The organism is Oceanimonas sp. MB9 (assembly GCF_011319775.1).
Classification (GTDB): Bacteria; Pseudomonadota; Gammaproteobacteria; order Enterobacterales; family Aeromonadaceae; genus Oceanimonas; species Oceanimonas doudoroffii.
In genome coordinates, this window is record NZ_VFBE01000009.1 from 283,731 (window position 1) to 509,610 (window position 225,880).

Here is a 225,880-nt window from a genome sequence, read left to right on the forward strand (position 1 = left end):
GCTGGTGGCCTATGGCATGGTGCAGGACAGGTCCGGCCGTGTGCTGAGGCGCTTCAAGGTGGACATGGTGGCCAGCTGGGAAGGCAACCAAGGCGTGCTGGAAGAAGACTTTGTGTACGATGACGGTGAGCAGCAGCGCCGGGTCTGGTATCTGGAAAAACACCCCGACGGACGCTATACCGGCACCGCCGATGACGTGGTCACGCCGGCCGAAGGCCGGACTCGGGGCTATGCCCTGAACTGGCGTTATACCCTGGCGGTGCCGGTGAATGGCAAGGTCTGGCATATCGACTTTAACGACTGGATGTACCTGCTCGATGAGAACCGCCTGATCAACCGGGCCGAGATGACCAAGTGGGGCTTCAGGGTCGGGGAAGTCACCCTGTGGATGGAGCGTAAAACCGATGAGAGCTGAAGCCGTATGCGGGGAGTGGGCAAAGAAGCGGCAGCAGGTTTACCAACGCCGACACGCTTCGAGCCCTTCCCTGGGACGCTCGGCACATGCCCTCCCTGGCATGTGACGGTCGGCTAAGGTAATCCCTGCTGCCGCTTCATTCAGATACTGAGCTGAATGCCGCAGTGCGCTTTGAGCAACGGTTTGGCACGCTTTAAAACCCCGGGGTGGAGATCTCATCCAGCGACAGGGAAAAGCTGGGCACGAACACCTCCAGAAAATACCGAATTTCGTCGTTCATGCGTTCGTCCAGCATGGCGGTGAGGCGCTCCCGCGCCTTGGCGAACTCCCGGTTGCCTGCCGACAGCTCTTCCTGGCACTTGAGGTAGGCACAGAGAATGTCGGCGGACTTCACCAGGTGGCTGTATTCGTCATCCTGATGGCCGCACAGCAGCGTCTCAAAGGCCGGTTGCAGCTTGGTGGGCAGCATGGCCAGCAGGCTTTGCTCGGCGTTTTGTTCGATGGCCTTGTAGGCGGAGGCCATCTCTCGATTGAAATATTTCACCGGCGTGGGCAGATCGCCGGTGAGCACTTCGCTGGCGTCATGATAGAGCGCGCGCATGGCGGCGGTGCCCGGGTCCAGCTTGCCGTTAAACAGGGTGTTTTTAATCACCGCCAGGGCGTGGGCCACCATGGCCACCTGCAGGCTGTGCTCGGCGACGTTTTCCGACGCCGTGTTGCGCATCAGCGGCCAGCGCTGGATCAGCTTCATGCGTGCCATCTGGGCAAAAAAGTGACTGCGGTTCATGATGTTGCCTCATGAGGTTTGCGGGGCTTGCCGTTATAATGGCATCACCGTCACCAATGGAGAAGATTCATGGACAAGCAAACTCAGACCGAACTGGAAGCCGCCGCCTTTCGCACCCTGCTGGCGCACCTGGACAAGCGCAAGGACGTGCAGAACATCGATTTGATGAACCTGGCCGGTTTTTGCCGCAACTGCCTGAGCAAGTGGTATCTGGCCGCTGCCGAAGAACGCGGTGTGGCAATGGACTACGATCAGGCCCGGGAGCGGGTCTACGGCATGCCTTACGGCGAATGGAAAGAGAAATACCAGCAGGAAGCCACCCCGGAACAAAAGGCGGCCTTTGAGAAAAGCCAGAAATAACGGCTAACGCCGAGTTATTAAGGCCCCGCAAAAGCGGGGCCTTACACGCCTCACATGTTACGTCTTACATCTCACTTAAACACTACCGTGCGGTTGCCATACACAAACACCTTTTCTTCCAGCACCAGGTTGAGTGCCCGGCTCAGCACCGACTTTTCCACATCCCGGCCGGCCTTGGCCATGTCCTGAGCGGAGAAGGCATGGTTCACGTGGGTCACATCCTGCTCGATAATGGGACCTTCATCCAGGTCGTCGGTCACGAAGTGGGCGGTGGCACCAATCATTTTCACGCCGCGTTCATAGGCCTGGCGATAGGGACTGGCGCCGATAAAGGCGGGCAGAAAGGAGTGGTGAATATTGATAATGCGCTTTTCGTAGCGGGCCACAAAGGTCGGGCTGAGAATGCGCATGTATTTGGCCAGCACTACATAGTCGGGCTCATAGCGATCGATCACCTCGGCCAGCAGCTGCTCGTGTTCGGGGCGGTTCAGGCCCTCGTGAGACACGGTGTGGTAGGGAAGGTCGAATTTTTCGGTCAGCCCCTGCAGGGTCTCGTAGTTGCCTATCACGGCGGCAATGTCGATGTTCATGGCGCCACTGAAGTGCTTCATCAGAATGTCGCCCAGGCAGTGGGCTTCCTTGGTCACCAGGATCACCACTCGCTTGCTGCCCGCCGGCACCAGGCGGTTATGCCCGCCTTCCGGCAGGGCGTCGTTCAGATCCGTCAGCAGGCCGTTATCATCAAACTGGCCTTCCAGTTCGGTGCGCATAAAGAAGTGGCCGTTGTCATGATCAACAAATTCGTCGTTGCGCACGATGTTAAGCTGATGCCGGCAGCAAATGTTGGTGATGTTGGCGATCAGCCCCTTGGCATCGGGGCAGTGGGTCAGCAGTATTTTTCGTTCCATTTGTTTCTTCTTGTCGGTATCAAGGATGTCAGCGACGGCCGCAGCAGTGCTTGTATTTTTTGCCGTTGCCACAAGGGCAGGGCTGGTTGGGGCCGATTTTGGGCGGATTGTGTATTCCCGAGTGATAGACCCAACGGCCTTCAAGGCGCACAAAACGGGAGCGTTCGTGCAGCAGCACGACTCTGCCATTTTCGCGGTAACGCACTTTGAACTCCACTTCCCCCTCGTCGTCTGCGGCGGAGCCCCTGGCAAAGACGATGGCGAGATCCAGCCACTCGGTATGAAGGCCGGACTTGCCGAGGGTGGCGGCGTCCAGTTCCCCCAGGGTGTCCGGGTGCCAGGTTTTCACCAAATACTCGCCCAGCCCAAGCCGGTAGGCACTGTAACGGGAGCGCATCAGCGCCAGTGGGGTAGGGGCGTCGAGGCCGCCTTCCAGAAAGGGTTGGCAGCAGCCGGCATAGGGCTGCTTGCTGTCACAATGGCATTGCATGGGATTACATCAAAAAAAGCAAAAAGGCAGTATGCCAGATGCGAACGTGAAAGTGAGAAAAACAAAACGGCCCCGCAGGGCCGTTTGTGACGGGTTTGGCAAAGGGCCTTACTCGATGATTTCCACCTGAACGCTGGCCTGGGCCTTGGCATCCACGCGGCGATCGCGCTGGCGCTCTTCCTCGCTCACGCCCTGGGCCAGCTCTTCACCGTACCAGGCGGTCTGAATGTTCTCGGCGGCCACACCACGCTGTACCAGGTACTCCTTGGCGGCCATGGCGCGACGCTCGGACAGCTTGCGGTTGTATTCGGCGCTGCCCAGGCGGTCGGCGTAACCGGCCAGTTCAACCTGGTAGTCGGGGTTTTGCTCGGAGAAGCGGGCTACTTCGTCCAGGGTGGCACGGGCCTCGGGGGCCAGAGACGAGCTGTCAAAGGCAAAGTAGATGGAGCCGTCGGCGGTCACGGTACGGGTTTCATAGGTGACTTCCGGCTCGGGCTGGGGAGCGACCGGGGCCGGTACGGGGGCCGGAGCCACACGGCGGTTGGGGTGCAGCACCAGCTCCAGCATGACGTTGTTGACGTCGGTCTCAAAGCCGTTTCGGCCTTCATCCCCCATGTCTTCTACACGGCGGTAGCGCAGCTGCACGTCTACCAGATCGCTGGCGCGGTAGGCCACGCCCAGGCCGGCGAGGGGAGACACGCCTTCGTCGCCGTTGGCCACGTCGGTATCCCAGCCCAGGGCACCCACTTCGCCAAACAGGGAGAAGGACTCACCCAGCGGCAGGCGGCCGATGGCGGACAGGTTCAAAGCACGGGTGTCGGCATCGCCACCAAAGTTGGTGAAGCCCAGCTCGGTACCGAAGTACTGGTTGAAGTTGTAGCCGCCAAACAGGCTCACGGCTTCGGAGTCGTTGTCCAGGCCGGAGTTGTTGCGATCGATGTCTTCATAATCGGCATAACCGGCGCCGGCACCCAGGTACCAGTCGTTGGCCTGTGCGCCGACGGAGACACCGGCGGCAGCCAGTGCGATTGCGATAAGAGAAGGAGCCACTGTCTTTTTCATGTTTTTATTCCTCACTTCAGATGAGTGTTTAAGCGTGCTCTGGGGCAGCGTGCCCAGATTACTGGGTGCAGCCAAATCATGAAATGTGTCTCGAATCTTGCCTTGAATCGCCATTTCACTGATATTCGCACGAAGCCAGACTAACGTGTTTTGTGGCGTCTAACAAGACAACGATGAGACCGACGAGACCAAAGTATTCGCACGGGAAATGTCCTGTGGCAGGTTCGAAATGCGTCAAAATGGTTTCCAAATGGGGCGCATTTGTCCGTTTGGAAACATTTTTTCAACAATAAAGGGGCGTGGCCACAACGAGTCTGTTGAGGGGTGTTAAACTAAAAAGTGTACAAATGCCATTGTCGTAATCTGCAAATAGGAGTAGCAAGATTATGAATCCTGATACCAGCCTGGTCGGCAAGAAGATCCGGCAAATACGTGAGGCTATGGGGCTCAGCCGGCCCAAGTTTGCCGAGTTGCTTCAGGTGCCCCCCACCACCCTCAAAAACTATGAGCTGGGTTATCGGGAGGTCGGCGGAGCCTTTCTGGTGGCCCTGTCCCAGCACCCGGATCTGCACAAATATACCCTCTGGCTGCTGGCCGACACCACTGTCCCCGAAGCGGGCCAGGTCAGCCCTGAGTCGTGAGGCCCCGCGGTCCAGGGCGAGGCGTTGACATCGCCCTGCGTCCGTTTTTGTGTCGTTTCCTTCCCGCATGCGTTTGTGCTCACCCTTTTGTATGCTAATAAGGTCGTCCATTTCATAAGTGCGAGGCCATTCCCGTGCGTGCCATTCTACTTGCCCTGATCGTGGGTTCGCTGGTTGCCTGTACCCAGTCGCCTACCGGGCGCAGCCAGGTGCTGCTGTTTTCCGAAAACGACATGCAGCGCCTGGGAGAACAATCCTTTGCCCAGATAAAGGAACAGGAAAACATCAGTAACGACCGTGAGCTCAATCGTTATGTGCAGTGCATCACCGACAGCTTGGTGGCGGAGCTGTCCGGTACCAGCCAGTGGGAGGTGGTGCTGTTCAATTCGGATCAGGCCAATGCCTTTGCCCTGCCCGGGGGCAAGGTTGGGGTCTACACCGGCCTGCTCAAGATCGCCGATACACAGGATCAGTTGGCCGCCGTGATTGGGCACGAGATAGCCCATGTGCTGGCCCGCCACAGCAACGAACGGGTGTCCCGCACCCAGCTCACCAATATCGGCCTGAGTGCCGCCGACGCGGCCCTGGGTCAGTCCGGCGTTCGTCAGCCGGCCATGGCGGCACTGGGCCTGGGGGTACAGGTGGGCTATTTGCTGCCCTATGGCCGCGAGCAGGAGGCCGAAGCCGATCGGCTGGGCCTGCAACTGATGGCCCAGGCCGGTTTTGATCCCCAGCAGGCGGTGACCCTGTGGCGTGACATGGCGGCGGCTGAAGCCGGCAACCAGCCGCCGGAACTGCTGTCAACCCACCCTTCTCACGGCACCCGTATTCAGGGGTTGTCGGCCCTGGTGCCGGATGCCAATAACCTCTATATGCAGGCGCGGGCCCAGGGCAGGCGCCCGGCCTGCGGCCGCTGATGGTGTACGGCCTGGATATCGGCGGCACCAAGACCGCCTTTGGCGTCTTTGACGAGCAGTTTCGGCCGGTGGAAACCACGCAGCATCCCACGCCCGACAGTTACGACGCCTTTGTCGAGCTGGTTTGTGCCCTGGTGCTGAAGGCCGATCAACGGGTTGGCTCGCGCGGCCGAGTGGGGCTGGGCTTTCCCGGGGTGCTTAATGCCGAGGGACGCCTGCTGGCACCCAATGTGCCGGCCATTCACGAGCGGGATCTGCTGACGGATCTGCAGGCGCGGCTCGAGCGGCCCCTGACGGGGGACAACGACGCCAACTGCTTTTTGCTGTCGGAATATCATGGCGGCGCCGTGGCCGGCAGCCGGCTGGCGCTGGGACTGACCCTGGGCACCGGCGTGGGGGGAGCCCTGATCCAGGATGGCCGCCTGGTCAACAGCCGGCGCGGCGGCAGTGGTGAATTCGGCCATGGCCCTATCGGCGCCGCCCTGCTGGCCCGCCACTCGAATTTGCCGCTGTTTGACTGTGGCTGTGGCCTCAGCGGCTGCCTCGAGACCTATGTGTCCGGCACCGGCCTGGCCCGGCTGTATCGTCACTGCGGCGGCCACGAGCAAACTGGCCAGGCTATTATTACCGCCTGGCGGCGGGGGGAAGCCGAAGCGGTGCAGGCCATGACACTGTATCTGGAGGTGCTGGCGGCGGGACTGGGGGCATTAATGACCCAGCTTGACCCCGATGCAGTGGTGCTGGGCGGCGGGCTGGGAGAAGCGGCCTGGCTTTATGACGAGCTGGCCACGCGCCTGCCAGCCCATATGATGCGGGGCATTGCCTCCGCGCCCTTGCGGCCACCGGTGTTTGGTGGCGCCGGGGGGGTACGGGGAGCGGCATTATTGACCAGCCGGCCGGATTCGCCATTCAGCTCACCGGCGTAATTTGTTAGCATGCCTTTTTTACACCCAAACAAAGGGAATCTCATGTCGTCATACGAGACAGTAGAACAGAAAGCCAGCTATGGCATTGGCCGTCAGATTGGTGACCAACTGGCCCAACAGCCGTTTGAAGGTATGGACATTGCTGCGGTACAGCAGGGTCTGGCCGACTCCCTTAACGGTGAAGAGTTCGCCGTGTCCCGGGAAGACATCAATGCCGCCTTTGGCGTGATCACCGAGCGCATGAAGGCCGAACAGGCTTCTCAGTCTGCCAAGGCCAAGGAAGAAGAAGCCGCCTTTCTGAGCGCCAACGGCGAGCGCGCCGAAGTGCAGCAGACCGAATCCGGCCTGCAGTACGAAGTGCTGACCGTGGGCGAAGGTGCCAAGCCGGCCGCTACCGACACCGTGCGCGTACACTACCACGGCACCTTTGTGGACGGCTCCGTGTTCGACAGCTCCGTGCTGCGTGGCGAGCCGGCCCAGTTTCCGGTGAACGGCGTGATCAAGGGCTGGGTTGAAGCCCTGCAACTGATGCCGGTTGGCTCCAAGTGGAAGCTGTACGTACCCCATCACCTGGCCTATGGTGAGCAGGGCGCCGGCTCCATTCCGCCGTGCTCTACCCTGGTCTTTGAAGTCGAACTGCTCGAGATCGCCTGATCCTCGTTCGGTCAGACCCTTGAAAAAAACCGGCAGCCGCCGGTTTTTTTACGGCCGCTTTGGAGACCGCGCAATTTGCAAGCGAAGCGCATTCTGGCAAACTGCGCAACATTCGCATGAACATCCATGAATAAAGGAAAGACGACATGAGCAATCCGGTTCGCATCGCCATTGCCGGCTGTAATGGCCGCATGGGCAAGGTACTGGTTGAATCCGTTACCAACACCGACGGGGTGGTGCTGACTGCCGCCATCGAGCATGCCGGCTCCAGCGTGCTGGGCGCCGATGCCGGCGAGCTGGCCAATGTCGGCCGGTTGAATGTGCCGGTGACCGCCAGTCTGGCCGAGGTAATCGATCAGGTCGACGTGATCATTGACTTCACCCGTCCGGAAGCCACCCTGGCCAATATTGCCCTGGCGCGGCAGCACGGCAAGCGACTGGTGATCGGTACCACCGGCTTCAGCGATGAGCAAAAGGCCGACATTCAGGCCGCCACCGCCGACACCGCCATGGTGATGGCGTCCAACTACAGTGTGGGCGTTAACCTGGTGTTCAAGCTGCTGGAGCAGGCGGCAAAAGTGATGGGGGATTACACCGATATCGAGATTGTGGAAGCCCATCACCGCCACAAGGTGGATGCGCCCTCGGGCACCGCGCTCAGCATGGGTGAGGTGATCGCCAACACCCTGGGACGGGATCTGAAGACGTGCGCCGTTTATGGTCGTGAAGGTATCACCGGTGAGCGGGATTCAAACACCATCGGCTTTGCCACCATTCGCGCCGGCGATGTGGTGGGAGAGCACACCGCGCTGTTTGCCGATATCGGCGAGCGGGTAGAGATCACCCACAAGGCATCCAACCGGCTGACGTTTGCCAATGGTGCCGTGCGTGCCGCGGCCTGGATTGCCGGCCAGCCGGCGGGGCTGTTTGATATGCAGGATGTACTGGGGCTGAAATAACCGCAGAATAATTCATATGAAGCCCGGCTGGCCGCAACATGGCCGGTCGGGTTTGTTATTTTTGGTTTTTATATTATTTATCTTTATGATTATAAAGGTTTTTTAGATCGTTTTTGGGTTTTTGAGATATCTTTTTGTGAAGATACTTCCAAGCTCGCATTTCCTGCTTTGTCCTGCCGCGCTCCATATTGGCTGTTGATTTTTATGTTGTTTTTGTGAATAACAATGCTTGGTGTGCCAAAGTTTTCGTCAGCCACCGTCTGCTATCGTAAAAAAGTTTGTCGAAAACGACGCTTCCAGATAAAATACACAGAATTTGCCCAGTATTAGCCGAGATGCAGTAAATTTTTTTTGTCTGTAACTCGGGACAGCCAGGTAAATTGTTGATTTATAAGAATTAACTTGGAGGTTGTCTTGAATCACTCAGCGCTGCTCGTATTGGAAGATGGCTCGGTCTTCCGCGGTACAGCCATTGGCGCCGACGGTTGTTCCGTTGGTGAGGTGGTATTCAACACGTCGATGACGGGATACCAGGAAATCCTTACCGATCCATCCTATGCCCGCCAGATCGTCACGCTCACTTATCCTCATATAGGCAATACCGGCACTAACGCCGAAGATGAAGAATCCGACCGGGTTCACGCTCAGGGGCTGATCATTCGCGATCTTCCGCTGATTGCCTCCAACTTCCGCAATCAGCGTACCCTGTCCGACTATCTCAAGGCTCACAACATAGTGGGTATTGCCGATATCGATACCCGCAAGCTGACCCGCGTTTTGCGCGAAAAGGGCTCCCTGGCCGGCTGCATTCTGGCTGGAGTCGACCTGGATGAGGCCAAAGCTCTGGCCGAGGCCAAAGGGTTCCCCGGCCTCAAGGGCATGGATCTGGCCAAGGTGGTGTCTACCACCAGCCAGTATCAATGGCGCGAAGGCAGCTGGCAGCTGGGCCAGGGCCACAGCCAGCCCACCGACGCCGAGCTGCCCTACCACGTGGTGGCCTATGACTTCGGCGCCAAGCGCAACATTCTGCGCATGCTGGTGGATCGCGGCTGCCGCCTGACCGTGGTGCCGGCTCAGACTCCGGCCGCCGAGGTGCTGGCGATGAACCCGGACGGCATCTTCCTGTCCAACGGCCCCGGCGACCCCGAGCCCTGTGATTACGCCATCGAGGCCATCAAGACCTTCCTGGAAACCGACATTCCGGTGTTCGGCATTTGTCTGGGCCATCAGCTGCTGGGCCTGGCCAGCGGTGCCAAGACCGTGAAAATGGGCCATGGTCACCACGGTGCCAACCACCCGGTGAAGGATCTGGACCGCAACGTGGTGATGATCACCTCCCAGAACCACGGCTTCGCCGTTGACGGCGACACCCTGCCCGAGACGCTGCGCACCACCCATGTGTCGCTGTTCGACGGTACCCTGCAGGGTATTCATCGCACCGACAAGCCGGCGTTCTCCTTCCAGGGGCACCCCGAGGCGAGCCCGGGTCCGCACGATGCGGCGCCGCTGTTTGACCATTTCATCGAACTGATCAAGAAATACCGCGCATAAGGAGCAGGGTAGAGTCATGCCAAAACGTACAGACATACAGAGCATTCTGATCCTGGGCGCCGGTCCCATCGTGATCGGTCAGGCCTGTGAATTCGACTACTCCGGCGCCCAGGCCTGCAAGGCCCTGCGCGAAGAAGGCTACCGCGTCATTCTGGTGAACTCCAACCCGGCCACCATCATGACCGATCCGGAGATGGCCGACGCCACCTACATCGAGCCCATCGACTGGCAGGTGGTGCGCAAAATCATCGAGAAAGAGCGCCCGGATGCGGTGCTGCCCACCATGGGTGGTCAGACCGCGCTGAACTGCGCCCTGGAGCTGGAAAAGCACGGCGTGCTGGCAGAGTTCGGTGTGGAAATGATCGGCGCCACCGCCGATGCCATCGACAAGGCCGAAGACCGCCACCGTTTCGACCAGGCCATGAAAAGCATCGGCCTGGAGTGTCCCCGCGCCGGCATCGCCCACAACATGGACGAAGCCTACGGCGTGCTGGATCAAGTGGGTTTCCCCTGCATCATTCGCCCCAGCTTCACCATGGGCGGCACCGGTGGCGGCATCGCCTACAACCGGGAAGAATTTGAAGAGATTTGTACCCGTGGCCTGGATCTGTCGCCCACCAACGAGCTGCTCATCGACGAGTCCCTGATCGGCTGGAAAGAGTACGAGATGGAAGTGGTGCGGGATCGCAACGACAACTGCATCATCGTCTGCGCCATCGAAAACTTCGACGCCATGGGCGTGCACACCGGTGACTCCATTACCGTAGCCCCGGCCCAGACCCTGACCGACAAGGAATACCAGCTGATGCGCAACGCCTCCATGGCGGTGCTGCGTGAAATCGGCGTGGAAACCGGCGGCTCCAACGTGCAGTTCGGTGTCAACCCGAAAGACGGCCGCATGGTCATCATCGAGATGAACCCCCGAGTGTCCCGCTCGTCCGCCCTGGCGTCCAAGGCCACCGGCTTTCCCATCGCCAAGGTGGCGGCCAAGCTGGCCATCGGTTACACCCTGGATGAGCTGCAGAACGACATCACCGGCGGCCTGACTCCGGCGTCTTTTGAGCCGGCCATCGACTACGTTGTGACCAAGATTCCGCGCTTCAACTTTGAGAAGTTCGCCGGCGCCAACGACCGCCTGACCACCCAGATGAAGTCCGTGGGTGAAGTCATGGCCATCGGCCGTAACTTCCAGGAGTCGGTGCAGAAGGCCCTGCGCGGCCTGGAAACCGGCATGAACGGTTTCGATCCCGTGGTTGACCTGAACGACACCGAAAGCCTGTCCCGCATTCGCCACGAACTGCAGGACCCGGGTGCCGAGCGTATCTGGTACATCGCCGATGCCTTCCGCGCCGGCATGTCCGTGGACGGCGTGTTCAAGCTGACCAACGTCGACCGCTGGTTCCTGGTGCAGATCGAAGAGCTGGTGAAGCTGGAAGAGCAGGTGAAGGAAGCCGGCATGGCCGGGCTGACCCCCGAGCTGCTGCGCGCGCTCAAGCGCAAGGGCTTTGCCGATGCCCGCCTGGGCAAGCTGCTGGGGGTGAGCGAAGGCGAAGTGCGCAAGCTGCGTCACCGCCACGAAATCTTCCCGGTGTACAAGCGGGTGGATACCTGTGCCGCCGAGTTCGCCACCAACACCGCCTACATGTACTCCAGCTACGACGAAGAGTGCGAGGCCAACCCGACCGATAAAGACAAGATCATCGTACTGGGTGGCGGCCCCAACCGTATCGGTCAGGGCATCGAATTCGACTACTGCTGCGTGCATGCTTCCCTGGCGCTGCGTGAAGACGGTTTTGAAACCATCATGGTCAACTGTAACCCCGAGACCGTGTCCACCGATTACGACACCTCCGACCGTCTCTATTTTGAGCCGGTCACCCTGGAAGACGTGTTGGAAATCGTGCGGGTCGAGCAGCCCAAGGGCGTGATCGTGCAGTACGGCGGTCAGACTCCGCTGAAACTGGCCCGTGCCCTGGAAGCGGCCGGTGTGCCCATTATCGGCACCAGCCCCGACGCCATCGACCGCGCCGAAGACCGCGAGCGTTTCCAGCAGGCGGTAGACCGTCTGGGCCTGAAGCAGCCCCAGAACGCCACCGTGACCGCCCTGGATCAGGCCGTAAACCTGGCCGTGGACATCGGTTACCCGCTAGTGGTGCGTCCGTCCTATGTACTGGGTGGCCGGGCCATGGAAATCGTCTATGACGAGCAGGATCTGCGCCGTTACTTCAACGAAGCGGTGAGTGTGTCCAACGAGTCTCCGGTGCTGCTGGATCGCTTCCTGGACGACGCCACCGAGGTGGACATCGACGCCATCTGCGACGGCAAGGACGTGGTCATCGGCGGCATCATGGAGCATATCGAGCAGGCCGGCGTTCACTCCGGCGACTCCGGTTGCTCGTTGCCGCCCTACACCCTGAGTCAGTCCATTCAGGATCAGATGCGTGAACAGGTGCGCAAGCTGGCCCTGGAGCTGGGCGTGGTTGGCCTGATGAACGTGCAGTTCGCGGTCAAGGACAACGAGATTTACCTGATCGAGGTCAACCCCCGTGCCGCCCGTACCGTGCCGTTTGTGTCCAAGGCCACCGGTGTGCCCCTGGCCAAGGTGGCTGCCCGGGCCATGGCCGGCAAGTCCCTGGCCGAGCAGGGTGTGACCGAGGAAATCATTCCGCCTTACTACTCCGTCAAGGAAGTGGTACTGCCGTTCAACAAGTTCCCCGGCGTTGACCCGCTGCTGGGCCCGGAAATGCGCAGCACCGGTGAGGTGATGGGCGTGGGTGAAACCTTTGCCGAAGCCTTTGGCAAAGCCCACCTGGGCGCCGGCAAGGCGGTACCGAAGGAAGGCCGTGCCCTGCTGTCGGTGCGTCACAGCGACAAGCAACGAGTGGTTGACCTGGCCGCCAGCCTGATTGAGGCCGGTTACCAGATTGACGCCACTCACGGCACCGCCGTGGTACTGGGTGAAGCCAACATCAACCCGCGTCTGGTGAACAAGGTACACGAAGGTCGTCCGCACATTCTTGATCGCATCAAGAACAACGAATACACCTATATCGTGAACACCGCCGAGGGCCGTCAGGCCATCGAGGACTCCCGTCAGCTGCGCCGTGGCGCCCTGGCGCAGAAGCTGTCGTACACCACGACCCTGAACGGTGCCTTTGCCACCGTGATGGCCATGGCTCACGACGCCACCGAGTCGGTGATTTCCGTGCAGGAAATGCACGCCCGAGTGGCCAACGGCAAGTAAGCCGAAGCCACTTAGAGTCAAAAGGCGCCTCAGGGCGCTTTTTTTGTGTTGTACAAAAAATGCTCAGTTATTTGCCGATAATGTTTGACGGCCATCTCCTACTGCCGTAGAGTGCACCTCAGCAAACTTCTCAAGTCAGCGCAGCATCAGTATCTTGTTGGTCCCTTACGGCTCTACAGTCACCACGCTTCCCTTATTTGATATTTATTGCGGTTCCGGGCATTTGCCCATTCATATGTTTAAAAAGGTAAGTATACATGGCTACTGGCACTGTAAAATGGTTCAACGAGTCCAAAGGTTTTGGTTTTATCACTCCCGCTGACGGCGGCAAGGATCTGTTTGCCCACTTCTCCGAAATCGTCGGCTCCGGCTTCAAAACCCTGGCCGAAGGTCAGCAAGTATCCTACACCCCGGCCGAGGGTGCCAAGGGTCCTCAGGCTTCCCAGATTCAGGTTATTTCTTAATTCTTCGAATTTTGAAAAACCATAAAAAAAACCCGCTTCGGCGGGTTTTTTGCGTTTGGGGCTCAGCCGGCGGGGAGCGTCAGCTCGCCCCGCAGGCTGTGGCCCATAAGTTCCCGCACCTCGTCCACCGGCAGATTCTTGCTCAGCAGGTAGTGCAGTTTGGTCAGGGCCGCTTCCGTGGTCATGTCATAGCCCGACAGCACACCGGCGTCGGCCAGGGCCTTGCCGGTGGCGTAGCCTTCCATGTTGACCGAGCCGCGCCGGCACTGGGTGAGATTGACGATCACCACGCCCCGGGCCGAGGCCTCGGCCAGCAGGGTCAGCATGGCCTCGTTCTGGGGCGCGTTGCCCACGCCGTAAGACAGCAGCAACAGGGCCTTGACCGGTTGGCGCAGCAGGTTGGCGATCACCTCCGGGCTGATGCCCGGATACAGCATGACCACACCCACCGGTTGGGGCGTGATGGGGCTGACGTTCAGGGGGTTGCCGCTGGCCCGGCTGAGCCGGCCGGCCTCCAGGCTGATATGAATGCCGGCGTTGAGCAGGGGGGGAAAGTTGGGGGAGTCAAAGGCGTGAAAGCCGTCGGCGTGCACCTTGCTGGCCCGGTTGCCTCGATACAGCCGGTTGTTGAAAAACAGACCCACCTCGTGAATGGGGTATTCGGCGGCAATATAGAGGGCATTGAGCAGGTTGTTACGGCCGTCGGAGCGCAGCTCCACCAGCGGGATCTGGGAGCCGGTGACGATCACCGGCTTGTCCAAGTCTTCCAGCATGAACGACAGCGCCGAGGCGGTAAAGGCCATGGTGTCGGTGCCGTGCAGCACCACAAAGCCGTCGTAGTCGTCGTAGTGGTCGCGAATGTCGTCGGCAATGCGCTGCCAGTCGGCCGGGGTCATGTCGGACGAGTCGATCAGCGGATCATATTCGTGAATATGATAGGCGGGCATTTCCGGCCGGTGCAGCTCGGGGGTGTCGGCCAGGCTGTCGGTCATAAAGCCCGCCAGGGGCACATAGCCCTTGGCGGATTTCTGCATGCCGATGGTGCCGCCGGTGTAGGCGATATAGATTTTCTTTCGGTGCATTAAAACTCCTGGCATTCCACACACAGCACATAGCGGCCGCGAATGTCGTTAAAGCGGGACAGTGCATTCAGCTCCCGGCCCAGCTGGTCACCGGCCGGGCGCAATACCTCGGGCAGGGCCGACTGCAGCAGGGCCTGGGCGTCGAGGTTGGAACTCATCAGCTGCTCCATCAGCAGCTCTTTGGGTGAGCGGGGCAGACGCACCCGTTTGACCCGGTATTCGGGCAGGCCGGCCAGCTCGGCGGCGCCGGCCAGGGCATCGTCCAGGTAACCGAGTTCGTCCACCAGCCCCAGCCCCTGAGCGTCGGTGCCGGTCCACACATGCCCTTGAGCGGCGGCTTCCACTTCCGCGGGGTTGAGTTTGCGGCCTTCGGCCACCAGGGTCACAAACTGCTGGTAGGTATGCTCCACACCCAGCTGGATCAGTTCCTGGGCATGGTCGGGCAGGCCGGTGGTCAGGCCGGCGCCGACAAAGTCGGTGGTGCCCACGCCGTCGGTGTTAAGGCCGAGCTTGGCCAGGGCATCCTCAAAGGTGAGAAACAGCCCGAACACGCCGATAGAGCCGGTGAGGGTGGTGGGCGCGGCATAGATTTTGTCGGCGTCGGCGGCAATCCAGTAGCCGCCGGAGGCGGCGGTGCTGCCCATGGACACCACTAGCGGTTTGCCGCTTTGCTTGAAGCGCAGCAGGGCGGCACGGATCTGCTCGGCGGCAAAGGCGCTGCCGCCGGGGCTGTCAATGCGCAGCACCAGGGCGTTGAGATCGTTGTCACGACGGGCCTGGTCAATCAGCCGGGCGAGGCGTTCGTCACTGATGGTGTTGGGGGCCGGTTCGCCGCTCATGATGGCGCCGCTGGCGGTGATCAGGCCCACCGCCGGGGCGGTGCTGTCGGTGGGGCCCCTGTGGGCCAGGTAACGGGGCACGCTCAGGCTTTGGTAGGCGTTGGCCTGATGATCCCAGCCCGCCAGTTTGGCCACATGGCGCAACATGTCATGGCGGCTGGCCAGCCGGTCCACCAGGCCCTGCTCCAGGGCATAGCGGGCCGGGTCGCCGCCCACGGCACGAAAGCGGCTGAGCAGCAGCTCCTTGCCCGGGCTGATGTGATCGGCGGGAATATCGCGCAAGGTGCTGACGTTGTCCTGATAGTGCTGCCACAGCTGGTTCAGCCAGCGCAGGGTATCTTCCCGGCTTTCCGCCGACATGTCGTCACGCAGATAGGGCTCCACGAAGGATTTGTAGGTACCCACCCGGAACACGTGGGGCGTGATGTCAAAGCGCTCAAAGGCCGACTTGTAATGCAGCCGGTACACTCCCATGCCCTGAATGGTGACGGCACCGGCCGGGTTTAGCCAGATTTCGTCGGCATGGGCTGCCAGGTAATACTGCCCCTGAGTGTAATAGTCGCCCAGGGCATACACCGGTTTGCCCGAAGTCTTGAAGCCCTCCAGGGCCGCGCCGACCTCGTCCAGCCGAGTGAGGCTGGACTCGGTCATGTTCTGCAGCCTGAGCACCACCACCTTGATGCGCTCATCGTGGCGGGCGGCGGCCAGGGCGTCCTTGATCTGCTCCAGGGTCAGCGGCGGTGGCGCGTCGTCGCCGGACAACCACTTGCTGAACAGGCGACGAGGGCCGGGTTGATCTTCCTGCTCCAGCACCGGGCCGTTAATTTCCAGGGTCAGGGCGGCGCTGGCGGGCAGGGTGGGGGCTTCCTTTTCGCCAAAGAACAGAATGAACAGGGAAACCAGGGCCAGCAGGAAAAACAGGTTGATAAACAATGCGCGCAGCGCACTCAGCACTCGGCCAAGGGTGCGAAACAGCCATTTGATGGCAGACCACATAACAACGCCTTGAAAAATGAGGGTCGAATTGCTCCATTATGGCGTGAGCGCCGGCGCAATGCCACGGCCGGGCCCGGGATTCGACGCCGTCCTCACGAAAAACGGCAACCACGCGCAGGTTTGCTAACGCGAGGAAGCCGTCATGAAAATGCGTGAGGCTTTATGCCGCCTGCCCGGGCTGGTAAGGTAGCGCGGTCTCAAAACAGGAGTAAATAATGGACGCACTGGAACTGTTACTGAACCGTCACTCCAATCCCCGTCTGGTGGATCCGGCCCCTGCCGGCGAGCAGCTGGACATCCTGTTCCGCGCCGCCCTGCGCGCCCCGGATCATGCCGCCCTCACACCCTGGGAATTTATCGTGTTTGAGGGCGAGCAGCGCCGGGCACTGGGTGAGGTGCTGGCCGCCGCCGCCCAGGCACAGGGTGAAAGTGAAGACGCCATCAATAAGGCCCGCAATGCGCCACTGCGCGCGCCCATGGTCATTACCGTGGTGGCCAAGGTAAAAGAACACGACAAGGTGCCGCGACTGGAGCAGGAGCTGTCTGCCGGCTGTGCCCTGATGGCCATGCAGATGGCGGCCCAGAGCCAGGGCTTTAGCGGTATCTGGCGCACCGGCTGGTTTGCCTTTGACCGGGGCGTGCACCGGGATCTGGGCCTTGAGTCGCAGGATCAGATCGTCGGCTTTCTCTATCTGGGCACGCCGGAAGTGGAAGTACGCAAGCTGCCCGAGCGGGATCCGGCCCAGTTTGTGCGCCACTTCGGCCGTTCCTAAAGAAAATGCCGGGTTGTCCCGGCATTTTCTGTTTATAGGGGCAGTCCTTCACTTGCCGCCTTCTCGGCCCTCGCCCCTTGCCTCCAGGTCCATCAGGGCTTCGGGCGTATTGAGGTTGTAAAAGGCCTCGGCCTGATCGCGAAAGTCTACCGTCACCAGTTGGTGGCGTTCATACCACAGCTGCAGCTTGCGATCACCGCCATCCAGGTAATTGCACAGGGATGGCAGCAGCGACTGGTGCATCAGCGCGGTGGCGGCATGCAGCTGGGTGCCGTCGTCGACCACGGCGATCTGGTCGTGGCGGTGCACCGCGGCACACAGCCGGGCGGCCAGATCGGCGGGCACCAGGGGGCTGTCGCAGGGCACAAACAGCACCCATTCGCTGGGGGCGTGGGTCAGCCCGGCCTCAAAACCCGCCAGGGGGCCGGCAAAGTGGTATTCGTCATCGGTGATCACCGGGGCCAGCGCCCGGTAGTGTTCCAGGTTGCGGTTGGCATTGATCAGCACGCGACCCACCTGGGGGGCGAGCCGCTCCAGTACATGGCTGACCAGGGGACGTCCCCACAGCGGCAACAGGCCCTTGTCGGCTCCCTGCATGCGCAGGCCCCGGCCTCCGGCCAGAATGACCGCGGTAATGTCTTTCGGATCCAGCATGGCCCCTTCCGTTTGAATGATTTCCTTATGAATTTTAACCCGTTATAGCATGCCCCGAGTGGGGAGTGGTCACACAACGCGGGTTTTTAATTGCTTGAGCCGTACCGGCATCGCTTCTAACATGGCGGTTCCGTACGCCCTTTAAGAACAATAAGGTATAACAATAATGAGCACTCATGCTGCCGGTGACGATCCCTTTCTCGGCCGTCCCCTGATCGCCGGCCTGGCCGTGGTGGCCCTGTTGCTGACCGCCGCCAACCTGCGCGGCGGCATTGTGGTGGTGGGCCCCCTGGTGGAGCAGATCCGTTCCAGCCTGGCCATCAGTGCCAGCGCCTTCAGCCTGCTGACCACATTGCCGCTGCTCTGCTTTGGGGTGATTTCCCTCTGTGTGCCGGCGCTGTCCCGGCGCTGGTCGCCTCAGGTGCTGGCCATCGCCGGCCTGCTGGTTATCGGCCTGGGTGTCCTGCTGCGACTGGTGAACGACTATGCGGTAGTGTTGCTGGGCACCCTGCTGCTGGGGGCGGCCATTGCCCTGCTCAATGTACTGATCCCTGGCCTGGTCAAGGCGTTCTTTCCCCGCAAGGTGGGGCTGATGACCGGGCTTTACTCGGTGACCCTGAGTGTCGGCGCCGGCATGGGTGTTTATCTGGCGGTGCCGCTGCTGGAGCGGTTCGGCCACTGGCATTATCCGGTGGCGCTGTGGGCGGTGCTGCCGCTGCTGTGCACCCTGTTCTGGCTGCCCATGCTCAGGGTCGAGGGCGTGGGGCGGCCGGCCAATCCGGTGAGGGTGAGCCTGTGGCGTGACAAGCTGGCCTGGGCCATTACCTGTTACATGGGATTGCAGTCGTTCTACTTCTATTCCATGGCCACCTGGATGCCCAAAATGCTGCTGGAAAGCGGCCTGGACGCCCATGATGCCGGTACTGCCACCGCGCTTATCAACCTGGTCAGCATTCCGTTCAACTTTCTGGTGCCCATCATGGCGGCGCGCCTGGCCAGTCAGCGGCGGCTGGTGCTGGGCATTTTTCTCGCGTCCTTTACCGGCCTGGTAGGGCTGTGGTGGCAACCGGCCATGGCGCCGCTGCTGTGGGCTTCGCTGGTGGGCGTGGGCTGCGGCGGTGCATTAAGCCTGGCGCTGTCGCTCTTTGTGCTGCGCGCCGCCAATACCGCCCAGGCCACGGCGCTGTCGGCCATGGCCCAGAGCATCGGCTACCTGCTGGCGGCTTCGGGGCCGGTGGTGTTGGGCATGATGCGGGATGTGGAAGGCGCCTGGCAGGGCGCCCTGCTGCTGATGATGGCGTTGCAATGCCTGCAGCTGGGCTGTGGCTGGTATGCCGCCCGCCCCGCCAAGGTGGTGCCCGATCAGCAAAAATAGCGCCTTGTTGCCAACCGGCTAGACTTTGCCGGACAACAACAAGGAGCACCTCATGAAACCCTTTCCCGTGTTGCTGCCCCTGCTTTGGCTGGGGCTGCCGGTTTCGGCCTTGGCCGAGGCACCCCCATTGCAACTGGCGGCGGAGCATGCCCCCCATCACAACCCCGCCGATTACCTGGTGAGCGAAAAGCTCGACGGGGTACGGGCATACTGGAATGGCCACCAGCTGATATCCCGGGGCGGCCATGTCTTTGCGGCTCCCGACTGGTTTGTGGCGGGTTTTCCCGCTACGCCCCTGGACGGTGAACTCTGGCTCGGTCGGGGCCGCTTTGACGCCTTGTCGGCGGCGGTGCGCCGCCTTGAGCCGGTTGCGCGGGAGTGGCGGGCCATTTGCTTTATGGTGTTTGACCTGCCCGCCAGCACCTTGCCCTTTGAAGGACGGCTGGCGGCCCTGCAGGCCCTGTTCAGGGAGGTCAACACCCCTTATCTGCACCTGCTTGAACAACATCGGGTGGCCGATGCCGCCGCCCTGGCGGCCAGGCTCGACAAGGTCACCGCCGAGGGGGGCGAAGGCCTGATGCTGCGCCACCGCCGAGGCCGCTATGTTCCCGGCCGCAACCAGGAATTGCTCAAGCTCAAACATTTTCAGGACGCCGAGGCCACCGTGCTGGCGGTGCTGCCGGGGCAGGGAAAATATGCCGGCATGATGGGTGCCCTGCTGGTGGAGACCCCCGATGGTCGGCGCTTTAAACTGGGCACCGGCTTCAGTGATGACGAGCGCAGCCATCCGCCGCTCCCCGGTGTGGTGGTGACCTACCGTTACCGGGGCGAAACCACCACCGGCCTGCCGCGCTTTGCCAGCTTCTGGCGAATACGCGATGACATGCCCTGATACTGGTGTCTGCATTCTTGCCGCAGTAAAGTGGAGCGGATACGGATTACGGTAAGGAAACGACCTTTGTGTTTAATCGCCTTTGACTGGCAGCCGGCCAGTCCCCGGTTGTTGTTGCTGGCCAACCGGGACGAGTTTTATGCCCGACCCACGGCTCCCGCCGGCTGGTGGCCGGAGCAACCGGCGCTCTGGGCCGGGCGGGATCTGCAGGCCGGTGGCACCTGGTTGGGGCTGACCGCCGCCGGGCGCTTTGCGGCCCTCACCAACTATCGTGAAGGCGAGCCCCGGGCGGGCCGGCGCAGCCGGGGAGAACTGGTCAGCGGTTTTCTCACCGGTGAGCAGGCGCCCGCCGGCTACCTAAGGCGGGTTCTGGCTCAGGGTGAAGAGTATGCCGGTTTTAACCTGCTGGTCGGTGATCTGCGGGCCGGAGAGCTGCACTATGGCGGCAATCGGCCGGGGGGCGAGCCGCGCGCGCTGCAGGCCGGGCGTTATGGCCTGTCCAATGGACTGCTGAATACTCCCTGGCCCAAGACCGAGCGACTGAAATGCGGCCTGAGCGGCCTGAGTGCGGGCGATGAAGAGGGCGCGCTGGCGCTGCTGAGCGACACCACCACGGCTCCCGATGCCGCCCTGCCCATGACCGGCGTGCCCCTGGAGCTGGAACGCCGCTTGTCTTCGGTATTTATTGGCGGTGAAGATTACGGCACCCGGGCCCAGACGGTGCTGAGCCTGGAGAACGGCCAAGTGCGCATTCTGGAGCAGGGGCGGGGGCCTCATGGCCGCCTGCTGGAAACGCGGCGGGCCGAATGGCGGCTGGCGTCCGTCGAGCGAATGCGCCATGCCTGAGGTTGAAGCGCGCCCTGACGCCACCATTACGGCGGCGCGTGATTCCGTTACCCTATGTGTGCCAGCAGGGCGTCCAGATCATTGTGAATATGTCGCTCGTCCACACAGCGGGCGAGGTGTTCATTGACAAAGCGCACAAAGTTGGCGGCGGGGTAGGGCAGGCGGCGGTTGCCGTGGCACACCAGATACCAGTAACTGCCCAGGGGAAATCCGGGCACCGCCGGGCGGCCCAGCCGGTGTTGGCCTTCCATCAGGGTATGCTCCGACAGCACCGCCAGCCCCAGGCCCTGCTCCACACTCATGCGAATGACCTCATTGCTCTCTATCTGCATCACCCGCTTCAGCTGCAGGTTGCGGCTGCGCAGCCACTCTTCAAACACCAGCCGGGTAGCACTGCCCGGTTCCCGCAATAGAAAGCGTTCGTTCAGCAGCGCCGCAAAGTCGGTTGGCGGCCGTTGCAGCGCCCAGTGGTCCGGCGGGGTCAGCAGCACCAGCGGGTTGTGAATAAAGCGCGCGCTCAGGGTGTGCTCGCCAGCAGGCGGATGGCTGAACAGGTAGAGATCATCCTGCTGGTGACGGTGGCGCTCCAGAATGTAGCCCCGGTTGCCCACGCTGATGGACACCTCCACTCCCGGAAACTGACGGTTAAAGGGGCCCAGCAGGCGCGGCAATATGTATTTGGCGGTGGTGACCACGCCAATGCTGAAGCCGCCGCGGGTACCCTGACGGGCATCCTGCAGAAAGCCGCCAAAATCCTCAAAGCGGGACAGGGCGTCAAGGGCGGCGTGGTAGAGCTCGGTGCCGATAAAGGTGGGTTTCATGTGCGTATCGAGCAACGGCTCGCCCACCGCCTCGGCCAGGCGTTTGAGCTGTTGCGAGACCGTGGGCTGGGTCAGGTGCAGCTGGGCCGCGGCCCGGGACACCGAGCCCAGCCGCACCACGGCCACATACACCTGCAGCAGGCGAAAGGTCAGGTGGCGAACATTCATGGATAATTATCTATGCAGGACTTAATTAACATTTATTGGTAACTATAGCGCCGGCGACGCACAATGTCCCGACTTGTCAAACTCGGCTTCGGCCGGCACTCGTTTACAGCCCGTTTTCTTCCATGCTGGCAGGCCTTTGGCCCTGTCGCGGGCACGGCTGTGCGTGTTGCCTGCAACAACAAAAGAGGAATGAGAATGCCGGATATAGTAGTGGCGTTTTTTGCGCTGGGCGTGGTGGCGGGGCTGGCCCGCTCGGATTTGCAGGTGCCCAAGGCGGCTTACGATACGCTGGGGATTCTGCTGATGCTGACCATCGGCTTTAAAGGTGGACTGGCGCTGCATGGCAACCTGCATTGGCAACTGGTGCCGGAGTTGCTGGCGGTGGCGTCGCTGGGGGTGGTGATTCCGCTGTTGTGTTATCCGCTGGCACGCCGGCTGCTGCGCCTGGATCAGGCCAACAGCGCCAGCCTGGCGGCCCACTACGGCTCGGTGAGTGCCGGCACCTTTGCGGTGGCGCTGGCCTATGCCCAGACCCTGCAGCTGGAAATCGCCCCGGAAACCACCCTCTACCTGGTGTTGCTGGAATTGCCCGCCATCATAGTGGCCATTTCCCTGTATAAACGGTTGGCGGGGCAGAGTGATGGCGCAAGTCACGGCAGCGTATGGCACGAGGCTCTCACCAGCCGGGGCGTGGTGTTGCTGACCGGTGGCGTGCTTATCGGTTATTTTTATGGCCCCGAACGGGCGGCACCGGTGAGTGAGCTGTTTATTCATGCCTTCAAGGCGCTGCTGGCGCTGTTTTTGCTGGAAATGGGCCTGTGTGCCGCCAAGGCGCTCACGCCCATCCCCTGGCGGCGCTGGCCGGTGATGCTGTTTGCCCTGGTCGCCCCCCTGGTGCTGGCCAGCCTGGGCGCCTTTGCCGCCACGGCCTTGGAGCTGCCGGCGGGCAGTGCGCTGATCCTGGTGGCGCTGGTGGCCAGTGCGTCCTATATCGCTGCCCCGGCGGCCATTGGCGCCGCCATTGAAAAGGCCGACATCGGCCTGGCCATGCTGGCATCACTGGCGGTGACCTTTCCCTTTAACGTACTGGTGGGTATTCCCCTCTATGCCCGCTGGCTGGCGGCCTGATACACACAACATGCGAAGCAACAGCGCGGTTGCACTTCACGACACGCTCCAAGCCCATCCGTGGGACGCTCGTCAAATGCATCTGACCGCCATGGATGGCGGGAATGCCGAAAATGCAGGAGCAACTTTTCGGCTCTGGAATTTGACGGTCGGCTACGGCAATCCCCGCTGCTGCTTCGTGAAGCTAATGAATCGTTTGCCTTCGTTTGATTACAAAAAAAGCGGACCTCAAGGGTCCGCTTTTTGCTCTCTGCGGTGGCTCACACCAGCTCGCGGTTTTCCTTCCTGGCGGCGACGATGTCTTTCCATACGCCACGGCAGATCAAGATCAATACCCAGAGGGTGAGGGCGGGCCAGATCAGAATGTAGGCCCCCAGGGTCAGTTCGCTCATATCAGGACTCCTTGGCAAGGCGGGTGGGTTTAACCGCCGCCGGGCTGGCGGCCTCGAAACGGTCGTCGTAGTTGCCCACGCGCTTTTTGATAAGCTCAAAGTCGAATTTCTGGTTGTCCAGCAGGCTCACCAGCACACACACCAGGGTGCTGACGCCGTAGGCCACCAGGGAAGACAGCAGCACCGTGTATTCCCGCAGGAAACCGGTGGCGAACACCATCAGCGCCAGGCCGGCGATAATGCCGGCGATAAAGCCGACGTGGCGGCCGAAAAAGCCGAACGCCATCAGTCCGATCACCACGCCGCCGCCGATGCTGGCCAGCAGCTCGAACAGCATGGCCACCACGCCGGTCATGGGCAGCAGCTCAAAGCGAGCCGCGCAGAACATGATCAGGGCGACAATCACCGAGGAGGTAAAGGCGCGGTTGGTGACCCGGCTCCAGAAACAGCTGGCGATCACCGGGAATACGATGGCGCCCCAGAGCGCGCCCACGAACACCAGCATCACCAGAATGTCGAGGGAGAAGCTGGCAAACACAATGCCCAGCATGGTGGCCACCACCATGGTCAGCCGGCCGATAAACAGCATGCGTCTGGGATCGGCCTTGCCCCTGGCAATGTTCTTGCCGTACACGTCGGCCATCACAATGGCAGACAGGGCGGACAGATCCGAGTCGGCGGTGGAAGACAGCGAGCCGATAACCAGAATAAAGAACAGGCCAATAAACACCGGCGGCAGGTAGCTGGACACCATCTGTGGAATCAGGTTGTTCATGTCGCCGTTCAGGGGCTCAACACCGGTGGTCAGGGCCATCAGGCCAATCATGCCCAGGCCGATGACGATGGCGCCATACCCCAGCGTCGCGGTGAGGAAGGTGGGCTTGATGTGCTTTTCATTCACCGCAAACAGCCGTTGGGAAATGGTCTGGTTACCAATGGCATAGGCCAGCACCGCAACAAAATAGGGGGCGCCCTGGTGCAGAATGGCGTCGGTGGAGAACAGGTTGGCCTGCTCGGCGGTGAGGTGATCAAAACCGTTCATCACCTCGGCCGGGCCGCCCATGGCGAACAGCACTGCGGGAATGATCACCACGGCAATGGCCATCAGTGCGATCAACTGGGCAAAGTCGGTGAGCACGGAGGCGCGAAAGCCCGACCACAGGGTATAGCTGAGCACGCCCACCCCGGCGATGATCACCCCGGTCTGGAATGACAGCGGTGACAGCACCGACACCAGGGCGCCGGCGGCAGTGAAATTCACCATCAGGCTGATGATGCTGCCGAGCAGGTTGGAAAAGGCCAGGATCAGCTGGCTGGAGGAGCCATGACGGGCGTGGATCACTTCCCCCAGGGTATGGGCGTTGGGCGCCAGGGCACGAAAGCGGCGGCCAAAGGGATAGATGAACAGTATCATCAGCGCGCCCCACAGGCCGTAGTGCAGCGGGCCCGACACCCCGTAGGTGTAGCCCGAGGTGGCGGCGGCATAGAAGGACGCGGCCCAGATCCAGGTGGCGGTCATACTGGCCGCGCCCATGCCAAAGCCTACGCTGTGGTTGGACACCATAAAGGCGTCGGTGTCTTCCTGTTCCTTCTTGATGAAGGTCGTGATTAAGTAGGTGCCGCCGTAAAAGGCGGCCAGCAGCAGCAACACTGTGGTGCTGGAAAATTGGTAGAGTTCCAAGATCATCTCCCTGTCTTGCGAGTAAAACACGGACTCGCGCAGGCGATATCGTCGCGGGAACGATATACCTGACGCAGTTCAGGACGACCTGGCTGACGGCAACGGACGTGTAGAACCGGAAACACGGTTCGGCAAACAATGCAGGAATGACTTGCTATGTGAAGCGATGCGCTTTTAAGACGTTGGCGTTAGCCTGGTATTGTGCGGTCGACGGCACAGGGCCGTGAGCTAGGGTAATGCTTCAATGGCGCCCATCATAAGGCGTAGACCTCCTCAAAATTACATGCTCAGCCTTTGAACGGCCCCTACCTTAACGACTGCCTCGGGGGATGTCCACCCTTTCACTGGCCGCAAAACCGCGGTTTCGCTATAATCCGCGCTCCCCCAGATCCACCAGAATATGCTGAACGTTGTTGAACAGGAGTAGTCATGCAAGCAAAAGTTGCCGTCATCATGGGCTCGAAAAGCGACTGGCCCACCATGCAGGGCGCTGCAGAGATCATGGACAAGCTGCAGGTTTCCTACACCGTGGAAGTGGTGTCGGCGCACCGCACCCCCGACAAGCTGATGGAGTTCGGTGAAAAGGCCGTCGAACGCGGTTATCAGGTGATCATCGCCGGTGCCGGCGGCGCCGCCCACCTGCCGGGCATGGTGGCGGCCAAAACCCGCCTGCCGGTGCTGGGTGTGCCGGTGCAGAGCAAGGCCCTGAGCGGCCTCGACAGCCTGCTGTCCATCGTGCAGATGCCCAAGGGCGTGGCCGTGGGCACCCTGGCCATCGGCACCGCCGGTGCCTTTAACGCCGGCCTGCTGGCCTGTCAGATGCTGGCCAACAACGACGCCGAGCTGGCCGAGCGGCTGGAAGCGTTCCGCCTCGAGCAGACCAGCACCGTGCTGGGCAGCCCGGATCCGCGGGAGGACGCATGAGCCGTATCTGGGTACTGGGAGCCGGCCAGCTGGGCCAGATGCTGAAGCATGCGGGCATGCCGCTCAACCTGGACGTGCGCCCCATCGACATTGAGTCGGAAGAGACCTTTCCGCTGCAGGCCCATGAAAAAGTGACCGCCGAGCGCGAGCAGTGGCCCGAAACCGCCGCCACTCGCCAGCTGGCGGCCCACCCGGCCTTTGTGAATCTCAATACCTTTCCCATTCTGGCCGATCGTTACACTCAGAAGTCACTGATCGACAAGCTGGGGCTGGCCACCGCGCCCTGGCAGTTGGTGCAAAGCGACACCAGCGCCGAGGATCTGCACAACGTTCTTGGTGAGCGGGTGCTGCTCAAGCGCCGCACCGGTGGCTACGACGGCCGGGGTCAGCACTGGCTGCGTGAACAGGGCCGGGACGCCATTCCCGACGACTGGCACGAGCAGGCCATCGCCGAGCAGGCCATCGACTTTGACGAGGAAGCCTCCATCGTCGGCATGCGCGGTGCCGATGGTCAGTGTTACTTCTATCCGCTGACCCTCAACCTGCACGTCAATGGCATTCTGCTGGGGTCGGTATCACCGCTGGCGCGGCTGGCACACCTGCAGCAGGAAGCCGAGCGCATGCTGGGTACCCTGATGAACGACCTCGATTACGTCGGTGTCATGGCCATGGAATGCTTTCGAGTGGGCGATCACCTGCTCATCAACGAGCTGGCCCCCCGCGTGCACAACAGCGGCCACTGGACCCAGGCCGGCGCCAACGTCAGCCAGTTTGAAGCACACCTGCGTGCCGTGGCCGGCCTGCCACTGGTTGAGCCGACCGTCAAGAATACCAGCGTCATGGTCAACCTGGTGGGTACCGAGCGCAATGACGACTGGCTGTCGGTGCCCGGCGCCGAGTTGTACTGGTACGGCAAGGAAGTTCGCCTGGGCCGCAAGGTGGGCCATATCAACTTCTGCCTGAGCAACCTCGCCGATACCAAAGCCGCCCTCGACCGGCTGGAGCCCATGCTGCCCGCTAGCTACGGCATCGTGCTGGACTGGCTGCGCAGCCAGCTGAACTAAGCCGGCACCTGGCACCCAAAAGCCCCGCATGCTGCGGGGCTTTTTATTTTGGCGCTCACAAGAAAAACAGCCTTGTCGTCCGTCTTTCGTCGGGACTGTCTGCCGTTATGTCAAATTGATATGCTGAGTCATCACTCTAAATGCACGGATAAAACATGGCGGCAAATGGTTGGCGTGAACGACTGGGCAGGCACAAGGCGTTGACATGGGCACTGGGCCTGCTACTGGTGGTGTTCTGGCTGTGGCGGGGCCAGGTGTATCAGGCGGCGAACGAGGCACCAATGCCCGGGCCGGCCCATCCCGAGCCCGAGTTCCAGCTGCAGGTGCAGGCCATGGCCGCCGAGCCCTACCAGCCCCGTGTGGTGCTGCAGGGGCAATTGCAGGCGGTACGGCAACTGGTGGTGCGTGCCCGGGTGGAAGGCACGGTTGAAAACCTGCCCGAGCTTGGTGACGCAGTGCATGCCGGCGATGAAATGCTCAGGCTCAGCATTGATGATCGCAAGGCCAACCTGGCCAGGGCCGAGGCCGAACGGGCATTACGGGTGGCCGAACTGGCCGCCGCCGAACGACTCAAACGCAAGGGACTGCTGGCCGAAACCGATTACCTGATGCGCAAGTCTGCCGCCGCCGAGGCAGAAGCGGCATTGACTCAGGCCCGGCTGGCCCTGGAGCACAGCCGGCCTGCCGCGCCCTTTGCCGGCACTGTGGATGCCCGCCATGTGGAAGAGGGGGATTACGTCAAGGCCGGCGATGAGTTGCTGCACTTGGTAGATGCCAGCGAGCTGAAACTCATGGCTTATGTGCCCCAGCAGCAGGTGTTTGGCCTGGCGCCGGGGTTGCCGGTGACCGCCGTGCTGCTGGATGGCCGGGAGCTTGCGGGCACACTCACCTTTGTTGCCAGCGCCGCCGATGAAAACACCCGCAGCTTTGCGGTGGAAGCCCGTTTTGCCAATCCCGAGAACGCACGCCTCGTCGGTGCCAGTGCCGAGCTGCGTATCAGCCTGCCGCCACGCCCGGCCCACCGGTTGTCGCCGGCGCTGCTGGCGCTGGACGAAAGTGGCCGGCCCGGTGTGCATCTGGTGGATGCGCAAAACCGGCTGCAATTGATGCCGGTTACCCTGCTGGCCATCACACCGGAGCAAGCCTGGGTCGATGGCCTGCCCGAGCACGCCCGTGTGGTGGTTCGTGGTGCCGGTTTTGTGGCCGAAGGCGATACCGTCGCGGTGCGGGAGCTCAGCCAATGAGGGCGCTGATTGAGGCTGCCGTATACCGCAGCCGGGCGACGCTGCTGGCCTTTGTGCTGCTGCTGCTGGGGGGCGTGGGGGCCTATCAGGCGATTCCCAAGGAAGCCAACCCCGACGTCACCATTCCCATGATGTATGTCTCCATGACACTGGAAGGCATCAGCCCGGAAGATGGCGAGCGCCTGCTGGTGCGGCCCATGGAGCAGGAACTGCGTACCCTGGAAGGCATCAAGAAAATGACGTCCACCGCCAGCGAAGGGCATGCCTCCGTGATGCTGGAATTTGATGCCGGCTTTGATCCCAAACAAGCGCTGCAGGAGGTGCGTGAGAAGGTCGATTCGGCGCGCAGCGAACTGCCCCAGGAGGCCGATGAGCCGGTGGTGCACGAGATCAACGTGGCCCTGTTTCCGGTGTTGTCGGTGGCGCTGTCGGGACCGCTGGCGGAAAGCGAACTGGTGATGATTGCCCGCCGCCTCAAGGACGAAATAGAAGGCATCGCCGAGGTGCTGGAAGTGGACATCGGCGGGGATCGGGAGGATGTGCTGGAGATTTTGGTCGATCCCCAGGTGCTGGATGGTTACGGCATTGATTACACCCAGTTGTTTAACCTGGTGTCCCGCAATAACCGCCTGGTGGCCGCCGGCAGCCTGGATACCGGCGCCGGCCGGCTGGCCATCAAGGTGCCTGGGGTGATAGAAGGGCTGGATGATGTGCTGAGCCTGCCACTCAAGGTCAGCGGCGATCGTGTGGTGACCTTTGGCGATGTGGCAACCATTCGGCGTACCTTCAAGGATCCCGCCGGCTTTGCCCGTATCAACGGGCAGCCCGGCCTGGTGCTGGAGGTGAGCAAACGCGCCGGCGCCAACATCATTGAGACCATAGAGCGAGTCAAGGCACTGCTGGATCAGGCCAGGCCGCTGCTGCCCGAGGGGGTGGAAATCGACTACATCATGGATCAGTCCACCCAGGTTGAAACCATGCTGGCGGATTTGCTCAACAACGTGCTCACCGCCGTGGTGCTGGTACTGATTTTGATCCTCGCCACCATGGGCGCGCGCCTGGCGGTGATGGTGGGGTTCACCATTCCCGGCGCCTTTTTTGCCGGCATTCTGATCATCTGGGGTATCGGCTTTACCATGAACATCATTGTGCTGTTTGCCCTGATCCTGGTGGCGGGCATGCTGGTGGACGGCGCCATTGTGGTGAGCGAGCTGGCCGACCGCCACCTGCATGAGGGGCAGACGCCCAAGGAAGCCTGGATCAATGCCGCCCACCGCATGAGCTGGCCGGTGATCGCCTCCACCATTACCACCCTGGCGGTGTTTATGCCGCTGCTGTTCTGGCCCGGGGTGGTGGGCCAGTTCATGCAGTACCTTCCCGCCACCGTGATCATCTGCCTGCTGGCATCGCTGTTTATGGCGCTGGTGTTTTTGCCCACCATGGGCGGCCTGGGGCGGGTCGAACATCAGCCCAGAAAGCCGGTGGTGGTGCCCGGACTACGGCACTACCGCGGCCTGCTGGCCAGACTGCTGCGCCGGCCCGGCCTGACCCTGCTCGGCACCCTCGGGTTGATTGCGCTGATGTATGCCGGCTACGCCCGCTTTAACCACGGTGTGGAGTTTTTCCCCGATATCGAGCCCGACAGCGCCCAGCTGCAGGTGCGGGCCCGGGGCGATCTGTCGGTGTATGAAAAGGACGCGTTGTTGCGTCGCGTAGAAACCCGGCTGGCCGGGCTCACCGAGGTCAAGGCCCTGTATGCACGCAGCTTTGCCATGGCCGACAGCCAGATGGGCAGTGATGTCATCGGTGTGCTGCAGTTTCAGTTTACCGACTGGTATTTGCGTCGCCCCGCCAGCGCCATTCGGGAAACCATGCTGGCCCGCACCGTCGACATACCCGGGGTGGTGCTGGAGTTTCGTGAACAGCAAATGGGGCCGGGAACGGGCAAGCCGGTGGAGATCCGCCTCTCGGGCACCGACGACAGTACCCTGAGTGCCGCCACCGACCGACTGCGGCATGCCATGAACGAACTGGGCGGCTTTGCCGATATCGAAGACGACCGCAGCCTGCCGGGCATTGAATGGCGGCTGCAGGTGGATCGGGAAGCCGCTGCCCGCATGGGGGCCGATGTGCTCAGTGTGGGCAATGCGGTGCAGCTGGTGACCAATGGCCTGCTGCTGGCCAGTTACCGGCCGGAAGATGCCACCGACGAGGTGGATATTCGCGTGCGTCTGCCCCGGCACTGGCGCTCGGTGGATCAGCTCTCCCGCCTGACCCTGAATACTCCGCGGGGGCAGGTGTCACTGAGCCAGTTTGTGACCCTGACTCCGGCCCCCAAGGTGGGCACCTTGCACCGGGTGGATGGCCGGCGCACCGTGACCGTCAAGGCCGACATCGCCGAGGGATTTCGCCTTGACGAGCGGCTGCAGGCCCTGCGGCAGGCCGGAGTGGAATTGCCGAAAGGCGTGGCACTCACCGTGGCCGGCGAAGACGCGGATCAACGGGAAGCCGGGCAGTTTCTGGGCACCGCCTTCGTGGTGGCGCTGTTGCTGATGACGCTGATCCTGGTGACCCAGTTCAACAGCCTGTACCAGACTGCCCTGGTGCTGTCGGCCATCGTGTTTTCCACCGCCGGCGTGCTGTTGGGGCTGCTGCTTAATGGCCAGTCCTTTGGCATTGTGATGGTGGGCATGGGCATCATTGCGCTGGCGGGCATAGTGGTGAACAACAATATCGTGCTGATCGATACCTTTAACCAGTTGCGGGCCGAGGGCCTGAGTCCGGTGGAGGCGGCGCTGGAAACCGGTTGCCTGCGGCTGCGCCCGGTGCTGCTGACCGCCATCACCACCGTGCTGGGGCTGATGCCCATGGTACTGGGTGTGAACGTGGATCTGCTGACCCCGTCGCTCGGTCTGGGGGCGCCTTCCACCCAATGGTGGACCCAACTGTCCAGCGCCATTGCCGGCGGCCTGGCCTTTGCCACCCTGCTTACCCTGCTGCTCACCCCCTGCATGCTGGTGCTGGGCGCAGGACGTTCCGCGGTGAGGGGGAAGGAGTGAGGGGAAACACCATGAACTCGTACCCATTCTGAATGTGACCCCAGGGTATGTTGGCAATGAGCGAAGCGAATTCCAACACGAAGGCGGCTGTGATCTGTTAACTCGTTCCCACGCTTCGCGTGAGCCCGAATAAATTCGGGCCTACAAGTTACCCCAACAGTGCCAGCTGCTCGCTCCAGGGGGTGATATCGCCGATATGCTCGGCGACCCAGTCGGCATTGTAGTAGGTGTCCAGGTAGCGCTCGCCGCCGTCGCACATCAGGGTTACCAGGGAGCCGGTTTTGCCGGCTTTTTGCATTTCCTGCGCCAGCTGCAGCACGCCCCACAGGTTGGTGCCGGTAGAGCCGCCGGCCTTGCGCCCCAGCATGCGTTCGAGCCAGTGTATGGTGGCGATGCTGGCGGCGTCGGGCACCTTGATCATGCCGTCGATTACCTCGGGCAGAAAGGAGGCTTCGACCCTGGGGCGGCCAATGCCTTCAATGCGGCCGCAGGCCTGGCTGGTAAGGGTATTGTCGCGCTGCTGAAAGCTGTCGAAAAACACCGAGTTTTCCGGATCCACCGCCACCAGCCGGGTGTTCAGGCCGGCATAGCGAATATAGCGCCCAAGAGTGGCCGAGGTGCCGCCGGTGCCGGCGCTCATTACGATGGCCTCGGGCTCCGGATGGGGCTCTTCTGCCAGCTGGCGGAAAATGCTTTCGGCAATGTTGTTGTTGCCGCGCCAGTCGGTGGCCCGTTCGGCGTAGGTGAACTGATCCATATAGTGGCCGCCGGTTTCCCGCGCCAGCTGCTCGGCGGCGGCATACACCTGGGAAGCATGATCCACAAAGTGGCAGTGGCCGCCCAGGCGCTCCACCTGCACGATTTTGCTGCGGGTGGTGGAGGCCGGCATCACGGCGGTAAAGGGCAGTCCCAGCAGCTTGGCGAAATAGGCTTCCGACACCGCCGTACTGCCGGATGATGCCTCCACCACATGGGTACCTTCACGAATTTGCCCGCTGCAGATGGCGTGCAGAAACAGCGAGCGGGCCAGCCGGTGCTTGAGGCTGCCGGTGGGGTGGGTGCTTTCGTCCTTGAGGTAGATATCAATGCCGGTGAGGGCGGGAATGTCCAGCAGGTAGAGATGCGTATCCGAGGTACGCAGCTGATCGCTGGAGAGGATTTTCAGGGCGTTGCGGGTCCACTGGCTCATGAGTACGGCTTCCATGAAAAACGGAGGTGATAAGCAGAATTGTATTCTCAAAAGCCGAAAAAAGTTTTCTCTTGTTCCCGGTGTGGCGCATAATTTTTGGAATAATTTTCTCTTACCTGACGGTTTTTCAAATGGATAATTTCGATCGTCACATTCTGGCTCTGTTGCAGCAGGACGCCACCCTGGCGCTCAAGGATCTGGCCGAAGCGGTCAACCTGTCCACCACGCCCTGCTGGAAGCGGGTCAAGCGACTGGAAGAGGCCGGCTATATTCGTGGCAGGGTGGCGTTGCTGGATGCCGAACGGCTCGGACTGGGTCTGTCGGTGTTTGTGCAAATCAAGACCCAGCACCACGACAGCCGCTGGCTGACCCGCTTTGCCGAAACGGTGACCGCCTTTGACGAAGTGGTGGAGTTCTATCGCATGTCCGGCGAATGGGACTACATGCTGCGTGTGGTGGTGGCCGACATCGCCGCCTTTGACCGCTTCTACAAAAAGCTGATCACCAGCACCGAAGGCCTGTCCAACATCACCTCCAGCTTTGCCATGGAACAAATCAAATACACCACGGCCCTGCCCCTGGGGGATGCCGTGGTGTAGCCGCGATGGCGTCTCAGCCGTGCCAGCGTCCCGGTGCATAGGAAAATACCGGCAAGGACCAGCCCCAGCGAATGGCGCTCAGTCTCAGGGCCAGGCCGACGGCGAACGAGGCCAGTATGTTGATGTCTTCCTCCACCCCCAGATGGCGCAGCAGCAGGTGGAGCAGGGCCACCAGCAGCGACACGCTGGCGTAGAGCTCGTGGCGCAGCACCTGGGGCGTCCTGTTGCACAACACATCCCGCAATATGCCACCAAAGATGCCCGTGGTGATGCCGGCCATCACCACAACCGGTATTGAATAACCCAGCTCCAGAGCGACGTTGCAGCCGATAATGGTAAAGGCGATGAGGCCGGCGGCGTCGAGCAGCAGAAACAGCCGGTGCAGCCGGTGCATGACCCGGGCAATGGGCATGGTGATCAGGCCGGCACCAATGGTGAGGTAGATGTAGCTTGGATGCTGGGTCCAGCTGATGGGAAAATTGCCCAGCATGATATCGCGGACCGTGCCGCCCCCCAGGGCGGTAAGAAAGGCAACCAGGCTGACGCCAAACAGATCCATATTGCGGCGCCCCGCGGCCAGGGCGCCGGACATGGCTTCAGCGGTGATGGCGATAAGGTAGACAGAGACGAGCATCGAGCATTCCTGTGAGATAACAAACTGCCTCTCCCCCTGTCCCTTGAACCTGAGAGTTTATACGGTGAATGCCGCTTGCTCCTTCGGTGGGCTGCCGCCGGCAACCGCTCTCCAGTAGGCTTGTTGATGAACAGCAGTACCTTTGCCTGAGCGTTTATGGGAGTTTGCGCCTTCGGCGGAAGCCTGTTCGGCTTCTCTCTCCTGCTGTTCGCGGATTCTACCAACTAACCATGAAAGTCTGGAATGTTATAAAGTCTTTTGCCGTGCTGACTGGTTATTTATTGTGTTCCTTTCGTTTGTCTGTTTGCCGAAAGGCGCCCGGGGGGCAGCCCAGCAGCTCGCCAAAGGCGGCGATAAAGGCCGACAGGCTGTCGTAACCGCATTCCAGGGCTACGTCGGTAATACGCAGGTTCCGCTCCAGCAGGGGCAGGGCGGCCAAAAGGCGGGCACGCTGGCGCCACTGGCGAAAGCTCATGCCGGTGTGGCGCACAAAATAGCGGCCCAGGGTCTTGTCGCTGATCCCCAGTCCGGCACTGAAATGCGCCATGGGCCTGCGGCAGTCCGGGTGCGAGGCCAGGTAGTGGCACAAACCGGCAAGGGGCTCGTTATCGGGCCAGGGCAGCCACAGCTCGCGGGAAGGGGCGTCGGCCAGCCGATCCAGCAATACCGCCACCAGCCGGCCTTCGGCGCCGGCCTCATCATATTCCACGTCGAGGGCGCTGAAGGCCAGGATCAGCTCCCGCAGCAGCGGGCTGATCTCCAGCACGTGGCAGGGGCGTGCCGGTACCACATCGGGAGAGATATACAGGCTGCGGATTTGCGTGCCCGGGGGGCACTGCACGCCATGGCCGAGTCCGGGGGGAATCCACACCGCCAGCCGGGGCGGCACCACAAAACGGGCCCTGTCGGTGTTCACGGTGAGTACGCCCTCGGCGGCATAAGACAGTTGTACCCAAGGGTGATGATGGCGGGCTTCAATGGCCTGGTTGGCCAGCGACCGCCGCTGCCCGAGCACCGGCCGGGGCAGTTGCTCAAGCAAGGCGAGCCGGTCGAGCAGTGACTGCTGATTGTCTGTTTCGCGACACTTCATCTCTTTTTGCCGACAAGGTCCTGTTTGGGCTCAGGCTATAGTAGCCCGCTGTTTGTCTCAATCGGGAAAGTTCAAAATGCTCAGGTATTTACGTTTGCTGTTCGATAATTTCACCCTGGTGCTGCTGGCGGTGGTGGCCACGGCCAGCCTGTTGCCGGCCCATGGCCAGGGGGCGGAGGTGTTCAACCGGCTCACCGCGGTGGCCATTGCCCTGCTGTTTTTTATGCACGGTGCCAAGCTCTCGCGCCAGGCCATTGTGGCCGGCGCCACTCACTGGCGACTGCATTTGCTGGTGTTTGGCTGCACCTTTGTGCTGTTTCCGCTGATTGGCCTGGCACTGAAACCCCTGCTGCTGCCGCTGCTGGGTGAGGCGCTGTACGTGGGGGTGCTGTTCCTGTGTGTGCTGCCGGGCACGGTGCAGTCGGCCATTGCCTTTACCTCCCTGGCCGGCGGCAATGTGCCGGCGGCGGTATGCAGTGCCTCGGCTTCAAGCATTCTCGGCATTGTGCTCACCCCGCTGCTGGTGGCAGCACTTTTGCAGATGCAGGCGGGGAGTGCGGTATCGCCGCTGGACTCCATGGTGTCGATCAGTGCTCAGCTGTTGCTGCCCTTTGTCGCCGGGCATTTGCTGCGGCCGCTGATCGGCGGCCTGGTGGAGCGCCACCGCGTGTGGCTGGGACGGGTGGATCAGGGCTCCATCCTGCTGGTGGTGTATACGGCGCTGAGCGCGTCCGTGGTGGAAGGGCTATGGCAATCGGTGTCGGGGGCGCGGCTGGCGTTGCTGACCCTGGTATGTTGCGGGTTGCTGGCGCTGGTGCTGTCGCTGACCGCCTGGCTGGGGCGGATACTCGGCTTTAACCGAGAAGATCGCATCACCATTATTTTTGGCGGCTCCAAAAAGAGCATGGCCACGGGTGTGCCCATGGCCAAGGTGCTGTTCGCCGGCGCCCTGCTGGGGCCGGCGTTGCTGCCGCTGATGATTTTTCACCAGATCCAGCTGATGGTATGCGCCGTGCTGGCCCAGCACTACGCGCGGAAAGGCAAGGGGCTCAGCCCAAAGCAAACACCAGTGCCTTGAGACCGGCCTCGGGATCGATGTCGGCAAACTCGGGCGGGTTGTCGAGGCGCTCCACAAAGCGCAGTGCCGGCGCCTGCTCGGCCATGCCGTCAATCAAAAAGCGGCTGTCGAGGTCGGGATCGTTGACGCAAGCCAGCACCGTGCCCTGGGGGATGAGCAGTTCCGGCAGGCGTCGCAGTATTTTGGCGTAGTCCCGGGTCAGGGCAAAGCTGCCCTTCTGAAACGAGGGCGGGTCGATAATGATGAGCTCATAGGGCCCGAGCTTGCGCACCTTGCCCCAGGACTTGAACAGTTCATGGCCGAGAAAGCCGACCCTGTCCAGATCATGGTGATTCAGCCGGTGGTTGTCCCGGCCCCGGGCCAGTGACGACTTGGCCATGTCCAGGTTCACCACGCGCTCGGCGCCGCCGGCGATGGCGGCCACGGAAAACCCGCAAGTGTAGGCAAAGAGGTTCAGCACCCGCTTGCCCTCGGCCTGCGCCCGCACCCACTGCCGGCCCAGGCGCATGTCCAGAAACAGGCCGTGATTCTGGTTGCGGCCAAGGGTCAGCTGATAGTTCAGTTCGTGCTCGCGCACGACCGGACTGGCGTCAAACTCTCCCCAGAGCACTTCCAGCGGAGAGCCTTCGCGGCTGCGGTGCTGCAACAGCAGGGAGCGGGCGCCGCTGTGCCGCCAGACGGGGGAGGCAATCAGCTCAGCTAACAGCTGCTGCAGCTCGTTCAGAAATTCGGGCGATGGCTCCCGGAACAGGCTCACCAGCAGCTGGCCGTCGAGCCAGTCGGCGGTGAGCTGCTCGAGCCCGGGCCAGCGACGGCCCCGGCCGTGAAACAGCCGGCGCGTCTCGGCGGGCTGGGCATCAAGGGCGGCGTGCAGGTGGGCCTTGAAAGTGAGCAGGGCGGTGGCGTTCATTTGAGCGTTATCCGGCAAGAAAAAAAGCAGGCGCCATTCTAGCCGCCTGCTTTTGAGAACACCACTTACCCCTTTGGGAAGCCGCTGCTTCGCTTACGGGTGTTTCGGCGCGGAGTGAGTTACAGCCACTGGCTGAGGCCCACCAGCCCCAGGGGCAGGGCAAAGAAGACGCCGCCGATATAGGCCGCCACATAGCCCTTGTTGCGCTGGGCCAGTTCGGCCAGGCCTTCGGCCATGTACATGGGTAACGTGCGCAGCATGGGCAGCACATAAATCAGCGCAATGGCCATGATGTTGAACAGCAGATGCACCAGGGCGATTTGCAGCGCCACCATGGCCGAGGCACCGGTGATGGCGGTGGCCGCCAGCAGGGCGGTGATGGTGGTGCCGATGTTGCTGCCCAGAATAAAGGGGTAGACCTGCTTCAGGCTGAACATGCCGGAGCCGGCCAGGGGCACGATCAGTGAGGTGGTGGTGGACGACGACTGCACCAGCACGGTCACCAGGGTGCCCGAGGCCATGCCCGACACCGGGCCACGACCCACGGCGGTGCGCAGAATGCCCATGGCGCGGCCTTCCATCAGGGTGCGCAGCACGCGACCAATCTGGGTGACCACCATCAGGATAATGCCGATACCCAGCAGGATCAGCGCCACACCGGACCAGATACCGGGCAGCCAGGCCACGCTTTCCTTCAGAATGCCGGTGCCGGGGGCCAGCATGGCCTTCATGAAGTTCATGTTGCTCATGCTCATGCTGGCGTCGGTCACCAGCAGGCCGGACAGCCACTCGGAGGTGCGGGCCAGGGGCTGAAACAGCAGCTCCAGCGGCAGCACGATGGCCACCGCCAGCAGGTTGAAACTGTCGTGCACGGTGGCGGCGGAAAAGGCGCGGCGGAATTCCTCGCCATTGCGTACGTGACCCAGGCTCACCAGGGTGCTGGTCAGGGAGGTGCCGATATTGGCGCCCATCACCATGGGAATGGCAATGGCTACCGGCAGGCCGCCGGCCACCATGCCGACGATGATGGATGTGACAGTACTGGAGCTCTGGATCAGCGCCGTGGCCACCACGCCGATAATCAGCGCGATAATGGGGTTGGAAGCAAACTCAAACAGCACCTTGGCGTCTTCGCCGGCGGCGGCCTTGAAGCCGGCGCCAATGGCGCCCACGGCGGCCAGCAGCAGATAAACCAGGGCGGCCACCAGCAGCCAGGACAACCAGCGAGGGGCACTTTGGCTATGGGGGGTGGCGGTGGACAGGGCGGAGGTTTCAGGGCTCATGGTACATCCTCATCGTCATGATGCGCGCACTATGCCGGCCAAATATGACGGTTTTATTACAATGTGACACTGGTATGACGGTACGATGAAATTACCGGCTCCGACAGCCTCGTTCGCACCCGATTTCCATCAACTTGCCCTTGCGCTGGCCAGACGCAATAGTGAAACACCATGGATGTAACGCGAACGCGTTTGCATTCTGGTTAATGTCATCAATCAGTACATCAGGTCACAACCGGAGGAAGAGAGCATGAAAAAGCACGTATTTTCCCGTTCCGCACTGGCTGTTGCATTGAGTTCCGTTCTGGTGGCGGGCGGCGCCCTGGCCGCGGAGTCCACCGCCCTGTCCGGCAAGGCGGAGGTTTCCGCCGAAACCCGCTCCCTGAGCGGCAAGCTTGAGGCCACCGCCGAGCAGGCCGGTGATAAGGTGGGGCAGGCCGCCAGGCAGGCCGGCGCCCTGATGAATGACAGCGTGATCACCGGCAAGGTAAAATCGGCGCTGCTCAATGACGAGGGCGTATCCAGTGTCGATATTTCGGTGGAAACCGATAACGGCAGGGTGGTGCTGAGCGGCTTTGTGCCCGAACAACGGCAGGCCGAGCGGGCCGTAGCGGTCGCTCAGGGAGTGAAGGGAGTCACCGCCGTGGACGATCAATTGCATGTTCAGGCCAGGGGCGAGGCCGAAGGCGGCTCCCTGGCCGGCCTGGCGGGTGACGCCCTGGTGACCGGCAAGATCAAGGCTATGCTGCTGGCGGATGAAATGGTCGCCGGCACCGCGGTCAGCGTGGAAACCGACAACGGCGTGGTGCACCTGAGCGGTGAGGTGGACAGCCAGGCGCAGGCGGAGCAGGCCGTGCGCCTGGCCCGCAAGGTGGACGGCGTGGCCACGGTGAAAAATGATATCAGGGTGGTGAACTGATAACGCCTAAGCTTGAGTTTAAGCCATTGGCCACTCGCCGCCCGGTGAGTGGCCGGTTGAGTTTAACGTCGATGAGGGAGGGCAAGTCATGTTTCGCTGGGGCATCATTTTTCTGGTTATCGCCATTATCGCCGCCCTGCTGGGGTTCAGTGGCGTGGCGGGTACCGCCGCCGGCGCCGCCAAGCTGGTGTTTGTGGTGGGCATAGTGCTCTTTATTATCAGCCTGTTTACCGGGCGCAGAAGGCCCTGAAGTCCGCTTCGCCGTCGTTAATGGTTTTTGCACCGGCATCAGTTGCGGTAAGCTGAAGCGGTAACAGTGACAACAGGCGGCATGCGAATGGGTGACTGGGCCCCCAACAACAGGTTTTATCGTAACGGGCCTGACCACCTTTCAAATGAGCCGGTGGATTTTGTGCATGTTCGCCGGCGCTTTGATTTTCGCAGCATTGAAATCGGCCGCTGGGTGACGCGACCCGAGCGCGAGGCCGCGGCCGGCCACTTTTATAATGCCCTGTGTGATCTCATGCTGATCCTGCAGGGCCCCGAGTCACTCATTTCCCTGCGCGGCACCCTGTCGCTGCAATACGGCACCGGTGGCCGGCCGGGCGTATCCGCCCATTACAGCCCCGCCACCCGTTGTTTTTCCCTGGCCAAAAATGCTGGCCCCGGCAGCATTGCCCATGAGTGGTTTCACGCCTTTGATCACTATATGGCCGGCAAGGCCCTGGCCGGGGTTACCGGCCATACCCTGGCATCCCAGGCCTGGCTCAACAACGCCGCCACCCTGGCGCACCCGCTTAACGACATGCTGTTTGCCTGCTTTGCCGCCGTGCTGCTGAGTGAAGACGGCACCGGGCCCAGCCCGCTGTTTTATGCCTCGGCACGGGTGGACGAGCAGAAGGGTATGGTATATTTCAGTCGACCCGAGGAGTTGTGCGCCCGCGCCTTTGAGGCTTTTATACAGGATGCCGCCATCAAGAACGGCTTTCTGGTCAAGGGCACCAAAGCCACTCGGGAGGCGGAGCTGGGCTTGTATCCTCAGGGCGAGCAGCGCGCCCGCTGCAACGCCGCCTTTGGTCGTTACTTTCATACCCTGGGACGAGCCCTGCGGCGTCAACATCGTGGCCCGGCGGATGAGGGAGGTGAGTCATGACATTGTGGCACCTTGGCGTCGCCATCGAGTGCGTACAGGGCGATATCACGCAGCAGGCCGACATGGCCGCCATCGTCAATGCCGCCAACGGCGCCCTGTTGCCGGGCGGTGGTGTAGCCGGGGCCATTCACCGGGCCGCCGGCCCCGGGCTGGCACAGGAATGCCGGCCACTGGCGCCGATTCGGCCGGGAGAAGCGGTGCTCACCGGCGGCCACCGTCTGCCCAATGCACATGTCATTCACTGCCTGGGGCCCGTCTACGGCGTGGACGAGCCGGCCCCTGCGTTACTGGCTTCCTGCTATCGCAAGGCACTGATCCTGTGCGAGGACCATGGCGCCGAGTCGGTGGCCTTTCCGGCCATTTCCACCGGCATTTTCGGGTATCCGCTGGCGCCGGCGGCGCGCATTGCCGTCGAGACGGTGCTGGCGACCCTGCCCGCCTGCCCGAGCGTAAAACGGGTGCGTTTTGTGCTGTTCGGCGCCGCCGATCTGGCCTGCTACGAACAGGTGCTGAACGAATGGAAAAGCGGTAATTGAATTTATATTTTTAAATAATCACTAAAAATTCACTTTTAGGGGGCCGCCCCGACTGTGATATAACATTCATATCTAAAAAGAATCGGAATAATCATATTGAATAATATCGAACACCTGTTTTTGCTGGCCGGCGCCCTGCTGTGCCTGAGTGTACTGGCCACCCTGGTGTCGGCGCGCTCGGGCATTCCCATACTGCTTATTTTCTTGCTGATCGGCATGCTGGCCGGTGAGAGCGGTCCCGGTGGCATTCAGTTCGAGAGTTATTCCCTGGCCTATTCGGTAGGCAACCTGGCGTTGGCCATTATTCTGCTTGACGGCGGCATGCGCACCCGCATGGATACCTTTCGCGTGGGGCTAAAACCGGCGCTCAGCCTGGCCACCCTGGGGGTGGTGATCACCAGCGGCATTACCGGCATGCTGGCGGTCTACATTCTGGAGCTGGGCTGGCTGCAGGGGTTGCTGCTGGGAGCCATTGTCGGCTCCACCGACGCGGCGGCGGTTTTTTCCCTGCTGGGAGGGCGGGGCATGCAGCTCAACCAGCGGGTCGGCGCTTCCCTGGAAATCGAGTCGGGTACCAACGATCCCATGGCCATTTTCCTGACCCTGACCCTGATTGCGCTGATCACCGGCGAGATGGACAGCACCGGCGATGCCCTGTTGTTTCTGCTGAGCCAGTTCGGCGTGGGCACCCTGGCGGGGCTGTCGGGGGGCTGGCTGCTGGTGCAGCTGATTCGCCGCATTCACCTGGTCTCCGGGCTGTATCCACTGCTGGTGGCCGGCTTTGGCCTGGCCCTGTTTGCGTTGACCGCGGTGCTGGAAGGCAGCGGTTTTTTGGCGGTGTACCTGGCCGGGCTGGTGCTGGGCAACTCCCGGCTGCGTAACCTGGAGTCGATTCTGCCGATGTTCGATGGCCTGGCCTGGCTCAGTCAGATTGGCCTCTTCCTGATCCTGGGGCTGCTGGTGTCCCCCGCCGACATGTGGGCCATGGCGCTGCCCGCCAGCCTGATCGCCCTGGCCATGATCTTTATTGCCCGGCCGCTGGCGGTGCTGGCCTCGCTGTTGCCGTTTTTCCGCTTTAACGCGCGGGAGCTGGGATTTATTTCCTGGGTGGGGTTGCGCGGCGCCGTGCCCATTGTGCTGGCCATCTTTCCGCTGATGGCGGGCATCGAAGAAGGCAACATACTGTTCAATGTGGCCTTTTTCGTGGTGTTGATCTCCCTGCTGGTGCAGGGCTCCAGCCTGCCGCCGGTGGCCCGCTGGCTGAGTGTGGAAGTGCCCCCCGAGCCGGCGCCCCGGCGGCGTTCCATGCTGGGCATTTTCAAGGAAAACGACTTCGAGATGTTCCTGTACCGTGTTGACAGCCAGTCCCTGGACGGCGTGGTGGTCCGCCAGCTGACCTTTCCGCCCCACTGCCGGGTGGCGGCGGTGTTTCGAGGAGAGCACCTGCTGCCGGCTTCGGGCAGCACTCGGCTGGCGATGAATGACATGCTCTGCGTGATCGGCCGCAGCACCCACCTGAAAACCCTCAACAACATGTTTGGCGGCGATCTGGAGACGGCGCGGGAGAAGGCCAGGGCCTTCTTTGGCGACTTTATTCTCGCCGCCGACGCCCGCATGGGCGATGTGGCACTGATGTACGGCGTGGACGTGGCAGAAGACGAGCTGGAACTGACCCTGGGTGACTTCGTGCTGGCTCACAGCAGTGGCCATCCCGTGGTGGGGGATCACTTCGTGCGTTACGGCATGGTCTGGACGGTGGCGGACGTGGACGGCGACCGTGTACTCAAGGTTGGTCTGCGCGAACGGGAACTCTGAGCCTCAGCCGGCTCGCTTATCGGGCCGGCAGGGTGTGACCGGCGGGTTGCAGCCGGGGCGAAGGGGCGGGCGGCGCCGAGCCCCGCAGTGCACTCAGGCTGCCAAAGTCCTCTACCCTGTGGTAGCCCAGTGCCTGCAGGGCTTCCATGGCCATGCGCGAACGCCGGCCATCCTGACCGTAAAGGTTGATGCGGGTCTCGCGGTTGGGAAAGCGTTCGGTCACCCCCCGGGCGATGTGGGTGTGGGGAATGAGCACCGCCCCCGGCAAGTGATCCTGCTGATATTCCTCGGCGCTGCGTACATCTACCCAGACCGGACCTCGCCTGTTCGCGTCTTGAGAGACCGGCTCGGCGGCCATCAGCGGCGTGGTCAGGGTCAGCAGCAGGGGAAGGAGGCGGGCATTCATGAAGACTTAACCTGTTCAGTGATGTTCGCCCCCAGTGTAAAACAGAACCTGTGGTGGCCAAGGAACGAACGGTCACCGGCCGACAGAAACCGGCACAGCAATGCAAAAGCGGAGCCACAAGGCTCCGTTTTTTAAGGCTTAATGGGGTGTGACGGTTCAGGACATCAGGTAGGCCAGGATCTCCACCACCTGTTCCGGGTGACGGCAGGTGGCCTTGGCGGCTTCGTCCACTTCCTTGAGCGGGTGATCGTGCTCGGCGTCGTGCAGGGTGATGATGGGCACACCGGATGCCACGGCAAAGCCGGCGTCAAAGGCGGCATTCCATTGCTTGTATTTGGGGCCGAAACGCACCACCACCAAATCCGCTTCGCGAATGTGGGTGGAGGTACGAATGCTGTTAATGCCGGAGGCTTTGCGGTCACGCCAGAAGTTGTCTTCCTCACTGCCCAGAATGTTCACGCCCACCATGTCGCTGGCGTCGTGATCGGTCACGGCGGAGCTGAAGCGTACCTTCAGGCCCTTGGCTTCACAGCCGGCGATGATTTGCTCGCGCCAGTCGGTGTGGATTTCGCCGGAGAGGTAGACGTTCCAGATCTTGTCGCTCATATCGCTTCCTTATTGTTCACAAAAGTAACTTAAATAAAGTACAGTTGTTACAGGTTACCCCATTTCGGCGGCAAAATCAGCCCTTGGCTGCGGCCGGCACCAGCTTGAGCAAACGGCCGTCGGGCGCGTCGGTCAGCACCAGAATACCGCCGTCGGTGGCCTGGGCCAGGGCGCGAATACGCCAATCCCGCTCCTGCAGCAGATGGTGCTCGCTCATCACCCGCTCACCTTTCAGTGCCAGCCGCACCAAACGGCGCTTGGCCAGGGCGCCCACAAACAGATTGCCGCGCCAGCCGGGAAAGGCGTCACCGGTGTAAAACAGCATGCCCGAAGGCGCGATGGAGGGTACCCACACCCAGAGCGGGTCTTCCATGCCCGCCTTGCGGTTGCCTTCGCCGATAACGCCGCCGCCGTATTCCTCGCCAAAGGTCACCACCGGCCAGCCATAGTTGGCGCCCCTGCGAATGCGGTTGACCTCGTCGCCCCCCTGGGGGCCGTGTTCATTAATCCACAGTACCCCGGTGCCGGGATGGATGGCGGCACCCTGCACATTGCGATGGCCCAGGCTCCAGATTTCGGGCAGGGCACCGGGCCTGTTCACAAAGGGGTTGTCGGCGGGCACGCCGCCGTCGTCGTGCAGGCGAATGATCTTGCCGAGGTGATTGTCCAGCCGCTGTGCCTGATGCCGGCTGTGGTAGCGGTCGCCGGTGGTGATAAACAGAAAGCCGTCGGCATCAAAGGCCAGCCGGGAGCCGAAATGGGCGCGGCCGTGGGTTTTGGGGTGCTGCACAAACACCGGCTCAACGTCTTTAAGCCCGTCAGCCGTCAGTCTGGCCCGGGCCACGGCGGTGCTGGCTCCGCCCGGGCCGGGCTGGCTGAAACTGAAATAGAGCCACCCGTTGCGTTCAAAGTCGGGGTGCAGGGCCAGATCGAGCAGCCCGCCCTGGCCGCCGGCGGCGATGGGCGGCAGGCCGGACAGACTGTGCCGTTCGCCGTCGGGCCCAAGACGCAACAGCCGGCCCCGGCGCTCGCTGACCAGCAGGCGGCCGTCGGGCAGCTCCACCAGCCCCCAGGGATGATGCAGGCCGGTGGCCAGGGTCTGTACGGTGTAGTCTGCTGCTGCCAGGGGGGCGGTCAGCAGCCACAGCAGCAGTGCCGTCAGCCACTTACCATTCGGGTTCGGCATGGGGGTCATAGCCTTCGTATTGCACCGGACGAGTGCCGCTTTCACCACTGACGCGAGGGTAAGGCGCATCGGGGCCGGCGTCTTTCGGGCGCTTGCGGGATTTGCCCACCTGAAAAATCCAGTCGTCACCAAAGTCGAACCAGTAGAACAGTTTTTTGCCGGCGGGCAGCGGAAAGAGCGAGGCAATGCTGGCGCCGTGGGAGAATTCTTCGCCATCGAACAGCTGGCGCTCGGCGCCCTGCGTCTTGCGGGAAATAAAAAAGGCATAGAGGTGATCGTTGTCAAAGTGTACCGCCTGCTGAATGGCGAGATGCAGATCATGCAGCGAGGCCTGATCATCAATGTCCAGTTCGCAGCCCCAGTCGTGGTGGGCATACATGCCGGACTCCAGCCGGACCGAAAGGGTAATGAGCATGGGCCGCTCCTCGGGTTAACAACCTATCATCAGAATAGTCGTTGATGGCCGGGCCGGGCTCGGCCATCAAGGGTGAACGACATGATTAAAAAATGGACAGGTCAGGTGCCGAATGGCAATGTCATTATGCCAATACGGCCAAAATGGTACATGCTGACAGCAACGGAAAATCGACGACAAGGATGTGAATATGCCGGCTCAACGACGGGGTAACCCGCTTCTTGCACTGCTATTGCTTGCCTTTATGCTGACCGGCCTGTCGGCTCGGGCCGAGACCCTGCCCCAGGTCATGAATCATGGTGACATTCGGTGCGGGGTCTTTCCCGATGATCCCGGACGCAGCGCCATTGACGAAAACGGCGTCTGGCGCGGTTTTTATGTCGACTTTTGCCGAGCCACCGCCGCCGCCCTGTTTGGCGACCCAACCCGAGTGCAGTTTGTGGAGGTGGATGCCACCAGCCGTTTTTCCACCCTGGAACACAGGCGCAGCGATGTGGTGATGTACAGCGCCACCTGGACCCTGGGGCGGGAAGATCATTACCGGGTGGCCTTTCCCGCCATCTATCTCTTCGACGGCCAGGGGCTGATGGTACGCCGAAGCTCGGGCATCACCGCGCTGGCGGATCTTCAGGGCAAAACCATTTGCGTGACCGAAAACACCACTACTCACAGCCACCTGCTCAGCCTGCTGGAACGGGATCAGATCCATGCCCAGGTGCTGTTTTCCAATGGCGACAGTTTTTTTCGGGGGCACTGTGACGCCTATACCGCCGACCGCATCAACCTGGCCATCAACCGGGCGCACCGGGCCGACAACCCCGATGAGTATTACATTTTACCCGAACTGCTCTCTCGGGAGCCCATCAGCCCCATGGTCAGAAATGATGATGACCGCTGGGTGCGGGTGATCCGCTCCGTGGTGCACGCGCTGATCCTGGCCGATGACAAGGGCATCACCCAGGCCAGTGTGGAAGCGGTGCGCCGCCAGAGCACCGACACCGAAGTGCAAAACCTGCTGGGCGTGAGCGGCAATGTAGGGGAGAGGCTGGGGTTGCCCGCCGACTGGGCTTATCAGGCCATTCGCAGCGTGGGTAATTACAGTGAAATTTATCAGCGCCACTTCGGGCCGGGCACGCCGGTCAACGTGGCACCGGGACTGAACCAGCCCTGGTCCAGGGGGGGGCTGCTGTATGCGCCCCTGTTTCGGTAAGCGGCCGCACTCGTGAGCCGGACTCGAAAGGGCAGGGTGCACCAGAGCCTGGGACGGCGCCTCAGCCTGGTGATCATGCTGGTCTTCAGCCTTTATCTGTTGTCGGCGTCGCTGTTTGCCTATGTAATCTATCACCAGTACACCGTACTGGTGGGAACCCTGGGCAGCCATTTCGAACGCGCCATGATCGCCGCCGAGCTGACCCGGGATGCGGAGTCCATCGCCGCCGAGGTCTATGAACTGCTGGTGGGCAATGACAGATCCATCAGTGCCGGCAACCGCCGGGTGGATAACCTGGCCCAGATTTACCAGGCCACCCGCAAACGGCTGGAACCGTTGTCTGAGGCCGATACCCAGGCCCTGGATCGCTGGCAGACGCCGTTTTTCAGCAGTCTGGATCGCCTCAACGAGCGCCTGCGCGCCGAGCAGGAGCTGCAGGCGACCCAGTTTCAGCGGGTGGACATGCTGTTCCTGTTGCTGCAGCGGGTGTCGACGCTGGAGCAGGGCGAGGCCTTGCCGGGGGCGGAGCGGCGTTTTGTCGGCCAGGCCCTGGCGGGGCTGGGTTACGCCGCCGCTGCCCTCAGCGCCGAGCGTCCCGGCCATATCGCCCGGCTGACCCGCTATTGCCGTCAGCAAATGCAGGAAATGATGGCATTGCCGCTCACCCACCCCGACTTTATTGCCCTGCGGGAGCAGCTCGCCCAGGAGCTGCCGGACGTCTTTGCCAGCCGTTCACCGCTGCTGCGCCATGGCCGCGCCACCCTGGCCACGGCGCGACAAACTCGCGTGCTGGCGCAGAAGCTCACCAGCGCCACCTTTGGTTATCACCAGCGGCTCAAAGTATCGGCCGGGGAGGCCCTGCAGCAACAAAAGGCACTGATGCACCGTTCCCTGGCGGGGTTGTTGTCCGCGTCACTGGTGCTGGTGCTGATCACCCTGGGGGCCCTGTTTTACATTCGCCGGGTCATTATTCAGCGCATCAATCGTCTCAGCCGGGCCATGCAGGCCCATTGGCAGGGGGAGGGGCCGCCCATTCCCACCGACGGCGATGATGAAATCAGCCGTATGGGAGGGACCTTTGAGGCCTTTGTGCGGGCCCGGCAAAGTGCGGAGCAAAAACTGGCTCTGGCCAACCGTGAACTGCAACAGATGAACCTGTCGCTGCATCGCCTGAGCGAGCTGGACGAACTCACCCAGATTGCCAACCGGCGCTGTTTTGACCGGCATTTTCAGGCCGAATGGCGGCGGGCTCAGCGCGAGAAGCGCTCGCTGGCATTGATCATGGGGGATGTGGACGACTTCAAGCGATACAACGATGAATACGGCCATCAGTGCGGCGACGAGTGCCTGCACCGGGTGGCCCAGGCGCTGGCCGGGCGGCTGCACCGGGAAGGCGACATGGTGGCCCGCTATGGCGGCGAGGAGTTTATTGTCTTGCTGCCGGGGCTGAGCAGGGAGCAGGCCCGGCAGGTGGCCGAACAGTTACTGACGACGGTGCGGGAGCTGAATATTCCCCACCGGCAGTCGGTGCATGGCCGGGTGACCCTGAGCCTGGGCGTGGCGGCCTGTGTGCCACGCCCGGATGCGCGCTTTGAAACCCTGGTGGGGGAGGCGGATCGGGCGCTGTATCGGGCCAAGGAGCAGGGGCGCAACCGGCTCAGCGTGCGGCCGCATGACGACGCGGCCGGCTGACCGGCCCCGAGATTCAGGCCGGCTGGGCCTGCAGCTGACGCTGGCGCCGGGCCAGCAGGGTCACCAGCAGTAGCTGAACGACAATGGCTCCGGCGAGGATCAGCGGGCTGGCACTGAACCCGGCGAGCACGAAGCCGCTCAGGGCAATGCCGCCGTTGAGCAGGGCGTAGGGCAGCTGGGTGCGGAAGTGTTCAAACTGATCACAGCCCGAGCCGGTGGACGACAATATGGTGGTTTCCGAAATCGGCGAGCAGTGATCGCCAAACAGGCCCCCCGACAGCACGGCACCGATGCAGGCATAGAGCGGCGCGTCGATGGCGATGGCGGTGGGAATCACCAGCGGCAGCATGATGGCGAAGGTGCCCCAGGACGAGCCGGTGGCAAAGGAGATGATGGCCGACAGCAAAAATGCCACCGCCGGCACCAGCCAGGCAGGGAAACCGGCCTGGGCCTGCTCGGCGATGTAGGCGGCGGCGCCCAGTTCCTTGCCTACGCTGCTCAGGGTCCAGGCCAGGATAAGCACAATGGCCACCTGCATCATGTTGCCCATGCCCTTGAGGTAGACGGCAATGCCATCGCTGACCCGGCGCACGCCATGCACTGCCATCAGCACGATCAGGGTGGCGGCGGCGGAGAAGTAGGCGGTGGACAGGGCGGCACGGAATACCGATCCCGATACCTTTTCAAAGGGAAAGCCGAGCGGCCCCAGCATGGCCAGCAACACCGCCCCCATTACCAGCAGCGGCGCCCAGACAAAGCTGGCGCGGGCATTGTCGTGGGTAAAGGGCTGCAGTTCATGCAGGGGGCCAGCGGCAATTTCCCCGCGCAGGGCGGCGCGCTCGGCCTCGGCCATGGGGCCGAAGTCCAGCTTTCTCAGCGCGATCAGCGGCACCAGGGTGACCGCCAGCACGGCGTAAAACTGAAACGGTATGGCGGCAATAAAGGCCTGCCAGTCGCTCAGATCCAGCTCAAGGGCGGTAAATTCCTTTTGCAGCAGGCCCATGATGTATACGCCCCAGCCGATAAAAGGCACCAGTATGGCCACCGGCGAGGCGGTGGAGTCGATGATAAAGGCCAGCTTCTGGCGGGACACCTTCAGCTTGTCAAACAACGGCCGGAATACCGGGCCGACGATCAGCGGCGTGCCCAGATCCGAGAAAAAGATAACGATGCCGCCCAGCCAGGCGGACAACTGGGCCCGGCACTTGCTGCTGACCCAGTGGGTAACCCGGCGGGCAAAGGCCTGGCCGCCGCCGGACTGTTCCATCAACGCCACAAAGCCGCCGATAAACACCAGCAGTACCAGCACGCCGGCGTTATAACTGTCGGTAAGCTGGGCCACCAGGTGATCCTTGACCAGAATGCCAAAGGTGTCGAGGGGATGCAGCCAGTCGTTGAGCATGATCACGCCGCTGAGCACGCCGGCAAACAGGCCGATAACCACGTTACGGGTGGTGAGCGAGAGCAGCAGGGTCAGAAAAATGGGGATCAGCGAACTGATATGCGGACTTTCCATTGAAGCGGGTTCCTGTACGGCATTGGCCCGGTGCGGCCACAACAAAACGAGGGGCGGACTGTAAACAAGGCGAACGGAAGGCGCAAGGCGAAGGAAAGCGTTAGGTGAATTTTTTATCGGAAAAAGTGGTTTTATTTAGGGTGTAAGGCCAAAAGCAGGCATTTTGGTGCATATTTATTCCAAGTGGCGGCGGTTTCCCGCCGCCTCGCCGCTTACTTGAAGTAGGAGCAGCAGTAGTCCACCAGGCTGTGGATTTTGAGGTTGAAGCTGGCATTGGCGGGCACCTCAAAGGACTGGCCGCCCTGAATACGCTGCCACTGATCGCTGCCCGGCAGCTGAACTTCCAGATCGCCGGCGGTGATTTCCATCAGCTCGGCGGCATCGGTACCAAAGGTGTATTCACCCGGCAGCATGATGCCCAGGGTCTTGTGGCTGCCATCGGCAAACTTCACCACCCGGCTGGTGACCTTGCCGTCGTGGTAGACATTGGCCTGCTTGACCACGGAGACGTTGTCGAACTGAGTATCGGCGTGAGACATGTTACTTCCTGTAGCTGTGTTGAGAGGGGATTGGTTATAGCACAACCCCGGGCGCCGTAAAATGCCCTTGACCCAGACATCCCGGCCTTCTCATTTTCCCTGCGTCAAGGTAACGTAATCAAAAAATGTGAACAGGGACATGTTTATGCGCACCTTGGCAGACGCCGTCACTCGAACCCCGCTGCTCACCGGCACGGAGCCGGGGCAAAAGCGGGAAGAAATCCGCCGTTATTTTCACCATACCTTCAGCCTTTATGAGGCGCTGTTTGACTGCATCGCCACCGAGCAGGCCTATTATTCCCGTCCCGAGCCGCTGCGCCACCCGCTGATTTTCTATTTTGGCCACACCGCGGTGTTTTTTATCAACAAGCTGGTGCTGGGCAAATACCTGCCGGCGCGCATCGACGAGCGGCTGGAGTCCATGTTTGCCATTGGCGTGGACGAAATGTCCTGGGACGATCTCAACGACGCCCACTACGACTGGCCCGGCCTGGCCCACACTCGGGACTACCGCAAGCGGGTGCGCGAGACCGTGGATGCCTTTATCAGCAACATGCCCCTGACCCTGCCAATCAGGCCCGACAGCGCCGCCTGGATGGTGCTGATGGGTATTGAGCACGAGCGCATTCATCTGGAAACCTCCTCGGTGATCATGCGCATGCTGCCGCTGACGCAGCTGAACGTCCACCCGTTGTGGACGGCCTGCGGCGACACCGGCCCGGCACCGCAAAACGCCCTGCTGCCGGTGGACGGCGACACCATCACCCTGGGCAAACCGGCCTCGGTGGCCACCTATGGCTGGGACAACGAGTACGGCAGCAAGACCGTGGAGGTGCAGCCCTACCGGGTCTCGCAGTTCCTGGTGTCCAACGGCGAATACCTTGAGTTTGTGCGCGCCTGTGGTTACCAAAAACCCGAATACTGGACCGAGGAAGGGCGCCAGTGGCTGGGCTTTACTCAGGCCCGCATGCCCCGCTTCTGGCTTGAGCGTAACGGCGCATACTGGCAGCGTAACCTGCTGGAAGAAGTGCCGCTGCCGCTGGACTGGCCGGTGGAGGTGAACTACCTCGAGGCCAAGGCCTTCTGTCACTGGAAGGCGACGCAAACCGGCACTCACATTCGCCTGCCCACCGAGGCGGAGTGGACCCTGCTGCGCAATCGCATCGACGTGGATCAGACCGACTGGACGCGGGCGCCGGGCAACCTCAACCTGGAGCATTACGCCTCGTCCTGCCCGGTGAACCGCTTTGAGCAGGATGGCATCTTTGATATTACCGGCAACGTCTGGCAATGGACCGAAACCCCCATCGACGGCTTTCCCGGTTTTGAGGTGCACCCTTTGTATGACGACTTTTCCACCCCCACCTTTGACAACCGGCACAACCTGTTCAAGGGCGGCTCCTGGATCTCCACCGGCAATGAGGCCACCCGTTATTCCCGCTATGCCTTTCGCCGGCATTTTTTTCAGCATGCCGGCTTTCGTTATATTGAATCCGACAACCCCGAGGTCCCCGTGGAACCCGTAAACACCTATGAAACCGACGAGCTGGTGGCCCAGTACCTGGAATTTCACTATGGCGACGGCTACTTCGGCGTGGCCAATTATCCGGTGGCCTGCGTCAATGCACTGTTGGCCCACCTGCCCGATGTGCACCGGGGCAGGGCGCTGGATCTGGGCTGCTCGGTGGGGCGCGCCAGCTTTGAGCTGGCACGTCACTTCGACCGGGTGGATGGCATCGACTTTTCCGCCCGCTTTATTCAGCATGGCGTTCAGCTGCAGGAAAGCGGCCAGACCCGCTTTGCCATTCCCACCGAGGGCGAGCTGGTGGAATTCAGGGAAGCCGGCCTCGAACAAATGGGCTATGCCGGCGTGGCGAGCCGCATCGAATTTGTACAGGGTGATGCACACAATCTGAAGCCCCAATTTGCCGGCTACGACCTCATTTTTTGCGGTAATCTGATAGACCGGCTGTACGATCCGGCGGCCTTTCTGGCTCAGGTGCATGCGCGCCTCAACGCCGGTGGCTGCCTGGTGCTGACCTCGCCCTATACCTGGCTGGATACATATACTCCCAGGGCCAAGTGGCTGGGTGGCATCAAGGTCAACGGCGAGAACTTTACCACCCTGGACGGCCTGAAGCGGGAGCTGGGCGAGCGCTTTGAACTGGTGGCCCGGCAGGACATTCCCTTTGTGATTCGGGAAACCCGACGCAAGTTTCAGCACACCCTGGCCGAAATGACGGTCTGGAAGCTGAAATAAGCGGTTACTTCATCAAGGAGTCGGTGAGGGGTGACGAACATCATCCCTCACTCTTTTCAGGCGTCTTTCAAGATAGTTGTCGCCTGTTTATTTTTGGCCGCGTTTTCTGGGGCTGTCTCTTGGCGCTGAGGGGGCAGCGCAACATGACCCGATGACGTTAGCACAATTCACTCGGCGCCGGGGGGGCTCACAGACCGTCAAGATGGGCCGCGGAGACAAAGATTTTTTTGGCGTATTCTTCGACCACCCAGGTAACACGGGTCCCCTTGGGCACAACAAAGGAGTCGCCCTTGTTGTACACATGGGTCACACCGCTGTCTTCCTCGATGATCTTGACGCTGCCTTCGACGATATGACAGAACTCGAGTTTGGGGTGGTTATGTTCCCAACTGCCGGCGGTACAGTCCCAGGTTCCCGCCTTGAAATTGCCCGAGCTGTGATCAAAATAGGTCACATTGCTGGCAAACGGCTCGCCGGATTTGGGGTTTGTTTTTGGCCCCGAGGTGCGTGATACCGGTTCGGACTTTTCAAGGGTGACCACGTTTTCAACAGGCATGCTTCTTCTCCGTATATCCGTATATGACAAGAATGGTGTGACGCCGTATCCCCACGGCATGTGGAGGAATAGGTAGCCGAAGCGTCTGCCCCGGCACAGAAGCCGGGGGTTGCTACCCGCGAGGAGCCGGCCGGGAAATATAGTGTGGCATATGCGCGTACATGGCAAGCCTGTGCAGCTGACGCCTGCCTGTTGTAATCGTCACCGGACTGCCTTAACCGAAGCCGCGTTAACACCTCGAAAGCGGCAAACGTCCGGGCCTCAGCCTGCGGGCGGTCTGCACTTTGTGTCAGACAAAAAAGCCGGTCGCAAGACCGGCTTTTTTATCACTGTGGATGTTCATCCTTGCCCGAGGGCTTACCCTTTCAATGGCTGGCGTTGGCTTCGCGCAGTTGGGTGTTGTCGTCGGACTGTTCCGAGCCCTGGTTCATCTGGCGTTCGATTTCCTCACGCTCGCGGGCTTCGTCCTGCAGCGACTTTCTCGGCAGCAGCATGTTCAGAATAAAGGCCACGGAAGCCGCCACTATTACCGGTGAGCCGATCAGCATGCGGGCGGTGTCACCCAGCTGGGCAATGGCTTCGGGCACGGCATTAATGCCCATGGCCAGGGCCACGGCCAGGGCCACTATGGTGACGTTGCGGGAAGACAGCTCGTCTTTCACCAGCAGCTGAATACCGGTCATGGTGATCATGCCGAACACGATAATGGTGGCACCACCCAGCACCGGGTAGGGAATGGTGGTCATGGCGGCACCAAACTTGGGCAGCAGACCGGCAATAACCAGGAACACGGCGGCAATGCCCAGCACGTAACGGCTGATCACCTTGGTCATGGCCACAATGCCCACATTCTGGCTGAAGGAGGCGGTGGGCAGGCCACCAAAGATGGAGCCAACCAGGGTGCACAGGCCGTTGCCGAGCAGGCCGCCGGACAGCTCCTTGTCTTCCAGCTCCCGGTTCATGCCGCCCACGGTAGTGGCGGACAGATCACCAATGGTTTGTACCGAGTTGACGATACAGATCACCACCATGGAGATCACCGCGGAAGTGTGGAACTCAATGCCCACGGCAAAGGGCGTGGGAATCATCACCCAGGGGGCGGCGTCCAGCTTGCTGAAGTCCACCATGCCAAAGAAGAAGGAGATGGCGTAGCCCACCAGAATGCCGACAATAATGGCGGCCAGGCGCAGGTAGCCCTTGCCGAACTGGGAACACAGCAGCACCACGGCCAGGGTGGTGATGCCCACCAGCCAGTTTTGCGCGCTGCCAAAGCCCTCGGCGGCCACATTGCCGCTGCCGGCCATGTACTTGATGGCGATGTCATACAGGGACAGGCCGATCACCAGCACCACGGTGCCGGCGACCACGGGCGGAAACAGGTGACGAATTTGCTTGATGAACAGACCCACCACCAGCATGGCGATACCACCGGCGATCTGGGCGCCGAAGATGCCGGGCAGGCCATAGACACTGCCAATGGCGATCAGGGAAGGGACATAGGCGAAGCCCACACCAAAAATGGTGGGCACGCCGGCGCCGAAACGGCCGACGGGGAACAACTGCAGCAGGGTGGACAGACCCGAGAACAGCAGGGCGATTTGCACCAGCATCATGGTTTCCTGGGCGTTGGCACCGGCCACACCCGCCACGATGAGCGGCGGCGTCACTGCGCCCATGATCATTGCCAGGATATGCTGGAAGGAGAGCGGCAGCGCTTTACCGAAAGACGGTTTGCCGTAGTAATCGAATACCGATTTGCTTTGGCTGTGTTTCATTGCAATAAGTCCCTGAGGGTTGCTCAAGTAAGTTGTTGTTCACTGTCCGCCATCGTTATCTGGTTATATTAAGGCTGACAGAACCACACCGCAGTGTACGAGCCGGTTGACTCATTTTGTGTCCAACTTCAGGGGTGGTTGACCCCGTGGTTAATCACGGGGATCAATGTATACATTTTTGTAAACACCAAATCAATATTTTGTTCATATTTGTCGAGTGTATCGCGCTCCGGCTCGCAGTTTTTTGTTCTGTCTTGTTGTTGATACTGTATTAGTAAATTTTGCGACGTATGCCGGTGCGCTCCAGGATCTTCACCGAGATCTCTTCCACCGAGTGAAATGTAGTGTCGATAAAGGGAATGGCTTCCATGCGAAACAGTCGCTCCACCTGGCCCAGCTCGAACCGGCACTGATCAATGTCGGCATAGCGGCTGTCTGCCCGGCGGCGCTGGCGAATTTCCTGCAGCCGGTTGGCGTCTATGGTGAGTCCGAACAGCTTGTGCCGGTTGGCCTTGAGCGCGGCGGGCAGGTTCATCTGCTTCATGTCCTGATCGATAAAGGGATAGTTGGCCACGCGAATGCCGAACTGCAGCGCCAGATAGAGGCTGGTGGGGGTCTTGCCGCAGCGGGACACGCCCACCAGTATGATGTCGGCCTCGTCATATTCCTTGGTGGTCACGCCGTCGTCGTTGTCGAGGGCGTAGTTCACCGCATCGATGCGCAGATCATAGTTGTGCTTGTTGGCGATGCTGTGGGAGCGGTGGGCGCGGGGCTCGGCCTTGACCCCCAGCTGCTGTTCAATGGGGGCCACAAAGGTGTTGAGAAAGTCGTAGCACATGGCCTCGCTGCCGGTGATGATGCTGCGCAGCTCGTCGTCGACAATAGTGTGAAACACCAGGGGGCGCTTGCCGCTCTGGTGAAAGCTGTTGTTGATGCGTTCCCGCACCGCCCGGGCCTTTTCCTTGTCTTCCACAAAGGGAAAGGTAAGTTGCTCAAAGGGCAGGGGAAACTGACTCAGCACGGCATGGCCGAACACTTCGGCTGTGATCGCCGTCCCATCAGAAACATAAAAAACCGTGTGCACAGGGCCTCCAGATCTCACTTTCGAGTATTGAAGCGGGCGGGGCGTTTACCCGCTTTTCGGCGCCATTGTAGAATCATTTCCAGTGCGGGCGCACCACACAATAACAACATCAGGTGGCCTGCCTTCACACCGAAATCAAGAGATACGGATATCCCGAAACAACTTTTGTGGAGACGTGGCAGTGCAGGAATATGTGATTTGGTACGAACAGCTCGGTATGAACGACGTGGACCGGGTTGGCGGCAAGAATGCCTCACTGGGCGAAATGATCAGTCAGCTGGCCGGCGCCGGAGTATCGGTACCCGGTGGCTTTGCGACCACCGCCTTTGCCTTTAACGAATTTCTCGAGCAGAGCGGGTTGAACGATCGTATTCACGATCTGCTCGACAAGCTCGACGTGGACAACATCGCCGCCCTCGGCGAGGCCGGCAAGACCATTCGCCAGTGGGTGATTGACACCCCCTTCCAGCCCGAGCTGGAGGCGGCCATTCGCGAGTCTTATGAAGATCTCGCCGGCAAGGCCGGTGATGAAGCCTCCTTTGCGGTGCGCTCCTCGGCTACCGCCGAAGACATGCCCGACGCCTCTTTTGCCGGCCAGCAGGAAACCTTCCTCAACGTGCGCGGCCTGGATGCGGTGCGGGAAGCCGTCAAGCACGTGTTTGCCTCCCTGTTCAACGACCGTGCCATTTCCTACCGGGTGCACCAGGGCTACGACCACAAGGGCGTGGCACTGTCGGCAGGCATTCAGCGCATGGTACGTTCCGACATCGCGTCCTCGGGCGTGATGTTTACCCTGGACACCGAGTCCGGCTTTGATCAGGTGGTGTTCGTGACGTCCGCCTGGGGCCTGGGTGAAATGGTGGTGCAGGGTGCGGTTAACCCGGACGAATTCTACGTGCACAAGCCCACCCTGAAAGCCGGCCGTCCGGCGGTGGTGCGCAAGACCCTGGGTTCCAAGCTGCAGAAAATGATCTACGCCAATGCCCAGGAGCTGGGCAAGCAGGTGGATATCAAGGAAACCAGCCGGGAAGAGCGCCGTCAGTTCTCGCTGTCCAACGACGAGGTGATGGAGCTGTCCAAGCAGGCCATGATCATCGAAAAGCACTACGGCCGCCCCATGGACATCGAGTGGGCCAAGGACGGTGTAGACGGCAAGCTTTACATCGTGCAGGCTCGCCCGGAAACCGTGCGCAGCCGCCAGGACGCCAATGTGCTGGAGCGCTTTGCCCTGAGCCAGAAAGGCGAGGTCATTGCCGAAGGCCGGGCCATCGGCCACAAGATTGGTGCCGGTACCGCCAAGGTCATCGACTCCATCGATCAGATGGACGAAATCAAGGCCGGCGACGTGCTGGTGACCGACATGACCGATCCAGACTGGGAACCGATCATGAAGCGGGCCGCCGCCATCGTCACCAACCGGGGTGGACGTACCTGTCATGCCGCTATTATTGCCCGTGAGCTTGGCATTCCCGCCGTGGTGGGCTGCGGCAACGCCACCGAGCTGGTGCAGGACGGCCAGCAGGTGACCGTATCCTGTGCCGAGGGCGATACCGGCTACATCTATGACGGCAAGCTGGACTTCAGCGTCAACACCTCGGAAGTCGGCTCCATGCCTGCCTCGCCGGTAAAGGTGATGATGAACGTGGGCAACCCGGACCGGGCCTTTGACTTTGCACAATTGCCCAACGCCGGCGTAGGCCTGGCGCGGCTGGAGTTTATCATCAACCGCATGATCGGCGTGCACCCCAAGGCGCTGCTCAACTACGACACTCAAAGCCCCGAGCTCAAGCTCAAGATCGATGAGATCATCGCCGGCTACGACAGCCCGCGGGAGTTCTTCGTGGCCAAGCTGACCGAAGGCATCGCCACCTTGGCTGCCGCCTTCTGGCCGGAGCGAGTGATCGTGCGCATGTCCGACTTCAAGTCGAACGAATACGCCAACCTGCTCGGCGGCGACGCCTACGAGCCGGACGAGGAAAACCCCATGCTGGGCTTCCGCGGTGCGTCCCGTTACATCTCCAACGATTTCCAGGACTGCTTTGCCATGGAATGCGAGGCGATGAAGCGGGTGCGGGGCGAGATGGGCCTGACCAACGTCGAGATCATGATTCCCTTTGTGCGCACCCTGAACGAAGCCGCGTCCGTTATCGACATTCTCGGTGAGAACGGCCTCAAGCGTGGCGAAAACGGCCTCAAGGTGATCATGATGTGCGAGCTGCCGTCCAACGCCCTGCTGGCGGACAAGTTCCTGGCTCACTTTGACGGCTTCTCCATCGGCTCCAACGACATGACTCAGCTCACTCTGGGGCTGGATCGGGACTCCGGCCTGGTGGCGGGCTCCTTTGATGAGCGCGACGAGGCGGTGAAAACCCTGCTGGCCATGGCCATTCAGGCCGCCCGCAAGGCCGGCAAGTACGTGGGCATCTGCGGCCAGGGGCCGTCGGATCACGCCGACTTTGCCGCCTGGCTGGTGGAGCAGGGCATTGATTCCGTGTCCCTGAACCCGGACACCGTCATCGACACCTGGTTGTACCTGGCAGAACAGGCCAAGCACTAATCCTTGCATTGGATTCAAAGGGCGCCTCGGCGCCCTTTTCTGTTTTTGGCGCCCATTGAAACTATCTTCGAATAAAACTAGACATGTGTTAGCGGGCCGTTAAAATGGCCTCCGCTTTTAACCCGGTCGCAGCCTACCCGGACAAAACAAGGACACAATCTATGAAAGCACTGCTGATCTGCTCCGGCGGATTCGACTCCGTCACGCTCGCCTACCGGCTGGCGGCGAACAACGCCCTTGGCGCCCTGCTGACCTTTGATTACGGCCAGCGCCACAAAAAAGAAATCGACGCCGCTCACTTGTGTGCCGAACGTCTCAATGTGCCTCATCTGGTGATGGACATCGGTCATATCGGTCGTCAGCTCTCCGGCTCGGCACTGACCGACGACATCGACGTGCCCCACGGCCACTACAGCGAAGAAAACATGAAGGTGACCGTGGTGCCTAACCGCAACGCCATCATGCTCACCATCGCCTTTGGCGTGGCCGCCGCCCGAGGCCTCGATACCGTGGCGCTGGCGGTGCACGGCGGCGATCACTTTATCTACCCTGACTGTCGTCCCGACTTTATTCGCCTGTTTGGCGAAATGCAGGCCCGGGCCCTGGACGGCGTGGCCGAGGTGGCGTTGCTGGCGCCCTATGTCGATGCCGACAAGACCGAGATTGCCCGGGATGCGGCCCGTTTTCAGGTACCGGTGGCCGACACCTGGTCCTGCTACGAAGGGGGGGACATTCACTGTGGCCGCTGCGGCACCTGTGTGGAGCGCATCGAGGCCATGGCCCTGGCCGGCGTGACCGACACCACCTCCTATAAAGATGAAGCATACTGGCGCGATGCGGTGGCGAGGGTGAAGTAATGTATACCATCAAAAAAGAGTTTCATTTCTCCGCCTCGCACCAGCTCAAGCAAATGCCCGACTGGCACCCCTGCGCCCGGCTGCACGGCCACAACTATGTGGTGGTGATCGAGCTGCAAAGCGAGCGGCTCGATCAGTACGGCTTCGTGCGCGACTACCTCGAACTCAAGGCGTTCAAGGACTATATCGACGACCAGCTCGACCACCGTCACCTCAACGAGGTGCTGGGGGATGAGTGCACCACCGCCGAACGGCTGGCACGGCACCTGTATGAGTGGGCGCGGGAGCACTGGCCCGAGGTGAGCGCCGTGGCCGTGTCGGAAACCCCCAAGACCTGGGCGGAGTTCCGGCCATGATCGCCATCAGCGAAATCTTTGGCCCCACCATTCAGGGGGAAGGGGCGCTGACCGGCGTGCCCACGGTGTTTGTGCGCACCGGCGGCTGCGACTTTCGCTGCAGCTGGTGCGACACCCTGTATGCGGTAGAAGCCCGCTTCAAGGCCGACTGGACCCCGATGAGCGCCGAGGCGGTGCTGGCCGAGGTGGAGCGGCTGAGCGGCGGCCGCCCGCTGTTGATTACCCTCTCCGGGGGCAATCCGGCGCTGCAGCCCCTGGGGGATCTGCTGAGCCTGGGCCAGGCCAGGGGTTATACCTTTGCCATTGAAACTCAGGGCAGCAAGGCGCAGGACTGGTTTGCCCGGCTCGACCACCTGACCCTGAGCCCCAAGCCGCCTTCCGCCGGCATGGCTTTCAGCCAACGTCGGTTTGACGCCTGCCTCGCCGCCGCCGGGGTCAATACTCAGGTCACCCTCAAGCTGGTGATCGCCGACGAGGCCGACTACCGGTGGGCGAGGGACTTTGCCGCTCGGTACCCGCACCTGCCGCTTACCCTGCAACCCTGCAACCCGGCGCCGGCCACCCCCGATGAGCCGGCGCGGGAAACCGACCTCGACGCCCTGAATGCCAGGCTGCGCTGGCTGGTGGACAAGGTCACCGCCGACGGCTGGTTTGCGGCCAGAGTGCTGCCTCAGCTGCATGTGATCATCTGGAATAACGAACGGGGCGTGTAAGCCTTGCCGCCCCTGTACGGTCAGGGGCGTTCTTTGTTGTTATTCGCCTCGCGTTTTTACCGTAAACGCATTGCCTGTTTGAATCCGCTCGAATAGTATGGACGTCTAAACGTCTGTTATACACATTATTCAGGAATCACAGGAGTCGTCATGTCCCGCTTTTCCCGCGTCCTGCCGTGGCTGGCATTGTCATTGTGCTCGTTTCCCCTGCTGGCGGTCGACGAAGCCAAAAAGGAAATCGTTATCGGCACCACGGTGGGTGACTTCGCCGACATGGTCACCGAGTCGATCAAGCCCCAGCTTGAAGCCCTGGGCTATCGCGTCAAACTGGTGGAGTTTACCGATTATGTCATGCCCAACCTGGCCCTGGCAGAAGGCTCACTGGATGTTAACTGTTTTCAGCACAAGCCCTACCTGGATACCTTCAGTCAAAGCCGCGGCCTGACCCTGAGCCCCATCACCCAGGTGCCCACCGGCCCCATGGGGCTGTATGCGGGCAAGGCCGACTCGCTGGAACAGGTAAAGCAAGGCAGCACGGTCGCCATTCCCAACGATCCCACCAATCAGGCCCGGGCCCTGCTGATGCTGGAAGACATGGGCTGGATCACCCTGAAAAAAGACATAGATCCGCTCAAGGCCAGCGAATTTGATGTGGCGGACAACCCCAAAGGCATTAAGCTCATCATGCTGGAAGCGGCCCAGCTGCCGCGCTCGCGCCAGGATGTGGACTTCTCGGTGATCAACGGCAACTACGCCGCCTCCAGTGGCATTCCGTTCAGCGAAGGTCTCTTTCTGGAGCGCAGTTACGATTTTATCAACTGGGTGGTGGTGCGCAGCGAAGACAAGGACAAGGCCTTTGTGCAGGACGTGATTGAGGCCTATAACAGCGAGGCGTTCAAGGACTATGCCAGCAAACGCTTTGAAGGCTACAAGTACCCCGAATCCTGGCATGAATAAACCCAGAGAATTCCATATTGATGTGCATGGCCGCCGGCTGGCGGTGGTGGAGTGGGGCGACCCGAATGGCATCCCCCTGGTGGCCCTGCACGGCTGGCTGGACAACGCCGCTAGCTTTACCCCCCTGGCGCAGCGGTTGCCCGGTGTGCGGCTGATTGCCCCGGATCTGGCCGGTCATGGCCGCTCCGATCACCGGGCGCCGGGCCAGCCCTATTACATCTGGGACAATGTGGCCGATGTGCTGGCCCTGCTGGACGCCCTTGAGCTGAAACAGGTGGCATTGCTGGGCCATTCCATGGGGGCCAGCGTGGCCACCCTGTTCGCCGGCGCCTTTCCCGAGCGGGTCAGCCGGCTATTTTTGCTGGACGGTCTGGTTCCTCACGATTATGCCGCCGATACCCTGCCGGAACAGCTGGCCGCCGCTCTGGAAAAGGCCAAACGCCAGCGTCGCCGGGGGCCACGCTGCTATCCGGATTTTGAAAGCGCGGTGACGGCACGCATGAACAGCCGCTGGCCGGTCAGCCGGGAAGCGGCCCGGCTGTTGCTGGCCCGGGGCATGGAGCAAACCGCTGAAGGCTGGCTGTGGCGCCACGATGGCGCACTGGTGCTGCCCTCTGTGGTGCGGCTGTGCGAGGCGCAGATCACCGCCTTTGTGCGCCGGCTGAGCATGCCGGTATGGCTGATGATGGCAACGCAGGGCATTGGCATGGCACGGGTAGCGCCCTGGCTGGATCTGATCCCCGGGCTGGAGCTTGAGGTGCTTGACGGCGGCCATCACCTGCATATGGACGAACAGCCGGCGGCACTGATTGCCAACCGGCTGCTCGCAGGGCTGGACCGGGGCTGAGCCCCGGTGAGGCCGGTACTCAGTAACCCAGGTGGGCGGCAATCACCATCAAAACCCAGCAGAAGGCATAAATGGGCACCATGATGGGCACGATCACCGGCAGCCACTGGGCGTAGGAGACCCGCCCCAGTGCCAGCATGGCCAGGATGCCGCCGGCGGTGGGAATGAACAGGTTGGTCAGACCATCGCCGATCTGGAAGGCCGAGACCATCAGCTGCCGGCTCATGCCGATCAGATCCGCCAGCGGGATCAGTATTGGCATGGTGATCAGGGCCTGGGCCGAGCCGCTGGGAATAAACAGGTTGATGATGCCCTGAATAATGCTGGTCAGCACGGCGGCCAGGGCCACGGGCATGCCTTCCAGTACCGAGCTCAGTGATTTGACGATAGTGTCAATCACCCGGGCGTCCTGCAGAATCACCGGAATTGAGGCCGCCAGGCCAATCACCAGCGCGCCCGAGGTGACCGAGGAGGCCCCTTCCATCATGCGCTTGACCAGCTGGTTGGCGCTCATGCCCGCCGCCAGGCCGATGACGATGGCCATGATCAGAAAGACGGCGGAAATTTCTGTGATGTACCAGCCGCGGGTGAAGATCCCCGTCAGCAGGCTGATCAGGCCGATCAGAAAGATGCCGAGAATGGTCAGATCCTGGCGTGACAACCGGTATTCGTGCAATGCCTTGCTCATTTCGACCGGCTGCTCGTCATGAAACTCCATCCTGACCACGCGCAGGCAGATATAGGCCGCCAGCATGCTCAGCGAGCCCAGCACCATCAGGGTGCGCAGGCCCCAGCCCGAAAACAGCGGCAGCTCGCCAATGCTCTGGGCTATGCCCACGGTATAGGGGCTGATGGGTGACAGGGCAAAGCCGATGCCGATGCCGCCCACCGCCATGGTGACCCCCACCAGCCGGGAGCAGCCCACCGCCGCCGCCACCAGCACGCCCAGGGGCACCAGGGCGATGTTGTTTTCACCCCCCACGGCCACACCGAAGAAACCGTAGGTAAAGGTACCCAGCACGATGATCAGGTTACGGCTTCTGGTGCTGTTGCTGGCGCCCACCTTGTTGGCGGCCACGCCGATCATGTTTTCCAGCGCGCCCGTGCTCTGCAGCACATGAAAAAGGCCACCGGCGATAAACACGATAAACAGGAAGGGGGCGGCATTGATCATGCCCTGGGGAATGGCCAGAAACAGGTCAAAAAAGGGCAGCTTCTCCACCCCGGTCAGATACGCGAAGGTATCGGGAATGACCCGGCTTCTGCCATCGATCACTTCCCGGGCGAACTCGCCGGCGGGAATGATAAAGGTCAGCAGGTAAACCCCGACCAGCACCATGAAGATCAACACCATGGGATCGGGAAACTCGTTAAACCACCTGCGTTGCTTTTTATCGCTCCCGGCACGGGGGTGGGACTGGTTCATATGTCTCTCCTTGAAGATGAAATCGCTGGCAACGTAGGACGCACGTCAGGGCTGCGCGGGCTGGCCGAAATAACGGGCGACCAGGTTCACCAGAAAAGTGGCGGCGGTCTCCATGCAGTCGTCGTTGAAGTCGTAATGGGGGTTGTGCAGGCTGCAGGGGCCCAGCCGGGCACCGGCCTGGTGGCCGTTGTCGCCATTGCCGACCAGGAAGTAACAGCCAGGCACCTGCTCCAGAAAGTAGGCGCAGTCTTCGCTGCCGGTCAGGGGGGCGGTGGGGGCCTCGACACTGTCGTCACCGAACTGCTCCCGGGCGGTGTCTACCGCCAGCCGGGTCATGGCCGGATCGTTGATCAGCACCGGGTAGCCGCGCTGGTAGTCGATCTCGCACTGGCAGTCGAAGGCCGCCGCCTGAGCCTGGGCCAGGGTGCGGACACGGCGCTCCAGGGTGTCGCGCACGGCGGGATCCAGGGTGCGGATGCTGAGCTCCAGCTCGGCGGTGTTGGGGATCACGTTGGCGGCGCTGCCCGCCTGCATTTTGCCGACGCTGATCACCGCGACCTGGTTGGGATCCACGTTGCGGCCCACTATGCTCTGCAGGGCCAGCACGGTGGCGGCCGCTGGCAAGGTCGGGTCCTGGGACAGCTGGGGCAGGGCGCCATGGCCACCCTTGCCGATAAAGGTCAGTTTGGCGGTATCCGACGAGGCCATAAAGGCGCCTTCGCGAAAGCAGAGCCTGCCCACGGGCACACCGGGAAAGTTGTGCAGGGCAAAGAGGGCATCGCAGGGAAAGCGCTCGAACAGGCCTTCCTCAAGCATGCGCTGGGCACCGCCGCCGCCGCCCAACTCCTCGGCCGGCTGGAAAATCAGGGTCAGGGTGCCGCTGCCGGTCAGCCCCTGCTCCCGCTGGCGGCGGGCCATGGCTTCGGCCACGCCCAGCAGGATGGCGGTGTGGCCGTCGTGACCACAGGCATGCATTTTGCCATCCACCTGGCTGGCCCAGGGCAGGCCGGTGGCTTCCTGAATGGGCAGGGCATCCATGTCGGCACGCAGGCCCAGGCGAAGGCCAGTGCCGTCACCCCAGCGCAGCACCCCCACCACGCCGGTGACGGCAATGCCGGTATGCACCTCGTAGCCCCAGGTCCTGAGGCGATCGGCCACCAGCTGGCTGGTGGAGAACTCCTCAAACCCCAGCTCCGGGTGCTGATGGATCTGGCGGCGCCAGGCTTTCATCTGGTCGAGGTCTGGTTTGATGTCGATGTTCACTGTCGTCATAATACTCCCTGGCTGGTGGTTTCTGCGGCGGCGGGAAATAGTGTCAGCCATCAGCGATAGTGAAAAGGCAGAAAATTTTGCCTGGTGACAACTTTTGGTAATCATGTGATATGAAAGATCATCAGCTCAGGGCGCTGGTTAAGGTGGCCGAAGAAGGCTCTATTCGCGGAGCGGCCCGCTCCCTGCATCTGAGCCAGAGTGCACTGACCAAGGCGCTGCGGGAGCTGGAGGCCGATCTGGGCACTCAGCTGCTGATCCGCAGCTACCGGGGGGTTGAATTTACCCCCGCGGGCCAGACCTTGCTGACCCGGGCACGCCTGGCCTTGTCAACTCTGGACAGGGCGCGTGATGAAATTCGCTGGCTGCAGGGAGGCGCCGGGCTCAAGGTCACCGCGGCCATCACCACGGCCGTTGCCTCGACGGCCTTGCCGGCGGTGCTGAACGAGTTTGAGCGAGAGTTTCCGGACGTCAGCCTGCGGTTTATGGAAGGCATGCTGACCACGGTATTGCCCGGTCTGCTGGAAGGACAGCTCGACTTTGCCATTGCCGTGGCCGAGCCGGAACAGCTGCCCTATGAGATCGCCTTCGAGCCTCTGACCCGTATCTTTTCCGAGCCGGTGGCACGGGAAGGACATCCGTTACTGGCCGCGACCGACTGGTCACAGATGGCGGATGCCCGCTGGGTGCTGAACCTGACCACCGGCAGTTCGGCCCAGCAGCTGGTGAACTGGCTCGATACCCAGAAGGTGTCGCTGTCACAGCGTATTGTGCATTGTGATTCGCCCTTGCTGATGGTGGAGTTGATCCGCCGTACCGATCTGGTGGGCTTTGGCCCGCGGGTATTTTTTGAGGATCCGCTGTCCGGTTGCGGACTGTCCTGTTTTGATTCTCTGCCCAGGTTTCCGGCTCACGCGCTGGGCTTGCTTACCCTCAGGGGAGTACCGCTGAACCTGGGGGCGGAGCGTCTGGTCAGCCTGTTTCGACGCCGGATCACAGAACTGGAGCTGGCGCCCTCAGCCCCGAGCCGGGGGATAGACAGAGAGGAGAGTGAATAAGGTGTAGTGGCAAAGCGAGCTGAGCTATTACAGCGGCAGGCTATCCTGAGGTGGAGTGTGCTGTTGTTCAAGTTCCAGCTCCAGCTGTTTTTTACGGGCGGCGGCCAGCACCCGGCGCTTGCGATCCTGGCACAGACGGATCACGTCCCGGCGCTGGGCGGGGGTAAACTTGAGCCAGTTAAAACGCTCTTCACGGCTGCGAAAGCAGCCCTTGCAGTAACCCCTGTTGTTGACCTGGCAGACGCCGATGCAGGGGCTGGGTACATCAAAAAACTCCAGTTGCTCCATTGAGCCGCCTCCCTGTTACCGCCTTCACTGGAGCATATTCCGCTCACATTTACAACAGATCCCGCAGCCGGTACCAGGCCATGGCCAGCACCAGTGCCGGGGTGCGCAGCAGCCGGCCGCCGGGAAAGTCGCGGTGGGGTATGCGGGAAAACAGATCGAAACGCTCGGCGCTGCCGGCAATGGCGTCGGCCATCAGGCTGCCGGCCATGCCGGTGAGGGCAATGCCATGGCCGGAAAACCCTTGCGCAAAATACACATTGCCGTTCAGCCGGCCAAAGTGGGGAGCCCGGTTCATGGTAATGCCCACATAGCCGCCCCAGGTGTATTGCTGCTTGACCCCTTCCAGCTGCGGGAACACATGGCGCAGGCGCTTGCCCATGGAGGCCGCCAGGTTCACCGGATCCAGGCCCGAGTAGCTGACCCGGCCACCAAACAGCAGCCGGTGGTCGGCGCTCAGGCGAAAATAATCGAGCACAAAATTGATGTCGGCTACCGCCATGTTGTTGGTAATCAGGGCGTTGGCCCGCTCCTCGCCCAGGGGCTCGGTGGCGGTGATATAGGTGCCCACCGGCATGATCTTGCGCTCAATGTCGGGGGCGATGCCGTCGAGGTAGGCGTTGCCACACAGTAGCAGGTGACGGCAGCGCACCACGCCATACGGAGTGTGCACCACCGGGTGTTCGCCCTGCTCAATGCGGGTGGCGGGGGTGTACTCAAAGAATTGCGCGCCGGCCTCGGCGGCGGCTTTCGCCAGCCCCAGGGTGTAATTAAGCGGGTGCACATGGCCGCTGGCGGCGTCATAGAGGCCGCCGAGATAGGCATCGGTGCTCATGTGCTCGCGCACTCGCTCTTGGCTCCACATTTCCAGCGAGTCGTAGCCATAATCCTTGCGCAGGCTGTCGGCCCAGTGCTCCAGCTCTTTCATGTGCCTGGGCTTGACTGCCGTATGCAGGTGGCCGTCTGCCAGATCGCACTGAATGTCATGCTGATCGATGCGCCGGCGCATTTGCGTGAGGGATTCCACCGAGATATCCCATAGCTGCCGGCTGATGGTGTCGCCCACCAGCTTTTTAAGGGTGGGCTGCTCGCAGGCATAGCCAAAAATCATCTGTCCACCGCTGCGGCCCGAGGCACCCCAGCCGACCCGGCGGCTTTCCAGCACCGCCACGCTGTACCCCCGTTCGGCAAGATTGAGCGCGGCGGCACAGCCGGTGATGCCGCCCCCTACAACGCACACGTCCACCTCCAGGTTGTCGTGCAGGGTGGGATGCTTTGGCGCCGGGTGGGCGGAGGCGGCGTAATAGGAATCGGCGTGTGGCTGCATAAAGGCTCCTAAATCCTAAACCAGGTGCTGATACCACTGGTATTCCAGCGGCGTCACGTGTTGATCGAATTCGGCCAGCTCAAAGCGCTTGTTGATAAGGTAGGCCCGGTGAAACTCCTTGCCCAGGTATTGCGACAGCCGGTGTGACTGGGCAAAGCGGTCCAGGGCGCTTTGCCAGCGGTAGGGCAGCAACGGCAAATCCAGCTTGTTGGCATCGCCCTGAATGGGGGCGGGTGGGTGCAATTGCTCGGTCAGGCCGTGATCCACCGCGGCAAGGATGGCCGCCACCACCAGGTAGGGGTTGGCGTCGGCGCCGGCCACCCTGTGCTCCAGCCGGGTATTGGCCGGATCGCCGGACGGAATGCGCACCGCCACGGTGCGGTTGTCAAAGCCCCAGCTGGCGTGCAGGGGCACATACATATGGGGTTGCAGCCGGCGAAAGGAGTTGGCATTGGGGGCAAACAGCGCCATCGACTCCGGCAGCATGCTGAGGGTGCCGGCAATGGCCTGGCGCAGCAATTCGTGATCGCCGGCAAACACATTGTTGCCGTCGTCGTCGAGCAGGCTGACGTGAATATGCATGCCGGAGCCGGTCTGTCCGTTATAGGGCTTGGCCATAAAGGTGGCGTACATGCCCTGCTTGATGGCGATGGCCTTGATCGCCCGCTTGAGCAGAATGGCCTGATCGCAGGCGGCCACGGCGTCGTGCTGATGGGCCAGGTTGATTTCAAACTGGCCCGGGGCGTATTCGGCCACGGCGTTGTCGGCGGGAATGCGCTGCAGTTTGCACACCTCGGCCACCTGCACCAGAAAGTCCTCCCAGCTGTCGAGATCGTCCAGGGAATACACCTGAGTGTCGTGCATGCGCTCGTCGGTACCGGGCAGAATGGGGGCCTGGGGCAGGCCGTCGGCGCCTTCCTTTTGATCCACCAGATAGAACTCCAGCTCCACCGCCACACAGGGGTGCAGCCCCTTTTCCTGGAGCCGGGTAAGTACGCCCTGCAGCACATGGCGCGGATCCGCAAAGAAGGGGCTGCCGTCCAGATCTTCCATGGTCATCATGATCTGCCCGGACGGGGTCTTGTGCCAGGGTACCGGTGCCAGGGTGTGGGGCAGCAGCCGGCAGGTGCGGTCGCTGTCCCCTTGCGCCAGGCCCATGCCGGTTTCCTCCACCGTCTGGCCGGTAATGTCGAGGGCAAACACCGAGGCGGGCAGGCTGACGCCCTGCTCCAGGGCCTTTTCAAAGGCGCTGGTCTGAATACGTTTGCCGCGGATCACGCCGTTGATGTCGCACAGCATGAGATCGACGGACTGAAATTCCGCCCAGGGCGGGCTGGCGTCGGAATGGGCGGCGCGGGGCCGGTTGCGGGCTTTGGTCATGGGGCTGTCCTTAAAGGCTGATGCACGTCTTCCCTGTGGGTGCATGGCTGCACAACTGTTTAATATCAACGAAATATTGTTAAATTTTAACCGGGTCTGTTTAGTGTGGCAAAAAGGCCGTTTTTTTCTTGCCCGTTATCTATGTCTATGTCTAGCATACTTTTACACCAATATGGACTATGCTGACGAGTGTGTTTTTCACCCAGAGCTTCACTATGAGTGTTCAAGATCCTGAAAATCGCAATATGGAGTGGCTGCGCCAATGGATGCAGCAGCATGCCATCACCGAGGTGGAATGCCTGTTGCCCGACTTTACCGGCAATGCCAGGGGCAAGATACTGCCGGCCAGCAAGTTTCTGAAAGAAGGTGGCATGCGTCTGCCCGACAATATCTTTCTGCAGACCGTGAACGGTGACTGGCCCGACGATGACAACATCGACTGGACCGAACGCGACATGGAGCTGCATGCCGACATCAACACGCCCCGGCTGGTGCCCTGGGCCAGCGAACCGACCGCCCAGGTGATCCACGATTGCTTTGACAGTGACGGCAACCCGGTGGAAATCGCCCCGCGCAGCGTGCTGCGTCGCGTGCTCAAGCTGTATGAAGAGCGGGGCTGGCGCCCGGTGGTGGCGCCGGAGCTGGAGTTCTTTCTGGTCAAGAAAAACGAAGACTGGGACTACCCCCTGGAGCCGCCCATCGGTCGCAACGGCCGGCCGGAGACCGCCCGCCAGTCGTTCAGCATCGATGCGGTCAACGAGTTCGATCCCATCTTTGAGGAAATGTACGACTTCTGCGAGGCCCAGGAGCTGGAAGTGGATACCCTGATCCATGAGTCGGGGGCGGCGCAGATGGAGGTGAACTTCATTCATGGCGACGCCCTGGATTTGGCGGACCAGGTGTTTCTGTTCAAGCGCACCATGCGCGAGGCGGCCATGCGCCACAACGTGTATGCCACCTTTATGGCCAAGCCGATGAAAAACGAGCCCGGCAGTGCCATGCATATTCACCAGAGCCTGGTAGACGTTGACGGCAACAACCTGTTCGCCAACCCGGACGGCAGCCACAGCGAGCTGTTTCTGCACTTTATCGGCGGCATGCAGCGCTACATTCCCAGCGCTGTGGCGCTGTTCGCCCCCAACGTCAACTCCTATCGCCGGCTAGCCTTTGGCGACTCGGCGCCGCGCAACATGGCCTGGGGCGAAGACAACCGCACCGTGGGCCTGCGGGTGCCGCGCTCGGAGCTGGCCGACAGGCGCATTGAGAACCGTTTTGCCGGCGCCGATGCCAACCCTTATCTGGCGCTGGCGGCCAGCCTGGCCTGCGGTTACCTCGGCATGGTCCATGGCCTGCCGCCTACCGAGCAGGTGGAAGGCAGCGCCTACAACATGCCCTTTGGCCTGGCCCGCAGCCTGGAGGAGGCGTTGCTGGAGCTGGAACAGTGCGAGGAGCTGAAGCAGATCCTGGGGCCGCGCTTTGTAAATGCCTTTATTGCGGTCAAGCGCAAGGAATACGAGGCCTTCTTTACCGTGATCAGCGCCTGGGAGCGGGAGTTTCTGCTGCTGAACGTGTAGCACGTTAACCATGTCGACAGGGAGTTGAGCATGCCGGAGTCAAACAAGGAAGCACTGCAGCGGCTGGATGCGGCCCATCACCTGCATCCGTTCACCGACGGTCGGGCCTTGCAGCAAAAGGGCACACGAGTGATCGAGCGGGGCGAGGGGGTCTACCTGTGGGACGCCGACGGCAACCGCATTCTTGACGGCATGGCCGGGCTCTGGTGCGTCAACCTGGGCTACGGCCGGCAAGAGCTGATCGAGGCGGCCTGCGCCCAGCTGCGGCAGCTGCCTTACTACAACCTGTTTTTTCAGACCACTCATCCGCCGGCGGCAAGGCTTGCCGCCACCCTGGCCGGGCTGCTGCCCGGCGATTTGCACCACTTGTTTTTTACCGGCTCCGGCTCCGAGTGCAACGACACCGTCGTGCGCATGGTGCGCCACTTCTGGGCCGAGCGGGGCCGGCCCGAACGACGGGTTATCATCAGCCGCCACAATGCCTATCACGGCTCCACCCTGGCCGGGGCGTCCCTGGGCGGCATGAAACCCATGCATGGCCAGGGGGGCTTGCCGCTGCCCGACATGGTGCATATCGACCAGCCCTACCACTTTGGTGAGGGGCGAGACACCGATCCCCACGCCTTCGGCCTGGAGCGGGCGCGGCAGCTTGAGCGAAAAATTCTGGCGCTGGGTCCGGAGCGAGTGGCGGCCTTTATCGGCGAGCCCGTGCAGGGTGCCGGTGGTGTGATCATTCCCCCCGACGGCTACTGGCCGGAAATTCAGCGCATTTGCCAAAAGTACGACGTCCTGCTGGTGATGGATGAAGTGATCTGCGGCTTTGGCCGCACCGGCCACTGGTTTGCCAGTGAGTATTACGGTCTGACGCCGGATCTGCTGTGCATGGCCAAGGGCATCACGTCGGGCTACCAGCCCCTGGGCGCCGTGGCGGTGGGTGACAGAGTGGCGGAAACACTGATCAACGGCGGCGAGTTCTTTCACGGCTTTACTTATTCGGGGCATCCGGTGGCCTGCGCCGTGGCCCAGGCCTGCATCGAGGTGATGCAGCGGGAGCAGGTCGTCGAGCGGGTGCGTGACGATATCGGCCCCTACCTGCAGCGGCGCTGGGCCAGCCTGGGTGATCATCCCCTGGTGGGAGAAACCCGGGGGGTGGGGCTACTGGCGGCGCTGGAGCTGGTGGCCGACCAGGCCACCCTGCAACGTTTTCCCACAGACACCGGTGCCGGCCTTATCTGCCGCGAACACTGTTTTGAACAGGGACTGGTGATGCGGGCGGTGGGCGACACCATGATCATCTCGCCACCCCTGGTGATCACTCACGAGCAGGTGGACGAACTCGTGGAAAAGGCCCGACGCGCCCTGGATTTGACCCTCTCTACCCTCAGCAACCAACAAGGAAAGTAACATGACGCCACATGCTAAGTTGAACACCGGCCTGCTGGCCGCCGGTGTGGTCCTGGCCCTGAACGCACAGGCCCAGGAGCCGCCACAGGTCAATTTCTACAACTGGTCGGACTATATTGCCGAGAACACCCTGGCCAATTTCACCGAGCAAACCGGCATTGCCGTGACCTATGACGTGTTTGACTCCAACGAGGTACTGGAGGCCAAGCTGCTTGCCGGCAACACCGGCTTTGATGTGGTGGTGCCCACCGGCGACTTTATGGGACGGCAGATCCAGGCTGGGGCCTTCCTGCCCCTGGACAAGTCCAAACTGCCCAATTACGACAACCTGGATCCGCGTATCATGGCGTTGCTGGAAGACAAGGATCCCGGCAACCAGTTTGGTATTCCCTATTTATGGGGTACCACCGGCATCGGCTATAACGTCGACAAGGTCAGGGAAGCCCTGGGTGAGGATGCCCCGGTGGGCTCCTGGGATCTGGTGATGAAGCCGGAAAACCTGGAAAAGCTGGCCCAGTGCGGCGTGGCCTTTCTCGATGCGCCCACCGAAATCTTTGCCGCCGCCCTTAACTATCAGGGCCTGGACCCCAACAGCACCAATCTGAGTGATTACCGTGGCCCGGCCACCGAGCTGATGATGAAGCTTCGGCCCCATATCACCTATTTCCACTCGTCCAAGTACATCAACGATCTGGCCAACGGCGATATCTGCGTGGCGGTGGGCTGGTCCGGCGACATACTGCAGGCGCGGGATCGGGCCGACGAGGCGGGCAGGGGGGTGCAGGTGGCTTATCGCATTCCCAAGGAAGGTGCGCTGATGTGGGTGGACATGTTGACCATTCCCAAGGACGCCAACCACCCGGACAACGCCCACAAGCTGATTAACTACCTGCTTAAGCCGGAGGTGATCGGTGAGGTGTCCAACTACGTGGCCTACGCCAATCCCAACAAAAACGCCAATGAGTTTGTGGATGCGGAAATACTGAACGACCCGGGCATTTACCCCAGCCAGGAAGTGGCGGACAAGCTGTATACCGCCAAGCTGCTGCCGCAAAAGGTAAACCGGGCCATTACCCGTGCCTGGACCCGGGTCAAGACCGGTAAGTAAGCAGGTTTGCAGTAAAAAAGGCAGGCGCAGGAGGGGCTACTTGCGTCTGCCCGGGGTATTCCTTGTCATGCCCGCTTGGGTGGTTGGCTGAATGGACTCCCGCCCGCGCGGAGTGACAAGGTCTTAAGCAATAAAGAAGTAGGGCAAGCAACACGGAGGCAAGCATGCCGGAACAGGAACAACCGGTCAGTACGGAAACGACGCCCTTTCTGGAATTGCGGGGCGTCAGCAAATTCTATGACGGGCAGCCGGCGGTGGATGACGTCAGCCTGCAAATCCCCCGGGGGGAAATTTTTGCCCTGCTCGGGGCCTCGGGCTGTGGCAAGTCGACCCTGCTGCGCATGCTGGCCGGCTTTGAGCCGCCCAGCCGGGGCGAGATCTTTCTCGACGGGGTCGACATTGGCGAGGTGCCGCCCTATGACAGGCCCATCAACATGATGTTTCAGTCCTATGCGCTGTTTCCCCACATGACGGTGGAAGCCAATATCGCCTTTGGCCTGAAGCAGGACAAGCTGCCCAGGGCCGAGATCGCCAGCAGAGTGGCGGAAATGCTCAGGCTGGTGCACATGGAAGACTATGCCAAACGCAAGCCCCACCAGCTCTCCGGAGGTCAGCGGCAGCGGGTGGCGCTGGCCCGCAGCCTGGCCAAACGGCCCAAGCTGCTGCTGCTGGACGAGCCCATGGGCGCGCTCGACAAAAAGCTCAGGGAAGAAATGCAGCTGGAGCTGGTGAACATCATCGAGAGTGTGGGCGTGACCTGCGTCATGGTGACCCACGATCAGGAAGAGGCCATGACCATGGCCGGGCGCATCGCCATCATGAACAAGGGTCGGCTGGTGCAGGTGGGTGAGCCGCTGGATGTGTATGAATACCCCAATTGCCGTTTCAGCGCCGAGTTTATCGGCTCGGTCAATGTGTTTGAGGGCGAGTTGACCCGCAATGAGGCCGACAGTGCCCTGATCCGCTGTGCCGATCTGGCGCAGCCGCTGCAGATCAACCACGGCGTGTCCATCGGTGAAGGGCTGCCCATCATGATAGCGGTGCGTCCGGAAAAGATGCAGCTGACCCTGAGTGAGCCGGCCCAGGCCAACAACCGGCTGTCCGGCATCGTGGACGAGATTGCGTATCTCGGGGATGTGTCCATCTATCACGTGCGCCTGTCCTCGGGCAAACGCATTCTGGCCACCCTGCCCAATGTCGACCGGCACAGACGCAACAGCCCCACCTGGGGTGACAGCGTGCATTTGAGCTGGCAAGCGGACAGCTGCGCCGTGCTGATGACCTGAGGAGGTGACGATGAAACGGCTTGGAACCGCCACCGGCCAGCGGCTGGTGATCGCACTGCCCTATGCCTGGCTGCTGCTGTTTTTTCTGGTGCCCTTTTTGATCGTGTTCAAGATCAGCCTGTCGGAAGCGGCCTTGTCCATTCCCCCTTACAGCGCCTTGCTGAGCATGGTCGACGAGCAGCTGCAGATCGTGCTCAACTTCGGCAACTACCTGTTTCTGCTGAGTGACAGCCTGTACATTCAGTCCTACCTGCAGTCCCTCAAGGTGGCCAGCATTTCCACCCTGCTGTGCCTGCTGATTGGCTTTCCCCTGGCCTGGGCCATCGTGCATTCCCGGCCGTCGACCCGCAATGTGCTGTTGATGCTGGTGATATTGCCGTCCTGGACCTCGTTCCTGATTCGGGTGTACGCCTGGATGGGCATTCTCGGCAACACCGGCTTTCTCAATAATGCCTTGATCTGGCTGGGCGCCATCGAGCAGCCCTTGCAAATTCTCAATACCAACACCGCCGTTTATATCGGCATTGTCTATGCCTATCTGCCCTTTATGGTGCTGCCGCTCTATACCGCGCTGATGCGGCTGGATTATTCCCTGGTGGAGGCGGCGGCGGATCTGGGAGCCCGGCCCATGACCACGCTGTTTACGGTGATCGTGCCCCTGGTCAAGGGCGGCATTATTGCCGGGGCCATGCTGGTGTTTATTCCCGCGGTGGGGGAGTTCGTGATTCCCGAGCTGCTTGGCGGCCCCGACACCCTGCTCATTGGCCGAGTGCTGTGGCAGGAATTCTTCAACAACCGGGACTGGCCGGTGGCGGCGGCGGTGGCCAGCGTGATGCTGTTGCTGCTGATGGTGCCCATCATGTGGTTCCATCGCATTCAGCGCAGAGAAATGGAGGGCTGAGCCATGAACAATATTCCCGTCAGCCGCTCCTGGGCGCGGCCGCTCATTCTCTGGCTGGGTTTTGGCTTTCTTTACGCCCCCATGCTGCTGCTGATCGTTTACTCCTTTAACAGCTCCCGGCTGGTGACCGTGTGGGCCGGCTGGTCCACCAAATGGTATGGCGAGCTGCTGGCCGACGACATGATGATGCAGGCGGTGGGGCTCAGCCTGACCATTGCCTTTTTTGCCGCCAGCACCGCCGTGGTGCTGGGCACGGTGGCGGGGTTTGTGCTGACCCGCATCGGCCGTTTTCGCGGCGAGAACGGCTTTGCCTTTATGATCACCGCGCCCCTGGTCATGCCCGAGGTGATCACCGGGCTGTCGCTGTTGCTGCTGTTTGTGGCCATGGGCGATTGGCTGGGCTGGCCGGCCCAGCGGGGCATGAGCACCATCTGGATTGCCCATGTCACCTTCTGTACCGCCTATGTGGCGGTGGTGGTGAGTTCCCGGCTGCGGGAGCTCGACCGCTCCCTGGAGGAAGCCGCCATGGATCTGGGGGCGCGGCCGCTTCGTGTGTTCTTTGTCATTACCCTGCCGATCATCGCCCCGGCCATTATCGCCGGCTGGCTGCTGGCCTTTACCCTGTCCCTGGACGATCTGGTGATCGCCAGCTTTGTGTCCGGGCCCAACGCCACCACCCTGCCCATGGTGGTGTTTTCCAGCGTGCGCCTGGGGGTGAGCCCCAAGATCAACGCCCTGGCCACCATCATTATCGTGATCGTATCGTTGGTGACCTTTGTGGGCTGGTGGCTGATGGCCCGGGCCGAAAAGCGCCGGGCTCAGGAAGCCGCCGCCGCCCGTGCGGCCTGAGGAGGGAACGATGGACTTGCCGGAACGCCTGAAATGGCTGCGCGGACAGCACGGCCTGACCCAGCGGGAGCTGGCCCGTCGCGCCGGAGTCAGCAACAGCCTGATCTCGCAAATTGAGCAGGCCGCGGTCAATCCGTCGGTGGCCACCCTCAAGCGGGTGCTGGATGGCTTTCCCATCTCCATGGGGGCGTTTTTCAGCCTGGAACGGCGCTGTGGTCGGCAGGTGTTCTTTCGCGCCGGTGAGCTAGTGGAGTTTGGCAGCAACGGCGTCACCATGTGGCTGGTGGGGCCGCTGACCGGCGAACGCAAGCTGGCGCTGCTGCGAGAATGCTATCCGCCCGGCGCCGATACCGGCCCGGAGATGCTCAGCAACGAGGCGGAAGAGGCCGGCCTGGTGCTGCGCGGCGAAATCGAAATCACCGTGGGGGAAGAGTGCCGAGTGCTGAAGGCCGGCGATGGCTATTATTTCGACACCCATCAGCCCCACCGCTTTCGCAACCTGGGCTCCGAAGTATGCGAGCTGGTGTCGGCGGCCACGCCACCGACGTTTTAAAGTGCCTTGGGCTGGCTGGCGGAGACGATATACAGCTCGTCTTCGCCGATATTGATAAAACGGTGGGGCTCGGTGCTGTCGAAGTAGTAGCCGTCGCCCGGGCCCAGCTCAAAGCGGCGTTCACCCACCTGCAGCTGCAATTGTCCGGTAATGACCACGCCGCATTCCTGGCCCGGGTGGCTGAGCAGGTCGGGGCCGGTATCGGCGCCGGGGGGCATGGTTTCCCGCAGCAGGGTGATGTGACGATCGGGAAAGCGGCCGCCGACCAGGCGATAGCCGATGTCGCCGGTGCCGCGCTCGGGCTGATCTTCGGCCCGGTACACCACCGGGTGATCGGCACCAACGGCGTCTTCGTCGGCAAAGAAGTCCGCCAGGGTCATGGGAAAACCGTCGAGCAGCTTCTTCAGTGAGCCGATGGACGGGCTGACCAGGTTTTTTTCCACCTGGGAGATAAAGCCGTTGGTCACGCCAGAGCGCTTGGCCAGCTCCCGCTGGGACAGTTTTGCCTGCAGGCGTATGGTCTTGAGGCGCTGTCCAATGTCCATGGGGCCGGGTTCTCCTGGGGTTCGTTTGAATATTTAAGGACGGAAAAGCACAATCATGCTCCAGCTTCTATAACAGAAGAAAGGGCAAGGCAGGCTGGAGCAACAAGGTTGCAGGCTGCATTCTACTCTAAAACACGCGGCCAGACAGGGGGTGAACATGGATATCGCTGTACCCAGAGAAATCAAGAACCACGAATACCGGGTGGGCATGACGCCGGGGGGCGTGCACGAGCTGACCCGGGCCGGACACCGAGTACGGGTGGAAAGCGGCGCCGGGGCAGGGGTGGGCTTTTCCGATGAGCAATACGCCGCCGCCGGTGCCGAGCTGGTGAGCGACGTGGAGGCGCTCTTTGCCGGCGCCGAGCTCATCGTCAAGGTCAAGGAGCCCCAGCCCGAGGAGTACCGGCGGCTCAAGCCCGGTCAGGTGCTGTTTACCTATCTGCATCTGGCCCCAGACGAAGCTCAGACCAAAGGCCTGCTGGCCTCGGGCTGTACCGCCATCGCCTACGAAACCGTCACCGATGCTCAGGGCGGTCTGCCGTTGCTGGCGCCGATGAGCGAGGTGGCCGGTCGCATGGCGGTGCAGGCCGGCGCCCACTGCCTGGAAAAGGCCCAGGGCGGGCGAGGGGTGTTGCTTGGCGGCGTGCCCGGCGTGCTGCCGGCCCGCGTGCTGGTGCTGGGCGGCGGCGTGGTCGGCATTAATGCCGCGCGCATGGCCATGGGGCTGGGGGCGGACGTGACCATTTTCGACAAGTCACTGGCCCGGCTGAAGGAGCTGGATGCCCTCTACGGCCCTCGGCTCAAGACCCTGTATTCCACCGCCGATGCCATTGAAGCAGAGCTGGCCCGGGCCGATCTGGTGATTGGGGCCGTGCTGATACCCGGCGCCTCGGCGCCCAAGCTGGTGACCCGAGCCATGCTGAAAAAACTGCCGCGAGGGGCGGTGCTGGTGGACGTGGCCATCGATCAGGGCGGCTGTTTTGAAACCAGCAAGCCCACCACGCATCAGCAGCCCACCTTTGAGGTGGATGGTGTGGTGCACTATTGCGTGGCCAACATGCCCGGCGGTGTGGCGCGTACCTCCACCCTGGCACTGACCAACGCCACCCTGCCCTTTGTGCAGGCCCTGGCCAACAAGGGGTGGCGCCGAGCCCTGAGTGACAATGCGCACCTGGCTGAGGGACTCAATGTGCATAACGGCAAGGTGGTTTATCAAGCGGTGGCCGAAGCACATCAGCTTCAACATGTGCCGCTGGAGCAGGTGCTGATGGAGACGGTCGGAGATGGCAGCGATATTTGAGTGAGCGCTACCGTCCTCAAGAGAGTTTGGGGGGATGAGGCAACAAAAAAGCGGCGTTGCATTCGGCAACGCCGCTTCGTTAATGCGATCGGCGTTACGCCGGCAGCAACTCCTGGTGCAGATCGGCGATCACCTGGTTGGCGTTGGTTTCATCCACCAGGAAGCAGAAGTTGTGGGGGCTGGCGCCGTAGCAGATCATGCGAATATTGACCTCGTTCACCGCCTGGAACACTCGGCTGGCGGTGCCGCCGGCCTCGCTCATGCGGTTGCCAATCAGTGCTACCAGTGCCAGGCCTTCTTCCACCTTGAGGTGACAGTGTTTGGCCAGTTCGTCCTGCACTTCCTGGGTCAGCAGCTCGGCGCCGGCGTCCAGGGTCAGCGACACGCTGATCTCCGAGGTGGTGATCAGATCCACCGAAATCTTGTGCTTGGCCAGAATGCCGAATACCTCGGCCAGAAAACCATGCGCCTGAAACATGCTCTGGCTGGTCAGGGTCAGCAGCACCTGATTGCGGCGCAGGGCCAGGGCTCGAAACAGCGGCTGGCTGGGGGTGGTGTTGCGAATCCAGGTGCCGCCTTCTTCCGGCGCGCGGCTGGAGCCCACGAACACCGGGATCTGGCAGCGCACCGCCGGCTGCAGGGTGGCCGGGTGCAGTACCTTGGCGCCAAAGGTGGCCATTTCCGAGGCTTCGCTGAAGCTGATTTCGGGAATGGCGCGGGCCTCGCTCACCAGGCGCGGATCCGTGGTGTAGATGCCGGGCACGTCGGTCCAGATTTCCACGGCGGCGGCGTTCAGCGCCTCTCCCAGCAGGGCGGCGGAATAGTCGCTGCCGCCCCGTCCAAGGGTGGTGGTACGGCCGTCGGGGGCGGCGCCGATGAAGCCTTGCGTCACCACCAGCTGCTTGGCGCACAGGGGCTTGAGTTCTTTTTCCACTTCCGCCTTGAGGGTAGCCAGATCCGGCGCGGCACGACCAAAGCGATCGTCGGTACGCATCACCTTGCGCACGTCAAACCAGACCGCATCGGTGCCACGACGGCGCAGCAGCTCCACAAACAGGCGGGTCGACATCAGCTCCCCCTGGGCCACGATTTCGTCGCCGATGGCCTTGGTCGGGCTGATGGCGGCGCCGTCGGCCAGCTCCTTGATGTGGTTGAGAATGTCCTCGATGTGCCGGGTCAGCATCTCGGGACGCTCAAGGCTGTCGAGAATGCGATGCTGAATGGCGGACAGTTGCTGCAGCATGTCCGTGCGCTCTTCCGGGCCGTGACTGCCCGAGGCCAGTGCCACCAGCAGGTTGGTTACGCCGGAGCTGGCGCTCAGCACCGCCAGCCGGGTACCGGTATTGTTTTCAAGAATGGCGGCACAACGGCTCATGGCATCGGCGTCGGCAACGCTGGTTCCACCGAATTTGGCTACAACGGGTTGGTTCAAGGCAAGCTCCTTGCTTTGCTGAAAAAATTGAAACAACGGGGGGAACGACTGCGAAGACATATGGAAAGGTCATCAGGAAGCACTCCACCCAACAGGTGACAGCCCGAAGGATTCAGCCTTCGCAGCCGACCACCACCGTCAAGCCACCGGTGGCAATCTCGGCGTTGTTCCCCTGACCGGCGATCTGTGGAGTGGCGACTCCTTCTGCCGGCTGCCTGAACAACGCGCCTCTTCTCATTGGCCACGGGCACACGTCCCGGGCGGCCCTATAACTACTGATTTAACGTGACAGTGTCAATGATTAATTGGTCAGACCTTCAGATTCAGGTCCTTGAGCATGATCTTGGATCGGCGCTGAAAGTTGTACAGTTTCTGCTTGCCCATGGGCAGGGCGCTGACGTCCACCGGCTCAAAGCCGCGCTCCCTGAACCAGTGAATGGAACGGGTGGTCAGAATAAACAGCCGGCTCATGCCGCGCTTGCGGGCCTGCTCCTCAATCTTGTTCAGCAGCATGTCGCCACGGCTGCCCTTGCGGTAATCGGGGTGAATGGCCACGCAGGCCATTTCCGCCATGCCCTCCTCGGGAAAGGGATAGAGGGCGGCGCAGCCGATGGTGGCCCCGTCCTTTTCGATAATGGTGAACTGATCGATCTCCATTTCCAGCTGTTCCCGGGAGCGGCGCACCAGTATGCCTTCCTCTTCCAGCGGCCGAATCAGGTCGAGAATGCCGCCGATGTCGTCAATGCTGGCCTGACGGGCCTGCTCGGCACTTTCGCTGACGATCTGGGTGCCCAGGCCGTCACGGGTGAACAGCTCCTGGATCAGGGCGCCGTCTTCCTTGTAGCTCACCAGATGGCTGCGGGGCACGCCGCCCCGGCAACTGGAGATGGCCGCACGCAGGTAGCGGGCGGTGCCCGACAGGCTTTCCCCTTCTTCCAGCAAGCGTTGCAGGTGGGCTTCGGCCTGCTCGGGAAACAGTTCGGCAATGGCCACGCCGTCTTCATCCAGCACGCCGCGCTGGGAGCAGAACCCGATCAGCTTGTCGGCCTTGAGCTCAATGGCCAGCCGGCGGGCCAGTTCTTCCGATGACAGATTGAAGCTTTCACCGGTTACCGAAAACCCGATGGGGGAGATCAGCACGGTGGCGCCGTTGGCCAGCTGATGGTGAATGGTGTCGGTATGAATGCGGCGCACCCGGCCCGAATGAATGTAGTCGACGCCGTCATCCACCCCCAGGGGCTGGGCAATGACGAAGTTGCCGGTTACCACGTTGATGCGGGCGTTCTGCATGGGCGTATTGATAAGCCCCATCGACAGCCGGGCGGTAATGTCCATCTGCAGGCCGCCGCACACGTCCTTGATCACGCGAAAGCTGGGCTCGTCGGTGACCCGGGTGTGTTTGTGAAACACGCCGCTGAGTCCGGCCTCGCTCAGCCCCCGATCGATTTGCGGGCGGGCACCAAACACGATCACCAGCCGAATGCCGAGGCTGGTGAGCAGCGCGATATCGCTGACGATATTGGGAAAGTTTTCCTGATCGATGGCCTCGCCACCCAGCATGATGACAAAGGTGGAGCCCCGGTGCAGATTGACATAGGGGCTGGATTGACGGAACGCCTTGACCAGGGCGGCATCATTTTCGCGCACGTACTTGTCCTTGGTAACCTGAAAAACACGACACCATCATCGTGAAAAATAATGCAAAAAACAAGACTAAATATTTACTTTGTGGCGTCGGGTTTGGGTTTCGTATAACACCACCACGGCCCAGTGAGGTGCCAAAACTGCGAACCGGGGCAAGAAACCGGTCAGCCCGAAGGGCGGTGCTTATGATAGCCTTTTCAAGGGCTTCGCGTTGCCCGCGAACGTGCCCGTAACTATAGCCAAGATCATAAAAATCACTATTACAAAAGCGAGAATAACAATGACAAGGAAATGGAGTCTGTGTGCGGCCATGATGGCCGTGCTGGCCAGTCCTGCGGCGCTGGCCGCGACCGGGCAGCTGGATCTGACCGGCTCGGTCTGGGGCCTGCTGGCGCTGGCGATCTTCACGGTCGCTTACCTGCTGGTGACCGCGGAAGAATACCTTCACCTGCGCAAGTCGATACCGGTGTTGGTGGCGGCTGGTATCATATGGGTACTTATCGGCTGGATCTACATGCAGCAGGGCATACCCGGCGTCACCGAAGCAGCCTTTCGCCACAATTTGCTTGAATATGCAGAATTGTTGCTGTTCCTGCTGGTGGCCATGACCTATATCAACGCCATGGAAGAGCGGCGGCTGTTTGATACCCTGCGGGCCTGGATGATACGCCGGGGCTTCAGCTACAAGGCACTGTTCTGGCTGACCGGCTTTCTGTCGTTTTTTATCTCTCCCATCGCCGACAACCTGACCACGGCACTGCTGATGTGCGCCGTGGTGACCAAGGTGGCGGAAGGAGACAAGCGCTTTATCAATCTCTGCTGCATCAATATCGTGATCGCCGCCAATGCAGGCGGCGCCTTCAGCCCTTTTGGCGACATTACCACCCTGATGGTATGGCAGGCGGGCATCGTCAAGTTCAACGAGTTCTTTATTCTGTTCGTTCCGGCCCTGGTCAACTATCTGGTGCCGGCCCTGGCGATGAATTTCTTTATCGAAAACCGCAAGCCCGCCGCCCGTTATGAAGAGGTTGATCTCAAGCGCGGGGCCATTCGCATCGTGTTGCTGTTTTTGCTCACCATCGCCTCGGCGGTGGCCTGTCACAGCCTGCTGCACCTGCCGCCGGTGCTGGGCATGATGACGGGCCTGGGTTATCTGCAGTGCTTTGGTTACTTCCTGCGGCGCACCCTGCCGAGTTCGCTGGCGCGCAAACGGGCGCTGGCCATCAAGCGGGGCGATGACGAGGCGCTCAAGCGCCTCGGCAGCGTGGTGCCCTTTGATGTGTTCAGCCGGGTGGCCCGGGCCGAGTGGGACACCCTGCTGTTTTTCTACGGGGTGGTGATGTGCGTGGGGGGCCTGGGCTACATGGGGTATCTGGCGTTGATGTCGGATCTGCTTTACAACAGCTGGGACGCCGTGTACGCCAACATTACTTTGGGGGTGCTGTCGGCCATCATCGACAACATTCCGGTGATGTTTGCGGTGCTCACCATGCAGCCGGAAATGTCCCACGGCAACTGGTTGTTGATCACCCTGACCGCCGGCGTGGGCGGCAGCCTGTTGTCCATCGGCTCCGCCGCCGGGGTAGCGCTGATGGGGCAGGCGAGGGGCATGTACACCTTTGCCGGCCACCTGAAGTGGGCGCCGGTGATCGCTCTCGGCTACGTCGCCAGTATTCTGGTGCACCTGTGGCTGAACAGCGAAAGCTTTAACGTTTACGGCTGACGGCAAAGGGCCCCGCCCGGCGGGGCTCCTTCTTTAGCAGGACGAGGCGTCAGGACCAGGGCCACCATAGTGTGGTCACGCCCAGTACCAGGAAGATCAGTGCGCTGGCGCCATGTATCCAGTGCATGGGCAAGCGCCCGGCGCCCTTGTGGCCGGCCAGTACCGCCGGCAGGTTGGCCACCATCATGCCCAGGGTGGTGCCGGCCACCACCAGCCAGAACTCATCCACAAACCGGGCCGCCAGCAGGGTGGTGGCGATCTGGGTCTTGTCACCGATCTCCGCCAGGAAAAACAGCACAAAGGTCGCCACAAAGGGCCCCAGGCGGTAAAAGCGACTGTCTTCGTCGTCGGCCTTGTCGGGAATCAGCATCCAGGCCGCCATGGCGAAGAAGGACAGTGCCAGCAGCCAGCGCAGCCATTGCGGATCCAGCCAGGACTGTATCCATATTCCAACCGAGCCGGCGAGGGCGTGGTTGATTAGGGTGGCGAGAAAAATACCCCAGATAATGGGCAGGGGTTTTCTGAACCGGCAGGCCAGGATCAGGGCCAGCAACTGGGTCTTGTCGCCAATTTCGGCGATGGACACGGCCAGGGTCGAGGTGGTGAGGGCTTCCAAGAGTGTTTACCAAAGGGGACAGGATTATCGTTACCAATGAGCAGACGCCATGCCGCCCGTCCCCGGTATCGGCACTCGTCTGTCAAAGGTCTCGTCAAACCCCGAAAGGTCACGGCCACCATGGTGATTTTGCACCAACTATGTTGACGACCGTCTGCGGAATGGCTTCCGTTAGCGACTACTCCCCCTTGAGCAGGGAAATCGTATTTTAGTCATTTGGCCGGCAAGTTCAAGGCGGTTTCGCTTAGCCGCCGACCTGCTTCACGGTAAAACCGGCCTTTTCCAGCCATTGTTTTATCTGTTCGAGGCGATCGCCCTGAATTTCAATCACCCCCTTCTTGACCGCGCCGCCGGTGCCCAGCTGCTTTTTCAGCTTTTTGGCCACCTCGCCCACCCGTTCTGGGCCGATGCCATACACGCAAATCACCCCGGCGCCCTTGCGGCCCTTGGTTTCCCGGCGTAGGCGCACCACACCGTCGTTGGGAAACAGGCCGGGGCCGTCCTGGTCGCGGTCCTGCTGCGGTTGCCAGTCGGGATTGGTGCTGAAAACGATATTGCTCATGACTTTTGCTCCATAATGCGTTGCAGCAGTTCGCCTTCCAGCAGGCCGCGCTTGACCAGGGCGAGCCCGCCTATGGTCTGATCGTCCTGAAAGCGGGCGCGGATCAGCACCTGGCCCTGGTGAAAACCGGGCAGGGACTGATGGCGAATGGCCTTGTTGATAATGGGAAACACCAGCGACTCGGCCTCGCACAGGGCGCCGCTCAGCAGCACCCGTTGCGGGTTGAACAGGTTGATGACAATGGCCATGACCTGGCCCAGGCGTTCGGCGGCCTGGCACAGAATATTCACCGCCAGCCGGTCCTGCTCCAGCGCCGCCCGGCACAGTGCGCCCATGGTGAGCTCCTGCTCCGCCAGGCTGCTGTGATAGCCCTGATCCAGCATGTACCTGGCCTGACGCAGTAAGGCGGCGTCGGCCACCATGGTCTCCAGGCAGCCGAAGTTGCCGCAGTCGCAGCGTTCGCCCAGTGGATCCACATGTATATGGCCGATCTCGGCCACGTCCCGGCCCTGGCTCTTGAAGATGCGGCCTTCGGTGATAATGCCGGCGCCCACTCCGTGGTGCACGCTGACCAGCACCGAGTCCAGGCAATCCTGGGATGCGCCGTAATAATGCTCCGCCAGGGCCTGGGCGCGAATATCGTTGCCGATAAACACCGGCAGCCCCAGGCTGGCGCCCAGGCGTTCGGCCAGGGGCACTCCCGCCAGGGGGTAACAGGGGTGGGCCAGCACCCGGCCGGCCTGGGCATCGGTGAGGCCGGGCATTACCAGGCCCACCGCCATCAGCCGCAGCCCGGCCGCCTCATGCTGTATAAAGTCGGCAATGTGCCGGTGCAGCGCCGCCAGCAGCACGTCCTGCTCCCGGCGGGGAAACGGCAGCACATGGCGGGCATGGGCCCGGCCCGACAGATCGTACAGGGTCAGGCGCAGCTCTTCCCGGCCCAGTTTGACCGCCACCAGGTGAAAGGGATGGGTCACCGTGGTCAGGGAAATGGCGCGCCGGCCCCCGGTGGACGCCTGATGCTCCAGCTCTCGAATCAGTCCCTGCTCGAGCAGGGAGCGGGTGATCTTGGTGACGCTGGCCGGCGCCAGGTGGCTGAGTTCGGCGATGCGCACTCGGGAAATGGGGCCACGGCTGTCGATAAGCCGGTAGACGGCAGAGCAGTTGACCTGTTTGACCAGATCAACGTTGGCGATTTGCGCGCGGGTCATGATGAAGGCAGTCCGTTGACGTAGGTCGCGATGACATTAAAGGTTGTATCAAATGCTACCAGATTGGCCAGCCGGCCGGGAGTAGCGGTGCCGATATCAGCGTCAAGCCCCAGCATCTTAGCCGGGTTGCGGCTGGCCATGGCCAGGGCCTGTTCCAGGGACAGGCCCGCCTGCCGTACCAGGTTTTTCACCCCGTCGATCATGGTCAGCGCCGAGCCTCCCAGGGTGCCGTGCTCATCCACGCATTTGCCGTCCCGCACATAGACGGTGGCGCCGCAGAAGTCGAACCGCTCAAAGCCCGGCGGTGCACCGGCGGCGGCGGTGGCGTCGGTCACCAGACACAGGCGCTCGCCCAGCACCCTGTGGGCCAGGCGCACATTGGCGTAATGCACATGATGGCCGTCGGCAATAATGCCGGCGGCTACCCGGGGCGCGTCATAGACGGCCCCCACGGCGCCGGGCTGGCGGCCGTTGGCGGTGGGGGACATGGCGTTATAGAGGTGGGTGGCAAAGCCGATACCGGCGTCAAAGCCGGCCATGGCCTGATCATAGTCGGCGCCGGTGTGGCCCATGGCCAGGTGAATGCCGGCCTGGGCGAGCCGTCGCAGGTGGGCCGGGTTATTCACTTCGGGGGCCAGGGTGAGCATGGCGATGGCGTCGGCGTGTTCACACAGGAAGGTCAGCATGGGCTCGGTCAGCGGCCGAATCTGGGCCGCCGGATGAATGCCTTTGCGTGCCACATTGGTGTAGGGGCCTTCCAGGTGCAGCCCCGGTACCCGCCAGGGGTGGAGGGCCATGTAATCGCGCACCAGGGTCACCGCCCGGCGCATGTCGTCATCGGGGCTGGTGATCAGGGTGGGCAGGAAACTGGTGGTGCCCGACGCCAGGTTGGTGGCGTGCATGCGATCCAGGGTGGTGGCACTGATGGCATCGTTGAACATGACGCCGCCACAGCCGTTGAGCTGCAGATCGATAAAGCCGGCGCTGAGCACGGCGCCTTGCAGATCGGTGCGGGGCAGGCCGGCGTCCAGGTCGTGCTCGGGCACCAGGGCGGCAATGCGGTCGCCGTCGATAACCAGGGCGGTCTGGCGGTGCAGGCGCTCGCCGTCAAACAGGGTGCAGTGGGTGAGGGCGTGCATGGGTTACTCCGGGCAGGCAGACATGTCGGCTTCGCGTTGTTGAAAATAGCGCAGGGTACGCACCCTGAGCTCCAGGGTGGCATCGTCGTCACACAGGATAAGGCTGTTCGGGTGCAGTTGCAGCGCCGACACCGTCCACAGGTGATTGACCGGGCCTTCCACCGCCGCCTGCAGGGCCCGGGCCTTGTGGGCGCCGGTGACCAGCAGCATGATTTCCTCGGCTTCCATCAGGGTACCCACACCCACGGTCAGGGCCCGGCGCGGCACCTGGGCCGGGTCGTCGTTGAAGAAGCGGGCGTTGGCCCGGCGGGTGGCGTCGGTCAGGGTCATCACCCGCGTGCGTGAGGCCAGCGATGAGGCCGGCTCGTTAAAGGCGATGTGGCCGTCGCTGCCCACACCGCCCAAGAACAGGTTCACACCGCCGTAATGGCGAATGCGGTTTTCAAAACGGCGGCATTCGGCATCCAGATCCTCGGCGGTGCCGTTCAGCAGATGAATGTTGTCGGCGGGGATGTCTATCTGGCTGAACAGGTGCCGGTGCATAAAGGCGTGGTAGCTCTGCGGGTGGGATGGAGACAACCCCACATACTCATCCATGTTAAAGGTGACCACGTGACGAAAGCTGAGCGCGCCGGCCCGGTGCAGCCGCACCAGTTCCCGGTAGGTGCCCAGGGGCGTGCTGCCGGTGGGCAGCCCCAGCACAAAGGGGCGCTGGGCGCTGGGGCCATGGCGCTCGATGCGGGTGGCAATATGATGCGCGGCCCGGCGAGCGACCTGCTCGGCGTCGGCCAGGGGGATCAGACGCATGGGGTCAACCCTAACGGTAAAAAGAGCTTTTTATAATAAAGAAAGTGTCGTTGCCTTGCCACGGGCCCGGGGAACGATCATGGCACGCCGGCCCGGCCATGACCACGGAGAGTCGCTGTGATGCTGTTGGGATATCTGCAAAGGCTGGGCAAGGCGCTGATGCTGCCCATTGCCACCCTGCCGGTGGCGGCGCTGCTGTTGCGCCTCGGACAGCCGGATCTGCTCGCCCTGCCCTTTATGGCCCAGGCGGGGGCCGCCCTGTTTGATCAGTTGCCACTGCTGTTTGCCATCGGCATTGCCGTGGGCCTGTCCCGGGACGATGCCGGTGCCGCGGCCCTGGCCGGCGCCGTGGGGTACCTGGTACTCACCGGTGCCGTGGTGAGCCTTCATGCCGAGATCAGGCTGTCATTTTTTGGCGGCATTATCGCCGGCATCATCGCCGGGCACTGCTATAACCGCTTTGCCGCCGTGCGCCTGCCGGACAGCCTGGCCTTTTTTGGCGGCAAGCGGCTGGTGCCCATTATGACCGGGCTATTGTGTCTGCTGGTAGCGGTGTTGCTGGGGGTTGCCTGGCCGCCGGTGCAGCAGGCCATCGACGGCCTTGGCCAGGCGGTGGCGGGCGCCGGTGGTGCGGGGCAGTTTGTCTATGGCGTGCTTAACCGGGCGCTGATCCCGGTGGGGCTGCACCATGTGCTCAATTCCCTGTTCTGGTTTGGCCTGGGAGATTGCCTCAAGGTGAGTTATGAGGCCGGCGGTGTTCAGCAGCATATCTGCCTGGCACCGGCCCTGGCCGGCACCCTCAGCGTGGGCGGGCCCGTGCCCGGCGTGGACGGCGCCGTGATCAACGGCATCGCCGACGACGTTGTTCGGGGTGATCTGAATCGATTCTTTGCCGGCGACCCCACCGCCGGCGGATTTATGGCCGGTTTCTTTCCGGTGATGATGTTTGGCCTGCCGGCGGCGGCCCTGGCCATGGTGCTGGCGGCGCCCAGGGGGCACAGGGCCCGGGCCGCAGGCCTGCTGCTGTCGATGGCGCTGACCTCCTTGCTCACCGGCATTACCGAGCCGCTCGAATTTACCTTTATGTTTCTGGCGCCGTTGCTCTATGGCCTGCATGCGCTGCTTACCGGGGTGTCGCTGATGGCGGCCAATGCCCTGGGCGCGCTGCACGGTTTTGGCTTTTCCGCCGGCCTGTTTGATCTGGTGCTGAACTGGGGGCTGGCCACCCATCCCTGGCGATTGCTGGGACTGGGGCTGGTGATGGCGCTGCTCTATTTCGTGTTGTTCTACTCGGCCATTCGGCTGTTTCGCCTGGCCACGCCGGGACGGGAGCTCGCCGGCGATGCCCCTGAGCAGCAGAACGAAACGATTCGGCCCAAGGATGATCAGGACAGTGTGTTGGCGAGAGGATTGATCGCCGCCCTGGGCGGGGCCGGCAACCTGCAACACATTGACGCCTGCATCACTCGACTGCGGTTGACCCTGAAGGATACCGCCCTGGCGGACGACGCCCGGCTGCGGGCCCTGGGAGCAAAAGGCGTGGTGCACCTGGGGGAGCACCACCTGCAGGTGGTGCTGGGCACCCGTGCCGAGACGGTGGCCGGTGCGATGAAGGCCGGGTTAGTTAAGGAGCAAAACGGGTCTTAATCGTGCTGATAGTGAAATTTTACCGGTGTTGATGGCGAATTGAGACCCAAGTAGGGAAAAAATCATATAAATCTGGCCTTCCGGTACGATTGAATGCGGCAATGTATGTAAAAAAACGAAACGGGTTGCGGCGCTTTGCCGAATATCGCGGCCGGGGATTTTTTCAGTTTCGTACGGCACTGATTTGGTCACGGGTTATGCACAGCCGGCGGGAGCCTCGCGGCGGCTGGGTTTGGGCAGGTTATCCACTATTTCTGTGGATAACCGTGTGGACTTGATGAAGGAAAGCGGTGAGAAGCCAGTCAGGGCGCGGCTTTCAATTAATCCGGCAAAAAAACAATCAAATGATAATGCGTTGAAAATCAATGCTTTAAAAAAAGCAACAAAAAAATCCCGCTCAGTTTATCGACACTGGCGAGGGAATGAAACAAAGCCGCTGGCATGTGGGTTTTTGCCGGAGTGGATTGTTGATTTAGTGGATAAGTCAAGTGCCGACAGGCGAAAAAGTGGCTCCCCCTGCTGGACTCGAACCAGCGACATACGGATTAACAGTCCGCCGTTCTACCGACTGAACTAAGGGGGAATCTCGTGAAGAGGCCGCGAATAATACGCGGCCGATCTGTTCGGGTCAAGGCCCCAAAGGGATTTTGTTGCTAACGGCCATTCGCGCCCGTTTTTGGCAATAAAGGTCACTCGGAGGTACACTGGCCGGGCATAGCGAGGAGGCAGGGCCCATGAGCAAGACATTTGAACTGGTGAGCGACTATCAGCCCGGCGGCGATCAGCCCACCGCCATCGCCCAGTTGCTGGACGGCATCGAGTCCGGGCTGGCGCACCAGACCCTGCTGGGGGTTACCGGCTCCGGCAAGACCTTTACCATGGCCAACGTCATTGCCACCCTCAATCGGCCCACCATGGTGCTGGCGCCCAACAAGACCCTGGCGGCCCAGCTGTATGGCGAGATGAAGGAGTTCTTTCCGCACAACGCGGTGGAGTATTTCGTTTCCTATTACGACTACTACCAGCCCGAGGCCTATGTGCCCACCACCGACACCTTTATTGAAAAGGACGCTTCCATCAACGATCACATCGAGCAGATGCGGTTGTCGGCCACCAAGGCGCTGATGGAGCGGCGGGATGTGATTATCGTGGCCTCGGTGTCGGCCATTTACGGCCTGGGCGACCCTCAGTCCTACCTGAGCATGATGCTGCATCTGCGCACCGGCGATATGCTGGATCAGCGCGACATGCTGCGCCGGCTGGCGGAGCTGCAATACAGTCGCAACGACGCGGCTTTTCAGCGCGGCACCTTTCGCGTACGCGGGGAGGTGGTGGACATCTTTCCCGCCGAATCGGACGATCAGGCGGTGCGAGTGGAGCTGTTCGATGACGAGATCGAGCGCATCAGCCTGTTTGATCCGCTCACCGGCGCCGTGCTGCAGACGGTGGCCCGTTTTACCATCTACCCCAAGACTCACTATGTGACCCCGCGGGAGACCCTGCTGGAAGCCATAGAGCACATTAAAAAAGAGCTGGTCGAGCGCAAGGCGCAACTGCTCTCGGCCAACAAGCTGCTGGAAGAGCAGCGCATCAGTCAGCGTACCCAGTTTGACATCGAGATGATACAGGAGCTGGGTTACTGCTCCGGCATTGAAAACTACTCTCGCTACCTGTCGGGCCGGGGTGAGGGCGAGCCGCCGCCCACCCTGTTTGACTATCTGCCCGGTGACGGCCTGCTGATCATCGACGAGTCCCACGTCACCGTGCCCCAGATTGGCGGCATGTATAAAGGCGACCGTTCTCGTAAGGAGACCCTGGTGGAATACGGCTTTCGCCTGCCCTCGGCGCTGGACAACCGGCCCCTGCGCTTTGAGGAGTTCGAGGCGCTGATGCCCCAGACGGTGTTTGTGTCGGCCACTCCCGGCCCCTATGAGCTCGACAAGTCCGGGAATGATATTGTCGAGCAGGTAGTGCGTCCGACCGGCCTGCTTGACCCTGTGCTTGAGGTGCGCCCGGTGGCGACCCAGGTGGACGATCTGCTCTCCGAAGCGAGGCTTCGAGTGGAGCAGGGCGAGCGAGTACTGGTGACCACCCTGACCAAGCGCATGGCGGAAGATCTCACCGAATACCTGAACGAGCACGGGGTCAAGGTGCGCTACCTGCATTCCGACATTGATACCGTGGAACGCATGGAGATCATTCGTGATCTGCGCCTGGGCGAGTTTGACGTGCTGGTGGGCATCAACCTGTTGCGGGAAGGCCTGGACATGCCGGAAGTGTCGCTGGTGGCCATTCTCGATGCGGACAAGGAAGGCTTCCTGCGCTCCGAGCGTTCCCTGATCCAGACCATAGGCCGGGCCGCCCGCAACCTGAACGGCAAGGCCATTCTCTATGCCGACCGCATTACCCGCTCCATGGCTGCCGCCATTGATGAAACCGAGCGGCGGCGGGCCAAGCAGCAGGCCTTTAACGAAGAGCACGGCATTGTGCCCAAGGGCCTCAACAAGCGCATCACCGATGTGATGGATCTGGACGGCACCAAGCGGGTGGGGTCAAAACGGGCCAAGGACAAAGCCCCGTCGCCGGAGCACCTGCCCAGCGCCAGGGAGCTCAGCCACCAGATCGACGAGCTGGAGCAGCAAATGCTGGCCCACGCCCAGAACCTGGAGTTCGAGCAGGCCGCGGCGCTGCGGGATCGCATTCACCAGCTCAGGGAGCAGATGATTCGCAGCTGAGGGCGATGAAAATGAACCAGGCTCAAGACAAGCTGTTTTTCCGCTCACGGCGCGGCCCCGAACTCCGATCCCGGGGGAGGGCCTGGGGTGCGTGAGCAAGGGCAGCTGGCATTCCGCTATCTGGGATTTCGGCGCTTTTTGCCGGATCCCGAGCTGGCCGGCTGGGTGGACTGCTTCTGGGCCATTGGCGAAGGTGCCGGCCTGCCTTACGGATCCTTTGAGACCACGTATCCGGACGGCGGCTGCAGCCTGACGGTGACCCTTGACGGCCCCCTGCGCGGCGCCCGCATCGAATTCAACCGGCGTACCGAGCGGCATCTGTTTCTGGCCGGGCATCGCTGCATCAGCGCCCGGCTCAGGCCCGGCGCCCTGTTTCAGTTGTTTGGGGTGTCTCCCACCCTGTTGCCGGCGGGGGCGGTGGATGCCTGCCAGCTGTTGCCCAGCCCGGCGCAAGCCCGCTTGCGCCGGCTGCTGGTCGGGCTGGACGGCCTGGCGGTGGTGCCGGCCATTGCCAGGCTGGAAGGCTGGCTCGCGGAAGAGGCGGTGCACACCGGCGACGCCTCGCAGACTCGGCTGGCGTTGGCCATGTTACGGGAGCCGGACATGCGAGTGGGCCAGGTGGCCTGCCGGCTTGGCATCAGCAGCCGCACCCTGGAGCGACGGCTGCAGCAGCAGATAGGCCTGAGTCCGGCGTTTTACCAGCTTTGTGTGCGCATGCAGGCGGCCCGACTGCAACTGGCCCGCCCAAAGGCTTCACTGGCACAGGTCGCGCTGTCTTGCGGTTATTACGATCAGGCCCACTTCACCCATGCCTTTCGCCGCTTTGTCGGCGGTACCCCCGCCGAATACCGTAAACGCAAGTTGTCGCAAAACTACAAGGCACCCTGACGGCGTTCGTTCACACTTCACGGGAACCCATTGCCACCGAGGAGCCTTTTATGATCATCACCCTTGCGCGCCTGTGTCTGGCGCTTTGCCTGACCCTGTCCTTATCCGCCTGGAGCCAGGAGTCGCATTATCGCACCATTGAACTGACCGACTTTGCCACCGGCACGCCAACCCGGCTGGCGGAGCTGGATCACGCCAAGCCGACCTATATCAAGTTCTGGGCCACCTGGTGTCAGCCCTGCATGCAGCAGATGCCCCACTTTCAGCTGCTGCAAGACACCTTTGGCGACCGCATTAATTTCGTGGCGGTGAACATCAACATCAATGAACGTTCGGGCCGGGTCAGCAGCGTGATCGACCGGTTCGGGCTGACCATGCCGGTATGGATGGACCAACGGGGCCAGCTGGCACTGGAGCTGGGGCTGGAAGGCACTCCCTATTCGGTACTGATCAACCCCGCGGGGAAGATCGTCTACACCACCCATGAGTCCGATGCGATGCTCGACGGCGTGATGGCGCGGCTGGCCGACGGACAGTCGCTGTCTTCGGCCGGCACCGAGACGTTAGGCGAGAAGCAAAAGGCACGGCTGCTGGCGCCCTGGCAGCAGGGAGAACACCTGGTGTTTTTTAGCGCGACCTGGTGCGACTGGTACCTGGAAGAAGCCAGGCCCGGCATGGCGCGACGCTGCAAGGACGTGCAGCAAGGGTTGAACGAGCTGGTGAAACAGTTGCCTGAAGAGCCCTGGCAGGGAGTGGTCAATCACCTGTGGACGGACGACAAGGCGCTGAGCGAGTTTGTGGAAAAATACCAAATGACGATACCGTTTCACATTGATCGTCATGGCGTGTTGTTTAACGAATTCGGCGTGCGCGACCTGCCGGTACTGCTGAAACTCAGAGACGGCAAGGTGATCGCCACCGTCACCGACTTTTCTTCGGTGGCGGCGGTCAGGGCACGTCTGGGCGAAGCGCGCTGAATGCGGGGGCCTTTGGCCCCCGTTGTGGCGTTCAGGGCCGGGAGGCGGCCTGATAGGCCTGGGTGCCCCACAAGGGCACCGTCGACATGGAGTGTTTGTAGCTGCCGCTGGTCTCCTTGGTGCTGTAGGCGATATAGAGCAGACTCTGGCTGGTTTCGTCATAGATGCGGCGAATCTTCAGGCTCTTGAGAAAGATGCTCTTGGACTTCTTGAACACGATATCACCGCTTTTCGAGCGGTCGATGCCGGCTATCATGGCGGTGGTGATCTCGCCGGTCTGCCGGCAGCTGATCGACATGTCCGACGGATCGGCCAGATCCAGGTCTGCCACTATGTTGGACATATGGCAGGTGACGCCGGGCACTTCCGGATCGGTCAGCACCTCAATCTTGATGTCCTTGGTGGTAAACAGCCCCAGGGACACATCGCCCACCTCGTTATTGTCGCAGCCGGCCAGGCCGAGGGCGGCCAGCAGCAGGGTCATGCATGGGTATTTCATGTCATTCCTCGTCGATCAGGTCACTATGGTGATAAGCCATGGCCGGCGCGTTGACCGGTTGCCGGCGCTTCATGATGCGGCTACAGCCAGCCTTTGCGCTTGAAGAAGTAATAGGTGCCGCAGGCGGACAACAACATCAGCACCAGCGACAGCGGGTAACCGTATTTCAGTGCCAGCTCCGGCATAAAGTTGAAGTTCATGCCGTAAATACTGGCGATCAGGGTGGGGGGCAGAAACACCACGGCGGCCACCGAGAAAATCTTGATCACCTTGCTCTGCTCCAGGCTGGTAAAGCCCATGGCTGCCTCCAGCTGAAAGTTGATCTTGTCGAACAGAAACTGGGTATGGGGCAGCAGCGACTCGATGTCGTAGAGCAGCTCGTCTATCCACTTGCGCTGCTCGTCGCTGGCCTGCTTGCGCAGGGTGCGGCGCATAAAGCGCAGCGCTCGGCGCGTATCGTACAGCGCCAGACGCACATGACCGTTACCGTCTTCCTGGTGCATCAGATTCGACATGGTCTGGCGCAGATCTTCCACCTGCAGCACTTCCTTGGCGGTTTCCTCCAGGGTCTTGTAGCCGTCTTCAATCAGATCCGAAATGTATTCGATCTTGAGCTGAAAAATTTCCAGCAGCAGGTCCGGGGCATCTTCCACCTCGAGCCGGTCCTGGCGCATATAGTGGCGCAGCAGCCGCATCAGGCCCAGATCGTCCTCCCGAAAACTTATCAGCATGTTGTTGCGCAGGGTAAACAGCACGTTGATGCCGTCGATTTCCTTGCCCAGCCGCTGGGGAAACAGGGAGTGGATGTGCAGGCCGTCCTTGTCCCGGTAGAAACGGGCCGAGGCCTCGATGTCGTCCAGCTCATCCAGCTCGGGCACTTCTTCCACGAACAGCTGCTTCATCCAGCTTTGTTCCTGCTCGTCGGGTTTGAGAATGTCCAGCCACAGGGTGTTGGCGGGTAGCTTGTCGGTCAGGCTCAGGGGCTGAATTTCAAGGGATTTCCCGTTCAGGGTATAGGCTGTGATCATACAGCGCTCCAGACAGTCGGCTTTGTTTGCACTATATAGAGGCGGGCCGGGCTTGTCAGGTATGCCGGCCCGGCCAAATGCCCGATTGCGGGCTTTTCCACCATAGACTCAAATGACTTAAGTTGCCGCCGGGTTTATAATCAGCAAATCAGGTCAGGCGCCGCTATCGGGAGAAAAGAGTTGTGAAAGGAGTGTCTTTTGCGTTGCTCATGTTGCTTGCCACCCCCGCCTTTGGCGCCATGGAGCTGAAGGCCCGGCAAACCGTGGATGTGTATGGCTCCACGGCCCTGGAGCCCAGCCTGGCGGATGTGGATTATCGCATGTCGTGGCAGCTCAGTGGCGAGCAGGGGCAGGCGGGGTGCGCGCCTGCCCGCGTGCTGGTGTCGCTGACCGCCACCGTGACCGAGCCGCTGGAATGGCCGCAAACCCCCGAATGGCAGAACTACCGGCTGGCACTAACTGCCTACGAGCGGCTGGTGCGCGAGCGGGCGCTGCTGGCCGCGGAATGGCTGGAGCGCTCGCTGTTTGAAATTGCGCCCCAGGCCGACTGCATGCAGTTGCACCGGGTGGCCGACAACGTGGGTTATCATCAGCTTGGCATTGCCCAGGACCTGCTTAAACACTTTCAGCGTGAGCAGGACTTCGGTCGTCAGCTCGGCCTGATTCGTCCGGCGGAATAACTTCCTCCTTCATGATGCTTTCAGCTTTTAGCTTCCAGCTTTAAGTTACCGGTTTTCCTTTCAGCAGTTTGCGCAGCCAGTGCCGGTTGGGATTGAGGGCGTCAAGCACCTCCCGGCCCAGGGGCAGGGGCTCGTCCTGGATCTGGGCGGCGAGCACTTCCGCCAGCAGCGGCGCCGAGCACATGCCCCGGGAGCCCAGCCCGGAGAGCACATACAGGCCCGCGTGATCCGCGGCCAGGGGAAAGGCCTGGCCGGCCCGTTTCGGCATGTCAGTGTAGTCGGCCAGCTGGGCGTCCTTGTCGGGAGCGGCACCGGCCAGGGGCAGGTGATCCCGGCAGGCGGCGCGAATGCCCACCCGGCCTTCTCCCGGAATGGCGTTTGGCTCACCCAGGGCGGGCAGGGTACGTTGCAGCTTGGCCAGGTTGTCGGCTTCGTCTGTTTCACGGTAATCAAGGCCGGCATCGCGTCGGTCGTAGCTGGCGCCCACGCAATGCTGCCCTTGCCAGGCGGGAGTGAGGTAGCCTTCGTAGCACACCACGGTATTCAGTGCCGCCAGCACCGGTTGGGCCGGCAGATGGCTGACCTGGCCACGCACCGGATAGAGCGCCAGACCTTGGGTTTGCGCCAGGGTGGTCAGGGCGTGGCCATTGGCCAGCACCACATTATCCGCACCGAATGTCTGCCCGTGCTCCGTCTGTACTTGCCATCCATCATGGATACGTTCAAGACCGGTAACCCTGGTATTAAAATGGCATGCAATATCACCGGCTTCCGCCAGCAGGGCGGCGGTCAGCTCATGGGGGCAGACCCAGCCGCCAAGCGGATAGGCGACCCCCCTCTGGTTGGCCTCGATGCCGGTGGTTTCATTCACTTCCTCGGCAGACAAGGGCTGTACCAGCTCGGGCGGAAAGGCACCGGCGATCAGTTTGTCTATCTTGGCGGCGCTTTTGTCATCGTGGGCCAGCTGCACCACGCCACACCAGTCGTGGCCAAAGGGCTGGCGTTGAGCCAGGCGCTCAAGGGCGCGCCGGCCATACAAAAACGCCGGCAGATAAAACTGGCTCAGGGTGTCGTGATCACCGTTCAGCAGTGGATAGATGGCGCCCTGATGGTTGCCCGAGGCCCCCTGTGCAGAAGCACTTTCCCGTTCCAGCAGGGTGACGCGGTGGCCGCGGCGGGTCAGTTGCCGGGCCAGGGCCGCCCCCGCCACGCCGGCGCCCACGATCAGGGTGCGCTGACCCAGGCCCGGACGGCGCCAGTACCAGGGTGAAGGGCGGGGGGGCCGAGTATCGCTGCGACGAAAACCGGCCAGCATTTCCCGTTTGCGGCCAAAGCCTTTGACCCGTTTGACCTCAAAGCCCGCGTCAATCAGTCCGCGGCGCACAAAACCCGCGGCGGTAAAGGTGGCCAGGGTGGCGTCGTTACGAGCCAGCCGGGCCAGCTGGGCAAACAGCTCGGGTGTCCACATTTCCGGGTTTTTACCCGGGGCAAAGCCGTCCAGATACCAGGCGTCGACCCGGCCGGCGAGCCCGGCGTCCATTTGCGGCAGCAGCTCGGCCACGTCCCCCAGCCACAAATCCAGGCATACATCTTCCGCGAGCCACAATCTGTGACAGCCATCAACCAGTACCGGATATTCAGCTAACAAATGTTCGCTTAAAATGGTAAGCTCTGGCCATTGGCGCAGGGCTTGCTGCAGATCGTCACGGGAGAGGGGATATTTCTCCACGCTGATAAAGTGCAGCCGGCGTGTATTGCCCTGGGGGTGCTGGCGTTTATAGTCGGCAAAGGCTCGCCAGGTCGCCAGAAAATTCAGGCCGGTCCCGAAGCCGGTTTCGGCCACCACGAAGAGGTCGCGATCGTGCTCGGCAAAGCGTTGCGGCAACCCGTTATGACCCAGAAACACGTAGCGGGTTTCCTCCAGACCGTTGTCATTGGAAAAATAGACATCGTCAAAGGCGGTGGCGACCGGGGTTCCCTGGTCATTCCAGTCGAGACGGGCTGTGGTAATAAAACGGTGAGACACTGAGCGCTCCGGGGCCGCAAAAAACGGTCATTTTATGTGAAAGCTGACCAGTTTGACCATGCTTTGTGGTTAGAATTGGCACCAAATCGAAACAGTAGGAACGATAGATGAGAAGAGCAGTCATTACCGGTATCGGTGTGGTCTCCAGCATTGGCAACAACAAGGAAGAAGTGCTTGAGTCCCTCAAGGCCGGCCGCTCCGGCATTTCCTTTTCCCAGCAGTTTGCCGATCATAAGCTGCGCAGCCAGGTATGGGGCGACATCAAGCTGAACCCGTCCGAACACATCGATCGTAAAGTGATGCGCTTTATGGGCGACGCGGCGGCGTTCGCCTATCTGTCCATGGAGCAGGCCATTGCCGACGCCGGTCTGGACGAATCCCAGGTGTCGAACGAACGCACCGGCCTGGTGACCGGCTCCGGCGGCGCCTCTTCCAAGAACCAGATTGAAGCCTGTGACATTCTGCGTGAAAAGGGTGTGCGTCGTGTGGGCCCCTACATGGTGCCGCGCACCATGTCGTCCACCACTTCCGCCTGTCTGGCCACGCCGTTCAAGATCAAGGGCATCAACTACACCATCAGCTCCGCCTGTGCCACTTCCGCGCACTGCATTGGCCATGCCCTGGAGCAGATCCAGCTGGGCAAGCAGGACATCGTGTTCGCCGGTGGCGGTGAAGAAGTGGACTGGACCCTGGCGCTGCAGTTTGACGCCATGGGCGCCTTGTCCAGCAAGTACAACGACACCCCCGAGCAGGCATCCCGTACCTATGACGCCGGCCGTGACGGCTTCGTTATCTCCGGTGGCGGCGGTATCGTCGTGGTGGAAGAGCTGGAGCACGCCCTGGCCCGCGGCGCCAAAATCTATGCCGAAATCACCGGCTATGGCGCCACTTCCGACGGCTACGACATGGTGGCTCCGTCCGGCGAAGGCGCGGTGCGCTGCATGCAGCAGGCCATGGCCACCGCTCCGGCACCGGTGCAGTATGTTAACACTCATGGCACTTCCACCCCGGTGGGTGATGTCAAGGAGCTGGAAGCCATTCACACCCTGTTTGGCGATAAGGCCCCCTATATCTCCGCCACCAAGGCCATGACCGGTCACGCCCTGGGCGCCGCCGGTGTGCACGAGGCGGTGTACTCCCTGCTGATGCTGGAACACGGTTTTATTGCCCCGAGCATCAACATCACCGAGCTGGACGAAAAGGCCAAGGGTCTGCCCATCGTCACCGAGTGTCAGGACGCCGAGCTGGACACCGTGATGTCCAACAGCTTTGGCTTTGGCGGCACCAACGCCAGCCTGGTGTTCAGCAAGTACAAGGGCTGATACTCCAACGGTATTAAAAAAAGCGCCTCTGGGCGCTTTTTTTATAGGCGGTGCGGTTGCTATTTTCTTACGTCTCACCCAGCCGCTGATCCAGTCGGGAAAAGGCCCAGGCGCCGGCGCCGCCGAACAACACCCCCAGCACACTGCTGGCCAGAATGTCTGCCGGCCAGTGCAGGCCCAGCAACAAGCGTGAATAGCATACCGCCACCGCCCAGCCGGCCAGGGCCACCAGGTGCCAGGCCGGCTGCCGGCGATAGCCCAGCACCAGGCAGAAAAAGCCGGCGATGGTCATGGCCGCAATGGAGTGGCCGGAAGGAAAGGAATAGTTCACCTCTTCCTGCCAGTGGTGCTTGAGCCAGCCGGGGATCTGGGTGTCACTTACGCCCAGCAGGCTTTGTTGCAGTTGCTGTTCCCGCGCCGCCTCGGGAATGGCATAAAAGCTGGCACTGTCGGCCAGCCTGCCTTGCTGCACCAGCCAGAGCACATAGGGCCTGGGCTCCTTGAAATAAAGCTTGGCCACCGTCTTGGTGACAAAGGCGCCGCCCAGGGCCGCAAACAGGCAGAAAAAGAACGCCAGCAGCAGGGCCGGACGACGGCGGCCGCGGTGCAGGGCAAGCATGCTCAGGGCCAGCAGGGTAATGCCAATGCCGAGCTTGCCCACGGTCAGGGTCAGGCCATAGGCCAGCAGCGCCGGTGGCTCGTCCAGATCCAGCAGCGGAAACCAGTGCCATTGCCACTGCCAGGCGAGGCTCGCCAGGGCCACGGGCAGGATTAGCAGAGAACATACCAATAACAACAGGCGCAGGGTCATGATGGATCTCGAGCGGGAAAGGGCCGGCAGTCTAGCAGAAAGCCGGTAACGGTGGCAGTGAAGCCGGATTCAAGTCGGAGTACAATAGCGGCCGTTATAACAAGGAGATAGCGATGAAAGTGCTGGCCGATGAAAACATGCCCTTTGTGCACGAGCTGTTTGGCGACTGGGCCGAGGTGGTGACCGCGCCCGGGCGCACCCTGCGTCCGGAGCAACTGCGAGGAGTGGATGCGCTGCTGGTGCGTTCCATCACTCAAGTAAACGAGGCATTGCTGAGTGAGGCAGACCGGCTTGGTTTTGTGGGCACCGCCACCATCGGTTGCGATCATGTCGACACCGGCCTGCTGGCCCGGCGCGGTATCGCCTTTGCCAGCGCCCCGGGCTGCAACAAGGTCGCCGTGGGCGACTACGTGCTGGCGGCCCTGCTGCGGGTGGCGGCCCACAAGCAGTGGCAGTTGGCCGGTAAAACCCTGGCGGTGATCGGTGCCGGCAACACCGGCAGCGAAGTGGCCCGGCGGGCCGAAGGCCTGGGCATGCGCGTGCTGCGCTGCGACCCGCCATTGGCCGAGGCCGGTGCGTCGGGCCTGGTCGACATTGACCAGGCACTGACCGCCGATGTCATCAGTTTTCATGTGCCCATTACCCATGAAGGCCCTTACGCCACCCACCACCTGCTCAACCGCCCGCGCATCGAGCGCCTGCATGCGCAGCAGGTGCTGATCAACGCCTGTCGGGGCGATGTCTGGGACAATCACGCCCTGCTCGCCCGCCAGCAGGGTGGATCGCCGCTGACCCTGGTGATGGACGTCTGGGAGCACGAGCCATTGCTGCTGGCCGAGCTGGTACCTCATGTGCTGATCGCCACCGCGCACATCGCCGGCTACAGCCTGGAAGGCAAGGCCCGGGGCACCTTTGCCCTCTACCGGGCCCTGTGCGACCATGGCGAGCGACCCGTTGCCCGTCATCTGGACGAGCTGCTGCCGGCTCCCGAAGTGAGCGCGGTCAGCCTGAATGACCGACCCGATCAGGCCATGGTGGCACGGCTGGTACGGCTGGTGTACGACATCGAGCAGGATGATGCGAACTTTCGCCGTGGGCTGGCGTCGGGCGAGGCAAGCTTTTTTGACCGGCTGCGCAAGGACTATGCCGATCGCCGGGAGCTGGGGTCGCTGCAGTGGTGCGGCGTGACCGAGGGGGCCGAGGTCCTGGGGTTTAAAGCCTGAGCGTCCTCGGCCGATAACCATTGGCCCACTACGAGTACAGATAAGTTCCTATTGGGACTGTTTTTTTCTACACTTGTGCCATGGTCAGCCGGGCGGCCGGTGAGCCGGCCCCGCGTTCGAAACAAGGGATACCAACGACATAATGAGAAAACGCCGACCACCGCTTTACTCCGTGCTGGCCCTGTGGCTGTCTGTTACCCTGCCGGCCGCGGCACAGGAGTTCTACATCGAGCTGAGAGGGCCGGAAACACCGGCGGCCGCGCCGACCCCCGCACCCGAGGTGGTGCCGGCCGCCAGCCAGCCTTCCCTGCAACGGCCGGGACGCTACGGCCCCATCACCAGCACCGACACCCTCTGGTCCATCGCCGCCCGTAATACCTCTGCGCCGGCCACGGTACAACAGACCATGGTGGCGCTCTATTATCTCAATCCCGGCGCCTTTGTGCGGGGCAATATCAATTATCTGCAGCGAGGCGCCAGCCTGCGCCTGCCCACCCTGACCCAGGCGCAACAGCGCACCCCCGCCGAGGCCGAGGCCGAGTTTCGCCGGCTGAGTCAGCAGGGCAGCCGGCGCATGGCCCGGCCCCAGGTCGCGGCTACCCCGGCACCGGCCCGGCCGTCGACGCAGGCCGCCCCCGTGGTGGCCACACCGCCGGCCACGGCCAAACCCGCCGCAGCCCCTGCGCCCAAGGCGGCCGAGTCGGCGCCGAGTCATGGTCTGAGCGAGCCCAGGGCGGCGCAGCCACCGGCCGCCGTTGCCGAGCTGGCCAAACCGGAGCCCGCAGCCAAACCCGAGGCGGTCGCGCCCGCGGCGGCCGAAGGCAGCCTTGTCGCCGCTCCGGATCAGGCCGAGCAGGTGGCCCTGGAGCGGTTGCAGGCCCGGTTGCTGGATGAGTTGCGCGAGCAGATGGCCATGTCCAATGAGCAACTGGCCGCGCTTGCCGACAACAACCAGGCCTTGCGCAATCGCCTGAGTCAGCTCACCGCCGAGGTGAACGAGCTGAAAATGGTGCGTCTGGCCCCTGAACAGCCGGAGCCGGAAACCAAGGGCGGCTGGCTGGCCGAGTTGTTGGGTCAACCCCTCAACCTGGCGCTGTTGCTGCTGTTGCCGGCATTGCTGCTGATGGCGCTGTTCACCCTGTGGTGGCGCAGCCGGCTCAAGCGGGAACTGGCCGAGCAGGAAGCGGCGTCATCGGAGCTGATGATGGACGATGACGATAACGACTTTGGTGATCTGTTTGCCACCGAGCCGGCACGCAAGGAAGGGCAGCAGGACAATACCGAAGCCGCTTCCCCTGCCGATGCCGCTACCGACGGCCCCAACGCCCGCGAGGAGGACGAGTCCGGCATCGACGAGGACGCCTTTGCCCGTTTTCTTGAAGAGCAGGAACGGCTGGAGGAAGAAGAGCAGCAACCCCGAGCCGAGGATGACGAGGTGCTGTTTGACGACGCTGGTGGTGAAGTGCTGTTTGATGACGCCGGTGAGCGCGCCGAGGCAGAGGTTGCCCTGGACGACGATGATGGTGAACGCCCAACGGCGCCAAAGGCGGAGCAGAGCGACGGCGGAAAGCCCCGTTTGGACAACGCCGCCGATGACGATGAAGTTCTGAACGACGGCCTGGTTGACCAGGCGCCCGCCCGCGACGACGAATCCGAGCTGGCCCTGGACGACGGCCTGTTTGACCAGGCGAGCGCCCGTGATGACGAGTCCGAGCTGGCCCTGGATGACGGCCTGTTTGACAACGATGAAGCCACCACCGCCACCGAGGCGAAACGGGATTATGCCCGCTTTGCCCTTGATGCCGAGGAGGAGCCGGTGACCGACAAGGCCGAGACGGTGACCGCCGAACCGGTTAAGGCCAGCGCCGACCAAGCGCCCCGAAGCCGGCCGGCGAGCACCGCTCGTCCCGAGCTTGACGACTATGCCGGGCTGCTGAGCGACGAGCAGGACACCGACATCGATCTGGATGAAGGCGGCATGGGCGCCAAGCTGGACCTGGCCCGGGCCTATATCGAAATCGAGGATGCCGACAGCGCCCGGGAACTGCTCAACGAGGCGCTGGAAAAAGGCAATGCCGAGCAACAGGCCGACGCCCGCAAACTGCTACAGCGCCTCGGCAAGCGCTGACCCCAAGTGAACGGTGACAGTGGGAGCCGGCCGTAAGGCCGGTTCTTCATTTTGCCGTGGCAACGAGTATAATTGCCCTCCTTTTTTATCTTGGAACTGAATATGCGCATTGCCCTTGGCATAGAGTATGACGGCAGCCGCTATTACGGCTGGCAACGGCAGCGGGAAGTCCCCAGTGTCCAGGAAGAGGTGGAAAAAGCCCTTTCAAAAATCGCCGATCACCCGGTGGAGGTGCAGTGTGCCGGTCGTACCGATGCCGGCGTGCACGGCACCGGCCAGGTGGTGCATTTCGATACCCAGGCAACCCGGCCCGATGGCGCCTGGACCTTAGGCATGAACGCCAACCTGCCGCCGGACATCGCGGTGCGCTGGGTCAGGGCGGTGCCCGATGAGTTTCACGCCCGCTTCAGCGCCAGCGCCCGTCGCTATCGCTACATTATTTTCAATCACAATATGCGGCCCGCCATTCACGGCGCCGGGGTCAGCCATTACGCCGGCCATATCGATGCCGACAGAATGCACGCGGCCGGTCAGTGCCTGCTGGGTGAGCGGGACTTCAGTGCCTTTCGCGCGGTGCAGTGCCAGTCCAAAAGCCCCTATCGCAACATCATGCACCTTAACGTGCAGCGTTTTGGCCACTATATTGTGCTCGATATCAAGGCCAATGCCTTTCTGCACCACATGGTGCGCAACATCACCGGCACCCTGCTCAAGGTGGGCATGGGGGAGGCCGACGGCGCCTGGGTAAAGGAGGTGCTGGAAGGCCGGGATCGCAACCTGGCCGGGGTTACCGCCAAGGCCGGGGGCCTCTACCTGGTGGGGGTCGATTACCCCGAGGAATTTGCATTGCCCTCGACCATTCCCGGCCCGTTGTGGCTGCCGGACCAACTTTAATTTTTATCAACCCGCGGCCGAATATATGATTTAATGGCCGCTGCGTGACAACCACGAAAAAATGATTAAGGATTTCCATGAGCTGGCTTGAGAAAATTCTCCCCAAGAACAAGAACATCGGCGTTCGCCGTCACAATATTCCGGAAGGAGTCTGGACCAAGTGCACCAACTGCGAACAGGTGCTGTATCGTGCCGAGCTTGAGCGCAATCTGGAAGTCTGCCCCAAGTGCGATCATCACATGCGCATCAGCGCCCGCAGCCGCCTCGACAAGTTCCTGGATCAGGACGGTCGCGAGGAGCTGGGCGGCGAGCTGGAGCCTCAGGACATTCTCAAGTTCAAGGACTCCAAGCGCTACAAGGATCGCATCAGTGCGGCCCAGAAAAGCAGCAACGAAAAAGACGCCATGGTGGTCATGAAGGGCACCCTGCGCGGCCTGCCGGTGGTGGCTTGTTCCTTTGAATTCTCCTTTATGGGCGGCTCCATGGCTTCCGTGGTGGGTGCCCGTTTCGTCAAGGCGGTGGAAGCCTGCCTGGCGGAAAACCGCGCCCTGGTGTGTTTTTCCGCCTCTGGCGGTGCCCGCATGCAGGAAGCCCTGTTCTCCCTGATGCAGATGGCCAAGACCAGTGCCGCCCTGAATCGCCTGTCCGAGGCAGGCCTGCCCTACATTTCCGTGCTCACCGATCCCACCATGGGTGGTGTGTCTGCCAGCCTCGCCATGCTGGGCGATGTTAACGTGGGCGAGCCCAAGGCACTGATCGGTTTTGCCGGCCCCCGAGTGATTGAGCAGACCGTGCGCGAAAAACTGCCGGAAGGCTTTCAGCGCAGCGAGTTCCTGCTGGAGCACGGCGCCATCGACATGATCATCGACCGCCGCGAAATGCGCGATCGCTTGGCCGGCCTGATTGGCAAGCTGATGAACCAGGAGCCGCTGGAAGTCTGATGCATCAACCCGCAGCCCACGCACCCAGGCGGTCGCTGGCCGACTGGCTGGCGGTGCTCGAAGGCCTGAACATTGCCCATATCGAGCTGGGCCTTGAGCGCATGCAGCGAGTGGCCGGCACGCTCGGCCTGCTCAGCCTGCCGTCCCATGTCATCACCGTGGGCGGCACCAACGGCAAGGGCACCACCTGTGCCCTGCTTGAGAGCATGCTGCGCGCCGGCGGTCACAGTGTGGGGGTGTATTCCTCGCCCCACCTGCTCGACTACCGGGAGCGGGTACGCATCAACGGTGACTTTCCCGCCGAACAGGCGTTCTGCGATGCCTTTGCGGCGGTGGAAGCGGCCCGGGGCGACACGGCGCTCACCTATTTCGAGTTTGGTACCCTGGCGGCACTCTGGCTGTTTCGGGATGCACACCCGAATGTGGTACTGCTGGAAGTGGGCCTGGGCGGCCGGCTCGACGCCACCAATGTGGTGGACTCGGATCAGGCGGTGATTACCACCATCGCCCTGGATCACACCGACTGGCTGGGCTCCGACCGTGAAGTGATCGGCTTTGAAAAGGCGGGCATACTGCGTCCCGGCAAACCGGCGGTGTGCGGCGATCTCGATCCGCCCGCCAGCATTGCCGCCCAGGCCGACAAGCTGGGTACCCGGCTTGCCTTCAGCGGCAAGGACTTTCACTGGCAACAGCAGGGTGACAGCTGGTGTTTTGAAGGCCAGGGGCTGGCGCTTTCCGGACTGCCGGTGCCAGGCCTGCCGCTGATGAATGCGGCCACGGCCCTGGCCACCCTGGCGGCCTCGCCCTTTAGGCTCTCTGTCGATGCCATCGTCACCGGCCTGCGTGAAGCCCGGCTGGCCGGCCGGCTGCAGCAGCTGGCGCCGAACCTGTGGGTGGATGTGGCCCACAACCCCGAGTCGGCGGCTTATCTGGCGTCCCGGCTGCAGGGCGGCGAGGGGGCCATTCACGCCGTGGTGGGCATGCTCAAGGATAAGGACATTGCCGCCACTTTGGCTCCCTTGCTGCCGTTGGTGCAACACTGGTACCCGGTCAGCCTGGGCGGCCCCAGAGGGGCCGACGGCAGTATGCTGGCCGGCCTGCTGGGCGTTGACCGGGCCTATGCCTCGGTGAGCGAGGCCCTGCCGGTGGCGCGGAAGGCCTGTGCCGAGCATGAGCGGGTGATTGTGTTTGGCTCCTTTTTCACCGTGGCCGAGGCCCTGGCCTGGCACGCCGAACAACAAGGAAAGGACTGAAAATGGCAACCCAGTTTCAGCATCGCCTAGTGGGCACCGTGATCCTGGTGGCGCTGGGCGTCATTTTTCTGCCCGATTTGCTGGACGGCAAGCAGCCGCCCATGCCGGAGCAGGCGGTGAGCATTCCCCTGCGGCCGGAGCTGGAACCTCCCCAGGTGGCCCCGGCGTCCAGGCCTGAGGCGGCGTCCGCCGAGCCGGCCGCCACGGCATCGGCGGAAAGCTGGACCCTGGAAGAGGTAAGGGAAGCGCCGCCAGCGCCACCCAAACCCGAGCCGCAAGTGGTCAGCGCGCCCAAGCCCCAGCCGGTCGCCGAGGTGAAGCCGTCAGCGCCCAAGCCGGCCCCGGTGATCAAGCCGGTCGAGCCCAAGCCGCAACCGGCCCCGGTGATCAAGCCGGTTGCGCCGACGCCGCAGCCCGCACCCCAGATTAAGCCAGTGGCGCCCGCCGCCGGGGCTGATCATGTTGTGCAGCTGGGTGCCTTTCGCAGTGCCGACAACGTCAATGCCCTGGTGAGAAAACTGCAGGCGGCGGGCTATCGGGTGCAAACCTCACCTTCGGTGCCGCGTCAGGGTGAGCTGAACCGGGTTTGGGTGGGACCGGATGCCAAGGCTCGGCTGCAACAGCAGCTGCCGGCCCTGGAACGGCTCACCGGCCTCAAGGGCCGCGTGATGGCTCAATAAAAAATTCCGGCCTCGCGCCGGAATTTTTTTAAATACACTTCACCGGTTTGGGCAGGCCCGCCAGTTTGGTGGCCTGCTTGGCCGGTCCCTTGGGAAACAGCCGGTACAGGTAACGGCTGTTGCCCTTGTCTTCACCCAGCTCCTTGGCCATGGCCTTCACCAGCGCGCGTATCGCCGGCGAGGTGTTGTATTTCAGGTAAAAGTTGCGCACAAACTGAATCACCTCCCAGTGTTCCGGGGTCAGGGTAATGCCTTCCTGCTCGGCCAGGACTTCCGCCATGGCCGGCTGCCAGTCCTGATGGTGTTTCAAGTAGCCCTGGGCGTCGGTATCGACCGGGCGGCCTTCAAATTCAAGCATGCTCTCTCCTCATTTTGCCGCCCATTTTACTCAAGGGCCGTGTCTTGTGCATCTTCACGTACGCCACCCGCCAGCTGATAGAGATCGTTGACCAGCAGCGCCATGTTGTTGTGCAGCTGACGGGTGAGGATCTGCCATTCGTCTTCGCTGCTATTCACCATGGCCGGCAGCGGTGGCTGCGCCGGCAGAGGCACGCCGCGGCGCAGGGCGTCGGCGGCGGTACAGAGGCGCTGGTTCAGCCCGTTGACAAAGGCATCGGGCAACCCCTGTCGGTGGGCGCCGAGGGCCGAGAGGTAAGACAGCAGGGTGTGATTGCGATAGGCGATTTCAAAACACAGGTTGAGCCAGTGTTTCGACACCGGCTCCACCCGAATATTTTGCCAGGCCTGGGCCAGCTGGTTGTCGGCCAGATGGGCCTGCTTGCGGGCAATGCGGTAGGCCAGGTTTTCCGGCGGCATGTCGTCGCCCTGGTGGCTGATGGCACAGAGATAACCGGCGTTGGCCTCCATGGCGTCCGCCAGTAGCCGGGGCAGGTGGCGACGTTGCCAGTCGGGCCAGATAAACCACACCGCCACAAAGGCCAGGGCACAGCCGGCCAGGGTGTCGAGCAGGCGCGGCAGCAGCACCGGATCCCGTGCGATCCCCTGCAGGTTAAAGGCCAGCAGCACAAACAGGGTGATAAAGCACACCGCCCAGCTGTAATGCACCCTTACCTGGGTAAAGAACACAAAGGCGCACACCAGCAGGATCACCAGCTGGCTTTCCACCGACGGAAACAGCCACAGCAGCGGTGCTCCGGCGGCAATGCCGGCCAGGGTCCCAAGAGTACGTTCGGTCAGGCGTTGGCGGGTAGCGCTGAAGCTGGGCTGACACACAAACAGAATGGTCAGCAATATCCAGTAGCCCCGTTCCAGCTCCAGCGCGGTGACCAGGCCGTAGCCCAGGGCAAAGCAGGCGCTCAGGCGCACGCCGTGACGAAACAAAATGGCATTGGGGTTGAGCAGGGCGCGCAGCCGCTCACCAAAGGACTGGGGCGCCGGCCGGGCGAGCTCGGCCCGGGCGGTCGGGGCCTCGCGGCCGTCTCGGGCGGTCAGGGCCTCGGCCCGAAGCAGGGCCTGGTGCACGTGCTCCATGTTGCGGGTCAGAAACCGAAGCGGGCTCATCAGCTCGGGGGAATAGTGGCGGCGCAGATGGCTGTAGTCGAGCTGATCCTTGAGTGCCGACAGCTCCCAGGCGATGCGCCGGCCGGACTGGTAGGGGCGGTGGGTGAGAATGGCCAGCCCCAGGCGGTAACAGGCTTCTCCCAGCTCCGCCAGCAGGATCTGATAGCCGGCCAGCACCTCGGCCCGCTCCAGCGCCTGATTAAGCTGCTGATAGGAATAATGGCTGGACGCGGCCCGCTCATGCATGCCCTGCACCAGCAGGTGCAGTTCCAGCAGCCGGGCCAGTTCGGCATCCCGCTCGCCGCCATGCAGGCGCCGGTTAAGGATTTGCTTGCTCAGCTCCAGGTTGTTGACCAGTTGAATATTGAGCTGGGCCAGCTGATGGCGCAGCCCCTGGTGCAGCTCGTCGGGGCTGTCGAAAAAGCGTGACTTGGCCAGCAGGTAGCGGGACAGGGCAAAATAACACTGGGCCAGCTGTTCGTGCACCGGCTTGTAGGGCCAGGCCAGCAGCACCAGCCATGAACACAGCCCATACCAGGCGGCGCCGGCGGTCAGCAGTATCGGCTGATACCAGAAGCCGGGACTGTCCACATGGCCTTGCATGGCGTAGATGGACACCAGCAGGATGCCAAAGCCGAGCTTGCCGGCGGCCTGGCCCCAGGCGCCGGCCAGGATCAGGCCAAAGGTGACCAGCACCAGCACGGGACCAAACAGCCAGGGGATGTCAATCAGGGCGGTGACCCCGGTAATGGCCACAAAAAAGCACAACAGGCCCAGCAGCAGCAGCCCCAGGCGCCGGCCGGGACGTTGATCGGTTTCGCTCAGTGCCCCGGCCATGGCCCCCAGGCTAAGGGTCACCGCCGCCGGCACCTGCTCCAGCCACCAGCCCGCCAGCAGCAGGCTGGCCATCGCCAGCAACACCTTGAGGGCGAAGAAAAAATGACCATCGGTAAAGAGGCGTCGCAGCCACTGGCTGGCAGGGGACATGGCGTGTCTCGGTAATAAAGGGGGCTCTGCCGATAATACTCGACCGTGGGCCGGGGCGCATGCACTGCGGCACCCGGTGGGCGTTTTTTGCCTGATTCAGCGGGCCGAACTAGTCATGGTCACCGATAGGCACCTCGGTGGTGTATTTCATGTTATCGAGCAGCAGGTAGCTTTCCGCCGAGGCGACGTTATCCATGCTCAGTATTTTCTCGCTGAGAAAGTCGGAATAGCTCTCCAGGCTGGGGGCCACGATTTTCAGGATCACGTCCTTGTCGCCGGCGATGGCCCAGCATTCGGTCACCAGGCGGTAGTGCCGAATCTGCTCCCTGAACGCTGCTTTCGATTCCCGGCTGACATCCCGCACCTTGATGATCACCACGGCGTGCACGGTCAGCCCGAGCTTGCGGTGATCCAGCAGGGCGACGTAGTGATGAATATAGCCCTCCTGCTCCAGCCGCTTTACCCGGCGGTGGCATTGGGAAGGAGACAGGTTGACCCGCTCCGAGAGCTGGGCGTTGGAGAAGGTGGCGTCCTGTTGCAGCAGTCGCAGAATTGTCAGATCAAATTTGTCGAGAGCATTCATCGGGCCCATATCCTTAACAGTATGCTACGCCCCGAACGGCGCTGCCCGCGCAGTGTATCTCACGGGTACCGGCCCGTCAGCGCCGGCACCCTGAAAATGCGAGCTCAGAAGGTGCGAGACCAGGTCAGGTACAACCGGTTCACGTCCTTGCGTTCCAGCATGGCCGGTCCTACCGGGTTGGCCGTGCGGCTCATGTTATCCAGTTCGCCCCGGGAGCGGTGAATGCTGTTGAGCCAGCTCAGGCTCAACCCCTGCAGCGGGCCGGAAAAACGATAGCTGAGCATATTGGTCAGCTCAACGCGTCGAAAACCGATGTAGCCACGGGCATGGTCGGAGTACCAGACACCGCCATTCCAGCTCAGCCCGGGCAGGCCCAGGTTGCCAAAGTCGGCGTTGCCGAGCAGGCTGACCGCGTCTTCGTCCTCCAGGCCGTACCAGATCCAGGCGTACTGGCTGCTGGTATCCCACAACCGAAACTCGTTGGCCACCAGGTTATGGTTCCAGTCGTCACCCCTAACGCTGGAATAGTTCAGGGTCAGGCCGTAATCGGCCCAGCGGTAGCCGGCGCTGAGCTCGTAGTAGCGGGCATCCAGCGGGCCGGCTTCCGCCAGGGCGTAGTCGTGACCGCCGATATTGCCAAGGGGCACGCCGCCGTCTTCATAGAGGCTGCCGCTGTCTTTCATGGTGCCGTAGGTGGCCCGGCCTGGTGACCTTGCAGCGAATGCCGGTAGCCGATCCTGGCCTTGCGCTCGCGAATGTAGTCTTCGGCCTCGGCCAGCTCCAGCTTGAGGCCATTGCCCACCTCATAGCTGCCGCCGTAGTAGCGCAGTGCATCTACCTTGTCGCCACTGTAGGTGCGCAGGTCGTCGCCCCAGTTGTCGGCATCGCGCTGGCTCATCTTGTACAGCTCGGTGTAATACAGCCGGAGTGCGCCGATGTCGGCGTTCAGATCAAAACCAACCGAGGTGGCAGGCTGAATACGGCTCAGGCTGTCCTGATAGATGGCGTACTGGCGCGCCTTCTTGCCGCCGCCGGCGTGCAGGCGAAAGCCGTCGCCCTGGTAGCGGGTACCGATATAGGCGGTCTGGGTACCGAACAGGGTATCGGGCTTGAAGCCGTTGGCGGCGGTGGCGCCCGGCAGGTTGGTGACATTGTCGGCCCGGGAGCCGATATAAATGTCTTCTACCCCGGCCAGGCCATATTCGAACTGAATCCAGTCACCGAGGTAACCGCTTTTGTAGTCCGCGAACAGGCCATGTACCCACTCATCGCGCTCGGCCCCCCAGATGCGCGTATCGATGGCATCGGCAGACTCGTTGAAATAGACGTTCTTGTAGGTCAGGGTCAGCTCATCGCCTTCGGTGAAAAGGGTGGCCCGGGACTGACCGGATATCAGCAGGGCGAGCAGGGTGGCGGACAGGGCCGTGCGTTGTGCGGCTTGCGATTTGAGTGTGACGATCATGGTAAATTCCTTTGTTACCAGAAGGTGTTTTCGTGGTGAAAGGACGAGCAAGCCCTCGCCAGCCTGGGGAGACTGGGCGGCGTTGCCTTCATCCTTGAAGTGACGCTTTTTAAAGGTTCGAGTCGTTCGGGCCCGGTGGCTCCGCTGATTGAGAAGGCGAAGCCATGAACCCCATGGCTTCGCTGGTGGTTACCGGTGCTGGCTGGTGTAATCCAGTACCAGGGCGGTCATGGCGCTGACGCCGATGGGCAATACCCCTTCATCCGGATTGAATTTCGGTGAATGGTTGGGGTAGGCCAGGGGTTGCCCCTCGGGGCGGGTGCCCAGGAAGATATACATGCTGGGGACTTCGCCGGCGAAAAAGGCAAAGTCCTCCGACGCCATGCTGCGTCTGGCTTCGCGAAAGTTGTCGCCGGCCAGCCGCTGCAGCGTGGGCGTCATGGCTCTGGTCAGCTCGGTGTCGTTGATGGTGGCCGGGTAGCCTTCGGTGATGGTCACCTCGGCGGTGGCCCCCGCGCTTTCGGCAATGTTCACCGCGGTGCGTTCCATGCGTTCATGGATCTCCTGGCGGGTGGCATTGTCAAAGGTGCGAATGGTGCCTTCCATGACGACCTGATCGGGCACGATGTTACCGCGCACGCCCCCCTTGATGACGCCTACGGAGATCACCGAGGGCGTCTGGGTGGCGTCCAGCTGCCGGGCCGGTATGGCCTGCAGCCCCATCACCACCTGACTCGCGGTCACGATGGGATCGATACCGTTCCAGGGCATGCCCCCATGGGTCTGCTTGCCCTTGATGGTGATGTTGAACTGATCGGAAGACGCCAGCTGTCCCTGGGTACGTACCGAGATCTCGCCCAGGGGCGAGGTCATGACGTGCAGACCAAACATGGCGTCCGGCTTGATATCGGCGAAGAGCCCTTCCTTCAGCATCAGTGCGGCGCCACCTTCCTCGCCGGCGGGCGCGCCTTCCTCGGCGGGCTGGAACACGAAGATCACGGTGCCGGCCAGCTCCTTCTGCATTTCCGCCAGCACCTGGGCGGCGCCCATCAGTATGGCCACGTGCATGTCATGGCCACAGGCATGGGCCACCCCCACCTCTTCACCGTTGAACTGGGTGCGCACCGTGGAGGCATAGGACAGCCCGGTGTCTTCGGTCACCGGCAGGGCGTCCATGTCGGCGCGCAGCGCCACCACGGGGCCCGGCTTGGCTCCCTTGAGCACGCCCACCACACCGGTATGGGCGATGTCGGTGCGCACCTCCATGCCGAGGGCCTTGAGGTGGTCCGCCACCAGGCCGGCGGTGCGGAATTCCCGATTGCCGAGCTCAGGATGCTGGTGAATATCCCGCCGCCAGGACACCACCTGAGGCGTGAGCTGCTCTATGCGTTGCTGAACGCCCTCGGGCAGGGCATGGTGGTCGTTTGCCATGCCCGGCAGGGGCAGGGCGAGCACACCGCTCAGGGCCAGTGCCAGGGTGGCGCGTTTGAAGGACGGGATTACTTTCATCATGAACTCCTTGAATGACGGTCGGGATCAGGCCGCCTTGCGCAGACGGACGCGTTGCTTGCCGCCCCGGGTCAGGGTGAACAGGTCACGCGGGTCGTCCAGATCAGGCACCAGCTCGATGAAACTGCCGATGCCGTCCGCTTCTGCCAGATCGAACAGCAGGCGCAGGGCGGAATAATCTTCCAGGGCGAAGCCGACCGAGTCAAAAATTGTGATCTCTTCTGCACTGGTGCGCCCGGAGCGGTTGTCGGCGATCAGCCGCCACATTTCGGTTACCGGGTGATCCGCGGCCAGCTGCTGAATGTCGCCTTCTATACGGGTTTGCGGCTCGAATTCCACAAAGATGCTGCCCTGGCGCAGAATGTCGGCGTGGATTTCGGTTTTGCCGGGGCAGTCGCCGCCCACCGCGTTGATGTGCATGCCCGGGCTCACCATGTCCGGGGTAAGGATGGTGGCCAGTCGCTTGTCGGCGGTGACGGTGGTGACGATATCGGCGTCATCGCAGGCCTCCTTGGCGGAGCGGCAGTGCACCAGGCGCAGGCCTTCAACCCCGGACAGGTTCTCGATGAACTTGGCGGTGGCGGTGGGATCCACGTCATAGCAGCGGACTTCCTCGATGCCCAGCACCTTGTGGAAGGCCAGGGCCTGGAATTCGCTCTGGGAGCCGTTGCCGATCAGCGCCATCACCCTGGCGTCGGGGCGGGCCATGTACCTGGCGGCCATGACCGAGGTGGCGGCGGTGCGAATGGCGGTGGTTAGGGTCAGCTCGGAGAGCAGCACCGGGTAGCCGGTGGCCACGTCGGCCAGCACACCAAAGGCCATCACGGTGGGCAGGTTGTAGTCGAGGTTGTCCGGGTGGCCGTTGACGTATTTGAAGGCGTACTGGTGCTGGTCGGACACCGGCATCAGTTCGATCACACCGATGTCGCTGTGGCTGGCCAGGCGGGCGGATTTTTCAAAGTCGTTCCAGCGGCGGTAGTCCTGCTCCAGGTAGGCCACCATTTTTTCTATCAGGGTTTCCACCCCGGCCTGGCTGATATAGTCACTCAGGCTGCCAACATCGATAAAGCGAGTCATGATTTTTTCCTATCTATAAACAAGTGTAACAAGGACATGTGTGTTTAACGGGCAATAACGCCCTGTTGCCAGAGTGCCTGGCTCAGGGTGCCGCAGTGGTCTTCAATGGCCTGCGCTCCCTGCAGGCAAAGCGCGTCATCTAGGGGCGCACCCACCAGCTGAACGCCCATCGGCACTCCCTGGTGTAAACCGGTAGGCACGGCGGCGGCAGGCAGCCCCAGGGCGTTGATCATCAGCAAAAAGCGCTGGGCGCGTAGCATGCGGGGGATCTGATTCGGCTCGCGCATATCCAGATCATTGGCAAAAGCGGGCTCGGCCGAGACCGGCATCAGTACCAGATCGTACTGCTCCAGCAGCTGGCTCCAGGCCCGGCGAATGCGGTTACGCTCCATCAGGGCCTGCATGGTGCCGGTCAGTGTCGGCGTGCCGAAAAATGCCCGATAGGCATCGACCACCTGCACCACCTCGGCGGAGCCATGGCGTTCCAGCTCGTCACGCTGCAGGGCATCCACCTCCGCCAGGGTGATGCAGCCCCAGATATTTGACGCTTGCCGGGCATCGGGCAGGGTGACGGCTTCGACCCGGTGACCGGCGGACTGCAGCGCCGCTTTGGCCTGCTCCATGGCGGCGAGCACGGGGGCGGACACCCCTTCGCCGAAAGGATCGGCCTGGTAGGCGATACGCAGCACGCCACCCTTGCCTCGGCCGCTGTCCCGGGCAGGAGACCAGTCGGCGTCAAAGGCGCTGTAGCGCGCCATGGAGGCCAGCCCCAGGCGCACGTCTGCCACCGAACGGGCGATAGGGCCCTGCACCGACAACAGCTGGGACATGGGCGGCCGGCCCCCGGTGGCGCTGGGATTGCCGTTGGCAATGCGGCCAAATGAAGGACGGATGGTGCTGACGCCACAGCAGTAGGCCGGATGACGCAGGGAGCCGCCCATGTCGTTGCCGTGGGCGATGCAGCCGATGCCTGCCGCCACCGCCGCGCCGGAGGAGCCACCGGGGGTAACATCCGGGTTCCAGGGGTTAAGCGACACGCCGTGCAGCGGGTTGGAGGTAAACCAGCGAATGCTGAACTCCGGAGTGTTGGTCAGGCCAATCACGATGGCGCCGTCCTGGCGAAGGTTGGCAATGACGGGGGCATCGTCGGTGGCCATGTTGTTCCGGTAGGCCGGCACGCCGTCGGAGTTGGCCTGGCCCGCCAGATCCATGTTGATCTTGGTGGTCACCGGTACCCCGAACAGCGGCGGCAGTGCATCCCCGGGCCGGCGTTGACGATCCAGCCGGCGGGCCTCGGCCAGGCTTTGTTCGTGCAGGGGCACCACCACGGCATTGAGCCGCGGGTTGACCTCGTCCAGTCGTGTCAGGTGGCTCTGCACCACCTGTTCGCAGCTGATGTCGCCGTCCTTGATCCGCCGGGCGGTTTCGACGGCACTCCATTTCCAGATAGTCATAGTCGGGTTCCTTTCTTCAAGATGGCGAATGAGGGGGAAATGCCTCTGAGCGGGTTATTTCCGAAGGGGGCTGAGCCTGGAGGCCGTGTGCCCGGACCCGGGTTCGTGGTTCCTGCTGGCCACATGCTCCAGAAAGCGGCGGCGTTCGTCGCGGATCACGGACGACAGCATGATCAGGCCGATGATGTTGGGAATGCAGATCAGCACCACCAGGGTGTCCATCAGGTTGACGATAAGATCCAGCTTGAGCAGGGCGCCGGCCACGGTCAGGATCAGGAAGATAGCCAGATACAGGCCGCGCACCAGGCGGTGGTTGCCGAACAGCATGCTGCTGGCCTTGAGGCCGTAATAGCAGGCCACCAGTATGGTGGAAAAGCCGAACAGCAGCAGGCACACCGCCAGCACCACCGGAACCAGGGCAGCACGGTCTCATAGGCCGCCGAGGTCAGCGCCACACCGCTGAGCCCTTCCTGGGTGTAGGTGCCGGTGACAATAATGACCAGGGCGGTCATGGTGCAGATGATCACGGTGTCGATAAAGGGCTCCAGCAGCGCCACATAACCTTCCGCCGCCGGGTAACGGGTCTTGGCGGTGGCGTGGGCGATGGCGGCGGTGCCCATGCCGGCTTCGCTGGAGATCATGGCGCGAATAAAGCCCTGGGTCATGGCCCCCCAGATGCCGCCGGAAACGCTGTCGAGGCTGAAGGCAGAGTCGACGATGATGCCAAAGGCGGCGGGAATGCGGTCGTAGTTGACGAACAGCACCATCAATGAGGCCGAGACATAGATAATGCCCATCAGCGGCACCAGCTTTTCGGTGGTACGGCCAATACTTTGCATGCCCCCGGAGACGATAATGCCCACCATGAGTGCAATCAGGCCGCCGAACAACCAGCCGTTGCGGCCGAGAAAGGCCTGTTCACCCCCGGTCACGCTGACTACCTGAGCATAAATCTGGTTGACCTGGTACATGTTGGTGGAGACGAAGGTGGCGAGCGTGATCGCTAGGGCGATAAAGCCGGCCAGAAACAGGCCCAACCTGGGCAGCCCCTTGTCGGCAAAACCACGGCGAATGTAATGCATGGGGCCACCGGAGACGGTGCCATCGGCATGGACGGTGCGATATTTCACTCCCAGGGTGCATTCGGCAAACTTGGTGGCCATGCCGAGGCAGCCGGCCACTATCATCCAGAACACGGCACCGGGGCCGCCAATGGCGATGGCGATGGCCACGCCGGAGATATTGCCCAGCCCCACGGTGACCGACAGCGCCGAGGTCAGCGCCTGAAAATGGGTGACTTCTCCGGGGGCCCGGGGATCGTTGAAATCCCCGCGCACCAGGCGCCAGGCCAGCCCCAGGGAGCCGAACTGCAAAAAACCGAAACGAATGGTACAGAACAGGGCCCCGCCGATCAGCCACAGTACGATAACGGGAATGGATGAGGCGCCGAGGGGAATGCTGTAAAACACCACGCTCATCAACTGGTCAATGAGGCCGCTCAGACTGACGCCCGGCTCGTCGGTGGCGGCTTGTGCCAGGGTTGGCAGCAGCAAGGCGGCCCAGATGACAGTTTTCATCGTTCTCTCCCTATTATTCCTTTCGATGCCGTTCCCTCCTGCAAGGGACGGGGTCCATGGTCGCATCAGCACAATGTGACGCTTCGATGAAAAAATAATAACAAAGCCGTCATGTCGAAATTTCGCGTAAAGAGGACTCAGGCGGGCTGCTTTTGACAAACCGTTTCATTCTTGGCGGTGAAGGTAAAATATTTGTGCATGAAAGGCGGGGCCGGTAACAAAGTGGCCCTTGTACAAGCCCGGGGCAGGCCATGAAAAAAGGGACGAACCGTGAGGGGGCAGAAACGACGAAGGCGCCGTGAGGCGCCTTCGAAGGGGGTTGCGGTGAGCCCGAAGCGATCAGTCGCGGCTCATGCCCAGCAGTTGCAGCAGGCTCAGGAAGATGTTGAAGATGGACACATACAGGGTCACGGTGGCGGAGATGTAGTTCTGCTCGCCGCCGTGAATGATGGCGCTGGTCTGCATCAGAATGGCGCCGGAAGAAAACAGAATAAACAGGGCGCTCAGGGCCAGGCTCAGGGCCGGCAGGGCCAGGAAGATATTGGCCACAAAGCCCACCAGGATCACCACAAAGCCGGCCATCATCATGCCGCCGAGAAAGGACATGTCCTTCTTGGTGGTCAGCACATAGGCGGACAGCGCCAGGAAGGTGAGGGCGGTACCGCCCAGGGCCAGCATCACGGTTTCGGTGCCGGAGCTGGTGCTCAGGTAGTAGTTGAGAATGGGGCCAATGGTGTAGCCGGTAAAGGCGGTAAAGGCAAAGATAAACAGCAGGCCCAGGCCGCTGTTGCGGTTGCGCTCGGTGAGGAACATCAGGCCGTAAAAGCCCACCAGGGTAATAATCAGGCCCGGATGGGGCAGGTTCATCATGGCGCTGACGCCGGCGGACAGGGCGGCGACCACCAGGGTCATGCCCAGCAGCATATAGGTATTGCGCAGTACCTTGTTGGTTTCCAGCGCACCACCATGGGTACGTGAAAGGGTGTTGTTGTAACGCATGATCCAGACTCCTTGGCTATCTGACTCAAAATGACGTGAATGAAGTTGTATCTATTCTGGACATGATATGACCCGGTTGTCGAGTCTTCCGTTTCGCCCCTGTGAAGCCCATTGGCGGATTCTTGCCCATTTGAACCGCAAATGGCATTTATCGGTTTACAAGGTGCGGCGGCCTCAGTAGTATTGGCGCCCGTCAGGAGGGGTGGCAGAGTGGTTGAATGCACCGGTCTTGAAAACCGGCGTGGGTTTATAGCCCACCGTGGGTTCAAATCCCACCTCCTCCGCCAGACACCGAAAAGCCCGCTGCATTAGCAGCGGGCTTTTTGCATTCTATTCATTGCGCTAGGCCGCCGGAGTTTGCCATGGAGATATTGCTCGACCATGCCGAGTTTTGCGTGATCAACAAGCCCGCCGGTATCGGCATGCACCAGGAAGGCGATGAGCCCGGCCTGGTGCGCCTGCTCGGTGAACAACTGCAGCAATCGTTTTATCCGGTGCACCGGCTCGACAAGATGACCACGGGCGCGCTGCTGCTGGCGCGCACCGCCGAGGCCAACCGTGTGCTCAGCGCCCAATTTGCCGCACGCACCACCACCAAGCGCTATCTGGCGTTGTCCGATCGCAAACCCGTCAAAAAGCAGGGCTGGGTGAAAGGGGGCATGGAGAAGACCCGCAATGGCAGCTGGAAACTGACCCGGGGCGAGACCAACCCGGCGGTTACCCACTTCTACAGCACCTCGCTGGCGCCGGGGCTGAGGGGCTTTATGCTGCAGCCCCACACCGGTCGTACTCATCAGTTGCGGGTGGCGCTGAAAAGCCTGGGCTGTCCCATACTGGGGGACGATCGCTACGGTGGCAGCCCCGCCGACCGGGGCTATCTGCACGCCTGGCGGCTGGCCTTTGACTGGCAGGGCGAGCGCATTGAGGTCACGGCCCCCGCCACCGAGGGGGAGTTGTTTGCGCACTGGTACACGGCTCTTGCCCAGTGGGCAGACAAGCTTTAAGCCTGTCTCTTGGGCAAAAATCGCTGAGAACCAATCGCCATGCGAAGCAGCAGTGCGGTTGCGCTCCGCCGACACGCTTCAAGCACCTCCCCGTGTCGCTCGGCACATGCCATCCATTGCATGTGACGGTCGGCTTCGGCAATCCCCACCGCTGCTTCGGGCAACTTCGGAGCTGCCTGGAAGCGGTCAGTCAGCACCGAGTGCGCCAGGGATGGCGCAGGGGAGCCTACAGGGAAGTATTCACGGCGTGCCGGAGAAGCAGTGCGCTTTGTTCGACGAAAACGCACGGTACCGCAAGCGACGAAAACTTGTGACCAAGAGACAGGCGATTAGCCATCAGCTGCTCGATATGGTTTGCAGGCACGACACCGTATCAGCACTTCACGTTTCCCGCTTTCCGCTGTTCTTCCTGCAACCAAAGCATCCTTGATGCGGTCTCAATGGCGACTGCCATCAACAGGAGAGTCGTTATGCGCTACTGGATCATGGGGGGCGGCGGCATTGGCCGGGCGCTGGCGGCGGCCTGCCTTGAGCGGGGCGACGAGGTCATGCTGTTCAGCCGTACCAACCCGGGCATTGACGGGGTTGGATGGCATGCCCTCGACAACACCGATGAAGACGCCATGGGAGCGCTGTGCGCCGGGCTGACCTTGCCGAATAGGGTGATCAACACCGTGGGCATGTTGCACAGCGATTGCTGGCAGCCGGAAAAGCGCATCGAGCAACTGACCGAACATGCCCTGCTGGATCACCTGCGGATCAATACCTGGCCCACCCTGGCGCTGGCGCGATTGCTGTCGGCACGCATGGAACGGCGACAGCCCCTGCTGCTGGCGGCCCTGTCGGCCAGGGTGGGCAGCATCAGCGACAACCGCGGCGGCGGCTGGTACAGCTACCGTATCAGCAAGGCGGCGCTCAACATGGCCATCAAAAACCTTGGGGTGGAGTGGGCCAGGCGTTTTCCCCTGGCCTGCGTGGTGGGGCTGCACCCGGGCACGGTGGCCACCAACCTCTCCGCGCCCTTTCGCGCCGGCCTGCCCGAGGGGCAGTTGCAGACCCCGACACAGGCGGCCGAGCACCTGCTGGCGGTGCTCGACGGCATCACGCCAGCGCAGTCGGGCCGGTTGTTCGCCTGGGACGGCCGGGAAATTCAACCCTGAGGCATCAGCGCGGCCGGTAACGCTGGCGCAGCAGGCGCGGCACCGCGTAATGCCCGCTGCGATAATGACCGCGCACCGCGTCCAGGGTCAGGGACATTACCTTTTCCGCCACCAGGTGGTGATCCTGGGCCATGGTATTCACCGGCGTGGCAAGAAAGTCCAGCAGCCGGTGATCACCAAAGGTGGCCAGCCGCAGCGACGCAGGCAGGGCACCCAGATGCTGGTGAAGGAAGTCCATCACCCCTTCCAGCAGTACAAAGGCGGTGGTGACGATGGCCAGGGGCGACTGCCAGTCGGTGTCGACCTGTTGCTCCAGCAGGGCGCGGGCGCAGTGGCGGTCAAACTGTTCGACATGACTAATCTCAAATGACGCCCCCAGCTCGGTGGCGGCATCGCGAAAGCCGCGCTCCCGTTCCTGGCTGATGCTGAGCCCGGGAGCGGCACCGATCAGCCAGGCCCGCTCCGGCGAAGGGCCCACCAGGGTGCGGGTCAGGCGGGCGCAGGCTTCGGCGTTTTCACTGCTGACCGAGGCCAGGCTGTGAGGCAGGGGCCGATCCAGGCCCACCACCGGCAACTCCCGGTTCAGCCGGCAATAGAAGTCATCGCTCACCGCCAGGCAGCTCGCCACCATGAGCGCGTCCACCCGCCTGGCCTTCAACATCAGGGCCAGCTCCCGCTCGGTCTGAGGGTCATCATCGGAGCAGGTGATCAGCAGCTGAAAGCCATGGTGCCGGGCCTGGCGCTCCAGCAACCGGGCCAGGGTGGCGTAACTGGGGTTGGCCAGATCCGGCACCACCAGCCCCAGGGTACGGGACAGGCCGCCGCGCAGGGCCGCGGCCTGACGATCGGGCTCGAAATTGTGGGCCCGTACCACCGCCATCACCTTGTCCTGGGTGCGCTGGCTGATGCGATACTGCTCGGCCTTGCCATTGATCACGCAGCTGGCGGTGGTGCGGGACACCCCGGCCAGGCGCGCAATTTCGTCCAGTTTCATTTCTCGCCTCATCGCTGAAAGTGTGCACCGGATCATATCATTGCACAGTGCCGGTGCAGGAAGCTTGCTCGACATGCTAAAACGATTCAGCATTATTTTAACAGTTTCGGCTCGTGGTTTTAACCAACGTAATCTAGGGTGTTTGTATCCCGAATTATCAGCAGGTGATGTCATGCTCTCTCTGACCACACAGGACGTAAAAATGGGCCAGACCCTGGCCGACAAGCAGGCAGTCATTTCGGCACTGGCCGAGTGGCTGGAGCAGGATGGCAACGTGGCCGCCGGTTATGCCGATGGCATGCTGGCGCGGGAAGCCCAGACCGCCACCTACCTGGGACAGGGCATTGCCATTCCCCACGGCACCCAGGAGTGCCGGCACTTGGTAAAGCAAACCGGTATCAAGGCGTTGCACTTGCCCGACGGGGTGGACTGGGGCGACGGTGAAAAGGCCTATCTGGTGCTGGGCATCGCCGCCGGATCCGACGAACATTTGGAGCTGCTGCGCCGCCTTGCCCGTGCCCTGTCCCGGGATGATTTGGCGGAGCAGGTACGCCGGGCTGAAAGCCGTCAGGACATACTGCGGCTGCTGCAGGGCGAGGAGGAATCGTCGCAGGCGCCGGTGCTGGGCTGGCGTCGGGAGTGGATGCGCACCGGCGTCGAGGCCACCTCTCTTGCAGCGCTGCAACGGGCGGCCTGCGAGCTGCTGAATGCCGACGACACAGAACGTCAGGCATTGCAGGCCAGCAGCCTGCACCTGGGTCAGGGCTGGTGGCTGAGCCAGGCCCCGGCCAGCGGCGAGCCCAGGGCCGCGCTGGTGACCACCACCGGTTTTGAGCATTCGGGCCAGCCGGTGCGGGCGCTGCTGGCACTGGCGGTCAACGGCAACGGTCACCGGCCCTTGCTGGCCCAGCTGGCCGACTGGCTGCTGGCCGACAAGGGACAAGCGCTGGCGGCCATGGCCGATAGCACCGCCCTGCACACCGCCCTGGCCCGGGGTCCCCATGCCCCCGGCGAAGATGGCCTGGCCGACAATCAGCGCCTGGTGGTGGTGCGCAATCATCAGGGGTTGCATGCCCGCCCGGGTGCCATGATGGTGCAGATTGCCAAGCAGTTCGAGGCCGACATTCGAGTGCGCAACCTGGATGGTGACGGCCATGACGTCAACGGCAAAAGCCTGATGAAGCTCATCGGCCTGGGCGTGCGCCCCGGCCATCAGCTGTTGCTTACTGCAGAAGGGCCCGACGCCGCCGCGGCGCTGGAGCAACTGGTGACCGCCATTAATGAAGGACTGGGCGAAGACGTGATGCCGGTTGCCGCCGGCCCGACCCTGGTGCATCAGGTACAGGACATAGCCCCCGATACCGAAATGCGTGGCGTGGGGGCCTCGCCGGGCACCGCCATCGGCCCGTTGTTCGTCGAGGTGCCGGTGCACTTTGACTACCCCGATACCGCCTGCGATGCCGACGCCGAGCAACGGCGGCTGAAGGCCGCCCTGGCACAGGCCGATACAGATCTAGCGGCCGCCGCCGAGGCCACTCACGAGCCTCAGGCGCGGGATATTCTCTCCATGCACCGGGAATTGCTGGGCGATCCGGCGCTGGCCGAAGGCGCCCAGGCCCGGCTGCAGCGAGGCGCCTCGGCCCCCGCCGCCTGGTGGTCGGAAATCGACTCCGCCGCCACGCGGCAGGCGGCCAGCCCCAATGCCATGCTGGCGGAGCGGGCCGCCGACATTCGCGATATCGGCCGCCGGGTCATGGCCATTCTGTGCGACACACCGCTGCCGCAAACCCCGAACGCCCCCTATATCTGGGTAGCGGAAGACATAGGCCCGTCGGATGTGGTGAACATGAACGCCGAGTTGGTACTGGGGCTGGTGACCGCCGGAGGGGGCCCTTCTTCTCACAGTGCCATACTGGCCCGATCACTGGGCATTCCCGCGTTGGTGGCCATGGGCGGCGCCGTCATGGGCCTGAAGTCCGGTACGCAAGCCATTCTTAACGGCGACGCCGGCACCCTGCATGTGGCCCCGGCCGACCGAGTGCTGGAGCAGGCCAAAGCCCGCCAGGCGCAGGAGCGGCAACTGGCCGAGCAGGCCTGGGAACACCGTGACCAGGCCGCCGTTACCACCGACGGCCATCGCCTGGAGGTAGGCGCCAACCTGGGGGATACCGCCAAAACCGCCGCCGCCGTAGAAGGCGGGGCGGAAGGGGTGGGCCTGCTGCGCACCGAGTTTGTGTTTATGGGCCGAAGCCAGGCGCCGGATCTGGCGCAGCAGCAGGCCGAATACGACAAGGCATTTACCGCCCTTAATGGCCGGCCGCTGGTGGCCCGCACCCTGGACGTGGGCGGCGACAAGCCGTTGCCCTACTGGCCGGTGCCCAAAGAGGACAATCCCTTTCTCGGCGTGCGCGGCATTCGCCTGTGCATGCAGCAGCCCGAGCTGCTGGAAACCCAGCTGCGCGCCCTGCTGACCGCCGCCGGCGATCGGCCGCTACGCATCATGTTTCCCATGGTGGCCGACTGGGCCGAGTGGCGCTTTGCCAAAGAGATGTTTGAGCGGGTGCAGGCCGAGGTACAGGCCGCCGACGTGCAGCTGGGCATCATGGTGGAAGTACCGTCCGCCGCCCTCAATGCCCAATTGTTTGCGCAAGACGCCGACTTTTTCAGCATTGGCACCAATGATCTGACCCAATACACCCTGGCCGCGGATCGGGGTAACGGCGAGCTGGCGGCGTTGTCCGACGGCCTGCATCCGGCGGTGCTGCGGCTGATCGCCATGACGGTAGAAGCCGCCCATGCCCATGGCAAATGGGTGGGCGTATGCGGCGAGTTGGGGGCGGATCCCCAGGCGCTGCCGCTGCTGCTGGGGCTGGGAGTGGATGAGGTCTCGGTCAGCCCGGGCCGGGTACCCCTGGTCAAAGCCCGGGTGCGCGAGTGCAGCCTGGCCCGTTGCAAGGATTTGGCCGCGAAGGCCCTTCGTGCCCGGGACGCCCAGACCGTCCGGGCCCTGACAGGAGAAATTCAATGAGCATGCTAACCCTGACCCTGAACCCGGCGCTGGATCTCACCGTGTCGCTGGAGCAACTCAAGGCCGGTCACGTCAATATCGCCAAATCCGGGCATCTGGGGGCGGCGGGCAAGGGCATCAATGTGGCCCGGGCGCTGGCGGATCTGGGGCACAAGCCCCGGGCCAGCGGCTTTCTCGGGCTGAATAACGATGCTTCCTTTCGTGCCCTGTTTGGCCGGCACGGCATTGGCGACGATTTCGTCCGCCTGCCCGGTGATACTAGGGTCAATGTGAAAATCAGCGAGGCGGAAGGCCGGGTAACCGACATCAACCTGCCCGGACTCAGGGTCGGGGAGGGCGACTGGACCCGGCTGCTGGCCCGACTCGAGTCGCTGGCAGACGATTTTGAGTACCTGGTAGTGGCGGGCAGCCTGCCACCCGGGGTCAGCCCGGCGCAGCTGGAAGGCATGATTGAAATGTGGCGTGAGCGGGGCAAAACGGTCTGGCTGGACGCCAGCGGCGAGGCACTGCGGGCCGGCATTCGCGGCCGGCCCGCCCTGATCAAGCCCAATCTGGAAGAGCTGGAAGGCCTGGTGGGCCAGCCGGTCGACAGCGATGAGGCCCTGATCGGCTGTGCGCTTACCCTGCGGCAGCGGGGCATCGAACAGGTGGTGGTGTCGGCTGGTGCCGACGGCGTCTGCTGGTTTGGCCCCAATGGCGCCTGGCGCGCACGGGTGCCCAGGGTCAAGGTGGTGAGCACGGTGGGCGCCGGCGACTCCCTGGTGGCGGGACTTTGTGCCGGCATGGTGGAAGGCCTGAACGAACCCGACAACCTGCGCCGCGCCGTGGCCCTGTCATTGATGGCGGTCACCCAGATAGGCGTGGGTATCTACGATCAGAAGGCCTTTGCCGCCTTTCAGCGGAACATTGAGATTGAACCCATTGCTCGTCAGGGAGCGGACACATGAAAGCGCTGATCCTTACCGCCTGTCCCAGCGGCATGGCAAGCAGTTACATGGCGGCCCGCGTGCTGGCGCACGCCGCCGAGCAGCAAGGCTGGCAGGTGGCCGTGGAATGCCACAGTCAGCTTGAGCCGGTAACGCCCTTTACCCCGGCACAGATCGCCGAGGCCGAGCTGGTGCTGGTGGCCGCCGCCGGGCCGGCCCCGAACCTGTCCCGCTTTGCCGGCAAGCCCGGCTTTGTGGGAGAGATTCAGCCGGCGCTGAACGATCCCAAGGCCTGGTTGCAACGGGCGGCGCAGCAGGCGGCGCCGCTGCCTGTAGAGGCACCCTTCGAGGCGCACAGCGAAAATCGGATCCGGCTGGTGGCGATCACCGCCTGTCCTACCGGGGTGGCGCACACCTTCATGTCGGCCGAGGCGCTGACCGAAACCGCCCAGGGACTGGGTCATCATATCAAGGTGGAAACGCAAGGCTCGGTGGGGGCCCAGAATGCCCTGACCGCCGACGACATTGCCGCCGCCGACTGCGTGATTGTGGCCGCCGATATCGAGGTCAACCTGGCCCGTTTCAACGGCAAGCGGCTGTATCGTACCAGTACCGGGCAGGCGTTAAAAAAGCCACAGCACACCATTGAAACCGCCCTGCGCGAGGCAAAGACCTGGCAGCAGCAAAGCGGCGGTGCGGCTTTGAGCACCGAGGCCGACAAAAAGGAGCCGGGTCCTTACCAGCACCTGCTCACCGGGGTGTCCTTTATGCTGCCCATGGTGGTGGCCGGGGGCCTTATCATTGCACTGTCGTTTATTTTCGGCATCGAGGCGTTCAAGGAAGAGGGCACGCTGGCGGCGGCGCTGATGCAGATAGGTGGCGGCTCGGCCTTTGCCCTGATGATTCCGGTGCTGTCGGGCTACATTGCCTATTCCATTGCCGACCGGCCGGGCATTGCCCCGGGCATGATCGGTGGCATGCTGGCCAGCAGCCTGGGGGCCGGTTTTATCGGCGGCATCATCTCCGGCTTTCTCGCCGGTTACAGCGCCCGCCTGCTGGCCCGGCGAGTTCCCATGCCCAAAAGCCTGGAGTCGCTCAAGCCGATATTGATTATTCCGCTGTTCGCCAGCCTGTTTACCGGCCTGGTGATGATCTATGTGGTGGGCGGTCCGGTGGCCACCATCATGGCGGTGATGACCGACTTTCTCAATAACATGGGCTCGGCCAACGCCGTGCTGTTGGGCATCATTATTGGTGCCATGATGTGCTTTGACATGGGCGGCCCGGTCAACAAGGCGGCCTATGCCTTTTCCGTGGGGCTGCTGGCTTCGCAAACCTATGGCCCCATGGCGGCGGCCATGGCGGCGGGCATGGTGCCGGCCATTGGCATGGGCATTGCCACCTTTCTGGCCCGGCGCAAGTTCAACCCCAATGAGCAGGAGGCGGGCAAGGCATCCTTTGTGCTGGGATTGTGTTTTATTTCCGAAGGAGCCATTCCCTTTGCGGCGCGGGATCCGCTTCGCGTGATCCCCAGCTGCATGGCCGGCGGCGCCCTGACCGGTGCCCTGTCGATGCTGTTCGGGGCCAAACTGCTGGCACCCCATGGCGGCGTGTTCGTGTTGTTTATTCCCAATGCTATTGAGCAACTGGGCTGGTATGTGCTGGCCATTTCCGCGGGCTCGGTGCTGACCGGCGTGGTGTATTCGGTTCTCAAGCGCAGTGATGCCCAGATGCTGATGGCCGGCGGTCAGGCGGGGCCGGCAGCCGTAGGTACCGGTCGCTGACCTTTCCAGAGCAGATCGCGTTAAATACAGGACTAAACCCACTTTTGTGGGTTTAATTTTTGCTTTTTTTATTTTTTATGGTTTTTTATTCCGCCATTTGTGGGTTTTTGAAGATTTTTACGTTATTAGCTGCTACCCTTGCGCACCTCGATTGCGACCCCGCCCGTTTGGGACTTTGAATAAGGAGTATTCATTCATGAATGCGAGTGAAAAAAAGCTGTCGCTCACCACCCGTGTGCTGGTGGGCATGGCCCTGGGGATGCTGGCCGGCTTTGTTATCCGCACCCTGTTTGCCGACGCCGCCCTGGTTCAGGAATATCTGGTCAACGGCCTGTTCATGGTCGGCGGCAAAATTTTTATTGCCAGCCTCAACATGCTGGTAGTACCGCTGATCTTTGTCTCCCTGGTATGCGGCACCAGCTCCCTGAAAGACATCTCCACCCTGGGGCGGCTGGGGGGCAAGACCCTGGCGTTCTACCTGTTCACCACCGCCGTGGCCATTTCCCTGGCTCTGCTGATGGGGGAGCTGTTCAAGCCCGGTGAAGGGGCGGATCTGGCGACCTCTAGCACCTTTGCCGCCCGCGAGGCGCCGTCGTTGGCCGAGGTGATCATTAATATGTTCCCCACCAACCCCATCAACGCCATGGCCCAGGGCAATACCCTGCAGATCATCGTGTTTGCCGTGCTGTTTGGCATTGCCATCAGCCTGGCGGGCAAGTCCGGGGAACGGGTAGCGGCGCTGTTTGTGGATCTGAACGAAGTGATCATGAAGCTGGTGGCGCTGCTGATGAACCTGGCCCCCTACGGCGTGTTCTGCCTGATGGCCCAGCTGTTCACCAGCCTGGGGCTGGATGCCATTCTTAATCTGATTGAGTATTTCCTGGTGCTGGCGGGCACCCTGCTGCTGCATGCCCTGGTGACCTACTCCACCCTGTTCCGGGTGTTCACCGGCCTGAGCCCGATCACCTTTCTCAAAAAGATGGAAGACGCAGTCATGTTTGCCTTTTCCACCGCGTCATCCAACGCCACCATACCGGTGACCCTGGAAACCACCACTCGGCGCATGGGTGTGGAAAATCGGGTAGCCTCCTTTACCGTGCCCCTGGGTGCCACCATCAACATGGACGGCACCGCCATCATGCAAGGGGTGGCCACCGCCTTTATCGCCCAGGCGTTCAACATTGATCTGACCTTTGGCGATTACCTGATGGTGATCATGACCGCTACACTGGCCTCCATTGGTACCGCTGGTGTGCCCGGGGTGGGCATGGTGATGCTGGCCATGGTGCTGAACCAGGTGGGGCTGCCGGTGGAAGGCATTGCACTGATCATCGGTGTGGATCGTCTGCTCGACATGATACGTACCGCCGTCAACATTACCGGCGACGCCGTGGTCACCTGCATCGTGGGCAAGAGCGAAGGCGCCATGAACGTGAGCCGCTTTCACGATCCCCATGCCGGTGAAAAGGAAGAAGACGTCCATTTCACCAAGGAATAAGGCTCGAACACGGATAAAAAAATACCGGCCAAGGGCCGGTATTTTTTATTGGGGCGGGCGGTCAGTCCTTGTCTTTCAGCATATGACCCAGCTTGCCGGCCTTGGTATTGAGGTAATGCTCGTTGAACGGGTTGCGGCCTTCCTGCAGCGGCAGGCGCTCGGCTACCTTGATGCCGAAGTTTTCCATCGCCTTGACCTTGCGCGGGTTGTTGGTCATCAGGTGAAGCTCGCCCACACCCAGGCTGTGCAGCATGTCGGCACAGATGGTGTAGTCGCGCATGTCGGCGGCAAAGCCCAGCTCGACATTGGCTTCCACTGTATCCTTGCCCTGATCCTGCAGGTGATAGGCGTGAATTTTGTTCAGCAGGCCAATCCCCCGGCCTTCCTGGCGCACATACAACAGTACGCCGCGACCTTCCTTGGCAATGCGCTCCAGCGCCGCCTGCAGTTGAAAGCCGCAGTCACAGCGCAGACTGAACAGGGCATCGCCGGTCAGGCATTCGGAATGAATGCGGGCCAGCACAGGTTCGCCGTTGTCGACATCCCCCATTACCAGGGCGGCATGATCCTTGCCTGTTCCCTTTTCTTCAAAACCGACCAGGGTAAAGGTGCCCCAGGGAGTGGGCAACTTGGAGTTTGCCATTCGGGTAACACTGCTCATGGCCTTCCTCTTAAAACAGCACATCAATAAAAAATGCCGGCTATTGTAAAGCGGATGGAGCGACAGGTATAGGTTCAATCGTATTGGCGGCTTTGTTAATTGTTTGTAATGCCTGTCTTTGTGGTGTGAGTCGGTTATAATGCCGCCCGCGCGATGCCTGCCTCAAAGGCAGTGTATCCGAACTCATGTTTCACTGGAGGATGTATGTCTGAACAAGCTCCCGTCATCACCGTGGATGGCCCGGGCGGTGCCGGCAAGGGAACCCTTTGCCAGCTGCTGGCGGAACAACTGGAATGGCACCTGCTCGACTCCGGTGCCATTTACCGGGTGTTGGCACTGGCAGCCCTGCACCACAACGTGGCTCTGGATGACGAAGCGGGGCTGATGCCCCTGGCAGCGCACCTGGACGTGCAGTTTCCGACAACGGGCGGCGACATTCGTGTGATCCTGGAAGGGGAAGATGTGTCCCGCGATATTCGTACTCAGCAAGTGGCCGACGCGGCCAGCAAGGTCGCGGCGTTTCCCCGTGTGCGCGAGGCGCTGCTGCGCCGTCAGCGCGCCTTTCGCGCCAGGCCCGGGCTGATTGCCGACGGTCGCGACATGGGCACCGTGGTGTTTCCGGATGCCGAGGTCAAGATTTTCCTCGACGCCAGTGCCGAAGAGCGTGCCAGTCGACGCCTCAAGCAGTTGCAAGAAAAGGGGTTTGATGTTAGTTTTGACCGCCTTTTAAGCGAAATTCGAGAGCGCGACGACCGGGATCGTAACCGGGCCGTGGCGCCGCTCAAGGCGGCCGATGACGCCCTGGTGATTGACTCCACCGAACTGACCATCACCCAGGTGCTGGACAGGGTACTGAGTCATACTAAGGTTAAACTTGGTCGTTAAGCCATTTGGCAATGCCGCCCTCAGGGAAGCCGGGCGGAATGTGTTAGTCACCCCACGAGCGCCGGATTGCCCCGTGGATGTTCAACTTAACAGTGTATTCATTAAACATGACTGAATCTTTTGCTCAACTCTTTGAAGAGTCTCTGAAAGAACTCGAAACCCGTCCGGGCTCCATCGTCAAGGGCACCGTTGTTGCCATTGAAAACGGCATCGTGCTGGTTGACGCCGGTCTGAAGTCCGAGTCTGCCATTCCCGCCGAGCAGTTCAAGAACGCCCAGGGCGAGCTGGAAATCAGCGTTGGCGACGAAGTAGACGTAGCGCTGGACGCCGTGGAAGACGGCTTCGGCGAGACTCAGCTGTCCCGTGAAAAAGCCAAGCGCCACGAAGCCTGGCTGCAGCTGGAAAAGGCCTACGAAGACGAAGAAACCGTGACCGGCGTGATCAACGGCAAGGTCAAGGGTGGTTTCACCGTAGAAGTGAACAGCATCCGCGCCTTCCTGCCCGGTTCCCTGGTAGACGTGCGTCCGGTTCGCGACACCACTCACCTGGAAGGCAAAGAGCTTGAGTTCAAGGTCATCAAGCTGGACCAGAAGCGCAACAACGTTGTGGTTTCCCGTCGTGCCGTGATCGAAACCGAAAACAGCGCCGAGCGCGAGCAGCTGCTGGAAAACCTGCAGGAAGGCCAGGAAGTCAAGGGTATCGTCAAGAACCTGACCGACTACGGTGCCTTCGTAGATCTGGGTGGCGTAGACGGCCTGCTGCACATCACCGACATGGCCTGGAAGCGCGTTAAGCATCCTTCCGAGATCGTGAACGTGGGCGACGAGATCAACGTTAAAGTCCTGAAGTTCGACCGCGAGCGCACCCGTGTGTCTCTGGGCCTGAAGCAGCTGGGCGAAGATCCGTGGGTAGATATTGCCAACCGTTACCCGGAAGGCACCCGTTTGGCCGGCCGCGTAACCAACCTGACCGACTACGGCTGCTTCGTTGAAATCGAAGAAGGCGTTGAAGGCCTGGTGCACGTGTCCGAAATGGACTGGACCAACAAGAACATTCACCCGTCCAAGGTTGTTTCCGTTGGTGACAACGTGGAAGTGATGGTTCTGGATATCGACGAAGAGCGTCGTCGTATCTCCCTGGGTCTGAAGCAGTGCAAATCCAACCCTTGGCAGCAGTTCGCCGAAACCCACAACAAGGGTGACCGCGTATCTGGCAAGATCAAGTCCATCACCGACTTCGGTATCTTCATTGGTCTGGAAGGCGGCATCGACGGTCTGGTTCACCTGTCCGACATCTCCTGGAACGCCAACGGTGACGAAGCTGTTCGTGAATTCAAGAAGGGCGACGAGATCGAAGCCGTTGTTCTGCAGGTCGATCCGGAGCGTGAGCGCATCAGCCTGGGCGTGAAGCAAATCGACGAAGATCCCTTCAATAAGTACCTGTCTGACAACAAGAAAGGTGCTATCGTTAAGGGTACCATCACCGCCGTTGACGCCAAGGGTGCCGTGGTTGAGCTGGAAGAAGGCGTGGAAGGTTACATCCGCGTTGCCGACATCTCCCGCGACCGCATCGAAGACGCCTCCACCGTGCTGAACGCCGGTGAAGAAATTGAAGCTCGCTTCATGGGCATCGATCGCAAGAACCGCACCGTCAGCCTGTCCATCCGCGCGAAGGACGAAGCTGAAGAGAAGGCTGCCATCGACACCCTGAACCAGCAGCAAGAAGAAGTTGGTCTGAGTGCCATGGCCGAAGCATTCAAGGCGGCGAAAGGCGAATAAGCCTGTCCGAATTGAAACAAGGGGGCCTTCGCGGCCCCTTTTTATTTGGTGTTCCGGAGACAGTAGCATGACAAAATCCGACCTGATTGAACGTATGGCGGAACAATACGCGCACCTTTCCGCCAAGGAAGTGGAAAACGCCATCAAGGAAATTCTGGAGCAAATGGCGTCGACCCTGCAATCGGGTGATCGCATTGAAATTCGCGGTTTCGGCAGTTTTTCCCTGCATTACCGTGCCCCCCGCCTGGGACGGAATCCCAAGACCGGAGAAAAGGTGGAGCTTAACGGTAAATACGTGCCCCATTTCAAGCCAGGCAAGGAGCTGCGGGAACGGGTAAACCCGGCGTAGCTTCACTTTTCCGCCGGCCGCGGTGGCGTCCCCCCGGCTTTTTCGGGATAATGCCGTTTACTCAAAATCAGGATGTTGAGAGGGTAAGGTGAAAATAATTTTTGGCCTGATAATTCTGGCTGTCCTTTTTGCGGTAGGGCTGACTTTGGGCTCCCAGAATGACCAGCTGGTGCATGTCAATTATTTGCTGGCCCAGGGAGACTACCGACTGTCTTCTTTGCTGGCGATTATTTTTGTAGCCGGATTTGCCTTGGGTTGGCTTGTTTTTGGCCTGGTTATGCTGCGTCTTAAAATGACCAACAAGGGGCTGCACAAAAAGGTTGAGCGTCAGCAACGGGAACTGGAAGAGCTCAGGGCGCTGCCGGTTAAGGACTGACGAACTTCATGCTGGAATTGCTGTTTCTGCTGCTTCCGGTGGCAGCAGCCTATGGCTGGTATATGGGACGCCGAGGCGTTCGCCAGGATGCACAGAAACAATCCAGCCAATTCTCCCGGCACTATGTTGCCGGGTTGAATTTTCTGCTTTCCGACGAGCCCGACAAGGCCGTCGATCTCTTTATTCAGTTGCTGCAGGTTGACAGCGAAACCATTGAAACCCACCTGGCGCTGGGAAACCTGTTCCGTACCCGTGGCGAAGTAGACCGAGCCATTCGTATTCATCAAAATTTGATCGCCCGTACCAACCTGTCTCTCGAGCAACGCCATTTAGCCATGCTGGAGCTGGCCCGAGATTTCTTTGCCGCTGGTCTGCTGGATCGCGCCGAGCAAATCCTGACTGAACTCAAAGACGACCCCGATTACGAGCAGGAAGCCCTTGAGCTGCTGATGACCCTCTATCAGCAGCTGCGTGACTGGGAACAGGCCATTGCCGTGGCTGCCCGTCTGAAAAAGCGCCAGGGCAGCAAGGTGTTGGTGCCCATGGGGCATTTTTATTGCGAACTGGCGGAGCAGAAGTGGCGCCGGCAGGATGAAAAGGGCGCGGCGACCGATTTCAGAAAGGCGCTGAAGGCCGATGCCGGCTGTGTGCGTGCCAATATCAGGCTGGCGGCGCTGCTGATGGGGCAGGCCCAGTGGGCCCAGGCCGCCGCCTGCCTGGAGCAGGTGGTGGCGCAGGATGCGGACTTTATCAGTGAGGTGCTGCCCGATTTGCAGCGTTGTCATCGGCAGCTGGATCAGGATGACGCCTTTACCGCCCTGCTGGAGCAATGGGTTGCGTCCGGCACTGGGGCCAGCGCCGTGCTGATGCTGGCAGACCGCGTGGCCGAGCGGGAAAGTCAGGTCAATGCCGAACAGCTGGTGTTGTCTCACCTGCAGCGTCACCCCACCATGAAAGGGTTCTACCGGCTGATGTCCTACCATGCCGCCAATGCCGAACAGGGCAGGGCGCGGGCCAGCCTGGAAATGCTCAGGGCACTGGTGGCCGAGCAGATCAAGGCCAAGCCCAGCCACCGTTGCGGCCAGTGTGGTTTTTCGGCTCACAGCCTGTTTTGGCAATGTCCGTCCTGCCGGCAGTGGGGCACCATCAAGCCGGTGCGCGGCCTCGACGGCGAGTAAATTACGACAGGGGTTATGACTCCTCACCCCTCACAAAAAAGAAAAGGTATTTCATGCAAACAACACGCAATGGCGATCCCAAGGTATTGATAGCACTCGACTTTGCCGACGAGCAACAGGCGCTGGCGTTGGTGGCGCAGCTGGATCCGGCGCAGTGCCGACTCAAGGTAGGCAAGGAGATGTTTACCCTGTTCGGCCCTGAATTTGTGCGCACCCTGGTGGCGAAAGGGTTTGATGTGTTTCTGGATCTCAAGTTTCACGATATTCCCAACACCGTCGCCAAGGCGGTGGCCGCCGCCGCGGAGCTGGGCGTGTGGATGGTGAATGTGCACGCCAGTGGTGGCAGCCGTATGATGGAAGCGGCAAAGACGGCCCTGACACCCTACGGTGACAGGGCGCCGCTGCTGATTGCAGTAACCGTGCTGACCAGCATGACCGCCGAAGAGTTGAATCAGACCGGTGTGCTGCGTTCTCCCGCCGAGCAGGCGCTGGCGCTGGCGCGGTTGACCCAACAGGCCGGCCTGGACGGTGTGGTGTGCTCCGCCCAGGAAGCCAGCCTGCTGAAGAGCGAGCTGGGCCCGGACTTTAAACTGGTCACCCCGGGCATTCGGCCTGCGGGCAGTGATGCCGGCGATCAACGCCGTATCATGACTCCGGAGCTGGCGTTAAAGGCGGGCAGTGACTATCTGGTGATTGGCCGCCCCATTACTCAGGCCGAGGATCCCGCGGCGGCCCTGAGTGCTATTAACGCCAGCCTGCATGGTTGAGCCGCTATCACCCGGCCTGGATCAGGCCGGGTTGCTGCGTATTATTCGCAAACCCATGCCCTATGGTAAGTACCGTGGTCAGCCGTTGTTACGGCTCCCTCTGGCTTACTTGTGTTGGATGGAGCGCAAGGGCTGGCCGGCAGGTGGCCTGGGCGCCGAATTGGCGCTGGTGTATGAACTCAAGCACAATGGCCTGGATCAATCGCTTTATGCTCTGCTTTAGGCGGGGTCACGTTTATTTGTGATTGGCAGCGGTTACGTCAGATATAGGCTCAATATGAGTCTTAGGCATTAAAACCAATTTCTTTATACGATTTAAATAAATAAAAAAACGGGGCCCGGGGCCCCGTTTTCACACCAATCTGTGAATCACTGATTGATCAGGAACTGCTCCAGAGAGCCGCCATTTTCAATGGCTTTCTTGATCACGGCGGGCTGGCGACCTTGGCCGGTCCAGGTTTTATATTCGCCATTTTCATCGGTGTAGGCATATTTGGCCGGGCGCTTGCTGCGCGGTGCGCTGGCTTTCTTGGCCGGCTCGGCGACTTCCATCAGATCGCTGATATCAATGCCATCGGCAGCCAGCATGTCGACGTATTCCTTGAGCTTGCGCTCTTTCTGTTCGGCCTTGGCTTTCTCTTCGGCTTCAGCTTCGCGGCGCTCTTCCACCACCATGGTCAATTTGCTCAGAGCTTCTTCCAGTTGCTCCATGGTCATCTCACGGCCGGCGGCACGCAGGCTGCGAATATTCAGTAGAGTTTTCAGGAAATCGGTCATCTGTTACACCTGTTGTTTAAGTATATTTGTTTTTAATAATTTAAATTTACAGGCTGATTGCCGGTGTTGCAAGTAAATTGATTTATGTCCTGTTTTTAATGATGTCATTCGAGAAAAAATAAGAGGAAGCGGTTATTAATATGCTCGCATAATGCAACTATATTTGCGTGATGATTTTCATATTATGCAAGTGCTTTCTCACTTTTAAACTAACCCTCTCAGCGGCCGGAACCTGAGGGCAGGGTATGATGACCGGCAGCCGCTTTTTCAAGCGGATTAATGCACATGATATAGACAAATGTATTGATTTTTTGTTTTTCGGCAGTAAAATCCGCCAACTTACCTGCGTAGAGGCGCAGCGCTTATCAGTACATCGGGGCAGGGTGATGCCGTTTATCCCGATGGAAAGGAAGCGTTGCCGAAGTGTTCGGCTCTATCAAGAGCCAGGCGCTGGGATCAGTACCGAAAGGGCTGATACTGTCACGACTCCCGAGTCGTGATGCGCTACTGCTGGGAAAGAAAGGACGTGACAGTGTCGGTTTCCTGCTCCTGGTGGTTTTTTGTAACTCAAGATTCAGGTGCTGCTGTGGACACTCATCCTTTTATTCAAAGTATTTGGTCACTATTCCCTCCCGTGCTTGCCATAGTGCTGGCCATCGTTACTCGTCGCGTTTTGCTTTCCCTCGGCCTGGGCATTGTTCTGGCAGCGTTGTTGTTGCTGCAATTCCAGCCGGTCGCCGCCTTTACTCATCTCGCCGGCAAGGTATTTAACCTTTTCTGGGACGAGGGTGCCGTTAATGAATGGAATGTCAATATTCTGTTATTTTTGTTATTGCTAGGCTGTATTATCAGCATGCTCAGCCGAGCCGGCGCCACCCATGCCTTTGCCGAATGGGCGCAGGCGCGCATTAAAAGCCGGCGACAGGCCAAGGTCATGACCGGCCTGCTGGTGTTTGTCTTCTTTATCGATGATTACTTTCACAGCCTGTCGGTGGGCACCATTTGCCGGCCGATAACCGATCGTTTCGGTATTTCCCGGGCCAAGCTGGCGTATTTGCTGGATTCTACCGCGGCCCCCATTTGCGTGCTGATGCCGATATCGTCCTGGGGCGCCTATATTATCGCCCTGATCGGCGGCATTTTGGCGAGTTACGGCCTGACTGGTCAAAGCCCCCTGGCGGCTTTTTTGACCATGGGAGCCATGAATTTCTACGCCATCTTTACCCTGCTGATGGTGATTCTGGTGATCAAGGGGGGTTGGGATCTGGGGCCGATGCGTCGCCACGAGCGCCGAGCGCTGGACGGCGAGCTTTATGATGCCGACAAGGGCACCCCCCCCGGTGTGCACGATCACGAGAGAAGCGGTGGCCGAGTGTCAGACCTGTTGTTTGCCATTGGTGGCCTGACGCTGGTCACCCTGGCCGGCTTGATATGGACCGGAGCCCAGGCCCTGAGCGAGGCGGGGCAGGCGTTCAGCCTGCTGGGCGCGCTGGAAAACACCAACGTGGGTCGTTCTCTGGTGAGCGGCGGCATTGCCGGCGTGTTGATCTGCGCCCTGGCGCTGGTGCGTGAGCGCACTTCGGCACGGGACTGGCTGCACACCCTGGCGGTGGGCATCAAGGGTATGCTGCCAGCCATTTACATTCTGTTGTTCGCCTGGACCATTGCCGGCCTTATCAGCGAGCTGGAAACCGGCAAATACCTGGCGTCACTGGTGCAGCAAAACCTGCCCTTGTATCTGCTGCCGGCCATTCTCTTTGTGCTGGCCGGCATCATGGCATTCGCCACCGGTACCAGCTGGGGCACCTTTGGCGTAATGCTGCCCATCGCCGCCGACATGACCATGGCCATTGATGCCCAGATGTTGCTGCCCGGCATGGCGGCGGTGATGGCCGGTGCCGTCTTTGGCGACCACTGCTCGCCCATTTCCGACACCACCATACTGTCTTCCACCGGTGCCTCCTGCCATCACATCGATCATGTGGTGACCCAGCTGCCCTATGCCCTTTCCATGGCCGTGGTCAGCATAACCGGCTTTCTGGCACTGGGGGTGACCGGCAGCCTGCTGGCGGGATTTGCGGCGGCGGCAATGGGCTTTGTGCTGGTACTGGGAGTCTGGGCGGCGGTTCGGCGCGGCTGACCGCCGTAAAGGCGCAGAGGAAAGAGGAAAGGGCGATGTTCAGTCGCCCTCGGCATCCAGGGCCAGGCTCCAGTGCACGGCCTCTTCGTAACAACGTGCACTGGTTTGCTGATCCATGTCGATAAAGTTCAGCCGCTTCTGCAGCAGGGACCAGTTGGCCCGCTCATGATCGTGCACTACCCCCAGCAGAAACCCCAGGGTTCCCTTGCGCTCCAGCAAGGCCTGTTGCACCTGCTCGCTTACCGTCAGGTTGGGCAGCACCTCTTCCATGGTCTGATCCAGCAGCACATCCAGCAGGGAAAACAGGCCGCATAAAAATGCGTCTTCGGCCAGCTCCGGCTTTATGTTGGTGGCCATCAGCTCGCACCACCTGGCCCGAATCATGGCATGACGATACAGCTCCTGGCTTTTGCCCTTACTGATGTAGGCGGTCATCACCATGGCGGTGAATTGTTTCAGTTGCTTTTGCCCGAGGTAGACCAGGGCACTGCGCAGCTTGTCGATGCCGGAGGCCTTGTATCCCAGGTGCTGGTTATTGATGTAACGCAGCAGGTTGTAGGTGAGAGGCAAGTCCCGCATAAACAGCTCGGTCACCCTGTCGTAGTCAACGGTAGACTCCGTTACGGCGGCCATCAGATCAAAGGCGGTTCTTTCATCCGTGGTCAGCAGGCGGCGCTGAACCACCTGGGGCTGCTGAAAGTAATAGCCCTGAAAATACTGGAAGCCGAGCTTGCGTGCGGCCTCAAATTCTTCCCGGGTTTCCACTTTTTCGGCAATAAACTGCAGTGACGTATGGGGCCGGCAGGTATTAATAAGGCGCTTGCATTCCTCCAGCGGCAGTTCGCGCAAGTCCAGCTTGATAAAGTCCAGGTAGGGAAAAAAGTCATGCCAGGCTTCATGTGGAATATGATCGTCCAGGGCGACTTTCATGCCCATGGCCTTGAGATCCTGCACGCATGCCAGCAACTGAGGCGTGGGGGTCGCGTCTTCAAGGATCTCAATTACGATATTGTAATGCCGAAAACTCTCGGCCAGCCCTTCGTGCAGCAGGGTATCGGGAAAGTTTACAAAACACATGGCCGGGCCCACCAGATCTTCAATCTTCTGGCTGAGGAATTGTTCGGCCATTAGCCGGCGGGTGGCCTGTTCGGCTCCGATGTTGGGAAAACGATTGTCAAGCCCCTGGCGAAACAGCAGCTCATAGCCGAGGGGTTTGCCATGAACGTCGAGAATGGCCTGTTTGGCGACAAAACTGTAATTTTCCATGTAGACACCGCGTAAGAACCTGATTTATTAATATACAGGAAGCATATGAAACTCACCAAGCCTTGTCAGGTTCGAAACCTGTCAGGGCGCCGTGATGCTTGCTGTCCTTTTTAAAAGCGGTAATTCATTTGCAGCCCCAGCAGCCAGGCATCGCCACCCGAGCTGAATTGATAGGGGCTTTCATTGACTTCCACCTTGCCGCCATTGAGAAAGGCCAGGGCACCGTCCAGGCTCAGCGCGTCATTCACCCTATAGGTGGCGCCCAGGGTATACCAGGTGCGATCCACGTCCGGAATGGAAATGCTACGGGTGGCCGCCGGTACCGGTGACTGATCGTAGGCCAGGCCGCCGCGCAGCGTCCAGTCGGGGGAGAGCTCATGGGTGACCCCGGCGCTGATGCGCCAGCTGTTTTTGAACTTTTCGTCTTTCTGGAAGCAGTCAGGGGTACAGCGGGGATCATTACTGACCGCTTTCAGCTCTTCAAAGCTGCTCCATTCGGTCCACATCAGGCCATAGTGGAGGGTCCATTCGGGATGAACCCGGTGAAAGCCGGAAAGCTCGGCAATGGCCGGCAGGGTCAGGTCCAGAGTGGCTGATACCGGTTGGCCAGCGGTATTGAGACCAGAATAATCGCCCTTCATTGTTAGATCTATTTCCGAGCGGTAGGTCAATGCCCAGCGGTTATGTTCGTTCGCTTCCAACAGCAGGCCGATATTCCACCCATAACCCCAATCGTCACCCTCAAGACGAGCCACTTCGTCCGTTGCTTGACCACCAATGCCTCCCATCGCAGGAGGGAGCGACAGTAAGCCTTTGTGTCTGATCAACTCGGCATCCGCATAGACCGCATTAAAGCCAACACCGAGTGATAGATGCCTGTTCATTCGGTAGGCGAGGCTGGGGTTGAAGTTTATGGTGGTCAGCGAGGTTTTGCCCGCCACCGGTCCGGCATAGTGGTTGTCCTGAAAGGTGGTGGACAGGCCGTAATTGGTAAAGGCGCCAACGCCCGCCGCCCACCGTGCGTTAATGGGCTGCACATAATAGAAAAAAGGCACCACGGCATCATCGGCGATATCGTCAGACTGAGTTGGCAGCCCGGCGCTGGCGGCACCGGCGGCCTGTGGCGACGTTGGTTTGCCTTTCACATCCACTTCCGGATTGACGTAGACCGCCCCGGCCGACAGTGCCGGGCGCTCAAACAGGGTCATGGCCGCCGGGTTGCGGCCGAGCACGGCGGCGTTGTCGGCGGCGGCCCCTTCACCGGCGTAGGCTCGGCCCAGGCCACTGGTGCTTTGCTCCGCCAGCTGAAAGGCGGCGGCCTGGGCTTGGCCGGTCATGCTCGCCAGCCCGCCGGCGAGTAAGGTCAGTGTCAGCGTTTTCTGGTTCATCATCACCCTCTTTGCTGGTGGAAACACAATGGCGCGACAACCCAACGCGACCGGCCTGAAAAAGCAGCGCTGCTGCTTGGCAGATTAGGTAAGCGCGGGGTAAATGTAAAACGGCTGCTTACAAAAAAAGGGGCCATACGGCCCCTTTTGTGAGGGTCATCAAGGCTTACAGCTCGGACTCCATGCGGCGAAAGGCCAGGGTAACCGATTTGGACGGCTCCTTGTCCTTGCGGCTGACCAGGATACAGGCCAGGGCACAGATGATAAATCCGGGCACGATTTCGTAGAGATCGAACAGGCCGCCTTCCAGCTGCTTCCAGCCGATCACGGTGAGTGCCCCCAGCACAATGCCGGCCAGGGCGCCGTTACGGGTCAGGCGCGGCCAGAATACCGACAGAATGATCACCGGCCCAAAGGCGGCGCCAAAGCCGGCCCAGGCGTAGCTCACCAGGCCCAGCACCGTGGTTTGCGGATCCAGGGCGATCAACATGGCGGCCACCGCCACGGCCAGCACCGCGAAGCGGCCCACCCACACCAGTTCATTGTCGCTGGCATGAGGGCGGAGCCAGCGCTTGTAGAAGTCTTCGGTCAGGGCGGACGAGCACACCAGCAACTGGGAGTCGATGGTACTCATGATGGCCGACATGATGGCGGCGATCAGCAGGCCGGCCACCCAGGGGTTGAACACGGCGTTGGACAACGCCAGGAACACGGTCTCCGGGTTAGCCAGCGGCGCATCGGCAAAATACACTGCACCCGCCAGGCCCACGCCCAGGGCACCGATCAGCGACAGCACCATCCAGCTCATGGCAATGCGCCGTGACAGCGGCACCGAGCGGGGAGAGTCAATCGCCATAAAGCGCGCCAGAATGTGCGGCTGGCCAAAATAGCCCAGGCCCCAGGCCATCAGGCTGAGCCCGCCAAACAGCGAGAAGTCGTGGAACAGTTCCAGTTTGTGGGCATCCATGGCGGTAAGGGTGGTCATGGTCTGTTCCATGCCACCCAGTTCGTTCATCACTGCCCAGGGCATGGCGATCAGGGCGATCAGCATCAAAATGCCCTGAAAAAAGTCGGTCCAGGACACCGCCAGAAACCCACCCATAAAGGTGTAGGCCACGATCACACTGCCACCCACCAGCAGGGCGGTGAGATAGGGCAGGCCAAAGACCTGTTCAAACAGAATGGCGCCGCCCACCAGGCCGGAAGAGGTGTAGAACACAAAAAACACCAGTATGGTCAGCGCCGAGATCACGCGAATAAGGCCGCTGCGGTCGTCCAGCCGGTTCTCCAGAAAGTCGGGAAGGGTGAGGGAGTCGTTGGCCTGCTCGGTATAGACCCGCAACCGCTTGGCCACAAACAGCCAGTTGAGCCAGGCGCCGACCACCAGGCCAATGCCTATCCAGGCCTGGTTCAGGCCGTGCAGGTAAACGGCACCGGGCAGGCCCAGCAGCAGCCAGCCGCTCATGTCCGAGGCGCCCACGCTGAGTGCCGCCACGCTCGGTCCCAGGCGGCGGCCACCGAGAATATAGTCACTGAGTGAACTGGTGGCCTTGTAGGCCACCACACCGATCAACATGGTCAGCACCAGGTAGCCGACAAAGGTGATAAGAATGGGGAGTTCAATGGTCATAGCACATTCCTGTTGTTGCAAACAGCATTGGAGGCTTCCGTTCGAGAAGGGGTCAGAATGTTACACCAAAAGCGGCACAACTCTTATAGTAGTCTGGCCTCGAACGGCACGAGCATTGAAAAATGTGAGTGTGGTGTGGGGTTTGCGCGAAGCAAGATGAAGCGCCAGCGGCTGGCCGGCGCTTCGCCTGTATTCAGATGGCCTTTTCCAGTGATGCCTTGACCTTTTGCGCCATGCGGTGCACGTCTTCGCCGCGGTCGCTGACCACCACCAGACGGTTGTAACTCATGGGCATGACTTCGCCGTGCAGGTTGTCTTCGGTAAAGCGACTTTGTATTTGCAATGGTCGCTCCATGGGCACCAGAAAAACATGCACCCGTTCATGCTCGCCCTGAATCACCAGGTGGGCGGCCGGACCGCCGGCAAACATGCAGTGGTTGGCGTAATAGACCTTACCGACCTCCGCCATATCGTGCAGCTGTGTACCATAAGGACGCAACTTGGCATTGACCGTGGTGAGGGTCACTTCCTCGTCAATATAGTGAGTAAAGGGCATTTCCCGCATAACATGATGCAGGGCCACCTGGGCCACCGAGGGTGGGCCGGCCGCAGCCTGGGGCGAAAAGGTCACAAAGCGGGTGGCAAACCCCAGGGCAAAGGCCACCGAAGCGGCCATGGCCAAATGTCGCCAGCCCGGCAGCGGGCGGCTTTCCGGCTGGCGCAGCAGGTGCGATAGCATCAGTTTGTCGGGCAGGCTTGGCGGCACAGGCTCGTCCAGGGCGCGGGCAAGCTTGTGGTTAAAGCCTTTCATGTCTTCCAGAAACTGGCGGTTGCCGGCATGGGCGGAAGACGCACGTAAAAACTCCGGGCTTTTGTCATCGGGATCCGCGTAGGCCCGGCGGCGGAACTCCAGATCATCCATTGCATCGACCTCTTGCTGTCTTGTCTTGCTCAATGGCCTCTCGCAGCTGATTTCGGGCGCGAAAGAGGCGGGTCATTACGGTGTTTTTATTCAAATCCAGTATTCCGGCAATTTCTTCTCCACTGAAGCCGCCAATTACCTGCAGCAACAGCGGCTCGCGATATTCGGGGGCCAGCTCGGCAATGTGCCGGCGCAGCCATTCGTTTTCCATGTTTTGTTCCAGGCCCGGTGCCTTGCGATCGGGCACCGCCGTGGTTTCAATGTCTACCAAATCGAACTGCTTGCGTTCGAACCGACGGGCATTTTCCCGACGCAATATGGTGATCAGCCAGGCCTTGGCGGCTTTTTCTTCCTTCAAGCTGTCGAGGGCCTTCCAGGCGCGCAGAAAGGTTTCCTGTACCAGATCTTCCGCCACCTGACGGTCGTGGCACAGCCAAAAGGCATAGCGAAACAGATCGCCATGCAGGGCATACACCAAGGCCTCATAGCGCTTTTGTTTTATCATCATGCTTTTTGAGACCGTTTGCTGCCCCTGTTGCTTTCGCTTAAATACGGAAATCATCACTCAACCCGTGTAGGAGCCTGTTTTCAGTCTAACCAGTGTTGCTGCCCGTGGCGACCACCTTGTCACCCCGGCCTTGCCAGGTAAAAACGAACGAACCTGTTTGAAACCGGTTTTGCCGTTGCTACTATGTTTGAGGTCAGACCTCTTGTTGCCACAGGAAAAGGAGCAAGCATGCCGTCGACATTTCCCCTTACCACCCGGCAGGGCGATCGCGTCGCCTTCGTGACCGGCCTGCGAACCCCCTTTGCCCGCCAGGCCACCGCCCTGAACGGCATTCCGGCGCTGGATCTGGGGCGTATGGTGGTGGCCGAGCTGCTGGCCCGCACGCCGGTGGCGGCCGGTGACATTGAACAGCTGGTGTTCGGCCAGGTGATCCTGATGCCCAGTGCCCCCAATATTGCCCGGGAGATCGTGCTGGCCACCGAATTGCCGGTGAGCACCGATGCCTACAGCGTGACCCGGGCCTGCGCCACCAGTTTTCAGGCGGTGTCGAGCCTGGCCGAGTCGATGCTGGCGGGCCGGGTGCAAGTGGGCATTGCCGGCGGCGCCGATTCCGCCTCGGTGTTGCCCATCGGTGTGTCCCGCGCCTTTGCCGACGCCCTGCTGGCGCTCAGCAAGGCCAGAAGCCTGACACAAAAGCTGGCCATATTGCGCCGGTTGAAAGTCAGGGATCTGGCGCCGGTGCCGCCGGCCATTGCGGAATATTCCACCGGCCTGACCATGGGCCAGACCGCCGAACAAATGGCCAAGAGCCACGGCATTTCCCGCCGGGAGCAGGATGAATTTGCCCTGCGCTCTCACCGGCTGGCCGCCGGCGCCTGGGAGCAGGGCTGGCTCAACAATGAAGTGATGACCGCCTATGTGCCGCCGTTTGAGGCTCCCCTGAAGCAGGACAATACCCTGCGGCCCGACTCCACCCTGGACGACTACGCCCGGCTCAGGCCCGCCTTTGACAAGCGCCACGGCACCGTAACCGCCGGCAACAGCACGGCACTGACCGATGGCGCCGCCGCCGTGCTGATGATGACCGAAAGCCGCGCCCGGGCCCTGGGGCTGAAGCCCTTGGGCTATTTACGCAGCCATGCCTATGCCGCCCTTGGCGTGAAGCGCGACATGCTGTTGGGGCCGAGCTACGCCATTCCCAAGGCCCTGGCACAGGCCGGCTGCACGCTTGCCGATATGGATCTGGTCGATATGCACGAAGCCTTTGCGGCCCAGGCCCTGGCCAACCTGCAGTGCCTGGAAAGCCGTACCTTTGCCGAAAACGAGCTGGGGCTGGCGGCGCCGGTGGGCACCGTGGACATGAGTAAATTCAACGTGCTTGGCGGCTCCCTGGCCTACGGCCATCCCTTTGCCGCCACCGGCGCGCGCATCATCACCCAAACCCTGAATGAGCTGCACCGCCGGGGCGGCGGTCTGGCACTCACCACCGCCTGCGCCGCCGGCGGCCTGGGCGTGGCCATGGTTCTGGAGGCGGCCCAATGAGCGAATCAACCACCTTTACCCTGCACATCGAAGACCACATCGGCATTATTACCATGGACGTGCCCGGCGAGCGCATGAACACCCTGCGCGCGAGCTTTGCCGACGAACTGCGCACCCTGCTGGCCGACATTCGCGCTCAAGATGATATCAAGGGCCTGGTGTTTTGCTCCGGCAAGCCCGACGCCTTTATTGCCGGCGCCGACGTGCATATGCTGGATGACTGCGCGAGTGCCGAAGCAGCCGAGGCCCTGTCCCGGGCCGGGCAGGCGCTGTTCAATGAACTGGAAGCACTGGATCTGCCGCTGATCGCCGCCATTCACGGCCCCTGCCTGGGGGGAGGGCTGGAGCTGGCGCTGGCCTGCAACGGCCGAGTGTGCAGCGACGACGACCTCACTCGACTGGGGTTGCCCGAGGTGCAGCTGGGGCTGATTCCCGGTTCCGGTGGCACCCAGCGCCTGCCCCGGCGGGTGGGACTGGTGAAGGCCCTCGACATGATGCTCACCGGTAAACAGCTCAGACCAAAGCAGGCACTCAAGGCGGGGCTGGTCGACGATATGGTGCCCCGGAGCATATTGCTGGAGACCGCCATCGCCCTGGCAAAACGGGGCAAGCCCGCCCGGCACCGCACCAGGGGGTTAAAATCCCTCATGCTGGAAGGCAACCCCCTGGGCCGTAAGGTGGTGTTCGACAAGGCTCTAAGCACCCTCAGGCGCAAAGCCCGGGGCAATTATCCGGCGCCGGAGCGACTGCTGGAAGTGGTGCGCACCGGTTATGAGCGGGGCATGGCCGAGGGGCTGAAAGCCGAAGCCGAAGCCTTTGGCTTTCTGGTGATGACGCCCGAGTCGGCCTCGCTGCGCCGACTGTTTTTTGCCACCACCGACATGAAAAAGGAGACCAGCTATCAGGGCGCCGAGCCCGGTCCGGTGGCGCGGGTGGGGGTGTTGGGCGGTGGCCTGATGGGCGGCGGCATCGCCTATGTGACCGCCACCCGGGCCGGCCTGCCGGTGCGCATCAAGGACATTGATGACAGAGGGATTAATCAGGCCATGGCCATGACCCATCGCCTGCTCAATGACAAGGTAAAGAAAAAGCACCTGCGCCGTCCCGAGATGAACCGGCAACTGGCTCGGCTGACCGGCACCCTGGACTACAGCGGCTTTAACCGGGCCGATGTGGTGGTGGAGGCGGTGTTTGAAGATTTAAAGATCAAGCGCCGTATGGTGCGGGAAGTGCAAAAGCATGGTCCCGCCCACGGGGTGTTTGCCAGCAATACCTCGTCATTGCCCATTCACCGCATTGCCGAAGGGGCTGAGCGGCCCGAACGGGTCGTGGGGCTGCATTATTTCAGCCCGGTAGACAAAATGCCCCTGGCCGAGATCATTCCTCATGCCGGCACCAGCGCAGGCACGGTGGCCACGGCGCTGAAGTTGGCCCGGGCTCAGGGCAAAACCCCCATAGTGGTAAAAGACAGCGCCGGCTTTTACGTGAACCGCATTCTGGCTCCCTATATCAACGAGGCGATTCGTCTGCTGCTGGAAGGCGAGCCCGTCGAGGCCATTGACCGGGCGCTGGTGGACTACGGCTTTCCGGTAGGGCCCCTGACCTTGCTTGATGAAGTGGGCATCGACGTGGCCGCCAACATTGCCCCCGTGCTGGAAGAGGAGCTGGGCAGCCGTTTCAGGGCGCCGGCCGCCTTTGGCAAACTGCTGGAAGACAAGCGTCTCGGCAAGAAAAACGGCCGGGGCTTCTACGCCTTTGACAAAAAAGGCAAACCGGCGGATCCCGGGCTCTATCACCTGCTGGAGCTGACGCCCCAGGCTCGGCTGCCGGCCCGGGACATGGCCGAACGCTGCGTATTGTTGATGCTTAATGAAGCGGCTCTGGCCCTGAGCGAGGGCGTGGTGGCTTCGCCCCGGGATGGCGACATTGGCGCCGTGTTTGGCATTGGTTTTCCGCCCTTTACCGGTGGTCCCTTTCATTACCTGCACCAGCAGGGCATCGACACCATGGTCGCCAGAATGGAGGAATATGTGCGCAAATACGGCGAACGCTTTACCCCCTGCGCGCCGCTCAGGCAAATGGCCGAGCAAGGGGAGAGTTATTACTGAGCAGGGGCGGTGTGATCCCTGAAATGACGCCGAACCCTTGTATTGTTTTTGTCTTTCCCCCTTGAAAACGGCCCGGTCATCCCCATCTTTCTCGCTGTAGGTTAAACCAAGCAAGGAACATGATGATGACCGAAGCCGTGCATACCGAAACCCATGGTTTTCAAACCGAAGTCAAGCAGCTGCTGAGCCTGATGGCCCACAGCCTGTACTCCAACAAAGAAGTGTTTTTGCGTGAGCTGGTGTCCAACGCCGCCGATGCTGCCGACAAACTGCGCTTCAAGGCGCTGTCTGACAGCGACCTGTTCGAGAGCGACGGCAACCTGCGGGTGCGCCTGGTCATCGACAAGGACAACAAAACCCTGACCATTTCCGACAACGGCATTGGCATGACCCGCGACGAGGTGATCGAGCACCTGGGTACCATTGCCAAGTCGGGCACCAAGGCCTTCTTCAGCCAGCTGTCTGGCGATCAGGCCAAGGACTCTCAGCTGATCGGTCAGTTTGGTGTGGGCTTCTACTCCGCCTTTATCGTGGCCGACAAGGTCACCGTGCTGACCCGGGCCGCCGGCGAAGCTGCCGATCGCGGCGTGCGCTGGGAATCCGACGGTGACGGCAGCTTCACCGTGGCCGACATCGAGAAAACCGGCCGCGGCACCGACGTTATTCTGCACCTGCGTGAAGAAGAGCTTGAGTTCCTCGACGACTGGCGCCTGCGCAGCATTGTGGGCAAGTATTCCGATCACATCAGCATTGCCGTGGAAATGTGGAAAGACGGCGATCCCGAGCAGACCGATGAAGAGGGCAAAGTCACCGCGCCGGCCACCGAAGGCCAGTGGGAGCAGGTGAACAAGGCTACCGCCCTGTGGACTCGTGCCAAGGGTGAGGTGAGCGACGAGGAATATCAGGAATTCTACAAGCACATCTCCCACGACTGGCAGGACGCCCTGGCCTGGAGCCACAACAAGGTGGAAGGCAACCAGGAATACACCAGCCTGCTCTATGTGCCCGCCAAGGCGCCCTTTGATCTGTACAACCGCGATCAGAGCCACGGCCTCAAGCTGTATGTGCAGCGGGTGTTCATCATGGACGACGCCGAGCAATTCATGCCCACCTATCTGCGCTTTGTGAAGGGGGTGCTCGACTCCAACGATCTGCCGCTGAACGTGTCCCGCGAAATTCTGCAGGACAACAAGGTAACCGCCCAGCTGCGCAAGGCCTGCACCAAGCGGGTGCTGTCCATGCTGGAGCAGATGGCCAAGAACGACGCCGAAAAATACCAGGGCTTCTGGAAAGAGTTCGGCAACGTGCTGAAAGAAGGCCCGGCGGAAGACTTCGCCAACCGCGAGCAGATTGCCGGCCTGTTGCGCTTTGCCAGCACTCATAACGACGCCGACGCTCAGACCGTATCACTGGCTGACTACATTGAGCGCATGAAGGAAGGCCAGGACAAGATTTACTACATCACCGCCGACAGCTACGCCGCCGCCAGCCACAGCCCGCACCTGGAAATCTTCCGCAAGAAGGGCATTGAAGTGCTGCTGATGTGGGAGCGGGTGGACGAGTGGCTGATGAACCACCTGAGCGAGTTCAAGGACAAGCAGTTTGTGTCCGTGACCAAGGGTGAGCTGGATCTGGGTGAGCTGGACGACGAAGAAACCAAGAAGGCCCAGGAAGAAGCGAAGGAAGCCCTCAAGCCGTTGCTGGAGCGGGTGAAAACCGCTCTGGGTGACGAGGTGAAGGAAGTGCGCCTGACCCACCGCCTGACCAGCACCCCGTCTTGCGTGGTGGCCGGCGAGCATGATATGAGCACCCAGATGATCAAGCTGATGCGCGCCGCCGGCCAGCCGGTGCCCGAGCAGAAATACATTCTGGAGCTGAACCCCGAGCACAGCTTGGTGAAAAAACTGGAAAGCCTGGGCGAGGGCGAGCAGTTCAACGAATGGTCCCAGCTGCTGCTGGAGCAGGCCCAGCTTGCCGAGCAGGGCGGACTGAAAGACCCCGCCGCCTTTGTGGCCCGGATAAACCGTCTGCTGCTCGACTGATCAGCATAATGCCATAAACGCAAAACCCGGCCTGGTGCCGGGTTTTTTCGTTATGCCTTGTGACGTTTACGCAGGCGGGGAAAGGAGACAGGCTCAGCCTGTTAACGCTTCCCATAAAAAACGTGCCTTGCGCAAGCGGCGGTGTAGCAGTCGCAGCAGGGCGCTTTTTGGCTCGCGTTGGCTTTCACGTTCCCTGGCCAGCTGGCGCGCCATGCGCAACGGCGTGCTGTAAAGCCCGGTTTTGTAATCCACATAGGTGGGATACCAGGCGTAGGTGGCATATATCAGGGCAGGCAAAGACAGGACACGCCCCCGGCGGGAAACCGGATATATATCCGTGGTCAGCCCCCAGCCGGCATAAAACGGCTGGCCCCAGACCGTGACCGGCTTGCCACGAATAAGCGCCTCCAGCCCGGTTAAAGACGTGAGCACATGCACGTTATCGCAGGCATTCAGGCAGTCGACAATACCGGCCTCGGTTTCCACCCGATCTACGCACGCTGCCAGCACGCTCTTCGGAACCTGGCCCTTGCGGTTTCCGCTCACCACATCCGGGTGCGGCTTGAACACGATAAAGGCATCGGGATGAGCAGCCCGCACCGCTTTTAGCAAGGCGGCGTTACCGGCCACGAACGGGCTGCCCAGTTGCACCGAGGCATCGTCATCCACCTGACCGGGCACCAGGATGACCGGGTGACCGCCGGCCTGCGCCCGCCAGTCAAGCTGGCGGCGCGTACCTACGTTGTATTTGGTCAACGACTGCTCACGAAAATACGTTAACAGCCGTTTGCCCAGCTCAATCTCTAGAGCAGAAAAGTCATGATGCTTTAAATAATGTTCAATGGCACTCGGCGTGCGCGGATCGTAATACATGCCCACAGGATCAATGACCAGGGATCCCGGCCGGCGAAGATCCGAGCCCAGCCCCACCGAGCGTAAAAAGCCGTCTTCCATGCGCCACACCGGCAATGAGCAGGCGGCTGCCTGTTGCTCGAATTTGCGACCCCATACCAGCACGGCATTATTGTCATTCCCGCATCCCGCTTCGTCATTCCCACCACCCATTTTGTCATTCCCGCGTCCCCCCTCGTCATTCCCGCGCAGGCGGGAATCCATGGCCTTTTCAGCCTCTACCGCACTGCCAGGCATAACGCCGCTGTCCGGAATACGATCAACAAAGGTCACCTTGTCGGCATAGCGTTTCGCAAATTGCCGTACAAAAGCCCGTTTCCACAACGAAAACCCTACCGCATACAGCTCATTCACCGGCGGCACCGGTGCGCGTTGCGCCAAAATCAAATCCAGCAAATCTTCCAGCTCGCAACGCTCGCCGGTCACCGGATCCAGGTAGCGGCAATAACGCAAATAGGCCGCCGCCAGCAGTTGCGGCACTGTGCGCGGTTCACCCCGGCGCGGTATGGTGATGCGATCGTCGGTTACGCCCCAGCCTGCATAAAAAGGCGCGCCAAAACACACCACTGGTTTACCGGCCAGCAGCGCTTCAAAGCCCAACTGGGAGGTGACGGTATATACCTTGTCCACCTCGGCCATCAGGGCGAAGGGGTTGATGCTGTCTGCCAGCAGCAACACATCGGGTTCGGCAGCATGGGTTAAATAACCCTGTTTTTTCCCAAGCAGCACATCCGGGTGGGTGCGCACAATAATCTGGGCGCTAGGGTTCTCGGCCCTGGCGGCAGCCAGCATATTGGTAAATGACGCTTCACTGGCCAACCCCAGCCGTACCGACTGATCGCCTTTGGTCTGATCAATCACCAGCACCTTGGAGCTGGTGCTGCTCAACCTGTCTGCCACGGTCGTTGGCAGGGTATGACTGGCATAACAGTTATATTTGGTAATGCCATGCTCAACCAGAGTCTGGCGCAGCGCTTCGGCCCGTTGCCGCCAGCCATTATTCCACCAGTCAAGGTTTTGCAGCATGAGCTCAAGATCGCTTGGTCGGGTGGCGTCGTAATACACTCCCGTTTCGTCCACGATCAATGACAACCGGTGGCCGCCACTGGCCGGATGGCCGATATAACCGATAAAGCCATCTTCTAGGCGCCAGAAAGGGTAGTTAAGGTATTTTGCAATAGCTATTGCATATTTGGTGTTAGGTTTATGTCCCCATCCTATAACCGCATTTATATTTATTCTTATGGTTGTGGGTAATTCATGTGGAGTTAAGAGGTTATATAGTTCTTTCTTTTTTTTTAAAATTCCAAGTGAAAATGTAAGAAGCATGGGTTCTAATTTTTTTGATTATCTTAATGAGAAGTCTTTTATGATTGCTTGTTGTTGTGAGTGTTTTTTGGTAGCCCCCTTAAGTTATTATAAGAGGGCCGTTTATATGGTTAATTTGGTATGTCTATTGATGATTCTGAGCCATGAGAGAAGGTGCCTCTTCTTTTAAGTTTCCATCAGAGGTCGTGCGTTCAAACTTCTCTATGATTCTAGATGCAACTAATTCCATCTTGGGGTCTCCATGACTCAAGAAGTGAGATATTTTTTCTTCATTCCAAGACGGGATTCCAATTTTATCATTGGTGATTTGGCGAAGGGAATATTGGTTGAGTATTGATATTTCTTCTGTCCCAAGGTAACTGATGAGAAATGCAGCCTTTTTTCTTACTTCAAAGTCTGGTTTTTTGTAATTGCCAGAAGTGATGTAATTCCTGTATTGTTCTCTGCTTACTGGATAGTTTAAATCAACAGGGTAGTCATACCTCCCAAAATGGGAAGTCATTAATACTGGCACACCTTGAGCTGTCAATTCTAGCGAGCTTGAACCATTATAAAGTATGGCTAGGTCTAGATGTGGAGCTAGTGCATGACCGTTAATGTCTCTGTGCCCGAGTAATATGACATTATCATTAGGAGTATGGGTTATTAACTCGTTGAACCCTTCAACCAGATCTAATGCAATCTCAGGCTTTAATTCATGTGGGTGGGGTTTTACGAGTAGTACGACATTATCTAGGCTATTGCAAACTTCGACTGTATGGTTTATCCAGTCAGCCATGTCTTCATGCGCGGGACCACCATCAATAGGAACATTAAGATCAACTGGAACCTTTCCAAAGGCACATATGATTTTCTTTCCATTAGATTTTTCTTTTCTAATGTACTCAATTATTTCAATTTCCTTTTCATCTGATGATGATCCTACTCGGTTTACTTTTATCAGAGACTCAGTTTTATTGATGTAACCTTGATCTTCTTTATTTTTTTCATACCAAGTTTCGAACTGTTCTCTTCGAGCCATAAATGGAGCACGAATAGTTGGATGTAGAGTCATATCAGTGACACACATGGTGTTCGCAAATTTGCTGCCAAGGTTTGAAAAATAGGATTCGTAAGCGACATTACAATTAATAAAGCCGACCAAAGGATGGTTTTTATGTCGGGCAAAGTCTCTAAATATAGAATAAGGGGTTACATGACTGTTTCCTGTGATAAATGTAACAGGGATTTCATATTCTTTAACAATGCTATTGAATATGTCTTCACAGAGACTTAAGCATGTATCTGAACGGGTTAACTGGGTTAGGAACTCATTATATACATTCTTTTGGTTAATATCGACATGGTAACGTCTTACTGATGTGGATAGTCGTTCATAAAAACTTTGGTAGAAATTAATCCCTGATGACTCTATGGTTTTTTTATTCCAATCGATATGCCACTGATTTTTTAAATCTTCTTTTGTTCTGATGTCGGTTAGATCTAAAGGGATAGAGTCTTGAAATTTGTCTATAAACCCTAATCCAGTACTTTCTTGTATCAGCATGCCTTTCGTTAGACCTATAACCGCATAGCCTTTTTTCTTAAGCTCAACCAAGCTGGGTATCATCATGGCCAAAGTGTTAAAGCAGGTCTGCGAGGCGAGAAACACCACTCCTTTAGGTAAGTTAGGCTGAGGTACGGAGTTTAATATCTCACTTGACCTGATACAAAATCTGACTTTATCTACTTCGGCTTTGATATTCATCCTTCGGGCTAATGTGTTAGCTCTTTTTTCTAATGATTGATATTGTTCCAAAGCTGCATGTAAATGTCCACATTCTCGCAAGGTTCGCGCATAGGCTGTTGCTGTTTTCTCAGATTTTTTTATGTGTAAGGGAAGCCTATTGTAATTATTAAAGTAACTTTTTAAATCTCCTTTTGCTTTATGATAGCTGAGTGTCAATAAAGAGCCCGCTTCTGAGCTTTCAATGTCTGAAAGTAATTCCATTAAGCTTTCAACAGTTTTTATTTTTTTATATTTTATTAAGTATGAAGCTATAGATATAACATCTTTATTTCTTTTTTTGGACTGTATATGCTTTTTAAGATTATTTTTATCTATTAGTTCTATGAGTTTATTAACCTCATTTTCAACGGAAAGATAATCGTTCTGAGCTACTCCACATATTGCATTGTTTAGCTTGTAGCAATACTCATTTGCATGTTTTTTGTTCAGGTGAGCTAGTAGTAATGAAGATGTTTTAGTTTTAAGTTGGTGCCTTTTCTCAATATCTCTTTCTGATCTTGATGGCTTTGCTGATAGGATTTGAGTCAAGCTTCTATAAATACCACCTGAAACAGAAAATAAAAGTGATTCCTGTATGTGGTCTTCAATGTCATAGTGGACCTTGAAGCTAGAGGGCTTTTCATTTGGCTCTAATTTGTTTATTAGTGTTTCTATATTTTCGTATTGTAAGTTGAATGAGCAGCAGGTTATATAGTTTTTTATTATTTCATTTAAGTTTGAATCATTCCCAGGGATTTTTGTAATGGAATCAGATAAGTCGGGAAGTTGATTAATTACTCGTCCATTAGAATTTTTTAGTGATAAAGAAAGTGCATATAGGAAGTTTTTAAGAAGAGAAGTGTTTTTATGGATGTTCTGAGTCGACTCTTTTAAATGCGCTATGCAATAATTTGAATATTCGACCAAAGCATCATAATTTGACGTTTTTGCAAGGATGTAACTTATCTGTTTGTAATGATGAAGTCTAAAGTCCTCACGGATAAACTCCATTATAATATTGCTTTTACCTTCGGCATATGTGCCTGTATCATATAAATAAGAAATTAATTTTAATGGTGTAGAGAACTTGCATAACAAATTTTTAGATTTGTTGAATATATCTAGCTCGTGGAGCTTGAAAGTGTCATAGTGCTTGATAGCCTCAAAAAGGAAGTAGCTGGCAGTTTCTTCAAGACTAACAAACTCATCACTTTCTAAATGAACATACCGAGGGTATACAATATAAGAAAGAGCAAAGAGTTCAGTGATTGATAAGTTTCTTCTACGTCTTTTGGTTTTAATTTTATCTATTGTTAATCCCCAGTTTGAGTAAAAGGGGAGGCCGCAAGTTGTAACTTTTACTCCTCTTATTAAAGCATCAAATCCGGCAAGAGATGATATGGTATAAACGTGATCTACTTTAGCAATGGCTTCATCTAGACTTGTTTCTGGAGGGAGTATTGCGCATACATCCTTTAACTTATTGATGTCTGATCTAGATTTTCTATTCTTGGCTAAGTAATCCGGGTGTGGTTTAAAATAGATGTCAGCATCTGGGAAATCTTGAACAGCCTCCATAACAAGATCGGTATTTAGTTTTATTCTGCTCTTCCCATAGGTTATGGATGCGTCATCTTCTACTTGTCCGATAACAAGAATAGAGTAATTGCTTTTTCTTTTAAATGTTTCTTCTGTAGCTAACTTTTTATCCGCATCATAGTACTTTGTTATTGAAGCAGACTTAAAAAAATCAAGGCAGCGCTCTGACCTTTTTAATAGCTCTTGTTCTGCGGTGAAATCAAAAGTGTTGAACAGTTCTTCTAAATCAGAACTGTTTTTTGCATCAAAGTATATTCCTTTACCATCAATGCAGAGGGAGGCAGGTCTTGTATGTAACAAGCCCGTGCCGATAGAACGAACAAAACCATCCTCTACAGACTTTATGCTTATATTTCTACGGCTTATATTTTTTTCTTTGTATATGAATAACTTAGTGTAAAGTGGTAGTTCTTTTTTACCCCATTTGATAAAAATCAATTCCTGGTCTTTATCTATATGTTTTATGAATTTGTTATATAGCCTGGTCCAGGAAGCCTTTCCTAAACAATAAGCAACTCTGTACTCAGGAATGAAATGATGTATTATATTTCTTTTCCAAGGGTTAAATCCAAATAATATGGCAATAGGTGCATTGGGCTTATCGATCCAGTTTCTTCCTTGAAATTCAATAGGTAATTTATTATTTTTGTTATCTCGATTTTTTGATAACTCTAGTCTTAACATTGTGACTTCCTGTTGAATTGTATTTTTAAGCCGGGGTGGATGAGGTATATATGAATATGCGTTGGATATTTCTTTGGATATTAGCCGGGTGTTGCGGTTTATTTTTTATAAATAAGATACATAGAGTAAAAATTTCACTTTTACTCTATGTACCATAACTTTTAAAAATTTTAGACACTGGTTTAATCTCAGGCTTGGTATTTATCATTAGGTCCAGTTGGCGATATTGTTATCAGTTTAAAGGCGCTGTGTGGGATATGATGAAATTTCTTTTCTCCGTGAGTTCTTGCATGTAATCTACTTACAAGAAGCTTGCCAAGATATATTATGTAATGGTATTTTAAAGGATGTCGGCTCAGTAAAAACCTTCACTGAGCTGACAGGGGTTTAAATAATGAAGTGTAGGTTTTTTCTCAAAAACTGAAGATTACTGATATATATTATGACAAATGACGAATGAGCATAAGTGATTCAGCAAATTTTACACCAACACTATTTCCTCTAAATGCTGCTAGCTGCTTGGTATTACCCAGCGATCTGGAGTGTGGTGCTTCACGCATTTCCAGTGCATAAGCATCAAGGGCTTCCATTTTTGTATCTAATTGCTCCGTTATATCAATGAAGGTATTGGGTACAAATGGGGCTAAACCGGGTGTATTCCACTCGGTTGCCGACAATACTTCAAAGGCATAGATTTCTTTAACAGATGCATCCGGCACAGGCCGACAAGCAGTCATTACAGTTTGATGGGTGATGCGGTGGTCGATGTTCAGATCCCCATGATGGTGCGTATAGATCACCTGTGGTTGTATTTCTTCCAGTACGCTTTCAAGTTTTTGAACAATGTCCAACAGGGGGATACTGTCCATGCGATTATCTGGGAACCCAAGCATATAGCTCTTTTTGATCCCGAGGACTGCCTGTGCCCTAGTGGCCGCTGCGTTTCGAGTTTCCAACTCTTCGGAAGTGGCATTGGGACGAGAAGTTACCCCATCAGCAAGGAATACAGCGTATACAGTGTCGCCCTGTGATACATGCTTGGCGATGGTGCCGCCGCACCCAAGAGCTTCATCATCTGTATGGGCGGCAACAACAAGGACCACTTTATTCATTTACAAAACTCCATTTGACAGCGGTTCCTCTTTCGATATTTTTGGTTGCTTTTTTTCCAACAATGTCATTCATATATTTTGGTGGTAAGCCATACCCTGGTCGTATAGAGCGTACGTCTTCTTTAGAAATTATCTGACCTTTCTCTATATCTCTTACAAAATATAGAGATCTACCAAATCTAATCCTGTTTTCTCTTATTCTATCTGAAATTGAATAACTAACCTTCCCCAAAGCCTGTTCAATATTTCGGATGCTATTAACCATTTGTTTTAATTCGTCTGGCTCTAATGAAAACTCTGCGTCTGGCCCACCTAAGCTTCGGTCTAAAGTGACATGCTTTTCAACTATTGAAGCTCCCAGAGCAACAGCTGCTACGGGCACTTCAATACCTAATGTATGATCTGAAAGACCGGATACAACCCCAAAGGTGTTTTTTAAATTAGGGATTGTTTTCAGGTTTAAAGAGCTATAAGGTGCGGGATAAGCAGATGTACATTTAAGCAAGGCTACTTGGTTATTGCCTTGGCGATAACAAGCGTCAACAGCTTCCTGAATATCTTTTAGCTCTGCTATGCCGGTTGAAATTATAACTGGTTTACCTTTTTTTGCTATTGCTTCAATCAAAGGAATGTCAGCTATTTCAAAAGAAGAAACTTTATAAGCAGGCATGTCAAACTGATCAAGGAATTCTAGTGCAGTTAAGTCATAGGGAGTAGAGAAGCAGTCTATGCCAAGCTCTTGGGCTCTATTGAATATTTTATCATGCCATTCATAGGGCAATGGTGTTTCTGAATATAGATCATATAACTTACGCCCATCCCAAATAGTACCACCACCCGCTATAAACTCCGGTTTATCACAATTAATTGTCATTGTGTCAGCTGTTAGTGTTTGTATCTTAATAGCGTCTACACCACAAGCTGCAGATATTTCAACAATTTTTAATGCATAGTCCAAGTTGTGAAGGTGGTTAGCTGAAAGTTCGGATATAATATAAACAGGCTCACCTTCACCTACTTTACGATTGGCAATATCAAAAGAATTACTCATAAAAAAACTCCGGCTCAGATTTCACAACATTTTCAAGTTTATCCACTCCCATATTAAATATATAATCTATGAAAGCAATATAAGGGATAAAATCAATTTGATTTTTTTGACGGTACTCATTTGGAGTCCAGTCATGAAAGCAAACTTCAACACCACGTTGCCGAAAAGCACCTAAGATACCATAATCCCGACCATTACTACCTGAAACATAGACCTTATTGTCAGCTTCAATTCTATCGACCAAGTTTACGATATTCACAACTCCACTCTCTTTACTCTTACCTAAAAGATTAGAAGCCCTAATCATATTTGGCTTGAAGTTTATGAGAGAGCAAGAGTTGTCTAGGAATGTTTCTACTGCATCTGTAAAAAATAACTTCCCTTCCATTCCTGTATAGAGGGTTTCAAGGATGTTTTCATCGAAAAAAGGGTGCTTATGATACGCTGATTTAATGATGTTCTTATGCTCTGAAATCCAGCTGGGAGAATCTGTAATCTTAGTTTCAAATATTGCAGCACGTGAGCTTGATTCTATTGGGATTGAAAGCCATTTAGTCGTTGGAGTCAACAACTTATTTCTATTTTCATAACCGCGGGACTGTCTTTGAACATTGTCTAAAAGTATAAAAAAATCAGAAAAATAAAGGCGCTGAAGGTAATTTATGGCCGGTAGATAACGTGGCTGAGAGATAACAATGTTCACTTTATATATCCTTTATTTTTTTAGCTTCAAAAATACTATTCAGCTCTTTACTATCAAGCCTTTTTAAATAGCTATTTTCAGCAGGTTGCCATTCCCAGGTAGGGAAACTCTTCGAAACTAAAAGGACCTCTAAAAGTTGTTTAGTAAGAAAAGAAAGACATGAAAGCAATCGTTTTTCATTCTCTTTATAAGATTCATTGTAATTGATTGCAAAAAAAACTTGAGCGAAGAGTGGTCCTTTGTCAATTTTTTCATCTAATATTTGATGGACTGAAATAGCCATCTTTTTATCCCCTCGCTTAATTGCGGCAGGAAGTGGGTGCCGTCCTCTACATGTATGAACATCTCCGGGGTGAAAGTTATATATTTTATTGCACTTTGAAATAAACTTGTCGTTCAGAATAATCCCACACCCCGCAATCAAAACCGTGTCATAACTACTATCATTATTTATAGAAAATAAATCTTCTAGGTTTTCCACAATATAAAAATCTATTTCGTTATTTACACAATAGTGATGTATTTCTGAATCTAAGTTTTTCTGCTCTATAGCAACAACAACATTCTTAACAGAATTAAAGAAAACATGAAGAACTGGTAGGAAACTACCTAGAAATAAATTTTTCATTACCACTCCTTAAAATAGACTTTTCCATCAAAACAACTCTGTTAAGAAGGTTGTAACTTTCAACTTTTTCAAATCCAAACTTCTCATATAACTTAATGGCTGCTAAGTTATCTTTTAAAACCTCTAAGTAAATTTTATTTAGACCTAAAGAATTGACGGCGTAATAAATAGCAACTTTCATTATCACGCTGCCATCACCTTTTTGGGGTGAGTTGAAATTTTTATATAAACCGATATAGCAGCTATCATGTTCTTTGTTAAAATCAGTGAAGTATAGGACACCAATAATTCGATTGTTGTCTTTTATTGAAAAATATTCCTTTTCACCTTTCCTTAAGTTTTCAATAAAGTTTAGGTGCTCATTTATACTGATCTCACTAGGGTTGTGCATCCATTTTCTAACATTAGGGTGGTTGCGCATTTCTAATATTTTTTCTGATTCTTTAATGCTTAAGCACTGAAAAGAGTGCATGCTATATCGGGCATCATATTTAAAGTTGGGGTCATGAAATATATCAGTCATTTTTTCAAAAACCTTTAAGGCTCCTTTCCCATCGGTCACTTTTTGTGACTCATGACTCATGCTGCTGAGGCTTTTTATAGTGTAGGAAATCGCATCATGGACAGAGCTTATATTATTTAATAAAAATGCTGCCCTTACTTTATTTAAAGCTCTAGCTATCCAAAGCTGATTTTTTGCAACTATGACCTGGATTGAAGGTAAGCCTAAACAACAACGCTCCCAAGCCGTTGCCCCGGCCGCACCAATTGCCAAGTCACTTTCGGCCATCAGTTGTGCCATATTACGGACTCCAACTTTGACTTCAGTCGGCCAAGGCATTGTTTCTGCCTGTTGTTTCACCGCTTCCAGCCAAGGAGCCGTTGAGCCCATTACAACGGTAATTTTGCAATAGTGGGGAAGTGTGCTCTCGCGCAAGGCATCAAGTACTTGACCTGTGATATTGTCCTTATCCACACCACCCATGGTGATTAGTAGGCTATGTAATTCTGGTTTAGCTCGGCGTTGTAAACTGTAATGTCTTAACTCTGCAAATTCCGGCCTCAACAGTGCATATTGAGAACCACATAATAGCTCACAGTTGGCAGGCACCCACTCGCGATAATCTACAGACTGGCGGCCAAAAGTTTGATCCAGCAGCATGTCACACTGGTGCAGCCTGTCTGCCAAGTCATCAATCACCATGATGTGCTTGGTGTATTTAGCAACCAGTTGTTCCCAGCGGGCATCCAGCGCATAGTGATCAACTACCAGCCAATCAACAGGCTGCTGAATTAGGGTGGAGAGAGTCTGTTCGGCATCCTGCTGCCAAGATACACCTAGCCATTTCGCATGAGTATTCCAGTTTAGTGTATCAGGAGCGTGCTGCTTTTCATTACTTGAATATAGTAAGTGAAGTACGAAGCCTTTTTCCCTGATAAAGTCGCCCAGATGCCCTTTATGCTCACGGCAGATAAACAGGCATTCATGACCTTGGCGGGTCAGCTCTTCGGCCAGGGTTAAGCAGCGCATTACATGGCCGGTGCCAATCTGAATAGACGCATCAGCTCGGAAGACGATCCTCATCCGGCCTCCGTTATTGCCTGCATGGCCTTGAACAGCCACTCTGCACGAACCCAGTCTTCTGGGGTATCAATATCCTGTACACAGTGGCGGGGCAAAATTACTGGCACCGAGCTGTCGGTAAAGATTAGCTTTTCCTCCAGCCAGGCGGATGCTGTGCCCCAATAGAACTGCCCGGCATCGTGCCAAGTTTCCTCCAGATCCTGAGATCGGGTCATAAAGTGCTCGGAGTTGAACATGCTTACCCTGCCCTGCTCAGTAATCCGAATGGCCCTCTGGATCGGGAAGGCATAGCTGGTAACGGAAAAAGCATAATTGTGTGCTGCGCCATTGATCAACTGCCAGCCTCGTTGCAGATCTTCGGCGGAAACAAAAGGCGCCGTGGCATAAATGCAACACGCGTAGTCTACGGCCACTTTGTGTTCCTGTAACCATTGTACGGCATGGCATATCACCGGAATTGTACCCGTGTAATCGTCTGATAATTTAGCTGGGCGCATAAAAGGAACTTCTGCCCCCCATTTTTTAGCAGTTTCAGCGATTTCCATGTCATCCGTGGATACGATGATTTTATCGAAGCAGCCACTGGCTTTTGCCGCTTCTATAGACCAGGCGATCATGGGCTTACCGCAAAACATTTTGATGTTTTTACGTGGAATCCGCTTACTGCCACCGCGAGCGGGGATAATCGCTACCTTCATGCCAGCAGTACCTCCTCCAGGGTAGCCACTACCTGGTCTTGTTGCTGGTGAGTCAGTGTCTGAAACAGCGGCAGGCTGATGGCTTCACGGTAATACTCCTCGGACTGAGGGAAATCACCGTCTTTGAAGCCCATCTGTTGATAGTAGGGTTGGGTATGCACCGGAATGTAATGAACGTTAACGCCAATTCCCTTATCTCTCAGCGCTTCAAATACCTCACGGTGGGTCATCGTGATCTGATCCAGTTGCAGCCGTATTACATACAGGTGGAACCCGGAGTAGCTGTCAGGGTGTTGCCAGGGTAGGCTCACCGGCAGGTTGCTAAGTAATTCATCGTAGCGTTGCGCCAGAGCATGACGGCGAGCCACATAGTCATCTAACCGGGTTAACTGGCTTACGCCCAGCGCGGCTTGTAACTCGGTCATGCGGTAGTTGAAGCCCAGCTCCACTTGTTGATAGTACCAGGGGCCGTGAGCGGCATGGGTCATTAATGATGGCTCTCGTGTCACGCCATGGCTGCGAAGCAAGGCCATGCGCTCTGCCAGGGTATCATCATTGGTCAGTGCCATGCCGCCTTCGGCTGTGGTGATTATCTTGACTGGATGAAAGCTGAATACGGTAATATCGCTGTAGCGGCCGTTACCGATGAATTCTCTTTGATACTTGCCTCCAATGGCATGAGAGGCATCTTCAATCACCTTAAAACCATAGCGCTGTGCCAGCTCATTAATCGCCTGCATGTCACAGGGCTGGCCGCAAAGATGCACGGCAACCAGAACCTTAGGCAAACGTCCCTCACGCTCTGCTACTGCCAGTTTGGCTGCAAGTGCTTGTGGGCAGAGGTTATAAGTTCGCGGATCAATATCGACAAAATCAACTTGCGCTCCGCAATAAAGGCCGCAGTTTGCCGAGGCTACAAAGGTGACCGGAGTAGTCCAAAGCCAGTCTCCCTGACCCAGCCCCAGTGCCATGCAGGCGATGTGCAGGGCACTGGTGGCACTGTTTACAGCCAAGGCATGTTTTGCCCCAACGTGTTGCGCCACTTTCTGTTCAAAACGGGGCACCAATGGCCCCTGAGTAAGAAAGTCGGACTGCAGCACATTCACTACCGCATCAATATCAGCCTGAGTGATGTCTTGTCTGCCGTACGGGATCATGCTTTAGATGCTCCCAATTTTTTCACGGTTAGTTTCAATCCAGGCTTGCAGTTCAATATCGGTCATCCATTCGGCATTGTTGTCACTGGAGTAGACGAAGCCTTCCGGTACTCTCTGACCATTCTTGATTCGTTTTTCACAACTGGCCCAGTCGTTGATAGTTGGCAGGATCTTGAAATGCTCGGGGTATTCATAGGTATAGTAAGCATCTTCTGCACTGATCATCTGTTCATGCAGCTTTTCACCCGGGCGAATACCAATGATTTCTTGTTCTGCCTCGGGGGCAACAACGCGGGCCAGATCGGTTACTTTCATGGAGGGGATTTTTTTCACATAAATCTCTCCGCCTTCCATGTCTTCAAAAGCATGCCATACCAGCTCAACACCTTGTTCAAGGGAGATCATGAAGCGAGTCATACGCGGATCGGTAATGGGCAGTACCCCTTTGTCTTTGATGGACATAAAGAAAGGAATTACTGAGCCACGAGAGCCCATTACGTTGCCATAGCGAACCACCGAGAAGCGGGTTCCATGCTCACCTGAATAGGCGTTACCGGCGACAAATAGCTTGTCCGACGCGAGTTTGGTAGCACCATAAAGGTTAATAGGGCTGCTGGCCTTGTCGGTAGATAAAGCCACTACCCCTTTTACCCCTTTATCAATACAGGCATCGATCAGGTTCATGGCGCCATCTACATTGGTTTTAACACATTCAAAGGGGTTGTATTCGGCGGTGGGAACTATCTTGGTGGCTGCCGCATGAACTACATAATCCACACCGTCCAGGGCACGGTACAGGCGCTCTTTGTCACGAACATCACCAATAAAAAAGCGAACACGAGGATCCCCTTGATACTTCTTTGCCATATCCCATTGTTTCATCTCATCACGAGAGAAAATGATGATTTTTTTAGGGTTGTATTTCTCAAGGGTCATCGGTACAAAAGTGTTACCGAATGAGCCGGTGCCGCCGGTAACAAGGATGGTTTTATTTGAAAACATATTTTAACTCTTTAGTTTAAGGTTGAATTTAAAAGAGGCTATGAAAGTTACATTTTAACTTTTTAGTGATTTTTATGATTTGCTTTCACTCCGGTACTATCTTTTTTATTTTTTAAATTTTATGAGCTGTGATGATGGTTAGTCTCTATGGTCGCGAATGATTACTATCAACATACTAACGATAAAGGTGAAAAAAAGAATAATAATAGCAAACATACTAGTGTTATATAGCCGCTCAGGCTGAGTGGCATACTCTGGCTGTAGTGGGCTTTGCAGCACGCTTACCTGCTTAAGTTTGCGGGCAGCTTCTATACGAGTGCTCTCCAGTGCCGCCAGTGCGCTGGAATAGGTTTGCTGAGCAAACTGGGCTTTCAGCTCCAGTGCTTGGTATCCGGCGGAAATCTGGTTAAGAGCGCTGCCGGTTTCTTTGGCCAGTCGGTTTTGCTCTTTGCCAATTTGCTGTTGCAGGGCGTTTATTTCGGCTCTTATTTGCACCAGTTCGGCAGAGCGGGTGCTCTGGTAGCTCTGGGCGGCGGAGTAACGAGCTTGCAGACGGGCTAGCTCTCCTTCTAGGGAACTCACTACCTGATTCAAACTTTCTACAGTATGTATGGGGGAGATAAGCCCATATTCGTTTTGATATGCGAGTAGCTTGGCGTGGGCTTCGTCCAGCCTTTCTCCCAATCGGTTTGTTTGTTGCTCAAGAAATTTTACCTGCTCTTCTGCCAGGCGTTGGCCCATATCGTTCATATGGGCTTCGCCGGCGCTTAGCAGCAGTTGGGCCAGTTCGTGTGCAAATTCCGGGGTAAAGGCCTGCACTTCTATGTTCAGTACGCTGGCATATTCGTCCAGCTCTACGCTAACGCGTTTCTTATAGTATTTGTGCAACTCTTCCAAGGGAGCATTCTGGTCCCACAGGCTGGCGAACAGGTCACCATTTTTACTGTAGTGCTCACGAAAGGGCAGCTCAGACTCTACTTTTTTGAGCATATCGGTAGAAAGCAAGTGCTCGCGCAGCAGTAGCAGATCACTGTGACCAGCTCCCCCTCTAATAAGGCTGGCAAAGTTGAACTCGGGTGCGGCAATTTGCGGGCTTTCCAGCACTACGGTAGCGCGAGACACATATCTGTCCGACGCCCAGGCGAACCAGTAAAAGGCAACGGCCAGAATTGCCACCAGGGCGGCGGCCCAATGGGGTTGTTTTTTGATGAAGTAATGCATGTGAACTCTGTATTGGATTTGAATTTTGTGAAGGTTGTTGGCCGTAGCGTTAAGCTCAAAAAACAGATAGCCCCTTAGGGATTGCTTTCTTCGTGGTAGGCCGCGATGGCATCGTTGATGTCGTCATACCATTGGGCCTGGCCGTTTTTGAGGTAAATGCCGGCCTGGCACAGATCTTTGAGTATGCCTTCGGAGTGGGAAACAATGATTAGACTGGCCTGACCCACTTTGTCCTTAAAGGCTTTACTGGCCTTTGTCTTGAAGGCACGATCGCCAACGGCGGTGGCTTCATCTGAGAGGTAAACATCGAAGTCAAAGGCCAGTGAAAGGCCAAAGTTAAGCCGGGAGCGCATGCCGGAAGAATAGGTTTTAATAGGGCGGTCGAAGGCAGAGCCCAACTCCGAGAAATTCTCTACATAGTCGATAATGCGCTGAGTCTGATTGCCAGCACCGTGCACCCGGGCTACAAATTTAACGTTTTGTCGTCCGGTCATGGAGCCTTGAAAACCGCCGGAAAGGCCAATAGGCCAGGATACCCGACAATGGCGTTCTACTTTACCCCGTTCCGGGTTGTCCATACCGGCAATTAGTCGCAACAGGGTGCTCTTGCCGGCGCCATTGCGCCCCAACAGGCCCACACTTACGTTTTTAGGTATGCTGAGATTAATGTCTTGCAGCACCCAGGGGGCATCACGCCCATCGCGGTTGTTGTAGCGTTTATAAAGGTTGCTGATTGTAATCATTTCGCTTTCAACCTTTCTTTGTAGCGCAGGTGCATTAGCAGTCCCAGGGCATTGAGCCCCAGAATCCACAGCCACAAATACAGTGCACTGGTACCGGGAACCATATGGTAATGCTCAAAAAAGCTAGCGCGCAGCAGTTCCAGTCCGTGCACTATGGGGTTAAGCATTAAATATTCAAGAAGACTGTGAGGCAGACTGTTTAATGGCAGAATAACACCGCTAATGATCATCAGTGGCAAGCTCAGCATTTTAATGATTTTGCCAATTTCGGGCACCAAGTGAGCAGTGACCGATACCACCAGTGCAAACCCCAGGGCCAGTGCCCACAGTGAGGTCCAACCCAGCAGGGCGAGAATGACGTTGTCGGGGAAAATATCCAGCTCCAGCAACAGCCCTCCGGTTACAAACAGCGCAAAGACCACAGTGCGCAGCGTGCCGTCTACCCAGGTGCGCACCAGCACGGCATCTACCGGTTGTACCTGGCGATAAGCAAAGAGTGCCTGAACAGAATCGATGGCACCATGGCTTCGAGTAAGTCCTTCTCTCACCAGAAAAAAACCTAACATGCCGGCAACCATCCAGGGAATGAAATCGGCATTTATAATCAATCTGTCGGTGCCCCTTAGCTGGGTTCGAATGAGCACCATTATTGTAATAAAGGCTATCGGCTCGAATATCATCCAGAACCAGCCCATGCGGTCGGCCATGGTGCGGCTTACCGCCTCACGCATAAACATGGCAAACCACACGCTGCGGGTCACCTGCCAGGGTGTGCGGCTTGGCATTGTGCTCATTACAGATCCACCGCCACCTTGGCGGCAATGGCAATCTGGTACAGGATCTGGGTGATGGTGCCGGCCAATTGCAGGTTTTTGGTGGGTGCCTTGGGCAACACCAAAATCTCATCACCCGGGCGCAAGGTCACATCTGCCGCCTCGCGCACTTCACCGTTCTGGCGCACCACCAGAATGCGGCTCTTATCCGCGTGCTCGGTAAAGCCGCCCGCGCCTTCTATGTAGTCCTTGGCACTGCGCTCGGTGTTAAATACTACTGACTGGGGCACCAGTACTTCACCGCTTATCAGCACGGAATCGGAAATTTCGGGAATGGTGATGACATCACCGTCCTGCAGGCGAATGTCGCTGATTCGGCCGTTGTTGGCCAGCACCAGGCGGCCATTGGGCTCCACCTGGCGGGCCCGTTCAATAAACTGGCTGATAAGCTCGGCTTCGCGCACGCGAATTTCTGCTTCATCGGCGGTGGAGGAGGAGGCACCCAGGTAGGTGGTTTCCAGCCGGGCCAGGCTTTCATCCAGGGCCTGTTTCTGGCGTTCGGCCACGCTGACCCGCTTGATGGAGATACTGCTGGTGTCGGTCATGGTTTGCGGCACAGACACGGCGTTCAGCAGTTCATGCAGGCGTGCATCCCGGGGCAGGGCAAAGTGTGAGGGGCCGTAGTAGCTGCCCTCAAGTTGCACCACTATGGTGTTGTCGCGCATGTCGCGGCTGAACACCAGCTGATCGCCACTGTTCAGTTGCTGCCGGTCGAATTCGTTCAGCTTCACATAGCTGGAAACCGGCCCCTGAGTGCGGGCACCGCGCAGCAGCACATGGGTCACGTTCGACTTGAGCCGGGCCAGTTTAAGCAGCTCCTGGCCGGTCATGCCGGTGCGCAGCAGTTCATAGCGATAGGGGCGGGCCACGTCGCCTTCCACCGTCACGGTGGGGCCGCGCTCGTCCACTATTATGGTGTCGCCGTCTTTAAACTGCACGCGGGGCAGGGTGCCGTTCAGCAAAAAGGCATAGAGATCGGCGGTGGCAATAGTTTTGCCGTGGCGCTTTACTCGCACCTTGCGGTAGCTGCCGGTGGCATCGTCTATGCCGCCAGCCTGGTCTATGAAATACAGCAGCGAGTCGCTGGGGGTGCCGGCAAAGCGACCGGGGTTTTGCACATAGCCGGTAACAAACACAGACACCGGCTGCACGCCCTGCAGGTTGGTGTACACCTGCACGTTGTTGGAATAGATGGAGTTAACGGCGCTGCGCACCTTGGCGTCCAGCTGGCTGTGCCTTATGCCCTGAACCTTGATGGGACCCACGCCGGGAATAAAAATGTTGCCTTGAGCATCCACCGGCAGCACCCGGTCTATTTCAACCGCACCCCACACCCGTAGGGTAACCTGATCACCGGGGGTGATCACATAATCGGCGTTAAGGCCGTCGGCACGCACGCCGCTGAAGCCGCCGTTGAACAAATGGCTGCCAAAGCTTGGGTAGTCTTGCTGTGCCATGGTAGTGCCGGGCACACCATAGCGGTTGTTTTGCCACTGGGTACTGCTGTTTTGCGCGGCCTGGTCAGATTCGGACGGCGCGGCAAAACGACTGTTTTGCTCGGCGGGCAGCTCGCCGGCAGCGGCGCCAATCAGCTGGGCCTGGGACTGGCTCGCTAATACGAGTAGCCCAAAGGGAATGATGAATTTTTTTAAAGACATGTGGTGTTCTCGGAATCTTGTAGGCCCGAATTGATTCGGGCAATTTTTAGCGCATGTGGTGATATTGCCCCAATAAATTGGGGCCTACACAGCTTTAAATGAATGGTGTTGATGCGAGTAGGGCTTACGGCTGTTGCGTTATGGCTCGCGAAAGCTGCCACTGGCCGTTTTGGCCTTTGCAGGCAATGTGTTCTTCCTGGCTGCCGATGGCTTGGGTTACCTGCAGCGAGCGACAGGTTTTTCCGCTGGCGGCGAAGTAGGCAGCGCCGGCGGTAACCTGGGCGTTGGCACCCCAGGGGCTGGCGGGGAGGGAGGCGGTGGCATGGGGGGCGGCCGACTCAATAAATTGGTGGAGTGAGTCGTTGTTAATGCTGGCCTGGTTATCTTGTGGTTGCTGGGTAGCGCACCCGGCGAGGGTGAGCAGGCATAAAACGGCAATCGGGCCTGCAAGGGCTTTGCTGACAAAAGACATTTGGTTAACTCTTGTGACTAACGTAATAAAAAGAAGAAATGCGTGTAGGTATGCCCGGCCGGCTCAAGGGGGGCCAGCCAACCGGCGAAAGAAAACCTGACGAGAGAGGCAATTTTTTGAGTGTTAAAAAAGGACGCTACCGCCCGTGGGTTACAGCTCCCAATTCGCTGATATCACTCTCTCCTTGTGCACACTGGTTGCAAAATGCAACTCAGTGTTTTAATCCGGGATGATACTACCACCCGGCCATTACAATTTCGACGGCCCCACCGTTCAAGTGGATGGTTATTGGACAAGGGCCGCAATGGCAAGATCAGGCAACCCTTCGCTTGCTTCTGTTGGCCTTTTCGGACTGTCGATAAGCCACCTGTGGTGAAACCCTGATCGGGGGCTGGGCCTGTTGTTGCAGCCGCTGCCAAATTTGCCGGCAGGTGTTGTCTGCCTCGGCATAGAAGCTGCCGTTCAGCTGGGTGCGCTCCAGCAAAAAGGCCCGCAGCCGTTTAAACAGGCCCACGTTCACCGGCTGCGGCGTGCGCCAGAAGGTGGCCAATGGCCCCTGGCTGGTGAGTCCCGGAATGTCATACAGCGCCTTGCCCAGGGTAATGGTGGGCACATGGTGAAACAGGGCCGACATGCCCACCGTGCTGTTTACCGTTACCACGCCCTTGCAGTGCTGGTAGAGATCCGGCAGGTGCAGCTCAAAGCCGTAAAATACCCTGCCTTCAATGCCCTGCTCGGCGGCCAGGGTGTTAATCAGTTGGGTGTAGTTGGTGTAGCCACGGTCCATGGGGTGGTGTTTGAACAGCAGCACATCCTGCCGGGAAGCACAGGCGGCAAAGGAGCGCATAATGTGCCGAATGGACTCGGCCACGTCCTCAAAGGGCGAGTGGGCCCGGATCTGAAAATCGTCGGCCACCTGCAATGGCACCAGAAAAATGTGTTTGGAGTGCTGGTCAATCAGGTGCTGCTGCAGGCCTCGGTCATGGGCAGTGTGGGTATATTTGGTATACCAGCCCTTGAGCCAGGCAATGCCTTCTGTCCAGCATGAACGGTGACGATGGTGCACATAGTGCCGAAAGCGCCAGCGGCAGCAATGCATGCTGAAGTAATAACGCATGGCGTAGTAAATGCGGCGTTTAAAGCTGGCGCGAATGTCGAACTGGTGCTTTACGTGCTCGGGGTTTTGTGTAGGAAGTTCGTCTGCCAGTTTGCCAAACCAGGGGCTGTGGGCATTAACGCCGTTTTGCTCCAGGGTAATGTAGTGCGGACGCAGGTAGCCTTCTTCAAACACAAAAAAGCGAATGTTATGGCTCAGGCAATAGTGGCGGGCCACGGCGTGATATTCGCGACAGTCGCTGTAACAGAACACGGTGTCAATGCCGTGCTCGTTAATGTAGTTGTGCAGAAAGTGGCGCCATTCCGGCAGGGAGCCGGTGTAGTGCACATTGGTGCCCCGGCAGGGCCAGCAGCCATCGCCGCCGTTGAAGTGAATTTTGTGTACAAAAATGCCCTGCTCGCTTAAAAAGCGGGAAAAGTGCTGAAAAAAAGGCCCAAGCGGCCCTTGAAGTAGCAAGGCTGATTTCATCAAGAGTCCCGTATGAATTTGTTTTAGTTATGTCTGCGTTTTCCGTGCGGGGCGCATTCTAACACAGGGTATGAACGGGAGTAATATCAAATATTTATGTCAAAAGCATAAATGGAATTAGGTGCTGTTTGTTACCCCGGCAAGTGGTTCCGATGGGGTTTGGAGCGCAGTGAATTCCCACGGTTACTTAATGGTTTGCCGGTGTAGTCCTTTCTGCAGCATCAGATCCACCAGGGGTTGTTCGCGCTTGTTGGCGCGTTTGCAGTGATCCTGCTGGAATTTATTGGTAAGCCATATCACAAAGCGGGCCCAGCGTTTGTTGTCGCGTTCGCGCCAGGCGTGGGAAGACACCGACTCCCAGGCGTAGCCATTAAATACCGAGGCGTTTACAAAGTGATCGAGGGCACGCACACCGGCGCGGCCACGCTCCACCCGGCCCATAAACCCCACATAACAGATAATCAGGTAGCCCACTATGGCCAGGGGCACCACGGCGCACATAAGAATAAAGCCGGCAATTCGTTCTTTCATTGTGGTTGTTTGTTCCTTGGCGTCAGAATAAGCCGCAGCCCGTTGTCGGAGCGAATGGTCAGCCGGCCCACGGGCCGGGGCTCAAAGCCATCGGGCAGGCTAAGGTGGTAGTGCTGCAGAATACTCGCCAGTATCAGGCTGGACTCCTGCTGGGCAAAGGCGGCACCAATGCACACCCGCGGGCCGGCGCCAAAGGGCAGGTAGGCTTTGCTGAGCGGGGTTTTCAGTTGCTTGCTGGTAAAACGATAGGGGTCGAACCGGTGCGGCTCGTGCCAGTAGTCTGTGTGGCGGTGAATGAGCCAGGGTGAGACCATCACCGAGCTGCCCGCCTTCATTTTTTTATCTCTCATTTCACTGGCGTGGGCACACTCACGGGCAAAAAAGCCCACCGGCGGGTAAAGTCGCAGGGCTTCACGGAACACATCGCGCACCAGCACCATTTTGCGCAGGGCTTCCACCCCCATGGGTTGCTCGGCCAGCACGCGAGTGACTTCTTCATAAGCGTCTTGCTGTATGTGCGGGTGGGTGGCCAGCAAATACAGTGACCAGGTCAGCGAGCTTGCGGTGGTTTCGTGGCCGGCCAGAAACAGCATGGAGATCTGATCCACGATTTCATCAAAGCCGAACGGCTGACCGGTGCTGGCGTCTTTGGCCAGCAGCAGGGAAGACAAAATATCCTGCTGGTTCTCCAGCTCGGTGTGTGACTGCGGGCAGCCGGCGCGGGCGGCTTCGGCCTGCCGGTAGCGGGGGCGAATAATGTCTTCTATGGTGGTGCGAATTTCTTTTGCCGCGGCCAGGCGTTTGCTCTCGCTGGCGCCCCGCTGTAAAAAGCCGGGCAGTTTGAACATTTTTCTCAATGCCAGCCTGGGGGATTCGGCCTGAAAGCGCACAAAGGCATCGAGAATGCGGTTGGCCTGCTCGGCATCGAGGCTGGCCGACATTATGGTGCGAAAGATGATGTCGGCGGTCACAAAGGTCATTTCCGGGTCTATGTCCTGCCCCGGCTGGTGGGCCTCAAGCCGCGCGAGCATGTCGGCCACGGCGTGCTGCATCAGTCCGAACACCTGCTGCACTCGAGCATGCTTGAAGGCGGGATCGAGCATGTTGCGCTGTTTTTGCCACTGCTCACCGTTGGTGGTGAAAATGCTTTCGCCCAGCAGCGGCTCGAGAATGTCCCCCAGCATGGCGTGCTTGGGAAAGTCGGCCATGTTCTGCACCATGACTTTTCGCACCAGCTCGGGCTGGTTCACCATATACAGGGTGAGCCCCGGCAGTTTGTATTCCCCCATCTTCATGCCATAGCTGCGTTCATACAGGGCGTCCAGCCAGGAGTGACGCTTGGTGAAAAATACTTTCCACAGCGAGGCCTTGCTTTTGGCGGGTTTGGGAAACACCGGGCAGCTCATGTTCGTTCCTTCAGTTGGCTGGCAATGGTCTCGGGCCCGGCGGTAAAGGCGAAAAAGTCGTAAGGGCCGGGCTTGTCGGTGGCCATCAGATAAAGAAAGTGCATGGTATACCAGGCCCGGCGCAGCTTTTTATAGCGAGCCGGGTGATAAAGGGTAAAAAAACGGGGTGAGAGCAGGCGTGGCCCGGCGTGGGGGGCACAGCTCTGGCCGCAGGAGGTTACCGGGTTCAACAGCGGAAAGCAGGCGCCGTCGGTGGGGGCGGTGTAGTCCAGCCACAGCAGCCGCTTGTTGTGTCCCAGCTGCTGCAGGGCGGTGCGAAAGTCGGCGGCGGCGGCGTGAAAGCTCACCAGCGGAATGCAGTGCCCCAGGGTGATCAACACCACCCGTTGGTGGGCCAGGCGATTCGGATTGTGAACTTGCTGCAGGGCCTGGGCCAGGGCCGGGACCACCATCATGGTGCCCACGCTGTGGGCAACGATCACCACCTCGTCGTTGGTGTCGTCGTTAATGGCCTCGGCCATATGGCTGGCAAAGGAGTGAATGCGCGGCGCAAGCTCAGGCATTTGCCCCCTGGCCCAGCGGGCTGAAAAGGCGTAGATGCGCAATAACCAGAATACCGCCAGCTTGTTGCCCAGGTGTTTGCTGGTGTGCATCAGCGCGGCTACCAGCACCAGCCCGGCAGGCAGCTGGGCCATTTGCCAGGGCAGTTGCCCGGCCAGGCTGGTTGCCAGCCAGACCGAGAACAACAGACTAAGCAGCAGGTAAAAGGCGGGGTAAAGCCCGGCCATCAGCTGTTTGGGCGACGCCTTGGCGTAGGAGAGTATGTGGCCGGGTAAAATATATACCCATAGAAACAGGCTTAAATCACCGATGATCTGAAGCCACCCTCTGGCCCAGTGGGCGCGCACAATATCATCCCAGCCCAGGTAGTTATACCGGGTCTGGCAGTGTTCGGTATCAAGTTGCCAGCAATGGCTGTGATTTTCGCCGCGCTTACGGGCAGAAACATCAATATGCAGGCCGTTTACTTTTGCCTGTAATGCCGACTGACTGCGATAAAGGCGGTGATAGTGACCCGCGCCACGCGGATCAAAGCCGTGAATATAAAACACCTGCCGTTGTTTAATGCGGGCCAATCCGTGGTTCCTGACTGGTTAAAACGGCGAACAGAGTACCTTAATTTGGGATAAGGGGGAATGTGTGGCGCTAACGGTGTAGTTAGCGGGCCCGGAGTATATGGATTCCTGCTTTAATCTGAACAAACTCCAAGCGGATAAGGCTCACTTATGTTCAAGGCTCCTGCTGTTTATATCGTAACCAATAAGCGTAATGGGACCCTGTATATTGGGGTGACCAGCAATCTGGTACAGCGTATCTGGCAGCACAGACAGCATGAAGCTGATGGTTTCACAGCGAAATATGATCTTCACCGGCTGATTTATTTTGAGTCACACAGCAGCATGTATGATGCGATAACCAGAGAAAAGCAACTTAAAAGATGGAAACGCGACTGGAAGATACGGCTTATTGAGGAGTTCAATCCTCACTGGCAGGATTTGTGGAATGATATTATTTGAATGCCCCGAGTTTGGGTGAGGGCAGTTCTGCCAGCGGGCCCGGAGTATGTGGATTCCTGCCTGCGCAGGAATGACGGGAGAGGGCAGGAATGACGGAGGGCACCCCTGCGCCTTTTGTCGCCCCTACGCTTTTTTTGTCGCCCCTGCGCAGGCAGGGGCCCATGTGTGGGGCGGCACTGTGCTGCCAGCGGGCCCGGAGTATGCAGATTCCTGCCTTCGCAGGAATGACGGGAGAGGGCAGGAATGGCGGGAGGGGTGTCACCCCTGCGAAGGCAGGGGTCCATATTGTGAAGGGTGCATCCGCTGCTTATATCATCAATAGGTCTAACAGGCCGGGCTGTTACTTGTTCCCGTGACGGTGTCATGACACAATCAGCCACCAATTGCGAATGATTAATCAAATAAGAGGACGCTGTTATGCGCATCGTTTTGCTGGGTGCACCGGGCGCGGGTAAGGGAACGCAAGCTCAGTTCATCATGGAGAAGTTCGGTATTCCGCAAATTTCGACTGGCGACATGCTGCGTGCCGCTATCAAGGCCGGTACCCCGCTGGGCCTGAAGGCCAAAGAAGTGATGGACAAGGGCCAGTTGGTGTCTGACGACATCATCATCGGCCTGGTCAAGGAGCGCATCAGCCAGGACGATTGCGCCAAGGGCTTTTTGCTCGACGGTTTCCCCCGCACCATTCCCCAGGCCGACGCCATGAAGGAAGCCGGTGTTGCCGTGGATCATGTGCTGGAATTCGCCGTGCCCGACGAAGAGATCGTCAAGCGCATGAGCGGCCGCCGCGTACACCCGGGCTCCGGCCGGGTTTATCACCTGGTATACAACCCGCCCAAGGTGGAAGGTAAAGACGACGTGACCGGTGAAGAGCTGGTGATCCGCGCCGACGACGAAGAAAGCACCGTGCGCAAGCGTCTGGCCGTGTATCACGAGCAAACCGCTCCGCTGATCGATTACTACAAGCAGGAAGCCGAAGCCGGCCACACCCAGCACCACAAGGTGGATGGCACCCAGTCGGTGGAAGCGGTCAGCCGGGAGCTGACCAGCATTCTGGCTTAAGCCGGTATGGTTCAAGCCGGGCCTGTGAAGGTCCGGCTTTTTGTTGTTGGTAAAAGGCAGGTAACAAGGTGAAAACAGGCGTTTTACTGGTCAACCTGGGTACGCCTTCCGCCCCCACCTCGGCGGCGGTAAAGGCCTTTCTCAGTCAGTTTCTGCACGACTACCGGGTGGTGGACTTGCCCCGCTCGCTGTGGTGTCCGTTGCTTCATGGCATTATTCTGCCGTTTCGTTCGCCCAAGGTGGCCAAACTCTATCAATCCATCTGGTGGCCGGAAGGCTCGCCGCTGATGGTGGTCAGTCGTCGTCAGCAGGCGGCATTGCAAAAGGCGCTGCAGGATGAAGGCATAGACGTGCCGGTGGCGCTGGGCATGAGCTATGGCGAGCCGTCCATTGCCTCGGCCTGGCAGCAGCTCAAGGAGCAGGGCGTAGACCGGGTCATTGTGCTGCCGCTGTATCCGCAGTACTCGGTCAGCACCACCGCCTCGGTGTTTGACAGCTGGGCCAGATTAATGAAGCAGGAGCGGCTGGTGCCGGCCTTGCGGTTTGTGCATAACTATCACGACTTCAGTGGCTACATCGGCGCCCTGGCCGACTCGGTGCGGGCACACTGGCAGGAGCATGGCCGGGGCGACCTGCTGCTGCTCTCTTACCACGGCATTCCCAAGCGCTTTGAAAACCAGGGCGACCCTTACGGTCAGCAGTGTCATCGCACTTCCGAACTGCTGGCGGAAGAGTTGGGGCTGGAGCCGCATCAGTGGCGCACCACCTTTCAGTCGCGTTTTGGCCGGGAAGAGTGGCTCAAGCCCTATACCGACGAAACCATGAAGGCGCTGCCAAAGGAAGGGGTGAAAAAGCTGGACGTGATCTGCCCGGCCTTTTCTGCCGACTGTCTGGAAACCCTGGAAGAGATCGCCGAGCAAAACCAGGAGCTGTTCATCAAGGCCGGGGGCGAGCAGTATCGCTATATTCCTGCCCTGAACGACAACCCCGCCCATATTCGCATGCTGGTGGATCTGGTCTGCCGCGAGCTGGTGTGATCTCACTCCATATCGGTCGCTTGATTGGCTGGTAGGTTGGAATTCGCTTCGCTCATTTCAACCTACGGCCCTTGAAAGGCGTCAATCCCATAAATAAAAAACCGGCGCTGCCCTCGGCAGCGCCGGTTTTTTATTGTTCGTTACAGGGTGAACGGCGCTCAGTGCAGCGGGTTGCCCGGCACTGCCGGTCCGATCACAAAAAGGCGCGCATCGGCTTGCCGCTGGTGCAAAAAGGTTTCATCTTGCTGTTGCCAGCACACCACGGCGGCAATGGTCGGGCTGGCCAGCGCTCGCTGCAGTTGCTGTGGGGTAAGCCGCTGGGCGTCCAGCACGCGGGCCGGGTTGATGCCGGCGGCGGCAAGGCGTTGACGGCACAAGCGGGTGGGGGCATTGGCCACCAGGATCCAGCCGCCGTTGCCGTGGCTCAGGGCCGCCAGCCGAGTGAGCACCTCGGGTTGCGGTGCCGTGTTGAGCGCGGCGGAATGACAGTGGGGCAGCGCCTGCTGCGATGGGATCAATGCCTGCTTGCGGATTAACGAAAGGTTCATCATGGATCGGCCCTGCCTGTTGTTTTACTGTTTATACATACAGTATTCACTCGGGGCGGTTTGGTCAATATTTAACTGGTTAAATTTACAGTGTTTCGATCATGCCGGCTGCCAAGCCGGTCGGTTACCGACAGGAGGGCGAAATGGACAGAACGCAACTGGAACGAATGGACATTCACATGGTGCTGAGCATTCTCAATGAAAAACTGCGCATCGAGTGCGACAGCCTGGAGGCGCTGCTGGCCCGTTACGAACTGGACGGCGGCTGGCTGAGTGCGCGCATGGCGCAAATTGGTTACCGCTACGACAGCCACAGCAACCAGTTCAGGGCCGCCTCGACGCGCTGATTACACCGACATTTCAAAAGGGAGCCAGACTGCGGGGTCTGTTGTCGCCGTTACTGTCGTTGGGCAGGGAGTGCACAGCAGACCGTTAACCTGTTTGATAACGCGCCGACCGAAGCGGCGCCTGTCGTTCTTCTCGGCGGCCGGCACGCAAAAAAGCCCGGGCCGGACTGTCGGCTCGGGCAAAATGGTTGGACCTGTAAGCCCCCCCTACAACCTCTCAGTAGTACTCAGTATTCCACTTCCACGTTGCCGCTGGGCACGCTGCAACAACTCAGCACGTAACCCTCGTCGATGTCTTCATCGGTAATGCCGCCGTTGTGCTCCATGGCCACTTCTCCCTTGAGCACCTTGACCTTGCAGGTGCCGCAAATGCCCATGCCGCAGGCCTTGGGAATGTGCAGGCCGGCCTGGGCGGCGGCGCTGTGCAGGGTTTCGCCGGGCAGAATGTCCACCTGCAGGTCGCTGTCGAGGAAGGAAATGGTCAAACGCTCTTCGGTGCGCTCCATCTCTTCGGCCAGATCCGAGGCCTCCTGGGCCAGCAGCTCCACGTCTTCAATCACTTCTACCGGCGTGGCGCCAAAGCTTTCCTCGTGGTAACGATCCATGTCGAAACCGGCCTGTTGCAGCAGGTTGCGCACCGCCTTCATGTAGGGGGTGGGGCCGCAGCAGAACACTTCCCGCTCCATAAAGTCGGGGGAGATCTGGCTGAGCATGGCGCTGTTCAGAAAGCCGCGATAGCCACTCCAGGTCTCACCAATGTCCGTGCGTTCGCAGATCAGGCTCAGCTGAATATTATTCAGCCGCGAGTCCATGTGCTGCAGCTCTCGGTAGAACACCAGATCCTTGGGTGTGCGGGCGCTGTGCACAAATTGAATATCGACATCGGCGTTGGTGTCGAACCACCAGCGCATCATCGACATCACCGGGGTGATGCCCACGCCGCCGGAAAGCAGCAGCACCTTGTCGTTGGGAAAGTCGATGCAGTTGAAATTGCCCACCGGGCCGTGCACCGCCAGGGCGTCGCCTTCCTTGAGGTTGTCGTGCAGCCAGTTGGACACCACGCCGCCGGGCACTCGTTTGACGGTAATGGAAAAGCTGTAGGGCACCGAGGGCGAAGAAGCGATGGTGTAGCTGCGCATCACCGTCTGCTCGTCAATTTCCAGCTCCAGGGTAACAAACTGGCCGGGTTTGAAGAAAAACAGCAGCGGGCTTTCGGCGGTGAAGCAGAAGGTACGCACGTCCCAGGTTTCCTGAATCACGCGCACACAGCGCACCGGGTGGCGACCGTTGCTCCAGGTCTGGGTATTGATGGGTGAAATAAAGTCCTGATTCATCGCTGTCCTCCGCTGGGGCGGCGAGGGGCCCCGTTGTGTCCTTGTTGCCGGCATTCTTGATGAGATTTAGCCGGCGCGGTTGCCTGAAAACGACATGGAAATATCCGTCAGCCCCGTTTTGCCGTTAATGAGCGTGAAGCCGGGGCCAGACGCCGGCTTGCGGGTCGTAAAAGCAGGCGGGGCGAGTCGTTTTCAGACAACCGACACCGCCCGGGCAGGATAACAATACGCCCATCGGCGGTATGGTTTTCCGCCCTTTCAACTCAGCAAAGGAAGCAATGCAGATGGAGCAGAGCAACACCACCGTTATCGGCACCGCCCCCGGACTGGCGGATACCGTTCAGCTGCTGCAGCAGCGTCGTCCCGGCTACTCCCTTCCCCAGGCCTGCTATAACAGCCAGTCGGTGTTTGAAGCCGACATGGAGCAGATCTTTTGCAAGGAATGGCTGTATGTGGGGCTGACCTGTGAAATTCCCAAAACCGGCAACTACATCACGGTAGAAGTAGGCAACAACCCCATTACCGTGGTGCGCAACAAGGAAGGCGTACAGGCCTTTCACAACGTGTGCCGGCACCGGGGCTCACGGTTGTGTACCGAGAAAAAGGGCAAGGTGGCCAAGCTGGTTTGCCCTTACCACCAGTGGACCTATGAGCTGGACGGACAGCTGATCTATGCCGGCAACGACATGGGTGAGCAGTTCAACAAAGGCGACTTTCCGCTGAAAAAGGTACACACCAAGACCGCCGGTGGTTACATCTTTATCTGTCTGGCCGACAACCCGCCCGACATCGACGAGTTTCTGGCATCGCTGGAGCTCTATTTGGAGCCTTACGATCTGGAAAACGCCAAGGTGGCGGTGCAGTCCGAAATCGTTGAAGACGCCAACTGGAAGCTGGTGATCGAGAACAACCGGGAATGTTACCACTGCAATGGTTCTCACCCCGAGCTGCTCAATACCCTGCTGGAGTTCGACGACACCACCGATCCCCGCGCGACCGACGCCTTCAAGGCCCATGTGGCGCGCATGGCCGAACAATGGGACGCGGAAAACATTCCCCATGAGCATGTGTCGTTCGGATTGCGCAACCGCATGGTGCGCATGCCCCTGGCCGAAGGCAAGGTGGCCATGACCATCGATGGCTCCAATGCCTGTGAGAAGACCCTGGGCCGGGTCAAGAACCGGGAGCTGGGTTCACTGCGCATTCTGCACCTGCCCAACTCCTGGAACCACGGCCAGAGCGATCACCTGATCACCTTCCAGGTGGTGCCGCTGGGGCCGCAGAAGACCAAGGTGATCACCAAGTGGGTGGTGCACAAGGACGCGGTGGAAGGCGTGGATTATGACGTGGAAAAACTGCGTCTGGTGTGGGATGCCACCAACGCCCAGGACCGCGCCCTGGCCGAGGAAAACCAGCGTGGCATCAACTCCATCGCCTATGAGCCGGGCCCTTATTCACCCACCTACGAGTTCGGTGTGGTGAACTTTGTCGACTGGTACGCCGATACCTTCGTCGCCAACGCCGGCGGCCAGACCCTGTCCGTCAAACTGCCGGAGTAAGCCGAAAGCCCGGAATGGTAATGTGAATCCCGGGGTTCGACGGTCATCCCTGTGTTTTACCTTGTGGCCCTCGCGAAAGCGGGGGCCATTCATTTCTTCCCCGCCGCATTGCGTCTGCAGCAATGTGACCCTTGTGGTGTATGTGCCCAGAGTCACTCGACGTTCCTTTTTCCTGTCGTATTCGCGCCGTTATTGGCTCACGAACGGTCGCATTTGAGACAGTGATATATGCAGGCACCCGTAGTATCCATATGTGTTTGAACCCGCCCTGCAAAGGGCTCTCGAATACCATCAACACGGCACATATCGGAAAGGACACCGCATGAAAACCATCGGCTTCAACATCAAGACCCTGCTTGCCTCCGCCATTACCGCTGCCTGCCTGGCCAGCACCAGTGCCCAGGCGTTAACCCTCAAGCTGGCTACCGACTCCGGCACGCAGGGATCGCCAGCCGGTGAAGCCCTGAAAAAATGGGGCGAGCTGATTGAGCAAAAATCTGGCGGCAATATCGAAACCAAGGTGTTCTACCAGAACGAACTGGGCGGTCAGCAGGAAGTGTTTGACCTGCATGTAGCCGGCGATGTGGACGTGATGCTGAACTGGCCCATGACGTCCTACGACAAGCGCATTGGTGTCATCTACACCCCCTACATGACCCTGTCCTGGAAGGAAGCGCTGGAAGCCTACAGTCCGGGCGGCTGGGTCAACAACCTGCTCGGCGGTGTATATCAGGACATTGGCCTGAAGTTCTTTGGCCCCTGGCCGGAAGGCTTTAACGGCGTCGGTTCCCGGGACAAATATGCCCTCACCATCAAGGATGCGGACGGCCTCAAGGTGCGCACCATGACCGTTTTCCCTGCGCCCCAGACCATGCAGGCCCTGGGTTACCAGACTGCCGCCATTGATTGGGGCGAGGTCTACACCGCGCTGCAGACCGGTGTGGTGGATGGCGAGGCCGGCAACGTCATTTACTGGGATTACGAATATTTTAGAGACACGATTGACCACTATGTACAGACCAAACACTTCTTTATGACCGGCGTGCTCTCCATGAACCTGGACGTGTGGGAAGGCATGACCGAAGCGCAGCAGCAAGTCGTGCAGGAAGCCGCAGTGGAAATCATGAACGAGCAGTTCAAGGCCGCGAAGGAGCAGGACGAGTACTACATCCAAAAGGCGCAGGAAGCCGGCATGAAGTATTTCGAGCCCAGTGACGAGCAGTTGCGTGAGTTTGCCAAGGCCGCCCGTGAACAGGTCTGGCCGTTGATGGACAAGGAAATCGGTACCGAGATTATGGATACCATTCGTGCCAACGCGACCGGCCTTTAATCGGCCAGTCATTTCACTCGGGGCCGGCAGTCTTCGGGCCGGACCGTTTCCAGGGGGCTATCAATGAACGGCAGATTTTTTTCCGGGCTGGACCGGCGGGTGGGCTGGTTACTGGAAGCGGCAGCCTTCACAGCCAGTTTGCTGGTGGTTGGGCTGATGCTGTTTCTGGTGCTGGCGCGATATGTGTTTGGCTGGTCGGTGGTGGGCCTGCTGGAGCTGATTATGCTGTTCGGCATGTGGCTCTATATGCTGGGGGCGTTGATCGCCAGCCGGCGCAATGAGCACCTGGTGGTGGATTTCGTTGAGTTGCAGATCACCGATTATCGCCTCAAATTGCTGCACAAAGCGCTGATATCGCTGATCACCTTTGCTATCTGCCTGTTCTTTGTGCTGCTGGCCTACCGCATGCTGGCCTGGGGCCTGCGCCGGCCCCAGTCGACCCCGGGCATGGGCATTCCGCTGTGGCTGCCCCAGGCGTCGATCATGCTGGCGGCCGTGGGTTGCAGTTGTTATTCGCTGCGAGACTTGCTGAGGGCCGTTGCCGGCCTGTGCGGAGCGAACACCGGCTCTCGCCAGCTGAAAGAGGAGCACTGACATGGAAGGTTTTTTTGCCATCGGGCTGTTAATGCTGCTGATGGTGATCGGGGTGCCGGTAGCCTGGTCCTTTGCCGGGGTGCTGGCGTACATGGTGTATGTGTATGACGCCAATCTGAATACCCTGATGCTGCAGGGCTATCGCTCGGTAGATTCGGTGATCCTGATTGCACTGCCGTTGTTTGTACTTACCGGTTATCTGATGCAAAGCGGCGGCATTGCCAAACGGCTGGTGGACTTTATTGAGGTGATGATCGGCAAGCGCAAAGGCGGCATGGGGGCATCCATGGTCATGGCGTCGGGTATTTTCGGCGCCATTGCCGGCACCGCCACGGCGGCGGTGGCATCCATCGGCACCATCATGATCGGCCCGCTGGAGCAGCGCGGCTATCCACGCAGTTACTCTTCGGCGTTGCTGGGCATATCGTCGCTGTTGGGCATTCTTATTCCGCCCTCGATCACCATGATACTGTTTGCGGTGGTTACTCGGCAGTCGGTGGCGGCCTGCTTTGCGGCGTCGGTGGGGCCGGCCATTTTGCTGATGCTGGGGCTTATCCTCGCCAACCGTTTTGGCGTGGGGCGGTTTTTTGAGGAAGTGAGCAGTGCCGCAGGCAAGGGGCTGGACACATCGCCGGGCAAGGGCAGGGCAACGCTCAAGGCCTTTCCGGCGCTGTCGTTGCCGGTGATCATTCTCGGGGGGATTTATGGTGGTGTGTTTACCCCCACCGAGGCGGCGGCGGTCGCGGCTTTTTCGGCCATGATGATCGGGTTTTTTATCTACCGCGACATGAACCTGAAAAGCTTTGCCCGAAGCGTGGTGGCGGCGGCAGAAACCACCGGCACGGTGATCCTCATTCTGCTGTTCAGCTTTATGATCGGGCGCATTCTGGCGTCGGAACGGATTCCTCAGGATTTGACCGAAATGGTCAGCACGCTCATCCAGAACCCGCTGCTGATTCTGATTGCGGTAAACCTGTTCCTGATTATTGCCGGCATGATCATGGATGACGTATCGGTGACCGTGGTCGTGGCGCCGTTGTTTCTGCCCCTGATGGTAGATACCGGTATTCACCCGGTGCATTTTGCCTCCATTGTCGCCTGCTCGGTGGTGATTGGTGCCAACAGCCCGCCGGTGGCGCCCATTCTCTATATGGCGTGCCGCATAGGTAAGGTGTCGATTCACAAAACGGTGAAACCCGCCCTGGCGTTGATGATCTTTGTGGGTCTGCCGGTGATGATGGTGACCACCTTCGTACCCGAGTTGTCGCTGTTTCTGCCGCGCTGGCTGGGGTTCTTGTAATAGCGTGAACGCAGAAATAAAAAGGGGAGCCGCCGGCTCCCCTTTCTATTTTGTCGCTATTTCACTGCAGGCTCTTTTCCACCAGGGCCAGCACCTCGGGGTGCATCAGCGCCCGCTGGGCCAGCAGCGCATTCAGGCGTTCCCGCCACCGCTCTCCCTCGGGGCCGGCCAGCAGCTCGGCCAGCAGGGGCTCGCAATCGGCCAGCCGCGCCGGGGCGGACACATTCCATGCCCGCAACCGGGCCAGAAAATCCTGCTGATCGATAAGGTCGCTGATCATCATGGGTGGGCTCTCCTGTTCCTAAAAGCGCAGGCTAATTCCCGGCGCGACCGCTGACAAGGCCATTTGCGACATGCTGTCGCAATGGAAACAGAATATGACGTTCGCGACGGAACTGGTTAACAGGGTGTCGCATTGGAGAAGTTTCAACCAGTCGTTAGCTGTTGAGATAGCGGACGGTACTGCACCGATGGGCGCCTGCAGCGCCCGGTCATCAACCGCAGTCGCGACCGGAGCCGTGTTTGAACTGAGCATGGCCCCGGTCGCGACTGACACAATCTATCCGACGGAGATCTCTTGCTATGGTTGGCAAAGATGGAATTTTGAAAGGAATGAGTCCGGCGGCAACGATCAGCTCCATGGTGATCGTTACCTTGTTTGTGCTGGGCGGCGCCCTTTATCCGGACGCCGCCGCCGGCCTGTTCAGCGCCGTGTCCAGCGGCATTCTTACCCACTTCAAATGGTATTACATTGCCATCGTCGCGCTTATGCTGGTGTTTTGCGTGGTGCTGGCGTTCAGCCGCTTTGGCCAGCTGCGTCTGGGCAGTGACGACGCCCGGCCGGAATACGGCCTGTTTTCCTGGTTCGCCATGCTGTTCAGTGCCGGCATGGGCATTGGTCTGGTGTTCTGGTCCATTGCCGAGCCCATCTACCACTTTCAGGCCAACCCCTTTATTGCCGAGGGGCTGACACCGGAAGCGGCGGAAGTGGCCATGCGCATTACCTTCTTTCACTGGGGGCTGCACCCCTGGGCCATTTATGTGGTAGTTGGGCTGGCGCTGGCTTATTTCTCCTACCGGCGGGGCCTGCCGTTGACCATTCGCTCGGCGCTCTATCCGCTCATCGGCAAGCGCATCTATGGCTGGATGGGGCATACCGTCGATGTGCTGGCGGTGTTTGGCACCGTGTTCGGGGTGGCCACTTCCCTTGGCCTGGGCGTGGCCCAGATCAACACCGGCCTCAATCACCTGTTTGGCGTTGAGGTGAGCACCGGCAATCAGCTGCTGCTGATCCTGGTGATTTCCCTAGTGGCCACCGCCTCGGTGCTGTCGGGCATTGGCCGGGGCGTGAAATGGCTGTCGGAGATCAACATCTGGCTGACCGTGGCCATACTGGTATTTTTGCTGGCCTATGGCCCCACCAGTTACCTGCTGCAGAGTTATGTGCAGGGCATTGGCGACTATCTGGCCCATGTGGTGCCGCTCAGCACCTGGACCGACGCCAGCAAAAACAGTGGCTGGCAGTCGGGCTGGACCGTGTTCTACTGGGGCTGGTGGATGTCGTGGTCGCCCTTTGTGGGCATGTTTATCGCGCGCATCTCCCGCGGCCGTACCATTCGCGAATTTATCTGCGGTGTGCTGCTGGTACCCACCCTGCTGGGCATGTTGTGGCTCACCCTGTTCGGCGGCACCGCCTTGTTCCTGGAGTTGACCCACACCGTGACCAACGCCGCCGGTGAAGCGGTCAGCGCCATTGGCCAGGCCGGCATTGTGACCGCTGTGGGCGAGAGCGTGACCTCGGCGCTGTATGTCACCCTGAGCCAGCTCGACGGCGGCACCATGGGCTATCTGGCCTCGTTGCTGGCCACCGTGCTGGTTGCGCTTTACTTCATTACCTCTGCCGACTCCGGCACCCTGGTAGTGACCACCATACTGTCGCTGGGTGAAGAGCATCCGCCCCGCAGCCAGCGGGTAATATGGGGACTGTCGGTTGCCGCGGTGGCGGCCATTCTGATGCTCGCGGGCGGCCTGACGGCCCTGCAAACCGCGGCCATTATTGCCGCCTTCCCATTCTCGATGGTGATCATGGTGATGATGTGGGGCCTGTTTAAGGGCCTGCACGAAGAGCTGCCGGCGCCCTTGCCGGTGGCCACCCGAGTACCGCCGGCACCCTGAGCCGCCAGGAAAGCGGGTTTTTAATCTAAAAAAGCATAACGAAACCGCCTTTTTATGGCGGTTTTCTCATATTTATGGCTGGCGGGCTTCAGACGCTTCAACCGGCACTCATCAGGCGTAACCATATGTAAAGCCATATCATTTCAGACTTTTCATGAGCATTTCATATATGAGTAAAAGGTTAATTATGACGCCTGATATTCAAACTGTGACTGAGCGCCTAAAAATGAACGGTATTCGTCTGGCGAAAAGTAAAACTAATGTTATATGTTTTGCTTATGGGCGGATTTGCTACGCAAATGCCACTCCATGAAATGTCGCAATCACGATAAAAAGGATCCCGAATGCGACCGCACAGGGACCAGGAGCAAGAGCAATGAACGAACCACAGCGTGTCGGCTTCCTGTTAGTAGACAACTTCACCATGATTTCCCTGGCTTCGGCCATCGAGCCCCTGCGCATGGCCAACCAGCTGTCGGGCAGGGCACTTTATGAGTGGGTCATGCTGAGTGAAAGCGGCCAGCCGGTACGGGCCAGCGACGGCATGACCGTCACTCCGGATCACGGCATTCACGACGCCGGTCACCTCGACATGATGTTGCTGTGTGGCGGCGTGGGCGTGGCCAACGCCCGCAGCCGCAGCCTGCGGGCCTGGCTGCAACAGCTGGCGCACCGCAAGGTGAAGCTGGGCGCCCTGTGTACCGGCAGCTATCTGCTCGCCGACGCCGGGGTGCTCGATGGTTACCGCTGCACCCTGCATTGGGAATACATGGCCGCCTTCAAGGAGGCGTTTCCCCGGCTCGAAACCAGCAATGCGCTGTATTGCATCGACCGGGACCGGCTCACCAGCAGCGGCGGCACCGTGCCCATGGACATGATGTTGCACCTGATTGAAAAGGAACATTCCAGCGCCCTCAGCACCGCCATTTGCGACATGTTCCTGTGCGAGCGCATTCGCGATGGCCAGGAAGAGCAAAAGGTGCTGCTGCGCCACCTGGTGGGCCCGGCCCAGCCCAAGTTGGCGGAAGTGGTGGCACTGATGGAAGCCAACCTGGAAGAGCCCATTACCCTGGATGAGCTGGCCCACTATGTGGGGCTGTCCCGCCGTCAGGTAGAGCGGCTGTTTCAGCGCCACGTCAAGTGCTCGCCGTCGCGCTATTACCTCAACCTGCGCCTGAAACGGGCTCGGCAGTTGCTGCGCCAGACCTCACTGTCGATTATCGACATCGCCACCGCCTGTGGCTTTGTCTCTACCCCCCATTTCAGCAAGTGCTATCGCGAGTGCTTTGGCGTGCCGCCTCGCGACGACCGCCTGAGAAACGGCACCACCGCCAGCCACGGCATGGCCCCGCCGGCGAGTGAACTTAGCCTGAACCTCAGCAGCGCCCGCAACGAGCCCACCTTTGCCTCGGTCACGCTGTAATTTCACGCCTTCTCACAAGCAACAAGCCCCGCATTGCGGGGCTTGTTGTTTTTACAGGGGATTATCGGTGCTTGGCCAGAAAACGCTCCGCCACTTTCTGGTGGGCGGCCGGCATCTTTGACTTGCGCTCGTCCAGCCGGTTCAGAAACTGCTTGCGCTTTTGCTTGTCGGCGGCGCGCTCATAGCCCTGTTCCAGGTGCTTTTTGAACTGTTCGGGCGACATCTCTGCCACCTGCTGACGCTGTTCATGTTGTCTGTGGGGCTTGTGATCATGGTCTGCTGCATACAGTGGCGCAGCCATCACCAGGGAACCTAACAGCATTACCTTGATAGTTGTTCTCATCTCTTCCTCATCAGGGGCTTGGTCAACGCTGCCATTGTTGATGATCTTTGTGGCGCAGTTATGCCAGACAAGGGGATTTTGGTGACAAGGTGTGGCAGCCGTAACGGGCCGATACAGTTGGCATGCCCATCACCGACACATGCGCGGTGTCGTGACGTTTTTAACTATGCCCCGGTCGCTTTCAGCCACAGCGCCCCCATTGGCGCGGGATAGACTGCCCCTGAATCCGGTGAATACCGTGTCACCGTCAACCGAATGCGAGGAAGGGCAGGCTATGGAAAATGCAGCAGAGGTACACCGCCAGTCGATCGTGATCGACGGCCTCATTATCGCCAACTGGGGGCGCGAACTGTTTGAAGACATGCGCCGGGGCGGACTGACCGCCGCCAACTGCACCGTGTCGGTGTGGGAAGGGTTTCAGGCCACGGTCAACAACATTGCCGAGTTTAACCGTCACTTTCAGGAGCACGGCGATCTGATTCGGCCGGTGCGCACCACCGCCGACATTCTGGCTGCCAAGGAAGAAGGCCGCACCGGCATCATTCTCGGTTTTCAGAACGCCCACGCCTTTGAAGATCAGCTCGGCTATGTCGAAATCTTCAAGCAGCTGGGTGTGGGCATCGTGCAGATGGCCTACAACACCCAGAACCTGGTGGGCACCGGCTGTTATGAGCGGGACGGCGGTTTGTCCGGCTTTGGCCGCGAGGTGGTGGCCGAGATGAACCGGGTGGGCATTATGTGCGATCTGTCCCACGTGGGTGCCAAAACCTCGGAAGAGGTGATCCTCGAGTCCAAGAAGCCGGTGTGCTATTCCCACTGCCTGCCCGCCGGGCTCAAGGACCACCCGCGCAACAAGTCGGACGCCGAGCTGCGTTTCATCGCCGAGCACGGCGGCTTTGTGGGCGTGACCATGTTTGCGCCCTTCCTGAAGAAAGGCATTGAGTCCACCGTCGACGATTACGTCGAGGCCATTGGTTATGTGCTGGACATCGTGGGTGAAGACGCCATCGGCATCGGCACCGACTTTACCCAGGGGCACGATCAGAACTTCTTCGAGTGGCTGACTCACGACAAGGGCTATGCCCGCCGCCTGACCCGTTTTGGCGAAATCATCAACCCCGAAGGCATTCGCACCATAGGTGAATTCCCCAACCTCACCGAGGCCCTGCTGCGCAATGGTTATTCTCCGCGACTGGTGGAGAAGATCATGGGCGGCAACTGGGTTCGTGTGCTCAAGGACGTTTGGGGCGAATAAGCAGAATCAAGGAAGCAAGGGAGAAACAACAATGTCAGTACATGCACCCGAAATGCCGATTGAAGTAGACGCCGACACCGGCGTGTGGACCACAGACGCCCTGCCCATGCTCTATGTGCCGCGTCACTTCTTCGTGAACAACCACATGGCCATCGAGGAAGAGCTGGGCCCGGAGCGCTATGCCGAAATCCTCTACAAGGCCGGTTACAAGTCGGCCTGGCACTGGTGTGAAAAAGAAGCCGAGTGCCATGGCATCAGCGGCGACGCCGTGTTTGAGCACTACATGAAGCGCCTGTCTCAGCGTGGCTGGGGCCTGTTCACCATTGAGCAGTTGGATATTGCCGCCGGCACCGCCCGGGTTCGCCTGGATCACTCCGCCTTCGTATATCAGTACGGCAAGGTAGAACGCATGGTGGATTACATGTTCACCGGCTGGTTCGCCGGCGCCATGGATCAGATTGCCCAAAGCCTGGGCTATGCGGTGCGCACCCAGGCTCGCCAGACCCAGAGCGGTGCCCAGAGCGGCTGCGATTACGGCCTGTTTGAAGTGAGCCCGCTGTAAGGCGCGTTTTCGGCACGATTATTTTCGGCGGGCCGGGAATACGGCCCGCAGCATGTACAAGAGGATTCCAGGATGGGACAGTTCGACGCCTTGTTTCAACCCATGAACATCAACAAGCTCACCATTCGCAACCGGGTGGTAAGCACGGCCCATGCCGAGGTGTATGCCACCGACGGCGGCATGACCACGGATCGCTACGTTAAGTATTACGAAGAAAAGGCCAAAGGCGGCCTGGGCCTGGCCATTTGCGGCGGCTCCAGCGTGGTGTCCATCGACAGTCCCCAGGCCTGGTGGAGCTCGGTTAACCTGAGCACCGACCGCATTATTCCTCATTTTCAGAATCTGGCCGACGCCATGCACAAGCACGGCGCCAAGATCATGATTCAGATCACCCACATGGGCCGGCGCTCCCGCTGGGACGGTTACAACTGGAGCACCCTGGTATCGCCGTCCGGCATTCGCGAGCCGGTGCACCGCGCCACCTGTAAAACCATAGAGCCGGAAGAAATTCAGCGCATCATCGGCGACTACGCCCAGGCCGCCCGCCGTGCCAAGGAAGGGGGGCTGGACGGAGTGGAAGTGTCCGCCGTGCACCAGCACCTGATCGATCAGTTCTGGAGCCCGCGGGTCAACAAGCGCACCGACGAATGGGGCGGCAACTTTGAAAACCGCATGCGCTTTGGCCTGGAAGTGCTCAAGGCCATTCGCGCCGAGGTGGGCCCCGACTTCGCCGTGGGCATGCGCATCTGTGGTGACGAGTTCCACCCCGACGGCCTCAGCCACGACGACATGAAGCAGATCGCCAAATACTATGACGACACCGGCATGGTGGACTTCTTTGGCGTGATCGGCTCCGGTTGCGACACTCACAATACCCTGGCCAACGTGATTCCCAACATGAGTTACCCGCCCGAGCCCTTCCTGCATCTGGCGGCGGGCATCAAGGAAGTGGTGACCGTGCCGGTGATCCACGCCCAGAACATCAAGGATCCGAACCAGGCCCAGCGTATTCTGGAAGGCGGCTACGTCGACTTCGTGGGCATGACCCGGGCGCACATGGCCGACCCGCACCTGATCACCAAGATCAAGCTGGGTCAGGTCGACCAAATCAAGCAGTGCGTGGGCGCCAACTACTGTATCGACCGTCAGTACCAGGGCCTGGACGTGCTCTGTATTCAGAACGCGGCCACCTCCCGCGAGCACCTGGGCATGCCCCATATTATCGAGAAAACCGACGGTCCCATTCGCAAGGTGGTGGTGGTGGGCGGCGGCCCCGGTGGCATGGAGGCGGCCCGGGTGGCGGCCGAGCGCGGCCATAACGTGGTGCTGTTTGAAAAGGCGCCCGAGCTGGGCGGTCAGATCACCCTGGCGGGCAAGGCGCCCCAGCGTGACCAGATTGCCGGTATTACCCGCTGGTACGCCCTGGAGCTGGCCCGCCTCAAGGTGGATGTGCGTCTGGACACCGCCGCCGATCTGCCCGCCATCATGGGCGAGCAGCCCGACGTGGTGATCCTGGCGGTGGGCGGTACTCCCTTCCTGGAGCAGAACCCCGAGTGGGGCGCGGAAGAAGGCCTGGTGGTGAGCACCTGGGACATTCTCTCCGGCAAGGTAGAGCCGGCCAAGAACGTGCTGGTATACGACACCATTTGCGAGTTTTCCGGCATGTCAGCGGCGGATTACCTGGCGTCCAAGGGCAGCCTAGTGGAGATAGTGACCGACGACATCAAGCCCGGCGCGGCCATTGGCGGCACGACCTTCCCCACCTATTACCGCTCGCTCTATGAGCGCGAGGTGATCATGACTTCCGATCTGGCCCTGCACAAGGTCTACAAGGAGGGCGACAAGCTGGTGGCGGTGCTGGAAAACGAATACACCGGCCAGCAGGAAGAGCGGGTGGTGGATCAGATTGTGGTGGAGAACGGCCTGCGTCCGGACGAGCGGCTGTATTACGAGCTGAAGGGCGATGCGGTCAACAAGGGCCAGATTGATCTTGAGGCCCTGTATGACGCCAAACCCCAGCCGGCCTTGGCCGAGCACGGCAAGGGCTATCTGCTCTACCGTCTGGGCGATTGCGTATCCCAGCGCAACACCCATGCCGCCATCTACGACGCCCTGCGTCTGTGTAAAGACTTCTGAGTCTGGGGCCGGGGGCAACCCCGGCCCTGCGAGGAGCCCGCTATGTTCGAGCCTGTGATCCCTTATTTGTTAACGCTGGCCTTTGCCCTGGCCGCCATCGGCGCCATGCGCCGGGTGCGGCTGTGGCGCCGGGGCCAGGTCAGCCCCGTGGCCTTCTGGCAGGGACTGGCCGCCATGCCGCGCCGCTATCTGGTGGATCTGCACCATGTTGTGGCGCGGGACAAGTACATGTCCAATACCCACGTGGCCACCGGCGGCGGTTTTGTGCTGGCGCTGGTGCTGGTGGTGCTGGTGCACGGCCTGGGCCTGCACAGCGCCTGGCTGGTATGGCCGTTGCTGGGTGCCAGCCTGCTGATGACGGTGGGCGCGCTGTTTGTATGGAAGCGCCGGCAAAAGCCCGCCAGCGAACTGCCCAACTCGCGGCTGTCCCGTGGCCCCTGGCAAAGACTGCCGAAAAGCCTGCTGGCGTTTTCGCTGGGCTTTTTTATCGCTACCCTGCCGGCCGCCGGCATTCTGCCCGAGGGCACCGGCAGTGGCCTGCTGGCGCTGGTGCTGCTGGCGGTGTGCGCCTGGGGCCTGGGTGAGCTGGTGTTTGGCATGACCTGGGGCGGCCCCATGAAGCACGCCTTTGCCGGTGCCCTGCACCTGGCCTTTCACCGCCGTCCGGCCCGCTTTGGCGGCGGCCGCGACACCGGCCTGAAGGCGCTCGATCTGAACGCCGACAAGCTGGGGGTGGAAAAGGTCACCGATTTTAAATGGAACCAGCTGCTGGGCTTTGACGCCTGCGTGCAGTGCGGCCGCTGTGAAAGCAAGTGCCCGGCCTTTGCCGCCGGCCAGCCGCTCAACCCCAAAAAGCTCATTCAGGACATGGTGACCAGCCTGGCCGCCCAGGAAGAGGTGGCCTACCGCGGCAGCCCGCATCCGGGCCAGGAAGGCGCCGCCCGCACCGGCTGCCCCGACAAGCCGCTGGTGGAGAGCATGCTCGACAGCCAGACCCTGTGGTCGTGCACCACCTGCCGCGCCTGCGTGGAAGAGTGCCCCATGATGATTGAGCACGTGGATGCCGTGGTCGACATGCGCCGCTTTCTGACCCTGGAGCGGGGCCAGACCCCGGGCAAGGGCCAGGAAGTGCTGGAAAACCTGATTGCCACCGACAATCCGGGTGGCCTGGCCCCGGCCAGCCGCAGCCATTGGGCCGCCGATCTCAACATGCCGCTGATGAAGGACATCGGTGAGGTCGACGTGCTGCTGTGGGTAGGTGACGGCGCCTTTGACATGCGCAACCAGCGCACCCTGCGTGCCCTGGTGCAGCTGATGCGCGCCGCCGGAGTGGACTTTGCCTTTCTCGGTAACGAAGAGCTGGACTCGGGGGATCTGGCCCGCCGGCTGGGCGACGAAGCCACCTTCCAGCGCCTGGCCAAGGCCAATATTCGTACCCTGGGCAAGTACCGCTTTAACCGCATTGTCACCGCCGATCCGCACTCGCTGCAAAGCCTGGGCACCGAATATGCCGAGCTGGGCGGTGAGCTGAACGTGGTGCATCACAGCGAGCTGCTGGCCGAGCTGCATCAGCAGGGCAAACTGGCGTTCAGCAATGGCCAGAGCGGCAAGCTGACCTACCACGATCCCTGCTACCTGGGTCGGTATAACGGCGTCTATGACGCGCCCCGTTACCTGCTCGACCAGCTCGGCTTTGAGCGCACCGAGATGGAGCGCAGCGGTTTCCGCTCCCGTTGCTGTGGCGGCGGTGGTGGTGCCCCTGTCACCGACATTCCCGGCGAGCGTCGCATTGCCGACATGCGCATGGACGACGCCCGGTCGGTGGATGCCGAGCTGATGGCGGTGGCCTGCCCCCAGTGCACCCTGATGATGGAAGGGGTGGTGGAGCCCCGGCCCGAGGTGAAGGACATTGCCGAGCTGCTGCTTGACGCGCTGGTGCAGCCTGCCGAGCAGCCGAACAAGGAGGAAGCCCATGTCTGACGTCATTCGCAAGGATCCGCGGCTGGCCTGGATTGCCCGCAACCGGCTGCATCCGCGTCACGGCGAGCTGAGCGGCCAGCCGTTGCGCGGCCCCACCGGGCTGCTGCGCAAGAACCCGCGGCCCCAGTGGCAATACGGCCCCAGCGGCCTGCGCCGGCTCGATCGGCTCAACATGCACGGCAACGCCGGGGTGACCACCCTGGTGCGCAAGGCCAGCGAGCAGCCGCAGCTGCCGCTGCATGTGGTGGAAAGTCCGCAGCACTACATTGCCGTCTGGCTGCCGCTGTCCGGCGGCCGCCTGACCGGGCACGGCAAGGACGTGCTCGGCCTGGCCCAGCAACTGGCGGCGGCCCAGGCCCAGAGCACGGCGGTGCTGGGCCTGGTGTGCGGTGAGCTGAAAGAGGGCATTGACGAGGCCGGGGTGGATCGGCTGCTACAACTGGAAGGGGTGGAGGGCTACCAGCCCGAAGCCTGGACCGAGCTGTGCCTGCAGGCAGACAGCGAATACCAGCCGCTGCACTGGCTGTTTCCCGATGCCGGCGAGTCGGCCGAGCTGGGCCGCCGGTTGTCGGTGGCCCTGGGCGAGCGGCCCGCCACCGGGGTGTGGAAGTGGGAAGGGGAACAACTCATTGCCCGCAGCGGTGCCGGCCACCAGGACATTACTCGGCCGCTGTGCCGGCTGCTGTTGCTGTTGGAAGAATGTGCCATGCCCTGCACCGAATACCGCTATCAGACCCTGCCGGTGGAATTTGAGGCCGATGCCTTGCCCACCGCCCGGGTACAGGATAAGGGCCGGGTGGCGGTGGATCCGTCCGACATTCCCCTGGCCGAGGCGGAGTTTATTCTCTCCGCCGGTAACGGGGTACACGACTGGGAGCAGTTCCACCAGGCCGCGACCTTGTTGGGGGCCGCCGAAGGGGCCAGCCGGGTGGCGGTGGACGACGGCTTTATGCCGCGCAACCGCCAGGTGGGGGCCACCGGTACCTGGGTGAGTGCCCGGGTCTACATTGCCGTGGGCATTTCCGGCGCCGTGCAGCACCTGCAGGGCCTGGGCAAGGTGGAAAAGGTGGTGGCCATCAACCAGGACAGCGACTGTGACATGGTCAAGCGGGCCGGCCTGAGTGCCATTGGCGACAGCCGCGAAATTCTGGCGGCGCTGATGGAACTGGCGTCTGCCAAATCGGAGCAGGAGATAAGCGATGCAGCCTGAACATCTGAACATTGCGGTGCTGGTGAGTGAAGGCCGTCACCCGGTATCGGGCCGCGCCCGCCGTGCTCTGCAGGATGCCTGCGCCCTGGAAGTGGCCTTTGCCCTGGGGGGCGAGCTTGAGGTGATCCATGCCGGCGATCCGGAGCGCCCGGCGCTGCAGGATTACCTGGGCATGGGTCTGCAGCGCATGACGGTGCTGCGTCAGGGGCAGGACGATGACGCGCTGTCGGTGCTGGCGCCCTACCTGGACGAACGCCAGCCCGATCTGCTGCTTACCGGCATTCATGCCGAGCAGGGCGAGGGCTCGGGCATGCTGCCCTACCTGCTGGCCGAACACCTGGGCTGGCCGCTGGTGACCGGCATTGCCGCCATCGAGTCCATCGAGGGGGACGAGGTTACCCTGTTGCAGGCCCTGCCACGGGGCCAGCGCCGGCGCATTACTGCTCGGCTGCCGCTGGTGGCCAGTGTGGATGAAGCCGCCGCCAGCCCCCGTCAGCTCGCCTTTGCCCGGGCCCGGCGTGGAGCCATCACCGAGCAGCTGCCGGTGGCCCCGCGTCGCGATGCCGAAAGCCATGGCTGGCAGTGGCAGGACGCCAGGCCCAGGCCCAAGCGGCTGAAAGTGGCTCGTGCCAAGACCGCCGCCGACCGCTTCAAGCAGGCCACCGCCAAGGCCCAGGGCGGCAAGGGGCAAATCATTCGCGATGACCCTCAGGCCGCCGCCCAGGCCATCTATGATCTGTTGGTGGAGGAAGGAGTATTGCGCAAATAAGCACTGTCTTGGGGAAGACAACGCAAAACGCCGGCAAATGCCGGCGTTTTTTTATTCTGCACCTGGTGTGCTTAGAAAGGTGCAACCTGATCGGAGGGGACCTGCGGCACACTCCAGCGCTGCCGGGCATTGCTGGCGGTGTATGGCTCGCGATGATAAGGAATTTGCATCCCTTCGCCATACAGCCACATCACCAGGTTGGTGCGCTTGCCGCCGGTAATGGGTTGGGCCGCGTGGGCGACACTGCCGCGATGCAGCATGGCCATGCCCGGGGCAAAGGCAAGTCGGTTTACGCGCCCGGTTGCAGGGTCATAAAAGTCCACTTCAGAGCCCTCGAACTCCTCGCCCGGCAGGTTGATGTTGACGTTGAGCGTGGCCGCCGACGCGTCGGTATGTAACCGCAGCGAGGTGTCCATGCCGGGCTGATACTGAATGGAAAAGCCAAAGGTCTGGCTGTCGTAACCCATCACCTCGGGAAACAGCAAACGCGCTATCGGGCGCATGTAGTTGTCCATCAGCTCACGATAAAGGGCCTGAAACCCGGGCGCGGCGAGGTAGCCTTCCGAGCGGGCATCCAGCATGGCACCATAGCGGTTAAGGGCAATGCCATAGGGCGGGCGCAGCGGAATGTGCGCATTCGCCACCTGCTCAAGGTAATCGCGCAATTCCCCCAGACGAGCCGGGTCAAAGAACTGGACTTGATATACGCCGGCAGATACTTCCTGCCAGAGATCGGCGACTGCCAACTCCTTGTCCGGATCCTGCCAGGCCTGGTGCACCGCCTCACGCAGTCCGGCATCCAGCAGGGTATCGTTGAGGGCAAACTCACCCTTGAGTTCGGTTTGCTCCCATTCCTGCCAGGCGTCGCCGAGCAATTGGCGGTTGTCGTCCCAGAATCGCTGTACCGATGGAGCGCGCGCCAGCATGGCGTCTCGTGAAGGCAGCGCCAATGCCCGGGCCTGCTGCAAGGGGCTGAGAAGGATGACAGAAGCGGTAGTGGTCATCTTGATGTCTCCGGCAATAAGGACGAAGCCATCGCCGTGGCGATGGTGCTGACCACAAGATATTGCAATTAATATCCTTGATAAATTACAGTAAAATGGATTAAGAATTCTGGTTTTTTATATAATTGGTGGTGAAACAACAAGGGCCGGCGCTCGCAGGAGCGCCGGCCCTTCACTCAGAACAGCCAGGTGTAAAGAACGCCGGCACTGACCGCCATGGCAATGATCACGGCCAGAAAGGCAACGATCATGGTGTTTTTGAAAATGGACTTCAGCAAAATCACCTCGGTAAGGCTGGCGCCGGCGCTGCCGATGATCAGGGCCATCACCGCGCCCAGCCCCATGCCCTTGGCAGCAAGGGCGGCACTGAGCGGGATCACCGCTTCGGCCCGAATATACAGGGGAATGCCGATAACCGCCGCCACCGGAATGGCAAAGGGGTTGCTGTCATTGGCCAGCCGGGCCACCAGCTCGGTGGGCATAAAGCCGTAGATCATGGAGCCCAGGGCAATGCCGCCAATCAGGTAGGGCAGCACCTTTTTAAAGTCTTTCCAGGTGGCCTGCCAGATTCGGCGCCACTTGCTGATTGGTGCCGCAGCTTGGCCTGCGCATACCGCACCACAGCCCTTTGACTGGGGCTCAATATAGGCCTCCGGCTTGACGAACTGCTCAAAGCCCAGCTTTTCCAGCAGATAGCCGGCCACCACCGACACCCCCATGGCCATCACGAAATAGAACAGGGTGACCTGCAGGCCAAAGGTGACCGCAAACAGGCCGATGATCACCGGGTTTAACAGCGGGCTGGCGAACAGGAACACCATCATGGTTCCAAAGCCCGCCCTGGCCCTTAACAGCCCCTTCAGAAAGGGAATGGTCGAGCACGAGCAAAATGGGGTAATTGCCCCCAGAAAGCCGGCGACCAGGTAACCCCTGCCGTTTCGGCCACTGAGAATGCGCTGAATTTTCCGGGGCGGAATGTACTCCTGCAGCACACCCACCAGGTAGCTTATCAACAGAAACAGCACCGTCAGCTCGGCGGCCAGAAAGGCGAACATGTTCAGGGTGTCTTGCATCATTTTCATGGTGATATCGGGCATAACCTAATTCCTATATTTCTAGAATATTCGAAATATAAAGGGGAGCATTGGACGGATCAAGACATTTCTATTAATATCGAAATATATTTTTAAAGAGGGTTCGCGTGTGGAGCTGGAAACGGTTGCCAAGGCATTGAAAGAACTGGGCCATCCTACCCGGCTGGCGATCTACAGAAAGGTGGTCAGGGCGGGCTATCAGGGCATTGCGGTGGGAGGCCTGCAAGAGCAGCTGGCCGTGCCGGGCTCAACCCTCTCTCACCATATTGCCAGCCTGGCCTCGGCCGGCCTTATCTCTCAGCGGCGGGAAGGGCGTACGCTTTATTGCGTGGCCGAGTTTGAACGCTTGCAGTCGGTGATTGGCTTCCTGCAGGATGAGTGTTGTATGGACGAACGCTAAACACAGCCAAAGGAGAACACCGACATGACCACTGCCACTCTGGGCATTCTGGGCGTTGGCCACCTGGCCACCTATACGGTAACCGGCCTGCGCAACGGCGGTGACCAAAGGCGCATTATTCTAAGCCCGCGTAACGCCGCAGCGGCCAGCCGGCTGGCCGAACAGTGCCGGTGCGAGGTGGCCGGCAGCAATCAGGAAGTGGTGGAGGGCAGCGACATCATTCTGCTGGCGGTGCGGCCGAAGAGCCTGAGCGAGCTGGTGCAAGGGCTGACCTTCAAGCCCGGCCAGCTGGTGATGTCGGCCATGGCGGGAGTGTCGTTGCAGCAGTTGCGGCAACACGCGGCGCTGCAGGGCGCCACCCTGGTGCGCGTGCTGCCGCCGGCCAGTGTGGAGGTCGGCGCCGGGCCGGTGCCGCAGTTTCCGGCCAACGCCACCGCCGAGGCCCTGTTCGGCGCCATGGGCAAGGTGATTGTGCTGGAGTCGGAAGCCCTGTTTGACGTGGCCCTGGCCCACGGCTGCCTGCATGGCTGGAGCTATTTTCTGGTGCAGCAGCTCATTGACTGGAGCGTGGCGCAGGGCATGAGCCAGCACGCCGCCCGGCAAATGGTGGTGAACTCCATCACCAGTGCCATGGCCCTGGCCGAATCCCGCCCCGAGCTTGACTACGGCGACATTGGCAACGGCATTGCCACCCCCGGCACCTTTACCCTGAAAGGCCTGGAGCACATCAACGCGAACAACGGCCTGCAGGCCTGGTCCGACGCCATGGATGTGGTAAGCAAGGCAGAGTAAGCGCAGCCCTCGAAGATCATGCCTTCGAGGGCTTCGAAACAACGCATGGCCTGTAATCCCTAGCCGGTCAGCAACCGGGGCAACCACAGCGCAAGGCCGGGGTAAAAACTAATTAAGGCGGCGGCCAGGCACATGAGCATGAAAAAGGGCAGGGCGGAGTAGGCTACCCTGCCAATGTGTTCACCGGTCAGCCCCTGCAACACGAAGAGATTAAAGCCCACGGGCGGTGTGATCTGCCCAAGCTCCACCATGATCACCAGAAAAACCCCGAACCAGATGGGATCAAAGCCCGCCAGTTGCACAATGGGCAGGGTTATCGGCAGGCTCATTACCGTAATGGAGATGCCGTCCAGAAACAGTCCCAGCACAATGTAAAACAGGGCCAGCGCAACCAGTAACCAGGCGGGAGAAAGGGCTTGCTCGGCAATAAAGCTCGCCAGCTCCCGGGGCAGGTGCAAATATCCCATGGCGGTGGAGAGCAGGGCGGCGGTGACCAGAATGCTGCATACCATGGTGGCGTTCAGCAGGGTGGCGGCCAGCGCCTCCTTGAACATGGCGAGGTTTAACTGGCGCTCTGCGGCCAGCAGCCCCAGGGTGGCGGCCACACCGACAGCGGCGGCTTCCGACGGGGTTGCAATGCCTGAATAAATGGCCCCCATCACCAGCACAATCAGCAGGAACACGGGGGCCAGACAGGCAAGGCTGTTCAGCAGTGACAGCCCGCCCGCGTTTGCGCGCGGAGCCTTGTCTGGTCGATACAGCGCCAGTGCCATGATATAGCCGGAATAAAGCAGGGCGATCAGCAGGCCGGGGATCACACCGGCCATAAACAGCTGGCTGATGGACACCTCGGCCTGCACACCGTAAACAATCATGACAATGGACGGCGGGATCAACAGACCCAGGCTGCCGGCACCGGCCAGAGAGCCAATGGACAGATGCCGGTCATAACCCCGACGAGACAGTTCATTGGTGGTGATCTTGCCAATGGTGGCGGTGGTAGCGGCACTGGAGCCGCTGACGGCTGCAAAAATGGCACAGCCAAACACATTGGTGTGTAAAATGCCGCCCGGCACCTTCTGCGCCCAGGGCTCCAGGCCTCGAAACAGCCGGTCCGAGATATTGGAGCGAAAAATCAGCTCCCCCATCAGAATAAACAACGGTATGGCCGACAGCTCCCAGGCGTTGCCCGCGCGATAAAGAATGCGACTCAATATGGCACCGGCGCGCTCCAGATCAAAGCCGCCCAGCCACACCAGCGAGCCGAGCGCCACCGCCGCCAGCCCGGCAAAAATCCAGGTGCCTAGCCCCAGAAACAGAAAAATAAGGCCGAGCACGCCGGCCGCCAGCATGATGGTTTCCATCAGTGTGCTCCCTGCGGGTTGTTATTTGGCGCAAGCAGGGCCAGGGCCTTGCCAAGCAGGGTAAGGCACAGCAACACCATACCCAGCAACACCATGCCTTCGGGTATCCAGATAGGGGTTTCCGCCAGGGTGTCACTCAGGGTGCCGCGCTGATAGCTGCGCCAGACGTTCTTGCCCCATGCCAGGGCCAGAATGGTGAAGGTGACCAGTGCCACCAGGGTGGCAAACAGCTCGGGCAGCCAGTGCCAGCGGGCGGGCAGCTTTTCCACCAGTAGCTTCACCTGAATAAGTGAGCCTCGCTCAAGGGCATATCCAAGGCCAAGAAAGGTCATGGTGGCAACGCCGTAGCCCACAAACTCATCCAGCACAAAGGTTGAGTGGCCAAACAGCCGCAACCCTATCTCCAGCAATATGTGCGCGGTGATATAGAGAATAAGTCCCATGGCAAGCCAGCCCGCCAGCTGGTTAAGCCGGCGGCTGAATCCAATGATGAGCGCAGCCATGACTCAGCTTCCCTGCCGGAATTGCTCAAGGATCTGCCGGCCTCGCTCACCGGTTTCTTCCAGCCAGCGCTCCGTGGTGGTGTGGGCCGCCGCCTGCAATTCCTGCATGAACTCGGTAGGCAGTTGTTCCTTGATGGCCACCCCGTGTTGCTGCAGCGTGCGATAGTTTTCGGCTACGCGGGCGCGCACCTGCTGCCAGTTGCGTTCGTCGGTCTGACGGGCGGCTTCGAGCACGGCGGTTTGTTGCTCAGGCGACAGACGTTCAAACTCACTGCGGTTCATGTGCACCATATTCAGCGGAATGGCATATTGAATGGCGCTGTAGTGCTCCAGGTGCTCCCAGAAACTGGCGTTGGCACCGGCTTCGGCGGAGGTCAGCACCGCACTGATGCCCCCGGTGGAAAGTTGCGGCACCACATCGGCCCACGACAGGTTGACCGGAGAGGCGCCGGCATTTTTCAGGGTAAGGGTGCCGTTCTTGTCGTAGGTACGGATCTTCAGGTTATTCAGGCCGGCGGTAGAGGCCACTTCCTGTTTTGCCCAGATACCGCTGGCCGGCCAGGGTGAGGCATACAGCAGGATCTGATCGTTATCGGCAAACACCTTGTCATAGTGGGGGCGTGCCAGCCGGTACAAGCGTTCTGCGTCATCTTCGTTGCGCACCAGAAAGGGCAGGGAAGAGAGCGCAAAAATGGGGTCTACTCCCGCCAGGGTGCCGGCCAAGGTATCTGCCAGCTGAATGGCATTGTCTGCCACGGCATAGAAATGATCTGCCGACTTGTAGCCGAGCGCCCCACCGGTATGCAGGGCGATGGTGACCTCGTTGCTGGTCAGCTCCTTGACCTTGTCGATAAAGTAGCCGTCTCCTTCGGCATGAATGGAGCTGTGATTATATTCATTGGAGAAGTCCATTCTGGTGGCGGCGGTGGTGTGTTGCGGCAACAGCAAGGCCAGTGACAAGGCGAGTGCGGAGAGGGTTTTTTGCATGATATGGTCATCCCTGACGGTAAGTTTCACCTGAGTATGTGAACTCGTGCTGAGAGACGACGCAGTAAAAGCGACTCAAACATATCCGCCCACGACGTGGCGTATACTCCCGCAATGGCCCCACGAGTGTCGCCAGGCCTTCAATGTAACCACAAGGACAACCATGCCCAGCCGCAATTCAAACCACACTCAGGAAACCCGTGCCAGGCTGGATCGTCTGGCCTGGCTGCTGGACAGCGCCGTTCGGCTGCCCGGCGGTTTTCGCATTGGCCTGGACGGCATCATGGGGCTGGTGCCCGGGGTGGGGGATCTGGCCGGTGCCGCGTTGTCGGGCTACATAGTGCTGCAGGCCGCGCGCATGAAACTGCCGGTTACCCTGCTGGCGCGCATGGGCCTGAACGTGCTGCTGGAAGTGCTGATTGGCAGCATTCCCATTCTTGGGGATCTGTTCGACTTTGCCTTCAAGGCCAACCGCCGCAATGTGCGGTTGATGGAGGACTATTTTGAGCGAACGGGGCGCGAAGGCTGAATTGGCGCCCGCCCGGTCACTGCCAGGCGCCAATTGAGAGGCGAGCTACAGCGCCCACTCCACCGCCTTGGCGGCATGAATAACCGTGGTGTCGTAAAGGGGCACCTCGGTGTGCTCCTGACCGATGAGCAGGCCAATTTCGGTGCACCCCAAAATAACCGCCTCGGCCCCGGCCTGCCGCAGCTCGTTAACGATGCGCAAATAAGCCTGGCGAGACTCGTCTTTGATCTCACCCAGGCAGAGCTCGCCGTAGATGATATCGTGAACAATTTTGCGGTCGGCCTCGTTGGGCACAACCACATCAAGGCCGTATTGTTCGGTCAGCCTTCCCTTGTAGAAGTCCTGCTCCATGGTAAAGGCGGTGCCCAGCAGGCCCACTTTCCTTACGCCGTCCTGAGTCAGTGCTTCGGCGGTGGCATCCGCAATATGCAGCAGGGGAATATGGATGTTTCGCTCGATGTCTGCGGCCACCTTGTGCATGGTGTTGGTGCAGATCAATACAAAATCGGCCCTGCCCGCTTCCACGCTTTTGGCGGCATCAATCAGGATGTCGGCGGTGCCGGCCCAGTCGCCGCGGTGCTGGAGCTGCTCTATCGGCTGAAAATCCACGCTGTGCAGCACGATCTTGGCGGAGTGCAGGCCGCCAAGGCGCTGCTTGACCCCTTCGTTGATCTCTTTGTAATAGCCAAGGGTGCTCTCCCAGCTCATGCCGCCAATCAGGCCTATCGTTTTCATGTTGTTACTCTTGTTGGTGAGCCGCGCAAGCCAAAAAGTATTCAGGCAGGGTTTTGCCCGGTCAAGGTTTAACAACCAAGGGCCGGTCAGTTATGCCATGGGCCCCAGTGGTTGCGTTTGTTGCAGGGCACTGGCATAGACGCCGGCAAAGTGGCTTTTCAGCCAGTCCATCAACCCGCGCACGCGTTGCAGCTGAAAGCGGTGGGGCGGGCACACCAGCGAGAGCTGAGTGGTCTGGGACCATTCCGGCAGCACCTCTACCAGCGCGCCCCGGTCAATGTCGGTCTGCACATAGGCGTCGGTCAGCCGGGTAACCCCAAGGCCAGACAGCGCGGCCTGGCGCATGGCCCGGCCGCTGGTGATCCTGAAGCCGTTTTTTGCCTGAATAAGCTGCTGCTCGGTGCCGCGCTCCAGCAGCCAGTGCTCAACGCTGCCGTAGATAAGGGGCAGCCCTCGCAGATCGGCGGGCTCGCGCACCGGGCCGTGTTGTGCCAAAAACGCCGGGCTGGCCACATAGCGAGTGGTGACCCGGTGCAGGCTGCGGGCCACCAGGGAGGAGTCTTCCAGCACGCCCATGCGCACCACCAGATCATAAGGGCTGCTCAGCAGATCCACCCGCGGGCTGGAGAAGTCCAGCTCCACTTCCACACCCGGGTGCGCCTGCTGAAAACGAAACACCAGCGGGGCTATCAGCTCTTCACCAATAATGCCGCCCACCGAGTTCATGCGAATGACCCCTTTCAGCTCTTTGGTTGACTGCATGGCCCATTCGGCGGCGGACTCCAGCTGCCGAAAGGCCAGCTGGCTGCGCTCGAAATAACCCTCTCCAATTTGGGTCAGGCGCAGGCTGCGTGTGGTGCGGTGCAGCAGCTGCACTTGCAGCGCCTGCTCCAGCTCGGTCACCTGCTGGCTTAGATTGGCCTTGGACTGGCCGGAGGCATCGGCGGCCGCGGTAAAACTGCCGTGCTCGGCCACCAGCAGAAAGGCGCGCACCCAGCGCCAGGAGATATTGTTCATAAAAAGCGAACAGCCTTTTTGAAATGTGCCCATTTTTCATAATACCGCCCTTGGCCACAATACGCCCGTGTTTCACAGCCGGCCCGCCATGTTGGCGGCCCGGGGCTTAGGAGAAAGATGATGGCAAAACCACTGGTAGTGATTACGGGCGCATCCTCCGGCATTGGCGCGGCCATTGCCCGGCAGTTTTCAAATGAAGGGCATCCGCTGCTGTTGCTGGCGCGCCGGGTTGAGCAACTTGAAGCCCTGGATCTGCCCAACGCCCTGTGCCGCCGGGTGGATGTGACCGACGCCGAGGCGTTTCGCGGCGCCATTCAAGAGGCCGAAGCCGTCTACGGCCCGGCAGATCTGCTGGTAAACAATGCGGGCGTGATGCTGCTGGGGCAGTTGAATATCCAAGACGCCGCCGAGTGGAAGCGCATGTTTGACGTAAACGTGCTGGGCCTGCTGAACGGCATTCAGGCGGTGCTGGGCGACATGACCGCCCGAGGCCGGGGCACCATTTTGAATGTGAGCTCCATTGCCGGCAAAAAGAGCTTTCCCAACCACGCCGCCTATGTGGGCAGCAAGTTCGCGGTCAGCTCCATAACCGAAAACCTGCGCGAAGAAGTGGCCGACAGCAGCGTGCGCGTCATGGCCATTCACCCGGGCGCGGTAGACACCGAACTGCTGGGCCATACCTCCAACCCGGACATTATTGCCGGTTATGAAGAGTGGAAAACCGCCATGGGCGGCGTGCTGGTGGCGGACGATATCGCCCGTGCCGCGCTCTTTATGTATCAGCAGCCGCAGAACGTCAACATTCGCGACATTACCATTGCCGCCACGCGGCAGCCGGCCTGATCACCGCACTCGGTCTTGTCGGTAAGCCAAAGGCATAAATAAACGACCAGGGTGGCAGCGCCCTGGTCGTTAACGTGTTTAAAAGCGGCCGTTGCCGCCAAGCAGCTAGTAAGTGATTTCGATGCCCTGTCTGGCGACAAAAACGCCGGCACAAAGGCTGCCCGCCAGCGTGCCGGCCGAGGTGGCAAAGGCCAGCATAAAGCTGAGGGCCGGCCCGTGAGAGAGCAGGGCCGAGCCCCACTCGAAATAGTGAACGGCGGCGGCCAGCGCAAACACCAGCATGGCACACCGGTTCAGCAGCAAAAACAGCGGTATCTCAAACGCACCCACCTTGTTCCTGCCCTTGAAGCGAGACAACCCTCGCCAGGCATAGGCCAGCGCCCCGGCGCAGGCCAGCATCAGCACCGCAAGGGAGTAAGGCAGCGGCGTGTGACCACTGAAAATGGAATACCATATGCTCACGGCATAAACCGCGCCCGCTATCCAGGCCACCACTAACGGCAGCAGCACCAGCCCCATGTTCGCTCCTTGTGTTTCAGGTTGATCGCTGGGAAGGCCGCCAGGGCGGCCTTACAACAGCACCAGGCTCAGAATATATACCACCGCCATGCCGGTAACGCCCTGCACCAGGGTGGCCATGGTTTGGGCACGATAAGCCTGTGGCACGCTCATTTTGCTGAACTGGGTCACCACCCAGAAAAAGCTGTCGTTGGCGTGCGACACCGTCATGGCACCGGCGCCAATGGCCATTACCGTTAACACATGGCCCATTTCACTGCCCAGGCCAATGTCGCCCAGCATGGGCGCCACCAGCGCCGAAGTGGTCACCAGCGCCACAGTGGACGAGCCCTGCGCCGATTTCAGCGCCGCCGACACAATAAACGGCATAAAAATACCGATGCCCAGGCCCGACAGGGCCGTGCCCAGATAGCTGCCCACATCGGTGGCCTTGATCACGGCACCAAAGGCACCGCCGGCACCAGTGATCAGCAAAATGGGGGCGGCCGCCACCAGGCCGTTGGCAATGTAGTCGGAGAACTGCTCCAGCCGGTTATTGCCCTTAATCAGGTTGAACGACAGGAACAAGCCAATAAACAGGGCATTCAGCGGCTGACCGAGAAAGTTAACCACGTCATAGAGCGCCCCTTTGCCCATCAGCTCGGCAGGAAAGTTGGCCACCGAGCCCAGGCAGATAAGCAGAATGGGAACAAAGATAGGGGCAAAGGCATTGAAGGCGCCGGGCAGCGCGCCATAGCGCTGCTTCATGGCCTCGAACTCTTCGGCCTTTTCCAGCAGCTCTTCGGCACCTTCACCGTCGGGCAGCTCATGCTTGAAGCGATTTGCCCACAGCAGGCCTGCAATGGCCGCACAGCCCGCCACCAGCAAACCAACGGCAATCACGGTGCCCAGGCTTGCCTCCAGGCCCAGGTTGCCCGCCGCCGCAATGGGGCCCGGGGTGGGAGGCACAAAGGTGTGAGTGGCATACAAACCCGTTGCCAGTGCCACACTCATGGCCACGCTGGAAACCCGCATGCGGTTGGCCAGGGATTGCTTGAGCGAGTTCAGAATGACATAGCCCGAATCACAAAAAACCGGAATGGACACCAGATAACCAATAATGGAAACGGTAAGCGTGGGAAAGCGGGGGCCCAATATTTTAATAACCGTTTCCGCCATGGTAATGGCGGCGCCGCTTTTTTCAAGAATGCCGCCAATAATGGTGCCCAGCACAATGACCAGGCCAATGTAACCCAGAATGCCGCCAAAGCCATTGCTGATGTTTTTGGCGATGTCGGCGATGGGCAAACCACTGGCGAACGAGAGCAAAAACGCCGCCAGCAGCAAAGAGATAAATGGATGTAACTTAAACCGCGCCGTGGTTATCACGATAAAGGCGATAACGGCGATCAGAATCAAGACGGTACTCATGGTCATCATTCCCTGTTGAGCGTTAAGGGTATATTGCTTGCGTTAAATGCTCGAAAACCGTTGCCGAATATGCGCCATTGGCAGAGAGGATTCAACCGCGTCGCTTCAAAAACGCGGCGAGCGGCAAACTTGCTTGCCATCACGCCAGCCCCTTGTGCTCAAAGGGGGCTTGGCCTTGGTCGCAAGACTTGGTAAGGGATTGTTTTAATGAATGTTATTCAGCGTTTGAACATTTGCACATTCAGCTTCACCGCATCGCCCAGCCAGTAGGCATGGGTGGTGTGATCCGCCAGATCGTCGCCGGTGTCGGCATGCACCAGCACGCTCAGCGTGCCGCGATGCCGCTCCAGCCAGGGAATAAAGCGGTCAAAGTCGGCATGAGTAAACTTCACCTGGCAGCTCCACCGGGTATGCGGCCCCACCGGCTTTTGATGAATGCGGCCCACCTCAAGGGAAAACTCATTGGCAATGCGCTGGCACAATTCAGTGGCAAAGGCCAGCGTGTGCGCATCAAAATAAACGTGGGCGTGGTAGGCATCGTATTGATTAACCGGTGCTCTTGACATTGTTAAATACCTTGGCTGAGTGAAGAACGCAGGCAAGCATTAAAAACCCGCCTGGCTGGGAATAGAGTGATCACCGTTAAAACGACGTAAAGTCCGGCATAACGGGAGAGTCATCAAGCAGAAAGTCGCGAATGGTTGGCCCGATTCTGGATGAATGCAGCGGAAACTCGCCGCATTTATCCGGGGTAATATTTGGCAGGGTGGCGGTATCCAGCCGCTCCCAGACCGTGCGCGAAGAATAAGGCATGCGATGAGGCGACGACGCAAGAAAAGAAACCATGCCAAACAGGTATTTTCTGCGGTAACGATGTGGGGGGAACAGGGTGGTCATCATAAAAGAGCCGCTGTTTTGGGACTCAAACTCCATTACAAACAAACGCTCACCGTGATAGGCGGCCTTGCCCTCATAAACCGTGCTTTGCCGCGCATCTTCCGAGCGCATCAGCATGGAGTCTACGGTTTTGCTGTAAACCAGCCCCTCATGCTCCTCCAGCATGGTTAGCGCCACCACCACGCCATCCGGGGCGGCCGGAGATAAATTAAATGTTTGATAAACCCCTAAAAAACGCCGGAGGTCGCGCAGGCTGCCGGGAAAGGCATCATAAAAGGGGTCGGTCCGGCTGCCGGTTTTGGCCGAATTTTTCTGGTAGGCATGAATAAGCTGTTCGGGGGCTTCAAACATGTCTTCATCTCGCACACCAAAGTAGCGGGAAATGCGTCGTAGATTGTGGCTGGAAGGTTTGGCCCGCCCGGTAAGGTATTTGCTGAACTGCTGCTGATTAATGCCGATATCGCGGCACACCTGTGCCGCTGAACCCCGCTCGGCGCACAGATATCGCAGGTTCTGGGAGAAGTGTGTACTCATGAATCGGCGTCTGTATCAACTCAATGTAAGCGCATAACAAAACCTAAACTAGCATAAACTCGCTTAGTTGCAAGCCGTTTGGGCTTCCTGATAATGGTGAAAGATGAAGCAATGATGAAACGGGGTGAGAAAGCAGGTTATTTTTTTAATGTTGTTAAGGGACTAACGGTTTAACTCAGGGTTAACGCATTAATTTTCAAGAAAATAGCGGAGTCGACATGCATCTATTTATTGCTACTCTCAGCACGGAAACCAACACATTCTCACCCCTGCCCACGTCATTGCAGAATTACGAAGATTATTTTCTCAGGCACGGCACTGCCACTCAGGAGCCCCCCAATTTAATGACCGAAGCCCTTCATGTTTGGCGGGAGCGGGCAGAGGCGTTGGGCTGGCAAGTAACGGAAAGTCTGGCCGCCATTGCCGAGCCCGCCGGGCGAACCACCAAAAGCGCCTATGCCGCACTGAAGGGCGAAATTATTGATGATCTGAACAAGGCGGGTCAGCCGGACGTGGTGTTGCTGCAACTGCACGGCGCCATGGTGGCCGAGGGCGTGGATGACTGCGAAGGAGATATCACCCAGGCCGTGCGCGCGCTGTGCCCCAATGCGGTGATTGGCATTGGGCTGGACTTGCATTGCCACCTGACTCCGGCCATGGAGGATGCCTGTGATCTGATCATCATGTTCAAGGAATACCCGCATGATGATGCCTCTGATCGCGCCCATGAAATCTTTGACCTGGCGCAGCGCACGGCGGCCGGTGAAATCAAACCGGTCATGGCCAGTTATGATTGCCGCATGATCTCCCTCTATCTCACTAAAGAAGGCGCCATGCGTGACTTTGTGCAGCACATGCAGGCGCTGGAGCAAGAGCACAATATTTTGTCGGTGTCGTTGGCCCATGGCTTTCCCTGGGCCGATCTGGAAGAGGTTGGCACCCGCGTATTGGTGATCACCGATGCCGACCACGAGCTGGCGGCAAACAAGGCACAAGAGCTTGGCAGGCGGCTGTTTGCTGAGCGCCACGCGGTGACCCGGCAATATCCGGACCTGGATGAGGCTCTGGCGCTGGCCGCCACCGTGACTGATGGCCCCGTGGTGCTGGCGGATATGTCGGACAACTCGGGGGCGGGTGCACCCGGTGATGCAACCTATGTGCTGCAGGAAGTGCTGAAACGCGGGCTGACCAATGTGGCCTCCGGGCTTTACTGGGACCCAATGGCCGTGCGCTTTTGCCTTGATGCCGGCGAAGGGGCAGAGATTAACCTGCGCCTGGGGGGCAAGGTGGAGTCGGCCTCGGGCAGCCCGGTGGATATTCGAGGGCGCATTATGCGCATTGCCGATAATGTGGGGCAGCACCTCGGCGCCGGCCTGGAACCGTTAGGAACCGTGGTGTGGTTTCAGGCGGAAAACGGGGTGGATCTGATCATCAACAACCTGAGAATTCAGGTGTATCACCCCGAGGCATTTGAGCAAATGGGCATAGATCTGTCACAAAAATCACTGATTGTGGTGAAGTCGCTGTTTCATTTCTACACGCCGTTTGCGGCCATCTCGTCAAAGGTGATTTTCTGTGCCACGCCGGGCCGGGTGAATCCAAATATTAATGAAATTGTATATCAGGACCGCGCCCTGGATTTTTGGCCCGCGGTAGAAAACCCATTTGAGAACGAAGCGGTGGCGTATTAAGTCGGAGTTCAATAAGGCTGCTTAAAAGAAAAAGATAGAACGCTGGACTCTTTGGTACGGTGCTTATGCGGGTGTTATTTGCAGTCGCGCATGAGCCTTACATGGAAGCAAGAGAGGTAGTAAAAGTGAAAGATCTATTTGATGGAATAAAGATAAAGGTCAACACTAACGGATTTTACCAGGGCTACAGCATGCCGGTGTCTGTGATCAGCAAGTTTGTTATGTCTTCCTTGCTGATCTGGGCATTGATATGGCCGCAAAGCGCAAATGAAAGCCTTGGCATTACCAACACCCTGTTATTAGGCTGGTTTAACGAGTTTTATATTTTAACGGTTGGCGGCTTTGCCTTTTTTCTGTTGTTGATTGCGTTTATTCCGGTAACGGGTAAACGGATTTTGGGCAAACAGAGTGAAAAGCCCGAATTCTCCACCATTTCTTGGTTTTCCATGATGTTTGGCGCCGGGCTGGGCGTGGGGTTGATGGTGTATTCCACCGCCGAGCCGGTTGGGCTCTGGGGCAGCAACCCGGCCATTGTGGCCGGTGAAGTGGAGCCCTACAGCGCCGACGCCCTGACCTCCAGCTTTCGATATGCCTTCACCCATTTTGGCTTTCATATGTGGGCCATTTACGTGGTGGTGGGCCTGACCCTTGCCTATTTGTCTTATTCCCGCGGGCTGCCGCTGACCATTAGAACGGCGCTCACCCCGTTGTTTGGCCGGCGCATGAACGGCATGCTGGGCCATGTGTTCGACATTATGGGCATGGTGGCCACCATTCTGGGCATTTCCGTGACCATTGGCTTTGGAGTGAGTCAGTTTGTGGATGGCATGTATGCGATCACCGACATGGCATGGCTGGTGAAGGTAACCGACGGCCAGGCACCGCAGCCAAGCATTGTGGGGCTGCTGACGGCGTTGTTCCTGATTATGTCGCTGTCTATTATTTCCGCCGTGTCGGGGGTGGGGAAGGGGATAAAGTATTTATCAAACCTGAACCTGGTGCTATCAATGGGGTTGCTGCTGACCTTTGTGATATTTGGCTCTTTTCTGTTTGCCACCACCACCTATGCCAGCGCACTGGGTGACTATCTTCTTCACCTGGTTGAGGTGTCATTCTCCGCATACCCGACCGACACGCCCTTGGGTGACTGGCAGAAGGGCTGGACGACCTTTTACTGGGCCTGGCAAATTGCCTTTGCCCCCTTTGTTGGGCTCTTTCTTGCCCGCATCTCACGGGGCCGCTCATTGCGCGAATTTGTGCTTGGCGCCATGATTGCTCCCGCCCTGTTCTGCTTTGTGTGGCTGGTGGTGGTGGGCGGCACCGCCATCGACGCCGAGCTCAGCGGCCTGGCCAACGGCGCCATTATTAATGCCAGTGTTACCAATATGCTGTTTGAAAACCTGAGAGTGCTGCTGGGCAACGGCCTGTTCCTGAACCTGATGACCATCATGTGTTTGGTGCTGATTGTGACCTTTCTGGTGACCTCATCCGACTCGGGCATTTTGGTATTGAACACCATCTCCTCGGGCGGCAATGTGCATGCCAGCGTACGCCACCGGGTGCTGTGGGGCGTGCTGTTAACCCTGCTGATTGCCTCTTTGCTGATTGCGGGCAGTGAGTCGGGCACCGACCCACGCAAGGCCATTCAAAATGCCATGGTAATAGGCGCGCTGCCCTTTAACGTGGTCATGGTGATGATGTGCCTGTCATTGGGCAAGGTGCTGTTTATCGACTGCAAAAGCAGTAAGAAAGCCTTAAAGCACTGCACCGAGTAACGGCACCCTGTAAAGGAAAGAAACTCAGCCCGGTTTATGCGAGCCACAGCTCGATAGATAAAGGGCTGAGTTTTTCTTTTTGCTATCTCTGATCGTTAAAACCTGTGGAACCTGCTTAGCGATGCGCTGACAAAGGCATCCCTTTGTTCAGGAATAAGCTAGATCATTCATGCCACCAAACCGCCGGCGTTCGCATCGGCCCCTTGAACGCTGATTGGCCGCTTTGCCTTTGCTTGCGGGTGATGCCGGCTGTCAGCAAGGCAGCTGGCCCTGTGCCTCGGCTTGGGTCGGCACGCATTCTCGCAAGTGGTGCTGTAGCCAGTGCATAAACGCTTGCTCCGGCTCATCGGGCGCTTGGTTCTGGCTTAGCAAAATGTAGCTGTGCCCGGACAACCTAAACCCGAAGGGGGCGATCAGGTTGCCGCGCTTCAGCTCATCCACCACCAGCGGATACGAGCCAATGGCCGCACCCAGGCCGTCCACGGCCGCCTGAATACAGAAATAAAAATGCGCAAAGGTCTGGTGCACATTGTCCGCCAGAAACGAGTCGCCATATCCGGCAGACCAGTCTGCCCAGGCTTTCGGCCGCGTCTGGCTATGGAGCAGCTTGATGTTGCCGAGGTCGGCTTTGACCAGCTCCCAATATTCCGGTGAGCAGACGGGCCCGACCCATTCCTCCACCAGGGGCGTCTTTCGATAGTCGTGCAGCGACACAAAATCATCCCGGCGAATGGCCATGGCTAACCCGGTCGTGCCCAGCGTGACGGGCCCGCCCGCGGTCGACAATCTGACATCCACCCCCGATTGCAGGTGAAAGTCCGACAAACGCGGCATCAGCCAGCGCATGGTCAACGTGGGCTCGCACGACACCTCCAGGCAGGGGTTCTGTAGCCGGGAGAGCATGCTCACGCCCGCATCCAGGGCGTTGAACGCCTGCTCGGTATAGCTTTTCAGCAGCTCGCCTTCCCGGGTCAGGCGTACGTTTCGCCCCTGCTTGTAAAACAAGGGCTGAGACAGGTACTGCTCCAGCACCTTGATCTGCTTGCTCACAGCGCCGTGGGTAATGTTCAGCTTGTGTGCCGCTTCACTGTAACTGGCTGACGATGCCGCCATATGAAAGATGTGGAACGCCTTCAGGTGTCTCATGTGTGATTTTTACTCACATAATGACCGAGATTTTTTCGATTATAGCCACTCCCAAAAGTCCCTACAATGAGCGCTATTAGTTCGTTATGAATCAATGGGGGAGGGGGTACGGAGTGGTTGAGTCTCGCTGTTCTGGGGTTGCTTATCGTCATCAGCCCGGGGGCGGATTTTATTCTGGTGCTGAAAAACAGCGTCAACCGGGGAAGAAGGGCAGGGGTCTGGACTGCGCTCGGGGTCAGCTTGGCCATCTGTGTGCACATCGCCTATTCGATGCTGGGGATCAGTTACCTGATTTCACAGAATGAAGTGCTGTTTAATGCGGTGCGCTATGCAGGCTGTGGCTATTTGTTTTACCTGGGGGTGAAGGGAATAGTAACGGCCGGCGCCAATCTTGAGGTGATGGCGGACCGTCAAAAAGAGGTCGCCGTATTGCAATGCTTGGCGCAGGGCTTTTTATGTAACCTGTTAAACCCCAAAACCATGCTGTTTTTCCTGAGCATATTCAGTCAGCTGATCACACCGGACGCCGGTGGCAACTGTTCGGCGCTACTGTACGGGCTTTACATGATGGCACTGCACGGGCTCTGGTTCTGTATGGTGGCCATGCTGTTTACCTCCAGCGCATTGCAAAAACACTTGCTGAGCATGGAGAAGCGATTGAACCAGGCCTGTGGGGCGGGACTGCTGACCTTTAGTGCCTTGCTGGCGATCAAGACGTGAGGGGATAATTGATACTCAACAGCCGGGTGTTAGTGGCTGTTGAGTATGGGACTGAACGTGCTGCTGGAAGTAGTGATAGGCAGCATTCCCGTGGTCGGTGATCTGTTCGACTTTGGCTTTAAGGCCAATAGGCGTAATGTGCGGTTGATTGAGAGGTATTTTGAGCGCCAATAGGGGAGTAACGCCGCAACCAGCGGCGAGTTTACGTGTCCGGCTGTGTTGCTTTGTTAGCATCACTTTGGACAGTTGGATGAGCTACGATATTAGTAACAGCTTGCTTTGCACTCTCTTGAGCTTTCTCCCAAGTAGCTGGGTCTGCAAAAAGCCACACAAAAATAGCCACTATAGCGCCAGTCCAAAAGTTTCCAACCACTCCTGCTGCACCATTGTTATGCCAACTTTTAAACTTCTTATACAAAGGATCTGAAGGTAAGCCTTTGACAGTTATTTTTCCAACTTCTTTTATTAATTGTTCTTTGACTTTGTTAATTTCTTCGTCTGCAGCTGTTTGCAAGAAAATATTGACTAACTCTTCAGCTTCCTTTTTATATTTATTAACTTCATTAGGTTGTAGTTTTAACTTAGTAAACTCTTCTACGTTTCGGCCCCTGCGAATAGCGTCTCTTTTTTCAGCTTTGTATATCGAATAGGCGATCATACCTGCAAAATCTTGTTTGTTTTTCACCAACTTCTCGTGCATTTGGTTATACGCTTTACTCATCCTTGAAAACCTTAACTTCATGCTTTTCATTATATTTTTTGCTTGCATCTTCCATCATTTCATTAAACTTTTTGGGAGAGACCTTCCCAACTACAGCTTTGGCCATGACGCTAGGCTTGTAACCTTTCATAATTCGATCGTTTACTTTTTCTGCAAGAGATTTTTCTCGAATTCCAAGGGTCTTTAATATTGAATCAAAAGACATGATCTTCTTCCTCTCTCTAATCCCTGCAAACATAGTTCAAATGCCACCATGTGATGCGAACGCCGTCATAAGCGGTGAGAAATTGTTGGCTAAACTGTGTAGCAAAGCGCGGAACCAAGCCAACTGTTACGAATCCGACTTGATGGCTTTGTTATACATCATTTTATGCCATTCTAAACTTTTTTCAGATATTTTGTGTTTTTTGCTAATATTTAAGTGACCTTCTAAACCAATTAGTTCCCCATCCTCTGCTATAGAGAATGCAAATCCATCAAGAAGAACATGATGATTTGGACAAAGGCATAAAATATTTGATTCTTCATCAGGCCCATTGTAAGGCTGACCTAAAGGTATGATATGAGCCCCTTCTGAATAAGGTCCATTACTAATGGTCAATTGTATCCCACAAACCTGACAAGAGTTTTCATATATGTCCTTCACATTTTTAGATATTTTTGTATTTCTAATTATTCGGCTAACTGATGTTTCTTTTCTTGGGGGATAAGTTTTTTCGCTTTCTGTTTTAGTATCCTGACTCTCAACTTCTAAACCACATAGATAAAGTAAAGTTAGTGCCGCTTTTTCATTTATAGGATACAAATACCCTTGGTTTCTATTTCCTTCAGAGTCAACTGGAGAATACAAACCCTGCAAGTGTTCTTGGACAAGCTGAACTGTAGCATCTAAGTCGAAACTGCTTTCAAAAGTATAATATGTGCAAGCTACCGCACAGTTTTTGTTACTTTCGTCAGCATTTTCCTCCGCAACTAGTACCGCTTGAAAGCCAGCTTTTGAAAAAGAAAATATTACATCTCCTTTTCTAACCTCAAATATCCTTATCCTAGCGTGATGTTCAGAGTCACGAGTATCAGCTCGAATAACTCCAAGTTCTTTTTCTATTTTGAATTTAGATTGATTAACCCAGAAAAATTGCATGATACTTCCTTGATGTATAACGCCTTGCTAAACGGCAGCCGAAGCGGAGCGTAGGCTGTCCGGTGGAGGCCGCGCTTTTTGCGGCCGGAACGTATTTGAGCAACTTGTTGACAGTCATTGCTGGATGTAATTACATTTGGTGCATGTCCACTTTCCCAGCCTAAATTTTTTTGGAAGTTCACTAAGGTATATTGGCTTAGATGTGGTGCTTCAATTTGGGCACAGTGGCTTGGATGGATCTACTTTGGCCACACTTCTAAAATTTGGGCTACCTAACTCGCAATTTGATTTCCACTTTTGGAATGCGCCATTCAGCTCTGGCGCCATACACCAGCTAGGCTTTGAAAAATCTACTTCGTGGATAAAGGCATTCATTACGCCACGATCAAAAACACCTCTGGAAACACCTTTATGGTGGAGAACCATAATCGGCAAAGACTTTGAATAAGCCAATGCAGCTTCAATATGATTCCATTCGGTTGGCAAGGTAATAGGGTTTTTGATTATGGAGTCTTTGATTAAGCCAGAATCAATTTTCAATTGCGGATAGCCAAGAATAATTGCTCCCTGGCACTGTTCCATGATTTCAAGAACTTCGTCCAACGGTGCTTTGCTTGGATAGTCAGTTGAACCAAGCGTTCTGGGGGTTAACCCCATATTAGCCAGATTCATTAAAAATATATTTAGCCCTTCCTCGAACTCAGAAGAAACCCAAGTTGGTCGGCTTACAAAGATCTGCACGGTTTCTCCTATGACTGTTAACGCAGCATTAAGGTGTGAGCAACGCTACCACGAAACTAAATTATACCGCCGTAAACACAAAACCCAATGATGGAATGAAAAATGCCATGCATTGGGAATCACTCTTAAATGCTTTGTTAAGTGTATATTACCTTAACCGATGACCCTTTTTGGCAAACAACTCTAGTAAATCATGGACACGTATAAGCTCTTTGCACAAATGCTGCATTTCATGCGTCTCTCCAAGAAGCACAAACTCTCGACGGTTTATGTAAAAGGCTTTAAATATATGCACAGGATGCGACACATCAATAGGCTCGAAATCAACATAAGATGGTATAAATTCACCAATGATATCTTGAGCTAAATAGGTATCTAGACGCTCGTCAAAATGTTCCATTTGATTGCGGAGTTTTCTATTTTTCAGTGGGCTCTCGTTAGTTATTTGTAACGCTTGACGAAGCTTCAAAGCTCGTTTTTTGTGAACACCGTTTTCTCCTGGCTTTGAAGGCCAAAGATAGCGAGAAACAGATGCGGCCTGAAGAGCAATGTTATGAAGATGATCAAACAGTTTAGGCTTTGGTAGTTCAAGAGCTTTGAGGTCATCAGCAACTATCAATTCAATCCACTTACTTACAATTTCCATAGATTCCATTGCAGAAACCGTATGAGTAAGTAACGATTCTATATAAAATGCCTCATAAGGTGGAAAAATCAACTCCTGTTCGTTTTCCATATACTCTCCTATACACATAACATTATAATACTGCGCATGCGCATATTTGTTCTGTTGTGAAAGTACGGGTATCTCGTTTAACTTTATGATTTTATTGCCTAAATAATAAACCCTAAGCTTTTTTAAAGTGTGAAAATGAGCATGCTCGTTGACGCTCAGACGTTGCTCACTATCCCCGAATGTAAAGCAAGTAACTTTATGATCTGACGCGTGTTTTTATGGTACAGCCGTTCTTTTTGAGCATGACTGTGCAGCAATATGCGCATGCTTGCTTGGGGGCAAAAAATATACTTTATAAAAATCAGTTTTTTCCTTAGCTAGGACACGCTACCGCCCATCGCTGTGCTGAGGCGTAAGCGCATGCCTGAAAAACCTATTTGAGTCCATTTTTGGCGCGTAAGGCTCAAAAGGCAACGAAAAATACTCGTTTGGCTAGGTTTTGGTGTGTTTTGGTTGAGTTGTGGCCGGTTTGAGGGTGGTTTCGGCGATGGGTGGGGGAGGGAGTGTTAGGCAGGTATTGGTAGAGCTTGAAGGTGCGCATGGATTCCCGCCTTCGCGGGAGCGACGGATGAAGTGTGTGACCGACGCGGAAGGGGCGGGTTTGGCGTTGTCTGATCTGGGTTCCCGTCCCCGTCTGCACGGGATGACGTTCCTTCGCGGGAACGACAAGGCAGGCAGTAAAAAGCCGGCCATGGGGCCGGCTTTTGTGTTCTTTTAGCGGGAATACCGCTCGGCGCGTTTGCCGCGCAGTTTCTTCTTCTTGGGCCCGGCTTTTTCGGTGCCGGTCTTTTTCAGCCGTACCGGGCTGGGGCTGCGTTTTTTATCGCTGCCAATGCGGTTGGCTTTGGCCTTGCCCTGGCCTTCGGTGCCTTCCAGCTCAATGGTGGTGGCGGTGGCCTTGTTGGAGCGACCGGAGAGCACCTTGCGGGAGATCTTTTTCAGCAGCGGATTTCGGTCTGAGACCTCATAGCCCGGCTTGTTAATGCGCTTGATGGGGGCACCAATCAGCTTTTCTATGCGCGCCAGGGTCTGCTCTTCTTCCCGGCTCACAAAGGAGATGGCCTTGCCCGGGGCGCCGGCGCGGCCGGTGCGGCCAATGCGGTGCACATAGTCTTCCGGCAGGTAGGGCAGGTTGAAGTTCACCACATGGTCCAGGCCCTGAATGTCCAGGCCGCGGGCGGCCACTTCGGTGGCAATCAGTACCTGCAGCTTGGCAGATTTAAAGTCGGCAATGGCCCGGCGGCGGTTGCCCTGGCTCTTGTCGCCGTGGCACACGGCGGCGTTGATCTTGTTCTTTTTCAGGCCTGCCAGCAGGCGGTCGGCCTGCTCCTTGGTGCTGGTAAACACCAGCACCTGAAACCAGTTCTTTTCTGCCAGCAGTTGTTCAAACAGCTCGATTTTGCGGTTTTCTTCCACCGGATACACCGCATGGCGCACGGTGTCGGCGGTGCTGTTAATGCGGGTAACGCGAATTTGCTGGTGGTTGTGCAGCACCTTGTGGGCCAGCTCGTTCACCGCCGGCGAGGTGGTAGCGGAAAACAGCAGGGTCTGGCGCTTGGGCGCGGTCAGCTGCATCAGCTTGAGCACGTCGGTAATAAAGCCCATGTCGAGCATGCGGTCGGCTTCATCCAGCACCACAAACTCCACGTCGGTCAGGGCCAGGTTGCCCAGGGTAATGTGCTCCATCAGCCGGCCGGGGGTGGCAATCACCAGATCGGTGCCGGCCTGCAGTTTGTTGGCCTGGCCACCCATTTTCACGCCGCCATAAAGCGCGGTCACGCTCAGGGCCAGATATTTGGCATAGGCGGTAATGTTGTCGGCCAGCTGCTCGGCCAGCTCCCGGGTGGGGGTCAGGATCAGCGCGCGCGGGCGGCGCTCTACCGTGGCCTTGGGGGTGTCGAGCATGCGCTGCAGCACGGGCAGGGCAAAGGCGGCGGTCTTGCCGGTGCCGGTCTGGGCGGTTACCTGCAGATCCTTGCCACGGCGGGCCGGCACTATGGCCTGGGTCTGTACCGGGGTCATTTCACTGTAGCCACAGTCTACCAGCGCACGGTGCAGCTCGGGGGCCAGATCCAGAGATGAGAATTGCATAAGAGTTCCTCTGTAGTGTCGCTACAGTCAAAAAAATGAGGGTGGAATATACAGCATTTTACGCGCTTGGGGTAATCAGGCTGGTGCGCGCGGTGTTGGCGGCAAAATAAATGAGGGGTTAACCAATGTGGCCGGCGGCAAGGGTGCCGCCGGCCACAGGGGGAGCGAGGGTCTGCACACCGGGCGGGTTATGCCCGGCTTGCAGTTACCGAAGGTTTATATGTTCGGCTTAGCGCAGGCTCACGTATTGGCTCTTCATGTAAGACTCCAGGGCTTCAATGCCGCCCTCAACGCCATAGCCACTGTCGCCCCAGCCGCCCAGCGGCACTTCGGCAATGTGGGCCGGCACGTCGTTCACGCCAATGGTGCCGGCAAACAGCTGTTCACTCACGCGGCGGCGGCGGGCCACGTCGTTGGTAAAGAAGTAGGCGGCCAGGCCGTAGTCCACGCTGTTGGCGATTGCTATTACTTCTTCTTCGCTGGAGAAGGGCAGAATGGGCACAACGGGGCCAAAAATTTCGGTGCTCATCAAATCGGCGTTGTGGCTCACGTTGGTCAGCACGGTCGGGGCAAAGAAAAAGCCCTTGTCGCCCAGGCGCTCGCCGCCCACTTCAACCTTGGCACCCTTGGCCACGGCGTCTTCCACCAGATGCTGCATGGCCTGCAGCCGGCGCTCGTTGGCCAGCGGGCCCATCTGGGTATTGCTGTCGGCGCCATTGCCCACGGTCAGTGCCCGGGCGTGCTCGGTAAAGCTGGCCACAAACTGGTCATACAGCGACTCATGCACAAAGAAGCGGGTAGGAGACACGCACACCTGACCGGCGTTGAAGAACTTTTTGGCCACCAGCATTTTGGCCAGAGGCTCTACGTCCATATCATCAAAGATGATCACCGGGGAGTGACCGCCCAGCTCCATGGTGACCGGTTTCATCATTTCGCCGGCCTTGGCGGCCAGCAGCTTGCCCACCGGTGAGGAGCCGGTAAAGGTAATTTTGCGAATGGCCGGGTGGGCAATCAGTGCGCTGGAAATCTCGGCCGGCTTGCCCAGCACCATGTTCAGGGTGTTGCCGGGCACGCCGGCATCCAGCAGGGCTTTAATCAGCTCTACCGCCGATCCCGGGGTTTCTTCCGCTGGCTTCACCACGCAAGAGCACCCTGCGCCCAACAGGCCGGCCAGTTTCTTGGCGGTGAGCACCACCGGAAAGTTCCAGGGGGCAAAGGCGGCCACCACGCCCACGGGCACCTTGCGAATTTCAATGGTGTTGCCCTGGTCACGGCCATTGATCAGGCGGCCGGCCACGCGGCGGGCCTCTTCGCCACCCCATTCAATAAAGTCGGCGGCGCGTTCTACTTCGCCCAGGGCTTCCGCCAGCGGCTTGCCCTGCTCTTCGGTGAGAATGCCGGCAATGTGCTGTTTGCGCTCGCGCAGCAGGCCGGCGGCGCGCACCAGAATGGCGCCTTTTTCCCACTGGGGCACGGCCTTCCACTCGACCAGGCCCTGGGTGGCAGAGGCAATGGCCCGGTCAATGTCGGCAGCGGTGGCGTGACAAAATTGGGCCACGGTTTCTTCGGTGGCCGGGTTGATCACGGCTTCGGTTACGCCGTCGGCACCGTTGGTCCAGCGGCCTTCAATATGGAGTTGGTAGGTTTTCATAGGTCGTCCTGATGTCGCTTGCGGTTGCATTCAATATTCGTGAAAAGGGCAGGCCTGTGGCCGTGCCCTGGTCATTTACTGCTCCATCACAATGGAGGCCCGGGTCACTTTGCGGTCCATTGAGTCACACAATGCCTGCTCTATGCACTCGAGGGAATACTCGGCGTCCATCATTTTGTGAAAGGGCAGCTTGTCGATGTTGTCGCTCAAAAACTGCAGCGACTTGTTCAGGTAGCGGGGCTGGTAACGCATGATCGGCATAATGGAAATCTGGTTTCGGGTCAGGTAGCCAGGGTCAATGGCCACGGTTTTGCCCGGGGTAACGTTACCCATGGTGATCAGCGTGCCGCCGCTGCAGACCAGCTCAATGCCTTCCGCAAAGGCGTCGGTCACGCCGGCCACTTCCAGGCACAGGTCGGCGCCCCGGCCTCTGGTCAGGGCTTTTACCGCCTGAATGCGTTCTTCCTTGGTGGGCAGCTCTTTTATGTTCAGCACATGGTCGGCACCAAATTCTTTAGCCAGGGCCAGGCGAGCGGCGTCGGCGTCAATCACAATCACGGTGGCGCCCTTGCTCTTGGCAATGGCGGTGGCATAAATGCCGAGGCCGCCGGCCCCCTGAATAACCAGGGTGTCCTGAATGGTCACGCCCGCCTGCTCAATGCCGTAATACACCTGAGACAGGGCGCAGTTGGCGCCGGCGGCCAGTTTGTCGGGCACATTGTCGGGCACCTTGTAAAAGAACTGGCCCGGGTGAATGTAATAGTGGGTAGAGAAGGTGGTGTGAAAGTGCGGCGCTTCTTCCGGCTGCTTGGCCCAAAAGCTGAACACGTTCTCACACAGGTTCAGCTTGCCCGACTGGCAGGAAGGGCAACGCTGACAAGAGATGAAATAGGTGGCGGCAATGCGGTCCCCCACCTTTACCGGCTGGCCGGCGTTGTCGGTGGTCACGCCTTCACCCAGCTGGTGTATCAGGCCCACGGTTTCGTGGCCCAGGCCGCCGTTCTTCTTGGGGTGATGGCCGGCCCAGATGTGCAATTCGGAGCCGCACACGTTGCTGCACAGCACCTTTACCATCACGGCGCCCGGGGCGGGAGCAGGAACCTCATATTCCTGATATTCCAGACTGCCGGGCTGGTTCATCACTGCAATTTTACCTTTCATACCATTAACTCCATTAATCGGTTCACATTAGGTTCTGAAAGCTGACGGCCCTACGCAAGCTATCAGCATGCGGGGTTGTGGTTAGCTGGCCAACACCTTGTCAACAATATGCTGAGACAAACCGAGGTAGGACGAGGGTGACAACACCTGCTTGAGGGTGACCTGGTCCATATGCCGGGTAACGTCTTCCCGCTGCGACAGAGCGTCAAACAGCGATTCGTCGTTGGCCTGAGCCTCGCGGCAGGCTTCATAAACAATATCATGGGCGGCCTGCCTGCCCACGTGCGGGGCCAGCGCCATCATGGCCGACTCGGCAACAATCAGCCCCTTGCTGATGTTGAGGTTGCGGGCCATTTTGTCGGGGAACACTTCCAGCCCTTCCAGCAGGAACACGGCCTGAGACAGTGCGCAGTGTGCCAGCACAAACACCTGGGGCAGGGCGATCCACTCCGCATGCCAGGGGCCGGTGGCCCGTTCAAAGTCGGCTTCCTGGGCGTCCATCAACAGGCTGGCGGCCTTGGCCACCCCCAGGTTGCAGCCGCGAATCACCTCGCAGGAAATGGGGTTGCGCTTTTGCGGCATGGTCGACGAGGCACCGCGATCCTTGACGAAGGGCTCTGCGGTTTCGGAGATTTCGTCCATGCACATGATCATCACGTCAAAGGCAATCTTGCTGAGCGAGCCGGTCATCAGCGCCAGGTTGCAGCCCACTTCGGCAAAGCCGTCGCGGGCGGCGTGCCAGGGCGCAATGGGAGTGAACAAGTCCAGCTCGTTGGCCACGGCCTCGGTTAAATGCTCGGCCTTGTCGCCAATGGAGGCCAGGGTACCGGCGGCGCCCCACAGTTGGGCGTTGAGCACTCGGGGGCGCATGTCTTCCAGCCGGGCCCGAGCACGGCGCATGCTGTCCAGCCAGATGGCGGCCTTGTAGCCAAAGGTAACCGGCAGGGCATGCTGCAGATGGGTGCGGCCGGCCATCACGGTGTTGCGGTGTTCGCTGGCCAGCACCGCCAGGGCGTTTTCCACCCGCTTGAGATCCTGGTCGATCAGCGCCAGGCCATCGCGAATTTGCAGCACCGAGGCGGTGTCCATAATGTCCTGGGTGGTGGCGCCCCAGTGCACATAGCCACCGGCTTCCTTGCCCGCTGCCGCGGCCAGCTGGCGCACCAGCCCGAGAATGGGGTAACCCACGGTGCCGGTGTCGTGGGCCAGGCGGTCCATATCAATCTCAACGGTGCCGGCCGCGTCGTCTATTTGGCGGGCGGCATCGGCCGGAATCATGCCAAGCTTTGCCTGCGCCCGGGCCAGCGCGGCTTCGGTGTCCAGAAACGCCTTTACGCGCGCCTCGTCGTTAAAGACCGACTGCATGGCCTGTGAGTGAAACAGGGGGGAAAATATTTTTGAGTCAAGAATGGAGGAGGTCATTCTGCATATCCTCGCTGTGGGATAGAGGTGGTTGAAATAAAATTGTCCGTACAAATCGTGTATTCACACTAGCACCGGTGAAAATATTTGTCCATACATATTTTGTTGGAAGTCAGGGCGATGGATCATGGCTGAACAAGCCGGTGTTTAAACACCGGAAAGGGGCTCACTGCGCCATTAAATGTTATTTAATATCAGTTGGTTATGGTTTTTCGAGGGCGTGAGTATGCAGCCGGCGACGCCACCGGCTGCGGTAGTAGGGTTTTCTGGGCGGCCACGGGGTTTTGTGTCGGCCTTATTTGGGCTTAATAGGCCCCCACCAGCTTGGGAACGAACAGCACCAGCTCCGGAAACATCATAACCACGGCCACCACGCCAAGCAGCAACAGTAGCCAGGGCAGAATAAGCGAAGCAAAGGCCGGCACAGACACGCGGGTGACTCGGCACAGGGTGAACATCACAATGCCCAGGGGCGGCGTAATGGTGCCCACCGACATAATCAGCGCCAGGATCACGCCAAAGTGAACCGGGTCTATGCCAAACGACACCAGAATGGGCATGACCACCGGAATGGTCATGGTCACAATGGCAATGGCTTCAATAAAACAGCCCAGCACCATATACAGCAATCCCAGCAGCAACAGCAGCACCATGGGGCTTGAGGTCAGCTCGGTCAGCAAACCGGCGGCCGCCTGCGGCGCCTGCTGATAGGCAAGCGACCAGGAAAAGACTGCGGCCATGGCCATGATCAACAAAATGCCGGCCGACTCGACCACGGTTTCCACCACCAGCTGCCAGGCCTGGCGCATGCGCAGGCCCTGTTTGGCAGCCAGGGCAACCACAAGGGCATAAAAGGCCGCGACCGCGCCCGACTCCGTGGCGGTAAACACGCCGGTCAATATGCCGATGACAATAATAAAGGGAGTGATCAGGGCGGGAATGGCCTGCCATGCCTCTACCCTGACGTTGGCGATGTTAAAGGGAATGCGCTCAACGGCTTTTTCCCGCCGGGCCAGCACAGACACCATCACCATCATGGCAATGGCCATGATAATGCCGGGCACAACGCCACCCAGAAACAACGCCCCAATGGAGGTGCCCGAGGCAATGCCATACACGATCATGATGATACTGGGAGGAATAATGGGTCCGACGGTGGCCGAGGCGGCGGTAACGCCAACGGCAAAGCGCCGGCTGTAGCCCGCCTTCTCCATGGCTCTGACCTCAACGGCCCCCAGGCCACCGGCATCGGCCACGGCCGAGCCGGACACACCGGCAAACAGGAAAGACGCCATCACATTGGCATGGCCCAGGCCTCCATACATCCAGCCAACCAGGGCCTTGCCCAGATCCATAATGCGATCCGTAGCGCCGCTGGCATTCATCAGCTTGCCGGTGAGAATAAAAAAGGGCAGGGCCAGCAGGGTGTAGGAGTCAACCCCCTTGGCGGCCATTTGCACAAAGCTGGCCAGGGGCACCTCTTCCACAACAAAAAACACCACCGACACCACGGCCAGTGCGAATGCCACGGGAACATCCATCAGCATCAGGGCAATGACGCCGACAATCATAAAGAAAAGCATGAAGATCTCCTCAGGCCGTTGGGCAATTCATGCCGTCTGCGGGTTTCAGCTTGCCCGGCCGGCGGTCATCGCCGAGATGGCGCAATGCATTGGCCACGGCATAAAAAATAATGAGTCCGCCACCCACCACGGCGGGCAGAAAGAACAGGCTTCTGGAAAAGCCCAGACTGGTGGAGTGATCCGGTAACGCCAGCTCCACGATGGTGATGCCCTGCCAGCACAGCACCACGCCCACCGCGGCAACCAGCACATTAATAACAACGCGAAAGGCGCGCTGCAGGGCGTTTGGCAGCCGGTTTACCAGCAGATCCACGGCAAGGTGGTTTTCGTCTCGAGTGGCAGCGGCGGCGGCGAGAAAAGTCATCCAGATAAGCAGCAGGCGGGCCACTTCTTCGGTCCAGCTGGCCGGGTTATCCAGGGCATAGCGCCTGAATACCTGCAACCAGGACAGCCAGAGAATGATGATAAACATGGCGCTGGCCAGGGCTTCAACGCCATGGTGGTAGACAAGTCTGAACAGTTGGGTGGCTGAATTACGCATTACGGAGCGCTCCCAGGCGGTGGTTCAACAAAGCGGGCGGCACCGCCGCCCCTGGTATCGAAACAACAATTACCGAGCGGCCTGGATCTGGTCGAACAGCTCCTGGCCCCATACGTTCATCTTGGCGTCATAGATGGGTTGCACCGACTGCTGAAAGGCGCTGTAGTCGGTATCTACAAAGGCCACCCCTTTGCCCACGATTTCTTCACGCAGGGCGCTTTCTCCTTCCAGCACCAGCCGGGTGTTGAGTTCGCCGGCATTTAGGGCGGCCAGGGTCACCATGGCGGCCAGATCATCGGGCAGCTTGTTCAACCATCGGTTGTTCACGATCACCACGTTGGAGTAGAGATAGTGCTCGGTAAGGGCCACATGGCTGCCAAGCTCGACAAAACCGCCCTTTATCATCCAGTCAAAGGGCAGTTCAATGGCATCTACCACTCCCGTTTTCATGGCGGCATTGGCTTCAGGAAACGCCAGTGGCACCGGGTTGGCTCCCATGCCTTTCCAGAGATCGTTATAAAGGGGCACGCCGGCAGGCACGCGGATTTTGATGCCGCCGAGATCTTTCGGGGTGGTGGCCGCCTGTTTCATCAGGGTGTGGCGAGTGCCCTGTTGCCAGTTGGCGGCAAGTACACTGATGCCGGTGCGGCCCTGATATTCATTCCACAGCGACTGACCAATGGGGCCGTTCAGCACCTTGCTCATGTGATCCCGGTCATTCCACAGGTAATACATGTTAAGAATGTCCAGTTTCTTGAGCTTGCCACTCATCACCGGCGTACCAATGCTGGCGGCCTGAATGGTGCCCAGCGCCACCTGATCCTGCAGCTCAATTTCACCGCCCAGCTGGCCCCCCGGGAACAGCCTGACCTTGATTTGCCCATTCGAGTTTTGCTCCACTTCCCTGGCGAAGTGTTGGGCGGCCACTTCCACCGGGTGGCCGGTGGGGGCAATCAGGCCCAGCTTCATGGAATAGTCGGCGGCAAAGGCCAGGGGCGTTAGCGCCAAGGAGGCCAGCGCGGAGACAAGTTTTCCTGTTACACGGGGTTTTCTGCTGCTGTTCATTGTCCACTCCCAATCAGTCAATGTTGATGTCGATCCTTCGTTCTCCCGTTGGCTCCACGGCCGTGCTGCGGGCGTGAGATGCCGGGCTTCAAACACGAATGTGCAGACCAAAGCTTGATGCCGGTCACGGCAATCGCCACCCTGAATGCTATATTTGTCCGTACAAATGAGGTGATTTTAACGCTAACATCGAGCAAACAATTTGTCCATACATATTTAACGATTCCGTTGCGCTAGCAGGTCCGCCTGAACGGCGGTAAAGATCATGATGAACAGGGCTGAGAGTGTGCTTCTGCTGAGTCTGATGACACGCCAACGGGCAAGGCCGGGCGATTCGGTGCATGTGTTTATGCCTGCCGAATTAAGGTAATATCATGATTAAATTGATTTTATTTAATGAGAACCAAACCAATGGGAAAGGCAGCTCCTCGCTATATAGAAATCGCGGAGAAATTGGAAAGCGATATTCAAAAAGGCCTGTACGCTGTTGGTGATCTGCTGCCAACCGAGGCCCATTTGTGTAAAACCTATGAAATCAGCAGGTTCACGGCGCGCAATGCGCTGGCCATTCTTGAAGACAAGGGGCTTATTCAGCGCACCCAGGGCCGGGGGAGCGTGGTGGTGTCGTTGCAAACCTCCATGTTCAAGGACACCTGGTCTTCCATTGATGAATTGCTGGCCCATGCGGGCACGGTTCATACGGTATTTGAGTCGGTCAAGGAAATTACCGTCGACGAAGGGCTGGCCGCAAAACTGGGGTTTGCTGCCGGTGAGCCGCTGA

General features: G+C 59.3%; 204 protein-coding genes, 2 tRNA genes, 1 pseudogene and 4 riboswitches (2 of these 211 only partly in view). Of the genes and pseudogenes, 100 read left to right on the top strand and 107 right to left on the bottom strand.

Annotated elements, in window-relative coordinates; all coding sequences use genetic code 11:
- Positions 1-415: the 3' portion of a DUF3833 domain-containing protein gene (locus tag OJHNALOF_RS12715; RefSeq protein WP_165662242.1), read on the top strand. 116 nt of this gene lie to the left of the window's left edge; 415 of the gene's 531 nt are visible here — the last part of the coding sequence; the start codon falls outside the window, past its left edge; the stop codon is at positions 413-415.
- Positions 416-608: 193 nt separating this feature from the next.
- Here OJHNALOF_RS12715 and yfbR read toward each other — a convergent pair whose 3' ends face one another.
- Positions 609-1,202, bottom strand: coding sequence for a 5'-deoxynucleotidase (yfbR, locus tag OJHNALOF_RS12720; RefSeq protein WP_165662243.1), 594 nt, complete (start codon positions 1,200-1,202; stop codon positions 609-611).
- A gap of 69 nt (positions 1,203-1,271) precedes the next feature.
- Between yfbR and OJHNALOF_RS12725 the strand changes: the two genes are divergently transcribed.
- Positions 1,272-1,562: a DUF1244 domain-containing protein gene (locus tag OJHNALOF_RS12725; RefSeq protein WP_094198754.1), complete on the top strand. Its 291-nt coding sequence runs from the start codon at positions 1,272-1,274 to the stop codon at positions 1,560-1,562.
- Between the two features lie 71 nt (positions 1,563-1,633).
- On the opposite strand, the gene purU is transcribed toward OJHNALOF_RS12725, so the two are convergent.
- From purU to OJHNALOF_RS12740, 3 genes are all read right to left on the bottom strand, one after another.
- The gene (gene purU / locus OJHNALOF_RS12730; protein ID WP_094198755.1) at positions 1,634-2,470 is read right to left on the bottom strand and encodes a formyltetrahydrofolate deformylase; all 837 of its coding nucleotides are present in this window, start codon (positions 2,468-2,470) and stop codon (positions 1,634-1,636) included.
- A 28-nt stretch (positions 2,471-2,498) separates the two neighbouring features.
- Positions 2,499-2,960 carry a YchJ family protein gene (locus OJHNALOF_RS12735; protein WP_165662244.1) on the bottom strand — a complete coding sequence of 154 codons (462 nt, stop codon included), beginning with the start codon at positions 2,958-2,960 and terminating at the stop codon, positions 2,499-2,501.
- Positions 2,961-3,068: 108 nt separating this feature from the next.
- The gene (locus tag OJHNALOF_RS12740) at positions 3,069-4,022 is read right to left on the bottom strand and encodes an OmpA family protein (protein ID WP_165662245.1); all 954 of its coding nucleotides are present in this window, start codon (positions 4,020-4,022) and stop codon (positions 3,069-3,071) included.
- Between the two features lie 386 nt (positions 4,023-4,408).
- Between OJHNALOF_RS12740 and OJHNALOF_RS12745 the strand changes: the two genes are divergently transcribed.
- The 8 genes from OJHNALOF_RS12745 to OJHNALOF_RS12780 all read left to right on the top strand — a co-directional run bounded on the left by OJHNALOF_RS12745 (position 4,409) and on the right by OJHNALOF_RS12780 (position 13,378).
- Positions 4,409-4,663 (top strand): DNA-binding transcriptional regulator, encoded by a 255-nt coding sequence (locus OJHNALOF_RS12745; protein ID WP_094198758.1) that lies wholly within the window; start codon positions 4,409-4,411, stop codon positions 4,661-4,663.
- Between the two features lie 134 nt (positions 4,664-4,797).
- Complete coding sequence (locus OJHNALOF_RS12750; protein WP_094198759.1) at positions 4,798-5,580, top strand: M48 family metallopeptidase; 783 nt, start codon at positions 4,798-4,800, stop codon at positions 5,578-5,580.
- Positions 5,580-6,506, top strand: a complete 927-nt coding sequence (locus OJHNALOF_RS12755; RefSeq protein WP_165662246.1) for an ROK family protein — start codon at positions 5,580-5,582, stop codon at positions 6,504-6,506. The genes OJHNALOF_RS12750 and OJHNALOF_RS12755 overlap by 1 nt, the downstream gene beginning before the upstream one ends.
- Positions 6,507-6,548: 42 nt before the next feature.
- Positions 6,549-7,160 carry an FKBP-type peptidyl-prolyl cis-trans isomerase gene (locus OJHNALOF_RS12760; protein ID WP_094198761.1) on the top strand — a complete coding sequence of 204 codons (612 nt, stop codon included), beginning with the start codon at positions 6,549-6,551 and terminating at the stop codon, positions 7,158-7,160.
- A gap of 146 nt (positions 7,161-7,306) precedes the next feature.
- Entirely contained in the window at positions 7,307-8,119 is an 813-nt protein-coding gene (gene dapB / locus OJHNALOF_RS12765) for a 4-hydroxy-tetrahydrodipicolinate reductase (protein ID WP_165662247.1), read from the top strand.
- Positions 8,120-8,533: 414 nt separating this feature from the next.
- Complete coding sequence (gene carA / locus OJHNALOF_RS12770) at positions 8,534-9,670, top strand: glutamine-hydrolyzing carbamoyl-phosphate synthase small subunit (protein WP_165662248.1); 1,137 nt, start codon at positions 8,534-8,536, stop codon at positions 9,668-9,670.
- A 16-nt stretch (positions 9,671-9,686) separates the two neighbouring features.
- Complete coding sequence (gene carB, locus OJHNALOF_RS12775) at positions 9,687-12,914, top strand: carbamoyl-phosphate synthase large subunit (protein WP_094198764.1); 3,228 nt, start codon at positions 9,687-9,689, stop codon at positions 12,912-12,914.
- Between the two features lie 257 nt (positions 12,915-13,171).
- Positions 13,172-13,378 (top strand): cold-shock protein, encoded by a 207-nt coding sequence (locus OJHNALOF_RS12780; RefSeq protein ID WP_094198765.1) that lies wholly within the window; start codon positions 13,172-13,174, stop codon positions 13,376-13,378.
- Positions 13,379-13,440: 62 nt separating this feature from the next.
- Here the strand turns inward: OJHNALOF_RS12780 and ansA are convergent, their stop codons facing one another.
- Positions 13,441-14,460, bottom strand: coding sequence for an asparaginase (ansA, locus tag OJHNALOF_RS12785; protein ID WP_165662249.1), 1,020 nt, complete (start codon positions 14,458-14,460; stop codon positions 13,441-13,443).
- On the bottom strand, positions 14,460-16,295 hold the full coding sequence (gene sppA / locus OJHNALOF_RS12790; protein WP_094198767.1) for a signal peptide peptidase SppA: 1,836 nt from the start codon (positions 16,293-16,295) through the stop codon (positions 14,460-14,462). Before sppA ends, ansA begins: the two co-directional genes overlap by 1 nt.
- 215 nt (positions 16,296-16,510) lie before the next feature.
- On the opposite strand from sppA, the gene OJHNALOF_RS12795 reads away from it, so the two are divergent.
- On the top strand, positions 16,511-17,068 hold the full coding sequence (locus tag OJHNALOF_RS12795; RefSeq protein ID WP_165662250.1) for an NAD(P)H nitroreductase: 558 nt from the start codon (positions 16,511-16,513) through the stop codon (positions 17,066-17,068).
- A gap of 48 nt (positions 17,069-17,116) precedes the next feature.
- Here OJHNALOF_RS12795 and mobA read toward each other — a convergent pair whose 3' ends face one another.
- Positions 17,117-17,722: a molybdenum cofactor guanylyltransferase MobA gene (gene mobA, locus OJHNALOF_RS12800; protein WP_094198769.1), complete on the bottom strand. Its 606-nt coding sequence runs from the start codon at positions 17,720-17,722 to the stop codon at positions 17,117-17,119.
- Between the two features lie 166 nt (positions 17,723-17,888).
- Here mobA and OJHNALOF_RS12805 point away from each other — a divergent pair, with 166 nt between their 5' ends.
- From OJHNALOF_RS12805 to OJHNALOF_RS12815, 3 genes are all read left to right on the top strand, one after another.
- Entirely contained in the window at positions 17,889-19,097 is a 1,209-nt protein-coding gene (locus OJHNALOF_RS12805) for an MFS transporter (protein WP_165662251.1), read from the top strand.
- A 52-nt stretch (positions 19,098-19,149) separates the two neighbouring features.
- Positions 19,150-19,989 carry a DNA ligase gene (locus OJHNALOF_RS12810; RefSeq protein WP_165662252.1) on the top strand — a complete coding sequence of 280 codons (840 nt, stop codon included), beginning with the start codon at positions 19,150-19,152 and terminating at the stop codon, positions 19,987-19,989.
- Between the two features lie 66 nt (positions 19,990-20,055).
- Positions 20,056-20,835, top strand: coding sequence for an NRDE family protein (locus OJHNALOF_RS12815; RefSeq protein WP_165662253.1), 780 nt, complete (start codon positions 20,056-20,058; stop codon positions 20,833-20,835).
- Between the two features lie 47 nt (positions 20,836-20,882).
- Here the strand turns inward: OJHNALOF_RS12815 and OJHNALOF_RS12820 are convergent, their stop codons facing one another.
- Positions 20,883-21,824 carry a LysR family transcriptional regulator gene (locus tag OJHNALOF_RS12820; RefSeq protein WP_094198773.1) on the bottom strand — a complete coding sequence of 314 codons (942 nt, stop codon included), beginning with the start codon at positions 21,822-21,824 and terminating at the stop codon, positions 20,883-20,885.
- A 195-nt stretch (positions 21,825-22,019) separates the two neighbouring features.
- Between OJHNALOF_RS12820 and OJHNALOF_RS12825 the strand changes: the two genes are divergently transcribed.
- Positions 22,020-22,952, top strand: a complete 933-nt coding sequence (locus tag OJHNALOF_RS12825) for a sodium-dependent bicarbonate transport family permease (RefSeq protein WP_094198774.1) — start codon at positions 22,020-22,022, stop codon at positions 22,950-22,952.
- 260 nt (positions 22,953-23,212) lie between these two features.
- Here the strand turns inward: OJHNALOF_RS12825 and OJHNALOF_RS17030 are convergent, their stop codons facing one another.
- Both OJHNALOF_RS17030 and OJHNALOF_RS12830 read right to left on the bottom strand, forming a co-directional pair.
- Positions 23,213-23,344: a putative transporter small subunit gene (locus tag OJHNALOF_RS17030; RefSeq protein ID WP_240919730.1), complete on the bottom strand. Its 132-nt coding sequence runs from the start codon at positions 23,342-23,344 to the stop codon at positions 23,213-23,215.
- Between the two features lies 1 nt (position 23,345).
- Complete coding sequence (locus OJHNALOF_RS12830; protein ID WP_165662254.1) at positions 23,346-25,031, bottom strand: sodium:solute symporter family protein; 1,686 nt, start codon at positions 25,029-25,031, stop codon at positions 23,346-23,348.
- Between the two features lie 423 nt (positions 25,032-25,454).
- Between OJHNALOF_RS12830 and purE the strand changes: the two genes are divergently transcribed.
- From purE to OJHNALOF_RS12850, 4 genes are all read left to right on the top strand, one after another.
- Complete coding sequence (purE, locus tag OJHNALOF_RS12835; protein ID WP_165662255.1) at positions 25,455-25,949, top strand: 5-(carboxyamino)imidazole ribonucleotide mutase; 495 nt, start codon at positions 25,455-25,457, stop codon at positions 25,947-25,949.
- Positions 25,946-27,013, top strand: a complete 1,068-nt coding sequence (gene purK / locus OJHNALOF_RS12840) for a 5-(carboxyamino)imidazole ribonucleotide synthase (protein WP_165662256.1) — start codon at positions 25,946-25,948, stop codon at positions 27,011-27,013. The genes purE and purK overlap by 4 nt, the downstream gene beginning before the upstream one ends.
- 155 nt (positions 27,014-27,168) lie before the next feature.
- A complete protein-coding gene (locus OJHNALOF_RS12845; protein ID WP_165662257.1) occupies positions 27,169-28,257 on the top strand; it encodes an efflux RND transporter periplasmic adaptor subunit in 1,089 nt (362 codons plus the stop codon).
- Positions 28,254-31,316 (top strand): efflux RND transporter permease subunit, encoded by a 3,063-nt coding sequence (locus OJHNALOF_RS12850; protein WP_165662258.1) that lies wholly within the window; start codon positions 28,254-28,256, stop codon positions 31,314-31,316. Before OJHNALOF_RS12845 ends, OJHNALOF_RS12850 begins: the two co-directional genes overlap by 4 nt.
- Positions 31,317-31,464: 148 nt before the next feature.
- Here the strand turns inward: OJHNALOF_RS12850 and OJHNALOF_RS12855 are convergent, their stop codons facing one another.
- Complete coding sequence (locus OJHNALOF_RS12855) at positions 31,465-32,505, bottom strand: PLP-dependent cysteine synthase family protein (RefSeq protein WP_206063701.1); 1,041 nt, start codon at positions 32,503-32,505, stop codon at positions 31,465-31,467.
- A gap of 131 nt (positions 32,506-32,636) precedes the next feature.
- Here OJHNALOF_RS12855 and OJHNALOF_RS12860 point away from each other — a divergent pair, with 131 nt between their 5' ends.
- Positions 32,637-33,104, top strand: a complete 468-nt coding sequence (locus OJHNALOF_RS12860) for an Lrp/AsnC family transcriptional regulator (RefSeq protein ID WP_165662260.1) — start codon at positions 32,637-32,639, stop codon at positions 33,102-33,104.
- A gap of 13 nt (positions 33,105-33,117) precedes the next feature.
- On the opposite strand, the gene OJHNALOF_RS12865 is transcribed toward OJHNALOF_RS12860, so the two are convergent.
- Both OJHNALOF_RS12865 and OJHNALOF_RS12870 read right to left on the bottom strand, forming a co-directional pair.
- Entirely contained in the window at positions 33,118-33,738 is a 621-nt protein-coding gene (locus OJHNALOF_RS12865; protein ID WP_094198782.1) for a trimeric intracellular cation channel family protein, read from the bottom strand.
- Between the two features lie 124 nt (positions 33,739-33,862).
- Positions 33,863-33,952, bottom strand: a riboswitch (glycine riboswitch).
- 60 nt (positions 33,953-34,012) lie between these two features.
- Positions 34,013-34,828 carry a helix-turn-helix domain-containing protein gene (locus OJHNALOF_RS12870; RefSeq protein ID WP_165662261.1) on the bottom strand — a complete coding sequence of 272 codons (816 nt, stop codon included), beginning with the start codon at positions 34,826-34,828 and terminating at the stop codon, positions 34,013-34,015.
- Positions 34,829-34,922: 94 nt separating this feature from the next.
- Here OJHNALOF_RS12870 and OJHNALOF_RS12875 point away from each other — a divergent pair, with 94 nt between their 5' ends.
- Positions 34,923-35,906: a bile acid:sodium symporter family protein gene (locus tag OJHNALOF_RS12875; RefSeq protein ID WP_206063739.1), complete on the top strand. Its 984-nt coding sequence runs from the start codon at positions 34,923-34,925 to the stop codon at positions 35,904-35,906.
- Here OJHNALOF_RS12875 and OJHNALOF_RS12880 read toward each other — a convergent pair.
- Positions 35,878-36,816: a class I SAM-dependent methyltransferase gene (locus OJHNALOF_RS12880; RefSeq protein WP_165662263.1), complete on the bottom strand. Its 939-nt coding sequence runs from the start codon at positions 36,814-36,816 to the stop codon at positions 35,878-35,880. The genes OJHNALOF_RS12875 and OJHNALOF_RS12880 overlap by 29 nt on opposite strands.
- 119 nt (positions 36,817-36,935) lie before the next feature.
- On the bottom strand, positions 36,936-38,099 hold the full coding sequence (locus OJHNALOF_RS12885) for a Na/Pi symporter (RefSeq protein ID WP_165662264.1): 1,164 nt from the start codon (positions 38,097-38,099) through the stop codon (positions 36,936-36,938).
- 250 nt (positions 38,100-38,349) lie between these two features.
- Here OJHNALOF_RS12885 and osmY point away from each other — a divergent pair, with 250 nt between their 5' ends.
- The 5 genes from osmY (at position 38,350) to OJHNALOF_RS12910 (ending at position 42,522) form a co-directional block, all read left to right on the top strand.
- Entirely contained in the window at positions 38,350-39,018 is a 669-nt protein-coding gene (gene osmY, locus OJHNALOF_RS12890) for a molecular chaperone OsmY (protein WP_165662265.1), read from the top strand.
- 88 nt (positions 39,019-39,106) lie between these two features.
- Positions 39,107-39,268, top strand: coding sequence for a DUF1328 domain-containing protein (locus OJHNALOF_RS12895; protein WP_094198788.1), 162 nt, complete (start codon positions 39,107-39,109; stop codon positions 39,266-39,268).
- A gap of 87 nt (positions 39,269-39,355) precedes the next feature.
- Positions 39,356-40,171 carry a CLCA_X family protein gene (locus OJHNALOF_RS17120; protein WP_165662266.1) on the top strand — a complete coding sequence of 272 codons (816 nt, stop codon included), beginning with the start codon at positions 39,356-39,358 and terminating at the stop codon, positions 40,169-40,171.
- Positions 40,168-40,707 carry a macro domain-containing protein gene (locus OJHNALOF_RS12905; protein ID WP_165662267.1) on the top strand — a complete coding sequence of 180 codons (540 nt, stop codon included), beginning with the start codon at positions 40,168-40,170 and terminating at the stop codon, positions 40,705-40,707. Before OJHNALOF_RS17120 ends, OJHNALOF_RS12905 begins: the two co-directional genes overlap by 4 nt.
- A gap of 96 nt (positions 40,708-40,803) precedes the next feature.
- Positions 40,804-42,522: a potassium/proton antiporter gene (locus OJHNALOF_RS12910; RefSeq protein WP_165662268.1), complete on the top strand. Its 1,719-nt coding sequence runs from the start codon at positions 40,804-40,806 to the stop codon at positions 42,520-42,522.
- Positions 42,523-42,538: 16 nt separating this feature from the next.
- Here OJHNALOF_RS12910 and OJHNALOF_RS12915 read toward each other — a convergent pair whose 3' ends face one another.
- The 4 genes from OJHNALOF_RS12915 to OJHNALOF_RS12930 all read right to left on the bottom strand — a co-directional run bounded on the left by OJHNALOF_RS12915 (position 42,539) and on the right by OJHNALOF_RS12930 (position 45,135).
- Positions 42,539-42,928, bottom strand: coding sequence for a rhodanese-like domain-containing protein (locus OJHNALOF_RS12915; RefSeq protein WP_165662269.1), 390 nt, complete (start codon positions 42,926-42,928; stop codon positions 42,539-42,541).
- Between the two features lie 156 nt (positions 42,929-43,084).
- Positions 43,085-43,534, bottom strand: coding sequence for a YtoQ family protein (locus tag OJHNALOF_RS12920; RefSeq protein WP_094198793.1), 450 nt, complete (start codon positions 43,532-43,534; stop codon positions 43,085-43,087).
- Positions 43,535-43,610: 76 nt separating this feature from the next.
- Positions 43,611-44,720, bottom strand: a complete 1,110-nt coding sequence (locus tag OJHNALOF_RS12925; protein ID WP_165662270.1) for a PQQ-dependent sugar dehydrogenase — start codon at positions 44,718-44,720, stop codon at positions 43,611-43,613.
- Positions 44,701-45,135, bottom strand: a complete 435-nt coding sequence (locus OJHNALOF_RS12930; RefSeq protein WP_094198795.1) for a hypothetical protein — start codon at positions 45,133-45,135, stop codon at positions 44,701-44,703. Before OJHNALOF_RS12930 ends, OJHNALOF_RS12925 begins: the two co-directional genes overlap by 20 nt.
- Positions 45,136-45,325: 190 nt before the next feature.
- Between OJHNALOF_RS12930 and OJHNALOF_RS12935 the strand changes: the two genes are divergently transcribed.
- Together OJHNALOF_RS12935 and OJHNALOF_RS12940 are read left to right on the top strand one after the other, a co-directional pair.
- Entirely contained in the window at positions 45,326-46,345 is a 1,020-nt protein-coding gene (locus OJHNALOF_RS12935; RefSeq protein ID WP_165662271.1) for an amino acid ABC transporter substrate-binding protein, read from the top strand.
- 12 nt (positions 46,346-46,357) lie between these two features.
- Positions 46,358-48,037, top strand: a complete 1,680-nt coding sequence (locus OJHNALOF_RS12940; protein ID WP_370462325.1) for a diguanylate cyclase domain-containing protein — start codon at positions 46,358-46,360, stop codon at positions 48,035-48,037.
- A gap of 13 nt (positions 48,038-48,050) precedes the next feature.
- Here OJHNALOF_RS12940 and OJHNALOF_RS12945 read toward each other — a convergent pair whose 3' ends face one another.
- The gene (locus tag OJHNALOF_RS12945) at positions 48,051-49,553 is read right to left on the bottom strand and encodes a Na+/H+ antiporter NhaC family protein (protein ID WP_165662272.1); all 1,503 of its coding nucleotides are present in this window, start codon (positions 49,551-49,553) and stop codon (positions 48,051-48,053) included.
- A 212-nt stretch (positions 49,554-49,765) separates the two neighbouring features.
- A complete protein-coding gene (locus tag OJHNALOF_RS12950) occupies positions 49,766-50,092 on the bottom strand; it encodes a pyrimidine/purine nucleoside phosphorylase (protein WP_094198798.1) in 327 nt (108 codons plus the stop codon).
- A 139-nt stretch (positions 50,093-50,231) separates the two neighbouring features.
- Here OJHNALOF_RS12950 and ovoA point away from each other — a divergent pair, with 139 nt between their 5' ends.
- Positions 50,232-52,352 (top strand): 5-histidylcysteine sulfoxide synthase, encoded by a 2,121-nt coding sequence (gene ovoA, locus OJHNALOF_RS12955; RefSeq protein ID WP_165662273.1) that lies wholly within the window; start codon positions 50,232-50,234, stop codon positions 52,350-52,352.
- A gap of 187 nt (positions 52,353-52,539) precedes the next feature.
- Here the strand turns inward: ovoA and OJHNALOF_RS12960 are convergent, their stop codons facing one another.
- From OJHNALOF_RS12960 to OJHNALOF_RS12970, 3 genes are all read right to left on the bottom strand, one after another.
- Positions 52,540-52,908, bottom strand: coding sequence for a cupin domain-containing protein (locus tag OJHNALOF_RS12960; RefSeq protein WP_165662274.1), 369 nt, complete (start codon positions 52,906-52,908; stop codon positions 52,540-52,542).
- A 365-nt stretch (positions 52,909-53,273) separates the two neighbouring features.
- Entirely contained in the window at positions 53,274-54,683 is a 1,410-nt protein-coding gene (locus OJHNALOF_RS12965; protein WP_094198801.1) for a uracil-xanthine permease family protein, read from the bottom strand.
- Between the two features lie 271 nt (positions 54,684-54,954).
- Positions 54,955-55,767 carry a pyruvate, water dikinase regulatory protein gene (locus OJHNALOF_RS12970; protein ID WP_094198802.1) on the bottom strand — a complete coding sequence of 271 codons (813 nt, stop codon included), beginning with the start codon at positions 55,765-55,767 and terminating at the stop codon, positions 54,955-54,957.
- 181 nt (positions 55,768-55,948) lie between these two features.
- On the opposite strand from OJHNALOF_RS12970, the gene ppsA reads away from it, so the two are divergent.
- The 6 genes from ppsA to OJHNALOF_RS13000 all read left to right on the top strand — a co-directional run bounded on the left by ppsA (position 55,949) and on the right by OJHNALOF_RS13000 (position 62,054).
- Entirely contained in the window at positions 55,949-58,324 is a 2,376-nt protein-coding gene (gene ppsA, locus OJHNALOF_RS12975; protein ID WP_094198803.1) for a phosphoenolpyruvate synthase, read from the top strand.
- 161 nt (positions 58,325-58,485) lie between these two features.
- Positions 58,486-59,181 carry a 7-cyano-7-deazaguanine synthase QueC gene (queC, locus tag OJHNALOF_RS12980; RefSeq protein WP_094198804.1) on the top strand — a complete coding sequence of 232 codons (696 nt, stop codon included), beginning with the start codon at positions 58,486-58,488 and terminating at the stop codon, positions 59,179-59,181.
- On the top strand, positions 59,181-59,537 hold the full coding sequence (gene queD / locus OJHNALOF_RS12985) for a 6-carboxytetrahydropterin synthase QueD (protein ID WP_094198805.1): 357 nt from the start codon (positions 59,181-59,183) through the stop codon (positions 59,535-59,537). Before queC ends, queD begins: the two co-directional genes overlap by 1 nt.
- Positions 59,534-60,250 (top strand): 7-carboxy-7-deazaguanine synthase QueE, encoded by a 717-nt coding sequence (gene queE / locus OJHNALOF_RS12990; protein ID WP_094198806.1) that lies wholly within the window; start codon positions 59,534-59,536, stop codon positions 60,248-60,250. The genes queD and queE overlap by 4 nt, the downstream gene beginning before the upstream one ends.
- 150 nt (positions 60,251-60,400) lie before the next feature.
- Positions 60,401-61,207, top strand: coding sequence for a MetQ/NlpA family ABC transporter substrate-binding protein (locus OJHNALOF_RS12995; RefSeq protein ID WP_094198807.1), 807 nt, complete (start codon positions 60,401-60,403; stop codon positions 61,205-61,207).
- Positions 61,200-62,054 (top strand): alpha/beta fold hydrolase, encoded by an 855-nt coding sequence (locus OJHNALOF_RS13000; RefSeq protein ID WP_094198808.1) that lies wholly within the window; start codon positions 61,200-61,202, stop codon positions 62,052-62,054. Before OJHNALOF_RS12995 ends, OJHNALOF_RS13000 begins: the two co-directional genes overlap by 8 nt.
- 19 nt (positions 62,055-62,073) lie before the next feature.
- On the opposite strand, the gene OJHNALOF_RS13005 is transcribed toward OJHNALOF_RS13000, so the two are convergent.
- Positions 62,074-63,480 carry a YfcC family protein gene (locus tag OJHNALOF_RS13005; RefSeq protein ID WP_206063703.1) on the bottom strand — a complete coding sequence of 469 codons (1,407 nt, stop codon included), beginning with the start codon at positions 63,478-63,480 and terminating at the stop codon, positions 62,074-62,076.
- Positions 63,481-63,525: 45 nt separating this feature from the next.
- Positions 63,526-64,752, bottom strand: coding sequence for a M20 aminoacylase family protein (locus OJHNALOF_RS13010; RefSeq protein WP_206063704.1), 1,227 nt, complete (start codon positions 64,750-64,752; stop codon positions 63,526-63,528).
- A gap of 110 nt (positions 64,753-64,862) precedes the next feature.
- On the opposite strand from OJHNALOF_RS13010, the gene OJHNALOF_RS13015 reads away from it, so the two are divergent.
- Complete coding sequence (locus OJHNALOF_RS13015; RefSeq protein WP_094198809.1) at positions 64,863-65,807, top strand: LysR substrate-binding domain-containing protein; 945 nt, start codon at positions 64,863-64,865, stop codon at positions 65,805-65,807.
- 27 nt (positions 65,808-65,834) lie between these two features.
- On the opposite strand, the gene OJHNALOF_RS13020 is transcribed toward OJHNALOF_RS13015, so the two are convergent.
- The 3 genes from OJHNALOF_RS13020 to OJHNALOF_RS13030 are packed head-to-tail and all read right to left on the bottom strand — an operon-like array spanning position 65,835 to position 68,799.
- Positions 65,835-66,095 carry a DUF1289 domain-containing protein gene (locus tag OJHNALOF_RS13020; RefSeq protein WP_094198810.1) on the bottom strand — a complete coding sequence of 87 codons (261 nt, stop codon included), beginning with the start codon at positions 66,093-66,095 and terminating at the stop codon, positions 65,835-65,837.
- A gap of 49 nt (positions 66,096-66,144) precedes the next feature.
- On the bottom strand, positions 66,145-67,419 hold the full coding sequence (locus OJHNALOF_RS13025) for an FAD-binding oxidoreductase (RefSeq protein ID WP_165662275.1): 1,275 nt from the start codon (positions 67,417-67,419) through the stop codon (positions 66,145-66,147).
- A 15-nt stretch (positions 67,420-67,434) separates the two neighbouring features.
- Positions 67,435-68,799, bottom strand: coding sequence for a glutamine synthetase family protein (locus tag OJHNALOF_RS13030; RefSeq protein ID WP_165662276.1), 1,365 nt, complete (start codon positions 68,797-68,799; stop codon positions 67,435-67,437).
- A 215-nt stretch (positions 68,800-69,014) separates the two neighbouring features.
- Here OJHNALOF_RS13030 and OJHNALOF_RS13035 point away from each other — a divergent pair, with 215 nt between their 5' ends.
- The 7 genes from OJHNALOF_RS13035 (at position 69,015) to OJHNALOF_RS13065 (ending at position 76,474) form a co-directional block, all read left to right on the top strand.
- Positions 69,015-70,373 carry a glutamine synthetase family protein gene (locus OJHNALOF_RS13035; RefSeq protein WP_370462326.1) on the top strand — a complete coding sequence of 453 codons (1,359 nt, stop codon included), beginning with the start codon at positions 69,015-69,017 and terminating at the stop codon, positions 70,371-70,373.
- A gap of 30 nt (positions 70,374-70,403) precedes the next feature.
- Positions 70,404-71,777, top strand: coding sequence for an aspartate aminotransferase family protein (locus tag OJHNALOF_RS13040; RefSeq protein WP_165662277.1), 1,374 nt, complete (start codon positions 70,404-70,406; stop codon positions 71,775-71,777).
- Between the two features lies 1 nt (position 71,778).
- Complete coding sequence (locus OJHNALOF_RS13045; protein WP_165662278.1) at positions 71,779-72,885, top strand: extracellular solute-binding protein; 1,107 nt, start codon at positions 71,779-71,781, stop codon at positions 72,883-72,885.
- 164 nt (positions 72,886-73,049) lie between these two features.
- Positions 73,050-74,171, top strand: coding sequence for a putrescine ABC transporter ATP-binding subunit PotG (gene potG / locus OJHNALOF_RS13050; RefSeq protein WP_165662279.1), 1,122 nt, complete (start codon positions 73,050-73,052; stop codon positions 74,169-74,171).
- Positions 74,172-74,181: 10 nt separating this feature from the next.
- Positions 74,182-75,072, top strand: coding sequence for a putrescine ABC transporter permease PotH (potH, locus tag OJHNALOF_RS13055; RefSeq protein ID WP_094198816.1), 891 nt, complete (start codon positions 74,182-74,184; stop codon positions 75,070-75,072).
- Positions 75,073-75,075: 3 nt separating this feature from the next.
- The gene (gene potI, locus OJHNALOF_RS13060; protein ID WP_094198817.1) at positions 75,076-75,921 is read left to right on the top strand and encodes a putrescine ABC transporter permease PotI; all 846 of its coding nucleotides are present in this window, start codon (positions 75,076-75,078) and stop codon (positions 75,919-75,921) included.
- A 10-nt stretch (positions 75,922-75,931) separates the two neighbouring features.
- Positions 75,932-76,474 (top strand): cupin domain-containing protein, encoded by a 543-nt coding sequence (locus tag OJHNALOF_RS13065; protein ID WP_094198818.1) that lies wholly within the window; start codon positions 75,932-75,934, stop codon positions 76,472-76,474.
- On the opposite strand, the gene OJHNALOF_RS13070 is transcribed toward OJHNALOF_RS13065, so the two are convergent.
- Positions 76,471-77,019, bottom strand: coding sequence for a cupin domain-containing protein (locus OJHNALOF_RS13070; RefSeq protein ID WP_094198819.1), 549 nt, complete (start codon positions 77,017-77,019; stop codon positions 76,471-76,473). The genes OJHNALOF_RS13065 and OJHNALOF_RS13070 overlap by 4 nt on opposite strands.
- A gap of 157 nt (positions 77,020-77,176) precedes the next feature.
- On the opposite strand from OJHNALOF_RS13070, the gene ald reads away from it, so the two are divergent.
- Entirely contained in the window at positions 77,177-78,319 is a 1,143-nt protein-coding gene (ald, locus tag OJHNALOF_RS13075; RefSeq protein WP_094198820.1) for an alanine dehydrogenase, read from the top strand.
- Positions 78,320-78,413: 94 nt separating this feature from the next.
- On the opposite strand, the gene lysC is transcribed toward ald, so the two are convergent.
- Both lysC and argA read right to left on the bottom strand, forming a co-directional pair.
- The gene (gene lysC / locus OJHNALOF_RS13080) at positions 78,414-79,751 is read right to left on the bottom strand and encodes a lysine-sensitive aspartokinase 3 (RefSeq protein ID WP_165662280.1); all 1,338 of its coding nucleotides are present in this window, start codon (positions 79,749-79,751) and stop codon (positions 78,414-78,416) included.
- Between the two features lie 69 nt (positions 79,752-79,820).
- Positions 79,821-79,992, bottom strand: a riboswitch (Lysine riboswitch).
- Positions 79,993-80,060: 68 nt separating this feature from the next.
- Positions 80,061-81,398: an amino-acid N-acetyltransferase gene (argA, locus tag OJHNALOF_RS13085; protein WP_094198822.1), complete on the bottom strand. Its 1,338-nt coding sequence runs from the start codon at positions 81,396-81,398 to the stop codon at positions 80,061-80,063.
- A gap of 277 nt (positions 81,399-81,675) precedes the next feature.
- Here argA and nhaD point away from each other — a divergent pair, with 277 nt between their 5' ends.
- Positions 81,676-83,118: a sodium:proton antiporter NhaD gene (gene nhaD / locus OJHNALOF_RS13090; RefSeq protein WP_165662281.1), complete on the top strand. Its 1,443-nt coding sequence runs from the start codon at positions 81,676-81,678 to the stop codon at positions 83,116-83,118.
- A 49-nt stretch (positions 83,119-83,167) separates the two neighbouring features.
- Here nhaD and OJHNALOF_RS13095 read toward each other — a convergent pair whose 3' ends face one another.
- From OJHNALOF_RS13095 to nagB, 5 genes are all read right to left on the bottom strand, one after another.
- Positions 83,168-83,734 carry a TMEM165/GDT1 family protein gene (locus tag OJHNALOF_RS13095; protein ID WP_094198824.1) on the bottom strand — a complete coding sequence of 189 codons (567 nt, stop codon included), beginning with the start codon at positions 83,732-83,734 and terminating at the stop codon, positions 83,168-83,170.
- Positions 83,735-83,758: 24 nt separating this feature from the next.
- Positions 83,759-83,933, bottom strand: a riboswitch (yybP-ykoY riboswitch).
- Between the two features lie 45 nt (positions 83,934-83,978).
- A complete protein-coding gene (locus tag OJHNALOF_RS13100; RefSeq protein WP_165662282.1) occupies positions 83,979-84,296 on the bottom strand; it encodes a translation initiation factor in 318 nt (105 codons plus the stop codon).
- Positions 84,293-85,507, bottom strand: a complete 1,215-nt coding sequence (locus tag OJHNALOF_RS13105; protein ID WP_165662283.1) for an ROK family transcriptional regulator — start codon at positions 85,505-85,507, stop codon at positions 84,293-84,295. The genes OJHNALOF_RS13100 and OJHNALOF_RS13105 overlap by 4 nt, the downstream gene beginning before the upstream one ends.
- Positions 85,504-86,646: an N-acetylglucosamine-6-phosphate deacetylase gene (nagA, locus tag OJHNALOF_RS13110; protein WP_165662284.1), complete on the bottom strand. Its 1,143-nt coding sequence runs from the start codon at positions 86,644-86,646 to the stop codon at positions 85,504-85,506. The genes OJHNALOF_RS13105 and nagA overlap by 4 nt, the downstream gene beginning before the upstream one ends.
- 3 nt (positions 86,647-86,649) lie before the next feature.
- On the bottom strand, positions 86,650-87,453 hold the full coding sequence (gene nagB, locus OJHNALOF_RS13115) for a glucosamine-6-phosphate deaminase (protein ID WP_094198828.1): 804 nt from the start codon (positions 87,451-87,453) through the stop codon (positions 86,650-86,652).
- A gap of 120 nt (positions 87,454-87,573) precedes the next feature.
- Between nagB and nagE the strand changes: the two genes are divergently transcribed.
- A complete protein-coding gene (gene nagE / locus OJHNALOF_RS13120; RefSeq protein ID WP_206063742.1) occupies positions 87,574-89,100 on the top strand; it encodes an N-acetylglucosamine-specific PTS transporter subunit IIBC in 1,527 nt (508 codons plus the stop codon).
- Positions 89,101-89,607: 507 nt separating this feature from the next.
- Here nagE and OJHNALOF_RS13125 read toward each other — a convergent pair.
- A tRNA-Asn gene (locus tag OJHNALOF_RS13125) sits at positions 89,608-89,683 on the bottom strand.
- 151 nt (positions 89,684-89,834) lie between these two features.
- Here OJHNALOF_RS13125 and uvrB point away from each other — a divergent pair.
- The 3 genes from uvrB to OJHNALOF_RS13140 all read left to right on the top strand — a co-directional run bounded on the left by uvrB (position 89,835) and on the right by OJHNALOF_RS13140 (position 93,700).
- Complete coding sequence (uvrB, locus tag OJHNALOF_RS13130; protein WP_165662286.1) at positions 89,835-91,835, top strand: excinuclease ABC subunit UvrB; 2,001 nt, start codon at positions 89,835-89,837, stop codon at positions 91,833-91,835.
- An 87-nt stretch (positions 91,836-91,922) separates the two neighbouring features.
- Positions 91,923-92,723, top strand: coding sequence for an AraC family transcriptional regulator (locus tag OJHNALOF_RS17175; RefSeq protein WP_094198831.1), 801 nt, complete (start codon positions 91,923-91,925; stop codon positions 92,721-92,723).
- Between the two features lie 50 nt (positions 92,724-92,773).
- A complete protein-coding gene (locus OJHNALOF_RS13140) occupies positions 92,774-93,700 on the top strand; it encodes a thioredoxin family protein (protein ID WP_165662287.1) in 927 nt (308 codons plus the stop codon).
- Between the two features lie 31 nt (positions 93,701-93,731).
- Here OJHNALOF_RS13140 and OJHNALOF_RS13145 read toward each other — a convergent pair whose 3' ends face one another.
- Together OJHNALOF_RS13145 and corA are read right to left on the bottom strand one after the other, a co-directional pair.
- Positions 93,732-94,199: a CreA family protein gene (locus OJHNALOF_RS13145; RefSeq protein WP_165662288.1), complete on the bottom strand. Its 468-nt coding sequence runs from the start codon at positions 94,197-94,199 to the stop codon at positions 93,732-93,734.
- Between the two features lie 80 nt (positions 94,200-94,279).
- The gene (gene corA / locus OJHNALOF_RS13150; protein WP_094198834.1) at positions 94,280-95,227 is read right to left on the bottom strand and encodes a magnesium/cobalt transporter CorA; all 948 of its coding nucleotides are present in this window, start codon (positions 95,225-95,227) and stop codon (positions 94,280-94,282) included.
- Between the two features lie 209 nt (positions 95,228-95,436).
- On the opposite strand from corA, the gene OJHNALOF_RS13155 reads away from it, so the two are divergent.
- Positions 95,437-95,907: a DUF922 domain-containing protein gene (locus OJHNALOF_RS13155; protein WP_094198835.1), complete on the top strand. Its 471-nt coding sequence runs from the start codon at positions 95,437-95,439 to the stop codon at positions 95,905-95,907.
- Positions 95,908-95,947: 40 nt separating this feature from the next.
- Here OJHNALOF_RS13155 and mnmC read toward each other — a convergent pair whose 3' ends face one another.
- Positions 95,948-97,933 carry a bifunctional tRNA (5-methylaminomethyl-2-thiouridine)(34)-methyltransferase MnmD/FAD-dependent 5-carboxymethylaminomethyl-2-thiouridine(34) oxidoreductase MnmC gene (gene mnmC, locus OJHNALOF_RS13160; protein ID WP_165662289.1) on the bottom strand — a complete coding sequence of 662 codons (1,986 nt, stop codon included), beginning with the start codon at positions 97,931-97,933 and terminating at the stop codon, positions 95,948-95,950.
- Between the two features lie 107 nt (positions 97,934-98,040).
- On the opposite strand from mnmC, the gene fabB reads away from it, so the two are divergent.
- Positions 98,041-99,255 (top strand): beta-ketoacyl-ACP synthase I, encoded by a 1,215-nt coding sequence (fabB, locus tag OJHNALOF_RS13165; RefSeq protein ID WP_094198837.1) that lies wholly within the window; start codon positions 98,041-98,043, stop codon positions 99,253-99,255.
- Positions 99,256-99,322: 67 nt separating this feature from the next.
- Here the strand turns inward: fabB and OJHNALOF_RS13170 are convergent, their stop codons facing one another.
- Positions 99,323-100,066: a phosphatase PAP2 family protein gene (locus tag OJHNALOF_RS13170; protein ID WP_094198838.1), complete on the bottom strand. Its 744-nt coding sequence runs from the start codon at positions 100,064-100,066 to the stop codon at positions 99,323-99,325.
- Positions 100,067-100,179: 113 nt separating this feature from the next.
- On the opposite strand from OJHNALOF_RS13170, the gene OJHNALOF_RS13175 reads away from it, so the two are divergent.
- The 6 genes from OJHNALOF_RS13175 to dedD all read left to right on the top strand — a co-directional run bounded on the left by OJHNALOF_RS13175 (position 100,180) and on the right by dedD (position 107,185).
- Positions 100,180-101,289: a 4-phosphoerythronate dehydrogenase gene (locus OJHNALOF_RS13175; protein ID WP_094198839.1), complete on the top strand. Its 1,110-nt coding sequence runs from the start codon at positions 100,180-100,182 to the stop codon at positions 101,287-101,289.
- 142 nt (positions 101,290-101,431) lie between these two features.
- On the top strand, positions 101,432-103,417 hold the full coding sequence (locus tag OJHNALOF_RS13180) for a FimV/HubP family polar landmark protein (protein ID WP_206063705.1): 1,986 nt from the start codon (positions 101,432-101,434) through the stop codon (positions 103,415-103,417).
- Positions 103,418-103,519: 102 nt separating this feature from the next.
- Positions 103,520-104,311 carry a tRNA pseudouridine(38-40) synthase TruA gene (gene truA, locus OJHNALOF_RS13185; protein ID WP_165662290.1) on the top strand — a complete coding sequence of 264 codons (792 nt, stop codon included), beginning with the start codon at positions 103,520-103,522 and terminating at the stop codon, positions 104,309-104,311.
- 77 nt (positions 104,312-104,388) lie between these two features.
- Positions 104,389-105,252, top strand: a complete 864-nt coding sequence (gene accD, locus OJHNALOF_RS13190) for an acetyl-CoA carboxylase, carboxyltransferase subunit beta (protein ID WP_165662291.1) — start codon at positions 104,389-104,391, stop codon at positions 105,250-105,252.
- Positions 105,252-106,505 (top strand): bifunctional tetrahydrofolate synthase/dihydrofolate synthase, encoded by a 1,254-nt coding sequence (gene folC / locus OJHNALOF_RS13195; protein ID WP_165662292.1) that lies wholly within the window; start codon positions 105,252-105,254, stop codon positions 106,503-106,505. The genes accD and folC overlap by 1 nt, the downstream gene beginning before the upstream one ends.
- A 2-nt stretch (positions 106,506-106,507) precedes the next feature.
- Complete coding sequence (gene dedD / locus OJHNALOF_RS13200) at positions 106,508-107,185, top strand: cell division protein DedD (RefSeq protein ID WP_165662293.1); 678 nt, start codon at positions 106,508-106,510, stop codon at positions 107,183-107,185.
- 28 nt (positions 107,186-107,213) lie between these two features.
- Here the strand turns inward: dedD and tusE are convergent, their stop codons facing one another.
- The 10 genes and pseudogenes from tusE to OJHNALOF_RS13250 form a co-directional block, all read right to left on the bottom strand.
- Positions 107,214-107,543, bottom strand: a complete 330-nt coding sequence (gene tusE / locus OJHNALOF_RS13205) for a sulfurtransferase TusE (protein ID WP_094198844.1) — start codon at positions 107,541-107,543, stop codon at positions 107,214-107,216.
- Positions 107,544-107,569: 26 nt separating this feature from the next.
- Positions 107,570-109,693, bottom strand: coding sequence for a YccS family putative transporter (gene yccS / locus OJHNALOF_RS13210; RefSeq protein WP_094198845.1), 2,124 nt, complete (start codon positions 109,691-109,693; stop codon positions 107,570-107,572).
- Between the two features lie 109 nt (positions 109,694-109,802).
- Positions 109,803-110,276 (bottom strand): Lrp/AsnC family transcriptional regulator, encoded by a 474-nt coding sequence (locus OJHNALOF_RS13215; protein WP_165662294.1) that lies wholly within the window; start codon positions 110,274-110,276, stop codon positions 109,803-109,805.
- 104 nt (positions 110,277-110,380) lie between these two features.
- The gene (locus tag OJHNALOF_RS17085) at positions 110,381-110,959 is read right to left on the bottom strand and encodes an OprD family outer membrane porin (RefSeq protein WP_165662295.1); all 579 of its coding nucleotides are present in this window, start codon (positions 110,957-110,959) and stop codon (positions 110,381-110,383) included.
- Positions 110,956-111,738, bottom strand: coding sequence for an OprD family outer membrane porin (locus tag OJHNALOF_RS17090; protein ID WP_165662296.1), 783 nt, complete (start codon positions 111,736-111,738; stop codon positions 110,956-110,958). The genes OJHNALOF_RS17085 and OJHNALOF_RS17090 overlap by 4 nt, the downstream gene beginning before the upstream one ends.
- A 189-nt stretch (positions 111,739-111,927) precedes the next feature.
- Positions 111,928-113,250, bottom strand: a complete 1,323-nt coding sequence (locus OJHNALOF_RS13230; RefSeq protein WP_206063706.1) for an amidohydrolase — start codon at positions 113,248-113,250, stop codon at positions 111,928-111,930.
- Between the two features lie 24 nt (positions 113,251-113,274).
- Entirely contained in the window at positions 113,275-114,324 is a 1,050-nt protein-coding gene (locus OJHNALOF_RS13235; RefSeq protein WP_165662297.1) for an ornithine cyclodeaminase, read from the bottom strand.
- 44 nt (positions 114,325-114,368) lie between these two features.
- Complete coding sequence (locus OJHNALOF_RS13240; RefSeq protein WP_165662298.1) at positions 114,369-115,778, bottom strand: amidase; 1,410 nt, start codon at positions 115,776-115,778, stop codon at positions 114,369-114,371.
- A gap of 54 nt (positions 115,779-115,832) precedes the next feature.
- A pseudogene (locus tag OJHNALOF_RS13245) lies at positions 115,833-117,421 on the bottom strand (alanine/glycine:cation symporter family protein).
- Between the two features lie 273 nt (positions 117,422-117,694).
- Positions 117,695-118,354: a Bax inhibitor-1/YccA family protein gene (locus OJHNALOF_RS13250; protein WP_165662299.1), complete on the bottom strand. Its 660-nt coding sequence runs from the start codon at positions 118,352-118,354 to the stop codon at positions 117,695-117,697.
- A gap of 196 nt (positions 118,355-118,550) precedes the next feature.
- On the opposite strand from OJHNALOF_RS13250, the gene OJHNALOF_RS13255 reads away from it, so the two are divergent.
- From OJHNALOF_RS13255 to OJHNALOF_RS13265, 3 genes are all read left to right on the top strand, one after another.
- Positions 118,551-118,641, top strand: a tRNA-Ser gene (locus tag OJHNALOF_RS13255).
- Between the two features lie 75 nt (positions 118,642-118,716).
- Entirely contained in the window at positions 118,717-119,358 is a 642-nt protein-coding gene (locus OJHNALOF_RS13260) for a TIGR01621 family pseudouridine synthase (protein WP_094198854.1), read from the top strand.
- Between the two features lie 470 nt (positions 119,359-119,828).
- On the top strand, positions 119,829-120,518 hold the full coding sequence (locus OJHNALOF_RS13265) for an SDR family NAD(P)-dependent oxidoreductase (RefSeq protein WP_165662300.1): 690 nt from the start codon (positions 119,829-119,831) through the stop codon (positions 120,516-120,518).
- Between the two features lie 4 nt (positions 120,519-120,522).
- Here the strand turns inward: OJHNALOF_RS13265 and cra are convergent, their stop codons facing one another.
- Positions 120,523-121,512 carry a catabolite repressor/activator gene (cra, locus tag OJHNALOF_RS13270; protein WP_165662301.1) on the bottom strand — a complete coding sequence of 330 codons (990 nt, stop codon included), beginning with the start codon at positions 121,510-121,512 and terminating at the stop codon, positions 120,523-120,525.
- A gap of 172 nt (positions 121,513-121,684) precedes the next feature.
- On the opposite strand from cra, the gene ptsP reads away from it, so the two are divergent.
- From ptsP to OJHNALOF_RS13290, 4 genes are all read left to right on the top strand, one after another.
- A complete protein-coding gene (gene ptsP / locus OJHNALOF_RS13275; RefSeq protein ID WP_165662302.1) occupies positions 121,685-124,540 on the top strand; it encodes a phosphoenolpyruvate--protein phosphotransferase in 2,856 nt (951 codons plus the stop codon).
- Positions 124,537-125,487 (top strand): 1-phosphofructokinase, encoded by a 951-nt coding sequence (gene pfkB / locus OJHNALOF_RS13280; RefSeq protein ID WP_094198859.1) that lies wholly within the window; start codon positions 124,537-124,539, stop codon positions 125,485-125,487. Before ptsP ends, pfkB begins: the two co-directional genes overlap by 4 nt.
- A complete protein-coding gene (locus OJHNALOF_RS13285; protein WP_165662303.1) occupies positions 125,484-127,250 on the top strand; it encodes a PTS fructose-like transporter subunit IIB in 1,767 nt (588 codons plus the stop codon). Before pfkB ends, OJHNALOF_RS13285 begins: the two co-directional genes overlap by 4 nt.
- A gap of 196 nt (positions 127,251-127,446) precedes the next feature.
- Complete coding sequence (locus OJHNALOF_RS13290) at positions 127,447-128,748, top strand: dicarboxylate/amino acid:cation symporter (RefSeq protein WP_165662304.1); 1,302 nt, start codon at positions 127,447-127,449, stop codon at positions 128,746-128,748.
- A 61-nt stretch (positions 128,749-128,809) separates the two neighbouring features.
- Here the strand turns inward: OJHNALOF_RS13290 and ribA are convergent, their stop codons facing one another.
- On the bottom strand, positions 128,810-129,409 hold the full coding sequence (ribA, locus tag OJHNALOF_RS13295; protein ID WP_094198862.1) for a GTP cyclohydrolase II: 600 nt from the start codon (positions 129,407-129,409) through the stop codon (positions 128,810-128,812).
- A gap of 204 nt (positions 129,410-129,613) precedes the next feature.
- On the opposite strand from ribA, the gene cmk reads away from it, so the two are divergent.
- The 7 genes from cmk (at position 129,614) to OJHNALOF_RS13330 (ending at position 134,965) form a co-directional block, all read left to right on the top strand.
- Positions 129,614-130,294, top strand: coding sequence for a (d)CMP kinase (cmk, locus tag OJHNALOF_RS13300; RefSeq protein ID WP_094198863.1), 681 nt, complete (start codon positions 129,614-129,616; stop codon positions 130,292-130,294).
- 107 nt (positions 130,295-130,401) lie between these two features.
- Positions 130,402-132,072 (top strand): 30S ribosomal protein S1, encoded by a 1,671-nt coding sequence (rpsA, locus tag OJHNALOF_RS13305; protein WP_094198864.1) that lies wholly within the window; start codon positions 130,402-130,404, stop codon positions 132,070-132,072.
- Between the two features lie 67 nt (positions 132,073-132,139).
- Complete coding sequence (gene ihfB / locus OJHNALOF_RS13310; protein ID WP_094198865.1) at positions 132,140-132,421, top strand: integration host factor subunit beta; 282 nt, start codon at positions 132,140-132,142, stop codon at positions 132,419-132,421.
- Positions 132,422-132,509: 88 nt separating this feature from the next.
- Positions 132,510-132,797 (top strand): LapA family protein, encoded by a 288-nt coding sequence (locus OJHNALOF_RS13315; RefSeq protein WP_094198866.1) that lies wholly within the window; start codon positions 132,510-132,512, stop codon positions 132,795-132,797.
- Between the two features lie 8 nt (positions 132,798-132,805).
- Entirely contained in the window at positions 132,806-133,975 is a 1,170-nt protein-coding gene (lapB, locus tag OJHNALOF_RS13320; RefSeq protein ID WP_094198867.1) for a lipopolysaccharide assembly protein LapB, read from the top strand.
- 53 nt (positions 133,976-134,028) lie between these two features.
- Complete coding sequence (gene pyrF / locus OJHNALOF_RS13325; protein WP_165662305.1) at positions 134,029-134,742, top strand: orotidine-5'-phosphate decarboxylase; 714 nt, start codon at positions 134,029-134,031, stop codon at positions 134,740-134,742.
- Complete coding sequence (locus tag OJHNALOF_RS13330; protein WP_165662306.1) at positions 134,735-134,965, top strand: DUF3820 family protein; 231 nt, start codon at positions 134,735-134,737, stop codon at positions 134,963-134,965. The genes pyrF and OJHNALOF_RS13330 overlap by 8 nt, the downstream gene beginning before the upstream one ends.
- A gap of 146 nt (positions 134,966-135,111) precedes the next feature.
- Here the strand turns inward: OJHNALOF_RS13330 and OJHNALOF_RS13335 are convergent, their stop codons facing one another.
- Positions 135,112-135,519 (bottom strand): H-NS family nucleoid-associated regulatory protein, encoded by a 408-nt coding sequence (locus tag OJHNALOF_RS13335; RefSeq protein ID WP_094198870.1) that lies wholly within the window; start codon positions 135,517-135,519, stop codon positions 135,112-135,114.
- 340 nt (positions 135,520-135,859) lie between these two features.
- Positions 135,860-136,034: riboswitch (Lysine riboswitch) on the top strand.
- Positions 136,035-136,105: 71 nt separating this feature from the next.
- Here OJHNALOF_RS13335 and OJHNALOF_RS13340 point away from each other — a divergent pair.
- Positions 136,106-137,659 carry a Na+/H+ antiporter NhaC family protein gene (locus OJHNALOF_RS13340; RefSeq protein ID WP_370462327.1) on the top strand — a complete coding sequence of 518 codons (1,554 nt, stop codon included), beginning with the start codon at positions 136,106-136,108 and terminating at the stop codon, positions 137,657-137,659.
- Between the two features lie 39 nt (positions 137,660-137,698).
- Here OJHNALOF_RS13340 and OJHNALOF_RS13345 read toward each other — a convergent pair whose 3' ends face one another.
- The 5 genes from OJHNALOF_RS13345 to OJHNALOF_RS13365 form a co-directional block, all read right to left on the bottom strand.
- Positions 137,699-138,925: an EAL and HDOD domain-containing protein gene (locus OJHNALOF_RS13345; protein WP_165662308.1), complete on the bottom strand. Its 1,227-nt coding sequence runs from the start codon at positions 138,923-138,925 to the stop codon at positions 137,699-137,701.
- A gap of 110 nt (positions 138,926-139,035) precedes the next feature.
- Positions 139,036-140,313: an outer membrane protein transport protein gene (locus OJHNALOF_RS13350; protein ID WP_165662309.1), complete on the bottom strand. Its 1,278-nt coding sequence runs from the start codon at positions 140,311-140,313 to the stop codon at positions 139,036-139,038.
- Positions 140,314-140,479: 166 nt separating this feature from the next.
- Positions 140,480-141,943 carry a sodium/proline symporter PutP gene (putP, locus tag OJHNALOF_RS13355; RefSeq protein ID WP_094198875.1) on the bottom strand — a complete coding sequence of 488 codons (1,464 nt, stop codon included), beginning with the start codon at positions 141,941-141,943 and terminating at the stop codon, positions 140,480-140,482.
- Positions 141,944-142,136: 193 nt separating this feature from the next.
- On the bottom strand, positions 142,137-142,865 hold the full coding sequence (locus tag OJHNALOF_RS13360) for a DUF3379 domain-containing protein (protein ID WP_165662310.1): 729 nt from the start codon (positions 142,863-142,865) through the stop codon (positions 142,137-142,139).
- Complete coding sequence (locus OJHNALOF_RS13365; RefSeq protein ID WP_240919731.1) at positions 142,858-143,373, bottom strand: sigma-70 family RNA polymerase sigma factor; 516 nt, start codon at positions 143,371-143,373, stop codon at positions 142,858-142,860. The genes OJHNALOF_RS13360 and OJHNALOF_RS13365 overlap by 8 nt, the downstream gene beginning before the upstream one ends.
- Before the next feature lie 228 nt (positions 143,374-143,601).
- Between OJHNALOF_RS13365 and fadI the strand changes: the two genes are divergently transcribed.
- The 3 genes from fadI (at position 143,602) to htpG (ending at position 149,065) form a co-directional block, all read left to right on the top strand.
- Positions 143,602-144,915 carry an acetyl-CoA C-acyltransferase FadI gene (gene fadI / locus OJHNALOF_RS13370; RefSeq protein ID WP_165662311.1) on the top strand — a complete coding sequence of 438 codons (1,314 nt, stop codon included), beginning with the start codon at positions 143,602-143,604 and terminating at the stop codon, positions 144,913-144,915.
- Entirely contained in the window at positions 144,912-147,023 is a 2,112-nt protein-coding gene (gene fadJ, locus OJHNALOF_RS13375; protein ID WP_165662312.1) for a fatty acid oxidation complex subunit alpha FadJ, read from the top strand. The genes fadI and fadJ overlap by 4 nt, the downstream gene beginning before the upstream one ends.
- A gap of 125 nt (positions 147,024-147,148) precedes the next feature.
- Positions 147,149-149,065, top strand: coding sequence for a molecular chaperone HtpG (gene htpG, locus OJHNALOF_RS13380; protein ID WP_165662590.1), 1,917 nt, complete (start codon positions 147,149-147,151; stop codon positions 149,063-149,065).
- Between the two features lie 93 nt (positions 149,066-149,158).
- Here the strand turns inward: htpG and OJHNALOF_RS13385 are convergent, their stop codons facing one another.
- From OJHNALOF_RS13385 to OJHNALOF_RS13475, 19 genes are all read right to left on the bottom strand, one after another.
- Positions 149,159-151,306: a capsular polysaccharide biosynthesis protein gene (locus OJHNALOF_RS13385; protein ID WP_165662313.1), complete on the bottom strand. Its 2,148-nt coding sequence runs from the start codon at positions 151,304-151,306 to the stop codon at positions 149,159-149,161.
- A gap of 124 nt (positions 151,307-151,430) precedes the next feature.
- Complete coding sequence (locus OJHNALOF_RS13390; RefSeq protein WP_165662314.1) at positions 151,431-155,357, bottom strand: hypothetical protein; 3,927 nt, start codon at positions 155,355-155,357, stop codon at positions 151,431-151,433.
- A 440-nt stretch (positions 155,358-155,797) separates the two neighbouring features.
- Positions 155,798-156,469, bottom strand: a complete 672-nt coding sequence (locus OJHNALOF_RS13395) for a PIG-L deacetylase family protein (protein WP_165662315.1) — start codon at positions 156,467-156,469, stop codon at positions 155,798-155,800.
- Positions 156,462-157,520 carry a pseudaminic acid synthase gene (pseI, locus tag OJHNALOF_RS13400; protein WP_165662316.1) on the bottom strand — a complete coding sequence of 353 codons (1,059 nt, stop codon included), beginning with the start codon at positions 157,518-157,520 and terminating at the stop codon, positions 156,462-156,464. Before pseI ends, OJHNALOF_RS13395 begins: the two co-directional genes overlap by 8 nt.
- Complete coding sequence (locus OJHNALOF_RS13405; protein ID WP_165662317.1) at positions 157,513-158,223, bottom strand: WbqC family protein; 711 nt, start codon at positions 158,221-158,223, stop codon at positions 157,513-157,515. The genes pseI and OJHNALOF_RS13405 overlap by 8 nt, the downstream gene beginning before the upstream one ends.
- 1 nt (position 158,224) lies before the next feature.
- Positions 158,225-158,851 (bottom strand): formyltransferase family protein, encoded by a 627-nt coding sequence (locus OJHNALOF_RS13410; RefSeq protein WP_165662318.1) that lies wholly within the window; start codon positions 158,849-158,851, stop codon positions 158,225-158,227.
- Positions 158,829-160,436, bottom strand: a complete 1,608-nt coding sequence (pseG, locus tag OJHNALOF_RS13415) for a UDP-2,4-diacetamido-2,4,6-trideoxy-beta-L-altropyranose hydrolase (protein WP_165662319.1) — start codon at positions 160,434-160,436, stop codon at positions 158,829-158,831. Before pseG ends, OJHNALOF_RS13410 begins: the two co-directional genes overlap by 23 nt.
- Entirely contained in the window at positions 160,433-161,134 is a 702-nt protein-coding gene (gene pseF / locus OJHNALOF_RS13420) for a pseudaminic acid cytidylyltransferase (protein ID WP_165662320.1), read from the bottom strand. The genes pseG and pseF overlap by 4 nt, the downstream gene beginning before the upstream one ends.
- Positions 161,131-162,291 (bottom strand): UDP-4-amino-4,6-dideoxy-N-acetyl-beta-L-altrosamine transaminase, encoded by a 1,161-nt coding sequence (gene pseC / locus OJHNALOF_RS13425; RefSeq protein ID WP_165662321.1) that lies wholly within the window; start codon positions 162,289-162,291, stop codon positions 161,131-161,133. Before pseC ends, pseF begins: the two co-directional genes overlap by 4 nt.
- A 3-nt stretch (positions 162,292-162,294) precedes the next feature.
- Positions 162,295-163,293, bottom strand: coding sequence for a UDP-N-acetylglucosamine 4,6-dehydratase (inverting) (gene pseB / locus OJHNALOF_RS13430; protein WP_165662322.1), 999 nt, complete (start codon positions 163,291-163,293; stop codon positions 162,295-162,297).
- Between the two features lie 138 nt (positions 163,294-163,431).
- The gene (locus OJHNALOF_RS13435; RefSeq protein WP_165662323.1) at positions 163,432-164,514 is read right to left on the bottom strand and encodes a chain-length determining protein; all 1,083 of its coding nucleotides are present in this window, start codon (positions 164,512-164,514) and stop codon (positions 163,432-163,434) included.
- A 74-nt stretch (positions 164,515-164,588) separates the two neighbouring features.
- Complete coding sequence (locus OJHNALOF_RS13440; RefSeq protein WP_165662324.1) at positions 164,589-165,257, bottom strand: ABC transporter ATP-binding protein; 669 nt, start codon at positions 165,255-165,257, stop codon at positions 164,589-164,591.
- Positions 165,254-166,006 carry an ABC transporter permease gene (locus tag OJHNALOF_RS13445; protein WP_370462328.1) on the bottom strand — a complete coding sequence of 251 codons (753 nt, stop codon included), beginning with the start codon at positions 166,004-166,006 and terminating at the stop codon, positions 165,254-165,256. The genes OJHNALOF_RS13440 and OJHNALOF_RS13445 overlap by 4 nt, the downstream gene beginning before the upstream one ends.
- Positions 166,007-166,050: 44 nt before the next feature.
- Positions 166,051-167,748 (bottom strand): polysaccharide biosynthesis/export family protein, encoded by a 1,698-nt coding sequence (locus OJHNALOF_RS13450; RefSeq protein ID WP_165662325.1) that lies wholly within the window; start codon positions 167,746-167,748, stop codon positions 166,051-166,053.
- A gap of 124 nt (positions 167,749-167,872) precedes the next feature.
- The gene (locus tag OJHNALOF_RS13455) at positions 167,873-168,220 is read right to left on the bottom strand and encodes a DVU3141 family protein (protein ID WP_165662326.1); all 348 of its coding nucleotides are present in this window, start codon (positions 168,218-168,220) and stop codon (positions 167,873-167,875) included.
- A 313-nt stretch (positions 168,221-168,533) separates the two neighbouring features.
- Positions 168,534-169,805 (bottom strand): capsule biosynthesis protein, encoded by a 1,272-nt coding sequence (locus tag OJHNALOF_RS13460; protein ID WP_165662327.1) that lies wholly within the window; start codon positions 169,803-169,805, stop codon positions 168,534-168,536.
- A gap of 183 nt (positions 169,806-169,988) precedes the next feature.
- Complete coding sequence (locus tag OJHNALOF_RS13465) at positions 169,989-170,336, bottom strand: hypothetical protein (protein ID WP_094198905.1); 348 nt, start codon at positions 170,334-170,336, stop codon at positions 169,989-169,991.
- The gene (locus OJHNALOF_RS13470) at positions 170,333-171,742 is read right to left on the bottom strand and encodes a cytochrome P450 (RefSeq protein ID WP_165662328.1); all 1,410 of its coding nucleotides are present in this window, start codon (positions 171,740-171,742) and stop codon (positions 170,333-170,335) included. Before OJHNALOF_RS13470 ends, OJHNALOF_RS13465 begins: the two co-directional genes overlap by 4 nt.
- Entirely contained in the window at positions 171,739-172,878 is a 1,140-nt protein-coding gene (locus OJHNALOF_RS13475) for a hypothetical protein (RefSeq protein WP_165662329.1), read from the bottom strand. The genes OJHNALOF_RS13470 and OJHNALOF_RS13475 overlap by 4 nt, the downstream gene beginning before the upstream one ends.
- A gap of 150 nt (positions 172,879-173,028) precedes the next feature.
- On the opposite strand from OJHNALOF_RS13475, the gene OJHNALOF_RS13480 reads away from it, so the two are divergent.
- The 3 genes from OJHNALOF_RS13480 (at position 173,029) to hemH (ending at position 175,418) form a co-directional block, all read left to right on the top strand.
- Complete coding sequence (locus OJHNALOF_RS13480; RefSeq protein WP_094198908.1) at positions 173,029-173,319, top strand: GIY-YIG nuclease family protein; 291 nt, start codon at positions 173,029-173,031, stop codon at positions 173,317-173,319.
- A 417-nt stretch (positions 173,320-173,736) separates the two neighbouring features.
- Complete coding sequence (adk, locus tag OJHNALOF_RS13485; RefSeq protein WP_094198909.1) at positions 173,737-174,381, top strand: adenylate kinase; 645 nt, start codon at positions 173,737-173,739, stop codon at positions 174,379-174,381.
- Between the two features lie 68 nt (positions 174,382-174,449).
- Positions 174,450-175,418 (top strand): ferrochelatase, encoded by a 969-nt coding sequence (gene hemH, locus OJHNALOF_RS13490; RefSeq protein WP_165662330.1) that lies wholly within the window; start codon positions 174,450-174,452, stop codon positions 175,416-175,418.
- A gap of 158 nt (positions 175,419-175,576) precedes the next feature.
- Here the strand turns inward: hemH and OJHNALOF_RS13495 are convergent, their stop codons facing one another.
- Positions 175,577-175,969, bottom strand: coding sequence for a cell division inhibitor (locus OJHNALOF_RS13495; RefSeq protein ID WP_094198911.1), 393 nt, complete (start codon positions 175,967-175,969; stop codon positions 175,577-175,579).
- A gap of 140 nt (positions 175,970-176,109) precedes the next feature.
- On the opposite strand from OJHNALOF_RS13495, the gene OJHNALOF_RS13500 reads away from it, so the two are divergent.
- On the top strand, positions 176,110-176,313 hold the full coding sequence (locus OJHNALOF_RS13500) for a DUF4250 domain-containing protein (protein ID WP_094198912.1): 204 nt from the start codon (positions 176,110-176,112) through the stop codon (positions 176,311-176,313).
- Between the two features lie 227 nt (positions 176,314-176,540).
- On the opposite strand, the gene OJHNALOF_RS13505 is transcribed toward OJHNALOF_RS13500, so the two are convergent.
- Positions 176,541-177,647, bottom strand: coding sequence for a hybrid-cluster NAD(P)-dependent oxidoreductase (locus OJHNALOF_RS13505; RefSeq protein ID WP_094198913.1), 1,107 nt, complete (start codon positions 177,645-177,647; stop codon positions 176,541-176,543).
- Positions 177,648-177,931: 284 nt separating this feature from the next.
- Between OJHNALOF_RS13505 and OJHNALOF_RS13510 the strand changes: the two genes are divergently transcribed.
- From OJHNALOF_RS13510 to OJHNALOF_RS13525, 4 genes are all read left to right on the top strand, one after another.
- Positions 177,932-179,206 (top strand): SRPBCC family protein, encoded by a 1,275-nt coding sequence (locus tag OJHNALOF_RS13510; RefSeq protein ID WP_094198914.1) that lies wholly within the window; start codon positions 177,932-177,934, stop codon positions 179,204-179,206.
- 322 nt (positions 179,207-179,528) lie between these two features.
- Entirely contained in the window at positions 179,529-180,536 is a 1,008-nt protein-coding gene (gene dctP, locus OJHNALOF_RS13515) for a TRAP transporter substrate-binding protein DctP (protein WP_165662331.1), read from the top strand.
- A gap of 63 nt (positions 180,537-180,599) precedes the next feature.
- Positions 180,600-181,130: a TRAP transporter small permease gene (locus tag OJHNALOF_RS13520; RefSeq protein ID WP_165662332.1), complete on the top strand. Its 531-nt coding sequence runs from the start codon at positions 180,600-180,602 to the stop codon at positions 181,128-181,130.
- A 1-nt stretch (position 181,131) separates the two neighbouring features.
- Positions 181,132-182,430, top strand: coding sequence for a TRAP transporter large permease (locus tag OJHNALOF_RS13525; protein ID WP_165662333.1), 1,299 nt, complete (start codon positions 181,132-181,134; stop codon positions 182,428-182,430).
- A 61-nt stretch (positions 182,431-182,491) separates the two neighbouring features.
- Here OJHNALOF_RS13525 and OJHNALOF_RS13530 read toward each other — a convergent pair whose 3' ends face one another.
- Positions 182,492-182,713, bottom strand: coding sequence for a hypothetical protein (locus OJHNALOF_RS13530; RefSeq protein ID WP_094198918.1), 222 nt, complete (start codon positions 182,711-182,713; stop codon positions 182,492-182,494).
- A gap of 299 nt (positions 182,714-183,012) precedes the next feature.
- Here OJHNALOF_RS13530 and OJHNALOF_RS13535 point away from each other — a divergent pair, with 299 nt between their 5' ends.
- Both OJHNALOF_RS13535 and OJHNALOF_RS13540 read left to right on the top strand, forming a co-directional pair.
- Positions 183,013-184,605, top strand: coding sequence for a BCCT family transporter (locus tag OJHNALOF_RS13535; protein WP_165662334.1), 1,593 nt, complete (start codon positions 183,013-183,015; stop codon positions 184,603-184,605).
- Between the two features lie 376 nt (positions 184,606-184,981).
- Positions 184,982-186,028, top strand: coding sequence for a GlxA family transcriptional regulator (locus OJHNALOF_RS13540; protein WP_094198920.1), 1,047 nt, complete (start codon positions 184,982-184,984; stop codon positions 186,026-186,028).
- 61 nt (positions 186,029-186,089) lie between these two features.
- On the opposite strand, the gene OJHNALOF_RS13545 is transcribed toward OJHNALOF_RS13540, so the two are convergent.
- Complete coding sequence (locus OJHNALOF_RS13545) at positions 186,090-186,371, bottom strand: hypothetical protein (RefSeq protein WP_165662335.1); 282 nt, start codon at positions 186,369-186,371, stop codon at positions 186,090-186,092.
- Positions 186,372-186,645: 274 nt separating this feature from the next.
- Here OJHNALOF_RS13545 and OJHNALOF_RS13550 point away from each other — a divergent pair, with 274 nt between their 5' ends.
- The 6 genes from OJHNALOF_RS13550 to OJHNALOF_RS13575 all read left to right on the top strand — a co-directional run bounded on the left by OJHNALOF_RS13550 (position 186,646) and on the right by OJHNALOF_RS13575 (position 194,283).
- On the top strand, positions 186,646-187,626 hold the full coding sequence (locus OJHNALOF_RS13550; protein WP_094198923.1) for a dipeptidase: 981 nt from the start codon (positions 186,646-186,648) through the stop codon (positions 187,624-187,626).
- A gap of 31 nt (positions 187,627-187,657) precedes the next feature.
- Positions 187,658-188,188: a DUF5943 domain-containing protein gene (locus OJHNALOF_RS13555; RefSeq protein ID WP_165662336.1), complete on the top strand. Its 531-nt coding sequence runs from the start codon at positions 187,658-187,660 to the stop codon at positions 188,186-188,188.
- A 72-nt stretch (positions 188,189-188,260) separates the two neighbouring features.
- Positions 188,261-190,324 (top strand): dimethylglycine demethylation protein DgcA, encoded by a 2,064-nt coding sequence (gene dgcA / locus OJHNALOF_RS13560; RefSeq protein ID WP_165662337.1) that lies wholly within the window; start codon positions 188,261-188,263, stop codon positions 190,322-190,324.
- A gap of 42 nt (positions 190,325-190,366) precedes the next feature.
- Positions 190,367-192,304 carry a (Fe-S)-binding protein gene (locus tag OJHNALOF_RS13565; protein ID WP_165662338.1) on the top strand — a complete coding sequence of 646 codons (1,938 nt, stop codon included), beginning with the start codon at positions 190,367-190,369 and terminating at the stop codon, positions 192,302-192,304.
- A complete protein-coding gene (locus tag OJHNALOF_RS13570) occupies positions 192,297-193,514 on the top strand; it encodes an electron transfer flavoprotein subunit alpha/FixB family protein (RefSeq protein WP_094198927.1) in 1,218 nt (405 codons plus the stop codon). The genes OJHNALOF_RS13565 and OJHNALOF_RS13570 overlap by 8 nt, the downstream gene beginning before the upstream one ends.
- A complete protein-coding gene (locus tag OJHNALOF_RS13575; protein WP_165662339.1) occupies positions 193,504-194,283 on the top strand; it encodes an electron transfer flavoprotein subunit beta in 780 nt (259 codons plus the stop codon). The genes OJHNALOF_RS13570 and OJHNALOF_RS13575 overlap by 11 nt, the downstream gene beginning before the upstream one ends.
- 71 nt (positions 194,284-194,354) lie before the next feature.
- On the opposite strand, the gene OJHNALOF_RS13580 is transcribed toward OJHNALOF_RS13575, so the two are convergent.
- Positions 194,355-195,287 (bottom strand): 2OG-Fe(II) oxygenase, encoded by a 933-nt coding sequence (locus OJHNALOF_RS13580; protein ID WP_165662340.1) that lies wholly within the window; start codon positions 195,285-195,287, stop codon positions 194,355-194,357.
- Between the two features lie 176 nt (positions 195,288-195,463).
- On the bottom strand, positions 195,464-196,384 hold the full coding sequence (locus OJHNALOF_RS13585; RefSeq protein ID WP_165662341.1) for a permease: 921 nt from the start codon (positions 196,382-196,384) through the stop codon (positions 195,464-195,466).
- Positions 196,385-196,490: 106 nt separating this feature from the next.
- Between OJHNALOF_RS13585 and OJHNALOF_RS13590 the strand changes: the two genes are divergently transcribed.
- Entirely contained in the window at positions 196,491-196,781 is a 291-nt protein-coding gene (locus tag OJHNALOF_RS13590) for a helix-turn-helix transcriptional regulator (protein ID WP_094198932.1), read from the top strand.
- Positions 196,782-196,805: 24 nt separating this feature from the next.
- On the top strand, positions 196,806-197,573 hold the full coding sequence (locus OJHNALOF_RS13595) for an NAD(P)-binding domain-containing protein (protein WP_165662342.1): 768 nt from the start codon (positions 196,806-196,808) through the stop codon (positions 197,571-197,573).
- Positions 197,574-197,632: 59 nt separating this feature from the next.
- Here the strand turns inward: OJHNALOF_RS13595 and OJHNALOF_RS13600 are convergent, their stop codons facing one another.
- From OJHNALOF_RS13600 to OJHNALOF_RS13610, 3 genes are read right to left on the bottom strand one after another with little or no spacing between them, the layout of a single operon-like run.
- Positions 197,633-198,937 (bottom strand): TRAP transporter large permease, encoded by a 1,305-nt coding sequence (locus OJHNALOF_RS13600; protein WP_165662343.1) that lies wholly within the window; start codon positions 198,935-198,937, stop codon positions 197,633-197,635.
- Positions 198,937-199,440, bottom strand: a complete 504-nt coding sequence (locus tag OJHNALOF_RS13605) for a TRAP transporter small permease subunit (protein ID WP_165662344.1) — start codon at positions 199,438-199,440, stop codon at positions 198,937-198,939. The genes OJHNALOF_RS13600 and OJHNALOF_RS13605 overlap by 1 nt, the downstream gene beginning before the upstream one ends.
- A 3-nt stretch (positions 199,441-199,443) precedes the next feature.
- Entirely contained in the window at positions 199,444-200,427 is a 984-nt protein-coding gene (locus OJHNALOF_RS13610; RefSeq protein WP_165662345.1) for a TRAP transporter substrate-binding protein, read from the bottom strand.
- 163 nt (positions 200,428-200,590) lie between these two features.
- On the opposite strand from OJHNALOF_RS13610, the gene OJHNALOF_RS13615 reads away from it, so the two are divergent.
- Complete coding sequence (locus tag OJHNALOF_RS13615) at positions 200,591-200,956, top strand: DUF4112 domain-containing protein (RefSeq protein ID WP_094198937.1); 366 nt, start codon at positions 200,591-200,593, stop codon at positions 200,954-200,956.
- Between the two features lie 45 nt (positions 200,957-201,001).
- Here OJHNALOF_RS13615 and OJHNALOF_RS13620 read toward each other — a convergent pair whose 3' ends face one another.
- Complete coding sequence (locus OJHNALOF_RS13620) at positions 201,002-201,691, bottom strand: aspartate/glutamate racemase family protein (protein WP_165662346.1); 690 nt, start codon at positions 201,689-201,691, stop codon at positions 201,002-201,004.
- A gap of 90 nt (positions 201,692-201,781) precedes the next feature.
- Complete coding sequence (locus OJHNALOF_RS13625) at positions 201,782-202,708, bottom strand: LysR family transcriptional regulator (protein WP_165662347.1); 927 nt, start codon at positions 202,706-202,708, stop codon at positions 201,782-201,784.
- A 120-nt stretch (positions 202,709-202,828) separates the two neighbouring features.
- On the opposite strand from OJHNALOF_RS13625, the gene OJHNALOF_RS13630 reads away from it, so the two are divergent.
- Positions 202,829-203,551 (top strand): SDR family oxidoreductase, encoded by a 723-nt coding sequence (locus OJHNALOF_RS13630; RefSeq protein ID WP_165662348.1) that lies wholly within the window; start codon positions 202,829-202,831, stop codon positions 203,549-203,551.
- Positions 203,552-203,656: 105 nt separating this feature from the next.
- Here OJHNALOF_RS13630 and OJHNALOF_RS13635 read toward each other — a convergent pair whose 3' ends face one another.
- The 4 genes from OJHNALOF_RS13635 to OJHNALOF_RS13650 form a co-directional block, all read right to left on the bottom strand.
- Positions 203,657-204,070 (bottom strand): hypothetical protein, encoded by a 414-nt coding sequence (locus tag OJHNALOF_RS13635; protein ID WP_165662349.1) that lies wholly within the window; start codon positions 204,068-204,070, stop codon positions 203,657-203,659.
- 51 nt (positions 204,071-204,121) lie between these two features.
- Positions 204,122-205,480 carry a GntP family permease gene (locus tag OJHNALOF_RS13640; protein WP_165662350.1) on the bottom strand — a complete coding sequence of 453 codons (1,359 nt, stop codon included), beginning with the start codon at positions 205,478-205,480 and terminating at the stop codon, positions 204,122-204,124.
- A 218-nt stretch (positions 205,481-205,698) separates the two neighbouring features.
- Positions 205,699-206,046 carry a DOPA 4,5-dioxygenase family protein gene (locus tag OJHNALOF_RS13645; RefSeq protein WP_165662351.1) on the bottom strand — a complete coding sequence of 116 codons (348 nt, stop codon included), beginning with the start codon at positions 206,044-206,046 and terminating at the stop codon, positions 205,699-205,701.
- 76 nt (positions 206,047-206,122) lie between these two features.
- Complete coding sequence (locus OJHNALOF_RS13650; protein ID WP_165662352.1) at positions 206,123-206,911, bottom strand: helix-turn-helix transcriptional regulator; 789 nt, start codon at positions 206,909-206,911, stop codon at positions 206,123-206,125.
- A gap of 218 nt (positions 206,912-207,129) precedes the next feature.
- Between OJHNALOF_RS13650 and OJHNALOF_RS13655 the strand changes: the two genes are divergently transcribed.
- The gene (locus tag OJHNALOF_RS13655; protein WP_165662353.1) at positions 207,130-208,602 is read left to right on the top strand and encodes a M81 family metallopeptidase; all 1,473 of its coding nucleotides are present in this window, start codon (positions 207,130-207,132) and stop codon (positions 208,600-208,602) included.
- A gap of 101 nt (positions 208,603-208,703) precedes the next feature.
- Positions 208,704-210,377: a BCCT family transporter gene (locus OJHNALOF_RS13660; RefSeq protein WP_165662354.1), complete on the top strand. Its 1,674-nt coding sequence runs from the start codon at positions 208,704-208,706 to the stop codon at positions 210,375-210,377.
- A gap of 252 nt (positions 210,378-210,629) precedes the next feature.
- Here OJHNALOF_RS13660 and OJHNALOF_RS13665 read toward each other — a convergent pair whose 3' ends face one another.
- The gene (locus OJHNALOF_RS13665) at positions 210,630-211,523 is read right to left on the bottom strand and encodes a LysR substrate-binding domain-containing protein (RefSeq protein WP_165662355.1); all 894 of its coding nucleotides are present in this window, start codon (positions 211,521-211,523) and stop codon (positions 210,630-210,632) included.
- Between the two features lie 138 nt (positions 211,524-211,661).
- Here OJHNALOF_RS13665 and OJHNALOF_RS13670 point away from each other — a divergent pair, with 138 nt between their 5' ends.
- Positions 211,662-212,243: a LysE family translocator gene (locus OJHNALOF_RS13670; RefSeq protein WP_206063710.1), complete on the top strand. Its 582-nt coding sequence runs from the start codon at positions 211,662-211,664 to the stop codon at positions 212,241-212,243.
- Between the two features lie 45 nt (positions 212,244-212,288).
- On the top strand, positions 212,289-212,417 hold the full coding sequence (locus tag OJHNALOF_RS13675) for a DUF4112 domain-containing protein (protein WP_165662593.1): 129 nt from the start codon (positions 212,289-212,291) through the stop codon (positions 212,415-212,417).
- A 28-nt stretch (positions 212,418-212,445) separates the two neighbouring features.
- On the opposite strand, the gene OJHNALOF_RS13680 is transcribed toward OJHNALOF_RS13675, so the two are convergent.
- The 12 genes from OJHNALOF_RS13680 to OJHNALOF_RS13735 all read right to left on the bottom strand — a co-directional run bounded on the left by OJHNALOF_RS13680 (position 212,446) and on the right by OJHNALOF_RS13735 (position 225,099).
- Positions 212,446-212,964: a hypothetical protein gene (locus tag OJHNALOF_RS13680; protein WP_165662356.1), complete on the bottom strand. Its 519-nt coding sequence runs from the start codon at positions 212,962-212,964 to the stop codon at positions 212,446-212,448.
- Entirely contained in the window at positions 212,957-213,169 is a 213-nt protein-coding gene (locus OJHNALOF_RS13685) for a hypothetical protein (RefSeq protein WP_165662357.1), read from the bottom strand. Before OJHNALOF_RS13685 ends, OJHNALOF_RS13680 begins: the two co-directional genes overlap by 8 nt.
- Positions 213,170-213,295: 126 nt before the next feature.
- On the bottom strand, positions 213,296-214,105 hold the full coding sequence (locus OJHNALOF_RS13690; protein WP_165662358.1) for an HNH endonuclease: 810 nt from the start codon (positions 214,103-214,105) through the stop codon (positions 213,296-213,298).
- A 210-nt stretch (positions 214,106-214,315) separates the two neighbouring features.
- The gene (locus OJHNALOF_RS13695; protein ID WP_206063711.1) at positions 214,316-214,846 is read right to left on the bottom strand and encodes a hypothetical protein; all 531 of its coding nucleotides are present in this window, start codon (positions 214,844-214,846) and stop codon (positions 214,316-214,318) included.
- Positions 214,847-214,994: 148 nt separating this feature from the next.
- On the bottom strand, positions 214,995-215,582 hold the full coding sequence (locus OJHNALOF_RS13700) for a hypothetical protein (protein ID WP_165662359.1): 588 nt from the start codon (positions 215,580-215,582) through the stop codon (positions 214,995-214,997).
- Between the two features lie 714 nt (positions 215,583-216,296).
- Entirely contained in the window at positions 216,297-217,673 is a 1,377-nt protein-coding gene (locus OJHNALOF_RS13705; RefSeq protein ID WP_165662360.1) for a DEAD/DEAH box helicase, read from the bottom strand.
- A gap of 229 nt (positions 217,674-217,902) precedes the next feature.
- A complete protein-coding gene (locus OJHNALOF_RS13710; RefSeq protein ID WP_165662361.1) occupies positions 217,903-219,327 on the bottom strand; it encodes an NAD-dependent succinate-semialdehyde dehydrogenase in 1,425 nt (474 codons plus the stop codon).
- Between the two features lie 75 nt (positions 219,328-219,402).
- Positions 219,403-220,488 (bottom strand): zinc-binding dehydrogenase, encoded by a 1,086-nt coding sequence (locus OJHNALOF_RS13715; RefSeq protein WP_165662362.1) that lies wholly within the window; start codon positions 220,486-220,488, stop codon positions 219,403-219,405.
- An 81-nt stretch (positions 220,489-220,569) separates the two neighbouring features.
- Positions 220,570-221,910 carry an adenylosuccinate lyase family protein gene (locus tag OJHNALOF_RS13720; protein WP_165662363.1) on the bottom strand — a complete coding sequence of 447 codons (1,341 nt, stop codon included), beginning with the start codon at positions 221,908-221,910 and terminating at the stop codon, positions 220,570-220,572.
- A gap of 305 nt (positions 221,911-222,215) precedes the next feature.
- A complete protein-coding gene (locus OJHNALOF_RS13725; protein WP_165662364.1) occupies positions 222,216-223,493 on the bottom strand; it encodes a TRAP transporter large permease in 1,278 nt (425 codons plus the stop codon).
- 10 nt (positions 223,494-223,503) lie between these two features.
- Complete coding sequence (locus OJHNALOF_RS13730) at positions 223,504-224,034, bottom strand: TRAP transporter small permease (RefSeq protein ID WP_094198955.1); 531 nt, start codon at positions 224,032-224,034, stop codon at positions 223,504-223,506.
- Between the two features lie 69 nt (positions 224,035-224,103).
- Positions 224,104-225,099: a TRAP transporter substrate-binding protein gene (locus OJHNALOF_RS13735; protein ID WP_165662365.1), complete on the bottom strand. Its 996-nt coding sequence runs from the start codon at positions 225,097-225,099 to the stop codon at positions 224,104-224,106.
- Positions 225,100-225,510: 411 nt separating this feature from the next.
- Here OJHNALOF_RS13735 and OJHNALOF_RS13740 point away from each other — a divergent pair, with 411 nt between their 5' ends.
- On the top strand, positions 225,511-225,880 hold the 5' portion of the coding sequence (locus tag OJHNALOF_RS13740; protein ID WP_165662366.1) for a GntR family transcriptional regulator. It continues 359 nt past the right edge of the window; the window shows 370 of its 729 coding nt (coding positions 1-370); it begins with the start codon at positions 225,511-225,513; its stop codon lies beyond the right edge, outside the window.

What these genes read in the sequence shown, in the direction of transcription:
- yfbR (WP_165662243.1), bottom strand. Translation starts at nt 1,202, where the DNA reads ATGAACCGCAGTCACTTTTTTGCCCAGATGGCACGCATGAAGCTGATC.
- OJHNALOF_RS12725 (WP_094198754.1), top strand. Translation starts at nt 1,272, where the DNA reads ATGGACAAGCAAACTCAGACCGAACTGGAAGCCGCCGCCTTTCGCACC.
- purU (WP_094198755.1), bottom strand. Translation starts at nt 2,470, where the DNA reads ATGGAACGAAAAATACTGCTGACCCACTGCCCCGATGCCAAGGGGCTG.
- OJHNALOF_RS12735 (WP_165662244.1), bottom strand. Translation starts at nt 2,960, where the DNA reads ATGCAATGCCATTGTGACAGCAAGCAGCCCTATGCCGGCTGCTGCCAA.
- OJHNALOF_RS12740 (WP_165662245.1), bottom strand. Translation starts at nt 4,022, where the DNA reads ATGAAAAAGACAGTGGCTCCTTCTCTTATCGCAATCGCACTGGCTGCC.
- OJHNALOF_RS12745 (WP_094198758.1), top strand. Translation starts at nt 4,409, where the DNA reads ATGAATCCTGATACCAGCCTGGTCGGCAAGAAGATCCGGCAAATACGT.
- OJHNALOF_RS12755 (WP_165662246.1), top strand. Translation starts at nt 5,580, where the DNA reads ATGGTGTACGGCCTGGATATCGGCGGCACCAAGACCGCCTTTGGCGTC.
- OJHNALOF_RS12760 (WP_094198761.1), top strand. Translation starts at nt 6,549, where the DNA reads ATGTCGTCATACGAGACAGTAGAACAGAAAGCCAGCTATGGCATTGGC.
- dapB (WP_165662247.1), top strand. Translation starts at nt 7,307, where the DNA reads ATGAGCAATCCGGTTCGCATCGCCATTGCCGGCTGTAATGGCCGCATG.
- carB (WP_094198764.1), top strand. Translation starts at nt 9,687, where the DNA reads ATGCCAAAACGTACAGACATACAGAGCATTCTGATCCTGGGCGCCGGT.
- OJHNALOF_RS12780 (WP_094198765.1), top strand. Translation starts at nt 13,172, where the DNA reads ATGGCTACTGGCACTGTAAAATGGTTCAACGAGTCCAAAGGTTTTGGT.
- ansA (WP_165662249.1), bottom strand. Translation starts at nt 14,460, where the DNA reads ATGCACCGAAAGAAAATCTATATCGCCTACACCGGCGGCACCATCGGC.
- sppA (WP_094198767.1), bottom strand. Translation starts at nt 16,295, where the DNA reads ATGTGGTCTGCCATCAAATGGCTGTTTCGCACCCTTGGCCGAGTGCTG.
- OJHNALOF_RS12795 (WP_165662250.1), top strand. Translation starts at nt 16,511, where the DNA reads ATGGACGCACTGGAACTGTTACTGAACCGTCACTCCAATCCCCGTCTG.
- mobA (WP_094198769.1), bottom strand. Translation starts at nt 17,722, where the DNA reads ATGCTGGATCCGAAAGACATTACCGCGGTCATTCTGGCCGGAGGCCGG.
- OJHNALOF_RS12805 (WP_165662251.1), top strand. Translation starts at nt 17,889, where the DNA reads ATGAGCACTCATGCTGCCGGTGACGATCCCTTTCTCGGCCGTCCCCTG.
- OJHNALOF_RS12810 (WP_165662252.1), top strand. Translation starts at nt 19,150, where the DNA reads ATGAAACCCTTTCCCGTGTTGCTGCCCCTGCTTTGGCTGGGGCTGCCG.
- OJHNALOF_RS12820 (WP_094198773.1), bottom strand. Translation starts at nt 21,824, where the DNA reads ATGAATGTTCGCCACCTGACCTTTCGCCTGCTGCAGGTGTATGTGGCC.
- OJHNALOF_RS12825 (WP_094198774.1), top strand. Translation starts at nt 22,020, where the DNA reads ATGCCGGATATAGTAGTGGCGTTTTTTGCGCTGGGCGTGGTGGCGGGG.
- OJHNALOF_RS17030 (WP_240919730.1), bottom strand. Translation starts at nt 23,344, where the DNA reads ATGAGCGAACTGACCCTGGGGGCCTACATTCTGATCTGGCCCGCCCTC.
- OJHNALOF_RS12830 (WP_165662254.1), bottom strand. Translation starts at nt 25,031, where the DNA reads ATGATCTTGGAACTCTACCAATTTTCCAGCACCACAGTGTTGCTGCTG.
- purE (WP_165662255.1), top strand. Translation starts at nt 25,455, where the DNA reads ATGCAAGCAAAAGTTGCCGTCATCATGGGCTCGAAAAGCGACTGGCCC.
- purK (WP_165662256.1), top strand. Translation starts at nt 25,946, where the DNA reads ATGAGCCGTATCTGGGTACTGGGAGCCGGCCAGCTGGGCCAGATGCTG.
- OJHNALOF_RS12845 (WP_165662257.1), top strand. Translation starts at nt 27,169, where the DNA reads ATGGCGGCAAATGGTTGGCGTGAACGACTGGGCAGGCACAAGGCGTTG.
- OJHNALOF_RS12850 (WP_165662258.1), top strand. Translation starts at nt 28,254, where the DNA reads ATGAGGGCGCTGATTGAGGCTGCCGTATACCGCAGCCGGGCGACGCTG.
- OJHNALOF_RS12855 (WP_206063701.1), bottom strand. Translation starts at nt 32,505, where the DNA reads ATGAGCCAGTGGACCCGCAACGCCCTGAAAATCCTCTCCAGCGATCAG.
- OJHNALOF_RS12860 (WP_165662260.1), top strand. Translation starts at nt 32,637, where the DNA reads ATGGATAATTTCGATCGTCACATTCTGGCTCTGTTGCAGCAGGACGCC.
- OJHNALOF_RS12865 (WP_094198782.1), bottom strand. Translation starts at nt 33,738, where the DNA reads ATGCTCGTCTCTGTCTACCTTATCGCCATCACCGCTGAAGCCATGTCC.
- OJHNALOF_RS12870 (WP_165662261.1), bottom strand. Translation starts at nt 34,828, where the DNA reads ATGAAGTGTCGCGAAACAGACAATCAGCAGTCACTGCTCGACCGGCTC.
- OJHNALOF_RS12880 (WP_165662263.1), bottom strand. Translation starts at nt 36,816, where the DNA reads ATGAACGCCACCGCCCTGCTCACTTTCAAGGCCCACCTGCACGCCGCC.
- OJHNALOF_RS12885 (WP_165662264.1), bottom strand. Translation starts at nt 38,099, where the DNA reads ATGAGCCCTGAAACCTCCGCCCTGTCCACCGCCACCCCCCATAGCCAA.
- osmY (WP_165662265.1), top strand. Translation starts at nt 38,350, where the DNA reads ATGAAAAAGCACGTATTTTCCCGTTCCGCACTGGCTGTTGCATTGAGT.
- OJHNALOF_RS12895 (WP_094198788.1), top strand. Translation starts at nt 39,107, where the DNA reads ATGTTTCGCTGGGGCATCATTTTTCTGGTTATCGCCATTATCGCCGCC.
- OJHNALOF_RS17120 (WP_165662266.1), top strand. Translation starts at nt 39,356, where the DNA reads ATGGGTGACTGGGCCCCCAACAACAGGTTTTATCGTAACGGGCCTGAC.
- OJHNALOF_RS12905 (WP_165662267.1), top strand. Translation starts at nt 40,168, where the DNA reads ATGACATTGTGGCACCTTGGCGTCGCCATCGAGTGCGTACAGGGCGAT.
- OJHNALOF_RS12915 (WP_165662269.1), bottom strand. Translation starts at nt 42,928, where the DNA reads ATGAATGCCCGCCTCCTTCCCCTGCTGCTGACCCTGACCACGCCGCTG.
- OJHNALOF_RS12920 (WP_094198793.1), bottom strand. Translation starts at nt 43,534, where the DNA reads ATGAGCGACAAGATCTGGAACGTCTACCTCTCCGGCGAAATCCACACC.
- OJHNALOF_RS12925 (WP_165662270.1), bottom strand. Translation starts at nt 44,720, where the DNA reads ATGCCGAACCCGAATGGTAAGTGGCTGACGGCACTGCTGCTGTGGCTG.
- OJHNALOF_RS12930 (WP_094198795.1), bottom strand. Translation starts at nt 45,135, where the DNA reads ATGCTCATTACCCTTTCGGTCCGGCTGGAGTCCGGCATGTATGCCCAC.
- OJHNALOF_RS12935 (WP_165662271.1), top strand. Translation starts at nt 45,326, where the DNA reads ATGCCGGCTCAACGACGGGGTAACCCGCTTCTTGCACTGCTATTGCTT.
- OJHNALOF_RS12945 (WP_165662272.1), bottom strand. Translation starts at nt 49,553, where the DNA reads ATGGAAAGTCCGCATATCAGTTCGCTGATCCCCATTTTTCTGACCCTG.
- OJHNALOF_RS12950 (WP_094198798.1), bottom strand. Translation starts at nt 50,092, where the DNA reads ATGTCTCACGCCGATACTCAGTTCGACAACGTCTCCGTGGTCAAGCAG.
- ovoA (WP_165662273.1), top strand. Translation starts at nt 50,232, where the DNA reads ATGTTTATGCGCACCTTGGCAGACGCCGTCACTCGAACCCCGCTGCTC.
- OJHNALOF_RS12960 (WP_165662274.1), bottom strand. Translation starts at nt 52,908, where the DNA reads ATGCCTGTTGAAAACGTGGTCACCCTTGAAAAGTCCGAACCGGTATCA.
- OJHNALOF_RS12965 (WP_094198801.1), bottom strand. Translation starts at nt 54,683, where the DNA reads ATGAAACACAGCCAAAGCAAATCGGTATTCGATTACTACGGCAAACCG.
- queC (WP_094198804.1), top strand. Translation starts at nt 58,486, where the DNA reads ATGAAAGCACTGCTGATCTGCTCCGGCGGATTCGACTCCGTCACGCTC.
- queD (WP_094198805.1), top strand. Translation starts at nt 59,181, where the DNA reads ATGTATACCATCAAAAAAGAGTTTCATTTCTCCGCCTCGCACCAGCTC.
- queE (WP_094198806.1), top strand. Translation starts at nt 59,534, where the DNA reads ATGATCGCCATCAGCGAAATCTTTGGCCCCACCATTCAGGGGGAAGGG.
- OJHNALOF_RS12995 (WP_094198807.1), top strand. Translation starts at nt 60,401, where the DNA reads ATGTCCCGCTTTTCCCGCGTCCTGCCGTGGCTGGCATTGTCATTGTGC.
- OJHNALOF_RS13000 (WP_094198808.1), top strand. Translation starts at nt 61,200, where the DNA reads ATGAATAAACCCAGAGAATTCCATATTGATGTGCATGGCCGCCGGCTG.
- OJHNALOF_RS13005 (WP_206063703.1), bottom strand. Translation starts at nt 63,480, where the DNA reads ATGAACCAGTCCCACCCCCGTGCCGGGAGCGATAAAAAGCAACGCAGG.
- OJHNALOF_RS13010 (WP_206063704.1), bottom strand. Translation starts at nt 64,752, where the DNA reads ATGACGACAGTGAACATCGACATCAAACCAGACCTCGACCAGATGAAA.
- OJHNALOF_RS13015 (WP_094198809.1), top strand. Translation starts at nt 64,863, where the DNA reads ATGAAAGATCATCAGCTCAGGGCGCTGGTTAAGGTGGCCGAAGAAGGC.
- OJHNALOF_RS13020 (WP_094198810.1), bottom strand. Translation starts at nt 66,095, where the DNA reads ATGGAGCAACTGGAGTTTTTTGATGTACCCAGCCCCTGCATCGGCGTC.
- OJHNALOF_RS13025 (WP_165662275.1), bottom strand. Translation starts at nt 67,419, where the DNA reads ATGCAGCCACACGCCGATTCCTATTACGCCGCCTCCGCCCACCCGGCG.
- OJHNALOF_RS13030 (WP_165662276.1), bottom strand. Translation starts at nt 68,799, where the DNA reads ATGACCAAAGCCCGCAACCGGCCCCGCGCCGCCCATTCCGACGCCAGC.
- OJHNALOF_RS13035 (WP_370462326.1), top strand. Translation starts at nt 69,015, where the DNA reads ATGAGTGTTCAAGATCCTGAAAATCGCAATATGGAGTGGCTGCGCCAA.
- OJHNALOF_RS13040 (WP_165662277.1), top strand. Translation starts at nt 70,404, where the DNA reads ATGCCGGAGTCAAACAAGGAAGCACTGCAGCGGCTGGATGCGGCCCAT.
- OJHNALOF_RS13045 (WP_165662278.1), top strand. Translation starts at nt 71,779, where the DNA reads ATGACGCCACATGCTAAGTTGAACACCGGCCTGCTGGCCGCCGGTGTG.
- potG (WP_165662279.1), top strand. Translation starts at nt 73,050, where the DNA reads ATGCCGGAACAGGAACAACCGGTCAGTACGGAAACGACGCCCTTTCTG.
- potH (WP_094198816.1), top strand. Translation starts at nt 74,182, where the DNA reads ATGAAACGGCTTGGAACCGCCACCGGCCAGCGGCTGGTGATCGCACTG.
- potI (WP_094198817.1), top strand. Translation starts at nt 75,076, where the DNA reads ATGAACAATATTCCCGTCAGCCGCTCCTGGGCGCGGCCGCTCATTCTC.
- OJHNALOF_RS13065 (WP_094198818.1), top strand. Translation starts at nt 75,932, where the DNA reads ATGGACTTGCCGGAACGCCTGAAATGGCTGCGCGGACAGCACGGCCTG.
- OJHNALOF_RS13070 (WP_094198819.1), bottom strand. Translation starts at nt 77,019, where the DNA reads ATGGACATTGGACAGCGCCTCAAGACCATACGCCTGCAGGCAAAACTG.
- ald (WP_094198820.1), top strand. Translation starts at nt 77,177, where the DNA reads ATGGATATCGCTGTACCCAGAGAAATCAAGAACCACGAATACCGGGTG.
- nhaD (WP_165662281.1), top strand. Translation starts at nt 81,676, where the DNA reads ATGACAAGGAAATGGAGTCTGTGTGCGGCCATGATGGCCGTGCTGGCC.
- OJHNALOF_RS13100 (WP_165662282.1), bottom strand. Translation starts at nt 84,296, where the DNA reads ATGAGCAATATCGTTTTCAGCACCAATCCCGACTGGCAACCGCAGCAG.
- OJHNALOF_RS13105 (WP_165662283.1), bottom strand. Translation starts at nt 85,507, where the DNA reads ATGACCCGCGCGCAAATCGCCAACGTTGATCTGGTCAAACAGGTCAAC.
- nagA (WP_165662284.1), bottom strand. Translation starts at nt 86,646, where the DNA reads ATGCACGCCCTCACCCACTGCACCCTGTTTGACGGCGAGCGCCTGCAC.
- nagB (WP_094198828.1), bottom strand. Translation starts at nt 87,453, where the DNA reads ATGCGTCTGATCCCCCTGGCCGACGCCGAGCAGGTCGCTCGCCGGGCC.
- nagE (WP_206063742.1), top strand. Translation starts at nt 87,574, where the DNA reads ATGCTGTTGGGATATCTGCAAAGGCTGGGCAAGGCGCTGATGCTGCCC.
- uvrB (WP_165662286.1), top strand. Translation starts at nt 89,835, where the DNA reads ATGAGCAAGACATTTGAACTGGTGAGCGACTATCAGCCCGGCGGCGAT.
- OJHNALOF_RS13140 (WP_165662287.1), top strand. Translation starts at nt 92,774, where the DNA reads ATGATCATCACCCTTGCGCGCCTGTGTCTGGCGCTTTGCCTGACCCTG.
- OJHNALOF_RS13145 (WP_165662288.1), bottom strand. Translation starts at nt 94,199, where the DNA reads ATGAAATACCCATGCATGACCCTGCTGCTGGCCGCCCTCGGCCTGGCC.
- corA (WP_094198834.1), bottom strand. Translation starts at nt 95,227, where the DNA reads ATGATCACAGCCTATACCCTGAACGGGAAATCCCTTGAAATTCAGCCC.
- OJHNALOF_RS13155 (WP_094198835.1), top strand. Translation starts at nt 95,437, where the DNA reads ATGTTGCTTGCCACCCCCGCCTTTGGCGCCATGGAGCTGAAGGCCCGG.
- fabB (WP_094198837.1), top strand. Translation starts at nt 98,041, where the DNA reads ATGAGAAGAGCAGTCATTACCGGTATCGGTGTGGTCTCCAGCATTGGC.
- OJHNALOF_RS13170 (WP_094198838.1), bottom strand. Translation starts at nt 100,066, where the DNA reads ATGACCCTGCGCCTGTTGTTATTGGTATGTTCTCTGCTAATCCTGCCC.
- OJHNALOF_RS13175 (WP_094198839.1), top strand. Translation starts at nt 100,180, where the DNA reads ATGAAAGTGCTGGCCGATGAAAACATGCCCTTTGTGCACGAGCTGTTT.
- OJHNALOF_RS13180 (WP_206063705.1), top strand. Translation starts at nt 101,432, where the DNA reads ATGAGAAAACGCCGACCACCGCTTTACTCCGTGCTGGCCCTGTGGCTG.
- truA (WP_165662290.1), top strand. Translation starts at nt 103,520, where the DNA reads ATGCGCATTGCCCTTGGCATAGAGTATGACGGCAGCCGCTATTACGGC.
- accD (WP_165662291.1), top strand. Translation starts at nt 104,389, where the DNA reads ATGAGCTGGCTTGAGAAAATTCTCCCCAAGAACAAGAACATCGGCGTT.
- folC (WP_165662292.1), top strand. Translation starts at nt 105,252, where the DNA reads ATGCATCAACCCGCAGCCCACGCACCCAGGCGGTCGCTGGCCGACTGG.
- dedD (WP_165662293.1), top strand. Translation starts at nt 106,508, where the DNA reads ATGGCAACCCAGTTTCAGCATCGCCTAGTGGGCACCGTGATCCTGGTG.
- tusE (WP_094198844.1), bottom strand. Translation starts at nt 107,543, where the DNA reads ATGCTTGAATTTGAAGGCCGCCCGGTCGATACCGACGCCCAGGGCTAC.
- yccS (WP_094198845.1), bottom strand. Translation starts at nt 109,693, where the DNA reads ATGTCCCCTGCCAGCCAGTGGCTGCGACGCCTCTTTACCGATGGTCAT.
- OJHNALOF_RS13215 (WP_165662294.1), bottom strand. Translation starts at nt 110,276, where the DNA reads ATGAATGCTCTCGACAAATTTGATCTGACAATTCTGCGACTGCTGCAA.
- OJHNALOF_RS17085 (WP_165662295.1), bottom strand. Translation starts at nt 110,959, where the DNA reads ATGAAAGACAGCGGCAGCCTCTATGAAGACGGCGGCGTGCCCCTTGGC.
- OJHNALOF_RS17090 (WP_165662296.1), bottom strand. Translation starts at nt 111,738, where the DNA reads ATGATCGTCACACTCAAATCGCAAGCCGCACAACGCACGGCCCTGTCC.
- OJHNALOF_RS13230 (WP_206063706.1), bottom strand. Translation starts at nt 113,250, where the DNA reads ATGATGAAAGTAATCCCGTCCTTCAAACGCGCCACCCTGGCACTGGCC.
- OJHNALOF_RS13235 (WP_165662297.1), bottom strand. Translation starts at nt 114,324, where the DNA reads ATGACTCGCTTTATCGATGTTGGCAGCCTGAGTGACTATATCAGCCAG.
- OJHNALOF_RS13240 (WP_165662298.1), bottom strand. Translation starts at nt 115,778, where the DNA reads ATGACTATCTGGAAATGGAGTGCCGTCGAAACCGCCCGGCGGATCAAG.
- OJHNALOF_RS13250 (WP_165662299.1), bottom strand. Translation starts at nt 118,354, where the DNA reads ATGCGTTACAACAACACCCTTTCACGTACCCATGGTGGTGCGCTGGAA.
- OJHNALOF_RS13260 (WP_094198854.1), top strand. Translation starts at nt 118,717, where the DNA reads ATGGAGATATTGCTCGACCATGCCGAGTTTTGCGTGATCAACAAGCCC.
- OJHNALOF_RS13265 (WP_165662300.1), top strand. Translation starts at nt 119,829, where the DNA reads ATGCGCTACTGGATCATGGGGGGCGGCGGCATTGGCCGGGCGCTGGCG.
- cra (WP_165662301.1), bottom strand. Translation starts at nt 121,512, where the DNA reads ATGAAACTGGACGAAATTGCGCGCCTGGCCGGGGTGTCCCGCACCACC.
- ptsP (WP_165662302.1), top strand. Translation starts at nt 121,685, where the DNA reads ATGCTCTCTCTGACCACACAGGACGTAAAAATGGGCCAGACCCTGGCC.
- pfkB (WP_094198859.1), top strand. Translation starts at nt 124,537, where the DNA reads ATGAGCATGCTAACCCTGACCCTGAACCCGGCGCTGGATCTCACCGTG.
- OJHNALOF_RS13285 (WP_165662303.1), top strand. Translation starts at nt 125,484, where the DNA reads ATGAAAGCGCTGATCCTTACCGCCTGTCCCAGCGGCATGGCAAGCAGT.
- OJHNALOF_RS13290 (WP_165662304.1), top strand. Translation starts at nt 127,447, where the DNA reads ATGAATGCGAGTGAAAAAAAGCTGTCGCTCACCACCCGTGTGCTGGTG.
- ribA (WP_094198862.1), bottom strand. Translation starts at nt 129,409, where the DNA reads ATGAGCAGTGTTACCCGAATGGCAAACTCCAAGTTGCCCACTCCCTGG.
- cmk (WP_094198863.1), top strand. Translation starts at nt 129,614, where the DNA reads ATGTCTGAACAAGCTCCCGTCATCACCGTGGATGGCCCGGGCGGTGCC.
- rpsA (WP_094198864.1), top strand. Translation starts at nt 130,402, where the DNA reads ATGACTGAATCTTTTGCTCAACTCTTTGAAGAGTCTCTGAAAGAACTC.
- ihfB (WP_094198865.1), top strand. Translation starts at nt 132,140, where the DNA reads ATGACAAAATCCGACCTGATTGAACGTATGGCGGAACAATACGCGCAC.
- lapB (WP_094198867.1), top strand. Translation starts at nt 132,806, where the DNA reads ATGCTGGAATTGCTGTTTCTGCTGCTTCCGGTGGCAGCAGCCTATGGC.
- pyrF (WP_165662305.1), top strand. Translation starts at nt 134,029, where the DNA reads ATGCAAACAACACGCAATGGCGATCCCAAGGTATTGATAGCACTCGAC.
- OJHNALOF_RS13330 (WP_165662306.1), top strand. Translation starts at nt 134,735, where the DNA reads ATGGTTGAGCCGCTATCACCCGGCCTGGATCAGGCCGGGTTGCTGCGT.
- OJHNALOF_RS13335 (WP_094198870.1), bottom strand. Translation starts at nt 135,519, where the DNA reads ATGACCGATTTCCTGAAAACTCTACTGAATATTCGCAGCCTGCGTGCC.
- OJHNALOF_RS13345 (WP_165662308.1), bottom strand. Translation starts at nt 138,925, where the DNA reads ATGGAAAATTACAGTTTTGTCGCCAAACAGGCCATTCTCGACGTTCAT.
- OJHNALOF_RS13350 (WP_165662309.1), bottom strand. Translation starts at nt 140,313, where the DNA reads ATGAACCAGAAAACGCTGACACTGACCTTACTCGCCGGCGGGCTGGCG.
- putP (WP_094198875.1), bottom strand. Translation starts at nt 141,943, where the DNA reads ATGACCATTGAACTCCCCATTCTTATCACCTTTGTCGGCTACCTGGTG.
- OJHNALOF_RS13360 (WP_165662310.1), bottom strand. Translation starts at nt 142,865, where the DNA reads ATGGATGATCTGGAGTTCCGCCGCCGGGCCTACGCGGATCCCGATGAC.
- OJHNALOF_RS13365 (WP_240919731.1), bottom strand. Translation starts at nt 143,373, where the DNA reads ATGATGATAAAACAAAAGCGCTATGAGGCCTTGGTGTATGCCCTGCAT.
- fadI (WP_165662311.1), top strand. Translation starts at nt 143,602, where the DNA reads ATGCCGTCGACATTTCCCCTTACCACCCGGCAGGGCGATCGCGTCGCC.
- fadJ (WP_165662312.1), top strand. Translation starts at nt 144,912, where the DNA reads ATGAGCGAATCAACCACCTTTACCCTGCACATCGAAGACCACATCGGC.
- htpG (WP_165662590.1), top strand. Translation starts at nt 147,149, where the DNA reads ATGACCGAAGCCGTGCATACCGAAACCCATGGTTTTCAAACCGAAGTC.
- OJHNALOF_RS13385 (WP_165662313.1), bottom strand. Translation starts at nt 151,306, where the DNA reads ATGCTTCTTACATTTTCACTTGGAATTTTAAAAAAAAAGAAAGAACTA.
- OJHNALOF_RS13390 (WP_165662314.1), bottom strand. Translation starts at nt 155,357, where the DNA reads ATGTTAAGACTAGAGTTATCAAAAAATCGAGATAACAAAAATAATAAA.
- OJHNALOF_RS13395 (WP_165662315.1), bottom strand. Translation starts at nt 156,469, where the DNA reads ATGAATAAAGTGGTCCTTGTTGTTGCCGCCCATACAGATGATGAAGCT.
- pseI (WP_165662316.1), bottom strand. Translation starts at nt 157,520, where the DNA reads ATGAGTAATTCTTTTGATATTGCCAATCGTAAAGTAGGTGAAGGTGAG.
- OJHNALOF_RS13410 (WP_165662318.1), bottom strand. Translation starts at nt 158,851, where the DNA reads ATGAAAAATTTATTTCTAGGTAGTTTCCTACCAGTTCTTCATGTTTTC.
- pseG (WP_165662319.1), bottom strand. Translation starts at nt 160,436, where the DNA reads ATGAGGATCGTCTTCCGAGCTGATGCGTCTATTCAGATTGGCACCGGC.
- pseF (WP_165662320.1), bottom strand. Translation starts at nt 161,134, where the DNA reads ATGAAGGTAGCGATTATCCCCGCTCGCGGTGGCAGTAAGCGGATTCCA.
- pseC (WP_165662321.1), bottom strand. Translation starts at nt 162,291, where the DNA reads ATGATCCCGTACGGCAGACAAGACATCACTCAGGCTGATATTGATGCG.
- pseB (WP_165662322.1), bottom strand. Translation starts at nt 163,293, where the DNA reads ATGTTTTCAAATAAAACCATCCTTGTTACCGGCGGCACCGGCTCATTC.
- OJHNALOF_RS13435 (WP_165662323.1), bottom strand. Translation starts at nt 164,514, where the DNA reads ATGCATTACTTCATCAAAAAACAACCCCATTGGGCCGCCGCCCTGGTG.
- OJHNALOF_RS13440 (WP_165662324.1), bottom strand. Translation starts at nt 165,257, where the DNA reads ATGATTACAATCAGCAACCTTTATAAACGCTACAACAACCGCGATGGG.
- OJHNALOF_RS13450 (WP_165662325.1), bottom strand. Translation starts at nt 167,748, where the DNA reads ATGTCTTTAAAAAAATTCATCATTCCCTTTGGGCTACTCGTATTAGCG.
- OJHNALOF_RS13455 (WP_165662326.1), bottom strand. Translation starts at nt 168,220, where the DNA reads ATGTCTTTTGTCAGCAAAGCCCTTGCAGGCCCGATTGCCGTTTTATGC.
- OJHNALOF_RS13460 (WP_165662327.1), bottom strand. Translation starts at nt 169,805, where the DNA reads ATGAAATCAGCCTTGCTACTTCAAGGGCCGCTTGGGCCTTTTTTTCAG.
- OJHNALOF_RS13465 (WP_094198905.1), bottom strand. Translation starts at nt 170,336, where the DNA reads ATGAAAGAACGAATTGCCGGCTTTATTCTTATGTGCGCCGTGGTGCCC.
- OJHNALOF_RS13470 (WP_165662328.1), bottom strand. Translation starts at nt 171,742, where the DNA reads ATGAGCTGCCCGGTGTTTCCCAAACCCGCCAAAAGCAAGGCCTCGCTG.
- OJHNALOF_RS13480 (WP_094198908.1), top strand. Translation starts at nt 173,029, where the DNA reads ATGTTCAAGGCTCCTGCTGTTTATATCGTAACCAATAAGCGTAATGGG.
- adk (WP_094198909.1), top strand. Translation starts at nt 173,737, where the DNA reads ATGCGCATCGTTTTGCTGGGTGCACCGGGCGCGGGTAAGGGAACGCAA.
- OJHNALOF_RS13495 (WP_094198911.1), bottom strand. Translation starts at nt 175,969, where the DNA reads ATGATGAACCTTTCGTTAATCCGCAAGCAGGCATTGATCCCATCGCAG.
- OJHNALOF_RS13500 (WP_094198912.1), top strand. Translation starts at nt 176,110, where the DNA reads ATGGACAGAACGCAACTGGAACGAATGGACATTCACATGGTGCTGAGC.
- OJHNALOF_RS13505 (WP_094198913.1), bottom strand. Translation starts at nt 177,647, where the DNA reads ATGAATCAGGACTTTATTTCACCCATCAATACCCAGACCTGGAGCAAC.
- OJHNALOF_RS13510 (WP_094198914.1), top strand. Translation starts at nt 177,932, where the DNA reads ATGGAGCAGAGCAACACCACCGTTATCGGCACCGCCCCCGGACTGGCG.
- dctP (WP_165662331.1), top strand. Translation starts at nt 179,529, where the DNA reads ATGAAAACCATCGGCTTCAACATCAAGACCCTGCTTGCCTCCGCCATT.
- OJHNALOF_RS13520 (WP_165662332.1), top strand. Translation starts at nt 180,600, where the DNA reads ATGAACGGCAGATTTTTTTCCGGGCTGGACCGGCGGGTGGGCTGGTTA.
- OJHNALOF_RS13525 (WP_165662333.1), top strand. Translation starts at nt 181,132, where the DNA reads ATGGAAGGTTTTTTTGCCATCGGGCTGTTAATGCTGCTGATGGTGATC.
- OJHNALOF_RS13530 (WP_094198918.1), bottom strand. Translation starts at nt 182,713, where the DNA reads ATGATGATCAGCGACCTTATCGATCAGCAGGATTTTCTGGCCCGGTTG.
- OJHNALOF_RS13535 (WP_165662334.1), top strand. Translation starts at nt 183,013, where the DNA reads ATGGTTGGCAAAGATGGAATTTTGAAAGGAATGAGTCCGGCGGCAACG.
- OJHNALOF_RS13540 (WP_094198920.1), top strand. Translation starts at nt 184,982, where the DNA reads ATGAACGAACCACAGCGTGTCGGCTTCCTGTTAGTAGACAACTTCACC.
- OJHNALOF_RS13545 (WP_165662335.1), bottom strand. Translation starts at nt 186,371, where the DNA reads ATGAGAACAACTATCAAGGTAATGCTGTTAGGTTCCCTGGTGATGGCT.
- OJHNALOF_RS13550 (WP_094198923.1), top strand. Translation starts at nt 186,646, where the DNA reads ATGGAAAATGCAGCAGAGGTACACCGCCAGTCGATCGTGATCGACGGC.
- OJHNALOF_RS13555 (WP_165662336.1), top strand. Translation starts at nt 187,658, where the DNA reads ATGTCAGTACATGCACCCGAAATGCCGATTGAAGTAGACGCCGACACC.
- dgcA (WP_165662337.1), top strand. Translation starts at nt 188,261, where the DNA reads ATGGGACAGTTCGACGCCTTGTTTCAACCCATGAACATCAACAAGCTC.
- OJHNALOF_RS13565 (WP_165662338.1), top strand. Translation starts at nt 190,367, where the DNA reads ATGTTCGAGCCTGTGATCCCTTATTTGTTAACGCTGGCCTTTGCCCTG.
- OJHNALOF_RS13570 (WP_094198927.1), top strand. Translation starts at nt 192,297, where the DNA reads ATGTCTGACGTCATTCGCAAGGATCCGCGGCTGGCCTGGATTGCCCGC.
- OJHNALOF_RS13575 (WP_165662339.1), top strand. Translation starts at nt 193,504, where the DNA reads ATGCAGCCTGAACATCTGAACATTGCGGTGCTGGTGAGTGAAGGCCGT.
- OJHNALOF_RS13580 (WP_165662340.1), bottom strand. Translation starts at nt 195,287, where the DNA reads ATGACCACTACCGCTTCTGTCATCCTTCTCAGCCCCTTGCAGCAGGCC.
- OJHNALOF_RS13585 (WP_165662341.1), bottom strand. Translation starts at nt 196,384, where the DNA reads ATGCCCGATATCACCATGAAAATGATGCAAGACACCCTGAACATGTTC.
- OJHNALOF_RS13595 (WP_165662342.1), top strand. Translation starts at nt 196,806, where the DNA reads ATGACCACTGCCACTCTGGGCATTCTGGGCGTTGGCCACCTGGCCACC.
- OJHNALOF_RS13600 (WP_165662343.1), bottom strand. Translation starts at nt 198,937, where the DNA reads ATGGAAACCATCATGCTGGCGGCCGGCGTGCTCGGCCTTATTTTTCTG.
- OJHNALOF_RS13605 (WP_165662344.1), bottom strand. Translation starts at nt 199,440, where the DNA reads ATGGCTGCGCTCATCATTGGATTCAGCCGCCGGCTTAACCAGCTGGCG.
- OJHNALOF_RS13610 (WP_165662345.1), bottom strand. Translation starts at nt 200,427, where the DNA reads ATGCAAAAAACCCTCTCCGCACTCGCCTTGTCACTGGCCTTGCTGTTG.
- OJHNALOF_RS13615 (WP_094198937.1), top strand. Translation starts at nt 200,591, where the DNA reads ATGCCCAGCCGCAATTCAAACCACACTCAGGAAACCCGTGCCAGGCTG.
- OJHNALOF_RS13620 (WP_165662346.1), bottom strand. Translation starts at nt 201,691, where the DNA reads ATGAAAACGATAGGCCTGATTGGCGGCATGAGCTGGGAGAGCACCCTT.
- OJHNALOF_RS13625 (WP_165662347.1), bottom strand. Translation starts at nt 202,708, where the DNA reads ATGAACAATATCTCCTGGCGCTGGGTGCGCGCCTTTCTGCTGGTGGCC.
- OJHNALOF_RS13630 (WP_165662348.1), top strand. Translation starts at nt 202,829, where the DNA reads ATGGCAAAACCACTGGTAGTGATTACGGGCGCATCCTCCGGCATTGGC.
- OJHNALOF_RS13635 (WP_165662349.1), bottom strand. Translation starts at nt 204,070, where the DNA reads ATGGGGCTGGTGCTGCTGCCGTTAGTGGTGGCCTGGATAGCGGGCGCG.
- OJHNALOF_RS13640 (WP_165662350.1), bottom strand. Translation starts at nt 205,480, where the DNA reads ATGAGTACCGTCTTGATTCTGATCGCCGTTATCGCCTTTATCGTGATA.
- OJHNALOF_RS13645 (WP_165662351.1), bottom strand. Translation starts at nt 206,046, where the DNA reads ATGTCAAGAGCACCGGTTAATCAATACGATGCCTACCACGCCCACGTT.
- OJHNALOF_RS13650 (WP_165662352.1), bottom strand. Translation starts at nt 206,911, where the DNA reads ATGAGTACACACTTCTCCCAGAACCTGCGATATCTGTGCGCCGAGCGG.
- OJHNALOF_RS13655 (WP_165662353.1), top strand. Translation starts at nt 207,130, where the DNA reads ATGCATCTATTTATTGCTACTCTCAGCACGGAAACCAACACATTCTCA.
- OJHNALOF_RS13660 (WP_165662354.1), top strand. Translation starts at nt 208,704, where the DNA reads ATGGAAGCAAGAGAGGTAGTAAAAGTGAAAGATCTATTTGATGGAATA.
- OJHNALOF_RS13665 (WP_165662355.1), bottom strand. Translation starts at nt 211,523, where the DNA reads ATGAGACACCTGAAGGCGTTCCACATCTTTCATATGGCGGCATCGTCA.
- OJHNALOF_RS13675 (WP_165662593.1), top strand. Translation starts at nt 212,289, where the DNA reads ATGGGACTGAACGTGCTGCTGGAAGTAGTGATAGGCAGCATTCCCGTG.
- OJHNALOF_RS13680 (WP_165662356.1), bottom strand. Translation starts at nt 212,964, where the DNA reads ATGAGTAAAGCGTATAACCAAATGCACGAGAAGTTGGTGAAAAACAAA.
- OJHNALOF_RS13685 (WP_165662357.1), bottom strand. Translation starts at nt 213,169, where the DNA reads ATGTCTTTTGATTCAATATTAAAGACCCTTGGAATTCGAGAAAAATCT.
- OJHNALOF_RS13690 (WP_165662358.1), bottom strand. Translation starts at nt 214,105, where the DNA reads ATGCAATTTTTCTGGGTTAATCAATCTAAATTCAAAATAGAAAAAGAA.
- OJHNALOF_RS13700 (WP_165662359.1), bottom strand. Translation starts at nt 215,582, where the DNA reads ATGGAAAACGAACAGGAGTTGATTTTTCCACCTTATGAGGCATTTTAT.
- OJHNALOF_RS13705 (WP_165662360.1), bottom strand. Translation starts at nt 217,673, where the DNA reads ATGCAATTCTCATCTCTGGATCTGGCCCCCGAGCTGCACCGTGCGCTG.
- OJHNALOF_RS13710 (WP_165662361.1), bottom strand. Translation starts at nt 219,327, where the DNA reads ATGAAAACCTACCAACTCCATATTGAAGGCCGCTGGACCAACGGTGCC.
- OJHNALOF_RS13715 (WP_165662362.1), bottom strand. Translation starts at nt 220,488, where the DNA reads ATGAAAGGTAAAATTGCAGTGATGAACCAGCCCGGCAGTCTGGAATAT.
- OJHNALOF_RS13720 (WP_165662363.1), bottom strand. Translation starts at nt 221,910, where the DNA reads ATGACCTCCTCCATTCTTGACTCAAAAATATTTTCCCCCCTGTTTCAC.
- OJHNALOF_RS13725 (WP_165662364.1), bottom strand. Translation starts at nt 223,493, where the DNA reads ATGCTTTTCTTTATGATTGTCGGCGTCATTGCCCTGATGCTGATGGAT.
- OJHNALOF_RS13730 (WP_094198955.1), bottom strand. Translation starts at nt 224,034, where the DNA reads ATGCGTAATTCAGCCACCCAACTGTTCAGACTTGTCTACCACCATGGC.
- OJHNALOF_RS13735 (WP_165662365.1), bottom strand. Translation starts at nt 225,099, where the DNA reads ATGAACAGCAGCAGAAAACCCCGTGTAACAGGAAAACTTGTCTCCGCG.